Origin of the sequence: Microbacterium aoyamense, from assembly GCF_023155855.1 — a bacterium.
In the GTDB taxonomy this organism is placed as follows: domain Bacteria; phylum Actinomycetota; class Actinomycetes; order Actinomycetales; family Microbacteriaceae; genus Microbacterium; species Microbacterium aoyamense.
Genome location: NZ_JAKNUT010000002.1, coordinates 1 through 226,999 on the forward strand (window position 1 = coordinate 1; position 226,999 = coordinate 226,999).

Here is a 226,999-nt window from a genome sequence, read left to right on the forward strand (position 1 = left end):
ACCGGCCGGGGCAGGGCACGCTGGGCGACGAGGTGGAAGCCGGCGCTGAACGCGTTCGCGATCGCATTCGAAGGCCGTATCAACTAATGACCGCCAGACCAGATCCACCGTTTATCGGACACACCCGTGCGACGAACTCGAGTCCGTCAAGCCGTGCCGCGGTGAAGGACCGGCTTGCGAGGGGAGTGAGAAATGTGCGCGGTGAGGGTGCGGGTTCGCCCTCGACCGCGCGGGTTTCGCCGGACTGTCCACTGCGATTTCGCCGGGTGCCTTGACGTATCGTTTGGGGGTGGATCTTGCTGGTGGCGTCGTTGGGACGACTGAACAGCCATCGGTGACATCACCCGCAGGGGAGATCCAGCCGGTTCCGCGTCACAGGCTGAGCCGCGCCGCGAAGCTTTGGTGGATGGTCCTGGTGGTAGTCGTCGTGCTGGCGGCAGCGGCGTGGGCTGTGGTTCATGTCGTTGCGAACCGAGCCTTCGACGAGGCGGCATCAGCGGTCGCGGCCGCAGCTCTCGACGCCGGCGACGCGACCGTCTCACTTCGCGCCTTGACGGATGACGTGGCCGGGTCGGTCCATGTCGCCGGCGTGATCGTGGAGACGTCATCGACTGCCGAGGATCTGGTGGACGCGAACGCGCGTGCAGAGCTCGCCGATGCCGCCACGGCGTCTGCGGCGCTGGTGGACAAAGCGGCATCGACTCTGCAGGACTCTGTGCGCGCCGAAGAGACCCCCAAGCCGCTGTGGACATGGGATCTGCTGACTGTCGCACCGCGTTTGACGGGCAATGCCTCAGGTCTCGGTGAGTACGCAAAGGCGCTTGCTTCCGCACAGGATGCGGTCGAGGACGCCGATGCGGCATTGCTGGATGCCGCGCGGGACTTATACGCATCGGTCCCACCCCTGGCGGCTGCACTCGAAAAGGCGAACGTGTCCGCGCGCGCATTCGTCCTCCTCGACCTGCGTTACGCCGCAGCCGCCGCAGCCGAGCAGACGGGCCTCGGCACCGGCGCCGCGAACGCGTTCACCACGTACGCCGCGATGGCAGCGAACCTCAAGCACTCCCAGCAGGTCGAACTCGCAGAGAAGGCAGGACCGCTCCTCGCGACGCGACTGGAGATCGAGGCGTTCGCTCGTTCCATTGCCGGCGGAGTGGTGCTCGACTTCGACTGGGCACCGATCGTGGCTGGCGTCGGCGGATCGGACGGCATCGGCGGCACCGCGACCTGGGCTGTCGTACGCGGTGGATTCTCAACGATCACCCTCTCGAACTCCGTCGCGGAGACCTGGCCCTCTGCAGATGCCAGAGCACTCGTCGCCCACGAGGTCGGGCACGCGATCACCTCCAAATGTAGCGAAATGTTCGACTCCGCCAATGCGGACGCCAACGAGGCGTGGGCGACCGCGTGGGCGATCAGCATGGGCCACACTGCAACCGGCAACGGCGTACAGGCTTACGGCTACCCACCCCAGTCCCTGATCGACAAGGCCGCGACCTGCCGGTAAGCGGCATTACACCTACCTTCGCCCCAGTCGGGTTGACGGCGCGCTCACGGACCCGGTAACGGGCAGCTTCTTGACGACAGCGTGGTGCAAAGTGAGATCTCTCGGCGAGAGCGCGTCTCGGTTCTAGGGCATCGCGGCGGTGTGTGAGGATCTTCAGGTTTGACGTAAGGGAGTGCAGGTGGTTGCGTCAGGGACGTTCCGTCCGGAGCCGGGCATGGTTGCGATGAACTTCTTGGCAAGCGCGTGCCTCACCGGTCTCGCGATCGTCCTGATTTGGGTCTCGTTCGCCGAGCGCAATGTATGGCTGCTGCTGCCGACGTTCGCCGCAGCGTTGGTCGGCCTGTGGATGATGTTCCGCGCGCCGCTGATGCGGGTCTCGTTCGACAGCGAGTCCCTTCACATTGTGGGGTTGTTCCGTAGTCGACGCATTCGGCGGTCCGCCGTTCTCTCCGTCGAAAGGTCGGACCTGGACCTGCCCATGGTTCAGTGGGCGGGTCCCGGGTCTCCGGACAAATGGAGTGTGATGACCCCGTTGATGCTCGGGTCTAGCGCGTTCTTGCCTGCATCGATGTATCGTCGTCGGCACAGGTTTCTCGCCTCCCTGCGATTGTGGGCACCCGATGCGACGGACAATGACGTCCGGCCGGGGTGGTGGTCTCGCTTGCTCGACGTATTCGCCGCCGCACTTGCGGCCCTTTTGCAGTCACCAGCACTGCGAATCCTTGCCGCTATCACCGCTCTGATGGTGGCCGCGGCGGTGTACTGGTTCGGGTGGGTGAGTCTCGCCGACGTCATCCACAACGACGTCCGCTACTCGCGCGGGCTTACCGCTGCCGTGTTCGTCGTCGCGGCGGCAGCCGAAACTGGATACTGGCTGGCGCCGCTCAGGAAGCGACACCCGCTCCTTTGGCACATTGCACTCGCCGTGGTCGTCGCACCGCTAGCGGCGCTGACACTCGTCGCAGTCTTCACGTAGCGCCCATGAGCTTGGGCACTGTGATCGCGCAAGCGGATCCCTCTGCGCGAATAGCTCTGTCCCGCTGAGCAACCCTTCAGCACCGTCAGTCGCAGTTATCTCCTCGGCGAGTGAATTGCGGAACTGGTTGCTCGTGAGCGGACACTTCATAGTGTGAGGGTTTCTGACGAGGCAACATGGGCTGAGGTTTGTGCTGGCCGGGGCGACGCGTTTGGGGAGATCTTCGACCGTCACCGTGCCCGCGTGTATCGACACGCTCGTGGGTTGGCGCCGTCGTGGTCGGACGCGGACGATGTCGTTGCGGTGACCTTCTTGGAGGCGTGGCGCAAACGGGACAGTGTCCAATTCGTCGACGGCTCGTTGTTGCCGTGGCTGCTTCGGACCGCGACGTTCACCGCCAGCAACCTCACCCGTGCGGCGAGGCGGTATCGGGCCGCTTTGAGGCGGCTCCCGCCCGGGGAGGCGCAACCCGATCATGCCGAAGTGTTCGATGACGGTGAGGCGATGACCGCTCTGCGCGGGATGTCCCGTGCAGATCAGGAGGTCTTGACCTTGTGCGTCATCGAGCGTGTCGGCACGGAGGATGCTGCCCGCATCCTGAACGTCCGTGTCGGGACAGTGAAATCCCGGCTCTCGCGAGCGACCGCCCGTCTGCGGGCGGCTGTGACTGAACCGTCTCTTCTCGTACGCCCGGAAGGGGTAAGCGATGTCCTCTGAATCGTCGACCAGCGATCGTGACGTAGAGCTGCGGCGCATGCTCGTCGCGACCGCGTCAGCTGCCCCTACCCGTTCGCGCCGGCGCTGGAGCGTCGCAGGCCCGATCGTCGCGTTCGCGCTAGCCGGCGCGCTCACGGGCGCCGTGTCGGCAGCGGCCCTGTCTACCCCCGCGCAGGAACCCGACGTGAATGTTGAGGCGATGACCAGCGCGCTGGTCTACGACGACACCCAGCTGTTCGGTGCACCCGCGTTGCTGAGCGGCCAAGGCAACACGACAGTGCAGCTCGGCGCGAAGCCCGAAGGAGCCACCGAACTTGTCGTCGCATTCCAATGCGAGGATCCCGGCCGGTTCGACTTCCTCCTCGACGGCGTGATCGTGGGCACCAGCATCTGCGATGAGGAGTCGACATCTTCCGCCGGTGGGGGAAGCTTCTTCACTGTCGGTGACGGCGACACTCACACGTTTGCGGTGGTGACCGACGAGCAGTCTCGGTACGTGCTGTGGGCGTCGTGGGCTGCGCGCGCGGTCCCTCCCGCCGCTAGTCAGGCCCAGGCCGAGGCGATGGCGGATGGGCAGGTGACGGACGCGGAGTACCGGGCGGCATTCGCGCGCTACTCCGAGTGCATGACGAAGGCTGGATATCCACTCCTGGGTGTCAATGACGCTGGCACGGTCATCACCTACTCGAACTCAAACGAGGCCGTCACCTCCGGCGTGGAGGGCCGATGCTACGCCCTCGAATTCGGACAGATCGATGCCGCGTGGCAGATCGCGAACGAATACGAAAGCGAAACACAACGTGCCCTACGCGCCTGCTTGGAAGCTGAGGGCATCACCCCTGGGCCCGACGTCGCGACGGTCTGGCAACAACTTCAGGACGCAGGCATCGACCCCGTCGAATGCACCACCGGCACCAAGTCCCCGTTCAACGAATAGGCGATCCACTGCCGCAACAGCAGCTGGTGCTGGGGGCACAGATCACTGGACGTGCCAGCGCCCGCACAGCCACCTGTGATGTGCTGACCTCGTCACTTAACGCAGGCGCTGATTGGAGGTAAGCCGGCCAATGCACCGCTCCTTCCTCAGCGGGTTCGTCCGCTACATCGGCCTTCCTCTCGTCTTCGTTGCGATTGTGATCGCCCTAGGGCCAGGTCCGATCGTTCCGAAAGTCATTGGGCTGTGCAGCGCAGTAGTCGTCGCACTCGTCGTTTACGTCGTGATCTGGCGAGTGGCGCTTCGGCGAGAGGACCGCGCTTCACGCAACAACAACCAGGCGCGGGACATTGCTCGCCGAGGACTGACAGCCGTCCGACGCCGCGACATCCGGCTAAGCGCACCCCGCGACGAGAGTTAATCCCGTTCGTTGGCGGATCTGCTTGTGGCCGCCGCAGATGCCTCGCTTGACGATGCTTTGTGGTTGCGCTGAGACAACAACTCGCGGTGCGCTCAGTGCCAGCCCTCGCATTCGCCGAGCTAGTTCCCGTTCCGGGGCCATTCCCGCTTCTGTCCAACAGAACTATCGCTCCGAGTATTTCTGTTTGTACAATCTAAGTAGAAATAACGAGAGGCTCAGTTGTGGTTGTTGGGAGCGAGCACGGCGACTGGCCGCCGCACGGCAGCGAGGTGGTGCACTGGCGCCAGGAGCGTCGCGGCGGGAACAGGGAGGACCGGATGCTCAGCGAGGTTACGACCTCGCTGCCTCCACTGATCGCCGACCTTGACTACGTCGTCCCCGCAAATCTCACACAGCTCGGCGAGCGTGCGCTCGTTGCGCTCGGGGCGATGGACGGCGAGGCAACCGGGCAGCCAGCGGCGATGGCGCGCTTCATGATCCGCAGCGAGTCAGTAGCCTCCTCGAAGATCGAACGCGTCTCGGCGAGCACCGAAGACTTCGCTCGTGCGCTGGCCGGCCAGAAGTCGAACTCCTCGGCCGTGAGTATGGTCGCGGCCAGCGCTGCGCTTTCGACGATGGTCGCGGCCGCGGGATCACGCGGCACCATTGAGCGTGCGGACATCCTGACCGCCCACGAAGCGCTCATGCGCGACGACCTCCATGAAGGACCCTATGCCGGCCGGCTCCGCGACAGCCAAAACTGGATCGGCGGCAGCGACTACAGCCCGCGGACCGCGCTTTACGTTCCACCCGGTCACGCTCGTGTCAGCGAGCTGCTCGACGACTTGATCGCGTTCGCGAACCGGGATGACCTGCCGACGATGGCGCAGGCGACGATCGCCCACGCGCAGTTCGAGTCGATCCACCCGTTCGGTGACGGCAACGGCCGCACAGGTCGAGCCCTCATCGGCGCGATCCTCCGACGTCGCGGCGTCACACCTCATACGGTCGTGCCCGTGGCGAGCGGCCTGCTCGCCAGGCGAGACGACTACTTCGATGCTCTGGGTAGCTACCGGGTCGGTGATGTGCAGCCGCTGCTCGAGCTGATGCTTCGCTCGGCGGTCGCTGCTGCTGAGGAGGGCAGGGTGTCGGTGCAACGGATCAAGCAGTTCCCGCAGCAGTGGATCGAGCAGGCTGACGTGCGCCGAGCTTCGACGGCTGCTGCGCTCATCCCGGCCTTCTTCGACAACCCGGTCATGAGCATCGCGGACGTTGAGCGGACGGCGGGGCCGGTCTCGCCGAAGCTCTACGCGGCGCTGACCCGCCTCGAGGATGCGGGCATCATCCAGGAGATAACTGGCCGCAAACGGGACCGGGTCTGGGCGGCCAGCGACCTGATGGTCGAGCTCGAGGACCTCGACAGTCGGATCGCTGCGGCGATGAAGCAACGCTGATCGCGCACGTTCAAGCTTTCGGTCGCGTCGGCTCGGCGGCGTGGGCATCGGCGGCGGCCCGGTGGTGACTGACGCGACTAGGCAGCGGTCGGGCGGGGTCGATAGGCGCACACCGCGCAGGTGCCGTCGACGACGAGCTTGTGGCCGTCGATGGCGCAGTCCCACCCCAAGCCGGGGATGGTGTTCTGGCGGGCCTCGTACGCCGTTCTGGCGCGTGCACAGGCACCGCAGGGATCCGAGGTGCCCGCAGGGTGCTTCGCGCAGAACGGGGAGTCTGCGTGACGCGTGACGTTACGCGTGACGTAGGCACTCTCTCTTGTGGTTTCGCTTAAGGAGCCTGAGCCTACGTTTGCCGTCACGTCACGCGTCGCGTTATGCGTGACGTCACGCATAACTCGTGGTTCGTGCGCGGTCGCGCGTTGCGGTTGGGAGTCCGTTTCCCGCTGACGGTCGCGGTAAGCCTGCTGGCGGCGCTTGGCGGCGTCTCGGTAGCGGTGGATCTCCTCGGCCGTGGACTGGTGGAGATCATCCGACCAGCCGGCCAGGAGGTAACCGTCCTCCACCCGGCACCACAGGCCGGCGGCCTCCAGCTCATCAAAGGCGCCCTGGTCATCGCCGTCGGGATGAAGGTACTTCGTGTAGCGAGCCGGCACGGCCCCGTCGGTTCCTTGCCCGTTGCACCACATCAGCGCACCGGCGAGGATGCGGAACGCGCGGTCGCTGAGGTTGTCGATCCGGAGGCTGCCCAGCCACTCGGCGGGCAGCCGTGCGTCGACCATGACCGTCAGTTGGTCCGGATCAGGGCTCGACGCCGAAGATCCTCAGCAGCGCCGCGCGGGGGATCATCCGACGCGGTCCGAGCTGGACGGTGGGGATCGTCCCGCGCTCGACACCGAGCTTAATGGTCCGATATTCGACGCCGACCAGCTCGGCGGCGTCCTTATAGGTGAGGGCGAGTGAGTTCTGCGAGCGGTTCATGTCTTCTCCTTCGTGAGCCGCCTTTGTCAGCGCATGCGCACACGGTAGCACCAACTTGAGCCATATGTGTCATGAATGCGTCATGTCATGCCTTGTTCGTCGAATGGATGCCTGAGATACTGGGCGCATGGTGCACCTCGAGAACGTCGACGTCAGCGACGAGCGCGTCGCCGTCGGCAACGGGGTAAGCGTGCCGGCGTCATGGACGATCGTGCTCCACGGCGAACCGGGGGTGCCCGGCGCCGTCCGTGTGAACGTCGCGTACGACGCACGACTGAATCGCACGGTCGCCGCCGAGGTCAGAGTTCTCCGCGAGGGCGACGGGGATGAGGTGACCAGCCTGACCTTGCGGGAGGTGCGTGTGCAGTACGCGCTCCAGGCCAGTGGTTTGCAGATGTCCACAGTCGCTGAGCCCGGCCATCCGGTCGCCACCGGCGCCGAGTATCTTCGACGGATGCAGGAACGCACCGACCGCGACCTCACGGCCAGCGTCTACGACGCGTCAAGAACGTATCAACTCGCAACCGCCATCAACCTGCCGCCGCTGAAGGCCGTCGCCGACTGCCTCAGCGTCAGTCAGAGCACGGCAACACGATTGATGAACCGGGCACGCTTCGAAGGTCTCGCACCCGGAGTCGATCTCCCGGATCCGTCTGCGACCGGACCCTTCGCGGGCGCAACCGCACCCGGCGGCCCCTCAATCGGCAGGTAGGTGGACCGGTGCTGAGTCGCCCCAACCAGCACGGAACCGTTCCATTCAAGAAGGTGTGAGGCGATGGGTAGCATTCACCCCTACACGACCACGGCGGGCAAGCGGATGTACCGCATCAGTTATCGAGCGCCCGACCAGTCCCAGCGCACCAAGCGCGGATTCCGAACGAAGCGCGACGCGGAACTGGCACTCGCCCAAGTCGCGATCGCAAAGAGCCGCGGCGAGTTCATCGATCCGACCGCCGCCGCGGTGACCGTCGACACGATGGGGGAGGAGTGGCTCGAGCAGCGTCGGGGTGTCCTGAAGCCGTCGTCGTTCCGGCCGCTCGAGTCTGCGTGGCGGAAGCACGTCCAGCCGAAGTGGGGCGCGCGCACGGTGGGCAGCATTCGACACTCCGAGGTGCAATCGTGGGTTTCCGCGATGACGGGTGGATCGACCACGGTGAGGCGTGCGCAGGGAGTTCTCGCTGGCATCCTCGACGGCGCAGTCCACGATCGCCGCCTTTCACGCAACGTAGCTCGCGACATCGCTTTGCCGACCAAGACCCGCAATGCCCGCAGGCACTATCTCGCTCACTCTCAAGTGCAGACCCTCGCCGACCATGCCAGACACCCCGCTCTCGTCCTCTTCCTCGCCTACACCGGCCTCCGCTGGGGCGAGGCCACAGCGCTGCGCATTCGGCACGTTGACACGCTCAGGCGGCGTGTGAGCGTGGAAGAGAACGCAGTGCTCGTGTCCGCTGAAGTTCACGTTGGAACGCCGAAGACGCACCGGTCCAGGTCGGTGCCCTACCCGGAGTTCCTCGCGCTGCCGATAGCGCAGCTGGCGGAGGGCAAGAGCCGAGATGAGCTGCTGTTCGGCGACGGCGTCGACTACCTGAAGCTGCCGGCGTCGCGCAACGGATGGTTCACGGTCGCGGTGCGCGCGGCGCAAGACGAGGATCCGACAATACCGAGGGTCACACCCCACGATCTGCGCCACACGGCCGCCAGCCTCGCCGTGCAGGCCGGCGCCCACGTGAAGGCCGTGCAGCGGATGCTCGGTCACGCATCGGCGGCTATGACGCTCGACGTCTACGCCGACCTGTTTGACGATGACCTCGACGCCGTAGCTACCGCCCTCGATCAGGCGAAGCGCGCTGCAAGTGTTGTCATTCCGTTGTCACGAGAAAGGGACCGCAAGGCCTGAATGGCCCGCGATCCCTTGTCCCGACTGGTGCCCCCGACTGGAATCGAACCAGCGACCTTTGGTACCGGAAACCAACGCTCTATCCACTGAGCTACGGAGGCGGACGCTCTAGGTTATCAGCGGTCGGCGGTTCATCCCGCCGCTCGCATGTGTCGCGTGGCGATGGTCGGCGGATCCTTCACCGACGCCGAGTGACGACGATCAGTTGATGATCTCAGCGCGTTCGTCGCGCATCACGGCGATCCGAGTCCGCCACGCCTGGAGATCCTCTGGCGAGAGTCGGGGCCAGCCCTCGACCTCGCGCACGATCCGGATCGGGTCGGCGCTGCGGTACGAACGGGTCGGGTTGCCGGGGAACTTCTTGTCCGTCACGTTCGGATCGTCCTCGAACGCGCCCGTCGGCTCGACCTCGTAGACCCGCGGTTCACCGTCGCCCGCGGCGAGCTCGGCCGCGAGACCTGCGCCGTTCGCGAGCGCCGTGAAGTAGATGTGGTTCATGACCACCTCGGGGCGGTAGTTCGACCGGAACCCCGCCGTCAGCAGATCGCCGACCCGCAGATCGGCCTTGGTGCCGTGGAAGAAGGGTCCTGCATCCATCCCCCGAGGCTAACCCGGTTCGCGCGCCGTTCACCGTGGCTCGATAAGGTTCCTGGGTGGGGGGATCGACGACCTGGGGGCCTGTGACCGTGCTGTGGGCGAGCACACAGCAGGCGACCCGATCGACGGCGCGCCGTGTCGCGGCACTCGGTGACGCGCAAGTCGACCGGTATCGGGCGCTGGATGGACGGGCGGCCGTGCGTTTCGCGCTGAGTCGCGCACTGCTCGCCGAGGCGATCCGCGCGGTCGCGGGTCCCGATGCCGATCTCGCGATCTCGACGACGTGCGAGCGCTGCGGGGCCGAGCACGGTCGCGTCCGGCACGCCGGCGGGCAGGTCGAGCTCAGCGTCAGCTACGCGGGCGACCTCGTCGTCGTCGCTGCCGCGCCGGCCGTGGCGACCGCGGGCATCGGCGTCGATGTCGAGACGGATGACGCGGACGAGGCGCGACGTGCGGCCGAACTCGCCCCGCTCTTCGCCCCCGAGGCGGCGCCGTCGCTCGAGAAATGGACCCGGATCGAGGCCGTGCTCAAGGCCGACGGCCGCGCCCTGAGGGTCGAGCCCGCGGCCGTGACGTTCTCGGAGCACATCCCCTTGGCGCATGTGCCGGGCGCGGCACTGCCGTTCGAGGTCGCGACTCTGCCCGGCCCGGCGGGGTACGTGCTCAGCGCAGCGGTCGCTCCACCCGCGGAAGCGGCTCCGTCAGAGGAGCAGGCGCGTCCGCGAAGGTCGAACTGGGAAGCGCCGGGAGCCTCCGCTCGTCGAGCCACCCGCGCAGGAGCCCCGCCAGCGGCATCCCGCTGACCTCCTCCGCCAGCGCGACGAAGTCAGCGGTCGTCGCCGTCCGCCCGCCGAAGCGCTGCGTCCACGCCCGCAGGAGGGCGAAGAACGGGCCGTCGCCGATCGTCAGTCGCACCGCGTGCAGTGCGAGTGCGCCGCGCTTGTACACGCGGTCGTCGAACATGTCGTCCGGCCCGGGATCGCCGATGATCAGATCCTTCGTGAGGCCCGAGAGGTTCTGATGGTGCGCGAGCGCCTTGGCGTGGGCGCTGGGGCCTCCGGATGCTTCGGACCAGATCCATTCGGCGTAGCACGCGAAGCCCTCGTTGAGCCAGATGTCGCGCCACTGCGCGAGGCCTACGCTGTTGCCGAACCACTGGTGCGCGAGTTCGTGCGCGACGAGTCGCTCGAGTCCCTTGGCGCCGTCGATGTGGTTGGCGCCGAAGATGCCCATGCCCTGCGCCTCGAGCGGGATCTCGAGGTCGTCGGCGGTCACGACGACCCGGTATTCGGACTGCGCGTACGGGCCGAATGCGTTCTCGAACGTCGCCATCATGGCGGGGAGGTCGGCGAGGTCGGCATGCACGCGCGCCGCGAGCCGACGCGGGTAGTACAAGCGCCCCGCGACCTCGCCGAGAGGCACCGCCTCTTCCGTGTAGCGCCCGATCTGGATCGTCACGAGGTACGGAGGAGTGGGCACGTCGTTGGCGAACTCCCACCGCGTCCGGCCGCGCACGGTCGAGCGCGTCACCGCCCCGGCGCTCACGACGGCGTAGGCCGGATCCGTCGTGATCGTGATGCGGAACGTCGCCTTGTCGGACGGCAGGTCGTTGCAGGGGAACCACGTCGGCGCGCCGGTGGGCTGGGATGCCACGAGCAGGCCGTCCTCGAGTTCCTCCCACCCGATCGTGCCCCAGCGCGTGCGCCGCGGGCGCGGAGCTCCTGCGTAGGCGACGGTGATCTCGAAGGCATCGCCCACCGCGAGGGGTTTGGACAGGCTGATCCGCAGCTTGCGGTCACTCTGCCGGTAGGTGGCAGCCGCGTCATCCCGCACCCGCACGCGGCTCGCCCGCACGCCGACGAGGTCGAGCGAGACGACCTTCGTCGCCGCCGTCGCCGTGCCGAGGATGACCGCGGTCGCGCTCAGCCGATTGGTCGAGAGCTTGTAGTCCAGGTCGAGGTCGTAATGATCGACCGAGATCGCCGCATCGCCGCTCTGCGGCACGTAGTCGTCGGCATTCACGATGCCGCATCCTGATAGGCGCGGACCGTCACCGCCCGCCACGGCCCGATCGGATTGCCGCTCCAGCGGCTGCCCTCAGGTACGAGCTCGCCGCGCATGACGAGCGACGCGGGCCCGACCGTGGCATCCGCGGCGATCGTGGCGGCGGGGAGGATGACGCTGTGCGGGCCGAGAGTCGCGCCCTGCCCGAGGGTCACCGTGTCGATGCTCATCACTCGATCATGGAACAGATGCGTCTGGACCACACATCCGCGGTTCACCGTCGCGCCGTCCTCGAGCGTCACGAGGTCGGGTTCAGGCAGCCAGTAGCTGTCTGTCCAGACGCCGCGCCCGATCTTCGCCCCGAGCGTGCGCAGCCAGAATGCGAGGGCCGGCGTGCCCGCGGCGGCGTTCGCGAACCACGGCGCCGCGACCATCTCGGTGAAGGTGTCGGACACCTCGGTGCGCCACACGAAGCTCGACCACAGCGGGTGCTCACCCGGGCGGATCGGCCCGACGATGATCCACTTCGCCGCCGTCGTGATGGCCGCCGCGATCGCCCCCGCGATGAGCAGGACCGCCCCCGAGAGCAGGATCGCGATCGGCAGACCCGTGACCTCGATGAGCCACGCGAGCATCAGCAGCACCGCGAGGCCGATCGCGAACGTGACGACGACGGGGATGACGCGGCCGAGTTCCCACAGTGCACGTGCGAGGCGCAGCGATGCGCGTGGCCGGTAGGTGCGGTCGAGGTCGGCATCGTTGACGACGCGGCGCAACCGCACGGCGGGCGAGCCGAGCCACGACGACCCGGGCTTCGACTTCGCGGGTGCGACGGACAGCACCGCGACGAGCCCGTCGCGCGGCACGCGGTGTCCCGCCGCGGCCATGCCCGAATTGCCGAGGAAGGCGCGCTTGCCGATGCGCGCCTCGGCGAGCCGCATCCATCCGCCGTTCAGCTCGTAGGTGGCGACCATCGTGTCGTCGGCCAGGAACGCGCCGTCGTCGATCGTGGTCATCGAGGGGATCAGGAGAACGGTGGATGCCTCGACATCGCGCCCGACCCTTGCGCCGAGCAGGCGCAGCCAGACGGGGGTCACGAGACTCGAGTAGATCGGGAACAGCACCGTGCGCGCGGAGTCCAGCAGACGCTCCGTCGTCCACGCCTGCCACGCGACGCGGCCGTGAACGGGGTGGACGCCCTCCCTCATGCCGATCGACAGGAGGCGCACCAGGATCAGCACCGCGAGCGCGAAGGCCGCGCCCGAGACGAGCACGGCGGGCACGAGCCACACGAGAAGCGCGGGGATCGCCTCGCCGAGAGTGGCCGCGCCGCGGACGCCGCCGGCCACGACCAGGACGCCGGCGGCGATCGCGAGGAACGGGAGGAGCCCCAGGACGGCGGATGACGCGGCATACGCCCACAGCCAGCGGCGCCGCGTCGGCGGGCGCTCGGTGGCGAAGGGCTCGGACTTCCCGCCCACGCGTTCGGCGGGCGACCCCGCCCAGCGCTGGCCGGCCCGCACGCGACCGAAGACGGCCGAGCCCGGTGAGATCTCGGCGTCGCGCCCGACCTTCGTGCCCGGCGCGAGCGTGCTGCGCGCGCCGATCGTCGCCCCGGCGCCGATCCGGATGCCGCCGATCCGCACCGTACCGCCGTCGATCCAGTAGCCGGTGAGGTCGACCTCGGGCTCGATCGCGGCGCCGGAGCCGACCTCGAGCATGCCCGTGACGGGCGGGAGCGCGTGCATGTCGACGCCGCGGCCGATCTTCGCGCCGAGCGCCCGCGCGTAGAAGACGACCCACGGCGCACCCGCGAGCCCGACCGGATCGACCTGCTGCGAGACCTGCTCGGCGAGCCAGAGGCGCATGTGCACCGCGCCGCCGCGCGGGTAGTCGCCCGCTCGGACGCCGGCAAGCAGCAGGCGCGCCGCCGCCGCTGCGATGGCCATGCGGCCGAACGGTGTGGCGAACAGCAGCAGGCTCACGATCAGGACGGCGGGTGGGGCGTCGGGCAGGAACTCGAAGCCCGGCACGAGCCGCAGCAGCCAGCTCGCGGTGAGAAGCCACGTGATCCAGCGCAGCCCCGAGAGGATGAAGAGGGGGATGCCGGCGAGGCTCTGCGCCCACTGCGTGCGCCGTGGTGTGGGGTCGGCGGTCGAGAAGGTGCCCTGAGCGGCGGCGTCCGTGGCGTCGGATTCGACGGCATCCGTCATCTGACGAAGCCGCGGCAGATCGTAGACGTCCGCCATCGTGAACTCGGGTGCGCGCGACCGGATGCGCGAGACGAGCTGGGCGGCCGCGAGCGAGCCGCCGCCGAGCGCGAAGAAGTCGGCGTCGTCGTCCGTCGGCTGAACGCCGAGCACGGCGAACCACTGCTCGGCGAGCCACGCGGCCGTGCCGGACAGCGTCGAGTCCGCGGCATCCGGATCCGTCAGCGGCCAGGGGAGGGCCGCCTTGTCGACCTTGCCGGACGTGCGCACGGGCAGGTCGTCCATGACGGCGAGGAGCGGGATGAGCGGCGCAGGGAGGGTCTCGGCGAGCTGCGCGCGCGCCACCTGCCGGTCGAACCCGTCGGCGGGCACGACGTAGCCCACGAGCAGCGAGACACCGGCGTCCGTCTTGCGCACCGCGACGGCGGCGGCCGACACCGCGGGCAGATCCTGCAGTGCGGTCTCGATCTCGCCGAGCTCGATCCGACGCCCGCCGACCTTCACCTGATCGTCGGCGCGCCCTTGGAAGACGAGGCCCTCGGGATCGTTGCGCACGAGGTCACCGGATCGATAGGCGCGATCCCAGCCGAGCGTCGGCATCGGCGCGTACTTCTCGAGGTCTTTCGCGGGGTCGAGGTACCGCGCCAGTCCGACGCCGCCGATGATGAGCTCGCCGACCTCGCCCGCGGCGACTCGTTCACCGGCGGCATCGACGACCGCGAGCGACCACCCGTCGAGCGGCAGGCCGATCCGGATCGGCGGCTCGCCGTCCATCCGCGCGGCACACGCGACGACGGTCGCCTCGGTCGGGCCGTACGTGTTCCAGACCTCGCGACCCTCGCCGACGAGGCGGGCCGAGAGCTCCGGCGGGAGCGACTCGCCGCCGAAGATCAGCAGGCGGATGTTCTCGATCGCATCCTGCGGCCACAGGGCAGCCAGCGTCGGCACCGTCGAGACGACGGTGATGCTGTGTCCGACGAGCCATGGGCCGAGGTCCTCGCCCGAGCGCACGAGCGCACGCGGAGCCGGCACGAGGCACGCGCCGTGGCGCCACGCCAGCCACATCTCCTCGCACGACGCGTCGAACGCGACCGAGAGCCCCGCGAGCACGCGGTCTCCGGGACCGAGCGGGGCATCCTGCAGGAACAGCCGCGCCTCGGCGTCGGCGAACGCGGCAGCCGAGCGGTGCGACACGGCGACACCCTTGGGGACGCCGGTCGAACCCGAGGTGAAGATGACCCACGCGTCGTCGTCCACCGTGGGCGGCGGCACGGTCACGATGGCGCTCGAGCTCGGGTGCGGCGCGGTCCCGTCGAAGAGGGCGAGGTCGTCGGCGATGGATGCCTCGGCCGGCATGTATCGTCCGCCGGCGCCGATGACGCCCCGCACGGACGCTTCGCCGAACACGAGATCGGCGCGCTCCTGCGGGTCGTCCGCGTCGACGGGCACGTAGGCCGCACCCGCCGCGATCGTGCCGAGGATCGCGATGTAGAGCTCGCGGCTGCCCGACGGCATCCGGATTCCGACACGGTCGCCGCGCCGCACGCCGTGCTCATGGAGGCGCGCGGCGGTCTTCCACACGCGCGCCAGCAGCTCGGCGTAGCTCAGCGCACCGTCGTGATCCTCGAGAGCGGATGCTGCGGGATGCCGGGCGGCGGACTCGCGCAGGATGTCGATGAGGGTCCGCGGTGGCGGTGCGGCCGCGCTGCGGTCGAGGTCGTTCTGCACGGGTCGGATGTCAGGAGCCGAGCAGCGCGATCAGCTGCGCCTTGTTCAGGCGCGAGTAGCCGGCGTGCCCCGCGTCGCGTGCGCGGGAGCGCAGCTGGACGACGGTGAGGGCGTCGAGGGCGGTATCGGGTGCCGGCTTCGCAGGTGCCCGCCGTACGGCGGGCTTGGCAGAGGCGGCTTTCGTCGGCGCGGTCGCCGCCGCGGGGATCGCGGCCTTCGCCGGCGTGCGGCGGGCAGCGGGCTTCACTGCCGGCTTGGCGGCGGGCTGCTCGGCGCTTGCGGGAGCCTCCGCCGCCTTATCCGCCTTGGACGCCTTATCCGCATGGCGCTCGCGCTTCGCGGTCTCCCGCGCTGCCTTCTCGGCGACCTTCTTCGCAGCGGCGATCGCTTCGCGCACGGCCTTCTCGTCGGCCTTCGCGACGATCTTCTCGGCCGCCTTCTGCAGACGCTTCGTCGCGGCGACAGCGTCCTTCTCGACCTTGCGAGGCTTGCGGGCGATCTTCTTCGACGAGACGTCCGCCGCATCCTTGGCGTCCTCGAGCAGCGGACGCAGCTTCTTGGCGTCCTTCTTCGGCACCGTCTTCAGGAGCTTCTTGGCGTCCTTCGCCGCGCCGGCCGCGGCATCCACCGCCGATGTCGCGGACTTCTGCGCTTTCGTCTTCTTCGCCATCGTGAAACCTCGTATCTCGTGCGTCGTGCGGGAATGCAGGGCGCGCCGCATAGGGTACTCGCCCCAGAAGAACGGTCGGCAAACTGCGCGACCGCAGACGCGGCCGCGCTCCACGGATAGAGTGCCTCCAGACGCAGCAAGCGACCCCGCTGCAGGAAGAGCGATCATGCCCGACGACAAGTCCGTCGACGAAGAGAAGGCGATCGCCGAGATCGTCGACCGCCTGCAGGAGAGGTTCCCGGATGCCTCGCGCGAGAGCATCCTCGACGCCATCGAGAAGTCCCGGGTGACGTTCGCGGGTGCGAAGGTCCGCGACTTCGTGCCGGTGTTGATCGAGAAGGAGGCGAAGGCGCACCTCAAGGGCAAGCGCTGACGTCCGTCATCAGTGATGTCGTGCTTCCTCTCGGCACCAGTGCCCGGGTACTTGCGTAGTACCGACGAGATGTGTCACAAATCGCCGTAGTCGCAGCCGTCGTTTCGCTGTAATTTGCGTACTCGAGCGGGATCTACGTACGCACGGCGGCGAGGAGGCGGGCATGAGGACGAGACACGAGCTGTATCTCTCGGCCATCGACGTCCTGCAGAGCGGCCGCAGTCTCGACATCGAGGGCGAGCATGGGAGCGGGCGTACGCACCTGCTGCAGCGCATCGTGGAGTACTTCGTCGGCATCGGGTGGAAGACGATCGCGGTCCGCGGACTGTCGTCCTTCGCGCAGGTACCCCTCGTCGCACTCCGCGTCGCGGGTGTGACCGAAGCGCAGGACGGTCGGGTCGCGAGCATCGCCGCCGCCGTCACGGCGATCACGGGCTCGGTCGCCCCGGGGCGCACCGTCATCGTCGTGGATGACTGGGACATGCTCGACCCGTTCTCGTCGGGCGTTCTGCGCACCGTGCAGGATCAGGCTTCGGTGCCGATCCTGTCGTCCCGACTGGTGCATCGAGGCCGCCATGATCCCGTCCTGCCGACGGGAGCATTCACGACCACGTACGCGATGCGACTGCCCGGAATGGGCTATGCCGAGCTCGAGGCCGCCCTCGAAGCGGTCTGCGGATACCGCATCGATCCGGGCACGCTCAGTCGCCTGTTCGCGAAGTCCGGAGGAAACGTCGGCCTCGCAGCCGCGATCGTCGACGCCGCCCGTCGTGCGGGCACCCTTGCGATCGACGGGGGAGTCGCCCACGCGACCGGCTCACTGTGGACACCGGCGCTGCGGCACATGGCCGAAGTGATCCTGCATCCGCTCTCGCGCAAGTCCGTCGACGCGCTCGAGGTCCTCGGACTGCTCGGACCGATCGGGATCGCGACGGCGATCCGAGCCGTCGGAGTCAAGCACCTGAGCGAGCTGGAGGACAGGGCCTTCCTCTCGGTCGTCGACGTCGGCGGCAGCCGCATCGTCTCGATCCGCCCGCCGCTCCTGGTCGAGTACTTCCGTCATGAGTCCCTCGCGGGGCGGCGGTCGGAGCTCCTCGCTGTCCTGGACGGTGTGCTCGCGGAGGGCGCCGGGCTCGAGGAGGACGGGCCCGCGACCGCGCGTGATGCCGCCGTCTTCGTCCGGCTCGTCCACGACCAGACGCGCAGGCGAACCCTGCGGGCGCGGGAGGCCTGGCATTCGGCGCCGACTCTCGCCCATGCGACGGCACTGCTCTCGGCCCTCGAGGTCGACGGCGCGCACGGCGGCGACGAGCTCGACGCGCTCGTCGCCGCTGCCCACGGACTCGACGGATCGGAGCGCGAGACCGCAGAGTGGGAAGCCGCCCGGCTGGCGGCGCGTGCGGTGCGCGGCGACGCCGAAGCCGCCGTCGTGGAGTTGCGTGCTCGAGCCGTCGCACTCCCGCACGAGGGCGGGTTGCTCCTCGGCCGCGCCGCCGAGCTCGAATCGACGTTCCTGATCGTGCCGGAGAGAGACCCGCTCGACAGCGCCGACGTATCCCGATTCTCGACGGATGCCCACGCCGCCGTGCTGCGGGCACGAGCGTTCTGGATGCTGGCCCGAGGACTCGGCGAGCAGGCGGATGCCGTGCTCGCGCGCCGGGCGGCACTCGGCCCGGAGCCCGACCCGGTCGCAGACGCCCTTGTCGTCGTGGCGCATCTCACGGCCGAGCGGTTCGACGTCGCGGCGCGCCTGGCGGGCACTGCCCTGGACGCGGCGCAGCGGAACCTCGACGCGCCCCTCATCCGCATGTACGCCTTCCTCGCGGCACTCTGCGCCTCGATGGACCGCCGCCCGGACGACGCCGACCACATCCTCAGCGAGTCGGCGTTCCTGGGGCTCGCCGCGCCGTACCCCTCGCTCTCGTTCATCGGACTCAAGACGATGGCGGCCGAGATGGCCGCGCGCCGCGGTCAGCGCGGGCTCATGGAGCAGCTGCTGGCCGAGATCGATTCCGCGGGGCTCGTGGACGGTCCGCTCGTCGGGCAGACGAGCGGCATGCCGTACGCGCGGATGGCCTACATCGAAGGTGGGCCGGCGGCTGCGGCAGCGGCGTGTCTTGATGCCGGGGACGCACTGTGGGAGCGGGGTGCGCTGTTCTCCGCGGCCTGCTGCTACCTCGAAGCCCTCGCGTACTCGCCGGAGGAAGCGACGTGGGAGCGCGTCTCGGAGCGCATCGACGCCGTGCCGATGGCGGGCATCGTCCGCCAGCGGCGGATCGCCGAGGCGCTCGTCCGCCGGGACGCCGACGCGATCGTCGCCGTGGTCGACGAGCTCGAAACAGCTCAGCGGCCGCGGGAGGCGCTCCACGTCGCCGCGGTCGCCGTCGCGACCTTCGACGCAGCCGGCATGCCCGACGTGGTCGCGCGGATAGCCGCGCAGCGCGAAAGGCTTCGTCCCGACGGCGACCCGGCCGACGGCATCGCGCCCGTCACCCTCACGCCCCGCGAGCGCGAGATCGCCGAACTCGTCGCCTCGGGTCTTCCCAACGCCGTCATCGCCGAGGCGCTCGTCATCTCGGTCCGAACGGTCGAATCGCACGTCAACCGTCTGCTGCGCAAAGCGGGGTTGAGCAGACGTCAGGACGTCAAGGCGTTCCTGCTCGCGCAGGATTCGCTGCGCTAACGCACCCCGACGTCGTCGACGGGCGCATCGGCGACGATCGTGGATGCCCCGGACAGCGCCGTGAGCGCCTCGTCGAGCCGGGAGGCGAGGTACGCGTGACCCTCGGTCGAGGGATGGTCGTTGCCGAGCTCGCTCGTATCGATCACGGAACCGTAGTTCGCGTCGGTGATCCACTCCTGCTCGATCGGCGAGATGTAGAGCCAGCCCCGCTCGGCCGCGAACGACGCGAGGTCGGCGTCGATTTGCGCGGTCTCCTTCTCGACCGGAAGGATCTGCGGAGCCGGGCCCAGCACCACGATCTGCGCGTCGGGGTAGAGCGCCGCCAGATCGTCCCACGCACTCGTGACGGCGGACTCGTAGCCGCCAGGGTAGAGGCGCCGGTCGTTGATCGAGCCCTCGACGATGACGAGGTCGGGGTCGAGCGAGGGATCGAGCGCCGCGATCCGCTCGCCGTATGCGGGCCCGTCGTAGCCGGGCTTGAGGTAGCCGCTGCCGCGCACGCCGTCGACGATCGCGTTCCACCCGAGCTTCTCGGCGGCGACGTACGCGAAGCCGAGCGTGGGCTCGGTGGCGGCGGAACCGTAGACCCACGAATCGCCGAAGACGAGGACGGTCGGATGCTGCGGCAGCGCGAGTGGGACGGTCGCCGGGGGAGCGGCATCCACTGCGGCGACGACCGGTGGTGTCGTCGCCGTCGAAGGCCTGGTCAGGCCGACGGCGCACACGATCGCGACGGCGGCCGCGACGCCCGCGAGAGCGAGCCACGAACGCCGTGCGCGGGGGCGTCCGTGCGCATGCATTCCACGAGGGTAAACGACGTCGGCGGAATCCGTGCATCCCGGTTTCCGACAGCGTCTGACCGCGTGTCGCGGGGCATCGCTGTGGGCGCTCCACACCCCGTTCGCCGCACGCCATCCGGCATGCGAGGATTCTTCGGTGCAACGTGTCGTGACCGCTGAACTGGACCTCGATCTGGGGGCGTCCGTCGACCTCATCCTGCAGATCACGGCTGCCCAGCAGACGCCCGTCGCGAGCGAGTCGCTCACCTTCACGCAGGGCGATCGCGTCTACACGCCGACCGAGATCATCGACCAGTCCGGCAGCCGTCTGCACCGCCTGACGGCCGAGCCCGGGCTCCTCGAGGTGCGCTACGAGGCGACCATCGAGGGGCAGAACGTGTCGTCGCGCACGAGCGACCTCGAGGCCATCACCTACCTGCGTCCGAGCCGCTACGCGCAGTCCGACGAGGTCTTCCCGCAGGCGCGGCGCCAGTTCAAGGGGCTGCACGGCCACGACCTCATCGCCGCGGTGTCGGACTTCGTCGCCACGAGCACCACCTACACCCCCGGTCTGAGCGCCGGCACCGACAGCGCCGTCACGACGCTCATGACGGGGCAGGGCGTGTGTCGCGATTACGCGCACCTCGTCATCGCCCTGCTGCGCGCGATGGACATGCCGGCCCGCTACGCCGCCTGCTACGCGCCGGGCCTGCGGCCGATGGACTTCCACGCCGTCGCCGAGGCGTACCTCGACGGCGCGTGGTACGTGATCGACGGCACGCGCCTGGCGAACCGGCGCTCCCTGGTGCGGATCGCGACGGGTCGGGATGCCGCGGACTGCGCGTTCCTCAGCTACCACGGCGGGTACGTCGGGCTGCAGCGCATGCACGTCGACGCCTGGGTCGTGCCCGACGACACCGGATTCGCGGAGTCCGCGGCATCCATCGACGACTACGCCCCCACCTCCGACGACTTCACCGAACTCGTCCAGATCTCATAAATATCAGTCATTGCTGATATCAAGCATGAGTGATATAACGGTTTCATGCACGCTCTCGACGTCCTCGGCGATCCGGTCCGCCGCCGCCTCGTCGAGCTCCTCGCGCAGGGAGACAGAGCCGCGGGGGAGCTCACCGATGTCGTGCGGGCCGAGTTCGGCATCAGCCAGCCCGCCGTCTCGAACCACCTGAAGGTCCTGCGCGACGCGGGCTTCGCGCAGAGCGTCGCGGCCGGATCCCGCCGCATCTACGCCCTCCGGGGCGAGCGCATGACCGAAGCGCAGCGGTGGGTCGACGAGCAGGTCGGCCTGTGGACGACGACGCTCGACGCGCTCGACACCGAGCTGCACCGCGGCCGTCGCGCCGCATCCGAGGAGGAATCATGACCGATCCGATCGTCCGCGCCCTCACGGGGGACGCCGCGCAGCAGACGGTGTCGCTGGCTCGCGAGTACCGTGCGGCTCCCGCCGAGGTGTGGCACGCGATCACGACGCCGGAGCGCATCGCGCGCATCCTCGGCGCGCTCACGGGGCCGGTTCCGACCGCACCGGGTGACGTGTTCCACATCGACATCGGTGGCGAACGTGTGCGGCGGGCCGAGCTCATGAAGTGCGCCGCCCCTTACGAGCTCGCCTACACCTGGTGGTCGGGCGACGACGATCCGGGCTCGGTGCGCATCCGCCTCACTCCGACCGGCGACGGCACGCGCGTGACCATCACGCATGATCGCCTGCGCCCGCACTGGACGGGCGGCTACGGCGCGGGGTGGGAGGCCTCTCTGGCGGCGCTCGCCGAGGTCCTCGGCTCGCCCGCCGCGATCGCTCCGGCCGCGGACTGGTCGCTCCTTCAGGAGCGACCGCTCGAGCTGACGCTGCGGATGGAGGCTCCGCGCGATCGCGTCTGGGATGCCTGGACGACGTCATCGGGTCTCGCGACGTGGTGGTGGAGCCACTGGACGGGCGTCGAGATCATCGCCGACGTGCGGGTCGGCGGTGCGTACCGGTTCGCCGCGCCGGCGCAGGGGATGGCGGTCGCGGGGGAGTACCTCGTGGTCGACCCGCTCGAACGCCTCGCCTTCACGTGGGTGTGGAGCGACGACGACGGCGTCTCGGTCGATGAGGCCGTCGAGGTGATGTTCGCGGAGGATGCCGGGGGCACCGCCCTCACGGTCCGTCATACCGGCCCGTGGCCCAGCGACGAACCCGTCGAGTCGTACCGCCAGGGCTGGGAGTTCGTCCTCGGCGCACTCCGCTCCGCGGTCGGCTGAGGTACAGCGCCGCCGAACTAGACTGGTGCGGTTATGGATCCCGCAGCCCTCTCCGCCGCTCTGCTCGCTGTCGTCACCCCGCTCGCCGAGGCGCGACGCGAAGGCGCAGCGTCCGGACTCACGGCATCCGACCTCCCGCTCGAACGTCCGAAGAACCGCGACCACGGCGATTGGGCATCCAACGTCGCGCTGCGACTCGCGAAGAACGTCGGCGCGAACCCGCGCGAGTTCGCCGCCGAGGTCGCCGAAGGCCTCGCGGCCATCGACGGCATCGCGAGCGTCGAGGTCGCCGGTCCCGGGTTCATCAACATCCGACTGGATGCCGCGGCCGCCGGCGCGCTCGCCAAGACGATCGTCGACGCGGGCGCGGACTTCGGCACGAACGAGTCGCGCTCCGACGAGATCATCAACCTCGAGTTCGTCTCGGCGAACCCGACCGGCCCGATCCATCTCGGCGGCACGCGCTGGGCCGCCGTCGGCGACTCGCTCGCCCGCATCCTGTCCTCGCAGGGCGCCAAGGTCACCCGCGAGTACTACTTCAACGACCACGGTGCTCAGATCGACCGCTTCGCGCGCAGTCTCGTCGCGGCGCACGAGGGCCTGCCGACACCCGAGGACGGCTACGGCGGCGGCTACATCGACGACATCGCCCGTCGGGTCGCGCTCGCCTACGAGGGCGACATCGACGCGCTCGACGCCGACGCGAAGCAGGAGGCCTTCCGCGAGCTCGGCGTGAACTTCATGTTCGACGAGATCAAGAAGAGCCTGCACGATTTCGGGGTCGACTTCGACGTCTACTTCCATGAGAACGATCTGCACGAGTCGGGCGCCGTCGAGCGCGCCGTCGCTCGCCTGAGCGAACTCGGCCACATGTTCGAGGCCGATGGTGCGGTGTGGCTGCGCTCGACGACGTTCGGCGACGACCGCGACCGCGTCGTCATCCGCTCCAACGGCACGCCCGCCTACATCTCGGGCGACCTCGCCTACTACCTCGACAAGCGCGAGCGCGGGTTCAACCGCTGCATCATCATGCTCGGTGCCGATCACCACGGCTACGTGCAGCGCCTCATGGCGATGACGGCCGCGTTCGGCGACGAGCCGGGCGTCAACCTCCAGATCCTCATCGGCCAGATGGTCAACCTCGTCAAGGACGGCCAGCCCGTGCGCATGTCCAAGCGCGCCGGCACGGTCGTGACGCTCGAGGACCTCGTCGAGGTCGTGGGGAAGGATGCCGCGCGCTACGCGCTCGTGCGCAGCTCCACCGACTCGAACCTCGACGTCGACCTCGACGTGCTGCAGAAGCGCACGAACGACAACCCCGTCTTCTACGTGCAGTACGCCCACGCGCGCACGCACAACGTCGCGCGCAATGCGGCGGCATCCGGTGTCGACCGCTCGGAGTTCGCACCCGAGCTGCTGACGCACGAGACCGAGTCGGCGCTGCTGGGGGCGCTGCAGGAGTTCCCCCGCGTCGTGGCGTACTCGGCCGAGGTGCGCGAGCCGCACCGCATCGCGCGCTATCTCGAGGAGCTCGCCGGGCTCTACCACCGCTGGTACGACAACTGCCGCGTCATCCCGCTCGGCGACGGTCCGGTCGAATCCGTGCACCGCACCCGCCTGTGGCTCAATGACGCGACCGGTCAGGTGCTGCGCAACGGCCTGACGCTCCTGGGCGTCGACGCACCGGAGCGGATGTAACCCGCGTGAGCGGCACGGTGCCGATCCGCGTCGAGGGCGAGCCCGTCCGGCGTCGTCGCTGGCCGTGGATCGTCGCGGTGCTCGTCGTCATCGGCCTCCTCGTCGGGGCGTGGTTCCTCGCCGAAGCGATCGCGCGATCGCTCGTGACCAACGCGATCCGCGGGATCGTGGCATCCGACCTCGGTCTCTCGGCCGACCAGCAGTTCGACGTCGAAGTCGGGGGCACCGTCATCCCGCAGCTCATCGGCGGCAGTCTCGATGACGTCACGGTCGCGGCCGAAGACGTCGTGCTGCGGGGTTTCGCGGGCGATGTGACGGTACAGGCGCAGGACATCGCCCTGAACGGATCGTCCGTGGGCAGCGCGACGGCGACGGTCGCGCTCGACGCCGATCAGCTGCGCGCCCTGATGGCGAACGTCGACGGCTTCCCCGAGGAGACCCTCGGGATCGCCGAGCCGGATGTCACCGTCTCGACCGAGCTGTCGCTGTTCGGCGTCGCGGTCCCGATCGGCGTGTCGCTCACCCCGAGTGCCGACGAGGGAGACCTCGTCCTGACCCCCGCGTCGCTGCAGGTCGCGGGTGCGGATGTCACGGCCGACGAGCTGCGCCGCCAGTTCGGCGTGCTCTCCAACGCCGTTCTGCGCGACTGGCCGGTCTGCATCGCGTCGAGCCTGCCCGCGGGTCTCACGCTCTCGACGGTGGATGTCAGGGGAGACGAGCTCGTGGCGACGCTCGACATCGCCCCGTCGATGCTCACCGACCCCGCGATGCGCGAACCCGGCACCTGCTGACACATGCCGGGGCGTGGATGCCGTGTGCCCTAGACTTCTGGAACCGCCGCGGGCGTGCATCCACCGCCCGGAATTCTTGCGCCGAAGCTTCCATCTGATTGGTTCCACCGTGTCCGCCGTTCCGTCCTCTCGCACCCCGGCTCCGTCGTGGCTGCGGATTCCGGATGATGCGAACGCCCTCGCGCCCGCGGTCTGGCCGAGCGGGAGCGATCGCGATGCCGACGGCGTGATCCGCATCGGGGGAGTGTCGGCGACGGCGCTCGCCGAGCGGTTCGGCACACCGCTGTACGTCCTCGACGAGGACGACGTGCGCGCTCACGCGCGCCGCACGCTCGCCGCGTTCCGTGCCGCCGCCGCCGCACACGGCGTACAGGCACGCGTGTACTACGCGGGCAAGGCGTTCCTGTCGACCGAGGTCGTGCGCTGGGTGGCCGACGAGGGCCTGGCCGTCGACGTCTGCAGCGGCGGGGAGCTCGCCGTCGCTCTGCGCGCGGGCGCGGACCCGGCGCACCTCGGGTTCCACGGCAACAACAAGAGCGTGACGGAGCTCGAGAACGCGGTCGACGTCGGCATCGGGTCGATCGTCATCGACAGCATCGTCGAGCTCGACCGCCTCGCGGCGATCGCCGAGCGCCGCGGGGTCGAGCAGAGCGTCCTCATCCGCGTGAACAGCGGCGTGCACGCCGAGACGCACGACTTCCTCGCGACGGCGCACGAGGACCAGAAGTTCGGCTTCACCCTGCAGGATGCCCCGGCCGTCGCAGATCGCGTGCGCGCGGCATCCGGTCTCCAGCTCGTCGGCCTGCACTGCCACATCGGCTCGCAGATCTTCGGCACCGCCGGCTTCCAGGAGTCCGCCGCCCGCCTCGTCGAGGTGCACGCGGCGATCGGCGACCTGCCGGTCCTCAACCTCGGGGGAGGATTCGGCATCGCCTACACGTCGGTGGACGACCCGACGCCGATCGATGAGCTCGCGGCCGGGATCATCGACGCCGTCGCCGCCGAGTGCGCGCGCCGCGGCATCCCGGTCCCGAACCTCGCGTTCGAGCCGGGCCGGGCGATCGTCGGCCAGGCCGGGGTCACGCTCTACCGGGTCGGAACGACCAAATCGGTCGAGCTCGGCGAAGGGGCTGTCCGCCTGTACGTGAGCGTCGACGGCGGCATGAGCGACAACGCGCGCCCCGCCCTGTACGGCGCGCAGTTCTCGGCGCGCATCGCGTCGCGGGCGTCGGGTGACGAGCCCGCTCTCGTGCGGGTCGTCGGCAAGCACTGCGAATCGGGCGACATCGTCGTGGACCACGAGTACCTCCCGGCCGACGTGTCGCCCGGGGATCTGCTGGCCGTGCCCGCGACGGGTGCCTACTGCTTTTCGCTCGCGAGCAATTACAACTACGTCCCGCGCCCGCCGGTCGTCGCCGTGCGCGGCGGCGAGGCGCGCATCATCGTGCGCGGTGAGACGATCGACGATCTGCTTTCCCGCGACGCGGGGATCCCCACGAAAGGCACTGTATGACCGACTACCGCCGTCTGCGGGTCGCACTGCTGGGCGCGGGGGCCGTCGGCTCCCAGGTCGCAGCGCTCCTGCTCCGCCACGGTGACGAGCTCGCCGATCGTGCGGGCGCGACGCTCGAGCTCGCCGGCATCGCCGTGCGCGACCTGGACGCGCCCCGCGACGCCGATCTGCCGAAAGAGCTCTTCACGACCGACGCCGAGACGCTCATCCTGGGTTCCGACATCGTCATCGAGCTGATGGGCGGTATCGAGCCGGCGCGCACCTACATCCTGCAGGCGATCAACTCGGGCGCCGATGTCGTGACGGCCAACAAGGCTCTGCTCGCGACGTACGGCTCCGAGATCTTCGATGCGGCGGATCAGGTCGGCGCATCGGTCTACTACGAAGCCGCCGCGGCGGGCGCGATCCCCATCATCCGGCCGCTGCGCGACTCGCTCGCGGGCGACCGCGTCCAGCGCATCATGGGCATCGTCAACGGCACGACGAACTACATCCTCGACCGCATGGACACCGAGGGTGCCGAATTCCTCGACGTCCTGGCCGACGCGCAGGCGCTCGGCTACGCCGAAGCCGACCCGACGGCCGACGTCGAGGGGTTCGATGCGGCGCAGAAGGCCGCGATCCTGGCATCCCTCGCCTTCCACACGACCGTGCCCCTCGAGACCGTGCACCGTGAGGGGATCACCAAGATCGACAAGGGGATGATGGATGCCGCGCGCCACGCCGGCTACGTCATCAAGCTCCTCGCGGTGTGCGAGCGCCTCGCCGACGGCGGTGCCGAGTCCATCTCCGTGCGGGTCTATCCCGCCCTCGTCAACCGCGACCACCCGCTCGCGAGCGTGCACGGCGCGAACAACGCCGTCTTCGTGCAGGCCGAGGCCGCGGGCAATCTCATGTTCTACGGCGCCGGCGCCGGCGGCGTGCAGACCGCTTCCGCCGTGCTGGGCGACGTCGTCTCGGCGGCGCGCCGCCACATCGCCGGCGGCGTCGGTGTGGGCGAGTCCACCCGGGCGAACCTGCCGATCGTCCCGGTCGGCCACGTCGTGACGCGCTACCAGGTGACCCTCGAGGTCGCCGATGAGCCCGGTGTGCTCGCGACGGTCGCCGGCATCCTGAGCGAGGGCAACGTCTCGATCGCGACGGTCGAGCAGACCGTCACGGGTGAGGACGCCACGACGGCCCGCCTCGTGATCGGCACGCACCGGGCGCGCGAACAAGACCTGAGCGACACCGTCGAACGACTCGCCGCGAGCGATGTCGTCGTGCGGGTCGTCTCGATGCTGCGAGTAGAAGGAGACTGACATGGCACACGTCTGGCGCGGAGTCCTGCGCGAGTACGCCGATCGACTGGGTGTGACGGATGCTTCGACCGTCGTGACCCTCGGCGAGGGCGGTACGCCGCTGCTCCCGGCCCCCGCGCTTTCGCGCATCACGGGCGCCGACGTCTGGGTCAAGTTCGAGGGCATGAACCCGACCGGTTCGTTCAAGGACCGCGGCATGACGGTCGCGCTGTCGCGCGCCGTCGAGCACGGCGCGAAGGCCGTCATCTGCGCCTCGACGGGCAACACCTCGGCTTCGGCCGCCGCGTACGCCGCGCACGCGGGGATCACCGCGGCCGTCCTCGTGCCCGAGGGCAAGATCGCGATGGGCAAGCTCTCGCAGGCGGTGGCGCACAACGGGCGGCTCATCCAGATCCGCGGGAACTTCGACGACTGCCTCGAGATCGCGCGCGAGCTCGCCGACCACTATCCGGTGCACCTGGTCAACTCGGTCAACCCCGACCGCATCGAGGGGCAGAAGACGGCGGCATACGAGGTCGTCGAGCAGCTCGGCGATGCCCCCGACTTCCACTTCATCCCGGTCGGCAACGCCGGCAATTACACCGCCTACTCACGCGGCTACCGTGAAGAGGCCGAGCGCGGCGTCTCGACCCGCGTGCCCCGCATGTTCGGCTTCCAGGCCGAGGGCTCCGCGCCACTCGTGCGCGGCGAGGTCGTGAAGAACCCCGAGACGGTCGCATCGGCGATCCGCATCGGCAACCCCGCTTCGTGGGAGCTCGCCCTCGAAGCGCGCGACGCGACCGACGGCTGGTTCGGCGCGATCGACGACGACCGGATCCTCGCGGCGCAGAAGCTCCTCGCGGGCGAAGTGGGCATCTTCGTCGAGCCGGCCTCCGCGATCAGCGTCGCGGGACTGCTCGACCGCTCCGAGGCGGGGATCGTCCCCGCCGGATCCCGTGTCGTCCTCACGGTCACCGGACACGGCCTCAAGGACCCCCAGTGGGCGCTGCGGAACGCCGACGGAACGACGGTGGAGCCCACCGTGGTGGACGCCACGACCTCGGAAGTGGCATCCGTCCTGGAGCTCGCCCCGGTCGAGGCGACCGCGTGACACGATCCGTCCTCGTACGGGTTCCCGCGACGAGCGCGAACCTGGGGCCGGGATTCGACACCCTCGGCCTCGCCCTGAGCGTGTACGACGAGCTCGTCGTGACCGCGCTTTCGGACGGCGAACTCGAGATCGTGGTCTCGGGTGAAGGCGCGGACGACGTACCCCGCGACGCGTCGAACCTCGTCGTGCGCTCGATCGCCTACGCGTTCGAGGCGATGGGACGACGGATGCCGGGCCTCCGCCTCGAGGCGCGCAACGTCATCCCGCATGGGCGGGGCATGGGCTCGTCGGGCGCCGCCGTCGTCTCGGGACTGCTCGCGGCGAAGGGGCTCCTCGAGGGCGACATCGAGATGGGGGACGAGACGCTCCTCCGCCTCGCGACCGAGCTCGAGGGGCACCCCGACAACGTCGCTCCTGCGCTGTTCGGAGGTCTCACGATCGCGTGGGTCGACGAGGACGGCCCGCAGCACAAGAAGCTCCTCGTCCACCGCGGTGTGGCGCCGCTCGTGCTCGTGCCGGGTTTCACGATGTCCACGAGCGTGGCGCGGAGTCTGCAGCCGCTCCATGTGCCGCGCGAGGACGCCGTGTTCAACGTCTCGCGATCGGCGCTGCTGATCGCCGCGCTCACCCAGAGCCCCGAGCTCATGCTCGCCGCGACGGGCGACAAGCTGCATCAGGACTACCGCGCGCAGGCGATGCCCGAGACCGATCGACTCGTGCGGGCTCTCCGCGGAGCAGGGTTCGCCGCGGTGGTCTCAGGGGCGGGGCCGAGCGTCCTGGTGCTCGCCGACGGTCCGGGTCGCCGGCTCGAGGCGGCTGAGCTCGTCGCCTCGACCACCGACACCCCGTGGGAGGCGCTCATGCTCGCCGTGGACGTCAAGGGTGGTACAGTGAGGGAGTATGCGGAGGGTTCCACGTAACCCGTGAATCTGGCCTCCGTCGCATTTCTGCGAAACCACCGCACACCCCCCGTGCCCGGTCTCTGAGCCTGTCGCAGCACGGTCCCGCAAGGGCCCGAGGTTGATTCAGCCGAGATCGGAACGGGCGTTCATGTCGTGCCCATGCGACCGTGCGGTCGTGCATATCCATCCGAAATCTCATTCGCTTTCACAAGGGAGAACTCGTGGAGTCCATCTCCGAGATCCACATCTCAGGCGCCGAGACCGAAGAGCGCACCGACGCGCCCGAGGCTGACGCCAACATCGAAACCACCGACGCCTCGGCGGTCGCCGAGCCGACCGCGGAGGCGGAAGCCCCCGCTGAGGCTGTCGTCGACGCTGAGGCGCCCGCCGAGGCTGAGGCGCCGGCTGAGCCCGCATCCGTCGATGAGGCCGAGCCGGTCGCTGAGGCCGCGGCCGACGTCGACGCTTTTGTCGCTGAGGCCGAGCCTGCCGCCGAGACCGAAGCACCCGCCGAGGCAGAGGCTCTTGCGGCCGAGGTTGCGCCCGCCGAGGCAGAGGCTGAGGCCCCCGCCGCCAAGCCGGCCCGCAAGCGCGCACCGCGTCGCGCGAAGAGCACCGACCCCAAGCCCGAGGTCGCCGCCGATGAGGCGCCGGTCGAGGCATCCACCGACGAGGCACCCGCCGCCGAAGCGCCCGCTGACGAGACGCCCGCTGACCAGGCATCGGTCGAGGCCGCCGACGACGCGACCGCCACTGACGTGTCCGCCGAAGGCGAAGCCGCTGCCGAGGGCGACGCCCCCGCCGAGGGCACGGGCCGCAGCCGCAGCCGGAGCCGGAGCCGCAACCGCAATCGCAACGCGCAGGCCGACAAGCCGGCGCAGGGTCAGCAGAACGGCCAGAACCAGGCGAACGGCCAGAACCAGTCCCAGGCCGCCGCATCCGACTCCGATGACGAGGGCAACCAGGGCAACGCCCGCAACCGCCAGCGCAACAAGCGTCGTCCGGCGAACGGCCAGGGCGACGAGTTCGAGACCGAGATCGGCGAGGACGACGTCCTGATCCCGATCGCGGGCATCCTCGATGTCCTCGACAACTACGCCTTCGTGCGCACGTCGGGCTACCTGCCCGGCACGAGCGACGTCTACGTCTCGCTCGGTCAGGTCAAGAAGTACAACCTCCGCAAGGGCGACGCCGTCGTCGGCTCGATCAAGCAGCCGCGCGAGGGCGAGCAGTCGAGCCGCCAGAAGTACAACGCGCTCGTCAAGGTCGATGCGATCAACGGCCTTTCGGTCGACGACGCCGCGAACCGCGTCGAGTTCGGCAAGCTCACGCCGCTCTACCCGCAGGAGCGCCTGCGCCTCGAGACGGCGCCCGAGAAGCTCACGCAGCGCATCATCGACCTCGTCGCCCCGATCGGCAAGGGCCAGCGCGGACTCATCGTCGCGCCGCCCAAGGCCGGCAAGACGATCGTCCTGCAGCAGATCGCGAACGCGATCGCGACGAACAACCCCGAGGTCCACCTCATGGTCGTTCTCGTCGACGAGCGCCCCGAAGAGGTCACCGACATGCAGCGCACGGTCAAGGGCGAGGTCATCGCCTCGACCTTCGACCGCCCTGCCGAGGACCACACGACGGTCGCCGAGCTCGCGATCGAGCGCGCCAAGCGCCTCGTCGAGCTGGGCCGCGATGTCGTCGTCCTCCTCGACTCGATCACGCGCCTGGGCCGGGCCTACAACATCTCGGCACCGACGTCGGGTCGCGTGCTGACCGGTGGTGTCGATGCATCCGCCCTCTACCCGCCCAAGCGCTTCTTCGGCGCCGCGCGCAACATCGAGAACGGCGGATCGCTCACGATCCTCGCGACCGCGCTCGTCGAGACCGGCTCCAAGATGGACGACGTGATCTTCGAGGAGTTCAAGGGCACGGGCAACAGCGAACTGCGCCTCTCGCGTCAGCTCGCCGACAAGCGCATCTTCCCGGCGGTCGACGTCAACGCGTCGAGCACCCGTCGCGAAGAGATGCTCCTCTCGCCCGACGAGGTCAAGATCACGTGGAAGCTGCGTCGCGCCCTCGCGGGCCTGGACCCGCAGCAGGCCCTCGAGGTCGTGCTCGGCAAGCTCAAGGAGACGCAGTCCAACGTCGAGTTCCTCGTGCAGATGCAGAAGTCGATCCCGACGCCCGCGTCGAGCGGTGGACGCACGCACGCGGACGACAACAGCATCCGCTGATCCGCGATGTTCGAGTCCGTCCAGGGGCTGATCGACGAGCACAAGGCGGTCCAGGAGGAGCTCTCGGACCCGGCGGTGCACGCCGATGCGGCGCGCGCGAAGCGCGTGAACCGTCGCTACGCCGAGCTCTCGCGCATCGTCAAGGCGCACGAGGACTGGCTCGCGGCCGCTGATGACCTGGAGGCCGCGCGCGAGCTCGCCCGCGAGGACGACGCGTTCGCCGAAGAGGTCCCCGCCCTCGAGGACGGACTGGCGCAGGCGCAGGAACGCCTGCGGCGCCTGCTGATCCCGCGCGACCCCGACGACGCACGCGACGTCATCATGGAGATCAAGGGCGGCGAGGGCGGCGCCGAGAGCGCGCTGTTCGCCGCCGACCTCCTGCGGATGTATCTGCAGTACGCCGCATCGAAGGGGTGGAAGACGGAGCTCCTCGAGCGCACCGAGTCCGACCTCGGCGGCTACAAGGACGTCCAGGTGGCGATCAAGGGCTCGTCGTCGGATCCGGCGCAGGGGGTGTGGGCGCACCTCAAGTACGAGGGCGGCGTGCATCGTGTGCAGCGCGTGCCGGTCACCGAGTCGCAGGGCCGTATCCACACCTCGACGACGGGCGTGCTCGTCTTCCCCGAGGTTGACGAGCCCGAAGAGGTCGACATCAACCCGAACGACCTCAAGATCGACGTGTTCCGGTCATCCGGTCCGGGTGGCCAGTCGGTCAACACCACCGACTCGGCCGTGCGCATCACGCACGTCCCGACGGGGATCGTCGTGTCGATGCAGAACGAGAAGTCGCAGCTCCAGAACCGCGAGGCCGGTATGCGCGTCCTCCGCGCGCGCCTGCTCGCGAAGCAGCAGGAGGAGCGGGATGCCGTGGCATCCGATGCCCGCAAGTCGCAGATCCGCGGCATGGACCGGTCCGAGCGCATCCGCACCTACAACTTCCCCGAGAACCGCATCGCGGATCACCGCACGGGGTACAAGGCGTACAACCTCGACCAGGTGATGGACGGCGCACTCGACCCGATCATCGAGTCGGCGATCACCGCCGACGAAGAGGCCCGCCTCGCGGCACTCGGCGCGGAGTCCTAGCTCCCGACTCCGATTTGCCGCCCATCTGTCTAGGCGCCACACTGGACCGGCGTCGAGGGGCGGCGCCGCAGCGTGGGGAGATCGGTATGGCACAGGGGACGTCGCAGTCACACCTTCGGCGGTGGAAAACCCACATCTGGGCGGCTGCCTGGATCTTGGTCGGGGCGATTTCCATCTTCGTCGTCGCGCCGCTCGCATCCAGCCCGTCCACGCTGAGCGGCCTCCAAGGATCACTCGACGAGCAGCAGAGCACGGTCACGGGGCTCGCGGTCGGCGCAACCGGCATCGCAGCAGGACTGAGCTTCGTGCCCGACGACTTTCAGCCCACACCTGTCATGGATAAGTTGGTCGCGGTGAGCGGATGGTTCGTGGTCATCATCGCCGCGATCATCCTGCAGAAGATGCTGATCACGGTGTCGGGCGCGATCGCGTTCGCCTTCATCATCCCAATCGCCTGTGCGCTTGCGGTCGTCTACATCTACTCGCGAAGGATCGCATTCCGCGCCATCGCCCTCAAGATCGCAGCGCTGGGCATCGTCCTCTTCGCCGCCGTGCCGGCATCGATCTGGGTGAGCTCGACCCTCACGACGACGTACACAGAGGCGGCGCTCGCCGCCGACTCGTATGACGAAAGCGTGGCTGATGCGGAGGAATCCCCCGATGAGGATGCGACGGGCGGATTCTTCGAGCAGGTCGGCGGGTGGTTCTCCGACGTTACCGAGAACATCACCGGAGCTGTACAGGATTCAACCGACGCGGCTCTCAAAGCGGTGGACTCGTTCACCCAGCAGTTCGCACTGCTTCTCATCACGACCTGCGTCATGCCGATTCTCGTCATGGTCCTCTTCGCATGGGTCGTGAAACTGCTCTTCGGCGTCGACATAGGTGTCGCTCGCGCAGCCCGTTCCGTCCAGAGCGCAACGGCGGGTGCTCTCGCGCCGAGGGTGACGTCCGGTGGCACCCGGAGCGATGTCGCACCTGCCGACGACTGACGAAGAGGCCCGCCTCGCGGCACTCGGCGCGGAGTCCTGACACCGGCGTACGCTGTCGCGCATGGACATCGACGTCGCCGTCGAGGGGTCGGGCACTCCGGCGCTCGTCTTGCATGGCGCGTACTCGACGCGCGACGAGGTCATGCCGGTGCTCGGTCCGCTCCTCACCGCTCGCGGCATGCGCGGCGTCTACCCCGACCTTCCCGGCATGGGGGAGTCGACGGACTCGAGCGCCCGGTCGAGCGACGAGGTGCTGGACGGATTGGATGCCGTCATCGCGGCGCACATCGGCGATGATCCGTTCGTCGTCATCGGCCATTCCTTCGGGGGTCACCTGGCGCGCGGAGTCGCGGCGCGGCATCCCGACCGGGTCATCGGCCTCGCGCTCGTCTCGCCACTCGTGGACGACTTCGAACCCGCGCCCGAGCGCGTCGTCGAGGACGACGGCCGCGTGGACGACCTCGACGAGGCCGTGCGCGACGACTTCACGGGCTACTTCGTGGTCCGCAATGCCCGCACGCGCGAGGCGTTCGAGAACGCGGTGCGTCCCGCTCTCGGGCGCTACGACGGCGACGTCGTGGAAGCCATCATGACGGCGTCCACCCTCACGCCCGATCCTGGCGACGTGCCCTTCCCGCGCCCGGTCGTCGTGCTGCTCGGCCGGGACGACGCCTTCATCGGCTGGAAGGCGCAACTGCGGCTCATGGACGCCTACCCTCGTGCGACCGTCGTCCTCGCCGACGGCGCGGGTCACGCGCTCCTGCACGAGCGGCCCGCGCTCGTGCGCACCGCACTCGAGGACTGGCTCGACCGCGTCTCCGCGTGACGCTACCGCCGAACCCACACACTTCTCGCGAACCCACACGATTCCGTCGTCGAAAGTATGTGGATTCGGCGAAATCGTGTGGGTTCGATCGCAGCCCGGGCGCGCGCTAGTGTGAGCGCGTGATCACGTTCCTCATCCGTGCGGCGATCTTCGTCGTCTCCGCGGCGCTCGGCCTGATCGTGGCCGACCTCATCCTGCCGGGCTTCTACCTGCACTGGAACGACTGGTGGGGCTTCGTGCTCGCCGTCGTGATCTTCGCCGTCCTGCAGAGCGTGCTCGCACCGTGGCTGTTCAAGATCACCCGCCGTCACGCGAATGCGCTCATCGGGGGCATCGGTCTCGTCTCGACCTTCGTCGCGCTGCTCATCGCCGTGATCGTGCCGGCGGCGGGGATCGGCATCGACGGACCGGTCGCCTGGATCATCGGCACCCTGATCGTGTGGCTCGTGACGGCCCTCGCGACGTGGCTGCTGCCGCCCCTGTTCATCAAGAAGCGCGTCGAGGAGCGCCGCAGCTAGCATCGATGGATGCCTGAGCCTCGCCGCATCCGCGTCGTCGGGAACTCGGGATCGGGCAAGTCGACCCTCGCAGCCGAGATCTCGCGGCGCACGGGCCTCCCGCGACTCGAGCTCGACGAGGTCTTCTGGGATGCCGGATGGCGCTACCGCGACCTCGACGAGGCGCACGCGCTGATCGATGCGTTCGTCGCCGAGCACCCCGAGGGCTGGGTCATCGACGGCAACTGGACGTCACGTCTCGAGGGACGCCTCGATCCGGGAACGGATGCCGGAGCGGATCTCGTCGTGTGGCTCGATCATCCGCGGCCGCTCGTCATGAGCCGTGTGATCCGCCGCACCGCGCGTCGCGGCATCCTGCGCGAGGAACTCTGGCACGGCAACCGCGAGCGTCCGTCGACCTGGCTCTCACGCGACCCTCACGAGAACATCGTGCTGTGGTCGTGGACGAATCACCGCGCGACGCGTGAGCGCATGACGGAGCGGATGGATGCCGGTCAGCCCGTCGTCCGGCTCGCCGGCCGGCGAGCGGTCGGACGGTGGCTCGCAACGCTCAGATGACGTACTCGGGCGCCATGAGGATCGCACGGGTGTCTTCGCCCGCGCGACGCGATCGCGGCTTCGCGGGCACCCCGACCAGGACGCTGTCGGGCGGGGCATCCTTCGTCACGACCGCGTTCGCGCCGACGACGGAGTGTGCTCCGACCGTGATCGGGCCCAGGATCTTCGCACCCGCGCCGACCGCGACGCCGTCCTCGAGGGTGGGGTGCCGCTTGCCCCCCTCGCGCTGACGGCCCCCGAGCGTCACGCCGTGGTAGAGCATGACGTCGTCGCCGACCTCGGCGGTCTCGCCGATCACGACACCCATGCCGTGGTCGATGAAGAACCGACGGCCGATCTTCGCGCCGGGGTGGATCTCGATGCCGGTGAGCCAGCGCGTCACCTGCGAGCCCATGCGCGCGACGAAGCGGAAGCCGCGACGCCACAGCGCGTGCCACACCCGGTGCGCCCAGATCGCGTGGAGTCCGGGGTACAGCACCGCGATCTCGAGGTTGCCGCGCGCTGCGGGGTCACGCAGCTTCGCCGCGGCGACGTCTTCGCGGATGCGACCCCAGAACGACACGTCAGTCCTCTCGGAGGTCTTCGAACAGCGCTGTCGTGAGGTAGCGCTCACCCGTGTCGGGGATGATGACGACGATCTTCTTGCCGGCGTTCTCGGGTCGCTTGGCGACCTCGAGGGCGGCCCAGACGGCGGCGCCGGACGACATGCCGACGAGCAGGCCCTCCTTCGCCGCGAGGTCGCGTGCGAGAGCGAGCGACGGCTCGAACTCGACGTCGATGACCTCGTCGATGACGGAGCGGTCGAGGATCTCGGGCACGAAGTTCGGACCGATGCCCTGGATCTTGTGGGGGCCGGGGTGTCCCTCGGTGAGGATGGGCGAGTCCTTCGGCTCGACGGCGACGATCTGCACGCCGGGCTTGCGCTCCTTGAGCACCTGGCCCACGCCCGTGATGGTGCCGCCCGTGCCGATGCCCGCGACGAAGATGTCGACGTCGCCGTCGGTGTCGCGCAGGATCTCCTCGGCCGTGGTCTTGCGGTGGATCTCGGGGTTCGCGGCGTTCTCGAACTGCCGCGCCCAGACGGCGCCCGGCGTCTCGGCGACGATGCGCTTGGCCTCGTCGACGGCGAGGGCCATGCCCTTCGTGGGGTCGGTGAGGACGAGCTCGGCGCCGAAGGCCTTGAGCAGCACACGGCGCTCCTTCGACATCGAGGCCGGCATCGTGAGGATGACGCGGTAGCCGCGCGCGGCGCCGACCATCGCGAGCGCGATGCCCGTGTTGCCGCTGGTGGACTCGACGAGGGTCCCGCCGGGCTTCAGTTCGCCCGACGCTTCGGCGGCGTTGACGAGTGCGATGCCGAGGCGGTCCTTGACGCTCGACGCGGGGTTGAAGAACTCGAGCTTCGCGTAGACGTCGGCGACGGCGCCGTCCGTCACGCGGTTGAGCTTGACCAGCGGCGTGTTGCCGAACGCGGTCGTGATGTCGGAGTGGATGCCGGGCATGTCGGGCCTTTCGCGGAGGGTCGTGACCGTGAACCAGCCTAGGGGAGCGTGCATTCCCGCAGGACTGTGTGACGGTCGCGGCCGATTAGGCTGGTTCGCGCTCATGGAATCCCCCCTCACGCTTCAGGCCGCACTTCGGCGCGCCGTCGACACGCTCGCGCGGGCGGCTGTCGCCGACCCCGTCGTCGACGCCGAACTGCTCGCCGCGCACGTGCTCGACACGGGACGCGGGGGAGTGCAGGCCGCCGCGATCCGCGGCGACAGCCTCTCGCCGGCACAGGCGGACGAGCTCGACCGCCTCGTCGCCCGCCGTGCCACGCGGGAGCCGTTGCAGCACCTCACGGGCACGGCGCCGTTCCGTCACCTCGAGCTCCGGGTCGGGCCGGGCGTCTTCGTTCCCCGGCCCGAGACCGAGATGGTCGCGCAGCTCGCGATCGATGCGCTCCGCGCCGCAGCGTCCGCCGCGCCGATCGCCGTCGACCTCGGAACGGGCAGCGGTGCCATCGCTCTCTCGATGGCGACCGAGGTGCCCCACGCACACGTTCACGCCGCCGAGAACTCCGTCCACGCGTTCGTGTGGACGAAGGAGAACTTCGCCCTCGTCGCAGCGGACAACGCCCGCCTCGCCTTCATCGACCTCGAGCACGCGTTCCCCGAGCTCGACGGAACCGTGTCGGTCGTGGCATCCAACCCCCCGTATGTTCCGGATGCCGCGATCCCGCGCGACCCCGAGGTGCGGTTCTTCGACCCGCCCGCGGCGCTCTACGGCGGAGCGGACGGTCTCGACGTCGTGCGCCTCCTCAGCCGCACAGGGCTCCGGCTCGCGCACCCCGGCGGCACGATCGTGATCGAGCACGGCGAGTGGCAGGGCGAGGCGATCCGCGCGATCCTCACGGCGGACGGCTGGCGAGCGGCATCCACGCATCCCGATCTCACGATGCGCGACCGCGCGACGACGGCGCTGCGTCCCTGATCCACCCAGGTACGCGGCCGTAGACTGTCGAGGTCATGTCCTCCCTCTTCGACTGCAGCGACGAGTCGCAGCTCCTCCCCGGCATGCGCGCCGCGCGGCGCGCCGTCGCGCGAGGCGAGCTGGTCGTCCTCCCCACCGACACCGTCTACGGCGTCGCCGCCGACGCGTTCGACGCCGCCGCCGTACAGCGGCTGCTGGATGCCAAGGGCCGCGGCCGTCAGTCGCCGCCGCCCGTGCTCGTGTCGGGCGTGAACACCCTGCGCGCGCTCGTCGCCGACGTGCCCGCCGCCGTCGAGCGGCTGGTCGAGGAGTTCTGGCCCGGCGGGCTGACCGTGGTTCTGCCGGCGCAGCCGTCGCTCACGTGGGACCTCGGCGAGACGCACGGCACGGTCGCCGTGCGCATGCCGGCGAACCGCATCGCGCTCGAACTGCTCGAAGAGACGGGGCCGCTCGCGGTGTCGTCGGCGAACCTCACGGGCAAGAACGCGGCGGTCTTCGTCGAGGATGCTCGCGCGATGCTGGGCGATTCCGTCGAGGTCTACCTCGATGGCGGTCCATCGATCCACGGCATCTCGTCGACGATCGTGGATGCTACGAGTCTCGTCGGCGGCGACGAGCCGGTCGTGCGGGTGCTGCGCGAGGGGGCGATCGAGCGGGCACGCCTTCGCGAAGTGCTCGGCGACCTGCTCGAGCCGGACCCCGCCGACAGCCCACCTCCTGGCGCGACCCTGTGAAGCAGTACGTCTTCACGATCATCCTCACGGCGGCACTGACGCTGGCGCTGTCGTGGGGGGTCTGGCGACTCAGTCTCAAGTACAAGCTGTATCCCGGCATCCGCGAGCGCGACGTGCACAAGACGCCGACGCCCCGTCTCGGCGGGGTCGCGATGTTCCTGGGCGTGACGGCGGCCTTCCTGATGTCGGCGCATCATCCCTTCTTCTCCCTCATCTGGGCGCAGCCCGAGCGCATCTGGGCGATCCTCGGTGCGACCTTCCTGATCGTCGTGATCGGCGTCGCGGACGACCTGTGGGACCTCGACTGGATGATCAAGCTGGGTGCGCAGTTCCTCGCCGCCGGCATCATCGCGTGGTTCGGAGGTCTGCAGATCTACGCGATCCCCCTGGGCGGCATGACGGTGGTCTCGACGTGGGTGAGCTTCACCCTCACGATCTTCGCGATCGTCGTCGTCATGAACGCCGTCAATTTCATCGACGGTCTGGACGGCCTCGTCGCCGGCGTCTGCCTCATCGCGAACGTCGTGTTCTTCGCCTACTCGTATCTGCTCGTGCGCGACTTCGGCGCGAGTACGTATTCGAACCTCGCCTCGTTCATCGCCGCCGCGCTCATCGGCGCCTGCCTCGGCTTCCTGCCGCTCAACTGGAGCCCCGCGAAGCTCTTCATGGGCGACTCGGGTGCCCTCATGCTGGGCCTGCTCATGGCCACTTCGGCCATCGCGATCACGGGTGACCTGGATCCGTCGATGTTCGACCCCGACGAGTTCGGCCGCTCGCAGCTGCTCGGTGCCTTCATCCCGATCATCCTGCCCGTCGTCGTCGTCCTGCTGCCGCTTCTCGATTTCGGCCTCGCCGTCCTGCGACGCGTCAGCAAGGGCAAATCGCCCTTCTCACCCGACCGCAAGCACCTGCATCACCGCATGCTCGACATGGGGCACTCGGATCGCGATGCCGTGCTGATCTTCTACGCGTGGACGGCCGTCGTGAGCCTCGCAGTGCTGCTCATGTACATCGGGGCGCAGGCCGACTGGCCAGGGGAGTATCTCCTCGGCGTCGCGTTCGGCGTGGTCGGCGTCGCCGTCTGCCTCGTGCTCACCTTCTCTCCCTCGCGGCTCTCGGCGAAACGCCGGGCCGCGGCATCCACTCCGCCACCGAACGTCCTGGAGGACGCCCGATGACTTCCCCGAAGCAGCTCTCGAGTACCCCGATCCTGCGCACGACCCTCATCTGGTCGGGCGTCGCGACGGCGGTGCTCGCCGTCCTCGGAGCCGTCATCGGCTTCCTCGTCGCCGGTACGGAGGGGCTGTGGAGCGCGCTCGCGGGCGTGCTCCTGGCCGCGGTGTTCCTCGCGATCACGGGGATCAGCATCCTCATCGCGAACCGCTGGTACGGCGATCCGCTCTTCGTCCAGCTCTTCTTCGGCATCGTCATGGGCGGCTGGCTGCTGAAGTTCGTGATCTTCCTCGTCGTGCTCTTCACGCTGCGCGGGCAGCCGTGGCTCAATCCGACGGTGTTCTTCTTCGCGGTGGTCATCAGCATCCTGACGTCCCTCGCCATCGACGTCGTGGTGATGCTCCGGATGCGAACCCCCTACGTAGGGGAGGCGACCCTGCCGACGGTGAATCCCGAAGAGAACCCTGAGGATGCGGACGACTCGGCTCCGCGGACTTAGGACGCCCTCAGGTTTGATAGGCTGACTTCTGCGCCCGCCGCCTCACCCGTGAGTGCTTCTGCGGAGTGACTCTCACCGACCATCGTCGCACCGGTCTCGACCGGTGCCCCGAAGCTGGAGCCAAGCGCTGTTTACTCAAGCTGCGACCCTGATCGCCACTGCAGTCGAATCGGACGATAGCGGCTTCCACGCGCCGTCGATCTGGGAATTCTTCCCCGATGCCGTCATCACCTTCCCTGGTCTGTACATCTTCGGGCAACCGTTCGAGATCACCCGGATCCACCTGATCCAGTTCCTCGCGACGATCGCCGTCGTGCTGATCTTCTGGCTCGGCACGCGCCGCATGAGGGTGGTCCCGGGTCGTTTCCAGAGCCTCGTCGAGATGGGCCTGGACTTCGTCCGCGTCAACATCGCGCACGACCTGCTGGGCAAGAAGGACGGCGATCGCTTCCTGCCGATCCTCACGACGATGTTCTTCATGATCCTGTTCATGAACATCACGGGCATCATCCCGGGCCTGAACATCGCCGGGACGAGCATCATCGCGGTGCCGCTGCTCCTCGCGATCGTCTCGTACGTGACGTTCATCTACGCGGGCATCAAGAAGAGCCCGAAGAACTTCTTCAAGAACTCGCTCTTCCCGTCGGGCGTGCCGTGGCCGATCTACATCATCGTCACGCCGATCGAGCTCATCTCGACCTTCGTCGTGCGTCCCATCACGCTGACCCTCCGACTCCTCATGAACATGATGGTCGGCCACCTGCTGCTCGTGCTGTTCTTCGCCGCGACGCAGTTCTTCTTCTTCACGGCCGGCGGCTGGTGGTCGCTCCTCGGAGTCGGCTCGCTCGCGTTCGGCTTCGTCTTCACTCTGTTCGAACTCCTGGTGGCAGTCCTCCAGGCGTACGTCTTCGCCCTCCTCACCGCGGTCTACATCCAGCTCGCGGTGGCGGAAGAGCACTGATCCCGGGTCGGCACAGCCACCCGTAACCGAAAGGAAAACCAACTCGTGGACGCAACTACGGTTCTCGCCGAGGTCACCGGCAGCATCGCAACCGTCGGCTACGGCCTCGCCGCCATCGGCCCGGCCATCGGCGTGGGCATCGTCGTCGGCAAGACGATCGAGGGTGTCGCCCGCCAGCCCGAGCTCGCAGGTCGCCTGCAGGTGCTCATGTGGATCGGTATCGCCTTCACCGAGGCGCTCGCCTTCATCGGCATCGCCACCGCCTTCATCTTCGGCTTCTGAGAACCTCTACGACGTAAGGAGACAGGATGCTTGACGCTCTTGTCACAATCGCCGCAGAAGAGGGCGAGGCGGCGCCGAGCCCTCTGCTGCCGGCCGCCTACGACATCGTCTGGTCGGCGGTGTGCTTCGTCGTCATCCTCTTCATCTTCTGGAAGGTCGCCCTTCCGCGCATGAAGAAGCTGCTCGACGAGCGCAGCGCTGCGATCGAAGGCAACATCGCGAAGGCCGACGAGGCCCAGCGCAAGGCCGAGGCCGCGCTCGAGGAGTACACGGCGCAGCTCGCCGACGCTCGCAAGGAAGCAGGCGAGATCCGCGACGCCGCCCGTGAGGACGGCAAGAAGATCGTCGCCGAGGCGAAGGACACCGCGACCTCCGAGGCCGCGCGTCTGACCTCCGCCGCGCACGCGCAGATCGAAGCCGAGCGCCAGACCGCGTTCGTCTCGCTGCGCAGCGAAGTGGGCACGCTCGCGCTCGACCTCGCCGGTGGCGTGATCGGCGAGACGCTGTCCGACGACAAGAAGGCCCAGGCCGTCGTCGACCGCTTCCTCGCGGACCTCGAGGCCTCCGAAGGAGCCAAGGCGTAATGGGCAGCGCGACCACTCAGGCGCTCGCGGCGACGACGACGGCGCTCGGCGCCGCGTCAGGTGTCGACCTGGACGTCGCCCGCGAGCTCTTCGCCGCGGCACGCGCCCTCGGCGACTCGTCGCAGCTGAGCGGCGCGCTCGCCGACTCCGCCGCTGCTCCCGCTGCACGTGCCAGCCTGGTCTCGGCCGTCTTCGGCAAGAGCGTCTCGGCGCAGACCGCGGCGCTGTTGACGCGGGTCGCCGAGCAGCGCTGGTCGTCGGCATCCGATCTCGTGGACGGCGTGGAGGAGCTCGCGATCCGCGCGGCTGCTCTCGCTGCGCCTGCGGCGGACGTCGAGGACGAGCTGTTCCGCTTCTCGCGCACGATCGCCGCGAACCCCGAGCTCGAGCTCGCGCTCGGCAGCCGCATAGGCGAGTCCTCCGCCAAGGGGGAGCTCGTCGAGAAGCTGATCGGCGGCAAGGCGAGCACATCGACGACGCTCATCGCGGCGTCGCTCGTGCAGCAGCCGCGCGAGCGCCGTGTGCGTCAGCTGCTGTCGCGTGCGACGAAGCTGGTCGCCGACCAGCGCGGCCGCGTCGTCGCGACCGCCTATGCCGCGGTGCCGCTGAGCGACGCACAGGTCGACCGTCTCGCCGCGGCGCTCTCGCAGCGCTACGGCACGGCGGTCTCGATCAACACGGTCGTCGACCCGACCGTCGTCGGGGGCCTGCGCGTGCAGATCGCCGACGACGTCATCGACGCGAGCGTGTCATCGCGCCTCGCCGACCTCCGCCAGCGCCTCGCTGGCTGACCCACACTTCCCGCCGCCGGCGGAGATTTCGGGGCCTGGCCCCACAAACGACAGGAAACAAAGGGAAGACAATGGCAGAACTGTCTATCAGCCCCGACGCCATCCGTGACGCGCTGAAGGACTTCGTCGCCGCCTACGAGCCCACGGGCGCCGCGGCCACCGAGGTCGGCACCGTCATCGATGCCGCCGACGGCATCGCGCACGTCGAGGGTCTCCCCGGCGTCATGGCCAACGAGCTCGTCCAGTTCGAAGACGGCACGCAGGGTCTCGCCCTGAACCTCGACGAGCACGAGGTCGGCGTCGTCGTCCTCGGTGAGTTCGCCGGCGTCGAGGCGGGTCAGCCCGTCACCCGCACGGGCGAGGTCCTCTCGGTCGCCGTCGGCGACGGCTACCTCGGCCGTGTCGTCGACCCGCTCGGCAACCCGATCGACGGTCTCGGCGAGGTCACTCCTCTCGACGGTCGCCGCGCCCTCGAACTGCAGGCGCCCGGCGTCATGTCCCGCAAGTCGGTGCACGAGCCCATGCAGACCGGCATCAAGGCGATCGACGCCATGATCCCGATCGGCCGCGGCCAGCGCCAGCTCATCATCGGAGACCGCCAGACCGGCAAGACGGCGATCGCGCTCGACACGATCATCAACCAGAAGGCCAACTGGGAGTCCGGCGACGTCAACAAGCAGGTCCGCTGCATCTACGTCGCCATCGGTCAGAAGGGCTCGACGATCGCCGCCGTCAAGGGCGCGCTCGAAGACGCCGGTGCGATGGAGTACACGACGATCGTCGCTGCTCCGGCATCCGACCCCGCCGGCTTCAAGTACCTCGCCCCGTACACCGGCTCGGCCATCGGCCAGCACTGGATGTACGACGGCAAGCACGTCCTGATCATCTTCGACGACCTGACGAAGCAGGCCGAGGCCTACCGCGCCGTTTCGCTGCTCCTGCGCCGCCCGCCGGGCCGCGAGGCGTACCCCGGTGACGTCTTCTACCTGCACTCGCGTCTGCTCGAGCGCTGCGCGAAGCTCTCGGACGACCTCGGCGCCGGCTCGATGACGGGTCTGCCGATCATCGAGACGAAGGCCAACGACGTGTCGGCCTACATCCCGACCAACGTGATCTCGATCACGGACGGCCAGATCTTCCTGCAGTCCGACCTCTTCAACGCCAACCAGCGTCCCGCGGTCGACGTCGGCATCTCGGTGTCGCGCGTCGGCGGTGACGCCCAGGTGAAGTCGATCAAGAAGGTCTCCGGCACGCTGAAGCTCGAGCTCGCGCAGTACCGCTCGCTCGAGGCGTTCGCGATGTTCGCGAGCGACCTGGATGCGGCATCCCGTCGCCAGCTCTCGCGCGGTGCGCGTCTGACCGAGCTGCTCAAGCAGCCGCAGTACTCGCCGTACCCCGTCGAGGAGCAGGTCGTCTCGATCTGGGCCGGTACGAACGGCAAGCTCGACTCGATCGAGGTCGAGGACGTGCTGCCCTTCGAGCGCGAGCTCCTGGACTACCTGCGTCGCAACACGACGATCCTCGACACCCTGCGCGACACGAACGTCCTCGACGACGACACCGCCGCCGAACTGGGCAAGAAGGTCGACGAGTTCATCCTCGAGTTCCAGGCCGGCAAGGGCCAGGCGATCTCGAAGCCGGGCCACGAAGAGGCCAAGGCCGCAGAGGTCGACGACGTGAACCAGGAGAAGATCGTCAAGGGCCGCCGCTAAGGCGGGCCGGGGCAACCACCATGGGCGCACAACTCCGGGTCTACAAGCAGAAGATCAACACTGCTCAGACGACCAAGAAGATCACGAAGGCGATGGAACTCATCGCGGCTTCGCGCATCCAGAAGGCGATGGCGCGTGTGCGCGCGTCGTCGCCCTTCGCGCGAGCCGTGACGCGCGCCGTCTCAGCCGTGTCGACGCACTCGAACGTGGAGCACCCGCTCACGACCGAGCGCGAGGTCATCCGGCGCTCCGCCGTCGTGATCTTCGCGTCGGACCGCGGGCTCGCAGGCGCGTTCAACTCGCAGATCCTCCGCGAAGGCGTCGAGCTCGCCGAACTCCTGCGTCAGCAGGGCAAGGAGCCGGTGTTCTACCTCGTCGGTCGCAAGGCCGTCGGATACTTCCAGTTCCGTCGCATCGAGGCGGCCGCGGAGTGGACGGGTGACACCGACACGCCGCACTTCTCGACGGCGGAGGAGATCGCGGCGGTACTGCTCGATGCGTACGACCGCGGTGGCGAAGACGGCGGCGTCGACGAGATCAACCTCGTCTACAACCGCTTCGTCAGCATGATGACGCAGACGCCCGAGACCGTGCGACTGCTGCCCCTCGAGGTCGTCGAGGCCGAGGAGTCGTCGTCGGCTCAGGTGTACCCGCTCTACGAGTTCGAGCCGGATGCCGCGGTGGTGCTGGACGCCCTGCTGCCGGTGTACATCCAGAGCCGCGTCTTCAATGCGCTCCTGCAGTCGTCCGCAGCCAAGCACGCCGCGACGCAGAAGGCCATGAAGTCCGCGAGCGACAACGCCGACAAGCTCATCACCAACTACACGCGCCTGCGCAACAACGCGCGCCAGGCCGAGATCACGCAGCAGATCGCCGAGATCGTCGGCGGCGCCGACGCTCTCGCGTCTGGCAAGTAAAGACCACACGAAAGAGGATGAAGCCATGAGCCTCACCGCAGAGAAGACCGGTACCGCGGTCGTCGGGCGCGTCGCGCGCGTCACCGGCCCGGTCGTCGACATCGAGTTCCCGCACGACTCGATCCCCGACATCTACAACGCGCTCAAGACCACCATCACGGTCGACGGCGAGTCGACCGAGATCACCCTCGAGGTCGCGCAGCACCTGGGCGACGACCTCGTCCGCGCCATCTCGCTCAAGCCGACCGACGGCATGGTCCGCGGCCAGGAGGTGCGCGACACGGGCGACCAGATCACGGTCCCCGTCGGCGACGTCACCAAGGGCAAGGTCTTCAACGTCACGGGCGACGTCCTCAACGCCGAGCCCGGCGAGACGATCGAGGTCACCGAGCGCTGGGGCATCCACCGCAAGGCGCCGAACTTCGACCAGCTCGAGTCGAAGACGACGATGTTCGAGACCGGCATCAAGGTCATCGACCTGCTCACCCCGTACGTGCAGGGTGGAAAGATCGGCCTGTTCGGCGGCGCCGGCGTCGGCAAGACCGTCCTCATCCAGGAGATGATCCAGCGCGTGGCGCAGGACCACGGTGGCGTGTCGGTGTTCGCCGGCGTGGGTGAGCGTACGCGTGAGGGCAACGACCTCATCGCCGAGATGGAGGAGGCGGGTGTCTTCGACAAGACCGCGCTCGTCTTCGGCCAGATGGACGAGCCGCCGGGAACGCGTCTGCGCGTCGCCCTCTCGGCCCTCACGATGGCCGAGTACTTCCGCGACGTGCAGAAGCAGGACGTGCTGCTGTTCATCGACAACATCTTCCGCTTCACGCAGGCGGGCTCCGAGGTCTCGACGCTCCTCGGCCGCATGCCCTCGGCCGTGGGCTACCAGCCGAACCTCGCCGACGAGATGGGTGTGCTCCAGGAGCGCATCACCTCGACGCGCGGTCACTCGATCACGTCGCTCCAGGCGATCTACGTGCCGGCTGACGACTACACCGACCCCGCCCCGGCGACGACGTTCGCGCACCTCGACGCGACGACCGAGCTCTCGCGCGAGATCGCGTCGAAGGGTCTGTACCCGGCCGTCGACCCCCTGACGTCGACGAGCCGCATCCTCGACCCGCGTTACATCGGTGAGGACCACTACCGCGTGGCGACCGCCGTCAAGCAGATCCTCCAGAAGAACAAGGAACTGCAGGAGATCATCGCGATCCTCGGTGTCGACGAACTGTCCGAAGAGGACAAGATCGTCGTGTCGCGCGCCCGTCGCATCCAGCAGTTCCTCTCGCAGAACACCTACATGGCGAAGAAGTTCACCGGTGTCGAGGGCTCCACGGTTCCCATCAAGGAGACCATCGAGTCGTTCGACGCGATCGTCAAGGGTGACTTCGACCACGTCGCCGAGCAGGCCTTCTTCAACGTCGGTGGCATCTCGGACGTCGAGGAGCAGTGGGCGAAGATCCAGAAGGAGAACGGCTGATGCCGATCAACGTCAGCCTGGTCTCGGCGGACGCCGAGATCTGGTCGGGGGAGGCGTCGCTCGTCGTCGCCAAGACCGTCCTGGGCGAGATCGGCTTCATGTCGGGTCACGAGCCCGTGCTCGCGATCCTCGCCGAGGGACAGGTGCGCATCACCCAGACCTCGGGCGAGAAGATCATCGCGAACGCCGAGGACGGCTTCCTGTCGATGGAGGGTGACGAGCTCTCGATCGTGGCGGGCAACGCCTCACTCGTGAACTGACCCACGCGATCATTCCGTACGCCGTCCGGCTCCGCCGGGCGGCGTACGGCGTCTCCGAGGACCCCCATGCTGATCCTGCTGCCGCCGTCCGAGACCAAGCGCCCGGGCGGCTCGAAGCGCGTGCTCGACGTCGACGCTCTCGCCCTGCCGTCCCTCGCGCCGCAGCGTTCGCAGGTCGTCGACGCCCTGGTGGCGCTCTCGGCCGATCCGAAGGCGGCGACGCGCGTTCTCAAACTCAGCCCCAGGCAGCTCGACGAGATCGCGGTGAATGCGGGCATCCGTGAAGCACCCACGATGCCGGCTGTGGACCGCTACACGGGCGTGCTCTACGACGCGCTGGATGCGGCATCCCTCGACGCGACGTCCCGCCGTTGGCTGGGGCGCCACGTCATGATCCACTCCGCGCCGTTCGGCCCCGTCGGCGCGCTCGACCGCATTCCCGCCTATCGACTGGGTGCGGGCGCGTCTCTGCCGGAGGTGCCGGCGCTGACGCGCGTGTGGGCGGACGCCGTGAAGAACGCGCTGGCGGCGGCATCCATCCCCTTCGTCCTCGACATGCGCTCGGAGGCATATGTGGCGCTCGGGCCCGTGCCTGAGGACGTGGCGTCCGTCTACGTGCGCGTCGTGTCGCATGGCCCCGACGGTGCCGTGCGCGCTCTCAACCACTTCAACAAGCACGCGAAGGGCGCGCTCGTCCGCCGTCTCGCGCAGAACCGCCCACGCGTCGCGTCACGTGCGGGATTCGTGAAATGGGCGGATGCCGCGGGCATGCGCGTTCGCGAAGGCAAGCCCGGCGAGCTGGAGCTGTTCGCCTGACCGGTCAGCGCCGAGTGTTCTCGGCGGTCCGTTCGGTGTTCTCGGCGATCGCGATGAGGGCCACGATGCCCTCGATCACGAACCTGAGCGTGATGATCGCGAGGAACGAGAGGATCGGCACCAGGATGATCGTCGCGATGATGAGCGAGATGCCCGCGCCCGGGTTGATCCACAGCGCGCCGATTCCGCGGAAGATGCCGCTGACGAACCAGACGATGAAGCCGATGCCGATCGCGATGAGACCGACGAGGTAGAAGACGCTCGCAAGCCGACGCGTGATGAACGTGCGGAACGAGATGTCGAAGAGCGCACGGAAGAAGCCGCGGCCGATGTCGTCGATCTCGCCGTGGAGCGACGTCGGGACTCCCGTGTCGTCGGGGTCCGTCGAGGGATCGTAGGCGGGGGCCGCGGCGGCGGCTTCGGCGGCGGGACGCGAGGGAAGCGGCGGAACGGGGGGAGGGGTGTCGCTCATGGGTTTCCTTCCGAGGATCGGACGAGTCCGTACTCGTCAGGCTATCCATGGTCTGCAGGCGTCACCATCCTCGCCGCGCCTGCTGACACGGAGGTGGGTCCGTCGATAGCATGTGGGACGCGGGCCGAGGGCGCGCCGGCGCTGTGCGTCGCAATCGTTCCGAGGGGACGCGCTTCATGACTTACGACGACTACGGCACGGGCGGTCTGCTCGCCTTGTATCTGGTCCTTATCCCGATCCTCTTCATCGTCGGCATCGCGTTCTACATCGTCGGTGCCATCTTCCTGATGAAGCTGTTCGAGAAGGCTGGTGTCCAGGGCAAGTGGCGTGCCTGGGTGCCTGTCTACAACTCGATGATCGTCGCGAAGCTCGGCGACTTGTCGCCGTGGGTGATGTTGGGCGCGATCCTCGTGGCCGGCTTGCTCGGGCAGATTCCGGTCATCGGCTGGCTCCTGGGCCTCGTCGGCCTCGCCGCGTGGGTGCTGTCGGCATGGCGCGTTGGCCTCAAGGCCGGCAAGGACTGGCCGCTGCTGCTCCTCTGGCTGATCCCGGGCGTCGGCACGCTCATCTGGCTGGCGATCGTCGCGTTCGACAAGGCGCCGTGGAACCCCAACATCGCGCCGTCGCCGTGGCGGAACTCCTTCTTGAAGGACACCACGGTGTGGCAGGGCATTCCGGTCCAGCCCGACCAGGCCGTCGCCGCTCCTCCCGCGCCCGGCGCCTACCCGCCGCCCGCGGGCTATCAGCCCCCGACCGGCTACACCGCACCGCCGGCGCCGCCCGCGGGCTACACGCCGCCGCCTGCTCCGCCGGCAGCCGCTCCGCCCGCGGCTGCTCAGCCGCCCGTCGAGCCGCCCGCGCCTCCGACGGCACCGCCGGCAGCCCCGCCGGCAGCGCCCGAGCCGCCCACGACGCCGCCGACCGAACCGCCGGCAGCGCCCGAGCCGCCCAAGGCCTGATCCTGCAACGACGATGCCCCTCCGCCGACCGCGGAGGGGCATCGCCTCGTCTAGCGTGGAAGCATGACTTCCCTCATCCCGCTGCGCCGCGTCGGCGCGTCCGGTCTTCTCGTTTCGGCCACCGGCCTCGGCTGCAACAACTTCGGTCGCGAGGGCACGCGCACCGAGACGCTCGCCGGCACGAAGGACGTCCTCGATGCGGCGATCGACGCGGGCGTGACCTTCCTGGACACGGCAGACATGTACGGGAAGGATGCCGGAGACTCCGAGACCCTCATGGGCGAGGCGCTCAAGGGCCGTCGGGACAGCGTGACGCTGGCGACGAAGTTCGGTCACTCGGGGCGCGAGATCGGGTATCCCGACTCGGGATCGAAGGCATCCCGCTCCTACATCCGCCGGGCAGTCGAGGGCTCGCTCACGCGCCTGCAGACCGACTGGATCGACCTGTACCAACTGCACGTGCCCGACCCGGACACGCCGATCGAAGAGACTCTCGACGCTCTCGCCGATCTCGTCCGGGAGGGCAAGGTGCGCTACATCGGGCATTCGAACCTCAGCGGGTGGCAGATCGCCGAGGCGCACTACGTCGCCGCAGAACGCGCCGGCGTCCCGTTCGTCAGCGCGCAGAACCACTACAGCCTGCTGGCGCGCGCGGCTGAGCGCGATGTGCTGCCGGCCGTCCGCAGGTTCGGTCTCGGATTCCTCCCGTACTTCCCGCTCCACAACGGCCTGCTGACGGGCAAGTTCACGCGCGATCACGCGCCGTCGGACACCCGCATCATGCGCCAGCGCCAGCACGTCTGGCAGGAGGCGCCCTGGGATGCACTCGAGGCGTACCAGGCGTTCTGCGACGACCGGGGCATCACGATGCTCGAGGCGACCTTCGGCTGGCTCCTCGCCCAGCCGGGTCTCGTGAGCGTCATCGCGGGTGCCACGACCGCTGATCAGGTGCAGGCGAACGCCGCTGCGGCGACGGCATGGACGCCGGGATCTGACGACCTCGCCGCCATCGACGCGCTGTTCCCGCTGCCGCAGGATCCCGGCGCGAAGGTGTGACGAGGCGGTCGCCGGTGGGGGCGACCGGAGGCGCGGCCGGTGAACCGACTAGTATGTGAGCACGTGGATCCCGATGCCGTGGATCACGAAGACGCGGTGACGGGGAGGAGCGGCGTAGCCGAAGCATCCACCCATTCGCGGTCCGTCTCGTTGCCCGACGGCGACCTCACGCTCACCTGGGCGGCCGTCACCCACACGGGCCGGCGACGCGATTCGAACCAGGATGCCGTGCTCGCCGCCTATCCGCTCTTCATCGTCGCGGACGGCATGGGCGGCCACATCGGCGGCGAGATCGCGAGCGCCAGCACGGTCGACCGACTGCGCGGCCTCGTCGATGGACACGTCTCGACGAAGGCGATCGAGAAAGCGCTCGCACGCGCCGTGAAGGACATCGCGTCGCATCCCGAGACCACCGACGACGGCACCGGCACGACGGTGACCGGCGTCTTCCTCGATGCGTCGCAGCACGTCCCGCACTGGGTGACGCTGAACATCGGGGACTCGCGCGTCTATCTCGTGCGCGACGGCGTGATCGACCAGATCACGACCGACCATTCCGTCGTGCAGGAGCTGGTCGCGGCAGGGCGACTGAGCCCCGAAGAGGCCGAGAACCACCCGTACGGCAACGTGATCACGCGCGCCGTCGGACCGAGCGACGGCGTGACGCCCGACTACGTGCGACTGGACGTCGTGGACGGGGATCGCTTCGTCATCTGCTCGGACGGGCTCACGAAGGAGCTCACCGACTACGGCATCCAGCACTTCCTCGCCGAGAACGCCGACCCTGCCGACGCCGTGACGGCGATGCTCGAGGCGGCGCTCGAGAACGGCGGTCGGGACAACGTGACGATCATCGTGCTCGATGTCGCCCGCGAGGGCGAGTCCGGCGAGCCGGCAGAGGCCACGGAGGAGACGGCGCCCGCCGAGCGCACAGCGACCGAGCCTCTCGACGCCTCCTCCACAGACGAGGTCTGACGGCGGTTCTCCGCAGTCCCGGGCGTCCGGGGCGCAGCGCGCGTCCGTTCTGTGTGGACTGGATGCGTGCATCAGACCCTCGATCCGACCGAGCCACGCCTGCTCGACGACGAGTCGGAGATTCCACCGCTTCCCGACGCGTGGGAGCCACCGCCGCGACCTCCGCTTCCTCTCGTCGCCTCCATGGTGCCGATCATCGGCGCGGTCGCGCTGTGGCTCGTCACGGGATCCGTGCTCTCCCTCCTGCTCGCGGCGCTGGGTCCTCTCATCGCGGTCGCGAGCATCGTGGACGGGCGCAGGGCCGCGTCACGTGAGCGCACGCGGGCCGCGAAGGTGGCTGCGGCAGCCCGGGTGCGCGCAAGCGCCGTCGTCGACGCCCGGCACGAGGGGGAGCGACGTCGGCGATGGTCCTTGCATCCTGACGCGGCATCGTTCCTCGTCGGCGACGGAGGCGTCTGGCGCAGTGTGCCCGGCCGCGGCGACGCGCTGGTCGTGGGGGCCGGCGACGCCGCGAGCGGTCTGCGGATCGCGGGCGGGGCAGGAGATCCGGATGCTGCGACCCTGCGCGCTCGCGCCGCGCGACTGAGCGGTGCACCGGTCGTGATCCCGCTTCGCGCGGGGGTCGCGATCCGCGGCGGGACGGCAGTCGCGGCTGCCGTGCAGCGCGCTCTCGTGCTGCAGATGTGCCTCTCCCTGCCCCCGGGTGAGCTGCGTCTGGTCGGAGCGCTCCCCGCGGGGTGCGAATGGGCCGAAGCCCTGCCGCACCGCGCGGCGACGACGGGCATCGCCCTCGCGATGGGGCTCGCCCCCTCGGCGGACGTGGTCATCGCACGCGTCGACGCCGACGCGCCGACTCCGCCCGAGTGCGCCGCGATCCTCACGGTGCACAGCCCCGCCCGCGCGGCTCTGGACAGCGGGGGCTCGGTCGTGCCGCTGGCGGTCGAGGGCATCGGCCTCGATCAGGCGATCGAAGCCGCCGCCGCGCTCTCGGCTCTCGCGGAGCGCACGTTCGGAGCCGCTGGTGCTCTCGATGAGCCGGTCGCCTTCGCGGAGTCGATCGCGGGCGCCCCGATCGCACGTCCGGGCTCCCTCGTTGCGGCCATCGGCCGCGGTGGTGGCGTGGCATCCCTCGTCGACCTCGTCGTCGACGGCCCGCACGCCGTGGTCGCGGGCGTGACGGGGTCGGGCAAGAGCGAGCTGCTCATCACGTGGGTCCTGGCTCTCGCGGCGACGCACTCCACGCACGAGGTGAGCTTCCTGCTCGCCGACTTCAAGGGCGGCACGGCCTTCGACGGACTGCGCGGGCTCCCGCACGTGACGGGCGTCATCACCGACCTGGACGGGTCCGGTGCCCGGCGCGCGATCGAGAGTCTGCGCGCCGAAGTGCGGTGGCGCGAGTCCGAACTCGCCCGGTTCGGCGCGCGCGACATCCTGGACCCGCGCGTCGCGATGCCGCGGCTCGTCATCGTCGTCGACGAGTTCGCGGCACTGCTCGGCGACCACCCCGAGCTGCACGCCGTCTTCGGCGATGTCGCCGCGCGCGGGCGCGCGCTGGGCATGCATCTGGTGCTCGGCACGCAGCGCATCGCGGGCGTCGTGCGCGACAGTCTGCTCGCGAACTGTCCGCTGCGCGTGAGCCTGCGGGTCACGGATTCCGCGGACAGCCGAGCCGTGATCGGGACGGACGATGCCGCGCGGCTTCCCGGCACCGTCGAGGGCCGTGGGCTCGCGTACGTGCGGCGCGGGTCGGACGCCGTGCCGCAGCGGGTGCGGATCGCCCTCTCCACAGCCGATGACGTCGTCGCCGTCATGAGCCGCGACGTCGGGCCGGCCCCGCGACGACCGTGGCTGCCAGACCTGCCCGTGCGGATCGCGTTGCATGAGCTCGGGCCGAGTGCCGGGCCGAGCGAACTCCTCCTCGGTCTCGCGGACGAGCCCGATCGGCAGCGTCAGCGGTCCATCGGGGTGCATGTCTCCGATCGTGGGCTCCTCGTCGTCGGCGGGGCGGGCGCGGGCCGGTCGACGGTGCTCCGCACTCTGGGCGGTCAGGCGAGGTCGGTCGTCCGCGTCCCTGCGTCGGGGGAGGGTGCGTGGGATGCCGTGGCCGCGCTGGTCGAGGAGTCCCCGGCGCCCGGAACCGTCGTCCTGATCGACGATCTGGATGCGCTGCCCTCGCGGCTGACTCCCGATCATGCACAGGCGCTCGTCGAACGCCTGGAGCGAATCCTCCGGGGAGCGGGCGACGCCGGCATCCTGATCGTCGCGTCCGCACAGCGGCTTTCGGGGCCCGCCGCACGACTGGGCGAACTGCTGCCCAAGCGACTCGTGCTGGCCACCCCATCCCGCGCGGAACACCTCGCCGCGGGTGGAGACCCTCTGCACTACGCGCCCGACGCGCCGCCGGGTCGCGGTCGATTCGGCGGTCTCGCCGTGCAGACCGCCTGGACCGACACACCAGAGCGCGAAGAGGCGGACCGCGACTCCGTGTGGGTGCCTTCGGCGCCGCTCACCGGGCTCGTGACGCGTCGAGCGTCGAGTGCGCGCGCGGTTCTCGCCGCCTGGGCGGAGCGCGGCATCCGGTCGCTGACTCTCGCGCAGTATGTCGACGACCCGTCCGTGACCGCCGACGGCCCCGTCGTGCTCGCCGGAGACCCCGACGAGTGGCAGGCGAACTGGCGTCTCCTGGCGTCCGTGCGAGCGGACCACGATCTCGTGATCGACACGAGCTGCGCCGCCGAGTACCGCGTGCTGAGCGCATCGCGCGAGCTGCCGCCCTATGCCGAGCACGGCCGTGGTCGCGCGTGGCTGCTCAGCGCAGGCGGTGATGCTGTCCGGATCGTCCTCTCGTGACGACACGTCCGGGCGGTCCGTCGCGCGCGTCGCCCTTGACCCGCTCCGGGGCCTGACCCTACGTTCAGGGCATGGCAACCATCAACCTTGACCGACCCGAAGGCAAGGGACTCGCCGCCGGCACGCTCGGACTGTGGGGGTCGACCGTCATCGGCCTCGCATCGACGGCGCCGGTGTACTCGCTCGTCGCGACACTCGGCTTCGTCGTGCTCGCAGTCGGCGCGCAGGCACCCATCGCCTTCGTCATCGCGTTCGTGCCGATGCTCTTCATCGCCTTCGCCTATCGAGAGCTGAACAACGACGTGCCCGACTGCGGCACGACCTTCACGTGGGGCACGAAGGCGTTCGGTCCGTGGGTCGGCTGGCTCGGCGGATGGGGCGTCGCCGTCGCGGGCATGGTCGTGCTCGCCAACCTCGCGCAGATCGCCGGCATCTACTTCTGGTCGCTGTTCGGCGACGGCTCGCTCGCCGAGAACTACTTCCTCGTGACGGCGACGGGCGTCGTCTTCATCGCCGCGATGACCTATGTGAGCTGGCGCGGCGTCGAGATCGGCGAGAAGATCCAGAACATCCTGCTCGGATTCCAGTACCTCGCGCTGGCCATCTTCGTCGTCGCGGCCCTCTGGCACTTCTTCGCGGGGACCGCACCCGACCCGACGCCGTTCGACTGGGCGTGGTTCAACCCCTTCGGCTTCACGGACTGGTCCGGCTTCACCGAGGCCATCCTGCTCGCACTGTTCATCTACTGGGGGTGGGACACCTGCCTGGCTCTGAACGAGGAGACGAAGGACCCCAAGCGCATCCCGGGGCGTGCGGCGCTGCTGACGACGGTCATCCTCCTCGTCACCTACGTCGGCGTCACGATCGCGGCCATGATGTACGCGGGCCTGGGCGAGACCGGCACGGGTCTGGGCAACGAGGCCAACGCCGACGACTTCTTCCTCGCGATCAAAGACGGCCTGCTCGGCCCCGCAGGGTGGCTGCTCGTCGTCGCCGTCATGATCTCGGCGATCTCGTCCACCCAGACGACGATCCTTCCGACAGCGCGCGGCACGCTCGCGATGGCTGCCTACCGAGCCCTGCCGAAGCGCTTCTCCACGGTCCACCCGAAGTACAAGACGCCCTCGTTCTCGACGCTCGTGATGGGCATCGTCGCGATCGTCTACTACGTCGGCATGTCGCTCATCAGCGACAACATCCTGCAGGATTCGATCCTCTCGCTCGGTCTCGCGATCGCGTTCTACTACGCCATCACCGGGTACGCGTGCGTCTGGTACTTCCGCAAGGAGCCCTTCACGTCGGCGCGGAACTTCTTCTACCGCTTCCTTTTCCCGCTCCTCGGCGCCGGGATGCTCACGTATGCGTTCATCCAGTCGGCGATCGACATGTACGACGTCGACTACGGCTACACGGTTCTCCTCGGCATCGGAGGCACGTTCGTGCTCGGCATCGGCGCGCTCGCCTTCGGTGTGCTGCTCATGTTCCTGTGGTTCGCGTTCCCGGCATCCAAGCCGTTCTTCCGCGGCGAGAGCCTCAACCGCGACACGCCCGTGCTGGTGCCCGAAGACCCCGCCGAGTACTCGCGCTCGGTCGACGGCGGCCTGGCGTAGCGTTTCGCGAACAGCGGGTCGGAGCGAACCCACGCGCTCCGAGCGTTCCGTCAGACCAGGATGCCGTCGAGCGAACCGAGGGCGAGCCCGTGGGCGGTCGCGACGCCCGCGTTGACGACCGCACCGCCGTGCGTGTTGAGGCCTGCCGCGAGTGCCGGGTCGGCGCGCAGCGCCGTCTGCCACCCATGGCGTGCGATCTGGCGGATGTAGGGCAGGGTCGCATTCGTGAGCGCCGAGGTCGACGTGTTCGGCACGGCCCCGGGCATGTTGGCGACGCAGTAGAAGATGCTGCCGTGCACCGGGAAAGTCGGTTCGGCGTGAGTCGTCGGGTGCGTGTCTTCGAAGCATCCACCCTGGTCCACCGCGATGTCGACGAGCACGGAACCGGGCCGCATGCGTGCCACCATGTCGTTCGTCACGAGCTTCGGTGCTTTCGCACCGGGGATCAGCACGGAGCCGATGACGAGATCGGAGCCCGTCACGGCGCGGTCGAGATCGAGGGGGTTGGATGCCGCGGTCTTGACGCGCCCCTGGAAGTGGTCGTCGAGGTAGCGCAGGCGCTGCACGTTCGTGTCGAAGATCGTCACGTCGGCGCCGAGCCCGACGGCGATGACCGCCGCGTTCGCGCCCGCGACGCCGCCGCCGATCACCGTCACCTGAGCGGGACGGGTGCCGGGCACACCCGACATGAGCAGACCGAGCCCGCCTGCCGAGCGCATGAGGGTCGCGGCGCCCACCGTCGGCGCGAGGCGGCCGGCGACCTCGCTCATGGGCGCGAGGAGCGGGAGTCCGCCGCCCGCGAGCTGGACGGTCTCGTAGGCGATCGCCGTCACGCGGTCGGCGACGAGGCGATCCGTGAGCGGACGATCGGCGGCGAGGTGGAGGTAGGTGAACAGCACGAGGTCGTCGCGGAAGTAGCCGTACTCGCTCGCGATCGGCTCCTTGACCTTCAGCAGCAGCTCGGCGCGCGCCCACACGTCGGCCGCGTCGTCGAGCATCGTGGCGCCGGCGGACTCGTACTCGGCATCCGGCATCGACGAGCCGATGCCCGCACCCCGCTGCACGAACACCTCGTGACCGGCGGCGACGAGATCGTGCACGCCCGCGGGCGTGAGCGCGACGCGGTACTCGTTGTTCTTGACCTCGGTGGGGACGCTGATCCTCATCGTGTCATCCTTTCCGCTCCGCCTTTGGAGCGCATCGGCTCCTCGTGGGAGCGCCTCTAGAACGCGGGACGGATCGTCCCGACGGGTTCGCCGCCGCCGAGCACCGACAGCGGAAGTCTCGACATCGCGTCGGCGACGTCGGATGAGGCGAGGGCGCCTGTGCGCTCCAGCAGACGCAGCGCGACGGCGGTCGCCGCGCGTCCCGACCCGTCGAGCATCTTGAGCGCGACGGTCGTTCCGTCAGGCGCGACCATGATCATGACGCCTTCGGCGCCGCCCTTGGCGAAGACCCCGAGGCGCTCGATCACGATCGTGTCGGGCCGTCCCGGGCCGTCGATCGCCCACGGGTTCTCGCGCACGGCCTGCACGAGCAGACCGGCCGTGCGGTGCAGCGCGAACGGCGACGAGGTCGACGACGAGCCGATCCGCTGGATCGCGCGCGCGAGGCCGAAGAGGGTCATCGCGTAGACCGGTGCGCCGCAGCCGTCGATGGCCGTCGCGGCGATCTTCTCACCGGTGAGTCGCTCGATGACCTCGCGGATGTGCATCTGGAGCGGATGTTCCGGATCGAGGTAGGTCGCGGCATCCCACCCGTTCGCGACCGTCGCGGCGAGCATCGCGGCGTGCTTGCCCGAGCAGTTCATGCGCACGCGCTCGGGCGAGCCGAGTTCGCGGACGACCTCGTCCCGCGTCGCCTGATCGCTCGGCCACGCGGGGGGACACCCCAGGTCGTCTTCTGCCAGGCCCGCGCCGTGCAGGATGTCGCGGACGACCGTCGCGTGCCGGTCGGTGCCCGAGTGGCTCGCGGTCGACAGAGCGAGCTGCTCGCCCGCGAGCGTCACGCCGGCGGTCGCGCACGCGAGCGCCTGGAGGGGCTTGAGGCTCGAGCGCGGAAGGACGAGCGACGAGGGGTCGCCCAGCTGAGCGGCGACCGAGCCGTCAGGCGCCAGCACGATCGCGATGCCCGCGTGCCGAGACTCCACGAAGCCGCTGCGTTCGACGACGGCGAGCTCGACGGCACCCGTCGTGGCGAAGGTCTGCGGCACGGAGCCAGCCTACCGCCGGGCCGGGCTCCGACCCTCATGACAGACTGTTGCGCATGTTCGGTGAGCATCGATACTCCGTCCGGACCGAATGGACCGGCGACCGCGGCACCGGGACATCGGGCTATCGCGACTACGACCGCGCGGTCACGATCGAGATCGACGGCAAGCCCGCTCTGCTCGCGTCATCCGACAAGCCCTTCCGCGGCGATCCCTCGCGCTGGAATCCCGAAGACCTCCTGCTCGCCGCCCTCAGCGAGTGCCACCTGCTGTCGTATCTGCACGCGTGCGTGACGGCCGGTGTCGTGGTCGTGGGCTACACCGACCAGGCGTCCGGAGTCATGCGCGAGGACGGCAGAGGGGGCGGTGCGTTCCAGGAGGTCGTCCTGCGGCCGCAGGTCGTCGTCGCCGACGAGTCGATGGTGGATGCCGCGACCGCCGCGCACGCGCAGGCCCACGCATGGTGCTTCATCGCGAACTCGGTGAACTTCCCCGTGCGGCACGAGCCGACGATCGCTGTCGCCTGAAATCAGTGCCGACGGTCCTCGTCGGAAACCGTAGGAGTTCCGCCCGCACCAGCCCACTGCGACGCGATGGGCCGGCAATTCTCCTCCGATCTGCCACACAGACGTCCGTCGCAGGGACTCGGTCCATCGCGGCGTGCTCCTGAACCGTCGCGTGCGATCGTTCCGAGCCCCGCGGGTCCGCTGTGCGGCCATGCGCCGCGGCATGTCCTTCATCTCAGGAACGTTCCGGGCGCCGATCGCCAGATCCTGGAACAGGGCCGATGCCCGGACGTGGCGCTCGAGCGAGCGAGCCGGCGAACGGGGTCAGACGCGCTCGTGGGGGAGCACCTGCTTGATGCGCTCGATGGTGCCCTGCGCGGGGACCTCGTTGTAGGCGCCGGCGAGCTCCTGGCCCGAGAGGGCGTGGATCGCGGCCATGATCTCGTCCGTTGCGAGACGGCGGGCCTTGCCGGATGCTGCGGCGCCGTGGTCCGAGAGGTCGAGCGGCTCGCCGAACTTGACCGTGATGCGGTGCTTGAGCGACGGCATCGACGCGCCGACGGGCATCACGAGGTCCGTGCCGATGAGCCCGACCGGCACGACAGGTGCTCCGGTCTGCAGTGCGAGGAACGCGACACCGGTGCGGCCCTTGTACAGGCGACCGTCGGTGGAGCGTGTGCCTTCGGGATACAGGGCGACGGTACGGCCCTCGTCGAGGAGTCGCTTCTGCTGATCGAGGGCGTCGAGCGCCGCTTGACCCGCGCCGCGGTCGACCGCGATCGCGCCGATCGACGTGAAGAACCATCGCGAGAAGGGCTTTTCGAAGTAGCTCGACTTGGCGAGGAAGTGCACGGGTCGCGGCGCCGCCACAGGGATCGCGATCGAGTCGATGAACGACAGGTGATTGCTCGCGAAGATGACCGGCCCGGTCTTAGGCACGTTCGCCTTGCCCTCGACGTGCGGACGATAGATCAGCCGGGCGAGCGGCGTGATCAGGGAGCGGCCGAGAGCATAGGTGGCGCCCATCTTCCGCGCGGGCTCGGGGGCCGACGCGACCGCTTCGGGATCGGGCGCAGAAGTCACCCGTCGAGGCTACTCCCGATCTCATTCCGATATCGGCATGGCCGATTCCCAGCAGGGACAGAGGATTCATGGGGGAGGATGGGGGTTCATCCCCGATTCCTTCGTGAGGTTCCTCCGTGCGCATTCGTCCGCTCGCCGCTCTGACTCTGGCCGCCGTGGCGGCCGTTCTCCTCGCCGGTTGCACTTCGGCATCGCCTTCGTCCACGCCCACGGCGACCGCGGGCTCGGACCTCTGCGCGTCCGCCGTGGCCGCTGGCGACGTCGTCGAGGGGATCACCGTCTCGGGCGAAGTGGGGGAGTCCGCCACCGCGGAGTTCACCGCCCCGCTCGAGGTGTCGACTCTGGAGCGCACGGTGGCGATCGAAGGTGACGGCGCCCAGATCGCAGACGGCGACTACGTCTCGTACGCACTCGCGGTCTTCGACGCGACGACGGGTGAAGAGCTGCAGTCCGGCGGCTTCGGCGATGCGCCGCTGCCCGCGATGCCGATCGGCGTCGGCACCGGCCCCGATCAGTTCTTCGGCTGCGCGACGGCCGGCTCCCGCATCGTCCTGGCGGTGCCCGCGAGCTCTTCCGGCGGTGCTCAGGTCTATGTCATCGACGTCCTCGATGTCACCGCGGCTGACGCCTGGTGCGCCGTGACCGAGCCCGGCGACGACTTCGCCTCGGTCGAATTCTCGGCCGATGGCGTCCCGACTGTGACCATCCCCGACGCGGATGCACCGGAGGGTGTGCAGCTCGAGGTCCTCACGGAGGGTGACGGCGATGTCGTCGAAGAGGGCGACAATGTGACCGTCGACTACGCCGGCGTGAAGTGGAGCGACGGCTCGGTGTTCGATTCGAGCTGGGACCGCGGTGAGCCCGCGACCTTTGCGACGACGGGCGTCGTCACCGGATTCCAGCGCGCGCTCGAGGGCCAGAAGGTCGGCTCGACGGTGCTCGTGTCGATGGCCCCGGCATGCGGCTATGGCGAAGCGGGTTCGAGCGAGCACGAACTCGCCGGTGAGACCCTCGTCTTCGTCGTGAACATCATCTCGACCGAGCCCGCCGCGGGCTGACCCGCATCCCTCCGTCGCGCCGCCCTGGTCAGTCCAGGGCGGCGCGAGGCGTTTCGGTAGGCTGACCGGGTGCGTCGCATCCTGGTCCTCGGCTCCACCGGTTCGATCGGCACGCAGGCGCTCGACGTCATCCGTGCGAATGCCGACAGGTTCGACGTCGTCGGCCTCGCGGCGGGTTCCGATCGGGCGGGGATGGATGCCCAGGCCCGCGCATTCGGCGTCGAGCACACCGCCCTGGGCGCCGTCGAGGCGGAGCAGCTCGTCCGCGACGTCGAGGCCGACGTCGTGCTGAACGGCATCACGGGATCGGTCGGGCTCGGTCCGACGCTCGCGGCCCTCGAGTGCGGGCGCGCGCTCGCGCTGGCGAACAAGGAATCCCTCATCGTCGGCGGCTCGCTCGTGACCGCGCTCGCCGCGCCCGGGCAGATCGTGCCCGTCGACTCGGAGCATTCTGCGATCGCGCAGGCGCTCCGATCCGGAACGCACGCCGAAGTCGGGCGGCTCGTGCTGACGGCCTCGGGCGGACCGTTCCGCGGCCGGTCTCGCGCGTCGCTCGAGGACGTCACGCCGGCCGAAGCGCTCGCGCACCCGACGTGGGACATGGGCCGGGTCGTCACCACGAACTCCGCGACGCTCGTCAACAAGGGCCTCGAGGTGATCGAGGCGCATCTGCTCTTCGACGTCCCCTTCGACGACATCGACGTCGTCGTGCATCCGCAGTCGATCGTGCACTCCATGGTCGAGTTCGTCGACGGCTCGACGATCCTTCAGGCGTCGCCGCCCGACATGCGGCTGCCGATCTCGCTCGGTCTGGACTGGCCGCACCGGGTCGCGGGGGTCGGGATGCCGCTGGATTGGTCGAGCGCGGCATCCTGGACCTTCCAGCCCCTCGACGAGCAGGCCTTTCCCGCTGTCTCCCTCGCGAAGCAGGTCGGACGCGCGGGCAGCACGTACCCCGCCGTCTACAACGCCGCGAACGAGCAGGCCGTCGACGCGTTCCACGACGGCCTGCTCGGGTTCCCCGGCATCGTCGAGACGATCGAGCGCGTCGTCGACGCGCACGAGCCGCCGACCGCTCTCACGCGCGAGTCGCTCGCCGACGCGGAGCGCTGGGCGAGGGATGCCGCTGACCGCGCGATCGCGGCATCCGGTCAGTAGACGGGGCGCAGGGGATCCGACGCGGGGGTCTCGTCGTCGGGGTAGGGCACGGGCCAGTGCGGCTCGGGCACGGGCCAGCCCGCCGCACGCAGCGCGCGGCGAGAGAGCTCGCGCGCGGAGTACGGGGTGCGCACTCCCCGGATGTCGCGGTAGTCCTGGTGGCCCGGACCGGCCCAGAGGATCGCGTCGCCCTCGCCGACGAGCGCGACGGTCTCGATGATCGCGCGTTCGGGCGGTGAGAACTCGTGGATCTCGGCGTCGGGCCGCGCGCGTCGAGCGCCCTCGATGAGGGTCGCGCGGATCGTGTCGGGGTTCTCGTGGCGGGGGTGGTGATCGGTGACGACGAGGATGTCGCTGCCCTCGACTCCCGTGCGGCCCATGTCGTGGCGCTTGGTGGCATCGCGGTCGCCGTCGGCGCCGAAGAGCATGACGACCTTGCCGGGGGTCACTCGGCGCACGGCCGCAAGCGTCTTCTCGAACGCGTCGGGGGAGTGTCCGAAGTCGACGTACACGGCCGGTCCGCGGTCGCCCGACACCCGCTCGGTGCGGCCGGGGAGGTAGGCGTCGATGCGCGCGCCGTCGAGCGCCCGCGCGATCCGCTCCCACGCGTAGCCCGCCTCGAGGATCATGACGATCGCGAGACCCGCATTCGCGGCCATGTGGCGGCCGATCACCGGGACGACGGTCGTGAGCGAACGGCCGTCGGGGCCGGCGAGGTGGAACTCGGTGCCGTCCTGGCGCTCATCGACGATCGTCACGACCCAGTCGGCGGCGGCCGCGGCATCCGGATCCGTCGCGATCTCGGGCGTGCCGACGGTGACGGCCGGGACTTCGCACCGGGCGAGCACTTCGGCGCCCGAGGGGTGATCGACCGCGATGACGGCGCGGCGCGAACGGTCGGGGCGGAACAGGGGGATCTTGGCCTCGAAGTACTCGCGCATGTCGGCGTAGTCGTCGAGGTGGTCGTGCGTGAGGTTCGTGAAACCCGCGACGTCGAAGACGATCCCGTCCACGCGGCGGCGCGAGAGCGCCTGGGCGCTCACCTCGACCCCGACGGCTTCGACGCCGCGCTCGCGCATGAGGGCGAGCAGGGCGTGCATCTCGTACGCCTCGGGAGTCGTCAGGCGCGACACGATGACCTGGCCGGCGATGTGGCGCTCGGCCGTCGACGAGAGGCCCGTCACGACCCCGAGCTGACCGAGGATCCCCTCGAGCAGGTGCGACACGCTCGTCTTGCCGTTGGTGCCCGTCGTGCCGAAGAGCAGCGGCAGGTCGTCGTCCGCGCCCGTGCGGTAGACCCAGGCCGACAGGTCGCCCAGGAGGGCGCGCGGGTCGTCGACGATGAGCACGGGGAGGCCGGTGGATGCCGCGGCATCCGCGCCCGTGGCATCCGTCACGATGGCGACGGCTCCCTTGTCGGCCGCGACCGCTGCGAACTCGGCCCCGTGCCGATTGACGCCCTGCGCCGCGATGAAGGCGTCGCCGGAGCGCAGGTCGGCCGTCGCGAGCGTCAGGCCCGTCAGCTGCACACCGGCGGTGTCGCCGCGGACCTCGGTCGCGAAGCGGTCGGCGAGGTCGGCGAGGTCGTGCACGGGGGGCGCGTCCGGCCGCAGCACGGGCGGGATGTTCGAGGGGGCTGTGTCACTGCTCATGGCCTGACCATCCTCTCACTCCCGACGCGCGGAACCGGGCGAGGGCCGCGGCCCCCGCCCGGTCGGCGTCAGGCGCGGCGGCGGACCACCGCCACGACGAGCGCCGCGATGCCCGCGACGAGTGCGCCGCCCGCGATCCAGCGTGCGACGGGGTCGACGCCGGCGGGGGACGCCTCGGCCTCGGTGGCAGCGGACTCCTCGCCGTGACCGCCGTGTTCCTCGCCCTCGGCGACGGCATCGCCGACGGTCACGAGCGGCGCGGGCGCGTCGAGCGTCTCGGGATCGACGCCGTCGGCGGCGACCTCGGTCCACTCGGTCGCCCCCGTCACGCACTCCTGCACGACGGGGAAGGCGAGAGTGGAGTTGGCCGCCGACGTGTCGATCAGGACGTCCATCGACACGGTCGCCTTGAGCCCCGACTCGATGGGCGCGTCCGCGGTGTACGTGACGCTCGTCGGCACGCCGTCGGCGCCGAGCTCGCGCGATATGGTCCAGCCGCCCTGCACGACGGGTGTCGCGTTGCCGACGCCCTCGGGGATCGTGACCGTGAGTGCCGTCGTCGGCGAATCGTCGCACCCGTGTGAGAACGAGAACGTGAGCGCCTCGGTCGCACCGGCCGACACCTCCTCGGGATTCACGTGGACGTGGGCGGATGCCGCGAGCGGCACGGCGACGGCGAGCAGTGCGCCCGCCGCGATGCCGGTGATGATGATCTTCTTCTTCATGGGTGGGTCCTTCATGTCGTCTTCTTCGAGCGCGCGGACGCGCGCGTCGAGACCGCCCGCGATGCGGGTCGGTCGGTGAGGATGCGGCTCAGGCCGCGGCGACGACGGACGGAGGACCGCGACGAGAGACGACGGATGCCGCGGCCCGCGCCAGCAGCGCGACCGTCTGGCGGCCTGCGCGCAGGGGCGGGGCCGGGAGCGGCGAGCGGACGATGATCGCCGCGAAGCGGAGGAGGCGATGGATGCCGCGGGAGATGGCGCGCAGCATCCATTCGCCGCGCGCGATCACGAGGATCGTCGCGATCGCCGCGAGGAGGTGCGCGGACACCATGACGGGGTCGAGCGTGACGCCGATGGCGCCGCCGGACGGAAGCACCGCGCCGTGCACGTGGCCGCCGCTCGTCGGGTCGAGCCCCGCAGTGAGGGCGAACGTGACGTGCAGCAGCAGTTGGGCGAGCACGACGGTGAGCGAGAGCCGCACGAGCCCGAGCGACCGGCCCGCGAGCAGCACGGCGACCGGCGCCGCCAGAAGGATCACGACGAGCACGAGCCACGGGCTCGGGGCCGCGCCACCGCCGAGCGTGTGCGAGACGGCGGCGGTCCACGCCGCGACGGCGGCGGCCGCCGTTCCGCGCAGGGCGCGCAGCTGTCTCGAAGTCATCCCTCCCAGGCTAGATGCTCTGGGCGAACTCGTAGCTCCACGCGGGTACCGTGTGCGTGTGGAGATCATCGCGTTCATCATCGGCGTCGCCCTGCTCGTCGTGGGCCTCGCCGTCTCGATCGGTCTGCACGAGATCGGGCACCTGGTGCCGGCCAAGAAGTTCGGCGTCCGGGTCGGCCAGTACATGATCGGCTTCGGTCCGACGCTGTGGTCGCGCAAGATCAAGGGCACGCAGTACGGCATCAAGGCACTGCCGATCGGCGGCTACATCTCGATGGCCGGCATGTACCCGCCCTCACCGGCGAAAGAGGCGGCGGGCGGGCGCGCCGCCGGCGGCTTCTTCGCGACGATGGTGCAGGATGCCCGCGACGCCAACGACGAGACGATGCTGACGGACCACGACGTCCATGTGTTCTACAAGCTCCCGGTGTGGAAGCGCGTCGTCATCATGCTCGGCGGCCCGGTGATGAACTTCCTCTTCGCGATCGTGCTGTTCGCGATCCTGCTGAGCGGCATCGGCGTGCAGACGGCGACCACGACGGTCGCGAGCGTGAGCGAGTGCGTCATCCCGGCCGACGCGGGGCCCACCGCGTGCGAGTCATCCGATCCCACAGCTCCCGCCGCTGAGGCGGGCATCCAGCCCGGCGACGTCATCGTCTCTATCGACGGCACCGCGGTGTCGGACTTCGCCGAGACCTCCGAGATCATCCGGGCGTCGGCAGGGGAGCAGCTCTCGATCGTCGTCGAGCGCGACGGTGAGCAGCAGACGGTGCGCCTCACACCGGCGACCGCGACGCGTGTCGAGACGGATGCCCGGGGGTACCCCGTCGTCGACGACAACGGTGACACGCAGTACGTCGAGGTCGGATTCGCGGGCGTCGGTCCGACGGTCGAGTACGTGCAGCAGCCGATCTGGGCGGGTCCGCAGGCCGCGGTCGAGAACGTCGGCGCCGTCGCGGGGATCATGTGGCAGCTGCCGGTGCGCATCTACGACACGGCGGTCGACCTGTTCACGGGGCAGGAGCGCGACCCGAACGGCCCGCTCAGCATCGTGGGCGCCGGGCGGCTCGCGGGCGAGGTCGCGGCGACGGATGCTCCGATCCTGAACCGGGTTGCGGGTTTCCTCGGGTTGCTGGCATCCCTCAACATCGCCCTCTTCGTCTTCAACCTCATCCCGCTCCTGCCGCTCGACGGCGGCCATATCGTCGTCGCACTGTGGGACGGACTCAAGCGCGCATGGGCGAAGGTCTTCCGCCGTCCGCCGCCGAAGCCCGTCGATGCGACGAAGCTCGTGCCGGTCACGTTCATCGTCGTGATCGCGCTCGTGGTGATGGGCGGGATCCTGATCCTCGCCGACCTGTTCAACCCGGTTTCGCTGTTCTGAGACTTTCTCGAGCCTGATGTCGAAATCGGGGTTGCCCGTTCGCTGTGGGGATGAAACGGTTCCCATGACGAAAGGACCACGACCGTGAAGTACGTCATCATGTTCACCTCGACCCCCGAGCTCGACGCGGCCGTGCCGCCCGAGCGCGCGCAGGAGGTCTACGGCCGCGTGTACGAATGGTTCACCGAGCACGACGCGAAGATCACCGACTCCGGCGCCGAGCTGCAGCCCACCACGACCGCGACGACGGTGCGTCACGGTGCCGAGGGTCCCGTCCTGGTCGACGGACCCTTCACCGAAGCGCGCGAAGCCGTCGGCGGGTTCTCGGTCATCGACGTGGCCGACCTCGACGAGGCGCTCGCCCTCGCGAAGTCCTGGCCGATGCTCGACCTGCCCGGCACCTCGGTCGAAGTGCGACCGATGGTGACGGACTACAGCCAGTTCGAGTGATGGATCCGGATGCCGCGGCCGCGGGTGCAGCCGCGGCATCCGACGTCGTCCTGGCGCGCATCGTCCGCGAGGAGTCCGGGCGCATCGTCGCGGCGCTCACGGCGTCGCTGCGGAACCTGGACCTCGCCGAGGAGTCCGTCGCCGAAGCCGTCGTCGAGGCGCTGCGCGAATGGCGCGTGCGCGGCATCCCGCCCCGTCCCGGCGCGTGGCTCATGCAGGCGGCACGCCACAACGCACTCGACCGACTGCGGCGCGAGCAGCGGTTCCGCGAGCGGATGCCGCTCCTGGTCGAGCCCGACGCGCTCGTCGAGACCGATGCCGAGGTGGACGAGCGGCTTCCGCTGCTCTTCGGCTGCTGTCACCCCGCTCTCTCGCCCGATGCGCAGCTCGCGCTGACGCTCCGGGCCGTCTGCGGTCTCACGACGGAGCAGATCGCCCGCGCGACCCTGACGGCGCCGACGACGGTCGGCCAGCGCATCTCGCGGGCGAAGCGCAAGATCGGCGCCGCAGGCATCCCGATCCGCGTTCCAGAGGGCGCGCAGCGCCGCGAGCGACTCGACATCGTGCTGACCGTCGTGTCGACGATGTACAGCGAGGCGCATCTGCTGGCGGGGGCGGATGCCGCGGCCGACCGCGATCTCGCGGATGACGCCGTCTGGCTCGCGAGCGTCGTCGCCGATGCGCTCCCGAAGGAGGCCGAGGCGCACGGACTCGTCGCGCTCCTGCTGTTCCACCGTGCGCGCGAGGGCGCCCGCGCGGTGGACGGCGATCTCGTCCTGTTGGCGGATCAGGATCGGGCGAAGTGGGATGCCGGGCTTCTCGCCGGCGCGCGCGCCGCCCTCCTGCGCGCGGCGATGCTGCGCAGCCCGGGCAGGTGGCAGCTGCACGCGGCGATCGCGGCATGCCACGCTGATGCGCCGACGGCGGCCGAGACCGACTGGCTCCAGGTGCTGACGCTGTACGACATGCTGCTGGCATACGACCGCTCACCGATCGCGCGGCTCAATCGGTCGGTCGCCCTCTTGAGGGTGGAGGGGCCGGATGCCGCGCTCGCCGAACTGGATGCGATCGCGAGCGAGCTCGCGGGGTTCCACCTGTGGCACGCCGTGCGCGCGGCCGTGCTGCGCGAGGCTGGGCGCCCGGATGAGGCGATGGCGGAGGACGTGCGGGCGCTCGAGCTGACCGCGAACGAGGCCGAGCGCCGGCTCCTCCGTGCGCGACTCTCGGGTTCACCCTCCCAGGAGTAGACGGCGTCACAGCGAGTCGTCCTCGGGGCTCGGCTTCTCGGCGTGTCGGGCTCGGAGGACACTTCCTCTCCACGCCATGCAACTTCCGGTTCACACGTCGATCGCGATGGAAGTTCCGTTTCACATGTCGATGGCGAGTGAACTTCCGGTTCACACGTCGATCGCGAGTGAACTTCCGGTTCACACGTCGATCGCGAGTGAACTTCCGGCTCACACGTCGATCGCGAGTGAACTTCCGGCTCACACGTCGATCGCGAGTGAACTTCATGTTCACACATCGATGCGTGTGTGAGCCGGAGGTTCAATGGCGTGAGGAGATACTCTCCGCGGCGCGCGACACGCCCGTGAGCGCAGTGTCATCAACGGGCGAGGAGCGAACGTTCACCGGCGCCCGAGCGGAGTGCGGATGAGCCGCCTACTCGCCCGTGGGCCAGGGCAGCGGGGCGAGGGCGTGGGTCACGAGGCGCTCGAGCGTGGTCATGCCGTCGCGCGACAGGATCGACTCCAGGTGCCCCTGCACCGAAGCGAAGCCGGGCCCGCGCAGCGCGTAGACGTCGCCGGAGGCGTCGGCGGCGACATCCGCCACTCCGACCTGCGTCGTGCCGGCCGGCACGCGCGCCGTGAAGGTGTTGTAGAAGCCGATGGATGCCGGCTGCCCGAAGACGTCGACCGTCTTCTGCAGCCCCTGGTGGGGCGCGGCGAGCGGTGCGAGGTCGATGCCGAGCGAGTCAGCGAGGATCTGGTGGCTGAGGCACACGGCCAGAAGCGGGCGACCCGACGCGCGGCGTCGCGCGACGACATCGCGCATGCGCCGCATGCGCGGGCTGTCGGGATCCCGGGGATCTCCGGGACCGGGGCCCGACACGACGAGCTCGGCCGCGTCCACCTGGTCGTCGGTCACGTCACTCCACGGCACGATCTCGACCTCGAGTCCGAGGTGGCGCAACTGGTGCGCGAGCATCGTCGTGAAGCGGTCCTCGGCATCGACGACGAGCGCCGATCGCCCCGCGAACGGACCGGCTCCGGCTGCCTGCGGATTGAGCCAGAACGCCGCGAGCCGCGCATTGCGCGATTCGAGCAGCGCCGCGATCTCGGGGTCTGCTCCCAACGGCCGTCGCTCGGTTGTGGGCTCGTCTTCGTCGATGGATGCCTCGGCCACGGTGTCGCGAGGGATCGCGCCGATCGCCCCGAGCACCCCGGCGGCCTTGCCGTGCGTCTCGCTCACTTCGCCGTAGGGGTCGGAGTGGCGAACGAGCGTCGCGCCGACCGGTACGCGCAGCCGCCCGTCCTGCAGGTACGCCGTGCGGATGAGGATCGGCGCATCCAGGTCGTGCGACGGTTCGCCGGGCTCGACGCGCGTGCGCGGCGTGAACAGCGCGGCGACGCCCGAGTAGTAGCCGCGCGGGGTCTTCTCGTGCCGTGTGATGACGGTGCAGGCGTTCTGCATGGGCGAGCCGGTGACGGTCGGGGCGAACATCGTCTCGCGCAGGATGTCGCGGGGGTCGAGCTTGCTGCGTCCGCGCAGGACGTACTCGGTGTGCGTGAGGCGCGACATCTCCTTGAGGTGCGGTCCCGTGATGCGGCCGCCGTCGGAGCACACGGCGCTCATCATCTTGAGCTCTTCGTCGACGACCATGAAGAGCTCCTCGGTCTCCTTCGTCGAGCGCAGGAACTCCGTGAGGCTCTCAGGTGTCGCTCCGCCCGCGGGGTGGCGGAACGTGCCCGAGATCGGGTTCATCGTCACGACGCCGTCCTGCGCGCTGACGTGCGCTTCGGGGCTCGCTCCGACGGCGATGTGACCGGGGGTCACGACGGCGAAGGTCCAGTACGCGCCGCGCTCGTGCTCGAGGAGTGCGCGGAACCACGTGAGCGCGGCGGTCGCGGCATCCATCGACACATCCGCCGTGAAGTCCCGTCGGATGACGAAGTTCGCACCCTCGCCGCGGCCGATCTCGTCGGCGATGACGCGGCGCACGATGTCGGCGTAGACCTCGTCGGCGATGTCGAAGCCCGCGTTCTCGAGCGGCACGGCGTCTGCGGGCAGCTGTGCGATCGCCTCGGCGCGGGGGAGCGCGGTGTGCTCGTCGACGACGAGGCAGCGCAGCGGCGCACCATCGTCGTGCGAAGCGAAGCCACGCTCGCGCACCTGTCGGAACGGCACGAGCGCGAGGACTTCGCGCGGCGCGCCGTCCGCGGCGAGCAGCGGGACGTCGGCGAGCAGGTCGACATCGACGACGTCGCCCGTGAGCACTTCGACGGTCTCGCCGTCGCGTGCGATGAGGGCGAACGGGATGCCGAGCTGCGCGAGTTCGGTGATCCGGCCGTGATTCATCGTGCATCCTTCGTCATGGCGGGTGGCCGCCTCACGAAAAGAAAGACCGCCCGGGGGCGGTCTGTCGTCGCTCGAACGCACCGCCTAGGAGGCGGGCCACCAGGAGATGTTCGAGAGCATGGGCCGAAACTACCACAGCGTCCGGCCCCTGCCCCGCGCGGACGACGCTACGGTGAGACGCACGACAACCCCCGAGGATGCAGATGACGCAGTTACCCATCGTCGCGAGCTCCACCCCATCAGAGCCGGAGCGCCGGCATCCGTCCATCGCCGACAAGGTCCGCGCGCTCGGCGAAGCCCGCATCGGCGCGCTCCTGCTCGTGATCGCGACGCTCGTCGCGATCATCTGGGCGAACGTCTCGTACCCGTCGTACCACGACTTCTGGGAGACCCACCTGACGATCGGCGTGGGCGACATCCAGCTCGACTTCACGCTGCACGCGATCGTCAACGACGCCCTGATGGCGATCTTCTTCTTCACCGTCGGGCTCGAAGTGCGCCGCGAGTTCGCGATCGGCGAGCTCACGAGCTGGTCCCGCGCCGCCGTGCCGGTGTTCGCCGCGATCGCGGGACTCGTCGTGCCCGCCGCGCTCTTCCTGCTGATCGCGAACGGCACCGGCCACGAGCACGCGTGGGGAGTCGTCATCTCGACCGACACCGCGTTCCTCGTCGGGGCGCTCGCCCTCGTCGGGCCGCGGGTCTCGGGGCGCCTGCGCGTGTTCCTGCTCGCGCTCGCCGTCGTCGACGACATCGGCGCGCTCAGCATCATCGCGCTGTTCTATACGGCGAACTTCGATCCGATGCCGCTCATCGTCGCGGCGATCGGCCTCGCGGGCATCTACTTCACGCGGTACATGCGCAAGGGCCGCGGGCTCATGTACGCGACCCTCGCGATCATCGTGTGGCTCGCCTTCCTCGCCTCGGGTGTGCACCCGACGCTCGCGGGCGTCGCGATCGCGCTGCTCGTGCCCGTCTATCGCCCCAACCGCCGTGACGTCGAGCAGGCGCTCGAGCTCGCCCGCACGTTCCGCCAGTCGCCCAACAGCGAGTACGCGCGGCTCGCGGCGAACAGCCTGCGCGAGTCGATCTCGATCAACGAGCGCCTGACGTCGGCGTACGCGCCCTACGTCGCGTACGTCATCCTGCCCTTGTTCGCACTCGCCAACGCCGGCGTGCAGCTCTCGCCCGAGATCCTCGCGGGGGCGGTGACCTCACCGCTCACGTGGGCGATCGTCGTCGGCCTCGTCGTGGGCAAGTTCGTCGGCGTGTTCGGCTCGGCGTTCATCATGAAGGTCTTCAAACTCGGCGAGTTCGGCACGGGCCTCACGCTCGACCGCATCGCCGGGGGTGCGGCGCTGTGCGGCATCGGCTTCACGATCTCGCTCTTCATCATCGATCTCGCGATCGACGACGATACGGCCGCGAACGAGGCGCGCGTCGGCGTGCTCGCGGCATCCGTCATCGCCTTCGCACTCGGTGCCATCCTCTTCCGCGTGTCGGACGCCCGACGCCCCGACGACGACGGCGGGCGCACGCTCGCGCGACCCGTCGACCCGACGCGCGACCACTACTACGGCGACATCGACGCGCCCCTGCAGATCGTCGAGTACGGCGACTACCAGTGCCCGTTCTGCCTCAAGGCGTCGGGGTCGATCGAAGAGGTGCGAAGAGAACTCGGTGACCGCCTGCTGTACGTGTGGCGCCACGCCCCCCTCGAGCGCGTGCACCCGAACGCGCTCGCGGGCGCCGAGGCGGCCGAAGCGGCGGGTCTGCAGGGCAAGTTCTCGGAGTACGCCAAGAGCCTGTTCGCCGACCAGGATCACCAGCTGCCATCCGACATCATCCGCCGCGCGCGCGACCTCGGGCTCGACGTCGACAAGTTCGAGCGGGATCTCAGCAACCCTGCCGTGACGAATCGCGTGCGCGACGATGTGCTGGATGCCGAGGCCATGGACATCACGGGAGTGCCGACGTTCTTCATCAACGGCGTGCGGCACACGGGGCCGTTCGACGCGCAGACCCTCATCCGCGCGCTGGAGGAGACCGCTGCATCGAGCCCCCGTCCAGGCCCCGCGGCGTAGGCTGGGAGCGTGCCAGCTGTGAATCTCGGGATGCCCAAGGTCCCCGACGTCCTCGCTCCCCGCCGCAAGTCCCGCCAGATCAAGGTCGGCAAGGTGCTCGTGGGCGGGAACGCGCCGATCAGCGTCCAGTCGATGTGCACGACCCCGACGACGAACATCAACGCGACGCTCCAGCAGATCGCCGAGCTGACGGCATCCGGCTGCGAGATCGTCCGCGTCGCCGTCCCCTCGCAGGACGATGCCGACGTGCTGCACATCATCGCCAAGAAGTCGCAGATCCCCGTGATCGCCGACATCCACTTCCAGCCGAAGTACGTCTTCCAGGCGATCGACGCCGGCTGCGCCGCTGTGCGCGTCAACCCCGGCAACATCCGCAAGTTCGACGACCAGGTCGGTGCGATCGCCGCAGCCGCGAAGGCTGCCGGCGTGTCGCTGCGCATCGGCGTCAACGCGGGCTCGCTCGACCCGCGCCTGTTGCAGAAATACGGGAAGGCGACCCCCGAGGCGCTCGCCGAGAGCGCGCGGTGGGAGGCATCCCTCTTCGAAGAGCACGACTTCCACGACTTCAAGATCTCGGTCAAGCACAACGACCCGATCGTCATGGTCAAGGCCTACCGCCTGCTCGCCGAGATGGGCGACTGGCCCCTGCACCTCGGCGTGACCGAAGCGGGCCCCGCGTTCCAGGGCACGATCAAGTCGGCGACGGCGTTCGGCATCCTGCTTGCGGAGGGCATCGGCGACACGATCCGCGTCTCGCTCTCGGCGCCGCCGGCCGAAGAGGTCAAGGTCGGCCACCAGATCCTGCAGTCGCTCAATCTGCGCGAGCGCAAGCTCGAGATCGTGTCGTGCCCCTCGTGCGGCCGCGCGCAGGTCGACGTCTACACGCTCGCCGACAGCGTCACCGAGGGCCTGAAAGACGTCACGGTCCCGCTGCGCGTGGCCGTCATGGGGTGTGTCGTGAACGGACCGGGAGAAGCCCGCGAGGCCGACCTCGGCGTCGCGTCGGGCAACGGCAAGGGGCAGATCTTCGTCAAGGGTCAGGTCATCAAGACCGTCCCCGAGGCCGACATCGTGCAGACCCTGATCGAAGAGGCACGGCGCATCGCCGACGAGATGGGTCCGGATGCCCAGATCGGCACCGCCCAGGTCGTCACGAGCTGATCGTCACGACGGCCGCATCGCATCGCGCCCCGCGTTGCGCATGCGCGCCTGATTCCTGTTCGCGCGCCACAGATCTGACGAGCGCGAGCAGGGAAGGGGCACGCGGCACTCGCGCCCCGGTCCTTCGGTCGGAGAATTGCGCCGGAGTCGGATGATTCGGCCAGAATTCTCCGACATGGATGACATTCTCCGACCGGGCGCGGGAGGTGGTGCGGCACATCACTGGTGCCCGCGCGGACGGGCGACCGCGAGAGGCGCGTTCGCCGCTCTAGACTCGGCCGGGTGACCAGCCCGACCTCGATCTCGCGCCCCGTCGTCGCGGGCATCGTGACCGCCCTCGTCGGTGTGACGAGCTCGTTCGCCGTCGTGCTGACGGGACTGCGCGCCGTCGGCGCCACCCCCGCGCAGGCGGCGAGCGGGCTGCTCGCGCTGTGCGTGCTGATGGGCGTCGCGGCGATCGTGCTGGCGGTGAGGTACCGGATGCCGATCACGGTCGCCTGGTCGACGCCGGGCGCCGCACTCCTGGCCGCGACCGGAACGATCGAGGGCGGATGGCCCGCTGCGGTCGGAGCCTTCCTCGTCGTCGCAGCCCTCATCCTGCTGACCGCGGTCTGGCCGCAGCTCGGGCGCCTGATCGCCCGCATCCCTCCGTCGATCGCACAGGCCATGCTCGCCGGCGTCCTGCTGCCGCTGTGTCTCGCGCCGATCGGCGGGCTCGTCGCGAACCCGTGGGGCGTCGCACCGGTCATCGTGACGTGGCTCGTCTTCGCCCGGTTCGCGCCGCGGTGGGCGGTGCCGCTCGCGTTCGTCGCGGCATCCATCGTCGTCACCGTCCATCTCGTGTCGACCGGCGCCTCCGTCGACCCGGCGGTGCTCGTGCCGCGCCTGGAGTTCACCGCCCCGACCTTCACGTTCGGCGCGCTGATCGGCGTCGCGCTGCCGCTGTTCCTCGTGACGATGGCGTCGCAGAACGTCCCGGGCGTCGCGATCATGCGCTCGTACGGCTACGAAGTGCCGTGGCGCCCCGCGATGCTCGTGACGGGCGTCGGCTCGGCCCTGGGAGCGACGGCGGGCGGGCACGTCATCAACCTCGCGGCGATCAGCGCGGCGCTGTCTGCGGCGCCCGAGGCCGAGCCCGATCCCGCGCGCCGGTGGATCGCCGCGGCCTCGTCGGGGGTATCGGGGATCGTGCTCGGCGGCCTGTCGGCGGTGCTCGTCGCGCTCGTCGTGCTGGCTCCCGAGGGCGTGATCCCTGCTGTCGCCGGTCTCGCTCTGCTCGCGGCTTTCGGATCGGCCGTCCAGCAGGCGATCGATGACCCGGGGGAGCGGATGCCTGCGGTCGTCACCTTCCTCGTCGCCGCCTCGGGCGTGGCGATCCTGGGCGTGAGCGCCGCCTTCTGGGCGCTCGTCGCGGGTCTCGTGGTTCGTACGGTGCTGCACCTGGGCCGCCGGCCGCGCTCGTAGACTCGGGCCATGGGCAAGGTCTTCGAATCGATCGATGAGGGTCTCGCGGCCTGGATCGCCGAGCAGCGCATGTTCTTCGTCGCGACCGCTCCGCTGTCCGCCGACGGGCACGTCAACGTCTCGCCACGCGGCGGTGACAGTCTCAGCCTGCTCGACGACCACACCGTCGCCTGGCTCGACCTGACGGGGAGTGGTGCCGAGACGATCGCCCACCTGACCGAGAACGGTCGCATCTGCGTCATGTTCTGCTCGTTCGACGCGCGCCCGCGCATCGTGCGTCTGCACGGTCGCGGCCGCGTCGTGCTACCGGGCGACGAACTCTTCGCGCGGGTCGAGGCGGAGCATCCCGGACACATCGGCGCACGTGCCGTGATCGTCGTCGACGTCGAGCGGATCGCGGACGCGTGCGGCTGGGGCGTGCCGGTCATGGAGTTCGTGGACGAGCGCGACATCATGCGTCCGTGGGCCGAGAAGAAGGGCCCCGACGGCCTCGACGAGTATCGGGCGCAGAAGAACTCGCGCTCGATCGACGGGCTCCCCGCGCTCCGATCCTGAGCTCAGTCGAGCGTGCCGCCGACGGCGCGCACGTCGACCGGCGTCGCGAGGGTCGTGCGGACGGCGATTTCGAGCGCCGTGGCGATGCCGCGGAGGGGGAGGGATGCCGCGTCCGCCGGCGCATGCTCGGCGTCCCACGGCACGTGGATGAAGCCCGCTCGGACGCCCGTCGCGGCGAGTTCGAGCGCGTGGAAGAAGACGTGGTTGCACACGAATGTTCCGGCGGAGTACGAGAGCTCCGCGGGCAAACCGGCGTCCGTGATGGCCTGCACGATGGCCTTGACGGGCAGCGACGAGAATCGCGCGTCGGGCGCGCCCGCGATGCTCGGTTCGTCGATGGGCTGTGCTCCGTCGTTGTCGGGGATGCGGGCGTCGACGAGGTTCACCGCGACCCGCTCGACGCCGATTGCCGCGCGGCCGCCTGCGAGCCCGGCGGCGATTACGACGTCAGGAGCGTGCGTGTCGATCAGGGTACGCAACGTCGCTGCGGCGCCATCGAACGTCACCGGCAGCACGGCGGTGATGAGCACCTCGGGGCCGCTCCAGCGTGACGAGACGAGGCCGACCGCTTCGCCGGAGGGATTCGACCCGTCGCCGGCGAACGCTCCGAAGCCCGTGAGCAGCACCGTCGTCATCCATCCACAGTAGGTGGATCGTCGTCGACGTCGGGTTCATCGAAGGGGAGTGGGAGCCGATCGTCTCGACGGCGCTCAAGGCCGTGGCTGTCGCTGCTGAGGCGCACGGATAGGCTTGACCCTCGTGGTGACCCGTCTCTCAACGTTCTTCCTCCGTACGCTCCGCGAAGACCCGGCCGACGCCGAGGTCACGAGCCACAGGCTGCTCGTGCGCGCCGGCTACATCCGCCGCGCCGCACCGGGCATCTTCACGTGGCTGCCGCTGGGCCTGCGGGTCAAGGCGAAGATCGAAGCGATCATCCGCGACGAGATGACCAACGCGGGCGCCTTCGAGGTGCACTTCCCCGCGCTCCTCCCGCGCGAGCCCTACGAGCAGTCGGGCCGCTGGACCTCGTACGGCGACGGCATCTTCCGCCTGCAGGACCGCCGCGGCGCCGACTACCTGCTCGCGCCCACGCACGAGGAGATGTTCACGCTGCTCGTGAAGGACCTCTACTCGTCGTACAAGGATCTGCCCCTGTCGATCTACCAGATCCAGGACAAGTACCGCGACGAGGCGCGTCCGCGCGCCGGGCTCCTGCGCGGGCGCGAGTTCACGATGAAGGACGCGTATTCGTTCGACTACACGGATGCGGGACTCGACGAGAGCTACCAGGCGCAGCGCGACGCGTACGAGCGCATCTTCCAGCGTTTCGGGCTCGAGTACGTCATCGTCGCGGCTGACAACGGCCTCATGGGCGGTGCGCGGAGCGAGGAGTTCCTGCACCCGATCGCGGTCGGCGAGGACACCTTCGTGCGCTCCGCGGGCGGTTACGCCGCGAACGTCGAGGCGTTCACGACGATCGCGCCCGAAGCGATCCCGTTCGACGGCCTGGCCGAGCCGGTGATCTTCGACTCGCCCGACACGCCCACGATCGAGACCCTCGTCGCGCACTCGAACGCGCACCTCGACGGCGAGTACACCGCGGCCGACACCCTCAAGAACGTCGTCCTCGCCCTCACGCACCTCGACGGCACGCGCGAGCTGGTCATCGTCGGTCTTCCGGGCGACCGCGAGATCGACGACAAGCGCGCCGAGGTCGCCTTCGCGCCCGCAGCCGTCGAAGCGGCGACCCCCGAGGACTTCGAGCGCAACCCGCTCCTGGTCAAGGGCTACATCGGACCGTGGTCCGAGACCGGCGCGATCCTCGGCGAGGAGTCGGCCACGGGCATCCGGTACCTCCTCGACCCGCGCGTCGTCGACGGGACGTCGTGGATCACGGGCGCCAACATCGACGAGAAGCACGTGCACTCGCTCGTCGCGGGCCGTGACTTCACCGCCGACGGCATCGTCGAGGTCGCGAACGTGCGTGCGGGCGACCCCGCGCCGGACGGCTCCGGCCCCGTCGAACTCGCACGCGGCATGGAGATCGGCCACGTGTTCCAGCTCGGCCGTTTCTTCGCCGAGACGCTCGGGCTCAAGGTTCTCGACGAGAACGGCAAGCTCGTCACGGTCACGATGGGCTCGTACGGCATCGGCGTGACCCGCATCCTCGCGATCCTCGCCGAACTCAACAACGACGACAAGGGTCTCGTGTGGCCCGAGTCGATCGCGCCGTTCGACGTGCAGGTCGTAGCGGCGGGGCGGGATGCCGTGGCGTTCGACGTCGCGGCGGCGCTCGCCGATTCGCTCGAGGGCGCAGGGCTCGACGTGCTGTACGACGACCGCGCGAAGGTCTCGCCCGGCGTGAAGTTCGCCGACGCGGAGCTCGTCGGCGTGCCGAAGGTCGTCGTCGTCGGCCGTGGTGCTGCCGAGGGCCAGGTCGAGCTGTGGGACCGTCGCTCGGGCGACCGCGAGCACATCTCGGTCGATGAGGCCGTGGCGAGGCTCACGGCGCGCTGACCGCTCCCCGCGCAGGAGGCATCGGCGAGGTCGGTGACGTTCGAGCGATGCTTCAGGCGTCGACGAGCGCGCGGAGCTCCTCGACCATCTGCTCGGACTGGCGCAGGAGTTCGCGCAGGCGCACGTCGGTCGAGGACGGGGGAACGGATGCCGCGGCCTCCGCGCCCGTCGTGATCGATCCCGACACGGCTCCCGCCGCGACCCCCTTCGCCGTGTGTTCGACGGAGGGCTTCACCGCCGCCTCGGCGGGCGCGTCCGCCGAGGCCTCCGTCGCCGACTTCGACGGCCCGAGGAAGAGGTTCGCGAGGTAGCCCGTGAACGTGCCGAAGATGCCGACGCCGACGACGATGATGAGGGTGCCGATGAGGCGACCGGCGGTGGTGACGGGGTACTGATCCCCGTAGCCGACGGTCGAGATCGTCACGAGCGTGTACCAGAGCGCATCGGAGGCGCTCTGGATGTTCGCGCCCTCGGCGTCCTCTTCGACCCACAGGATCGAGAGACTGCCGAACTGCAGGACGAAGACACCCATGAGCAGCAGCGTCATGAGCGTCGAGTTCGCCCGATCGTGGACCAGCGTGTTCCAGACGGTGCGGGGTCCGACATCCCGCAACAGCCGGTAGACCCGCAGCAGGCGGAAGATGCGCAGGATCTTGAGCTGTGCGAACGGCAGACTCGCGAGCAGATCTGCCCAGCCGAATCCGCGGAAGAAGTACCGGGCCGCCGACTCGGCAGTCGCCATGCGGTAGATGAAGTCGCCGAGGAAGATGAGGCTGAACAGTCCGTTCATGACCTGGAGCACGATCTGCAGCGCGCCGTCGCCCTGCAACGCGTACACGAGCACGAGGTTCGCGATCGACAGCAGCGACAGGATGCCGATGAAGATCTCGTACGCGGTGTTCTTCAGCTCGGAGCGAGCGCGTGCCTTGCGGCTCTCGCGGGACATGGGGCCTCCTCGGAAAGGGTCTCCCCGCGATCCTCGCGGATTCTCCGGGCGGGAGCTTCGTTCGGAGCGGGTGATTTCCGGAGGAGGGGATCGGGATGCGGGCGCACACGCGCCGAGGGCACCCTTCGTTTCGGCTCCGCTCCTGTCGGCGCCGGCCGCAGGGCTCAGCAGCTGACGGAGCCGTGCACCATGGTGTCGTCGGGCGTGTCCTTCGTCACGAGCGCCTTGAGCATTCCGGCCGCCGTGGCGAGCTTTCCGTGGCGAGGCTCCCAGAACTCGCACTCGGTCGGGCTGACGCGCAGGAGCGTGATGCCGGGCGTCTCGAGCCCGTCTTCGAACCAGATGTCGAGGGATGCGGTGTACAGCTCCTCCATCTTCGCCCGGTCGTCGACGGTGCGCGCCCTGCCGGCGACGGACACGAAGCGGTACCCCTTCGCGTCGAGATACGCGAGGTTGACGTCGTGGTCGGCTTCGGCCTCCTCGACCTTCTTGCTGTCGTCGAGGGTGAAGAACCAGATATCGCCGTTCTCGTCCATCTGGCGAGTGCTCATAGGCCTCGAGACGAGGTTCCCCGCCGCATCCTGCGTCGTCAGCATCGTGAAGTCGATGTCTTCGACGAGTTCCTTCACCCGTGCGATCGCCTCGGGCCCGGTCACTTCTGCTGCATCGGTCATGCATCCACCCTCCGGCCGCGTGGCGGGCGCGAGGAAGGGGCTTGACAGTCAGAGCCGGGCGTAGCGTGCGCGGAAGACGCAGAACACGCCGTAGACGATGAGTCCGACGCCGACCGCCGACGCGAGCCAGGGTCCGTAGGGGAGCGCGATCAGCGCCGAAACGGCCGCGTCGAGGCCGCCCGCGGCGTCGGGATCGACCTTGATGGCCGCCACCAGCAGCAGGATCCCCAGGATCAGCAGAGCGATGCCCTTGGCGATGAACCCGACGATGCCGAGGACCTTGACGCCGTCGCCCAGGGCGCCCGACGGAATCGACATCTTCTTCTCGAAGCTGCGCATCCCACCCATCACGACGAAGGCGATGCCGCCGATCGCGACCCCGACGCCGACCGCGCCGAGCAGGAATACGCCGCCGGGGATCCCGAGCACGCCGCGGCTGGCGTCCTGGGCGGCGGTGTCGCCGTCCGGTTGCGCGCCGAGTGCGACGGATGCGGCGACGACCCCGAGTGCGATGAAGACGACCGCCTGGCCGAACTCCGAGACGCGCACGCCCCACTTCGAGGCCTTCTCGACCGTGTCGTCGCTCACGACGGAATCGATCGCGTCGGGCGCGCTCGTCGTCGTCGGTCGTGCGAGCACCCCTTCGAGCACGTGCCACACACCGAGTGCCCACAGCGCGACCGCGAGGATCCACAGCACCGCGAACCCGAGCGGCGCGGCCGCAATGGCCTTGAACGCGCCGGCCTGGTCCGTCTCACCGTCGCCGCCGAACGCGACGACGAGCACGATCACGCCGATCAGGATGTGCACGAGGCCGTTCGCGGCGTAGCCGGCGCGCGCCGCGAATCGCAGGGCGGGGGTGTTCTTCGCCTCGCGCGCGACGCGCCGGGCCTCGGGGTTCATCCCCTCACGATAGGCCGCCAGGCAACGAGAATCGGTCAACCGCGCGAAGTTCGGAGTCGTGGCGGCTTTCGAGTCCGAAGTACGCGTGGTTGACCGATCTTCGTGAGGGGTGCGCGAGGCCCGGGGCACGTTCTCTGACGACGAGGCGGCGCTCATGCCAGGCTGAGACCATGGCGAGCACGAATCCCATTCCGCCCGAAGTGACCGACGAACTGCGCGCGACCATCGACGCCGCCGGAATCGCCGAGAGCAGCGACCTCATCGCGCGGATCCTCGCGACGGGAATCGGTCTGGGGCTCGACGAGACCGACCGGCTCGATCTCAAGATCACCTCCGCCGCGCTCACCGAGATGCGGGCGGCCTTCCGTCTGTTCGCGCCCTATGCGGGCATCCCGAAGGTCACTATCTTCGGATCGGCCCGCACCTTGCCCGACCACGCGCTCTACCGTCAGACGGTCGAGATGGCGGCCGCGCTCGCCGACGCGGGATGGATGGTGGTCACCGGTGCGGGGCCGGGAATAATGAAGGCCGCCGCCGAGGGCGCGGGGCCCGAGCAGTCGCTCGGCGTCTCGATCCGCCTGCCGTTCGAAGAGAGGCCCAATGCGATCGTCGAGGCCAGCGCGCGCAACGTCGCGATGAAGTACTTCTTCACGCGCAAGCTCATGCTCGTGAAGGAGTCCAGCGGTTTCGTCTGCGTGCCGGGCGGCTTCGGCACGCTCGACGAGATGTTCGAGCTTCTGACCCTGCAGCAGACCGGCAAGGCCGAGCCGACGCCGATCGTGCTGCTCGATGAGCCGGGCGGCACCTTCTGGACCGGTCTTCAGCGTTTCGTCGACGACCAGCTGGTCCGGTCGGGGGTGATCTCACCCGACGACTTCGATCGTGTCTTCGTGACGGACTCGGTCGAGGCCGCGACGGATCACATCACCGGTTTCTGGCGCAACTACGACTCGCTGCGCTGGGTGGGCGGCACGCTCGTGCTGCGGCTGAAGAACGAGCCGACGGATGCCGAGATCGAGGCGCTCAACGACCGTTTCGCGGGCCTCCTCGCGAGCGGACGCGTCGAGCGCGCGGAGCCCCTCCGCAGCGAACGCGAAGACGATGATCGCCTCGAGCTGCCGCGCCTCGTCCTGCGGCTGAACCAGTTCCGCGTCGGCGAGCTCTACCGCCTCATCCGAGCCGTCAACGAGCTCGAGTCGGCTCAGCGCGCTTCGAGGTAGGCGAGGATCGCGCGCACGCGCCGGTTGCCGTCCGGGCTCTCGGGCAGACCGAGCTTCGCGAAGATGCTGCCGATGTGGGTCTCGATCGTGCGCTCCGAGAGGAAGAGCCGCTGCCCGATCGCGGCGTTCGACCAACCCTCGGCCATGAGCGAGAGCACATCGACCTCGCGCGGCGTGAGGGCGTCGAGGATGGATGCCGCGCGCGCCGCGCCGAGCAGTCGTGTGACGACCTCGGGGTCGAGCGCCGTTCCCCCCGCGGCGACGCGGTCGAGCGCCACGAGGAACTCGTCGACGTCGAGCACGCGATCCTTCAGCAGATAGCCGATCGCCCCGCCCGCGACGAGATCGACGGTGTGCCGCGTCTCGATATGCTGCGAAAGCAGCAGCACGGGCGTCGGGGGCTCCCACGCACGGATCTCGAGCGCCGCGCCGATGCCCTCGTCATCGGACGGCATGCGGATGTCGAGCACGACGATGTCGGGCCGGTGCGCCCGCACCTGTGCGACGGTCGCGGGGGCCGTGGCGGCGCGGCCCACGATCTCATGGCCCGCCGTCTCGAGGAGTGCGGCCAGACCCTCGCGGAACAGTGCGGAATCCTCGCCGATCACGACCCGCACGGCAGCACCGCCTCGACTCTCGTGCCCCGGCCGGGTGCCGAATCGACGGTGAGCGATCCACCCAGAGCCTCGACGCGGTCGACGAGCCCCGTGAGTCCGCCGGTCGTGCGCAGCCTGGCGCCGCCGCGACCGTCGTCGGCGACGGCGAGATGCAGGGCCGCGGCATCCATCGTCACGTCGATGCGGATGCGGGATGCCTCGGCATGCCGCAGCGCGTTCGCGACCGCCTCGCTCGCGACGAAATACGCGGTCGTGGTGACCGCGTCGGGCAGATCCGCGTCCTGCACGTCGAGCTCGATCGTGTCGGGTGCGAGGCGCGTGAGCCCCGCGAGTGCCGGACCGAGGCCGTCGTCGAGGGCGCTCGGCCGCACGCCGTGTGCGATCTGCCGCAGTTCGGCGACCGCGGTGCCGAGTTCGGCGACCGCCGTGTCGAGCGTCTCCGAGAGGTGGTCGTCCGCCGACGACGTGCGCTGCAGGACCCGCAGCCGCATGCCCAGTGCGACCAGACGCTGCTGCGCGCCGTCGTGCAGATCGCGCTCGAGGCGGCGCCGCTCGTCGTACCCCGCCTTCAGGATCCGCGAACGGGATGCCGCGACCTCGCTCATCGCGAGGGAGAGCTCGGCTCGCATGCGGATCGCGTCGAGGAGCGGCGCGGCGGCCGTCGCGATCGCACCGGCGGGCCGCTTGACCCGACCTGCGGAGGGGACGATGGCGCCGATCTCATCTCCGCGCACGCGCACGGATGCCGTCGTCTCGCGCACGGCGATCGGCCGACCGTCGAGGCCGACGAGCGCGGCGTCCGAGAGCCGCCGGTATCCGATCCGCAGGCCCTCGTCGCGCAGCGCGGTCTGCAGCGCGTTCTCGACCTCTTCGGGCTCCGCGGCACCCGCGTCGACGCGGACGCTGAGGCGCCGCAGACCCGTGACCGCGCGTCCGCGCTCGGGGTACAGCACGTGGTCGGCGCCGCGACGGACGAAAGGATAGGACAGCACGGCGGCCAGCGTGAGCCCGACGGCCGTCGCGATCGCGGCGACCGGCGACCAGTCGACGAGCGCGAGCCCGACGACGGCGCTCGCGACCGACAGCACGCCGAGCGCCGCGACGCTCAGCACCGTCGCCGTCACGGTGGCCACGGCGGCCCGATCGATGTCGACGGCGTCGGGATGCAGGAGGCTCATCGTGACGCCGGCCGGGATCGCGGTGTACATGAGCACGAGCCCGATCGCGACGAGGTCCGGCGTGCCGAAGACGAGGTAGCTCGCCCAGCAGAGCAGGAGCGTGACCGGAAGCGACGCTCCCGTGACATAGATCCAGCGCAGCTGCAGGCGCGCGCGCTCATCGGAACGGCGGTAGCGGACGATCGGGGCGGCGGCGCACGCGACGAGGAGCGCCAGGAAGATCGGCAGCAGTGCCAGAGCGACGGGCGTCGTGGGCGCGAGCAGCGCCGGCACGAGCGCCTGCACTGCGACGACGGCGATGAAGGCCGCGACGACGGAGCACAGCACCCAGCCGACAGTCGCCCACCGGCGCGAGGCGGTGCGCCCGTCGGGCACCACGAGCAGAAGGATCGCGAAGGACAGATAGAGCAGCATCCACGATCCGGCGGACGGCGACGTCATCGTGTCGACCGGAGCCGAGCTGACGATCGCCCCCAGTCCCGCTGCGGCGAGCAGCGCAGAAGCGGGGTGCCCCGGCAACCGGCGCGCGAGCGGGATCGCGAGAGCGAGCGGCACGAGTCCCACGATCACCTGCGCGACGAACGGGACCAACAGCGGCTTCGAACCGGGAGCCACGAGCCAGGCGGTCGTCACGACGAGCGCGGCGACCCAGGCCGCGCCGACGGTCACTGTCGTCCAGCGCATGCCCTCACCATAGAGGCGCGACGGTCGCGGCGGGATCCGTGTCAGCACGCGGCGGACGACCGTGACGACTCCGATCCCTCGGAGCGCCGTCGGCGCGAGCCTCGAAGTGGTCGGCCACGCGGGCCGCCGCACACCGAAAGGCTTCGACATGACCACGACCTCCGCACCGATCACGGGCGCCGCGACCCGCCTCGTGGACCCCACCATCGGCTTCCGTCGGCGAACGACCGCCGTCGCGCTGCCGCTCGCCTTCGCCCTGCAGGCGGTCACGAACACGCTCTACTCGCTCTCCGTCGGCGACGGCGTCGGAGACACGGGATCGGGCGATGAGACGCTCGCCTTCTACGCAGCGCACGGCGGCGCGATGACCGTTGCGACGATCGTCTCGCTGATCGGATCGCTGCTCGTCGTGCCGGGCGTGCTCGCAGCGCTCCGGGTCCTTCGTCCGACCCGCCCTCGACTGTCGCTCGCGGCGGGCATCCTCATGATCGCTGGCTATATCGCGTACTTCGGCATCGTCTTCACGAACTACGACACCATCGCGCTCGCCCGGTTCACCGTCGATGCCGGCGCCGCCCTCGACGAGCGTGCCGCCATTCCCGGCGCCATCGTCGTCTTCCTCCTCTTCGTCGCGGGCAACCTCGTCGGCACGCTGCTGCTCGGGCTCGCCGTCATCCTGTCCAGGAGCCTGCCGTGGTGGGCCGGGGCGCTCATCATCGGCTGGCCCGTCGGACACGTCGTGAACCTGGTCGTCGGCAGCGAGTGGTTCGCCGTCGCCGGGGGAGCGCTCGAGGTGATCGGACTGTGCGTCGTCGCTGTCGCCGCGCTGCGGCTCTCGAACGCGGAGTGGGCCGCGCGCGGGTGACGTCCGGGTGATGCGCAGAGCGATGGATGCCGCGCCCGGCCGGGCCGCGGCATCCATCGTTCTACGATTGATCCGGTGACCCCCTCGAGCCCGACGCGCACCGCACCGCGGTGGAGCGCCCTGCCTCGAATCGTCGCGAGCGCACCGCCGGTCGTCCTGGTGGTCGTGGGGGCCTTGGCGCTCCTGCTGGGCCTGCTGATCGTCATCCGCCCTCTGACGTCGCTCCTCGTGCTGACCGTCTACGTCGGCTTGAGCGCGATCTTCGCAGGCGTGGTCGGGCTCGTCGGGTGGCGTGACCGGTCATGGCCGCGGCGCGCGTTCTCGCTCGTCTGGGTGGTCGCGGGTCTTGCGATCCTGATCGGTTTCGGCGGAACGTTGGAAGCCCTGCCTTCGCTCCTCGCATTCCTCCTCCTGCTCGGCGGCCTCGCGTCCCTGTTCGACGTCGTCGCGTCGGAGCGCGTGAGCGCTCGCGTCCTCGCGCTCGCGTGGGGCGGTGCCCAGCTCGTGTTCGGCATCCTCGCCTTCACGTGGCCCGACGTCACGGTTCTCGTCGTGGCGCTCGTCTTCGGAGTGCGCACGATCGTATTCGGCGCGACGACACTCATCCGCGGAGCGCGGGCGCTCGTGCGTCGCTCGGTGCACGAACCGAAGCCGCCGTCACGTCGCGCCCTCGCGTGGGCGGCGGCGGGACGCTACGCGCTCTCGGCGGTCCTCGTCGCGACGGCGGCCGGGGGATGGGCGCTCAACAGCTGGCTTGCAGACGGCGCACCCAACGTGGACGCCTTCTACGATCCGCCCGCCGTCGTGCCGTACGAGCACGGTGAGCTCATCCGCGTCGACGACTTCACCGGGCAGCACCCCCCGGGCGCCGACGTCCGCCGCATCCTGTACACGACGAGGGATGCCGTCGGCCAGCCCGCCGTCGCGAGCGCGCTCGTCATCGTGCCCGAGCGGCCCCGCGCCGGCGCGCGTCCGGTGATCGCGTGGAATCACGGCACGACGGGCGTCGCGCGCGGGTGCGCGCCGAGCCTGCGCGAGGCCTCGGCGACACGATGGGCGATCCCCGGCCTGAACGACGCGATCGCGAAGGGCTGGGTCGTCGTCGCGTCGGACTACTCGGGGCAGGGCGCACCCGGTGTCTTCCCGTACCTGATCGGACGCGGCGAAGCGCGGTCCTCCCTCGATGCGGTCCTGGCCGCACGGCAGCTCGAGGGCGTCGCGCTGTCGCCGCGCACGGTCGCGTGGGGCCATTCGCAAGGCGGTCACGCGGCGCTGTGGATGACCGAGATCGCGGGGGAGTACGCGCCGGAGCTCACCGTCGTCGGTGCCGCCGTGATCGCTCCCGTCGTCGATCCGCTCGCGCTCGCCGAGGAGATCGATGCCGACGACGCGAACCCGCTCCTGTCGATCCTGACGTCCTGGGTGCTCGTGCCGTACGCCGACACCTACCCCGACGTGAATCTCCGCGACTACGTGGCACCCGGGGCCGAGGCGATCGTCCGAGAGATGACCCAGCGCTGCCCGACCGAGCCGGGTGTCGTCGTATCGGTCGCGACCAGCCTGGGTGTTTCGGCGGACCGCCCGCTCTACCTCGGCGACGTCACGTCGGGTCCGCTGGGGGAGCATCTCGCCGAGAACGCGGCGACCGGACCGTGGAGAGTGCCGCTCCTGGTCGCGTGGGGCGAGGCCGACGAGGTCATCCCGCCGCGCCTTCAGGGCGAGTTCGTCGAGCGGCTCTGCTCCGAAGGCGAACGCGTGCGCTGGAGCGCGTACGGCGGGTACGAGCACCTGCCGATCCTGCAGCCGCCGTCGCGGTTCCTGCCGTTGCTCATGAACTGGACGGATGCCGTGCTGACAGAGAGCGAGAGCTACCCGCTCGACGACTGCACCCGCTGACCGATCACCCCTGATCGTGGAGGTGGTCGCGATGCTTCTCGCTCTGCTTCGACTTCGTGATGAGGTCGATCGGCCCCGTGACCGAGAGTTCGTCCTCCCAGACGGCGATGCCCGTGACATCCGGCATCCGATCGCGTGTGAAGACGGGATCGCGACCTTCGCGCCGCTGCTGCGTGTAGTCCTTGAGCAGCCGGAACGCGATGCCCGACAGCAGGGCGATCGCGATGAGGTTCGTGAGAGCCATGAGACCCATGACCCCGTCGGCGAAGTTCCAGACGAGGTCGGCGCCCGCGACCGAGCCTGCGAGCACGGCGGCGATCACCAGGATGCGGTACCCCGTCAGCAGTCCGCGGTTCGGATTGATGAACTCGATGTTCGACTCGCCGTAGTAGTAGTTGCCGAGGATCGACGAGAACGCCAGCAGGAAGATGATGATGCTCAGGGCCACGCTCGACCACGTGCCGAGTGTGCTCACGAGCGCCCCCTGCGTCAGGCCGATTCCACGCTCCGCACCCGCGAGGTCGGGGACGGAGACCAGGATGATGAAAGCCGTGATCGAGCACACGAGGAACGTGTCGAAGTAGACGCCGAGGGTCTGCACGAGTCCCTGCTTGACGGGATGCGTCACCGCCGCCGTCGCGCCGGCGTTCGGGGCGGAGCCGAGGCCGGCTTCGTTCGAGAACATGCCGCGCTTGACCCCGGTCAGGATGATGTAGCCGAGCGCGGCCCCGACGACCTCGTTGAAGCCCCAAGCCGACGTGAAGATCTCGGCGAAGACCCCAGGCAGCCGGTCGATGTGCAGAGCCACGACCACGAGTCCGAGGAGCAGGTACGCGAGCGCCATGATCGGCACGAGGAACTGGGTGACGGATGCGATGCGTCGCACGCCGCCGAAGACCACGAGGGCGGTGAGCACGCCGACCATGCCGCCGACGACCCACGGCAGCCACGTCGGGGCGTCCTCGCCGATCGTCGCGCTGACGGTGGCGGTGATCGTGTTGGCCTGCAGCGAACTGAAGGCGAAGGGGAAGCAGACGATGAGGATGACGGCGAACCAGATGCCGAGCCAGCGCGCCTTAAGCCCGCGCTGCATGTAGTACGCCGGTCCGCCGCGGAAGCCGTCCTTGTCTCGCACCTTGAACAGCTGCGCGAGCGAGGACTCGATGAAGCTCGAGGCGCCGCCGACGAACGCCATGAGCCACATCCAGAAGACGGCGCCCGGGCCGCCGAGCGCGATCGCGGTTCCGACACCGGCGATGTTCCCGACGCCGACGCGGGATGCCGCCGAGATCGTGAACGCCTGGAATGCCGAGACGGACTGCGGCTCGCCGGATTCCTTCCGCGGCGTCTTGTCGGTGAGCGTGCGGAACATCTCGGGGATGAGCCGGAACTGCACGACCCCCGATCGGACCGTGAAGTAGAGGCCCAGCAGCACCACCACCGGCAGCACGATCCAGGTCCACAGGACATCGCCCCACACGAGCAGCCATTCGTTCACAGCATCCATGTCGTCAGTATGTCGGCTCGGCACTGCGCAGGGCCAGCATCCTCTCAGAGTCGTCGGGCGCGGCATCCGGTAACGTTGTAGGGTTCCGGCGCGCCAGGCGTGGCCGGTGAGAGCTGAATAGGGAGGCCATCGTGGACATCGATCTCGGACTGCTGCGGACCGTCGAACGCGAGAAGGAGATCCCCTTCGACGAACTCGTCGGGATCATCGAGCAGGCGATCCTGACCGCCTACGCCAAGCACACGTCGCCCACGGGCGAGCTGCCCGACGGCGCACGCGCGGAGCTCGATCGCAAGACGGGCCACGTCGCGGTCTTCATCCCGCTGCTCGACGACGAGGGCGCCGTCATCGGCGAAGAGGAGTCGACTCCCGAGGACTTCGGCCGCATCGCCGCGTTCGCCGCGAAGCAGGTCATCAGCCAGCGACTGCGCGACATCGCCGACGACGCGGTGCTGGGCGAGTTCCGCGGCAAGGAGGGCGACATCGTCGCCGGCGTCGTGCAGCAGGGTCCCAACCCGCGGATGGTGCACGTCGATCTCGGCACGGTCGAAGCGATCCTGCCGCCTGAGGAGCAGGTGCCGAGCGAGGACTACGCGCACGGCGCGCGCCTGCGCGTCTACGTCACGTCGGTGTCGAAGGGCACGAAGGGGCCGCAGATCACCGTCTCGCGCACGCACCCCGGGCTGGTCCGCAAGCTGTTCGCCCTCGAGGTCCCCGAGATCGCGAACGGTCTGGTCGAGATCGTCTCGCTCGCCCGCGAAGCGGGTCACCGCACGAAGATCGCCGTGAAGGCCAACGACCCGTCGATCAACGCGAAGGGCGCGTGCATCGGCGAACTCGGCCGCCGCGTGCGCGCCGTGACCGAGGAGCTGAGCGGCGAGAAGATCGACATCGTCGACTACGACCCCGAACTTGCGAAGTTCGTCGCGAACGCGCTGTCGCCCGCGAAGGTGTCGTCGAGCTTCGTGCTGGATGCCTCGTCCAAGGCGGTGCGCGCGCTCGTCCCCGACTACCAGCTCTCGCTCGCGATCGGCAAGGAGGGCCAGAACGCGCGTCTGGCCGCCAAGCTGACCGGCGCGAAGATCGACATCCAGCCCGACAGCGTCCTCGACGACTGATCGCGCGCCCGGACTGCCGGGGCAGAGGTGTAACATGGAACCCGTACGAACGTGTGTCGGTTGCCGCGCGCGTGCTCCCCGGTCCGCCCTTCTCAGGGTGGTTCGCGTCGAGTCCTCTCTCATCCCCGATGTGCGAGCCTCGATGCCCGGACGAGGCGCGTGGGTGCACGAGACATCCGAGTGCGTGGATGCCGCGGTGCGGCGCCGTGCCTTCGTGCGAGCATTGCGCGCGTCAGGCCCGCTTGACACGCAGACCCTTACCGAACACCTCCAGCGAAACGGCTGAACGGCTATGGAATCAAAGTGAACGGCTCGAAATGAGTCCCGTCCGCGACTAACGGTCTGCCCTGCCTGGGTAGACCCCAGACAGGAGAATTGTGGCTAACGCCAAACCCCGCGTGCACGAGATCGCCTCCGAACTCGGCGTCGACAGCAAAGTGGCCCTCGCGAAGCTGAAAGAGCTCGGCGAGTTCGTCAAGAGCCCCTCGTCCACCATCGAGCCCCCCGTGGCTCGCAAGCTCCGTGCTGCCCTCGAGGCCGACGGTGCGTCGAAGCCGGCAGAGGCCCCCGCGGCCGCGAAGCCGGCCACTCCCGCGCGCCCGGCGGCTCGTCCCGGCCCGGCGCGTCCGACCCCCGGCCCGGCCGCTCCCGCGGCGCCGGCTGCCGAGACGCCCGCCGCTCCGGCAGCAGAGGCCCCTTCCGCTCCGGCACCCGCGACCCCCGCTCCGGCGGAGTCCGCCGCACCGACCCCCGGCGCCCCGCGTCCTGGCGGTGCGCCGGCGCCCGGTGCTCCGCGCCCCGGCAACAACCCCTTCGCGTCCTCGCAGGGCATGGGCCAGCGGCCCGCAGGGCCCCGTCCGGGCAACAACCCGTTCGCCTCGGCGCAGGGCATGGGCCAGCGCCCGACCCCGACGCCGGGCAACATTCCGCGTCCGCAGGCCCCGCGTCCCGGTGCTCCGCGCCCCGGCGCTCCGCGCCCTGGCGGTGCGGGTCGTCCCGGCGGCGGCGGTCGTCCCGGTGCTCCGTTCCAGCAGCGTCCCGGCGGCCCCGGTCGTCCCGGCGGCGCGGGCGGCGGCTTCCAGCGTCCGGGTGCACCCGGTGGAGCGCCTGCGGGCGGCTTCGCGGGTCGTCCCGGCGGTGGCGGCGGTCGTGGTCGCGGTCCCGGCGGTGGCACGGCAGGTGCCTTCGGCAAGGGCGGCGGCAAGTCCAAGCAGCGCAAGTCGCGTCGGGCGAAGCGCCAAGAGTTCGAGATGAGGGACGCCCCGACGGTCGGCGGCGTCAACGTCTCGCGCGGAAACGGCGAGATCATCCGCATGCGCCGTGGGGCATCCATCTCGGACTTCGCCGACAAGATCGAGAACATCACCGGCTACACGGTGCAGCCCGGCACGCTCGTGACCATTCTGTTCAACCTGGGTGAGATGGCGACGGCGACCGAGTCGCTCGACGAGGCGACCTTCGAGGTCCTCGGCGCCGAGCTCGGCTACAAGATCCAGATGGTCTCGCCCGAGGACGAGGACAAGGAGCTCCTCGAGGGCTTCGGTCTCGACCTCGAGGCCGAGCTCGAGGCCGAGAACGAGGAAGACCTCGAGATCCGTCCTCCGGTCGTCACCGTCATGGGTCACGTCGACCACGGTAAGACGCGACTGCTCGACGCGATCCGCCAGACCAACGTCATCGAGGGCGAGGCCGGCGGCATCACGCAGCACATCGGTGCGTACCAGGTGTGGACCGAGCACGAGGGCATCGAGCGCGCGATCACCTTCATCGACACCCCGGGTCACGAGGCGTTCACCGCCATGCGCGCCCGTGGTGCGCAGGTGACCGACATCGCGATCCTCGTGGTGGCGGCCGACGACGGCATCATGCCGCAGACGGTCGAGGCGCTCAACCACGCCCAGGCCGCCGGTGTGCCGATCGTCGTCGCTGTGAACAAGGTCGACAAGCCCGAGGCCAACCCCGCCAAGGTGCGCCAGCAGCTCACCGAGTACGGTCTCGTGGCCGAGGAGTACGGCGGCGACGTGCAGTTCGTGGATGTCTCGGCTCGCGCCGGGACCGGCATCCAGGAGCTCCTCGACGCGGTGCTGCTCACGGCCGACGCCGGTCTCGACCTCACGGCGAACCCGAACAAGGCCGCCCGCGGTGTCGCGATCGAAGCCAAGCTCGACAAGGGTCGCGGTTCGGTGGCCACGGTGCTCATCCAGTCCGGAACGCTGCGCGTCGGCGACGCGATCGTCGCGGGCACGGCCTACGGCCGCGTCCGTGCGATGGCCGACGAGAACGGCGACGCCGTGCTCGAGGCCTGGCCCTCGCGCCCGGTCCAGGTGCAGGGTCTGAACTCGGTGCCGCGCGCCGGTGACACCTTCATCGTGACCGAAGAGGACCGCCTCGCCCGCCAGATCGCCGAGAAGCGCGAGGCCGCCGAGCGCAACGCCCAGCTGGCCAAGGCCCGCAAGCGCATCTCGCTCGAGGACTTCACCCGCGCGCTCGAAGAGGGCAAGGTCGAGTCGCTCAACCTCATCATCAAGGGCGACGTGTCGGGTGCCGTCGAGGCGCTCGAGGAATCGCTCCTCAAGATCGAGGTCGACGACTCCGTGCAGCTGCGGATCATCCACCGCGGTGTGGGTGCCGTCACCGAGTCCGACGTGAACCTGGCGACGATCGACAACGCGATCATCATCGGCTTCAACGTGCGGCCCGACGCCAAGGCGCGCGAGCGCGCTTCGCGCGAAGGTGTCGACATCCGGTTCTACTCGGTCATCTACAACGCGATCGACGATGTCGAGCAGTCCCTCACGGGCATGCTCAAGCCGGAGTTCGAAGAGAAGCAGTCGGGTGTCGCCGAGATCCGCGAGGTGTTCCGCTCCTCGAAGTTCGGCAACATCGCGGGTGTCATCGTCCGCTCGGGCACGATCACGCGCAACGCCAAGGCGCGCGTCATCCGCGACGGCGTCGTGATCGCCGATGGCCTGGCCATCGAGTCGCTGCGTCGCTTCAAGGACGACGTCACCGAGGTGCGTACGGACTTCGAGGCCGGTATCGGCCTGGGCAAGTACAACGACATCCAGGTGGGCGACGAGATCGAGACCACCGAGATGGTCGAGAAGCCGCGCTCGTAAGACACAGTGAGAGCGCCCCGCTCCTTTCGGGGCGGGGCGCTCTCGCCTTCGTCGCAGCATCCGTCCGGGAGTAAGGAGAACACCATGGCATCCGAACGTCAGGCGCGCCTCGCCGACCGCATCCGCGTCGTCCTCGCCGAGAGGCTCGAGAAGGGCCTGCGGGATCCACGACTCGGGTTCGTCACGATCACCGACGTCAAGGTGACGGGCGATCTGCAGCACGCGAGCGTCTTCTACACCGTCATGGGCTCCGACGAGGACCGCGAGGCATCGGCCGCCGCGTTGAAGTCGGCGACGGGGATGCTGCGGTCAGAGCTCGGCAAGCATCTCAACACGCGTCTCACCCCGTCGCTCGAGTTCATCCCCGACGCGATCCCCGAGAACGCGGGCCACATCGCCGACCTGCTCCGCGAAGCGCGCGAGCGCGACGAGGCGGTCGCGGGGCTCGCCTCGACGGCGACGTACGCCGGCGACGCAGACCCCTACCTCAAGCCGCGCGAGGTCGACGAAGAGGCCTGAACTCGAACGGGGTCCGCCGACTCGGCGATGACCCCGTCGACGGCGGCTGCGAAGCCGTCGGCCCCGCTCGATGCCGCGATGTCGGCGCCGATCCGCTGCGCAGCCGCGCGGTAGCCCGTTCCGGTCGACACGCGCATGACCGCTGCGCGGATCGCTCCCGGGGTCGGACGCTGCGTCCGCAGGTTCACTCCCGTTCCCGACCACGCGACGCGCGCGGCGACTTCGACCTTGTCCTCCTTGCCCGGGGCGACGACGAGCGGGACGCCGTGGCTCAGCGCGTACTGCACGCCGCCGTAGCCGCCGTTCGTGACGAACACATCCGTGTGGGCGAAGAGCGCGTCGTACGGCAGGAACTCCGCGGCGCGCACGTTGTCGGGGAGCTCGCCCAGCGCTTCGACCGGCAGTCCTCCGGTCGCGACCACGACGAGTGCGCCGGAGTCCGCGAGCCCCGCGATCGTCGGCAGGATCAGCTCGGACGGGTCGTCGTTGGCGATCGTCCCCTGCGTCACGTGGACGACCGTGCGTGCCGCCTCGACGTCACCCCACCAGTCCGGCAGCGGGTGTGCGGCGACCGGGGAGGGGATCGGACCCGTGAAGACAAGGGATGCCGGTGCCTTCGGCCGCGGGTATTCGAACGCCGGCACCGTGAGCTGGCAGACGGCCTCGGCGCGGGGGAGCCACTCGAGCACGGGGCCGCTCATCGGGCCGCCGAGCAGTCGCTGCGCGATCTCGTCCGCGGCGGCGTTGACGGGGCGGAAGATGCGGGTGGTGCCGGCCGCGAGCACGGCATTGCGGATGCCGCCGATCGGTCCGCTCATCGGCGGGAGGCCCATACCGAACGGCGCGAGGCCTGGGCCGGGGTATCCGAGCGGCACCAAGCCGGCGACGACGACGGGAACGCGGTCGGCGAGCGGCTGCTCGACCATGAGGGCCGCGCCGACGAAGAGCGGATCGCAGATGACGACATCGACGTCGCGGATGTCGGCGAGCGCGGTGAGCGCGGTGAACTGGTGCTCTCCAGGGCGGACGAAGATGTGCTCGAAGTCGAACGCGATCGCCTTCACCGCCGACATCCCGTCACGCTCGGGGTAGAGCGCCGAGACGGTGCGGTCGTCGAAGTCGGCGCCGGCGGGCAGAGCGATGTGCTCGGCTCCCGTGGCCTCGACCGCTGCGGCGAACCGGGAACCGGTGAGGAAGGTGACGCGATCGCCTCGCTCGACGAAGTGGCGGGCGATCGGCAGGAGAGGCGACACGTGACCGTGGATGGGCACGGAGGCGATGAGGATTTCGGACATGAGAGCTCCAGTGAAAGAATCGATTGAACGTTGAGAGTATTCACTACAGGAGTACAGTAGTCAATATGGCAGACCAGAAATCCTCACGGCGCTACTCGTCGTCCCTCCGCGCGGAGCAGGCGGCCGCGACCCGGGAGCGAGTCGTCCACGCCGCTGCCGAGCTCTTCGCCGCACGCGGCTACGCCGGCACGAGCATGCCCGAGATCGCGCGCCGCGCGGGGGTGTCGACCGAGACCGTGCAGTCGCACGGACCGAAGTCCGCGCTCCTACGCGCCGCGATCGATGCCTTCGCGTTCGGTGCCGACAAGGACGCGGACGCACGAGAGACGAACCTCGGCGCCCGGCTCCTCACGGCGTCCTCGCCCACGGAGGCCGTCGACTTCGCCGTCGACATCCTGACGCAGGTCAACGCGGCCACCCACGGCCTGTGGCTCGCCTTCTCCGAAGCCGCGCGAACGGACGAAGAGATCGCCGATGCCTTCCGCCAGCTCGGGGCGGGAATCCGTATGCAGAACGTGATCATGCTCGAGGAGTGGACGACACGAGGCTACCTGCGCGAAGACGTCGGGTTCGACGACCTGGTCGACCGGTCCGTGCTGGTCACCTCAGTGGAGATGTACGACCGCGCGATCCGCGTCGAGGGGATGACGCCCGAGAACTACCGCCGTCTGTTGACCGAATTGCTGTCCGCCCTGGTCGTCTCCACCTGATCAGCGGGGCAGACGCAGCTCGCCGCCGGAGGCCTCGGCCAGCCCGTCAGCGATGAGCGAGTCGATCGCCCGGTCGCGCTGCAGGGCGTCCGGCCAGTCCGGGATCACGTCGTCGAGCGGGACCGCGTGGGCAGCGGCACCGCGCAGCACCTTCAGGACGGCGCCGCGCGCCTGGCGATCGCTGCCCTCGTACTTCGCCTGCTTGCGGCGGTCGTCACCCGTGTCGGGGTAGCCCGCTGCGCGCCACGCGCAGCGATCGGCGACGGGGCAGATCTCGCAGTGCGGCGATCGGGCGACGCAGACGGTCGCGCCGAGCTCCATCGCGGCGGCGTTCACGATGGTGGATGCCGCGACCTCCGCCGGGAGGATCGACTCCATCGCCGCGAGGTCGCGCTTCGACGGAGGCCCGGGTTGCGAGCGGCCGTCGAGCGCACGGGCGAGGACGCGGCGTGTGTTCGTGTCGACGACCGGATGCCGCGACCCGTATGCGAACACCGCGACCGCGCGTGCGGTGTAGTCGCCGATGCCGGTGAGCGCGAGGAGCGCGTCGACGTCGTCGGGCACGACCCCGCGGTGACGATCGCGGATCTCGACCGCGGCACGATGCAGCCACAGCGCACGGCGGGGGTAGCCGAGGTTCGCCCACTGCCGGACGGCGTCGGCCGGGGCATCCATCGCCAGAGCCGTCGGCGTCGGCCACCGCTCAAGCCACGCCTCGAGGTGCGGGATGACGCGATTGACCGGCGTCTGCTGCAGCATGAACTCGCTCACGAGCACGCCCCACGCGCCGAAGCCGGGCCGCCGCCACGGCAGATCGCGCGCGTTCTCGCGGTACCACGCGATGAGCGGCGTCGCGAGGTCGGGCATGCGCTTCAGCCTAGGTGCGTCGCGCTCGACCTCATCCCGCGGGCTCAGCCTCGGACGGGGTCGGGGCGCTCATCCGACGTCGGGACGCATGCCGCGCAGGTGCTGTCGCTCGCGCTCGGCTCGTAGGCTGGAGTCATGCGCCTGCCCACGACACCCGCGACGACGCTCTGGCGCGAACTGCGCGACGAGGTGCGCCAGCACTATCGGGGCGGGCGGATCATCCTCGCCGTCGACGGGCGGGACGGCGCGGGCAAGACGGTCTTCGCCGACGGGCTCGCCGAAGTCTTCGCCGAGGACGGCTCGGCCGTGTTCCGGGCATCCATCGACAGCTTCCACCGTCCTCGTGACGAGCGATGGGCGCGGGGCCGCACCAGCCCCGTCGGCTTCTACGAGGATTCGTACGACTACGCGACGTTCCGCCGCGTGCTGATCGACCCCTTCCGCGAGGGCGGGCAGACGGGGGCGACGACGGGCTTCCAGCTCGCGGCGTTCGATGTCGAGCGCGACGCGGCGGTCGAGTCGGCCTGGGTCACTGCGCCCAAGGACGCCGTGCTGATCGTCGACGGCATCTTCCTCAATCGCCCCGCGCTGCGCGGGATCTGGCACTGGTCGGTGTGGCTCGACGTGCCGATCGACATCGCCTACCAGCGCATGGCGCGGCGCGACGGCACCGACCCCGACTTCCTCGCCCCGGCGAACGCCCGCTACCGCGAAGGCCAGGAGCTCTACCTGCGCGACGCGAATCCACGGGCCGCGGCATCCGCGATCGTCGACAACACCGACTTCGCGCACCCGCGCCGCGTCTACCAGGACTCCTGCTGATGGCCGTCACGGGGATCGCGCTCGTCGACAAGCCGGGCGGCATCACGAGCCACGACGTCGTCGCGCGCGCCCGGCGCGCGTTCGGTACGCGCAAGATCGGCCACGCGGGCACGCTCGATCCCATGGCGACAGGGCTGCTCGTGCTCGGCGTCGAAGGCGCCACGCGCCTGCTCACCTTCATCGTCGGGCTCGACAAGACGTACGAAGCCACGATCCGGCTCGGCGTCGCGACGGATTCCGACGACGCCGACGGCGAGATGACGACGACGATGGATGCTTCGGCTCTCGCGGACGAGCAGATCCGCACGGCGATCAAGCCGCTCACCGGCCGCATCTCGCAGGTGCCGAGCACCGTCTCGGCGATCAAGGTGAACGGCAAGCGCGCCTACGACCTCGCGCGTGCGGGGGAGCAGGTCGAGCTCGCGGCGCGCGAGGTCACGGTGTCGCGCTTCGACGTCCTCGCGATCGAGCGCTCCGAATCCGTCATCGATCTCGACGTCGTCGTGGACTGCTCGAGCGGCACCTACATCCGAGCGCTCGCGCGCGACCTCGGCGCAGCGCTCGGCGTCGGCGGGCACCTCACGGCCCTGCGCCGGACGCGCATCGGTCCGTTCGGCGTCGATGGCGCGTCGAGCGTCGACGGGTTGGCCGAGGCCGCCGTCCTCTCGCCCGCCGTCGTCGCGGCGGACGTCCTCGGCAGATTCGACGTCACCGCCGACGAGGCCCGCGACCTGCGGCATGGCAAGCGCCTCGTGGGGGCCGCCGCCCGGCTCGAGGCGGGCCGCGCCGCGATCGACCCCGACGGCGCCCTCGTCGGCATCGTCGAGAGGCGCGGGAGCGACGTCAAGAGCGCCATGAACATGCCCGAGGAGAGGCCCGCATGATCCTGTGGTTCACGATCGCCCAGGTCGCCGTCGCGGTGCTCGCCGGCATCCTGTGCATCGTCCTCGGCCTCGCCGGTCGCCGCCCGAGCGACCTGAGCGTCGGCTCGCTCGCCCTCGTCGAGCTGCTCCTCGTGGCGCAGATCGTCATCGCGATCATCGCCCCGTTCGCGGGCAACCCGCCGTCGGGGAGCGCCCTGGAGTTCTGGGTCTACCTCGTCTCGGCAGCGCTGCTGCCGGTCGCCGCGGTGTTCTGGGCGCTGCTCGAACGCAGTCGCTGGTCGACCGTCATCATGGGCGTCGCGGCGCTCGCGATCGCCGTCATGGTGTGGCGGATGCAGGTCATCTGGACGATCCAGGTCGCCTGAGCGACTCTAAGATTGACGGGTCATGTCAACGCCACAGAAACAGCGCCGCCGCATGTCGGGCATCGGTCGCGTGCTCGTCATCGTCTACGGCATCCTGGCGCTCGGCGCCTTCGGCCGTTCGCTCGTGCAGATCATCGAGCGCTTCGATCACGCCCCGCTCGCCTTCACCCTGTCGGCCCTGTCGGCGACCGTCTACATCATCGCGACGCTCGCGCTCATCTTCGCGGGGTCGCGCGCCTGGTACCGGGTCGCCTGGGTCACGATCTCGTTCGAGCTCCTCGGTGTGCTCGTGATCGGCACGCTGAGCCTCATCCGCCCCGACCTCTTCCCCGAGGCCACGGTGTGGTCGTTCTTCGGCATGGGCTACCTCTTCATCCCGCTCGTGCTCCCGTTCCTGGGCATCTGGTGGCTCGTGAAGCATCCGCCCGTGGGAGCGGATGCGACGGAGGATGCCGCCGTCCAGGTGGCCTCGTGATCGTCTTCCGTTCGCCGGCCGACGTGCCTGCGGGCTTCGGTCCGTCGGTCGTCGCGATCGGCAAGTTCGACGGCGTCCACTCCGGGCACCGCGCCGTCATCGATCGCGCGCGGGTGGACGCTGCGACCGGCGACGCGCGCGTCGTCGCCGTGACGTTCGATCGCAATCCGCTCGCCCTGCTGCGCCCCGAGATCTGCCCCGAGAGCCTCATCGGCGTGCATCAGAAGCTGCAGCTGCTCGCCGAGACCGGTGTCGACGCGACGCTCATGCTGACGTTCGATCGGGCGCTCGCCGACCTCACGCCGCGCGAGTTCGTCGAGCACGTGCTCGTCGACGCGCTCGCCGCGCGCAGCGTGCTCGTCGGCGACGACTTCCGCTTCGGCGCGGGCGGCGCCGGCAACCCCGAGGTCCTCGCCGAGCTCGGGCGGGAGTTCGGGTTCGACGTCGACGTCGTCGGCGACGTGCGCGCGATCGAGGGGGGTCGGCGCGTGTCGTCGACCTGGATCCGCGAGCTGCTCGCGGACGGAGATGTCGCGGGTGCCGCGCGCCTGCTGGGCCGCGCGCCCGCGGTATGGGGTGAAGTCGTCCACGGACTCAAGCGCGGGCGCGAGCTCGGCTTCCCGACCGCGAATCTGTCGACCGACCTCGAGGGCTTCATCCCCGCGGACGGCGTCTATGCGGGCTGGCTCGTCGACGAAGGGTCAGCCGACGGGCTGCGCCCCGGCATCCGCTACGCCGCCGCCATCAGCGTCGGCACGAACCCGACGTTCGACGATGTCCCCGTGCGACAGGTCGAGGCGCACGTGCTGGACGAGACCGATCTCGACCTGTACGGTCATCGCGTCGAGGTGCAGTTCACGAACCGCGTGCGGGGCATGGTGGCGTTCGAAGGCGTCGACGCGCTCGTGCGGCAGATGGCCGACGACGTGGAGAGGGTGCGAGAGGCTCTGACATGACCGACACGACGCCCACGCGCTCGCTCAAGATCTTCCGCCGCGTGATCGTCGCCGTCATCATCGTCTCGTTCGGCCTCGCGGCCCTCCTCGGCATCATCGTCCTGCTCGGCGGGAATCTCGGCTCGGAGCAGTACCGGGCACTCGGCACGACCGCGACGATCGGCGCCTTCAGCGTCGCTGTGCTCTGCTGTGCCGCCCTCGCGGGGCGCCGACTGCAGATCGTCGGGTTCATCGGCGCGGCCGTCGCGGTCGTCACTGCGATCCTGACGGTCTGGCTGATCTGGTACCGGTACGAGAGCTATCCCGACCACTTCTACGATGCGCTGTCGCGATGGACCTGGACGGGTGTGGCGCTCACCGTCGCGCTGTCGTTCGCGTCCCTCCTGCTTCTGCTCGCCGACCGTCGCCAGGCGGCCGTGCGGATCGGCCTCGTCATCACGGTCGCGCTGTTCGCCGTCGTGCTCGGCATGACGATCTACGCGATCTGGTGGTCGTCGACGATCGAGGGCGACGCCTTCGGCCGCACGCTGGGCGTGTTCGCGATCCTCGCGGCGCTCGGCGCGGTCATCGTGCCGGTGCTGTCGCTCCTGCTGCGCGATCCGCATCCGGCGACGGGGTTGTCGTCGGTGTCGGTCGCACTCCTGGAAGCCGAGGCGGTCCGTCGCGGCATCCCGGTCGATGCGCTCGTGGACGACCTGCTGCGCGAGTCCTCCCCGGCGGATCCCGTAGACCCGCGCTGAGCGCGCCTCTACGATCGAGGCGTGGATGCCGCATCCGTCGACCTCATCGCCGCCGCCGCGGCAACGCCATCGGTGAATCTGTGGGGCGCGCTCGGCTGTGCCGTCGCGTACTCGGCGTCACTGCTCGCGACCCTCGACGCCTTCGCCGATCTGATCCTCGCGCGAGGCGACTCGCCTGCCGGTCGACTGACCGCCGGGGTAGGCTTGAAGTTCGCGTCCAAACTGGCCGCGGCCGCGATCGCCGTCTTCGCAGCGGGGATCGTGCTCGCCCTCGACGACAACTGGTTCGCGTTCACGAGCTTGACGATCGCATTCGTGGTCGTCGTCGGGATCGGGGTGATCGTCCTCGTGCGACACGCGCGCACCGTCGCTCCCGCACCAGCCGAGGGCCCGCCCACCCGGCGCTCGAGACAGCAGACCTAGAACCAGGAGAGCCATGAGCCGCACAGATCTCCAGACCCTTCCCGAGCGCGCCGTCGAGCTGCTCGGCGGCGAGCCCGACGACACGACGCTCCGCCGCTATCTGCATGGCCTGCCCGGCGTCGACGCCGTGGGTCTCGAGCAGCGCGCGGCAGGACTCGGCACGCGCTCGATCAAGACGTCATCCAAGGCGTGGGCGCTCGACAAGATCATCGAGCTCATCGACCTGACGACGCTCGAGGGCGCCGACACTCCGGGAAAGGTGCGCTCGCTCGTCGCGAAGGCGCTGAATCCGGATGCCTCCGACCCCACGTGTCCGCGGGTCGCGGCCGTCTGCGTGTACGGCGACATGGTGGCGTACGCCGTGGACGCGCTGGGTGAGGCGCACGGTGATCCCGACGACGGTGGCGTGAGCGTCGCGGCCGTCGCGACGGCGTTCCCGTCGGGCCGCGCGTCGCTCGCGATCAAGCTCGCCGACACGGCCGAGGCCGTCGCCGACGGCGCCGACGAGATCGACATGGTGATCGACCGCGGTGCCTTCCTCGCCGGCCGATACGGTCTCGTCTTCGACCAGATCGCGCAGGTGAAGCAGGCGTGCCGCCGCGAGGACGGCTCGTACGCGTCGCTCAAGGTGATCCTCGAGACGGGCGAGCTCAACACCTACGACAATATCAAGCGCGCGTCGTGGCTCGCGATCCTCGCGGGCGGCGACTTCATCAAGACGTCGACCGGCAAGGTGCAGCCGGCCGCGACGCTGCCGACGACGCTCCTCATGCTCGAGGTCGTGCGGGACTGGCATCGGGCGACGGGCGAGAAGATTGGCGTGAAGCCGGCGGGCGGCATCCGCACGTCGAAGGATGCGATCAAGTACCTCGTGACGGTGGCCGAGACCGTGGGCGAGGAATGGCTCCAGCCGCACCTGTTCCGGTACGGAGCATCCAGCCTCCTCAACGACGTGCTGCTGCAGCGCCAGAAGCTGACGACCGGGCACTACACCGGCGCCGACTACGTGACGATCGACTAGGACCAGACCCATGAGCTTCCTCGAGTACGCCCCCGCACCGGAGTCGCGCGCGATCCTGAACCTTCGCGACGAGTACGGTCTGTTCATCGACGGCGAGTTCCGTCCCGGTTCGGGGGACTCGTTCGCGACGATCTCGCCCGCCGACGAGAAGCACATCGCGACGATCGCCGCGGCGTCCGAAGCCGATGTCGACGTCGCCGTCGCGTCCGCCCGCAAGGCGTTCGACAAGACGTGGTCGCGCATGAGCGGTCGCGACCGCGGCAAGTACCTCTTCCGCATCGCGCGGCTCGTCCAGGAGCGCGCGCGCGAGCTCGCCGTCGCCGAGAGCCTCGACAACGGCAAGCCGATCAAGGAGTCCCGCGACGTCGACGTGCCCCTCGTCGCGGCGTGGTTCTTCTACTACGCCGGCTGGGCAGACAAACTCGACTACGCGGGCCTGGGCGCCGATCCGAAGCCGCTCGGGGTCGCGGCGCAGGTCATCCCGTGGAACTTCCCGCTCCTGATGCTCGCGTGGAAGATCGCGCCGGCGCTCGCGGCGGGCAACACGGTCGTGATCAAGCCTGCCGAGACGACGCCGCTCTCGGCGCTCATCTTCGCCGAGATCCTGCAGCAGGCCGACCTCCCGCCGGGTGTCGTCAACATCGTGACGGGCGCGGGTTCCACCGGAGCGGCGCTCGTGCGGCATCCCGACGTGAACAAGGTCGCCTTCACCGGCTCGACGGGCGTCGGGCGCGAGATCGCGAAGGCGGTCGCCGGCACCGACAAGAAGCTCACGCTCGAGCTCGGGGGCAAGGCCGCGAACATCGTCTTCGAGGACGCGCCGGTGGATCAGGCGATCGAGGGCATCGTCAACGGCATCTTCTTCAACCAGGGGCACGTGTGCTGCGCGGGCAGCCGCCTGCTCGTGCAGGAGTCGATCCACGACGAGGTGGTCGACCGTCTCAAGACGCGCCTGTCGACGCTGCGTCTCGGCGACCCGCTCGACAAGAACACCGACATCGGCGCGATCAACTCGCGCGAGCAGCTGGAGCGCATCCGCGAGCTGAGCGCGATCGGCGAGGCCGAGGGCGCCGAGCGGTGGACGGCCGACTGCGCGATCCCCGAGAACGGCTTCTGGTTCGCGCCGACGATCTTCACGAATGTGCAGGCCTCGCATCGCATCGCGCGCGACGAGATCTTCGGGCCGGTGCTGTCGGTGCTCACCTTCCGCACCCCCGCCGAGGCGATCGAGAAGGCCAACAACACCCCCTACGGCCTCTCGGCGGGCATCTGGAGCGACAAGGGCTCCCGCATCCTCGCCGTCGCCGACCGCCTGCGTGCCGGCGTGATCTGGGCGAACACGTTCAACCGTTTCGACCCGGCCTCGCCGTTCGGCGGCTACAAGGAATCCGGCTACGGCCGCGAAGGCGGCCGCCAGGGACTCCTGGCCTACCTGAAGGGAGCGTCGGCGTGAGCAAGCGACTGGCCGTGCCCAAGACGTACAAGCTCTACATCGGCGGCGCGTTCCCGCGCAGCGAATCGGGCCGCACCTACGAGATCTCATCGCCCAAGGGCGTGTTCCTCGCGAACGCGGCGCTCGCGTCGCGCAAGGATGCTCGGGATGCCGTCACCGCCGCCCGCGGCGCCGTCAAGGGCTGGTCGGGGGCCACCGCCTACAACCGCGGCCAGGTGCTCTACCGCGTCGCCGAGATCCTCGAGGGCCGCAAAGCGCAGTTCGTCGACGAGATCGTCGCGCAGTCGGGTGTCTCGGCATCCGTCGCCGCCGCCGAAGTCGACGAGGCGATCGATCGCTGGGTCTGGTACGCCGGGTGGTGCGACAAGTTCGGCCAGGTCGCCGGCAACGGCAACCCCGTCGCGGGCCCGTACTTCAACATCTCGGTTCCCGAGCCGACCGGGGTCGTCGGCATCGTCGCGCCGCAGGACTCGGCGCTCGTGGGGCTCGTCTCGGTGATCGCTCCGGCCCTCGTGACGGGCAACTCGGTCGTCGTCGTGGCATCCCAGAAGCACCCGCTCTCGGCGATCAGCCTCGCCGAGGTGCTCGCGACGTCGGACGTGCCGGGCGGCGTCGTCAACGTGCTCACGGGTTCGCCCGCCGAGATCGCTCCGTGGATCGCATCCCACCCCGACGTGCACGGTCTCGACCTCGCAGGCGCGGGCGACCTGGATTGGGTCGACCTGCAGGTCAAGGCCGCCGAGACCCTCACGCGCGTGCTGCCCCCGGGGGAGCCCGCGCCGAGCCTCGAGCGCATCACGGCATTCACCGAGCTCAAGACCGTCTGGCACACCAAGTCGCTCGTGTGACCAAGCCGAGCTGCCGGTCGCTCATCTGACACGAGTTCGTTCGGTCTGGCCCTCCGGTCTGGCCCTCCGGTCTGGCCCTCCGGTCGGAGAATGCGCTCTCGGTCGGGTGATTCGCGCTGGAATTCTCCGACCTGCGTGACATTCTCCGACCGTGGGTGTCGGGGGCGGAGCGCTGTACTTCGAAAGCCCGGCCCGTCAGGTCTGGCCCTCCGGTCGGAGAATGCGCGCTCGGTCGGGTGATGAGGGCTGGAATTCTCCGACCTGCGTGACATTCTCCGACCGGGTGACGACTCGATGCCGACGCCGGCACCTGCGCGAGCGCGTGCCTCAGGTGAAGTCGGGGCCGGCGCCCCAGTGGCCCGGCTCGTGCAGCTCGCCGTAGCGCACGTCGACGCCGTCGGGGCCGACGGAGGCGGCGCACGCGAGGAGCGACAGCGTCGGGTAGCCGTACGGGCGGTTGTCGCGGATGATCGCGCGGTCGTCGGTGCTCTCGAGCGCGGCCGAACCCGCCAGGACGTCGACCCACGGCATCCACCATCGGTCGCCTTCGTCGAGGGACGTCGCTCGGAACGCATCGAGCCATGCGGCGATGCGGGGCGTGCCGAGGTCGTCGACGTCGTCGTGCGCGATCATGTGCGTTCCGGGAGCGAGCTCCGCCGTTTTCAGCGCGACGCCGTCCCACGTGCGCAGACGGGCGCCCGACGCATCCACCTCGACCAGGTTGAAGCCGTGCGTGCGCGGGTCGGCGGCGGGCGGGAGCCCCGCGGCCGAGTCGAGGACGAGGCCACCGCGCGAGACCAGCTCGGATTCCCGGCGATCGGTGACGTCGGCGCGATTGAGCAGCACTGCGAGGCGACCGGCATCTTCATCCGCCGCGAGCCACGCGCCGCCGGCCCGGACGTCGCGGACGCCGACGACGCCGTCGTGGGCCTCGGGCCACCAGCGCCCGAGCGGGTTCCACGGCCGTGCGGGATCCTCGTCCCGGATCGCGAGCAGACGGGTGGGATGCGCGGAGTGCTCGGGCACGCGGATGATCACGGTGCACATCCGGCGGGTCTCCTTGTCCGGCAGTCATGCCATGATCGGAACGTGTTCATCGTGGTCGGAGTCACGGGCGGGATCGCCGCCTACAAGACCGTGCACCTCGTGCGCCTCCTCGTGAAAGAGGGCCACGACGTGCACGTGGTGCCGACGGCGGATGCCGTGCGGTTCGTGGGTCTGCCGACGTGGGAGGCGATCAGCCGCAATCCCGTCACGACCTCCGTCCACGACGACGTCGCCCGCGTGCGGCACGTCGCTCTCGGCCAGTCGGCCGACCTCGTGATCGTGGCGCCCGCGACGGCGAACAGCCTGGCGAAGATGGCCACGGGACTCGCGGACGATCTCCTCGGAACGACCCTACTCGCCACCACCGCGCCCGTCGTCGTGGCGCCCGCGATGCACACCGAGATGTGGCGGCATCCCGCGACCGTCGCCAACATCGCGACGCTGCGCGCCCGCGGCGTCGTCGTCGTGGGGCCCGCCGACGGCGAGCTGACCGGCGGCGACAGCGGGCCGGGACGGATGACGGAGCCCGAGGCGATCCTCGAGGCCGCGCTGTCCCTCGCCGCTGCGGCGGACCTCGACGGGTGTCGCGTCGTCGTGAGCGCGGGCGGCACGCGCGAGCCCATCGATCCCGTCCGCTACATCGGCAACCGCTCCAGCGGACGTCAGGGCGTCGCGGTCGCGCTGGCCGCAGCCGACCGCGGGGCACGCGTCGACCTCGTCGCGGCGCACGTCGACGACGGCGTGCTGGCCGCGGCATCCATCCATCCGCGCGTCACGATCACGCGCGTCGGAACGGCGAAGGAGTTGGCGGATGCCGTGGGCTCCGCCGCGGCCGAAGCCGACGTTGTCGTGATGGCGGCCGCCGTCGCGGACTACCGGGTGGCCGAAGTGTCGCCGCGCAAGCTCACGAAGGACCGCTCCCAGACCAAGGGCATGACGCTCGACCTCGTCGAGAACGACGACGTGCTGGCGGGCCTCGTCGCCGCGCGGCGCGACGGTCAGACGATCGTCGGCTTCGCGGCCGAGACACCAGCTGAGGGCGACACACTCCTCGATCGCGGGCGGCGAAAGGCGGCGCGCAAGAGGGCCGACCTGCTCGCCGTCAACGAGGTCGGCTGGTCGGTGGGCTTCGAGTCCGGCGACAACGCCGTGACACTGCTCGACGCAGCGGGCGAGGTCGTCGCGACGCCGAGCGGAACCAAACGCGCGGTGGCGGATGCCCTGTGGGACGAGATTCGCGACCTGCGCGAAAAAACGGTAACGAAAAGGTAACAGCGCGTGTAATGTGGTCGCACCGCGTCGAAGAGGACGCCGGTGATCGACCCGAGGACATGCCCGAATGCCCGACCCGCACGCTTCCGCCGCGCTGCGCGAGCGGATGCCCGCTCTCGTCATCGTGGGCGTGCTCGCGATCGCGAGCGTGCTCATCGCGCTGATCGGCGTGACCCCCGCGCGCGTCGGCGCGACCGAGGTGCTCGGGGACGAGCGCACTCCCGGGGAGGCCGCCTTCATCGCGAGCCATCGCGGGGGAGGGGCCACGGCGCCCGAGAACACGCTCCCCGCGATCGCCGCAGCGCTGGCGGCGGGCTTCGACTACGTCGAGGTGGATGTCGCGCTGACGGCCGATCGCCACCCCGTCCTTCTGCACGACGCGACCCTCGACCGCACGACGGACGGCCACGGCCGGGTCGCCGATCACACGCTCGACGAGGTGCGTGCCCTCGACGCGGGGTCGTGGTTCGATCCGCAGTACGCGGGCACCCGGGTGCCGACCCTGACGGAGTTCCTCGACCTGCTCACGGCGTCGCCGCAGCGGGCGATCGTCGAGTTCAAGGGGGAGTGGGAAGCCGCGGCCGTCCAGGCGGCGATCGCCGAGGTGTCGGCGCGCGACCTGGATCGACGGGTCGCGATCGCGAGCTTCGACACCCGGACGCTCGCGCTGGTCGAGGCGGCTTCCGAAGTCGTGCCCCGGCTGCTCATCCTCAAGCACCTGCCGGACGACGTCGTCGCGGCCGCAGCCGAAGCCGGCGTGCGCGGCGTGCTCGCCGACCGAAAGGCCGTCGCGCGGCTGCCGGAGGTCGTCGACGAGCTGCACGCAGCGGGCGTCCGCGTCATCGTCTACACACTGAACAAGGACGCCCAGTGGGACGAGATGACGGCGCTAGGTGTCGACGGGATCGTCACCGACGACCCCGGCACGCTGTCGCAGTGGCAGCAGATCGTCGCAGACGCGGAGTAGGGTCGGGACGCATCCCGTCCCCCGGAGGTCTCATGCGCGCCCGTCGTTCGCCCGCCCTGGTCGTCGGGGCGCTCGCCGTTCTCGCGTCGACCGTCACCGGATGTGTGCCCGAGCCGGCGTCGACACCCTCGGCGTCGGCAATCGTCAGCCCGGAGCCCACCCCGACATCCGACCCGCCCGTGGCGCTCCCGACCGAGTGCGACGAGATCTACTCGGCCGACATGCTGGCAGAGCTCGAAGCCGACGTCCCACCGCTCGATGACCCCGGGATCACGATGCTCTCGAGCCAGATCGTCACGGCACTCGAGACGCTCGACTCCGGCATCCCGACCCTTCGCTGCACCTGGGGACCGCCGTCCGAACGCGGCATCGCGACGAATGTGTCGCAGATCGACGACGCGCAGGCCGCGTCGCTCCGTGAGGCGCTGCTGCAGGAGGGCTTCTCGGAGGAGGAGTTCGACGGCGGCACGATCTATCGCATCCGTCAGGAGACGGTCGCGCAGGACGACGCGCTCGTCGCAATGGGCGAAGAGCACTTCATCGACGGGACGCACTGGGTGTCGACGCGGTGGATCAACGCCGAGATCGCGGGCTACACGGAAGACATCGTCCGCACGGTGTGGGGCTGAACGGCCGCCGACCCACTAGACTGGGCTCGGGATCCCGCCCCCGACGTCGCAGCTCGCAGAAGCGAGTGCCCGCGGCCGGAGGCGAACGAATCCCGTCCCGCAGCACCGACGGCAGCACTTGGCAGCCTGCGGGAGCACGCAGCCCTCGCCGGTCCCGACCGGCACCGCCGGACATCCGGCACCTACTCTCAGGAGGAGCATGCCGACCACGGCATCCACCACCGGCCGTTCGCAGCAGCGGCGCCGCAAGGCTTCGCCGGCGCGCCGCGACGACGAGGCCCCCATCATCCCGATCCTCGCCCGCAAGGTGCGCGAGGTCGAGGCGAAGTCCCAGCGCGGCAAGCTCGGCCCGACGAACCGCGTCAAGTTCCAGGTGATCGCCTTCCTCGTGCGCGAAGAGCGCGCCCGGGTCAAGGCCGACAGCGAGATCACCGACGCCGCGCGCGCAGAGCTGCTCAAGCGTCTGGACGGCGTCGCGACGATCCTCGCCAAGACGGCCGCCCGTGACACCTCGCTCATCCAGCTACTCGAGGTCGACCAGGCGACGTCGCCCGTCGCGAAGCGCATGCGCCGCGACTGGCTGCTCGAGTCGGGCGCCGAGCTCGCGCCCGACGAGCTCATCATCACCGATGTCGCTCCGGTCGTGACGCAGGTCGTCCCGGCCGCGCTCGCCGAGCGTCAGGTCGTGCCGGCGCAGGTCGATGCCCGTCGCGAAGCCAACCCCTTCCTCGCGCCCGACCTCACGCTGCGAGCCCCGAAAGAGACCCCCCGTCGCCGGCTCGACGGCTGGGAGCTCATGGGTCCGCTCTACAAGGCGTTCGAGACGGGCGCCGGCGGTGGGGCTGCGACGATGCCCCTGCCCCCCGTGCCGGAGTTCGACCGGCTCTCGCCCAAGGGGCTCGAGGTCATGCCGCACCAGTCGCGGTTCCTCGAAGCCGTGCGCGACGGTCACCGCACGTTCCTCCTCGCCGACGAGCCCGGGCTCGGCAAGACCGCGGAGTCCGTGCTCGCGGCATCCGTCGCCGGCGCCTACCCTCTGCTGGTCGTCGTGCCCAACGTCGTGAAGATGAACTGGGCTCGCGAGGTCGAGCGCTGGACGCCGCAGCGACGCGCGACGGTCATCCACGGCGACGGTGAGAACGTGGATGCCTTCGCCGACGTCTTCATCGTGAACTACGAGATCCTCGACCGCCACCTCTCGTGGCTGGGCTCGCTCGGCCTCAAAGGCATGGTCGTCGACGAGGCGCACTTCATCAAGAACCTCACATCGCAGCGCTCCCAGAACGTGCTTGCCCTGGCATCCCGCATCCGCGAGCAGGTGCGCGATCCGCTGCTGCTCGCCCTCACGGGCACGCCCCTCATCAACGACGTCGAGGATTTCGACGCGATCTGGCGGTTCCTCGGCTGGACGAACGGCGAGAAGCCGGGTCCGGTGCTGATGGAGAAGCTCGATGACACGGGTCTGACGCCCGCCGACAAGTCGTTCTACCCCGAGGCACGAGAGGCCGTCATCTCGATGGGCATCGTGCGCCGGCGCAAGAAGGACGTCGCGGCAGACCTGCCCGACAAGCTCATCGCGGATCTGCCCGTCGAGCTGGATGACGAGTTCGGCCGCTCGATCCGTCAGGCGGAGCGCGAGCTGGGCGAGCGGCTCGCGGCGAAGTACCGCCGCATCATCGAGGCTCGCGGCGACCGCGGCCTCGCGCCGGGCGAGATCGATCACGACATCGTGCGTCTCGTCGCGCACAACGAGCTCGAGGAGTCCAAGGCCGCGGGTACGGGCAGCGAGAACGTCTTCACCATGGTCCGCCGGATCGGCCAGGCCAAGGCCGGCCTCGCGGCGGACTACGCCGTGCAGCTCCAGCGCTCCGTCGGCAAGGTCGTGTTCTTCGCGAAGCACATCGACGTCATGGACACGGCGGAAGCCGCGTTCCGCGCCGCGGGGCTTAAGACCGTCTCGCTCCGGGGTGACCAGACGACGACCGCGCGCCAGCAGGCGATCGACGCGTTCAACAACGATCCCGAAGTCGGCATCGCGGTGTGCTCGCTCACGGCGGCGGGTGTCGGCGTGAACATGCAGGCGTCGTCGAACGTCGTGCTCGCCGAGCTGTCGTGGACGGCCGCCGAGCAGACGCAGGCGATCGACCGCGTGCACCGCATCGGTCAGGACGAACCGGTCACGGCCTGGCGCATCATCGCGGCGCACACGATCGACACGAAGATCGCCGAACTCATCGACTCGAAGCAGGGCCTCGCGGCCCGCGCTCTCGACGGCGAGGCCGTCGACCCGCAGTCGAGCGACTCCGTGCAGCTGTCGGCGCTCATGCATCTCCTGCGTCAGGCGCTCGGGGGCGAGTAGCCCGATATCGTTGCGGGATGCCCCTCGACGCGAACACGCTGCTCGAGGGGCCTCGCGGGCGTCGAATGTGTCTCGAGTACGCCCGACCGTTCGCTGACGAGAGATTGTTCTGGGCGATCCAGGCCCGGGAGGATCACGGCACCTCGGCGCTGATCTACATCGGCGACGTGCCGCCCGAACCGTTCGTGCCTCCGGTCGTGACGGTGCAGGATGCCGCATCCGCCCTCGACGTCGAGCTGCCGGTGCCGACGGCCGATACCCTTCGTGCGGCGCTCGCCGGCTCCGTCGACAACGCGCGGTACTGGCAAGAGCCCGATGGCGCCGACCTGCTCGCCGCCGAGCCTGGGATGCGCGAGTCGCTCGAGCGGATCGCGACCGTTCTCGCGGCGTCGCCGGCCGCTCGGTGGTGGGACTCGGGCATCGCCCTCGACGACCAGTGGACCACGCCGTGGGAGGGTGCCGCGGTCGATCACAGCGGCACCGAAGCCGCGCTCGGCGCGTGGCGCGATGAACTCATCGCGGAGGAGGAGCGGGCGGCCGTCGAGCGGCCGATCGATCCGACGGCAAGGTGGTCGGGGACGTGGTGGTCGAGACCGCCGTGGAACCTCGTGCGCTCGACCCGCGGGCTGGGCGACGCCGGGCCCGCGGGGCTGTGGTTCGTCGAGGACTCGCTGGGGTGGGAGGCCGCGTCCGCGACGCCGCTGCATCCCGCGTCCGCCGACGTGCTCGAGATCGATGGACCGGATGCCTGGATCGAGCTGTGTCGACGGCATCCCCTCATCGTCACGGCGTCCCGGAGACACGACTGGTACCGCGTCACGGGGTGGACAGGGGAGTGGGTGCAGCCCGATTGGGCGGCCGTCGCCCGCGAGGTCGACGGCGTGCATCTCACGGTCGGCGCGTACCTCCGCTCGGCCACCCGGCTGCTCGAAGTCGGTGACGGCCGGGCGAGCGTCATCGCCGGTTGGGATCCGGATGCGACGTTCTGGTTCGGGCGCACGCTGCCGGCCGGTCCGACGGAGGACTGGGAGTGGGTCCACGACGACTGGCGGCGGTCGCGGGGCCCGTCATCCGGCGATAGTGTCTGAGTGGCACCGTCGCCGACCCGAATCCCCCGACAGCGAGGACCACAGCATGAAGATCGGCATCCTGACGAGCGGCGGCGACTGCCCCGGCCTCAACGCCGTCATCCGCGGTGTCGTGCTGAAGGGCACGACGACCTACGATCTCGAGTTCGTCGGGATCCGCGACGGCTGGCGCGGGGTCGTCGACGGCGACTTCTTCCCGCTCACGCGTCATGAGGTCAAGGGCCTCTCGAAGGTCGGTGGCACGATCCTCGGCACGTCGCGCACCAACCCGTACGAGGGGCCGCGCGGTGGCGCCGAGAACATCTCCAAGACGATGTACGGACACCACCTCGACGGCATCATCGCGATCGGCGGCGAGGGAACCCTCGCTGCGGCGAACCGGCTCTTCAACGACGGCATCAACGTCCTGGGCGTGCCCAAGACGATCGACAACGACCTGCGCGCGACGGACTACTCGTTCGGCTTCGACACCGCCGTCAACATCGCGACCGACGCGATGGACCGCCTGCGCACGACCGGCGATTCGCACCAGCGGTGCATGGTCGCCGAGGTGATGGGCCGCCACGTCGGCTGGATCGCTCTGCACTCGGGCATCGCCGCGGGAGCGCACGTGATCTGCATCCCCGAGGTGCCGCTCACGCTCGATGACATCTGCGACCAGGTTTCGCGCGCGCACGACCGCGGCCGCGCGCCGCTCGTCGTGGTGTCCGAAGGCTTCACGCTCAAGGGCATGGAGGAGGCCTACAGCGACAAGGGTCTGGACGCCTTCAACCGCCCGCGCCTGGGCGGCATCAGCGAGATCCTCGCGCCCGAGATCGAGCGCATCACCGGTGTCGAGACCCGCGCGACGGTGCTCGGTCACATCCAGCGCGGCGGCTCGCCGTCGGCGTTCGACCGCGTGCTCGCGACGCGCCTCGGTCTGGCCGCCGCCGACGCGATCGTCGAGCAGGCGTGGGGCCAGATGGTCTCGCTCAAGGGCACCGACATCGTGCGGGTGCCCTTCGCCGACGCGCTGGGCGAGCTCAACACCGTGCCCCTCTACCGCTACGAAGAGGCCGCCGCGCTGTTCGGCTGAGTCGTCGACGAAGCCCCCGGCATCCCTCCCTGCGTGCTCGTCACCGGACGGCCGCGAACCCGACAACTCTTGTCGAACTCTAGGACCAGCGGTTCGGGTTCGACGAGATCTCTCGGGTTCGCGTCGCGGGCGTCCTCCACAGGGCGGGTGGCGATGTCGTGATGCACAGATCGTCGTGGGGAGGACTCTCGGAGTCCGCGGAATGAACACGCTGAGGGGATGCTGCTTCCTGCTCCCGCGACGCTCCTGCTCACTCGAGAGCAGCCGGCCTTGGTCAGACGCCACGGAGCCGGAACGAAGCTGCATCGTGTTCGGGCGGGAGTTTTCGTAGACCGAGCGGAGTGGGATTCGCTTGCGCCGTGGGATCGGTACCTCTTGAGGGTCCACGCGGTCATGCGCACGTGGGGTTCGCCGGTCTTCTGCCTCGAATCTGCGGCTGCCCTCACCGGACTGCCGATCTTCGGCGAGCCGCGCCACATCCATCTCCTCAGCGACGACGCCAAGACCTGGTGCGTCGGTGACGTCATCGTGCACGGCGCGCGCGATGGTCGTGCCGTCACCCGCACGGATGGCGTGGACGTGACGAGTGAGACCGAGACCGCGGTCGACCTCGCGCGCGTTCTGCCCGCGGCGTTCGCGCTCGCCGTCGTCGACGCGACGTTGCGTCGACTCGGACCGGAGGAGGTGCTCGACGTCAGCGCGCACGGTCGTGCCCAACAGAATCGACGGGGTCTCCTTCAGCTCGACTGGGTGCAGGAACGAGCCACGGCCGATGCCGAGTCCGTCGGAGAATCAGTGAGCCGCGCCGTGATCGAGTGGCTCGGCTACGAGAGGCCGGAGCTCCAGGTGGAGTTCGCGAACGAAGGCGCGATCGACCGGGTCGACTTCTTCTTTCGAGCGGCTCGAGTGCTCGGCGAGTCCGACGGATACGGCAAGTACGACGCGAAGGATCCTCAGGCGATGAAGCAGCATTTCATGCGCGAGAAGATCCGCGAAGACCGCCTGCGACGGCACGAGGGCCCTATGGCCCGCTGGGACTGGGCCGATACGATGCGTGCCCAGCCGGTCGACGCCAAGCTCAGGGCCGCGGGACTGCATCCGATCCGTCCGCCCGCCACGGGCATGCTCGCGACGCTGGCGTCCAACCCGCGCTCGCTCCCTCCGCGTCCAACCCGAGCGATCTCGTCGAAACGGGCGTCGCAGTAGGCCAGTTCGACGAGATCACTCGGGTTCGGCGAGCCGTGGGGCTTGGTTGGACGAGATCACTCGGTTCGGCGAGCCGTGGGGCTTGGTTGGACGAGATCACTCGGGTTCGTCGAGCCTGCGGGGCAGCGGCCCGGGTGAGCCGGTCAGTCGGCGAGGCCGAGCACCTCGAGCAGCCAGGCGAGCTCGAACGCGCGCTCGCGCCAGGTGTTGTAGCGGCCCGAGACGCCGCCGTGGCCGGCGACCATCTCGCACTTGAGCAGGGCGTCCGCCCCGACCTCGCGCAGGCGCGCGACCCACTTCGCCGGCTCGACGTACAGCACGCGCGTGTCGTTGAGCGACGTGACGGCGAGGATGCGGGGGTACGCGGCATCCCGGACGTTCTCGTACGGCGAGTACGACTTCATGTAAGCGTACACGTCGGGGTTGTGCAGGGGGTCGCCCCATTCGTCCCATTCGATGACGGTGAGCGGCAGCGACGGGTCGAGGATCGTCGTCAGGGCGTCGACGAAGGGCACGTCAGCGAGGATGCCGGCGAAGAGCTCCGGAGCGAGATTCGCGACGGCGCCCATGAGCAGGCCGCCCGCCGATCCGCCCTCGGCGACGAGCTGCGCGGGGGTCGTGTACCCGGCATCCACCAGGTGCCTGGCCACATCGACGAAGTCGGTGAACGTGTTGCGCTTCGCGAGCAGCTTGCCGTCCTCGTACCACTGCCGGCCCATCTCGCCGCCGCCGCGCACGTGCGCGACGGCGAAGATCACGCCGCGGTCGAGCTCCGACAGCCGCGGCACCGAGAAGCCGGGCTCGATCGAGTGCTCGTACGACCCGTACCCGTACAGGTGCACGGGCCGCGGGGCGGAGCCGGCGTCGCCGAAGGACTTCTTCCACACGAGCGAGACCGGCACCTGCGTGCCGTCCTGCGCGGTCGTCCACACGCGCGCCTGCGCGTAGTCGTCGGGCTCGTACCCACCGAGCACGGGCTGGCGCTTGCGCAGCAGCAGGTCGCCCGACGCGACCTCGTAGTCGTACACCGTGCCCGGGGTCACGAACGAGCCGTAGCCGACGCGCAGAATCGGCGGGGCCCACTCGGGGTTACCGCCGAGACCTGCCGCATACAACTCCTCGTCGAAGTCGAGCTCGTCGACCGCATTGGTCGAATAGTCGAAGAGCCCGAGACGGGGGAGCCCGCCGCGACGATAGCCCAGGACGCCCCAATCGCGGAAGGTCGACAGGCCGAGCAGTCGCTCGCCGGGCTTGTGCGCGACGACGACGGTGCGATCGCCTGCGGGGGTGGATGCGGCGACCCGCACGAGCTCGAAGTCCAGGGCGTCCTGGTTGTGCAGGATGTACAGCACGTCCTCGCCGTCCACGACGGCGTGCTCGGACTCGTACTCGACCCCTTCCGTGCGCGGCCACACGACCCGGGGCTCGGAGCGGAGGTCCGTGGCATCCACGAGCCACTCCTCGGACGTGATCGACGATCCGAGGCCGATCACGAGGTACCGGTCGCTGCGTGTGAACCCGGCACCGACCCAGTACCGCTCGTCGGGCTCGTGGAAGAGCTTCCCGTCGCCCTCGACCGGAGTGCCGATCTCGTGCAGCCACACGGTGTCGGGGCGCCACGCGTCATCGACCGTCGTGTACACGATGAAGCGGCCGTCGGGGGAGAACGATGCTCCGGCGAACGTGCCGGGGATCTCATCCGCGAGATTCTCGCCCGTGATGAGATCGCGGACGCGGATCGTGTACCGCTCGTCGCCCGCGACATCCACGCCGTAGAGCATGCGGTCGCCGTCGTTCGACACCTCGAAGCTGCCGAGCGAGAAGAAGTCATGTCCCTCGGCCTCGACGTTGCCGTCGAGCAGCACCTGCTCGCCCGGGACGTCGGTCTCGGGGGAGAGGGACGGAGGCGTCCAGTCGTCGGTGGATGCCAGGGGTGCACGGCACTGGATGCCGTACTGCCGGCCCTCCCGCGTGCGGCTGTAATACCACCACTCCCCGCGCCGGGTCGGGACCGAGAGGTCGGTCTCGAGCGTGCGCGATTTGATCTCGTCGAAGATCCGCGTCTGCAGCGGCTCGAGGTGCGCCGTGCGCTCGCGCGTATAGGCGTTCTCGGCCTCGAGGTGCGCGATGACCTCGGCATCCTCCTTCGCCCGCAGCCATTCGTACCGGTCTTCGAACTCGTCACCGTGGTGCGTGCGGACGGTGGGTCGCACGGCGGCGACGGGGGCTGCGGATGCGGTCTCTTCGAGGGTCACCCCTCAACGGTAGTCGGCCCGAGTTGACCGGGCGTATGGGGGGTGTAAGGATTCCTACTGGCCGGTTGCCGGTTCCTGAACTCACGGTGAACTCTTCGTTCGTCACGTCGATTCCGTCGACACCCCTCCACTTCCCTCTCCTGGAAAGCGAACGGTGGAAACCGCAACCCTTCTCATCGTCGTTCTGGTGGTCGCACTCGCGCTCTTCTTCGACTTCACCAACGGCTTCCACGACACCGCGAACGCGATGGCGACGCCCATCGCGACGGGAGCACTGAAGCCCAAGGTCGCGGTGCTCCTGGCGGCCATCCTGAACCTCGTCGGCGCGTTCCTGTCGACCGAGGTCGCCAAGACCATCTCGGGCGGGATCATCCGCGAAGAGGATCTCTCGCCGACGATCTTCCCCGCGATCATCTTCGCGGGCCTGATCGGCGCGATCACCTGGAACATGCTGACGTGGCTCCTGGGTCTGCCGTCGAGCTCCTCGCACGCGCTGTTCGGCGGTCTCATCGGCGCGACGATCGTCGGCGCCAGCGCGGCGGCGATCGACTTCGGCGTCGTGCTGTCGAAGATCATCCTCCCCGCCCTGATCGCGCCGGTCACCGCCGGCGTGATCGCGTACGTCGCGACGAAGGTCGCGTACGGCATCACGCGCCGTTACGACTCGAAGCCCGACGGGCGCGACGGATTCCGCGTCGGCCAGATCTTCACGTCCTCTCTCGTCGCGCTCGCGCACGGCACGAACGATGCGCAGAAGACCATGGGTGTCATCACGCTGACCCTCATCGTGGTCGGCATCCAAGACCATCCCGAGCCCGAGCTCTGGGTCATCATCGCGTGCGCCGTCACGATCGCCCTCGGCACCTACATGGGCGGCTGGCGCATCATCCGCACGCTCGGCAAGGGGCTCACCGACGTCAAGCCCGCGCAGGGCTTCTCGGCCGAGGCGTCCACCGCATCGACGATCCTGGCGTCGAGCTTCTTCGGCTTCGCACTCTCGACGACTCAGGTCGCCTCGGGGTCGGTCATCGGCTCGGGCCTCGGGCGACGTGGATCGGTCGTCCGCTGGCGCACGGTCGGCCGGATCGCGGTCGGCTGGGTCCTCACGCTGCCCGCCTCGGGCCTCGTCGGCGGTCTCGCGGCGCTGCTGGTCGTGTGGCTCGGCACGTGGGGCATCGTCATCGACGCGGTGCTCGCCGTCGTGATCATCCTCGGCATCTTCCTGCGCTCGCGGCGCAACCAGGTCACGGCCGGCAACGCGATGAGCGAGGTGGCCGACTCCGGTCTCGCGGTGAAGGTCAAGCGCAATCCGCCGCCCACCCGGCGACAGCGCGCGCTCGCGCGCGAGGCCGAGAAGCGCGCGAAGAAGGAGGAGCGCCGATGAGCATCACGATCGAGTGGTTCGCGTTCGTCGAGGTGTTCCTCGCGGCGATCGTCGGGGCATCCCTCGTCGTCGGCTTCTACGCGCTGGGGCTCCGCCTCCTCGTGCGCGCCGGGCGGATCCCCGTCGTCGCGCCGGCGGAGTTCACCGACGCGATCACGATCATCAGCACGAAGGAGGCCGCTCGGGCCGAGAAGGCCGCGGCGAAGGCCGCGCGCAAGAGTCCGCTCACCGACGGGCAGAAGCGGTTCGCGCTCGTCGGCGCGTACGCCTCGTTCGTGCTGTGCGCCGCGGCCGTGCTCGCGGGCCTGCTCATCCTCCTGCTGCACTGACCCACCCCCGTCGTAGGCTGAACGCATGTCTCACGTGCAGTTCGGGCAGTACCCGTCCGCCCGTCGGATGATCCTGCACCTGAGCGACACGCACCTGCTCGCAGGCGACGCGCTGCTGGGCATCGGCATCGACACCGCAGCCAACCTGCGGCGCACGCTCGAGGCCGTGGAGCGGATGCAGGTGCGTCCCGACGCGATCGTCTTCACGGGCGACCTGACCGATCTCGGCGAGCCCGACGCCTACCGAGTGCTGCGCGACGCGGTCGAGCCGGTCGCCGAGCGCCTCGGTGCTCCGATCGTGTGGGTCGCCGGCAACCACGACGAACGCCCGGCGCTGCGCCGCGGACTGCTCGACCTCGAGCCGACGGAGGAGCCCGTGACGGGCGTGTGGGATCTCGGCGGGCTGCGACTCGTCGCCCTCGACTCGACCGTGCCGGGCTGGCATCACGGTGACCTCGATGCGGGTCAGCTCGCGTGGCTCGCCGGCGTGCTCGAGACCCCCGCACCTCTCGGCACGATCCTCGCACTCCACCACCCGCCGCTGCCGTCGCATGTCCCGCTCTTCGACATCCTCGAACTGCGCGAGCAGTCGCGCTTCGCCGACGTCATCCGCGGCACCGACGTGCGAGCGATCCTCGCGGGTCACCTGCACTATTCGACGAGCGGCATGTTCGCCGGCATCCCCGTGAGCGTCGCGGCGGCGACCTGCTACACCATGAACCTCACGCGGCCCGCGGCGTCGGTGAACGGGATGGATGCCGGTCACTCGTTCCACCTCGTGCACGTCTACGACGAGACGATCACGCACGCCGTGGTCCCCGTCATCGACGCCCCGACGGGCGACTACTTCTCGGAGGAGTGGGTGGCCCGCATGGCCGCGATGACGCCCGAGGAGCGCCTCGAAGTCTTCTCGCGCAAGCCCGTCTAGACATCGCCCCGACGTACAAGGTCGTGGGGACACCGTACGTCTCGTACAGCAGCGATGGATGGTGCGGGGGATACGCTCGTTGCATCCCTTCCACAACGTCGTGACCCACGAGGACGCCCGATGACTGCTGCCGAAACGCGTACAGAGACCGATTCCCTGGGATCCCTCGAGATCCCCGCCGACGCCTACTGGGGCATCCACACCGCCCGCGCGCTCGAGAACTTCCCGATCTCGAAGCGGCCGATCTCGGTCTACAAGGACCTCGTCGTCGCTCTCGCGATGGTCAAGCAGGCTTCGGCGCGGGCGAACCGCGAGATCGGCGTGCTGGACCACGAGCGGGCCGACCTGATCGACCGCGCCGCCCAGCGCGTCATCGACGGCGAGTTCCACGATCAGTTCGTCGTCGGCGTCATCCAGGGCGGCGCCGGCACCTCGACCAACATGAACGCGAACGAGGTCATCACCAACATCGCGCTCGAGCTCGCGGGCCGCGAGAAGGGCGACTACGCGTTCCTCTCGCCGATCGATCACACCAACCGCAGCCAGTCGACGAACGACGTGTACCCGACCGCGATCAAGGTCGGGCTCGGTCTCGACCTGCGCTCGCTCCTGGAGGAGCTCGATCTGCTGCGCAAGGCATTCCTGGCCAAGGCGGTCGAGTTCCACGACGTCCTGAAGGTGGGGCGCACCCAGCTGCAGGATGCCGTGCCCATGACCCTCGGGCAGGAGTTCCACGGCTTCGCCACGACGCTGGGCTACGACCATCAGCGCCTCACCGAGAACGCGTACCTCCTCTACGAGGTGAACATGGGCGCGACCGCGATCGGCACGGGGATCACGACGCACCACGCGTACGCGCCCGCCGTGCTCCGGCACCTTCGCGAGATCAGCGGGCTCGATCTCGACCTCGCGTCCGACATGGTCGAGGCGACGAGCGACACGGGTTCGTTCATGTCGTTCTCGTCGTCCCTCAAGCGCAACGCGATCAAACTCTCGAAGATCTGCAACGACCTGCGGCTCCTCTCGTCAGGTCCACAGGCGGGATTCGGTGAGATCAACCTCCCCGCCCGCCAGGCGGGTTCGAGCATCATGCCCGGCAAGGTCAATCCCGTCATCCCCGAGGTCGTAAATCAGGTCGCGTTCGCCGTCGTCGGCGCGGACACGACCGTCACGATGGCGGTCGAGGCGGGGCAGCTGCAGCTCAACGCGTTCGAGCCCGTCATCGCTCACTCGATCTTCCAGTCGATCACGTGGATGCGCCGCGCGATGTGGACGTTGCGCGTCAACTGCGTCGACGGCATCACGGCCAACCGCGAGCGGCTCGGCGCCATGGTCGGCGCGTCGGTCGGGGTCGTGACGGCCCTCACCCCCTTCATCGGCTACGCCGCGTCGGCGGCGCTCGCCAAGACGGCTCTGCTCACGGGGCGCAACGTCGGAGACCTCGTGATCGAGGCGGGACTCATGTCGGCGGAGGACGTCGCCAAACAGCTCTCCCCGGCGCGTCTGTCGGGCCTCGAGGCGATCACGGCGGCGATCCCGATCCAGCAGGCGGCGGAAGACGTCATCCCCGTAGAGCGTGGATGACGGCCCCTGCTAGCGTTTCTGTGAACATCCTGAGAGGGGACCCGACATGACCGATCCCAACACGCCTCCCGCGCCCGACGCCGGCTCGACCCCGCCCGCCTATACGCCGCCGCCCGCCGACGCTGCCCCGACCGCCTACACGCCGCCCGCGGCCGAGGCGCCGCCCGCGTACGCGCCGCCGGCCGCGGCCGCTCCCGCTTACGAGGCGCCTGCGTACGCGGCAGCCCCGCCCGCCGCCTACGGCGCACCCGCCACGGCGACAGTGCCGGGGCGCACGATGGGCATCGTCGCGTTCATCCTGTCCTTCTTCGTGCAGCTCGTCGCCCTGATCCTGGGCATCGTGGCGCTCGTGCAGAGCCGCAAGGCCGGTCATAAGAACGGCTTCGCCCTCGCGGCGATCATCATCAGCGCCGTGCTCCTCGTGGTCGGCACGATCATCCTGATCTTCGTGATCATCGGTCTGACGGCGGCGGCCGGTATCGCGACCGAGGTCTACACCGCCTGTCAGGCGGTCGACTTCTCGGGTGTGGTGACGGTGCAGGGCGTGCAGGTCGACTGCACCAGCATCAACCGCTGAACCTGAACGGATGAGGGCCCTTCGCTTCGGTGAGGGGCTCTCGTGCGTTTCAGTCCAGGATGCGGCAGTGCGTCGTGAGCTCGCCGATGCCATCGATGCCGACCGTGACGGTCGAGCGGTCGCGCAGGAACACCTGCGGGTCCCGGCTGTAGCCCGCGCCGCCCGGGCTGCCGGTCGAGATGAGGGTTCCCGGCAGGAGAGTGGCCGACTTCGACAGATGCGAGATGAGCGTCGCGACGGGACGCACCATCTGGTCGGTCGAGGCATCCTGCAGCGTGTGACCGTCGAGAACCGTCCAGATATGGAGGTCCTGCGGGTCGGGGATCTCGTCGGCCGTCACGACGTAGGGGCCCGTGGGAGTGAAGCCGTCGAACGACTTGCAGCGTGACCACTGCGCTTCGGAGTACTGGATGTCGCGCGCCGTGATGTCGTTGACGACCGTGTAGCCCCAGACGTGCGCGAGCGCATCGGCGGGGGCGACGTCCTTCGCCGGCGTGCCGATGATCACGCCGAGCTCGGCTTCGTAATCGATCGACTCGCTGAGCGTGCGCGGCCACGCCGTCGTCGCATCGTGGCCCGTGAGAGAGTTCGGCCACAGCACGAACACGGTCGGCGTCGAGTCCGTCTTGAGTCCGAGTTCGCTGGAATGGGCCGCGTAGTTGAGTCCGATCGCGAGGATCACGGGAGGCGCGAGCACCGCAGACGCGAAGCGGAGGTCGGCGACGGGATGCCGCGGCATCCCGCTCACGTCCGCTGCACGCACACGGCCCAGCAGTTCGTCGCCCCCCGCGATGAGCTCTTCGAGGTACTTCGGCGCCCCCGGGAACAGGTCTTCCACGACGATCGCATCGCCTTCGTGGATGACGGCGAGGCGGGGTTCTGCGAACCCGGAACGCACGATGTGGGCGAAGCGCATTCCTCCAAACTACCCGGATGATCCCGACCCGTAGGCTGTGCGCATGACGAACGACCCGAGTGCGCGCCCGTCCCTGACGCCACCCGCATTCCCGTCCGCCCTCGCGCAGCCCCGCGTGCACGCCGGCGCGAGCATTCCGGCTCCCGGCGCGTCGATCGCACCGGTGCCCCTTGGTGCCGCGCCGTCCCGACGCGGACGCTCCGCGCCGATCTGGGCGGCCGCACTCGTCGTGCTCGTGCTCATCGGCCTCGTCGGATACTTCCTCAACGCGATCGGTCCGGGCGCGTCGCTCGTGGGCATGATCGTCGCGCTCATCCCGCTCGCGGCCGTGCTGTTCGCGATCAGGATCATCGATCGATGGGAGCCCGAACCCCGGGGTCTCGTGATCTTCGCGATCGCGTGGGGCGCGGTCGCGTCCGTCGGCATCGCCCTCGGCGTCGACTCCGCCCTGTCGGTCGTCCTCGGAGCTCGCGACAGCGCCGCGGACGACGCGTTCCGCGCGGTCGTGCAGGCTCCCATCGTCGAAGAGCTCGCGAAGGGCCTGGGCGTGTACCTGATCTTCGTCACGGCGCGCCGGGCGTTCGACGGTCCCCTCGACGGCGTCGTCTACGGCGCGCTCGTCGGGGCGGGTTTCGCGTTCACCGAGAACATCCAGTACTTCGCGATCAGCTTCATCGAAGGAGGCGTCGCCGACACCGGCGCGACGTTCTTCGTCCGCGGCATCATGTCTCCGTTCGCGCACGTCATGTTCACGAGCGTGACGGGCTTCGCCCTGGGACTCGCGGCTCGCCGCGGCGCGAAGGCCGGGCGCGCGTTCGGTCCGTGGATGCTCGGCCTCGTCGGCGCGATCATCCTGCATGCCCTCTGGAACGGTTCGACCGTCTTCGGCGACTTCTTCGTCCTCTACCTGACACTTCAGGTGCCGCTGTTCGCGGTGTTCATCATCGGGATCATCGCGCTGCGGCGCGAGGAAGCGCGCCTGACGCGCGCCCGCCTCGGCGACTATGCGGCAGCGGGGTGGTTCACCACGCAGGAGGTCGACATGCTGGCGACGTCGGCGGGCCGCCGCACGGGACTGCAGTGGGCCGCGAGCCTGCGCGGCGACCGCACGGCGATCATGAAGGGATTCATCGCGGATGCCACGGCCCTCGCCGCGGCGCGACAGCGGTCGATCTCGGGCCGCGACCCGCAGGCAGCCGAGGACGAGCACGTCCTCCTCTCGCGCACCGCCGCGGCCCGGGCCGCGCTGTTCGCGCCGTGATGCCGCAGAGGTCTTGACACCGCGCGACGGCGGTCGGCATGCTGGGCACAGGTCAACTCAGCGCCCGGTCGTATCGCAGGCATCGCCGCGACACCGGGCGCTGAGTCTTGGCGCCGCCGGTGTGGATGCGGGCGTGTTCGAGACTTCAGGCGGCTACCGCCCGCTCCGGCGTGTCGTCGCCGCCGTCGTCCTGTCTCCACGCCATTGAACTTCCGGCTCACATCACGATCTCGCGGGACCTGCTGCGGGATCGCCGCGGGCACTGAACTCCCGGTTCCCAGGGGTCTTCGGGGTCGCTGTCGCTCACCCCGGCCATTGAACTTCCGGCTCACACGCGAGAAAGGCTCGACCCCTGGTGTGTGAGCCGGAAGTTCATCACCGTGGAGAGAGTTCTCATGCCGCGGCGACACGCCCGGCCCGGCACATCGTGGCACTGCCTGTGCCGATCTGGGCGACGAGTGCTCCTCGAAGGCTCCGGGGCGAGTGCTCCTCGAAGGCTTCGGCAAGCGGCACGCGTTCGGCCAGAATGGGGCGATGGTCGAAGCCGCCGGGGTCCGGGTCGCATGGCGCGACATCGCGCCTGAGATCCGCGACGCGGCGGCCGACCTCCTCGGCTCGCCGATCATCGAGGCGAGGACGCAGCGCGGCGGGTTCTCGCCCGGTTCGGCCGATCGCGTGGTCTGCGCCGACGGTCGTCGCGCGTTCGTCAAGACCGCGACCGCCGCCGCGAACCCCGAGGTGCTCACGATCCACCGACGCGAAGCGGCTGTGAACGGCATCCTTCCTCCCGGCGTTCCTGCTCCGCGGATGATCGGCGCCGTCGACACGGGGGAGTGGATGCTGCTCGCCTTCGACGATGTCGCCGGCGCTCAGCCGGCCCTGCCCTGGACGGACGTCGACGTCCGGGCGACGGTCGCCGCGATCGACAGTGTGCGGAGCGCGCCCCTCGACGAGCGCGCCGGAGCGGTGTTGCCTGCCGCCGACGTCGAGCTCGCCGGGCTGACGTCCGCGTGGGCACGTATCGTCCAGGATCCCGCGGGCATGCGCGCCGAGGATCTCCCGCGCGAGGCCGACGCTTGGGCCGCCGACGACACCCTCGTCGGGCTCCACGGCGACGCGCTCGTGCACTACGACATCCGCGCCGACAACACCCTCATCCGGCCCGGGGGCGATGCCGTGCTCGTGGACTGGCCGTGGGCTCTGCGCGGCGCCGGCTGGATCGATCTCGTCCAGCTCGGTTTCAACATCCGCCTCCACGATCCGGGGTTCGACGTCGAAAGGCTCGTGAGGGAGCACCCTGCGTTCGCCGGTGTGCCGCCGCAGCACGTCACGCGGCTGCTCATCGTGTTCGGTGGCTTCCTGCTCCACAAGTCGCGAGAGCCCGACCCGCCCGGCCTGCCGACGCTGCGGGCCTTCCAGCGCGCGCAAGCCCGCGCGATCCTCGAATGGGTCGCCGAGCGCTCGTCGCGTTGACCCGGCATCCCTGCTCGGGTTGGATGGAACCATGACAGATCGCACAAAGCCCGAGTTCGACGCCCCCGAGGGCCCCGCCCCCACGGAGCTCGTCATCCGCGACATCATCGTGGGCGACGGCGCCGAGGCCAAGCCCGGCGACACCGTGACCGTGCACTACGCAGGCGTCGAGTACGAGTCCGGAGAGGAGTTCGACTCGTCCTGGGGGCGTGGCGAGAGCATCCAGTTCCCGCTCCGCGGCCTCATCCAGGGCTGGCAGGACGGCATTCCGGGCATGAAGGAGGGCGGTCGTCGCGAGCTCGTGATCCCGCCGCACCTCGCCTACGGTCCCGCAGGCGGACACTTCCTCGGCGGCAAGACCCTCGTCTTCATCATTGACCTCATCAAGGTCGGCTGAGCGTTCGTTCTCAGGGAGGGGCGGATGCTGCGGCATCCGCCCCTTCGTCGTTGCTCGAAGAATTTTCCATTCACGGGAATGAAGACGGCGACGAATGCTGTTGGCTCCAGGGAACCTGCCCCATCCATCACGGAGGACACCCCATGACCACGAACACGATCGACATCCCCGGCTACAAGACCGGCACCTGGGTGCTGGACCCCGCGCACAGCGAGGTGGGCTTCACCGTGCGCCACATGATGATCTCGAAGGTGCGCGGCCACTTCAACCTCAAGAACGCGACGCTCGTCGCGCCCGAGAACCCGCTCGAAGCCAAGGTCGAGGCGCATGTCGACGCGACGTCGCTCGACACCAAGGACGAGGGCCGCGACCAGCACCTGCGCTCGGCCGACTTCTTCGACGTCGAGAACCACCCGTCGATCGACTTCGTCTCGACCGGTGTCCGCGTCGAGGACGGCGAGTTCCTCGTCGACGGCGACCTCACGATCCGCGGCACGACCAAGCCGGTCACGTTCGAGTTCGACTTCGGCGGCTTCGGCGCCGACCCGTGGGGCAACTACAAGGCGGGCGCGACCGCCAAGACGGTCATCAACCGCGAGGACTTCGGCCTGACGTGGAACGCCGCTCTCGAGACCGGCGGAGTGCTCGTCGGCAAGGACGTCACGATCACGCTCGACCTGCAGGGCGCGCACCAGGCGTAAGCACGTTTCGACGGAGGGGGGTGGATCCCGCGGCATCCACCCCCCTTCGTCGTCTCACCCCGACACGGCGACCGTCTCGCGGACGCTGGACCCGCTCTCGACGAGGTCGGCGTGCGCGTGCGCGACGGCACGGCGCGACACCTTGCGCTCGCGCGTCGATCCGTCGACCGACGTGAAGTGCTCCGTCGAGTCGCTGTCGCTGAGGTAGACCGGCTGCACGATGGTCCAGTCGAGCTCGGACCCCCGCAGCACGCCCTCCTGGATCTCGCTGTCGATGATCTGCGGGCGGATCATGAGCGCGAACAGCAGACGGTCGCCGAACGTCAGCATGTCGCGCGAGGCGCCCACACCGTAGGACGACTGCACGACGAGGCGCTGGATGCCGGCGCGGCGCGCAGCCGTCACGATCGCCGCGGTGCCACGCGAGCGGATGTCGTCCGCCGTGCCCTTCGCGCCGCGCAGCCGCACGCGCAGCGGGGGCTCGGAGATGCCGAGGGTAACGACGATCGCGTCGTGACCGGGCAGGAGCCGGTCGAGGAGTGCGGCGTCGGTCGCGTCGCCGTCGACCCGCTCGAGGCCCGGCCGGGGTTCGAGGGTCGTCGCGCTGCGCGACAACGCGCTCACCGCGTGCCCGCGTTCGAGGAGGACGTCGGTGACGGCACGGCCGGATCCGCCGGTGGCGCCGATGACGAGGATTCGCATGAGGGTGTCCTTTCGGTGGTGGATGCCTCGACTCTGGCGCGTCCGGGTTGGATGATCTATCGTCAGAAGTGCCGATTGTGTGATCATTCGTCCAGGAGGCGTCATGGATCTGCCATGGGAGCAGCGGGATCCGCTCACCGAAGCGCTCTATCAGGTCCGCATGAGCGGCGCGTTCTACTCGTGGACCGAGTCGTCGGGCGACGGCAGCGTCGCGATGCCCGAAGTGCCGACGACGCTGAGCTTCCACGTCATCGCGCGCGGGACGGCGTATCTCGAGGTCGACGGCGAGGAGCCCGTCGCGGTGCACGCGGGCGAGATGGCGCTCGTGCCGCGCGGAATCGGCCATCGCGTGTCGACGTCTCCGGGCGCCAGGCTGCTCGGCAGTGCCGAGGAGCTCCCGCAGACGATGCTCGGCGATCACTTCTCGGTGCTGCGCATCGGGCCCGATGATGTCGCCCCGCACCTGTCGCTGCTGTGCGGCGTGATCTCGTTCGATTCGCCCGGAGCCCAGCAGGTGCTGGACGTGCTGCCGCGGATCATCCGCGTCGACAGCCGCGATCGCCCCGTCATGGCCGCCCTCGTGCCGCTCCTCTCGAGCGAAGTGCTCGATCCGCGACCGGGAGGCGAGGCGGTCGCGACGCGGCTCGCGGACGTTCTCGTCATCGAGACGGTGCGGGCGTGGCTGGCTGCCGACCCCGACCTGCAGACCGGCTGGCTCGCCGCTCTGCGCGACCCCGAGATCGGCTCCGTGCTGGCCGCGATCCATCGCGAGCCGGGGCGACCGTGGACGCTCGGCGAGCTCGCCGCGACGGCGGCGATGTCGCGCTCGGCGTTCGCCGCGCGGTTCACCGCGGTCGCGGGTCTTCCCGCCATGAAGTACGTCGCGCAGTGGCGCATGCGCGCAGCGCGGCACAGGCTCGCGGCGGGCGACACCGTGGCATCCGTCGCCCTCGCCTTCGGCTACGGATCGGAGGCCGCGTTCAGCCGCGCGTACGCGCGGACGACGGGCGAGACGCCGGGACGGGTGCGTCGGCGGGCGGCGTGATGCTCTCGCGACGCGAGAACGCCCGCAGCCGGTCCTGCGCGAGCAGGATGCCCGCGAAGACGACGAGCGCACCGACCGGCTCGTTCCACGTGATCTCTTCACCGAGGACGAGGATTCCCAGCGCCACACCGACGACCGGCGTGATGTATGTGACGGTGGATGCCCGGGTCGGCCCCCACGCGCGCAACGCGTTCTGGTTCCAGATGTAGGCGACGCCGGTGCCGAGGCAGCCGAGCAGCACGACGCTGCCGATGATCCACGGATCGAGCGTGACCGGGGTCAGCGCGAGCACGGGGGTGAGCACGACCATGATCGCGGCGGCGATGCCGATGTTGAGGAACGAGAACACGAGCGCGCTCATGCCGGTGTCCGAGACGAACTTGCGCATGTAGGCGAGGCTGAACCCGTAGCAGGCCGTCGCGCCGAGGATCGCGAGCTGCGCGACGAGGCTCTGGTTGAGATCGAGTCCCTGCCACGGCGCGATGATGACCATGACGCCGAGAATGCCGACGAGGATGCCCGCGATCTGCACGGGCTTGAGCTTCTCGACACGGAAGACGGCCCACGCCATGACGGCCGTCATGATGGGCGTCGTGGCGTTGTAGATGCTGGCGAGACCGCTCGTGACGTGCTGCTGCGCCCACGAGAACAGCAGGAACGGCACGACGCAGAACGAGATCGCGAGCACCGTCATGTGCAGCCAGATCTTGAGGCGGCGGGGGAGCGGATCGCGCCGCAGGGCGACGAAGAGGCCGAGCGTCAGGCCGCCGAGCACCAGCCGCGACCACGCGACCTGCGCGGGCGAGATCCCCGTGAGCGCGACCTTCATGAACAGGAAGCTCGAACCCCACACGATCCCGCACAGCACGAACTGCACCGCGACGGACGTCGGGGATGGAGTGCGCAGGGCCGGGGTGGTCACCCGCCGACTCTAGACCCGGGATCCGGCCCTGGGAGACGCTGACGGATGCGACGTCCGAAATCCGCCGACGTATGGCTGTCAGGGCACGGGGTTCGCGGCGTCGTAGTCCTGGAATCTCGGGCTCAGCCGCACGAGGGTCGCGACGAGCCCCATGATGACGAGCCCGCCCAACAGGGGTGGGAACCACAGCGCTGTCGCGGTCGCCAGCACGCCCGCGTAGAGAGCCCCGACGCGCGGACCGCCCGCGACGACGACGATGAAGATGCCCTGCAGGCGCCCGCGGATCGAGTCGGGCACCGCGGCCAGCACCATCGTGTTGCGGAAGATCGCGCTGACGTTGTCGGCCGCGCCGGCCGCGGCGAGCGTCAGAACCGCAGCGATGATGAGGACGACGTTGGGGGATGCGGCATCCACGGTCTCCGGCGCGAACCAGCCGAGCGCGGCGGCGCCCAGCACCAGTCCGAAGGCGAGGATCGCGCCCCCGTACGCGATGATCGCCCGCTCGATGCCGAGACCCTGGCGCCGCACGCGCCCCACCGGTCCCGAGAACAGGCTCGAGAGGAAGGCGCCGGCGGCGATGGATGCCGTCAGCACGCCGGTCGTGATGGGTCCGCCGCCCAGCAGCAGGGCGCCGATCGCGGGGAAGAGTGCGATCGGGTGCCCGAACGTCATCGCGATGATGTCGAGGATGAACTGGAGGCGGATGTTGCCCGCGCGCTTGAGGAACCGCCATCCGTCCTTGAGCGACTCGAGCCCGGGCCGCACGATCTCGCCCTCGGGTTTGATGCTCGGCAGAGTCCAGAGGCCGAGGAACAGGCTCAGCATGAGGACGACGTCGATCGTGTACGTCCATGCGTAGCCCGACACCGCGACGAGCACGCCGGCGAGCGCGGGGCCGCCCATCACCATGATCCCCATCGTGATCCCGCCGAGGGCGGAGGCCGCGGGGAGCAGATCGCGGGGAATGAGTCGCGGCACGATCGACTGGCGTGCCGCCATCACGATCGAGTTCGCCGCGGAGTTCACGATCGACAGCGCGTAGAGCCACCAGACGGTCTCCAGCTGCCCCCAGGCGAGGATCGCAAGCAGCAGTGTCGAGGCGAAGGTCACGGTCGCGGCGATGAGCGCGACACGGCGACGGTCGAAGGCGTCCGCGAGCATCCCGCCGTAGAGGCCCGCCAGGATCATCGGCACGAGCCCCGCGAAGGCGACCATCGAGACGGCGAACGTCGAGCCCGTCAGGTCGAACATGTGCAGCATGATCGCGACGATCGTGAGCTGCCCGCCGAGTCCGGCGAGAGTGGATCCGATCCACATCCGTGTGAAGGCGGGGCTGACCTGGAAGGGCCTCAGGTCGATGAAATGGTCGCGGCGCAGACGCGCCATCACGACGAGAACTCGTGGTGGGGCATCCATCGATGCTATCGACCCGCGCGATTAGCCCGGCCCGCAGGCGACTGGTAGACTCTTCAGGTTGCCGTTCGATCGGCCGCGGATGAAGAGAGCCCGCACATCAGGTGACGGGCGCCGCGCAATGAAGAGGAAGGGGATCCCATCTATGGCACTCGAAGCAGACGTCAAGAAGGCGATCATCGAAGAGTACGCGACGCACCCCGGTGACACCGGATCCCCCGAGGTGCAGGTCGCGATGCTGACGCAGCGCATCAAGGACCTCACCGAGCACCTCAAGGAGCACAAGCACGACCACCACTCGCGTCGTGGTCTGTTCCTCATGGTCGGTCAGCGCCGTCGCCTCCTGGGCTACCTCCAGGAGATCGACATCAACCGCTACCGTTCGCTCATCGAGCGTCTGGGCCTCCGTCGATAAGGCAGAGCGACTGAGCGTATATCGCGCAGAACATTCTTGGAAGGCCCGTCCCACGGTGTGGGGCGGGCCTTCACCTTTGCCGGCTCGCACCCGCCGTGTTCGCCGCGTGTACATCGCGGAGGGGCGCGGTGACAGTCGGGCCCCGGGCGCGGAGAGGGGCGGGGGTCAGGATGCCGCGGCGCGCGCCGCGACGAGGTCGGGGTGGTGGATCGCCGCGACGTCGGGGTGCGCGCGCAGGCGCGACTTCAGCGCGTTCTCGCCGTAGAGCGCGTGAATGCGGTTCGTCGGATCCTGCGTGACGCCGTGTGCCTCGGCCGCGAGCTCCGCCGGCAGCTCGATGATCGGCAGCCGCGCGTCGAGCGCCGGGTTGAAGAAGAACGGCACCGAGATGCGGTAGTCCGGCGCCGTCGGTGAGATGACGCGGTGGTTCGTCGCCGTCAGGTAGCCCTGCGTCGCGTACTCCATGAGCTCGCCGATGTTGACCACGAACGCACCCGGGACGGACGGTGCATCCACCCACTCTCCGTCACGCTGCACCTGCAGGCCGCCCTTGCCGGGCTCGACCCACAGCAGGGTCAGCACACCCGAGTCCTTGTGGGCGCCGACGCCCTGCTGCGGTGTCGGATCGCTCTTGCCGGGGTACTTCACGATCTTGATGAGCGTCTCGGGCTCGCCGAAGTCCCGGTCGAAGAACGACTCCTCGGCGCCGAGGGATGCCGCCCACGCGCGCAGGAGTTTGCGGGCGACGCCGGAGAGGTGATCGTGCCACTCGGCCACGACCTCCTGAAGCTCGGGCTGAGCGGCCGGCCACAGGTTCGGGCCCGTGAGGCGGAAGAAGTCCGGGGCGTCCGGATCGGTGACCGCTTCGCGCTCGGGACCGATGTCGATCTGCTCGCGCCAGTCGACCTTGCCCTGCGTGCGCTCGCCGCCGACGCGGGTGTAGCCGCGGAAGTGGGGGCTCGTGACGTTCTCGATCGCGAGCTTGTCGGCCTCGGGGAGGGCGAAGAAGTCGAGCGCCGCCTGGTGCAGACGCGCCTCGAGCTCGGGGGTGACACCCGTGCCCGTGAGGTAGAAGAACCCGACGTCGTGGGTGGCGGCACGCAGGTCGTCACGGAAGCGGGCTGCCTCGTCCGGCCCCTGGTCGAGGCGGGAGAGGTCGAGGATCGGCAGGTTCAGCTCGGTCATCCGTCGAGCGTAAGCCGCCTGCCGAGGCTCGGCGCTTTTGTTACGGGGGATGCCTTGTGGCGGGCGATTTGGGACCTCGATCGTCATGAGAGTAAGGTCAGGCTTGCCTTATCTAAGGCCATTCTTACTTTCGAGAGATCCCGTGCTCGCGACATTCCTCATCGGCCTGCGTGAAGGCCTCGAAGCGGCGCTCGTCGTCGGCATCCTCGTCGCGTACCTCACGCGTCTGGATCGCCGCGACGTCCTTCCGCGTCTGTGGGTCGGCGTGGGTCTCGCGATCGCGCTCGCCCTCGCGATCGGCGCGATCTTCACCTTCGGTGCCTACGCGCTCACGTTCGAGGCGCAGGAGCTCATCGGCGGGCTGCTGTCGCTCCTGGCCGTCGCCATGGTCACCTGGATGATCTTCTGGATGCAGCGCTCAGCGCGCACCATGAAGCGCTCGCTCGAGGGTGGGATCGATCGAGCGCTCGCGACAGGTGGTCTGTGGGGGATCGTCGTCATCGGGTTCGTGTCGGTCGCACGCGAGGGCGTCGAGACGACGCTGCTGCTGTGGGCGATGGTGCAGGACTTCGGGGACGCCCCGACGGCGCTCCTGGGCGCCGTGCTCGGGATCCTCGCCGCCGTCGTGCTCGGATGGCTGCTCGCGCGCGGCATGGTCCGGCTCGATCTGCGCGTCTTCTTCACCTGGACGGGCGCGTTCCTCGTCGTGGTCGCGGCCGGCGTTCTCGCGTACGCGATCCACGATCTGCAGGAGGCCGGCGCACTGCCGGGCCCCTTCGGACCGATGGCTCCGATCGATCCCGCAACGGGAGCCGTCGCCGTCGGCTGGGCGGGGTTCCCGTTCGGCTGGGCGTTCGACCTCTCGGCCGTCATCCCGCCCGGCAGCGCGCTCGCCGCACTGCTGCAGGCGACCATCGGCTTCATGCCGGTGATGTCGTGGCTGCAGGTCATCTCGTGGGCGGTGTATGTCGCCGTGGTCGGAATCTTCTGGGCCCGCGGCATCCGTCGTCCTTCTCCCACAGCTTCCTCCCCGGCATCCGTTCCGTCACAGCAAGGAGCCTCATGAACACCCACCGCCTTGTCGGCGCCGCAGCCCTCGCGGGCGTCGGCGCACTCGTCCTCGCGGGATGCGTCGCGCGAGCCGACGTCGCCGCATCCGACGCACTGACGGTCACCTCGACCGCCGACGGCTGCGAGGTGTCCGCGGCCACTGCGACCAGCGGCACGCTCGCGTTCGACGTCACGAACGAGGGCGACGAGGTGACGGAGTTCTACCTCCTCGCCGACGACGGGCTGCGCATCGTCGGCGAGGTCGAGAACATCGCGCCCGGGGCGTCGCGCACGCTCACCGTCGTCGCACAGCCGGGCGAGTACTTCACGCTCTGCAAGCCGGGCATGCTCGGCGAGGGAGTGGGCCGCACCGGATTCTCGGTGTCGGGCGACGCCGTCGCGATCGACGGGGAGGATGCCGAGCTCAAGCAGCAGGCGGTCGACCTGTACGCGGCGTTCGTCAAGGATCAGGTCGAGAACCTCGTGCCGCAGGTCGACGCACTCGTGACCGCGTACGAGTCGGGCGACGACGGGACGGCGAAGACGCTCTTCCCGCAGGTCCGCGCGTACTACGAGCGCATCGAGCCCATCGCCGAGGCGCTCGGCGACCTCGACCCCAAGATCGACTACCGCGAGGTCGACGCCGTCGCAGAGGGGCTCGACTGGACGGGCTTCCACCGCATCGAGAAGGACCTGTGGGTCCCCGCGCAGGACGCGCTCAACGCCGACGGCGAGACGCCCGCGTGGCAGGACTGGGCACCGTCGACGCCCGAGGAGCGCGCCGCCTTCGGCGACCAGCTCGTGTCCGACATCGCCGAGCTCGACGCGTACGTGCACTCCGACGACTTCCAGGCGGCACTCGACAGCCAGGGAGTCGCGGGGCTCTCGAACGGCGCCATCGCGCTGCTCGACGAGGTCGCGACGGGCAAGATCACGGGCGAGGAGGACTGGTGGTCGGGCACGGACCTCTGGGACTTCGCCGCCAACGTCGAAGGCTCCAAGATGGCGTTCTCGCTCGTGAGCGACTTCGCCGCCGCCCAGGGCGACGACGGCGCCGCGCTCGTCGACGAGATCGACGGGGGATACACCGCCCTCGAGGAGTCGCTCGCGACCCACGGCTCGCTGGCTTCGGGCTTCATCTTCTACCCTGAGCTGACCGATGCCGACAAGCGCGAGCTGACCGATCTGCTCAACGCGCTCGCCGAGCCGCTCTCGCAGCTCACGGTGACCGTCCTGGAGTGATGTGACCGAGGCCCCATCAGCAGCCGACGCCCCGGCCCCCGACGAGGGGGCCGGGGTTTCCGGCGTGTCGCGGCGCGGACTGTTCGGGCTCGCGATCGGCGCAGGCGCCGCCGGGATCGCGATCGGGGCGGGGGCGGGTGCGACCGCCGGTGTCGCGGTCGGACGAGCGCGGGCGGAGGATGCCGCGGCATCCGTCTACGACTTCTTCGGCGCTCATCAGGCGGGCATCACGACACCCGTGCAGGATCACCTGCACTTCGCGTCGTTCGACATGATGGCCCGCACCGGCCGCGACGACCTCGTCGCTCTGCTGCAGGACTGGACGTATGCCGCGTCGCGCATGACCCAGGGGCTCGAGGTGAGCGCGACCGGCGCCGTCGGCGGTTCGCCCGAGGCGCCGCCCGACGACACCGGCGAAGCGCAGGGTCTGGCCGCGAGCGGTCTCACGATCACCTTCGGATTCGGCCCCACGCTGTTCGAGCTCGACGGGGTCGATCGCTACGGCATCGCCGCGCAGCGGCCGGTGGGTCTGGTCAAGCTGCCCTCGTTCCTCGGCGATGATCTCCAGCCCGACGAGTCCGGCGGCGATTTGTTCGTCCAGGCATGCGCCGACGATCCGCAGGTCGCCGTGCATGCCGTGCGCAACCTCAGTCGCATCGCGTTCGGCCGAGCGCGGCTGCGCTGGTCGCAGCTCGGATTCGGACGCACCTCGCGCACGACCGCCTCCCAGGCCACGCCGCGCAACCTCTTCGGGTTCAAGGACGGCACGGCGAACATCCTCGCGAGCGATTCGGCAGCGCTCGACGAGCACGTGTGGGTCGCATCCTCCGACGACCCCGTGTGGATGGCCGGCGGCTCGTACCTCGTCGCCCGCAAGATCGCGATGCTCATCGAGACGTGGGACCGCGTCAGGCTCTCGGAGCAGGACGCGATCATCGGCCGCGACAAGGGCGAGGGTGCTCCGCTGTCGGGCGGCGATGAGTTCACGGATCCCGACTTCACGGCGACGGATGCTTCGGGCGCCGCCGCGATCCCCGCGACGAGCCATGTGCGGCTCGCGCATCCGGAGTTCAACGACGGCTTGCGGATCCTCCGTCGCGGATACAACTACGTCGACGGCAACAACGACCTCGGACGACTCGACGCGGGGCTGTTCTTTCTGTCGTACCAGCGCTCGCCCGAGCAGTTCGTGCGTCTGCAGCGCGCACTGTCGACCGACGTGATGAACGAGTACATCCGCCACGTCGGCTCGGGCGTGTGGGCCGTGCCGCCCGGCGTGCAGCCCGGCTCGTTCGTCGGGGCCGGGCTGTTCGCCTGAGCTGCAAGACTGGCTTTCCGTTCTCGTGGCGAGCAGCCGGCGTCGGCGTGTCGCGCTTCGCGGACAGTGTCTCTTATCGCTACGGAACTTCCGGTTCACACGGTGTCTGGCAGGCGGTGAACTTCCGGTTCACGCGATCGTGCGACGGGCAGTGAACTTCCGGTTCACACGGTCGTGCGACGGGGCGGTGAACTTCCGGTTCACACGGGCCTCCGGCCGGGCGGCGAGCTTCCGGTACACCCGCGATCGACGTGTGAGCGGGAAGTTCATCAGCGTAGAGAACGAACGTCGTCCGGAGCGACACGCCGGTGCAGCAGCGAACGGCGGTGAATCACCTCCGGAGCGACACGCCGCTGTAGCGGCGAACGGCGGTGAATCACCTACGGGGCGGCGCGAGCACGGCGGCGGCGGCGCGATCCTCCACGCCGAGCTTCGAGATCGCGGACGCCGCGTCCTCGATTCAGCCGTTCTGGCGGGGGTCCGCCGGCAGGACGCGCGGTGCTTCGCGGGGTCGGCGCGACCCCGTCGGGTCGCTGCGGCGGCCTTCGCGTCCTGCGAGCATGGGATCGCTGAACAGCCAACCCGGTCGCGGCTCGATGAGCGGGCGGAAGACCGTGCGCACGGGTTTCGTCGCCAGCCCGAGCGCGATGAGCACGGAGAGGACGATCACGATCGGCAGCCACAGCCACGTGGGGTCCAGATTGCGCAGCACGCCCGACTCGCGGAACGGGTAGAGCACGAACGAGTGCAGCAGGTAGACGTACATCGTGTACTGGCCGAAGTGCGTCCAGAAGTGCGTACGCCGCGGAACGAGAGCGAAGAACGCCGCCGAGAGCACGATCGCGACCGCCATGAGCGCGAGGCGCACGCCGCCGGCCCACCACTGGGTTCCGCCGATCGACGAGTAGTTCGCGTCGTAGAAGAGCCATTCGCGCAGGTTCATGGCGCGGAACTCGTCGATGAAGACCCACGCGACGAACCCCGCCACCGTGAACAGCCCGCCGCCCACGACGAAGACCCACCACGGTCGGTCCCGCAGCAGCCTCAGGCGATCGACGATGTCGTGCTCGCGCAGCCACCAGCCGAGCGTGAAGAACGGCAGCAGCCCGAGGGTGCGCGAGAGCGAGAAGGTCGAATCGACGTTGGGCAGGTAGCCCGCGCCGATCGAGATCGCGAGCGTCCACAGCAGCGGCCAGCGCAGCAGGGCGAGGTAGGGCAGCACGAGCCGGAAGATGCCGAGCGCGAGCAGGAACCACAGCGTCCACGACGGCTCGGTGAGGTTGGGGTTCGCCTGCCCCTCGACGAGCCACTTCGTGAGGGTCCAGATGCCCTCGAAGATGACGTACGGCACGAGGATGTCGGTGATCACGCGCGCCATCTGCCGCTTCGACGGCGCGTCGGACTTGGAGAAGTAACCCGAGATGATCGCGAACGCCGGCATGTGGAATGCGTAGACGACCAGGTAGAGGCCGAGCGCGATGTCGGAGTCGTACGTCAGGCGCTGGGTCGCGTGACCCAGGACCACGAGCACGATGCACGCGAAGCGCGCGTTGTCCCAGAACGGCACACGGCGCTTGGCGCGTGACACCCGCGTCGTTCCCGTGGTCGGAGGCTGGGTCGGTTCAGTCATGAGGCGTTGCCCACCCTATCCTGGGGGTCACCCCCGGATCGAAGGAGATCGCATGCCCGACGCCCCCGTGCGCAACGTGTCGACCGGAGCCGTCCGCGGCGTGACGGCCGACGGGATCGATCGATTCCTCGGCATCCCCTACGCGGCCCCGCCGTTCCAGGAGCGCCGCTTCGAGCCGCCGCAGCCCGCCGCAGCGTGGGAGGGCGAGCGGGATGCCTCGGCCTTCGGCCCCACGGCGCCGCAGGCGCCCTACGGCGGCGGCCTCGAGGACTATCTCCCGACGGTCGAGATCCCGGGCGACGACATCCTGACCGCCAACGTGTGGACGCCGGGCGGCACGGGCCTGCCGGTGCTCGTCTTCGTGCACGGCGGCGCGCTCACGCGCGGATCGGCGGCCCTCGCAGCCTACGACGGTAGGACCTTCGCGCGGCACGGGGTCGTCTACGTCTCTGTCCAGTACCGGCTCGGGCAGGAGGGGTTCGCCGTGCTCCCCGAGGTGCCGCAGAACCTCGGCGTGCTCGACGTCGAGGCGGCCCTGCGCTGGGTGCGGGCGGAGATCGCCGCGTTCGGGGGCGATCCCGCGAACGTCACGGTGATGGGGCACTCCGCGGGGGCGAACGTGCTCGCCGCGGCCCTCGCACTGCCGCACGCGAAAGAGCTCTTCGATCAGGCGATCCTGCAGAGTGGACCACTTGTCGCGCAGCCGCCGAAGAAGGCGGCGCGCATGACGCTCGAGGTCGCGAACAGGCTCGGCGTCCCGGCATCCCGCGACGGCTTCTCGCACGAGACGCCCGCGAAGCTCGTCGAGACGCAGACGGCCATCGCCGCAGGCGGCTCGCCCTTGGGCGGCGGGCCGACCGTGGCGCTCGCGGTCGGTGGCGACGCGGTACCCACGAGCCCGCTCGACGCGCTGCTCGCGGGCGCGAGCCGCGGCATCCCCGTCCTCATCGGCTCGACGAGCGAGGAGTACCGTCTCTGGTTCGTGCCGAGCGGCGCGCTCGACAAGATCCGCCGCGCGACCCTCACGATCGCGCGACTCGCGGCCGGCGTGCCCGCGCGGGTGGTGAAGGCCCACCGTCGCCGTCGCCCTGATGCGACGCCGGGAGAGGTGCTCGGCGAGATCGTCGGCGACATGCTGCTGCGGGGTCCGCTCACGCGCTTCGCCGACAGCCGTATCGCCGCCGACGCCGGCACCTGGGTGTACGAGTTCCGGTGGCGCAGCCCCGTGGGCGGCCTCGGCGCGGCGCACGGCATGGAGCTCGGCTTCGTGTTCGACGCGATCGAGACGCCCGACGCGATCGCGCTCGCGGGAGCGGATGCTCCGCAGAGGCTCGCCGACGCGATGCACTCCGCGTGGGTGTCGTTCGTGAAGAGCGGGGATCCCGGATGGCAGGCGTGGTCGGCGCGCAGGCCCGTCCAGGCGTTCGACGCCGACGGCGGTCACATCGACTACGCGCCGCGCGCAGACGAGCTCGAGGGGCTCCCTACGCGATAGTCTCGACGGCGCCATGACCACGATCGACCCTGCTCTCGCCCTCGACCAGGACATTCCCGACATCGACTGGCACGTGTTTCCCGAAGGCACGGTGCGGGATGCCTTCGCCGCGCCGAGCGGGCTGCTCGCGCGCGTCGTGCTCGGGCCGGAGGGCGCTGAGCGCGTCGTCCTCATCCCCGGCGTCGCCGGGTCGAAGGAGGACTTCGTCCGCATCTTCCCGCTGCTCGCCGACGCGGGCTACCGCGTCGAGTCGTACGACATCGCGGGCCACTGGGAATCGGTGGATGCGGGTCCCGCCCACCTCGATCCGCCGAGCGAGCACTACGACCGTCAGCTCTTCGTCGACGACCTCATCGCGATCCTCGAGGACGGTGACGGCCCGGCGCATGTGCTCGGGTACAGCTTCGCGGGGCTCGTCGCCGAGCTCGGTCTCGTACAGCGGCCCGACCTCTTCCGCAGTCTCACTCTGATGGCGGCACCGCCGGCGGTGGGTCAGGTGTTCAAGGGCGTCAAGCACATCGGCCCCATCTCGGACATGCCCCCGCACCGCGCGGCCGGGCTCATCCTGTGGGGGATCCGCTACAACCTCAACCGAACGCCCCCGCGGCGGATCGCGTTCGTGCGTGAGCGCCTCGCGGTGACGAAGCGGACGGCGATCGACGACGTCGTCGGGATCATGATGACGATGCCCGACATCGTCGCGGAGGTCGCGGCATCCCCGGTCCCGAAGCTCATCGCCGTCGGCGAGAGCGACCTGTGGCCCATCCCGCAGCACGCGGAGTACGCCGACCGGATCGGTGCGACGCTCGCCGTCTACGAGACCGGCCACGCGCCGTGCGAGACGGCGCCGCACCAGCTCGTGCGCGACATGCTGCGGATGTTCGATTCCGTTCGTTGAGCGACACGCGACGGGAATAGATTCGTGCGGCAGGCGTTCTACGAGATACATTCATTTGCATAGAATCGCCGACGGAGACCCCGCCGACGCAGAAGCGGAGAGATCGTGAACGACACCACCACGTGGCCGGGAATGCAGTTCGGCATCTTCACGGTGAGCGACATCACCGAAGACCCGACCGACGGTCGCACGCCCAGCGAGGCCGAGAAGATCCGCAACACGGTGACACTCGCGAAGCACGCCGAAGAGGTCGGGCTCGACGTCTTCGCCCTCGGCGAGCACCACAACCCGCCGTTCTGGTCGTCGTCGCCCACGACGACGCTCGCGTACATCGCCGCCCAGACCGAACGCCTCATCATGTCGACGGCGACGACGCTCATCACGACGAACGACCCGGTGAAGATCGCCGAGGACTTCGCGATGCTGCAGCACGTCTCGGGCGGCCGCGCCGATCTCATGCTCGGCCGCGGCAACACCGGGCCGGTGTATCCGTGGTTCGGTCAGGACATCCGTCAGGGCCTGCCGCTCGCGATCGAGAACTACAACCTCCTGCACCGCCTCTGGCGCGAGGACGTGGTGGACTGGGAGGGGAAGTTCCGCTCGCCGCTGCAGGGGTTCACGTCGACGCCCCGCCCGCTCGACGGCGTCGCGCCGTTCGTGTGGCACGGGTCGATCCGCACGCCCGAGATCGCCGAGCAGGCCGCGTATTACGGCGACGGGTTCTTCGCGAACAACATCTTCTGGCCCAAGGAGCACTACCAGCGCCTCGTGACGCTGTACCGCCAGCGCTTCGCGCACTACGGCCACGGCACGCCCGAGCAGGCGATCGTGGGCCTGGGCGGTCAGGTGTTCATGGCGGCGAAGTCGCAGGACGCCGTCGCGCAGTTCCGCCCGTACTTCGACAACGCGCCCGTCTACGGCCACGGCCCGAGCCTCGAGGACTTCAGCGAGATGACTCCGCTCACCGTCGGCTCGCCGCAGCAGGTGATCGACCGGTACGCCTCGATGCGCGAGACGTTCGGCGACTACCAGCGCCAGCTCTTCCTCATCGACCACGCGGGTCTGCCGCTCAAGACGGTGCTCGAGCAGCTCGACATCCTCGGCGGCGAGGTCGTGCCGGTGCTCCGCAAGGAGCTGGCGAAGGACCGTCCGGCGGATGTTCCGGATGCCCCGACCCACGCCAACCTCGTCGAGAGGGCCGGCGGTGCCCGCGAGGCTCGGCCCAACGCGAACCGCGGCGACAACCTGACGGGCGGCTCGCCGTACCAGGACACTCCGGCACCCGCCGGCGCGTCGTTCGGGATCGGTCGGTGACCCGATGACCGCGCAGAACGCACGCCGCATCGCGGTCGTCTCGGCAGGGCTCTCCAACCCCTCGTCGACGCGGCTCCTGGCCGACCGGCTGGTCGCCGCCACCATCGCGCAGCTCGCCGAGCAGGGCATCGAGGCCGAGGCCGACGTGTTCGAGCTGCGGGACTACGCGCACGACATCACGAACAACCTCCTGACGGGTTTCGCGCCGCCGGCACTCGAATCGATGGTCAACACCGTCGTGTCGGCTGACGCCGTTATCGCGGTGACCCCGATCTTCTCGACGAGCTACTCGGGTCTGTTCAAGTCGTTCATCGACGTGCTCGACCCGGACGCGCTCACGGGCAAGCCCGTCCTCATCGGCGCGAACGCCGGCACGGCGCGGCACTCGCTCGCGATCGACTACGCCATCCGGCCGCTGTTCGCCTACCTGCACGCCGAGCCGGTCTCGACGGGTGTATTCGCGGCGTCCAGCGACTGGGGCGCCTCGGGCGACCAGGTCGCGCCGCTCGGCGAGCGGATCGAACGCGGCGCGCGCGAACTCGCCGAAGCGATCGCACGGAAGCAGCCCGCGGCATCCGCCGATCCCTTCGACCCCGCCAACTACCTCGGCGAGGGCCGCTCGTTCGGTCATCTGCTCGGCGGCCTCGCGGGGGAGTAGGAGAAGCCGCTCCCAGGAGGCCCTGATACCGTCGGGAGACGGAGTCGGTTCGGCCCCCGAAACGGGAAGAGGCCTCGTGGCTCCCCAGCATCCCCTCATTCTCGGCGTCGTCGGCTCCTCCCTGAAGCCGGACGAACGACGTGTGCCGATCCATCCCGGACACCTCGAGCGCATCCCAGCCGAGTTGCGCTCGAGGATCTTGCTCGAGAAGGGCTATGGCGAGCGATTCGGCATCCCCGACGACGAGCTCAGGCCGCTCGTCGGCGGCCTGATCGATCGTTCGGAGCTCTTCGCGACGGCCGATGTGCTGCTCCTGCCGAAGCCCCAGCATGCCGATCTGCGGGAGATGCGCGACGGACAGGTGCTCTGGGGCTGGCCGCACCTCGTCCAGGACGAGACCATGACGCAGATCGCCCTCGACAAGCACCTCACGGTCATCGCCTTCGAGGCGATGAACCACTGGGGGAGCGACGGCACGTTCGGGTTGCACGTGTTCCACATGAACAACGAGATCGCGGGCTACTGCTCTGTGCTCCACGCGCTGCAGCTCTGCGGCTCGACGGGCGACTACGGCCGCCGACTGACGGCCGTCGTCATCGGGTTCGGAGCGACCGCGCGTGGCGCCGTGACCGCGCTGCGGGCGCACGGCGTCCACGATGTCCGCGTGCTCACCAACCGTGCGACGGCGTCGGTCGCCGCGCCGATCCACGCGGCGCAGATCATCCAGTTCGATCACGACGGACCGTACCTGAGCGAAGTCATCACCGACGAAGGGCGTGTGCCGCTGGCACCGTTCCTGGCCGAGAGCGACATCGTCGTGAACTGCACCCTTCAGGACCCCAATCGTCCGCTGCTGTATCTCAAGACCGACGACCTCGACGCCTTCCGGCCGGGCAGCCTCATCGTCGACGTGTCGTGCGACGAGGGCATGGGGTTCGAGTGGGCGAAGCCGACGAGCTTCGCCGACCCGATGCTCACGGTCGGCGGGAGCATCAACTACTACGCCGTGGACCACAGCCCGTCGTACCTGTGGAACTCCGCGAGCTGGGAGATCAGCGAGGCGCTGCTCGGCTTCCTGCCGACGGTCATGGCCGGTCCCGATGCCTGGCGCGGCGACGATACGCTCTCGCGCGCGATCGAAGTCGACCGGGGAGACGTGCACAACGCGGCGATCCTCGAGTTCCAGAACCGCGACTCCGAGCGACCGTACGCGGTCACCGCCCCCTAGTCCCCATCAGAGGGCGATGTCGGACGGGGTCGCGAGTTCACGCCACTCGTGGGGTCGGGCCGCGCTCGCGACGAGCACGTCGGCGACGACGAGCGGTCCGAGGTCGATGCGGGTGAGCTCGGCGATGTCGGCGATTGGCACCTGGAACGTGCGGAACGCCCCGAGAGCGGCGACCGTCGCCGCGTCGTCGATGAGCTCGCTCTGATCGAGTACGAAGCCGGCGGCCGCCAGAGCGTCGTCCTGGACCCACGCGGCGATCTTCCAGAAGCGGAGCGGAATCCGGATGCCGCGATACGGCGGATCATCGTCGTCGAGCATCGGGGCGGTGAACACCGAGACCCGTCGGTCCGTCGCATCCGCGTACTGCAGCACGTGGTCTTCGAGACCGAGCCAGAGGTCCTTCGACTGGTTGAAGTCCGCGGCCTGCGGCGCGGCATTGGGATACGCGAAGGTCGCTTCGGTCGCCGCGCGCGCCTCGGCGTCGGTGCCCCAGCCCGGATCGCGGCGGCGGACGAGGTGCCCGCGATCGAGGTCGTTGCGGGCGTACACCGCCGGACCCGCCTGCTCGTCGACAGGGACCCGCGGATCGAGGTGCCAGTCGCCCGTGCGAGGGACCTCCTTCAGCGACGCGCCGTCGATGTTGACTCCCGTCACGGCCGCGAGCCGCCGCTGCGGGTCGAGCGCGACCGAGAACCTCGGGTAGTCGAGCACGCGGGTCTCGGTGGCCGCCGCGGGGAGCGGCACCGTCACCTCGAGGAATCGATCGTCGTAGCCCATGCATCCATCCTGTCGCCTGTCACCGACGTGCAGACGGTGATCCTTCCTCGGGGCCGTGCAGATCGGCGGGAGGTGTCGGCGACACGCCGGGTGGTGGATGCTGCGGGGCGGCGTGTCGCGGGGTTGTCCCGCCGATCTGCACGTTCGGGTTCTTTCTGGTCGGATCAGCGCCAGCGGTACTCCGTCTCGGGGCGCCCGACCTTGCCGTAGCGCGGCACGCGCTCTGCCCGGCCGCTGTCGACGAGGTGCTCGAGATAGCGTCGCGCGGCGACCCGCGACATGGTCAGCCGCTCCGCCGTCTCCGTCGCGGACGCAGGGCCGTGCCGGCGCACGTCGGCGCTCACGAGCTCGAGCGTCTCGGACGAGAGCCCCTTCGGCAGCGGTGCGGTGCCCGCGGGTCGCAGTGCCGACAGCAGCGCATCGATCTCGGCCTGCGTCGCTTCGCCGGCTGCCGCGCGCATGCGCGTGCGGTACTCCCGGTACTGCTCGAGGCGGTCGCGGAACGCCGCAAACGCGAACGGCTTCACGAGGTACTGGGTCGCGCCCAGCGCGACGACCTGGCGCACGATGTCGGCGTCGCGCACCCCCGTGATCGCGATGACGTCGACGTCCGCGGCGCGCGCCCGAAGGTGGCGGAGCACGTCGAGACCCGTGCCGTCGGGCATCGTCATGTCGAGCAGGACGAGATCGATCGGCGCGGCGTCCGCTTCGGGCTCGAGGATCCGGGCGAGCGCCGCCCGCGCACCGGCGCACTCGGCGACGACCCGGAAGTCGTCGAGTCGCTCGACATAGGACCGATGCAGCTCGAGCGCGAGGGCCTCGTCATCGACGATCGCGACGTTGATCACTCGGGCCTCCCCGAGGGCAGCACCGCGCGGAACGTCGTCGGCGATCCCTCGTCGAGATCGAGAGTGCCTCCGATGTCCTCGATGACCGCGCGCGCGAGGGCGAGTCCGACGCCGCGCCCCGCGACATCCGCCTGCTTCGTCGAGAACCCGCGCTCGAAGATGCGCTCCCGGAGATCCGGCGGCACGCCGTCGCCCGAGTCCGACACGACGAGCACGAGCGCTTGGTGGGCCGCGGGCGTCATCGACAGCCGCACCCACCGCGGCTCCGGTCCTGTCGCAGCCGCGTCGAGGGCGTTGTCGATGAGGTTGCCGACGACCGCGACGGCATCGATCGGTGGCAGAAGCGAACGCGGGGCATCGGGATGGATATCCGCCGACCACGCGATCCCGCGCTCGCGGGCTTGTGCGGCTTTGCCGAGCAGCAGTGCGCCGACGGTGGGATCGCCCTGCGTGCGTGCCGCGACCTGGTCGACGAGCACCTGGCTCTGGCTCGCCGACTCGGTCAGGAGCTCGACGGCTTCATCGCTTCGGCCGAGTTCGATCAGGGCGACGGCGGTGTGCATGCGGTTGCCGTGCTCGTGCGTCTGCGCGCGCAGCGCGTCGCCGAGCGTGCGCATCGACTCGGCCGACGCGAGCGTGTCGCGCACCGCGCCCGCCGGCAGGTCGCCCGTGACGCGACGCGTCGCGCGGCGCGCGAGGACGGCCCCGATGTATCCCGCCACCACCAGGGCCGCAGCGACGGCGACGGCGACCAGGATGCGGGGGAGCGCGGATGCCGTGATGCTCCCGATGGTCACCCCCGCAGAGACCCATCCGACGAGTTCGCCGTCGTCCTCGATCGGCACGATGGTGCGGATCGACGGACCGAGCGTGCCCGCGAACTCCTCCGTCAGCGCCGTCGCGCTCGCCGGCATCGTGCCGATGTAGTGCTTGCCGATCTCGTCGACGTCGCGATGGGTGATCCGGATGCCCGAGGTGTCCATGATGGTCACGAAGTCGATCCGGGCATCCGCCATGACGTCCTCCGCGAGCGGCTGCAGCAGCGCGGTCGGTTCGTCGGCGGCCACGCCCGCGACGACGTCCGGGGAGTGCGCGAGCGTCTGCGCGACGGCCTGCGTGACGCGCTCGGCCTCGGCGCGCGCCGCGCGCTGGCTCTCCAGCAGCAGCAGGCCGGCCGTGAGGAGGGCGAGGACCACGACGGCGGCGATGAGGGCGAGGAAGACGCGGGATGCCGCGCTCCGACCCTGTGCTCGAGCCACGTCGCCCGCCTCTCCGGACGCGCCATCGGCATCCGGCATCCATCCGATCACACATGGCGGTGCGCGGCGAGAGACCAATACGACCACAACTCCTCCCGTGCCCTCGGAGAGCTGAGAGTGGAGCCACCGCCGAAGGAGGCGGCCCGAACAACGACCGTTCACCCAGGAGGCGACCATGGCTCTCACGACATCCTCGTTCAAGCTCCCCGGCTACAACTGGCGCCGCGGCAAGACCTCGTGGGACAGACACACGTGGCTCTACGTCTCGGTCATCATCGCCGTCGTGCTGGGTGCTGCGGTCGGCCTCATCTGGCCGTCGTTCGCCGAGAGCCTGGAGCCCATCGGAAAGGCGTTCGTCAACCTCATCAAGATGATGATCGCGCCGATCATCTTCTGCACGATCGTCGTGGGGGTCGGATCGATCGCGAAGGCGGCGACGGTCGGCAAGATCGGCGGGCTCGCGCTCTTGTACTTCATGATCATGACGACGTTCGCGCTGTTCATCGGTCTCGTCGTCGGCAACATCATCCACCCGGGTGAAGGGCTCGACATGACGAGCGCGACCTACGACACGTCGAACGTCGAGGCCAAGACGACGACCGAGTTCATCATGGGGATCATCCCCACGACGTTCTTCTCGGCCTTCACGGGCGAGAGCGTGCTGCAGGTGCTCTTCATCGCTCTGCTCGTCGGATTCGCGCTGCAGCAGCTCGGCAAGAAGGGCGAGCCGATCATGTTCGCCGTCAAGCAGCTGCAGATCCTCGTCTTCCGCATCCTCGGCATGATCCTGTGGCTCGCGCCGCTGGGCGCGTTCGGCGCGATCGCGGCGGTCGTCGGGAAGACCGGATTCGCGGCGATCGTGAGCCTCGGCATCCTCATGATCGCGTTCTACATCACGTGTGCACTGTTCATCTTCGGGATCCTCGGCACGATGCTCTACGCCGTCGCGCGGATCAACATCTTCAGCCTCATGAAGTACCTCGCCCGGGAGTACCTGCTGATCGTCGGCACGTCGTCGTCGGAGTCGGCGCTGCCGCGCCTCATCGCCAAGATGGAGCACCTCGGCGTCTCGAAGCCCGTCGTGGGCATCACGGTTCCCACCGGGTATTCGTTCAACCTCGACGGCACCGCGATCTACCTCACGATGGCGTCGCTGTTCATCGCGGCGGGCATGGGCACGCCGATGTCGATCCCCGAGCAGATCGGCCTGCTGGTGTTCATGGTCATCGCCTCGAAGGGAGCGGCCGGCGTGACGGGAGCGGGCCTGGCGACCCTCGCCGGTGGTCTGCAGGCCTTCCGCCCCGACCTCGTGAACGGCGTCGGCGTCATCGTCGGCATCGACCGCTTCATGTCCGAGGGGCGCGCCGTCACGAACTTCACCGGCAACGCCGTCGCGACGGTGCTCATCGGCACCTGGACGAAGGAGTTCGACAAGGAGCAGGCGCGGGCGGTGCTCGCCGGGCTGCGGCCGTTCGACGAGTCGACGCTCTCGGGCGACGACCACGACGGCATGTCGACGGCGACGGATGCCGTGGGCACGTTCGGTCTCGAAGAGGCTGCCGTGACCGAGGCCGCCGCGAAGGAGGAGCGCCTGCGCGACCGCGAACGCGCGGTCGCCGGCATCCACTGACTCGATCCTTCCCGAGGCCCGCTCCTGTCTTCTCGGAGCGGGCCTCACCCGTGCAGATCGGCGGGAGCTCGACGTGACACGCCGTGACCGGGATGCTGCCACCCGGCGCGTCGTCGACGGCCCCCGCCGATCTGCACGATCGCCGGGCACTCAGTCCGCGCGGCGGAGCCGCCGGGCGAGGATCGCGTCGATCGCCAGGCCCAGACCGATCGCCAGGACGACCGACACGACCACCGCGGCGACCGGGCCGCCGGGCAGGATCGCCGCGACGACGGCGCCGATGAGCGCCTGGTACGCGGCCCACGCGAGGGCGGCGACGCCGGCGATGCCGAGATACCGAGGAGCCGGGATGCGGGTCGCCCCTGCGGTCAGGTTGACGGCGAGCCGCGCGAACGGGATGAATCGCGCCGTGAAGAGCACGAGCGCCGCGCGCCGCTGCAGGCGTGCCTGCGCCCATGAGAATGCGGATCGGATGCGGGGGCGTCGCATCCATCGCCATCTCTCGAGTCCGATCGTGCGGCCGACGAGGTAGCAGAGCGCGTCGCCGCACACCGCCGCGATGGCCGCAACGAGGATGACCGCCCACAGCAGCGGTTCGCCCTGCGCGACGGCGAGAGCGCCGAAGGCCGTCACCGCGGCCTCGCCCGGCACGACGACGAGCAACGCATCGGCGAACACCAGTGCGAACAGCAACGCGAGCGCCCACGGGCTCTGCGCGATCCACGCCAGCAGCTCGTCGACCACGGGCTCCTTTGTAGTTCTCGCCGGTGAACGGCAGACCAACGGCGATCGCTCTCGATGACACGCGTCGGAGCATCCGGTGAACACCGCGCGGTGGGGCGTCGCCCGTCGCCGCGGCGCCTCCACCCTGGACGCATGAGAGTCGCGATTCTCGCCGAGTCCTTCCTTCCGCACATGAACGGAGTGACGGGTTCCGTCCTCCAGGTCCTGGCGCATCTGCGTCGCGAGGGCCACGAAGCGCTCGTCATCGCTCCGGGGTCGCAGGAGCCCGCGACGCTGGACGGCGTGCGCACCGAGCTCCTGCGCTCGGTGGCGCTGCCCTCCTACCCGCAGGTGCGCATCGCCGTCGCGCGCGCCGCCCGGCTCACGTCGGTGCTCGCCGACTTCCGCCCCGATGTCATGCACCTGGCATCGCCCTTCGTGCTGGGCTGGCAGGGTCTCGCGGCGGCGGACGCGCTCGGCGTGCCGACCGTCGCGGTGTACCAGACGGATGTCGTCGCCTACGCCGAGAAGTACGGCGTGCCTGCGCTCGCGGCGCTCGGAACACGCCACCTCGTGCGGCTGCATCGTCGCTCCACCCTCACGCTCGCGCCCTCGTCGCCCGCCGCCCTGCGGCTCGAAGCGCTCGGCATCGACCGCGTTCGCCGGTGGGGACGCGGGGTGGATGCCGAGCGATTCGCTCCGCAGCGACGAGACGAATCGTGGCGCCGGGACGTCGCGCCCGGCGAGGTGCTGATCGGCTACGTCGGGCGCCTGGCCCCTGAGAAGCAGGTCGAGGATCTCGTCGCGCTGAGCGACATCCCGGGCACACGGCTCGTGATCGTCGGCGACGGCCCGTCTCGAGCGCGGCTCGAAGAGCTCCTGCCTCGTGCGCTGTTCCTGGGCTTCCGCGGCGGTGAGGAGCTGGCCACGATCGTCGCGAGCCTCGACGTCTTCGTCCATCCCGGCGAGCATGAGACCTTCGGACAGACGCTCCAGGAGGCGTTCGCGAGCGGCGTGCCCGTCGTCGCGACGGGCCGAGGCGGCCCCGTGGATCTCGTCCGCAGCAGCGTCGACGGGTGGCTCTATCGTCCCGGCGACCTCGCGGATCTCCGTGCGCGGGTCACGGATCTCGTGGGCGACGAGGGCAAGCGCCGCGCGTTCGGCCTCGCCGCTCGCGAGGGCGTGCTGCCGCGGTCGTGGTCGGCGCTGGGCGCCGAGCTCGTCGACCACTACGACGATGCGAGGATGCTGCGTCCCCTCGACGACGCACTCCTCGCGCGCGGCGCGACGCGCCCTTCCCCACTCGCGAGCGCGCCCGCGAAGACCGCGCGGTGGAGCCGCTACGTCGCCCTCGGCGATTCGCTCACCGAAGGCCTGTGCGACACGTCGCGCATGTCGCCGGGGGAGTACCGCGGGTGGGCGGATCGCCTCGCGCACCTGCTGGCCCATGCCGGCTCAGGCGGCGGCGACCTGCGCTTCGCCAATCTCGCGGTTCGCAGCCGCCGCGTGCGCGACCTCACCGGCGGGCAGGTCGCCCGGGCGCTCGCGCTCAAGCCCGACCTCGTGTCGATCCTGATGGGGGCCAACGATCTGGTGAGCGCGGGCGCTGACCCCGTGCGTCTCGCAGCCGAGCTCGAGGCATCCGTCCGCCTCCTCCGCGCGTCGGGGATCGACGTCCTGCTCGTCACGCCGTTCCTGCCGCGGCGGATCACCGCCCTCGTCTTCGCCCGGCGATTCGCGACCTACGCGTCCGAGCTGCGACGCATCGCCGCGGCGCACAGCGCCATGCTGCTCGATCTCGAGGCGCATCCCTCGATCGGCGAACTCGAGATGTGGGCGGACGACAAGGTCCACCTCCGCTCACGCGGCCATCGCTTCCTCGCGTACCGCGCGGCGGAGGCACTCGGGGTGCCGGACGCCGAAGCGCTCGGCCTGCTCGACGACGCCCTGCACGCGGACGACGATCGACCGGCTCCGGGAACCTGGATGACGCGCGACGCGCTCCCGTGGGTGTGGCGCCGCGTGCGCGGTCGCACGGCGGGCGACGGCCTCGTCGCCAAGCACGACGACTACGTCCGCATCCGCCGCGGTCGCTCGATCTCGGATCGCGTGTCCGGCTGACTCAGCTGTCGCCGAGCGGCTCGAGGTCGTCGGCTTCGACGTCGCCGTCGAGGGGCTCTTCCTGCGGGCCGGAGCCGTCGAGGTCGGGAAGCTCGTCGGCTTCCTCGGTGATCTCGTTGAAGGTGGGGTCGAAGACCATGGCGGATGCCTCCTAGCCGCTCTTGCGACGGAACTCGCGCTTGGTGACCGCGCCGTGCGTGCCGTGGACGGCCGAGTCGCCGTCGAGGTGCGCCTCGCCCTCGCGGTGGTGCGCGTTCTTCTTGTCGAGCGCCTCCTTGAACTTGCGCTTCATCTCCTCGGAGGCGGCGGTCTTGTCGTCGGTGCTCATGAGGCCAGCCTACGCACGCGCTCCGCACGGGGCCAGCAATAGGGCGTTCCGGCCGCCGCTGGTAGGCTTGTGCGGGTTGCCTTCGGGCGATCCGCTCAATTCAACATGAGCTCACGGAGCAGGCCGGCAGGATGCTGGTCTCCTGTGGTGGTCTTCCAGCCGTCGATCTCGCCATCGACGTCTGGAAGCCTTCCACTGGTGACCAGCGCAAGCGCATCATCCTGGCGTGCTGAAATCTGCCTGTTCCTGCTCCTTCGTATGATCTCGCACGCCACACGGGCGGGCGAGTCGAAACAAAGAAGGAGAGACCTCTTGGAAGGTCCTGAAATCACCGCCGCTGAAGCCGTTCTCGACAACGGCCGCTTCGGCACCCGTACCATCCGGTTCGAAACCGGTCGTCTCGCACAGCAGTCGCAGGGCGCGGTCGCCGCGTACATCGACGAAGAGACGATGATCTTGTCGGCCACGAGCGCCGGCAAGCACCCGCGCGAAGGCTTCGACTTCTTCCCGCTGACCGTCGACGTCGAAGAGCGCTCGTACGCCGCGGGCAAGATCCCCGGCTCGTTCTTCCGCCGTGAGGGTCGCCCCTCGACCGAGGCGATCCTCGTCTGCCGTCTCATCGACCGCCCGCTGCGCCCGTCGTTCGTCGACGGCCTCCGCAACGAGGTGCAGATCGTCGTGACCGTGCTCTCGATCGCTCCGGGCGAGTACTACGACGCGCTCGCGATCAACGCGGCATCCCTCTCGACGCAGATCTCGGGTCTGCCGTTCTCGGGTCCGATCGCCGGCGTCCGCCTCGCGCTCATCCCGGGCCACGGCGAGCACGCCGACCAGTGGGTCGCGTTCCCCAACGCCGCGCAGGTCGACGAGGCCGTCTTCGACCTCATGGTCGCCGGCCGCGTGCTGGCCGACGGCGAAGTCGCGATCATGATGGTCGAGGCCGAGGCCACCGAGAACAGCTGGAACCTCATCAAGGCCGGCGCCACCAAGCCGAGCGAAGAGGTCGTCGCGCAGGGCCTCGAGGCCTCGAAGCCCTTCATCAAGGAGCTGGTCGCCGCGCAGAACGTCGTGGCGAACACCGCCGCGAAGGAGATCCAGCCCTACCCGGTCTTCCCCGCGTACAGCCAGGAGGTCTACGACTTCGTCGCCGGCCGCTCCTACGACCGCCTCGTGCCGGTGTACCAGATCGCCGACAAGCAGGAGCGTCAGAGCGCGGATGACGCGATCAAGGACGACGTCAAGGCACAGCTCCTCGCCGCCGTCGAGGCGGGGGAGCTCCCCGCTGTCGCGACGCTCGAGTTCTCGGCCGCCTACAAGTCGGTGACCAAGACGATCGTGCGCGGCCGCATCCTCACCGAGGGCGTGCGCATCGACGGTCGCGGTCTCGCCGACATCCGTCCGCTCGACGCCGAGGTGCAGGTCATCCCGCGCGTCCACGGCTCGGCGATCTTCCAGCGCGGCGAGACCCAGATCCTGGGTGTCACGACGCTCAACATGCTCAAGATGGAGCAGCAGATCGACTCGCTGTCGCCCACGACGAGCAAGCGCTACATGCACCACTACAACTTCCCGCCCTACTCGACCGGTGAGACCGGCCGGGTCGGTTCGCCGAAGCGTCGCGAGATCGGGCACGGCTTCCTCGCCGAGCGCGCCCTCGTGCCGGTGCTGCCCAGCCGCGAGGAGTTCCCCTACGCGATCCGTCAGGTGTCCGAGGCCCTCGGCTCGAACGGCTCGACGTCGATGGGCTCGGTCTGCGCCTCGACCCTGTCGCTCCTCAACGCCGGTGTGCCGTTGCGCGCACCGGTCGCGGGCATCGCGATGGGTCTCGTCTCGGACGAGGTCGACGGCCAGACGCGCTACGCCGCGCTGACCGACATCCTCGGCGCCGAGGACGCCCTCGGCGACATGGACTTCAAGGTCGCCGGCACGAGCGAGTTCGTCACCGCGATCCAGCTCGACACGAAGCTCGACGGCATCCCGTCGTCGGTCCTCGCCGCCGCGCTGACGCAGGCGCACGAGGCTCGCATCACGATCCTCAACGTCCTGAACGAGGCGATCGACGGACCGGACGAGATGGCACCGACGGCGCCCCGCGTCATCAGCGTCCAGATCCCGGTCGACAAGATCGGCGAGCTCATCGGGCCCAAGGGCAAGACGATCAACGCGATCCAGGATGAGACCGGCGCGCAGATCTCGATCGAAGAGGACGGCACGGTCTACATCGGTGCGACCGACGGCCCCTCGGCCGAGGCCGCCCGCGCGCAGGTCAACGCGATCGCGAACCCGACGAACCCCGAGGTCGGCGAGCAGTTCCTCGGAACCGTCGTCAAGATCGCGACGTTCGGCGCGTTCGTGTCGCTCCTGCCGGGCAAGGACGGCCTGCTGCACGTCAGCGAGGTCCGCAAGCTCGCCGGCGGCAAGCGCGTCGAGAACGTCGAAGACGTGCTCGGCGTCGGCCAGAAGATCCTCGTCAAGATCACGAAGATCGACGACCGCGGCAAGCTGTCGCTCGAGCCCGTGCTCGAAGAGGCTGCTGACCAGGAGGGCTCTGCTGCTGCCAGCGAGGGTCCCGGGGACGCGCCCGCCGAGGGCTGATCCTCCGTGCTCGACCGGATGCCCGTTCCTCTTCCGAGGAGCGGGCATCCGTCGTCTGTCCGCCGTTCGGGGGACAGGGGAGGGAATGATAGCGCGTCCGTGACGAAAGCGTTATGGAATGTTTACCGCTTGTACGACTCATTGCACGGAAGTGTCCGCGGCCTGCCCTACTCTCTAACTACCGCGCCGGGGGGCACGGGCGAAAAGTGGTCACGAGGATTCCGCTGACGGATCATCGTGAGGGGGTGGGACATGAGTGTTTTCGGCGTCGGCTCTGCCGTCTCGGCGAAGAGCGCTCCTGAGCGCGTCCCCGCGGTCCACCCTTCCGCACCGATCCCCGTGCAGGGGCCCGGCGTCGGTGCCGGTGTGCGCGTCCCGCTGGGCGAGGGCGGCCCGGCCGTCTTCCCCCTCATCCTCGGCGGCGCCGAGTTCGGCTGGAACGTCGATCTCGAATCGAGCCACGAGATCCTCGACTCGTACGTCGAACTCGGCGGCAACGCGGTGCACACCGCCGATCGTTACTCGGGCGGCCGCAGCGAGCACATCATCGGCCAGTGGATCCACTCCCGCGGACTCCGCGACGACATCGTGCTCGGCGTCCGCGTCGGCGGGCACGCCGACAACCCCGGGCTCGACTCGGTCAACCTCGTGCGGGCGGTCGAGGCATCCCTCACCCGGCTTCGCACCGACCGCATCGACGTCCTGTACCTCGACGCGACGGCGGATCAGACCACCGCCCTCGAAGACACCCTCGCGACCGCTGAGTGGCTCGTCGAAACGGGCAAGGCTCGGGCGATCGGCGCCGTCGGATACACCGCGGCGCAGCTCGTCGAGGCTCGCATCTTCTCGTCGGCCGGATACCCCCGCATCACGGTCCTCGACGTCCCGTTCAACGTCGTGCGTCGGCACGAGTTCGACCCCGACCTGAGGCTCGTCGTCGGTGCCCAGGGCATCGCCGTGACGCCGTCGCACGCACTCGAGCACGGCTTCCTCGCGGGGCGCCACCGCTCGCGTGCCCGTTCCAGCCTGTCGGTGCGGGGCGCGCAGATCGCGGCGAACCTCAACCGCCGCGGCAGTCGCACGCTGCGAGCACTCGATGCGGTCGGTGCCGAGCTCGGGGTTCCGGATGCCGCGGTCGCCGTGGCCTGGCTGCTCGCTCAGAAGCTCGTGACGGCGCCGATCGTCAACGCGTACGCACCGGAGCACGTCGAGGAGCTCGTGCAGGGAGTCGGCGTGCGGCTCAACCGCGGCCAGCTCGCCGACATCGCCCGCGCGTCGGAGTGAGTCGCGGGTCCGGTCGCGACATCGGGATCGTGACGTAGGGTGGAAGAGCGCCCCGATCGGGTGCATGGCCCCCGACGAAGCGAGCTGCGTGACGCATTACATCTATCTCGTGCGCCATGGTGAGCATCAGGACGCCGAGTACGGACTCTCCGACGGCCCCCTCTCGCCGCGCGGCAGGCGTCAGGCATCCCTCCTCGCCGACCGTCTGTCAGGAGTCGCGTTCGACGCAGTCTGGCACTCGCCGCTCATGCGTGCGTCGCAGACGGCCAAGGCCGTCGCCGAGCGCATGCCGTCGGCGTCCCCTGAGCCGTCCGCGCTGCTCTTCGACTGCGTGCCGACCGGCATGACCGACGAGACGCCCGCTGCCTTCGAGCCGTTCTTCGGATCGGTGACCGAGGCGGAGGTCGAGGCGGGGCGCGCGCAGATGGCCGACGCCGTCTCGGAGTTCCTCGTGCGCAAGAGCGGCGAGGTGCATGAGCTCATCATCACGCACAACTTCGTCATCGGCTGGTTCGTGCGAGAGGTGCTGCAGGCGCCGGACTGGCGATGGATGACGCTCAACCAGGCGCACTGCGGGCTGACGGTGCTCGCGCAGAAGCAGGGGCGCCCGTGGACGCTCGTCTCGCACAACGACCTCGCGCACCTGCCCGTCGAGCTGCGTACGGGTCTGCCGGACGACTATCCGGTCTGATCCGGCGTCTCCACCGGGATCGGCTCTTTCGGGAGCTTGCGCACCTTCGACCGCCGCCGGCGGCGCTGCGGGATCATCGAGCGCATCTCCTCGAGCTTGCCGAAGCAGAGCAGGCGGTCCTCGCCCTCGAGAGCGACGTTCTTGCGCGGGTTCGGGATGACCGTCGCCCCGCGGTGCAGCGTGAGCACCGTGATGTCGCGCTCCCACAATCCCGACTCGCCCAGTGTCTTGCCGACGAGGTCGGCGTCGCCGTGCACGAGGAGTTCGGCCACGCCGTAGCCGGTCGAGACGGTGAGCCGTTGGCGCACGTCGATCTCGGGGAACCCGACCTGGTTGGCGATGTAGTCGATGATCGCACCGGCGACATCGAGGTTCGTCGCCGTCTCGATGCCCTGCAACCCGGGGGAGGAGTTGACCTCCATGACCAGCGGACCGTCCGAGCCCATGAGCATGTCCACGCCCGCGACCTTGAGGCCCATGATCTGGGCGGACCGCACGGCGGCCTCTTCGTATTCGGGCGTGAGTTCGACTGCCTCGACCGACCCGCCGCGGTGCACATTGCTGCGGAACTCGTCGCCCTGCGCGCTGCGACGCATTGCCGCGACGACGCGGTCGCCGACGACGAGCGCGCGGATGTCGCGGCCGCGGCTCTCGGCGATGAAGCGCTGGATGAGCACGTTCTGCCGTGTCGAGTGCAGCGTCTCGATGATCGCCTCGGCGACCTTGATCTCGGGCGCGAGGATGACGCCGATGCCCTGCGTGCCCTCGAGCAGCTTGATGACGACGGGTGCGCCGCCGACGCGCTCGATCGCGGGGCGGACGTCCGCGCGGTTGCGCACGAACGCCGTCGCCGGCATGTCGATGTTGTGGCGGGAGAGGATCTGCGTCGCCCGGAGCTTGTCGCGTGCGTTCGAGATGCCGTTCGCCGTGTTGGGCGTGTAGACGTCCATCTGCTCGAACTGGCGCACGACGGCTGTGCCGAAGTACGTGATGGAGTTGCCGATGCGGGGGAGCACGGCGTCGTAGTCCGACAGCGGACGACCCCGGTACTGCAGGTCGGGCTCGTCGCCCGAGAGGTCGATCGCGAAGCGGAGGGTGTCGAGGATGCGGACGTCGTGACCGCGCTGCAGCGCTGCAGCCTTGAGACGCTGGGTGGAGTACGCGCGCGGCGCGCGCGACAGGAGGGCGAGCTTCATGCCGGATTCCTGGGAGGATCGAGGGGTGACGGACCGCATCCATTCAAACACTCTCGTGGGCTGGCGCGAGTGGGTGAGCCTGCCCGACGCGGAAATCGAGTGGATGAAGGCCAAGCTCGACACGGGGGCGCGCTCATCCGCGCTGCACGCGGTCAACATCGAGGAGTTCGAGCGGAATGGCGAGACCTGGGTGCGCTGCGACATCCGCCCGTGGCAGCATTCGATCCACGACGGCACGACGCTCGAGCTGCCCGTGCACGACGTGCGCCGCATCCGCAGCTCGTCGGGTCATTCGCAGCGGCGCTACGTCGTGCTGATGCGCATCGGCCTGCCGGGTCGTGAGGTCACCACCGAGGTGACGCTGACCAACCGCGACAAGATGGGCTTCCGCATCCTCATCGGCCGCCAGGCGCTCCGCCACGGTTTCGTCGTGGACTCGAAGCGCTCGTTCCTGGGCGGGCGCGCGCCGAAGGCGATCCGCCGTCGCAACCGCGGAATCCTGGACTAGCCGATCGGCTTGCCGTACCAGCGCGTCGCGTTGGGGTTGTCGTTGTAGCGCTCGATCGCGACGAATCCGGTCGCCGCGTACAGACCCGCCGCCGCCTCGAGCGAGTGGTGCGTGTCGAGCACGAGCTCGCGAGCTCCGAGGTCGATCGCGCGACGTTCGAGCTCGGCGAGCAGCAGTCGTCCCCACCCGCGTCCGCGGGTCTCGGGACGCAGATAAAGATGCTTGACCTCGTAGCGACCGGCGTCGAGCAGACGGATGCCGCCGCATCCCACGAACGCTCCTTCGTCGTCCTGCACGACGAGGAAGACGCCCGCGGGGGGCGTGAAGGCGGCGGCATCCGGGTACTTCCGCGTGTACACGACGTTCTGGTGCGCGAAGCCGATCTCGCGGGAGTCGAAGTACTCCGCGAGCAGCGCGTGGGCGGTGGGATCGTCGACGGGCATCTCGATCAGGGCGGCCATCCTCCCAGCGTAGGGCCGTGGAGCCCGCACCTAGGATGGACGCATGACGACGCGCGTGGCCATCGTGGGCGGGACCGGCAAACTCGGCGGGATCATCCGCGAGGTCGTCGAAGCCGAGGACGGTTTCGAGGTCTTCGCCATCCTGTCGTCGGGGTCGGATCCGTCGGAGCTCGACGGCGCGGACCTCGTGGTGGATGCCTCGACCACCGCCGTCTCGATCGACGTCGTGCGCGCTGCCGTCGAGCGCGGGCAGAACGTCCTGGTCGGAACCTCGGGCTGGTCCGCCGAGCGCATCGCGCTCGTGCGCCCGCTCGTCGAAGCCGCGGGGACGGGCGCCGTCTTCATCCCGAACTTCTCGCTCGGCTCGGTGCTCGGCTCGGCGCTCGCCGCCGCGGCGGCGCCCTTCTTCCCGTCGATCGAGATCGTCGAAGCGCATCGCGAGACCAAGGCCGACTCGCCCAGCGGCACCGCGATCCGCACGGCGGAGCTCATCGCGGCCGCGCGCGCGGACGTCGGCCCGGTCGAGTCGCCGCGCGTCGATCAGCGCGCCCGCGGTCAGCAGGTCGCGAGCGTGCCCATCCACTCCCTCCGCCGCCCGGGCGTCATCGCGCGGCAGGAGACGATCCTCGCGGGAGCGGGGGAGTCGCTCACGATCGTGCACGACACGATCGAGCCCGCCGCGGCGTACGGCCCCGGCATCCGTCTCGCCCTCGTCGCCGCACGCGACGCGGTCGGCGTGATCGTCGGTCTCGACTCCTTCCTCGACATCGGCCTGCGCACACCCGGTACGCGCGCCGGGGCGCCCGTCGCCGAGGGCGACGTCTCGGGGCAGGTCGCGCGCGTCACGCCCTCGTGAGCGCTCGCATCGGCGTCGCCGTCATGGCAGCGCTCCTGGCGCTGTACATCGTGCTCGTCGGGCAGCGCGCCGTGCTGCTGCTCGTGAGCGGCGACCCGGTCGGCGTCGGCATGGGGGTCGCGCTCATCGTGCTGCCGCTCATCGCCACGTGGGCGCTCGGACGCGAGCTCTGGTTCGGCGTCCGCGCCGAGCAGCTCGGCAAGCGTCTCGAGACGGAAGGGGGACTCCCCGACGAGGATGTCGCGGTCAAGCCCAGCGGTCGGGTCGTGCGTTCCGACGCGGACGCCCTCTTCCCGGCCTACCGGGCCGCCGTCGAGGCGTCGCCCGAGGACTGGCGCGCCTGGTATCGGCTCGGGCTCGCCTATGACGCGTCGGGCGACCGGCGTCGCGCGCGCGAGGCCGTGCGCACCGCGATCCGATTCGAGAGCGCGTCTCGCCGGAGCTAGTCCGCCGCAGGCACGGCCGCCGCGACGGCATCGTCCACCGTCTCGTGACGGAAGGAGAATCCGGATGCCTCCAGCACGGCCGGCACGACGTCCATATCGGCCGTCAGGATCGCTTCCGTCGCGTCGGAGCCGAGGACGAGCTTCATGCCCCACACGGGCGCCCGCAGGACGAACGGCTTGTTCATGCGTCGTGCGAGGGCGAAGCCCAGATCGTTCGCGGTCGCCCGCGTCGGACCGGTGAGGTTCACAGGGCCGGTCACGCCGTGATCGATCACGTGCCGGATCGCGCGCACTTCGTCCTCGAGTGAGATCCAGGGCCAGACCTGCGTGCCGCGGCCGATCGGTCCGCTCACCCCGAGCCTCGTGAGCAGCAGCAGCGGCTTGAGGACGCCGTCCTCATGCACGATCGGTGCGGTGCGGAGGGTCGCGACACGCTCGCCCGCCGCGCGGGCTGCGGCCTCCCACTCGCCGCACAGGTCGGCGAGGAACGAGTCGCCCTGCGGGGCGTCCTCGGTGAGTCTCACCCCCGGAGCCGTGCCGTACCAGCCGACCGCCGAGGCCGAGACGAAGTGCGGCGCATCGGCGCCGTGCTCGCGGATCGCTCGCGCGAGCGCCTGCGTGGGCGTGATCCGCGACCACAGGAGCGTGTTCTTGTACTTCGGAGTCCAGGGGAACTTCCCGATGCTCGCGCCGTTGAGTCCGACGACTGCGTCCACGCCGTCGAGCACGGCGGGATCGAGCGGCGCGGCATCCGTCAGCCATTCGATCTCGTCGGGTGCCGCGGGCGCGTGGCGCACGAGCCTGCGCACCTCGTGGCCGTCGGCGCGGAGGCTTTCGACGAGCGCCGTGCCGATGAGGCCCGAGGCCCCCGCGACGACGAATCGACGGGGATCAGGCAAGCGTCGCCTCGAGGGTGATCTCGATGCCCGCGAGCGCCTGCGAAACGGGGCACCCGGTCTTGGCGGCGGCCGCGATGCGCTCGAAGTCCTCGGCCGAGAGGCCCGGGACGACGGCGTTGACGTTGAGGTGGCTGCCGGTGATCCCCGTGCCGGGCTTGAAGGTGACGGATGCCGTCGTGTCGATCGACTCCGGAGGGGTGCCGTTCTCGGCGAGCGCGTGCGAGAGCGCCATGCTGAAGCACGACGAGTGTGCGGCTGCGATGAGCTCTTCCGGGGTCGTGACCGATGTCGAGCCCTCGCTGCGCGCCTTCCAGTTCACCTCGTACGGACCCATGCCCGAGGAGACGAAAGACACCTCGCCCGATCCGTCGGTGAGTGCGCCCTTCCAGGCGGTCTTGGCTTCGCTCGTGACGGTCATCGGTTCCTCCTCTGGCGTGCGCCGCGCGGGCCGGGCGCCTCGCGGTCAGCCTAACCGGGGTGCCCGCCGTGCGCGACGCCTTGACAGCCTCGGCTCAGGCGGCGGTGGGCCGCGCGCGGCCGACGAGACCGACGCGCTGGAGGAGGAGGTAGAGCATGCACCCGAGGCAGATGCCGAACGCCGCGTTGAGGAATGCCGCGAAGAAGGCCGCGGCGGCGGCGATCGAGAGCGCCCACGGCACGCCGAACAGCTGCAGGACGAGCCCGATCGTCACGACGAAGAGTCCGACGCCCTGCGCGAAACGCGGAGGACGGGGGTCCTCGAGTTCGGTCGACGCGGACAGGCGGGGCTGTACAGCGGTGCGGAAGAGCGCGCTCCAGGGCTGCGTCCGCGGGGAGAGCAGCGACCACAGGAACAGCAGCGCGATCGCGAGCATGAGCAGGAACGCGGGAGTGGATGCCCGCTCCGCGAGCGATGCGGAGTGGATGTCCCATCCGCCGGCGCCGTACGTCGTGCCCAGGCCCGTCAGACCGAGGAAGAGGGCGACGAGGAGCAGGAACGACGTGATCGCGGCGGCGAAGCGCGGGCCGCGGGGATCGATCCCGCGGGGTGCAGCGGGTGTCTCAGGCATGCGCGGCCACTCCCGTCAGTCGCGTGAGTTCGAGTTCGATGACGTCGCGGTTCGGTGCTCCACCGAATCGCGTCTGCACGACGCCGTCGCTGTCGAGCACGAGGGTCGTGGGGGTCTGCAGGACGTGGAAGTGCTTCGCGATGTCGGGGCGATGCGTCAGATCGACGTCGAGGTGCGCGACGCCGTCACGGGCGTCGGCGATCGAAGCGAGGGTGCGGTGCACACCGGGACATTTGGCGCACGACTCGGTGCTGAACTGGAGCAGCGTCGCGACATCGCCGAGGGAGACCGCCCCCAGCCGCTGCGGCTCGACGACCTCATGCGGAATGTGACGCTGGGGTCGCGACTGGCTCCACCGCAGGTACGCGCCGACGGCGATCGTCACCGTGAGGAGGATCGCGATCGCGATCAGGGCGCCGAAAAGGTTCACAACAGACGAGGATAACTAATTTCTCCTGAATGGATCCCGGGACGCCGCAATGTGACGGTCGTCGCGTCACACGGCCTCGATGCCGCGGGCGCGGGTATCGTGGCGAGCGTGACTTCCGGCATCCCGACTCCGTACGAAGATCTGCTGCGCGATGTGCTCGAGAACGGCGTCCACAAGGACGATCGCACGGGCACCGGCACGACGAGCTCGTTCGGTCGCCAGATCCGCTTCGATCTCGCGCAGGGCTTCCCCCTCATCACGACGAAGCGCGTGCACTTCAAGTCGATCGCGTACGAGCTGCTGTGGTTCCTGCGCGGCGAGTCGAACGTCGCGTGGCTGCAGGAGAACGGCGTCACGATCTGGGACGAGTGGGCGGATGCCGCGGGCGAACTCGGTCCCGTCTACGGCGTGCAGTGGCGCTCGTGGCCGGCACCCGGCGGCGAGAGCATCGACCAGATCTCGCAGGTGATCGAGCAGATCCGCTCGAACCCCGATTCCCGGCGCCTCATCGTCTCGGCGTGGAATCCGGCCGACATCCCCGACATGGCGCTCGCGCCGTGCCACGCGCTGTTCCAGTTCTACGTCGCCGACGGCAAGCTCTCGTGCCAGCTGTACCAGCGCAGCGCCGACCTCTTCCTCGGCGTGCCGTTCAACATCGCCTCCTATGCGCTGCTGACGCTCATGATCGCGCAGCAGACGGGGCTCGAGCCCGGCGACTTCGTGTGGACCGGCGGCGACTGCCACATCTACGACAACCACCTCGAGCAGGTACGCGAGCAGCTCACCCGTGAGCCGTACCCGTACCCGTCGCTGCGCTTCGCGCGCACACCCGACTCGATCTTCGACTACCGGTACGACGATTTCATCATCGAGGACTATCAGCACCACCCCGCGATCCGCGGCGCGGTCGCGGTATGACGATCGGGCTCGTCTGGGCCGAGTCGCGCGGCGGGGTGATCGGGGCCGACGGCGGGATGCCGTGGCACGTGCCCGAGGACCTCGCGCACTTCAAGGAGGTCACGATGGGGGCGCCCGTCGTGATGGGGCGTCGCACGTGGGAGTCGTTCCCCGACCGCTTCCGGCCCCTTCCCGGTCGACGCAACATCGTGGTCACGCGCAACGCCGAGTGGTCCGCCGACGGCGCCGAGCACGCGGCCTCACTCGCGGATGCGCTCGCGCTCGCCGGAGACGGACGCGTGTGGGTCATCGGCGGCGGGGCGCTCTTCCGCGAGGCGATCTCCCGAGCCGATCTGCTCGAGGTGACCGAGCTCGACCTCGACGTCCCGGGCGACACCTTCGCGCCGCCGCGCGACGGCTGGTCGGTGGTCGACGAGGGGGAGTGGATGACCTCCCGTACCGGCATCCGCTACCGCTTCCTCCGCCTCGAGCCCGCCGCGCTCTGAATCGACGCGCCGACTCGGAAACGGCCGGCTTCCACGCCCCGCCGCGTCCACTCGTCGCCGACTCCTTGCGCTGTCGCCGAGCTCGCTCGCGTCAGCGACCTTCGGGCTGCAGGACTCGCGAACATCGACGGTCGTGGTTGAAGGGTGCGCGGCAGTCCTGGAGTGAAGGACGGTGTCGGGAGGCTCCTGGCGCGCTATCCGTCCCCCCATGCCCCGTGGACATTCGATTGGCAGGTCAAGATGGCCGCGATCGGCGGAATCGCCACGACGAAGCAACTTCATGCGTGGAGGGTCGACGACATCCTCATCCGGCTCCACGTCGTCGACGTGGCCGCGGCGCGGCGCCAGGCGCTAGCGTGTCGAGCATGCCCACCGCTCTGATCACGGGCGCGAGCTCCGGCCTCGGCGCCGAGTACGCGCGACAGCTCGCGGCGCGCGGCGCCCATCTCGTCCTCGTGGCGCGCGACCGGGACACGCTCGAGACCATCGCGGCGGGCCTGCGCTCGCAGTACCGCGTCCAGGTCGAGGTGCTCGCGGCGGACCTGCTCAAGCACCGTCAACGCGACAAGGTCGTCGCGCGGCTCGCCGATGCATCCCGTCCCGTCGAGATCCTGGTCAACAACGCAGGGCACGGCCTCGCGCTCGCGTTCGAGAAGAACGACATCGAGGACGAGATCCGCCACCTCGATCTGCACGTCGAGGTTCCGCTTCGCCTCATGCACGCCGTGCTCCCGGTCATGCTCGAACGCGGCAAGGGACGCATCATCAACGTCGCCTCGGTCGCGGCGTTCATCCCGCGGTCGACGTACGGCGCCGTCAAGGGGGCGATCGTCAGCTTCAGCAGGTGGGCCAACGGGCGCTACGGGCCGAAGGGCGTCACGGTGACGGCCGTCTGCCCGGGGTTCACGCACACGAACTTCCACGAGCGCGCGGGCCTCCCGCCCGGGCAGGAGGGCGTCGCCGACTGGATGTGGCTCGACGCGCCCGACGTCGTCAAGGAGTCGCTGCGTGATGCCGCGCGCGGTCGAGCGGTGTCGATCCCGTCGCTGCGCTTCAAGGTCCTCGTCGGAGCTTCGCGCTTCGCTCCCGCGAATCTCGCCGCGCGGGCCGGGCAGGCGGGACGCAAGTAGTCGCATCCCGATAGCCTGAAGACATGACGCATTCGGGCAACCCCTTCGGACAGGTTCTCGTCGCGCTCGTCACTCCTATGACGGCCGACGGCGAAGTGGATTGGCCCGCGGTCGAGAAGCACATCGACGACGTCATCACGGCGGGTGCCGACGGCATCGTCGTCACCGGCACGACGGGCGAGACGTCGACGCTCACCGACGCCGAGAAGATCCGCCTCGTCGAGACGGGGAAGGATGTCGCGGCCGGCCGCGCCAAGATCATCACGGGCGGCGGCTCGAATGAGACGGCCCACGCGATCGAGCTCTACAAAGCGAGCGAGCGCGCGGGCGCCGACGGCATCATGATCGTCACGCCGTACTACAACAAGCCGACGCAGGCGGGCATCCTGACCCACTTCCGGCTCGTCGCCGACGCGACCGACCTGCCGGTCATCCTCTACGACATCCCCGGTCGCACGGGCGTGCCGATCAAGTACGAGACGATCCTGCGGCTCGCGAAGCACCCGAACATCCTCGCGATCAAAGACGCGAAGGGCGACTTCAGCGAAGTGAGCCGCGTGCTCAACCAGACCGACCTCATGTACTTCTCGGGTGACGACGCGAACGTGCTGCCGCACCTCGCGATCGGCGCGACGGGGCTCATCGGTGTGACGGCCAACATCGCCCCCGCGCCGTACCGCGCGATCGTCGACGCCGTGAACGCCGGTGATCTGAAGACGGCGACGGCCGCGCATCAGCAGCTCGAGCCGCTCGTGCGCGCCGTGATGACCCACGTCCCTGGCACCGTCAGCGCGAAGTACATCCTGCACGGCCTCGGCCGCATCGGCAGCCCGCGTGTGCGGCTGCCGCTCGTCGGCCCGGAAGAGTGGGAGGCCGCCAAGATCGAGGACGAGCTCGCACTCGTGACCGGGGTCGACGGCGCCGACTTCTCCAACTTCCGTCCGGACCGCAACGCCGCCGCCGGCGGCGCTCTGCCGAAGGTGTCGGGCACGACGCGATAACACGGTCGCACGAGCGACCAGAAGACGGATGCCGCGACATCCACAAGGAGGCACTCCATGCCCACCACGGTCATCGACCCGCCCGCCCTCGCGCCCGGTACGCTGCGGATCACGCCGCTCGGCGGCCTCGGCGAGGTCGGTCGCAACATGACGGTCTTCGAGTACGAAGGCAAGCTGCTCATCGTCGACTGCGGCGTGCTCTTCCCCGAGGAGCACCAGCCCGGCGTCGACCTGATCCTGCCGGACTTCGAGCCGATCAAGGACCGCCTCGACGACGTCGTCGGACTCGTGCTGACGCACGGTCACGAAGACCACATCGGCGCCGTGCCGTACCTGCTGAAGCTCAAGAACGACATCCCGCTCATCGGCTCGGGGCTGACGCTCGCACTCGTCGAGGCCAAGCTCAAAGAGCACCGCATCCGCCCCTACACGCTGACGGTGCGTGAGGGCCAGACCGAGCAGCTCGGACCCTTCGACCTCGAGTTCATCGCGGTCAACCACTCGATCCCCGACGCGCTCGCCGTCGCGATCCGCACGCCCGCGGGCACAGCCCTCGCGACGGGCGACTTCAAGATGGACCAGCTTCCGCTCGACGGGCGGCTCACCGACCTCCGCGCCTTCGCCCGTCTCGGCCAGGAGGGCGTCGACCTCTTCCTCGTCGACTCGACCAACGCCGACGTGCCCGGCTTCACGCCGCTCGAGCGCGAGATCGGCCCCGTCCTCGACCAGGTCATCGGCCGCGCTCCGCGCCGCGTCATCGTCGCCAGCTTCTCGAGCCACGTCCACCGCGTGCAGCAGGTGCTGGATGCCGCGGCCGCCCACGGCCGTCGAGTCGCCCTCCTCGGCCGCAGCATGGTGCGCAACATGACGATCGCCGCGGACCTCGGCTACCTCACGGTGCCCGAGGGCGTCCTGATCGACTACAAGAAGGCGCGCGACCTGCCCGACGACAAGATCGTCTACATGTCGACAGGGTCGCAGGGTGAGCCGATGGCCGTCCTCAGCCGCATGGCCAACAACGACCACGAGATCGAGCCTGGCCCCGGTGACACCGTGATCCTCGCGTCGAGTCAGATCCCCGGCAACGAGAACGCGATCTACCGAGTGATCGACGGCCTCACGAAGCTCGGCGCGAACGTCGTGCACAAGGGCAACGCGAAAGTGCACGTCTCGGGTCACGCGGCGGCGGGGGAGCTGCTCTACTGCTACAACATCCTCAAGCCCCGCAACGTGCTCCCCATCCACGGCGAGTACCGGCACCTCATGGCCAATGCGCGCCTGGCGCAGGACACCGGCATCGCGGCGGAGCGCACGATCCTCGCCGAGAACGGGACGGTCATCGACCTTAAGGACGGCGACACCACTGTCGTCGGCCAGTACGACCTCGGCTTCGTCTACGTCGACGGATCGACCGTCGGCGAGATCACCGAGGCGGACCTCAAGGACCGCCGCATCCTCGGCGAGGAGGGCTTCATCTCGGTGATCGTCGTCGTGGATGCCACGACCGGCAAGATCATCAGCGGCCCCGACATCCACGCTCGCGGCTTCGCCGAGGACGACTCGGTGTTCGACGACGTCAAGCCCAAGATCGCGTCCGCGCTCGCCGAGGCCGCGAGCTCGGGAGTCCGCGACACCCACGCGCTCTCGCAGATCGTCCGCCGCACGATCGGCCGCTGGGTCAACACGTCGCTGCGCCGGCGGCCGATGATCGTGCCGCTCGTCATCGAGGCGTAACACTCGATCGGTACTCTCCACTCATGCCGTCCTCCTTCTCCGTGCGCTCGGCCACGCAGGCCGACGGCGCGTTCCTGGGCGACATGGTCGTCGAGGCTGCGAACTGGCGACAGGGTGGCGCACGGCCGAAGCATCAGGTCATGACGAGCCCCGAGCACAGCCGCTACGTCGCGGGGTGGATGCGGCCGGGCGACGCGGGCTTCGTCGCCGTCGACGCGCACGGTGAATCGATCGGCGCTGCGTGGCGGCGGATGCTCCCGCGCACCGATCCGGGATTCGGCTACGTGGGCACGGGCGTGCCGGAACTGATCATCGGCGTCAAACCCATCTGGCGCGCGCACGGCGTCGGTCGCACCCTCCTGCAGCGGCTGTGCGACGACGCCCGCGCCCAGGGCTTCGCCCGGATCAGCCTCAGCGTCGAGCGCGGCAACTTCGCCGCGACGCTCTACCGATCCGAAGGATTCGCCGTCACCCAGCCCGGCATCGGCCGCGACACGATGGTCAAGCGCCTGCGCTGAGCGTACCCGCGGGCCCGCGTCGCTCCCCGGAAATGTCGCTCACCGGTCGTACCGTGGGGGAATGGCCAGGAGTTCCAGTCCGACCAAGAGTGGTCGCGCGCCCGCAGGGGGGTCCTCGTCGCGCGCGCGCAAGCCCGCGCCGACGCCCAAGCGCTACGTCGGCGAGGCCGAGAAGCCGCCCGTCATCGTCCGGGCGTGGCTGGGCCTGGCGCACGCCACGGGTGGCCTGTTCCGCGCCTTCGGCCCCGAGACCCTCGAGAAGGACCAGCGTCGTGACGGCTTCCCGTTCCTGCTGGTGCTGCTCGCGATCGCCGGCGCCGTCAACGAGTGGTTCTTCATCGGCAACGAGGTGGCCGCGAACATCAGCGCGTACACCGTCGGCGCGCTCATCGGGCGCGAGGCCTTCGTCATGCCCGTCCTGCTGCTCGTGCTCGCGGGGTGGATGTTCCGGCATCCGTCGTCCGTCCACGACAACGGGCGCATCGGCATCGGATTCGGCCTCCTGGTCTGGACGATCGCGGGCTTCTGCCACGTCGCGGGCGGCCGACCGCAGCCGAGCGGGGGCCTTCCGGGCCTGAGCGAAGCGGGCGGCCTGTTCGGCTGGATGCTCGGCGAGCCGATCGCGATGCTCCTGACGGACGTCGGCGCGTACATCGTGCTCTCGGTGCTGGCCGTGCTCAGCATCCTCATCATCACCAAGACGCCGCCGAACCGCATCGGCCGCCGCCTCGGCGAGCTCTACGGGTGGATGTTCGGCGCGGAGCCGCGCGACGAGAGCGAGAAGGATGCCGCAGGCCCCTCGTTCGACGACGCCGACGGCGAAGACGATTCGATGCCGTGGTGGCGGCGCAACAAGACGGGTCGCGAGAAGGACCCGGACGACGGCATCGGCTCGCAGGATCTCACCGAGCTGCTGACGCCCGGCGCGTCGCAGGGCGGGTTCGAGAAGGCGACGATCGCGCCCGTTCCGCAGACGCCGCTGGTGACGCCCGACGCGCTGACCGAAGTGCTCGATCCCTCCGTGCTCGCCGGCGCGGGCAAGGGTGCAAAGCGCGGCGGCACGTCGCTGCAGGACGACTTCGAAGAGGATCCGTTCGACGACGGCGTCCTCCCCGGACTCGACGGCATCGGGACAGACACACCGCACGGTGGCCCGCCGGCGCTCCCGTACCGCCTGCCGGCCGTGAACGCGCTCGCCGAGGGGACGCCGCACAAGGAGCGGTCCGAGGCGAACGACGTGATCGTGCGGGCGATCACGGGAGTCTTCGACCAGTTCGGCGTGGATGCCCGGGTCACCGGATTCTCGCGCGGTCCGACCGTCACGCAGTACGAGGTCGAGGTCGGCCACGGCGTCAAGGTCGAGCGCATCACGGCGCTCACGAACAACATCGCGTACGCCGTGGCATCCAACGAGGTCCGCATCCTCGCCCCGATCCCCGGCAAGAGCGCGATCGGCGTCGAGATTCCCAACACCGACCGCGAGATCGTGACGCTCGGCGACGTCCTGCGCTCCGAGGCGTGCGTGCGCTCGACCCACCCCATGACGATCGGCGTCGGCAAGGACGTCGGCGGCGGCTACGTCGTGGCGAACCTCGCGAAGATGCCCCACCTGCTCGTGGCAGGGTCCACCGGCTCGGGCAAGTCGAGCTTCGTGAACTCGATGATCACGAGCCTGCTCATGAAGGCGAAGCCGTCGGACGTGCGTATGGTGCTGATCGACCCGAAGCGCGTCGAGCTGACGTCGTACGCGGGTGTGCCGCACCTCATCACGCCGATCATCACGAACCCCAAGAAGGCCGCCGAGGCGCTGCAGTGGGTCGTGAAAGAGATGGACATGCGCTACGACGACCTCGCGTCGTTCGGGTTCCGGCACATCGACGACTTCAACAAGGCCGTCAACGAGGGAACGATCACCTTGCCCCCGGGCAGTGAGCGCGTGCTCAAGCCCTACCCGTACCTCCTCGTCGTCGTCGACGAGCTCGCCGACCTCATGATGGTCGCACCGCGCGACGTCGAGGACTCGATCGTGCGCATCACGCAGCTCGCGCGTGCCAGCGGCATCCACCTCGTCCTCGCCACGCAGCGACCCTCGGTCGACGTCGTGACGGGCCTGATCAAGGCGAACGTGCCCTCGCGGCTCGCGTTCGCGGTGACGAGCGTCACGGATTCGCGCGTCATCCTCGACCAGCCCGGCGCCGACCGGCTCATCGGTCAGGGCGACGGTCTCTTCCTGCCGATGGGCGCGTCCAAGGCGATCCGCGTGCAGGGCGCCTGGGTCAGCGAAGCCGAGATCGAGAAGGTCGTCAAGCACGTCACGGCGCAGGCTCGGCCCGAGTACCGCGAGGTCACCGTCGCCGCTGAGAAGAAGGAGGTCGACGCCGACATCGGGGACGACCTCGAGCTCCTGCTCGCGGCGACCGAGCTCATCGTCTCGACCCAGTTCGGCTCGACCTCGATGCTGCAGCGCAAGCTCCGCGTGGGGTTCGCGAAGGCCGGGCGTCTCATGGACCTCCTCGAGTCGCGCGAGATCGTCGGCCCGTCGGAGGGCTCGAAGGCGCGGGACGTGCTCGTGACGAACGAGCAGCTGCCGGCAGTGCTCGCGCGCCTGCGGGGCGAGGACGTGCCCGCAGCGTCCGACCCGGTCGATGCGCAGTTCGAGGGGTACGAGGTCGTCGAGTCGGAGGAGGGGTCCGAGGACGCCTGGGGCCTCACCGGGCGCGACTGACGGCCCGATAGGCTCGGCCCGTGGCGATTCCCCGGCAGCTCCCCAACGCGATCACGATCGTACGCATCTTCTGCGCGCCGGTCTTCCTCTGGCTTCTGCTGGCCGACGAGGGCGCCGACGGGCAGCTGCGCTGGTGGGCCGCGGCGCTGTTCATCGTCGCGATCGCGACCGACGGCATCGACGGCTACCTCGCACGCAAGCACGACATCGTCACCGATCTCGGCAAGCTCCTGGATCCCATCGCCGACAAGGTGCTCACGGGCTTCGCGTTCATCGGGCTCTCGATCCTCTGGGAGCTCCCGTGGTGGATCACGATCGTCGTGCTCATCCGCGAGATCGGCATCACGGTCTACCGCTTCATGGTCGTGAGCGACCACGTACTCGCCGCGGCCTGGATGGGCAAGCTCAAGACCGTCGCGCAGGCTGTCGCCCTGTCCCTCGCGCTGCTGCCGCTGTGGACGCTCGTCGGCGACTGGATCTTCTGGGTCAATGGCGTCACGATGACGATCGCCGTCATCCTGACGATCGCGAGCGGCATCGACTACGTCGTCACCGAACTGCGCGCTGCGCGGAAGAAGCGCGCATGACGGATGCCGCGGCCGTCCTCGCGCGGCTCGCCGAGCACGGATGGACGATCGCCGTGGCCGAATCGCTCACGGGCGGACTCGTCGTCTCTTCGCTGATCGAGGTGCCCGGCGCCTCGAAGACCGTGCGCGGGGGAGTCGTCGCCTATGCGACCGAGGTGAAGCGCGACGTGCTGGGAGTGGATGCCGCGCTCCTCGATGCCGTCGGCGCGGTCGATCCCGATGTCGCCCTGCAGATGGCCGAGGGAGTGCGCCGGGTCCTGGGTGCCGACGTCGGCATCGCCACGACGGGCGTCGCCGGTCCCGAGCCCCAGGACGGCAAGCCCGTCGGCACGGTGTGCATCGCCGTCGCGACGCCGGATGCCACGACGACGGGCACCGGCATGTTCGCCGGTGACCGCGATGCGATCCGACGGGCCTCGACCGAGGCCGCGCTGGCCGCCGTTCTCGCCGCCCTGCCGCATCCCGACGCCCGTGTTTCGGGTGTGTGACATTCGGCGATTCCCACCCATTCCTCAGCGGGTGGGATTAGATTGACAACGACCGGTGTTGTACCGTTGTCCACCCGGACAATCGGGCGGAAGCAAGGGGAGGGGGCCCACAATGATCCTGGTTCGTCAAGAGATCGGCGAAGTGCTTCGCGACTACCGCCAGCAGAAGGGCCGTACCCTTCGCCAGGTCGCGAGCCGCGCCAGTGTCGCACTCGGCTACCTCAGCGAGGTGGAGCGCGGCCAGAAGGAAGCGTCGAGCGAGATCCTCGCCTCCGTCGCCGAAGCGCTCGATGTGCCGATCTCCACGATCATGCGCGAAGTCGGCGACCGCATCTCGATCCTCGAGGGTGTGCAGGTCTTCCCCGACGTCGTTCCCGACGATCTCGTGGCCGAGGTCGGCTCCGAGCTCTCGTTCCGCTGACCGGCGCTGCATGCGTCGCAGTGAGTTCGAACGCGCCGTCGGCGATGAGTTCGGCGCCCGCGGTTCATCGCTTCTCGTCGATCTGAGTCTGCCCACTCTCGGTGGCCGCACGGCGCGCGAGGCGATGGATGCCGGCATCCCGCCGAAAGAGGTCTGGCTCGCGCTCTGCGCAGAGACGGACGTGCCCCTCGACCGCCGCTACGGCGTGGGACGACTCGAGCCCAAGCGCCGCTGATCGCCCGCCGTCGCGCGGCGTGTCGCAGTCGAACGTGTGTTCTATCCTGGCGTAGGCTCCTGCACAGCAGGTGTCGAGAGCGTGTTTTCCACGTGAGCGGGAGGAGTGACGACCGATGTCCGAACCCCTCCCTAGCGTGGACCACGTCGAACGACAACCTCATGCCTTGCCGCAGCATCCGTCCCACCGGGTCGGGGCGCGGCAGCCTACAGGCGACGGAACACGAGCACTAGGAGTACGCCATGCCCTCAGCAGTTGACCGCGAGAAGGCCCTCGACACGGCCCTCGCCCAGATCGACCGGCAGTTCGGAAAGGGCTCGGTCATGCGCCTGGGCTCCGATGAGCGCGCACCGGTCGAGGTCGTTCCCACCGGGTCGATCGCCCTCGACGTCGCGCTCGGCATCGGCGGACTCCCGCGCGGCCGCATCGTCGAGATCTACGGTCCGGAATCGTCGGGTAAGACGACGCTGACCCTCCACGCGATCGCCAACGCGCAGCGCGCCGGCGGCATCGCCGCCTTCATCGATGCAGAGCACGCGCTCGACCCCGACTACGCGCAGAAGCTCGGCGTCGACATCGACGCGCTGCTGGTCTCGCAGCCCGACACGGGGGAGCAGGCGCTCGAGATCGCCGACATGCTGGTCCGTTCCGGTGCGATCGACCTCATCGTCATCGACTCCGTCGCAGCTCTCGTGCCCAAGGCCGAGATCGAGGGCGAGATGGGCGATTCGCACGTCGGCCTGCAGGCGCGCCTCATGTCGCAGGCGCTCCGCAAGCTGACGGGTGGTCTCAACCAGACCAACACCACCATGATCTTCATCAACCAGCTGCGCGAGAAGATCGGCGTCTTCTTCGGCTCGCCCGAGACGACGGCCGGTGGAAAGGCGCTCAAGTTCTACGCGTCGGTCCGGCTCGACATCCGCCGCATCGAGACGCTCAAGGACGGCACCGACGCGGTCGGCAACCGCACGCGCGTCAAGGTCGTCAAGAACAAGATGGCCCCGCCGTTCAAGCAGGCCGAGTTCGACATCCTCTACGGTGTCGGCATCTCGCGAGAGGGCAGCCTCATCGATTACGGCGTCGACCAGGGCATCGTCAAGAAGTCGGGCGCCTGGTACACCTACGACGGCGAGCAGCTCGGTCAGGGCAAAGAGAACGCCCGCAACTTCCTCATCAAGAACGCCGATGTCGCGGCCGAGATCGAGTCCAAGATCTTGGCGAAGCTCGGCATCGGACAGCCGAAGACCGTCGAGGCTCCCGTCGGCGACGAGCTGGCGCAGCGCCGCCCCGCATGACCGTGGATCGTGGGGGCGAGCACGACGAGCTCGCCCCCGTCATCCCGATCTTCGGCGGTCCGCCGCCCGAACGGCCGATCAGCGCCGTGACGAACGACGGCGCGCGAGACTCCCGCTCGGCGGCGGCTCGTCCCTGGCACGCGAGCTGGATCGAGGAGGACGGCGGTGACGGCGTCGCACCGACGCCGAGCGAACCCGCCGACGCCGACGGGAAGACCGAGCTCGAGATCGCGGAGCGGGCACTCCTGCGACGATTGCGGGGCCGGTCGCTCTCGGTGGCCGAGGCGCGCGATGTCGTGCGCGAGCACGAGATCGAACCCGATGCGATCGAGTCATTGCTCGAGCGCTTCCAGCGGCTGGGCTACCTCGACGACGTCGTTCTGGCGGAGCAGCTCGTCCACACGGGCTCCGACCGCAAGGGGCAGGGGCGCAGAGTCATCGCGCAGACCATGACCAAGCGCGGCATCCCGCGCGACGTCGTCGACGCGGTGCTCGCCGAGCTTCCCGACGATGACGACGAGCGCGCTCTCGACTTCGCCCGCAGCAAGGCCAAGAGCATGGCGAGTCTCGACCGCGACACGGCGTTGCGGCGGCTGTCGGGCCAACTCGCCAGGCGTGGGTACGGGGGGTCCGTCGCCCTGACAGCGGCGCGGACGGCGCTCGACGAGGTCTCCGCACCGCAGAGCGGTGTGCGATTCCGCTGAGTCCGCATTCGGTCGTGCGCCTCTTGGCCCCGTGATGACAGACTGAGGTTCCCCGGCCGAAAGGACACCCGTGGCGATCGAGGTGCACGATCTCGTCAAGCGGTACAAGACCCTCACGGCCGTGGACGGCATCTCATTCGATGTGGCGGACGGCGCGGCGTTCGCCTTCCTCGGGAGCAACGGGGCGGGCAAGTCGACCACGATCTCGTGCCTCACGACGCTGCTGCCGTTCAACGGCGGAACCGTCCGCGTAGCCGGGTACGACGCCCGCACCGACGGCGAGAACGTCCGCCGACGGATCGGCGTGGTCTTCCAGGACTCGCTCATGGACGACGGGCTCACGGTGCGCGAGAATCTGCGCTTCCGCGCGCGTCTCATGCACCTCGAACGCGATGCGGCTGCGCGACGGATCGAGGAGCTGTCGGACCTCATCGAGCTCGGTGATTTCGCCGATCGCCGTTACGGGAGGCTCTCGGGCGGCCAGCGACGTCGCGCCGATATCGCCCGTGCTCTCCTTCACGACCCCGACGTGCTGTTCCTGGACGAACCGACGGCGGGCCTCGACCCGGCGAGCCGCATCGCGGTGTGGAACACCGTGCAGACGCTCCGCGTCCAGCGCGGGCTCACGGTCTTCCTCACGACGCACTATATGGAAGAGACCGAAGAGGCCGACGGCGTCTGCATCATCGACGCGGGGCGCATCGTCGCGCAGGGCACGCCCACCGAGCTGCGGGCGCGGCACAGTCGCAGCATCCTCACCGTCACATCCGCCGATCCGACCGCTCTCGACGCTCTCGCCCGTGCGCGCGGACTGCAGCCGGCTTCCGCGGGTGAGATCGTGACGATCGCCGTCCCCGACTCCGCGTCCGCGCAGTCGCTGCTGGCAGAACACGGTTCCTCGGTGCGCGACTTCGAGTTCCGTCACGGGCGGATGGATGATGTCTTCCTCGCCGTCACGGGCCGCGGCGCGGACGAGGCGGAGGCCGCGTGAGCGTCGTCCTCGGCATCGTCGGTCGGAACCTCCGTCTGTTCTTCCGCGACCGACTCAACGTCTTCTTCTCGCTCCTGAGCGGCGTGATCCTGTTCCTCCTGTACACGCTGTTCCTCGCGAGACTGCAGATCGACGGCTTGAGCGAGTCGTTCCCCCAGGCGTCCGAGGCGCAGGTGCTCGCGTTCATCGACAGCTGGATGTTCTCGGGAATCGTGCTGCTCACGACCGTGACGGCGGGCATGGGGGCGATGTCGCAGCTCGTCGAGGACGGGCAGTCCGGGCGGTTCAAGGATTTCCTCGTCTCGCCGATCCTTCGCGGGCAACTCGTGCTCGGCTATCTGATCTCCGCCGTCGTGGTGGCCGTCATCATGTCGAGCGTCGTGCTCGTGCTCTCCGTGCTGTACCTCGGCATCTTCGACCACGCCTGGCTACCGTTCGACCGCATCCTCAAGATCCTGCTCTTCACGGTGCTGTGCTGCTTCGCGTTCACGGCGCTCAGCGCATTCGTCGTCTCCTTCGTCAAGACGCCCGGTGCCTTCTCGGCGTTCGCGACCGTGGTCGGAACGATCCTCGGCTTCGTCGCCGGCGCCTACATCCCGATCGGCTCCCTCCCCGTCGCGGTGGGCAACGTCATCAACGCCCTGCCGTTCGCGCAGGGTGCGATGCTCCTGCGGCGCGAGTTCACGGCTGACACCCTCGGAACACTCACCGACGTCCCGCAGGCGACGGAAGCCGTGCGGGGGTTCTACGGGATCGATGCCTACGTCGGCGATGCGCTCGTCACGCCCTGGGTCGCCATCGGCGTCCTGCTGCTGTTCGCGATCGGGTTCACCTCGCTCGCCGCCGGGCGCATCCGCTCGCGGATCCGCTGAGCAGCCGGCATCCATCCTCAGCCGACCTGCGCACCACGGCTCGTAGAATGGCACGCATCATGACCACGCCTGTCTCGACTCCGACGCTCATCGCGCCCTCCGATGCCGCGATCGCCCCCGACGGCCACGCCCGGACCTACGAGGTGCGCACGTTCGGCTGCCAGATGAACGTGCACGACTCCGAGAGACTCTCGGGCTCCCTCGAGAGCGCAGGCTACGTGCGCGCCGAGGCGGGCACCGAGGCGGATGTCGTCGTCATCAACACGTGCGCCGTGCGCGACAACGCCGCCGGAAAGCTCTACGGCACCCTCGGGCACCTCAAGTCCCGCAAGGACCAGCACGCAGGCATGCAGATCGCCGTCGGCGGGTGCCTCGCCCAGATGGACAAGGACACCGTGCAGCAGAAGGCGCCGTGGGTGGACGTCGTCTTCGGCACCCACAACATGGGCTCGCTGCCGAGCCTGCTCGAGCGCGCGCGTCACAACGGCGAGGCCGAGCTCGAGATCCTCGAATCGCTCGAGATCTTCCCCTCGACGCTGCCGACCAAGCGCGACTCGGTGCACAGCGGCTGGGTCTCGATCTCGGTCGGCTGCAACAACACCTGCACGTTCTGCATCGTGCCGAGCCTGCGCGGCAAGGAGAAGGATCGCCGCCCCGGCGACATCCTGAACGAGATCCGCCTGCTGGTCGACGACGGCGCGATGGAGGTCACGCTCCTCGGTCAGAACGTCAACTCGTACGGCGTCGAGTTCGGCGATCGTCAGGCGTTCGGCAAGCTCCTGCGCGCCGCGGGCGAGATTCCCGGTCTGGAGCGCATCCGCTTCACGAGCCCGCATCCCGCCGCGTTCACCGACGACGTCATCGACGCGATGGCTGAGACGCCCGCCGTCATGCCGCAGCTGCACATGCCGTTGCAGTCCGGCAGCGACCGCATCCTCAAGGCGATGCGGCGCTCGTACCGCAGCGAGAAGTTCCTCGGCATTCTGGATCGCGTCCGAGAGAAGATGCCGGATGCCGCGATCTCGACCGACATCATCGTCGGCTTCCCCGGCGAGACCGACGAGGACTTCGACGACACGATGCGTGTCGTCGAGCAGGCGCGATTCGCGAGCGCCTTCACCTTCCAGTACTCGATCCGCGAGGGCACGCCCGCCGCGACGATGGCGGACCAGGTGCCGAAGGCGGTCGTGCAGGAGCGCTACGAGCGGCTCATCGCGCTGCAGGAGCGCATCTCGCTCGAAGAGAACCAGAAGCAGGTCGGACGCGAGGTGCAGGTGCTCGTCTCGACGGGCGAGGGCAAGAAGGATGCCGCGACCCACCGGCTCACGGGCCGTGCGGAGGACAACCGACTCGTGCACTTCGAGGTGACCGAGGGCTCCGACCTCCCGCGACCGGGAGACGTGGTCTCGGTGGTCGTGACGCACGCTGCGCCCTTCCACCTGCTCGCCGACGCTCCCGACGGGGCGCCGCTGCGCATCCGACGTACGCGGTCCGGCGACGCGTGGGACCGCACGCAGGCCGAGTCGTGCGGCGTCCCCGCCCCGGCGGGAGAGGCCGGCGCGCCCCGTGCGGTCTCGCTCGGACTCCCGACGCTGCGCATCGGAGTGTGAACCCCAGACTCTGGGCCGTCGTCGGGGCGACCGGCACGGGCAAGACCGCGCTGTCGCTCGACCTCGCTGACGCGTTGGCCGCACGTGGCCGGTCCGCCGAGATCGTCAACGCCGACGCGATGCAGCTCTACCGGGGCATGGACATCGGCACGGCCAAGCTCCCCGAGAGCGAGCGCCGCGGCATCCCGCATCATCTCTTCGACGTGCTCGACGTCACCGATGAGGCAGCGGTGGCGTGGTATCAGGATGCCGCGCGCGCCGCGATCCGGGGGATCCACGCGCGCGGGGCCGATGCGGTCCTCGTGGGCGGTTCAGGGCTGTACGTCTCGAGCGTCGTCTTCGACTTCCGCTTCCCCCCGCGTGACGCCGACCTGCGCGCGCGACTCGAGGCCGAGCTCGACGAAGCGGGTCCCGGTGCCCTCTACGCGCGTCTGCGCGACGCCGATCCGGCGACCGCTCAGCGCGTCGATCCGCGCAACGGCCGGCGGATCGTCCGGGCGCTCGAGATCCTGGCGCTGGGGGAGCAGACCCACGGCGCCGCCCTCCCCGAGGAGCCCGTCCTGTGGCACGACCCGACGACGCTCATCGGGGTCGAGGTGCCGCGTGCCGCACTCGTCGAGCGACTGGATGCGAGGGTCGAGCGCATGTGGTCGGGCGGCATCGTGGCCGAGGTCGACGCTCTGCGCGGGGTCGGGCTCGAGGACGGGGTCACAGCGCGCAGGGCGATCGGCTACGCGCAGGCGCTCGCCCAGCTCTCGGGTACGGCGTCCGAGGCGGAAGCGATCGCCGAGACGCAGGCGCTCACGCGCCGGTATGCGCGCCGCCAGGTCTCGTGGTTCCGACGGTACGCCGACCTCACCTGGGTGGAGCCGGATGCTTCCGCCTCTTCGCTCGTGGCGCAAGCCCTGGACTGAGCGTCCGACACGCCTGCAAGACTGGGACGATGACCGTCGAGATCCGCACGTTCACCTTGACCGACACCGACGCCGTCGTCGCCTTGTGGCAGGAGACCGGACTGACCAGGCCGTGGAACAATCCGCATCAGGACATCAGCCGCAAGCTCCGTGTACAGCCCGAGCTCTTCCTCGTCGCCGCAGACGGCGACGAGATCGTGGGCTCGGTCATGGCCGGCTACGACGGCCATCGCGGGTGGCTCTACTACCTCGGGTCGTCGCCGTCCCGGCGCGGCGAAGGAATCGCGCGGCGGCTCGTCGAGCGCGCCGAAGAACTGCTGATCGAGCTCGGGTGCCCGAAGGTGCAGCTCATGGTGCGGCCCGAGAACAACGTGGCCAAAGGCTTCTACGACGCCATCGGCTACGAGACTTTCGAGACCTGGGCCACGGGCAAACGCCTCATCGCCGACTGAGCCCGCGGCCCGAATAGACTCGGGGGATGCCGCAGACCGTCTCGTTCACGAAGGGGCACGGCACCGGCAACGATTTCGTGCTGATCCCCGACCCCGGCGGGGCGCTCGATCTCTCGGACGACCAGGTCGCCGTGCTGTGCGACCGGCGCTTCGGCATCGGAGCGGACGGCATCCTGCGGGTCGTGCGCTCGTCGGCACTGCCCGAGGGGGCGGCGACCCCCGAGGCGGAGTGGTTCATGGACTACCGCAATGCGGACGGCTCGGCCGCCGAGATGTGCGGCAACGGCATCCGCGTCTTCGCCCGCTATCTGGTCGACGTGGGCTGGGCCGATGTCGACGCGGCGCCGCTCGCGATCGGCACGCGGGCCGGAGTCAAGACCCTCACCCGCAGCGACCGCGGCCTGGAAGTCGACCTCGGCCCCTGGACGGTCGAACCCGAGGTCCTCGTTCGCGCCAAAGGCGTCGGTGCGCCCCGCCCCGGCCTGGGCATCGACGTCGGCAACCCCCACGTCGTCGTCGCACTGCCCGACCACGCCGAGCTCGAGGGGCTCGACCTGTCCGTCGTTCCGCAGCTGCATCCCGAGCCCGTGCACGGTGCGAACATCGAGTTCGTCGTGCCGAGCGATCCGCTCGTGCACGAAGGCGTCGGCACGATCCGCATGCGGGTGTTCGAACGCGGGGTCGGCGAGACCCTGAGCTGCGGCACGGGGGTCGCGGCGGCGGCGCTCGCCGTGCGTCACTGGGCAGGCCCGGCGGCGCCCGATCACTGGACCGTCGAGGTTCCGGGCGGGGTGCTGGGCGTGCGCATGGTGGACGGCCGCGTCCTGCTGTCGGGACCTGCGACCCTGGTCTACTCGGGTGAGGTCACGCTCGCCTGAACGGGTGAGGATCAGGGCAGATCGATCGGTTCGCTCGGCGGCGAGCCGTGCCGGCGCACCTTGAGCACCCGGAAGCCTCGGCCCGTCGCGGCACGGTGCACGGTGTAGCCGTGGGCGAACGTCGCGGCGAGCCAGCGCTGCAGCGAGTCCGAACCGAGATTGCGCTGCACGACGAGCCACGCGTCGGACCGTTCGTCCAGTCGCGGGATCCAACGCTCGAGCAGCCCGTGCAGTTCGTTCTTGCCGACTCGGATCGGCGGGTTGGATCGGATCGTGCGGAACGTCACGTCATCGGGAACATCGTCGGGCAGCACGGCGTTGACATTGTCGAGCCCGAGATCGGCGGCGTTTCGACGCACGAGATCGAGGGCCCGCTCATTGACATCAACGGCCCACACGGTGGCGTGCGGGGACTCCAGCGCGAGCGACAGCGAGATCGGCCCCCATCCGCACCCGAGGTCGAGCAGATTGCCGCCGGGCGGCGACGGCGGCGTGTTCGCCAGCAGCACCGCGGTACCGTCGTCGACGTGATCGGGACTGAAGATCCCGCCCGCTGTCGTCACCTCGAGATCGCGACCCGCGAGGGTCACGCGGATGCGCCGGAGATTCTCGGGACTGGCGGGGGACGCGCTGAAGTAGTGGTCACTCCCCATGGAGGATGAGCGTAGCGGAGGACCTCCCGATCGCGGGAGGCTAGAATCCACGGATGCCGCATCGACGGCATCCCGGAAGGAACACATGACGGATACGACGACACCCCAGAGCATCGACGAGACGCCGGTCGACCCGGTGGATCGCGTGCTGGCGCGGGCAGAAGCCCGCTCGGGGGTGCGCGTGTTCGGCAACGCCCAGGCGCTGCAGGATGACGCGACGATCTCGCGCGCGGACTCGGACGGCGAGCAGTGGGACCGCGAAGAGCGCGCCGCGCTGCGCCGCGTGCCGGGCCTGTCCACCGAGCTCGAGGACGTCACCGAGGTCGAGTACCGCCAACTGCGGCTCGAGAACGTCGTGCTGGTGGGCGTGCACCCGCAGGGCGAGCAGGTGGACGCCGAGAACTCGCTCCGCGAGCTCGCGGCGCTGTCCGAGACGGCGGGCGCGATCGTGCTGGACGCCGTGCTGCAGCGGCGCCCGCATCCCGATCCCGCGACGTACGTCGGCCGTGGCAAGGCGCAGGAGCTTCGCGACATCGTCGCCGCCGTGGGCGCCGACACCGTGATCGCCGACACCGAACTCGCGCCCAGCCAGCGGCGCGCGCTCGAGGACGTCGTGAAGGTCAAGGTCATCGATCGCACGACCGTGATCCTCGACATCTTCAGCCAGCACGCGAAGTCGCGCGAGGGCAAGGCGCAGGTCGAGCTCGCGCAGCTCGAGTACCTTCTGCCGCGCCTGCGCGGCTGGGGTGACTCGATGAGCCGTCAGGCCGGTGGGCAGGTCGGCGCGGGCGGCGCGGGCATGGGCTCGCGCGGTCCGGGTGAGACGAAGATCGAGCTCGATCGCCGCCGCATCCGCACGAAGATGGCGCTGCTGCGTCGACAGATCCGCGACTTCGGCCCCGCACGCGAGGCCAAGCGTGCCGAGCGCAAGCGCAACACGATCCCCGCCGTCGCGATCGCGGGGTACACGAACGCGGGGAAGTCGTCGCTGCTCAACCGCCTCACGCGCGCGGGTGTGCTCGTCGAGAACGCGCTGTTCGCGACACTCGACACATCGGTGCGCCGTTCGCAGACGGCCGACGGTCGCACCTACACGCTGACCGACACGGTCGGTTTCGTGCGCAATCTGCCGCACCAGCTCGTCGAGGCGTTCCGCTCGACGCTCGAAGAGGTCGGCGACGCCGACGTCCTCCTGCATGTCGTGGATGCCTCGCATCCCGATCCCGCCGCGCAGCTCGCGACGGTGCGCGACGTCATCGGCGATGTCGGTGCGCGCGACACGCGCGAGATCGTGGTCTTCAACAAGGCCGACCTGGTCGACGAGGACGCGCGGCTCGTGCTGCGCGGCCTGGAGCCCGGCGCGATGTTCGTGTCGTCCCGCACGGGCGAGGGCATCGACGAGCTCCGCGCCGCGATCGAAGACGCGCTCCCGCTTCCGGCGATCGAAGTGCGCGCCCTGGTTCCGTACGACCGGGGCGACCTCATCTCGGCCGCCCATGAGACGGGGCACATCGTCGCGCAGTCGCACGAGGCCGAGGGCACCGCGCTGCACGCGCACGTGCCCGAGCGTCTCGCGAACGAGCTCGCGCCCTTCGCGGTCTAAGACGCTGTCGCTTCGTCCCGCTGCGCTCCCTAGGCGACCCGGGGTCGGTGGCTGAGCGACGAGGCGAAGCGACGGGTCAGCTGAGCTCGATCGGCGGGATCCCAGGCATGTCGAAGCCGAACACGGCACCCAGGAAGGCGAGCTCCGATTCGTACGCGTGCACGAGCGTCTCGGTGCGGCGGAAGCCGTGGCCCTCGCCCTCGTAGACGATGTAGGCGTGCGGCACGCCCCGCTCGACGAGCGCGTCGCGCACGGCTTCGGATTGCGCAGGCGGCACGACCTGGTCGTCCGCGCCCTGCAGCAGCAGGATCGGCACGCGGAATCCATCGCGGTGCGTGAGTGGTGACCGCTCGATGTAGACCGCTTCGGCCTCGGGCAGCGGACCGATGAGTCCGTCCAGGTAGCGCGCCTCGAAGTCGTGCGTGTCGGCCGCGAGTGCTCGGGCGTCGCCGACCCCGTAGCGAGAGATCCCCGCGGCGAACGCATCGGTGCGTGCGAGTGCCGCGAGCACCGTCCATCCGCCCGCCGACCCGCCCGCGATCGCGATGCGCGCCGGGTCTGCGACCCCGGATGCCGCCAGGCCGCGTGCCGCGGCCGCGACATCCTCGACGTCGACGATGCCCCATCCGCCCTGCAGTCGCTCGCGGTAGGCGCGCCCGTAGCCGCTGGAGCCGCCGTAGTTCACGTCGAGTACTCCGATGCCCCGGCTCGTGAAGGACGCGATGCGGGGGGATGCCGCAGGCCCCACGTGCGTCGTCGGGCCGCCGTGCACGAAGACGACGTATGGGGGAAGCTCGTCGTCGGGTGCGGTCGCGTCGGGGTTGGTCGGCGGATAGTCGAACGCGTGCACGGGCCCACGGGCGCCGTCGAACGAGACCGCGCGCGGACGCGGCATCCATTCCTCACCCCACGGCGACTCGCCGCCGCGCACCGTCTCGACCGCACCGGAGTCGACGTCGACGCTCCACAGCCCCGGACCGGCGGAACCGCTCGCACCGCTCACGAGCACCCGCGTGCCGCGGACGTCCTCGATGTTCGTGTTCCACACCGGGGCTGCCGCGATCGGGGCCGCGTCGCCGCCCGTGATGAGCACGAGCGCGTCCGCGCCGTCGGTGCGCACGGCCACGATGCGGGCGTCTTCGAGGACGGCGTACCACCGCGCTCCGAGCACCCACAGCGGCGCGCCCGTATCGGCGTCGGCGGGCGCGACGGCGCGTTCGGGGAGTTCAGCCGACAGGTGCAGGCGCTCGATGTTCCAGCGCCCGGTCGGGTCGTCCAGGTGCAGCAGATCCTCGTCGTCCAACCAGATCGGCTGGAGCGGTGACGTCTCGCCGCCCGCGACGGTCGTCCATTCCACGACGACGTCGTCCTCGACGCGGCCCACCCGCAGTTCCGTGCGATCCCACGGCATCGAGGGGTGATCCCATGCGATCCAGGCGAGACGCGTGCCGTCGGGCGAGAGCGCGGGCTGCGCGAGGAAGTCGCTCCCGGCGACGAGTTGCACGAGGGATGCCGCATCCGCCGCGCCTGATCCGTCGAGCGGGATCGTGACCAGGTCGCGCGCCGGCACGATCGAGCCGCCGTGCCTCTCGCGCACCGCGATGAGCCGACCGGCCTGCCACACGAGTCCGCCGAAGCGCACGTCGCCGGCGGCGGCCGTGAGCGCTCGCGGCGGCCGGCCCGGCGAGAGCAGCCATACGCGCTGATCGGTCTTCTCGATGAAGACGAGGTCGTCGTCATCGACGGTCGTCCATGCGCCGCCGCCGTACTCGTGCACGCGCGATCGCGCGCTCCACGGAGCAGGGAGCACGTCGTGCGCGACGCCGTCCGCACCGCGACGACGGACGGCGGACCGACCACCCTCTTCGGGCACGCTCTCGCCCCACCAGATGTCGTCGCCGACGAAGCGCGCACCCTCGATGCGCGGACTCGCGGCCGAGACCGCCGCTGCCGAGATGGGGGATGGCCAGGCTCCGTACGGGATCGTCACACCCCCACCGTACGCCGCACGAAACACGAGGTCACACTGGGCGTGCGTCCCGGCTCCGACACGTTCAGGACACGAGGGCGGGCTGCCTGCCGGCGAGCTCCTCGCGCATGATCCTCGTCCCTGCGCTCAGCGCGCTCAGCTTCTCGAACGCGACGTTCCGGGGGAACGGCGCCATGCCGCAGTTGGTGCTGGGGATGAGCTTGTCGGCATCGACGAACTCCAGGGCCTTCCGGAGCGTGTCGGCGACCTCTTCCGGGCTTTCGATCGTCTCGTCGGCCACGTCGATGGCCCCGAGCATGATCTTCTTGCCGCGCAGGATCTCGATGAGGTCCATCGGCACGTGGGAGTGCTGGCATTCGAGCGAGACGATGTCGATGGCGGACTGCTGCAGGAGCGGGAAGGATGCCTCGTACTGCCGCCACTGCGACCCGAGGGTCGCCTTCCAGTCGGTGTTCGCCTTGATTCCGTACCCGTAGCAGATGTGTACGGCGGTCTCGGCGCGCAATCCCTCCGCGGCTCTCTCCAGCGCGGCCACTCCCCAGTCCTGGACCTCGTCGAAGAAGACGTTGAACGACGGCTCGTCGAACTGGATGATGTCGACCCCGGCTGCCTCGAGCTCCTTCGCCTCCTGATTGAGGATCGTCGCGAACTCCCACGCCAGCTTCTCGCGGCTCTTGTAGTGGTCGTCGTAGAGAGTGTCGACCATCGTCATCGGGCCGGGCAGGGCCCACTTGATCGGGCGATCGGTCGATGCGCGGAGGAACGTCGCGTCGTCGACGAACACGGGCCGCTCGCGGCTCACCGCCCCGACGACGGTCGGCACGCTCGCGTCGTAGCGGTCGCGGATGCGCACGGTCTCACGCTTCTCGAAATCGACTCCGCTGAGATGCTCGATGAAGGTCGTCACGAAGTGCTGACGGGTCTGCTCGCCGTCGCTGACGATATCGATGCCGCGTCGAGTCTGCTCCTGCACGGCGACGCGCAGTGCGTCGTACTTGCCCTCGATCAGGGCATCGCCCTCCAGCTCCCATGGCGACCAGAGCGTCTCGGGCTGCGCGAGCCACGACGGCTTCGGCAGACTGCCGACGATCGAAGTCGGCAAGAGCGTGTGCAGGTCCGAAGATCGTCCGCTGGTCATGCGACCGGGACAAGGTAGTCGGCGGCCCACTGAGCAAGAGCTTCACCGTGGGGCTTGATGAACTGCTCCTCGGTGTACTGCCCCTGCGTGATCGCGAGCCGGCTGCGTTCCACGCGGTCGTAGGCGATCTCGGTTCGGGAGTAGTCCTGCACCTCCAGGCTCGGCCGGAAGACGGGTGCGGCGGCCGAGTTCGCGTTATAGATCTCCGGGCGGTAGATCTTCTGGAACGTCTCCATCGTGCTGATCGTGCCGATCAGCTGCAGATCGGCGTAATCGTTGAGCAGGTCACCGCGGTGGTAGAAGGCGAGCGGCGCAACGCTGCCGCGCGGCATGAAGTAGCGCACCTTCATCCCCATCTTCGAGAAGTACTCATCGGTGAGGGAGTACTCCTCCTGCTGGTATTCGACGCCGAGCACCGGGTGCTGGTTCGCAGTGCGGTGGTACGTCTTGCTCGTCGACACGCTGATGCAGATCACGGGGGGCAGAGTGAAGCGCTCCCGGTACGCGGGCGAGTCGAGGAAGTGCCGGAACAGCTTGCCGTGGAGGTCGCCGAAGTCGCCGGGCACGGTGGGCTTCGGCGAATCGGCGTTGACCGCGGGAAGAAGCACGCTGAAGTCGTAGTCGCGGACGTACGAGGAGAAGTTGTTCCCCACGATCCCGTGGCGGCGGATGCTCGTCCAGGTGTCCACGATCTGCACGTCGAGAACCTCGAGAAGCGGGAACTCCCGGTCGGCACCCTCTGCGGTGAACCGCAGCTGCACCGAGACGATGTCGAGTTCGACGGTGTAGCGGTTCCCGTCCGGGTTGTCCCAGTGCGCGAGGTCGTTGAAGCGCCGGTCGATCATCGTCAGGGTGTTGCGGAGATTCTGCTGGCGGTGTTCGCCTCGCGCCAGATTGGCGAAATTCGTCGTGACCCGGGAGCTCTTCGACGGCGCGTAGTCGTCGTCGAAGCGCGTGGTGGTGATGCTGAACGTGAAGTCGTCCGCCATGAGTGGCCAATCCGATGAGTGGTGAGGGCTGCGCGGCCCTCGGGAGTCGATGACTCCATCCTCGAACCCCCGAAGAGATATCGGGTAACTTATCGCTTCTATACCTCCGTATAGGATTTGCCTATGTCTCGGGGAGTCAGCGGCGTGACGCTGCAACAGCTGCACTACTTCGTCGAAGTGGCCGCGGAGGGGTCGATCTCCGCCGCCGCAGACCTGCTGTACGTCGCACAGCCGACGGTGTCCGCAGCGATGAAGGATCTCGAGGCCCGGGTCGGCCGCGCGCTCCTCGCCCGCTCCGCCCGCGGGATCAGCCTCACCGCCGACGGTGCGGAGTTCCTCGGATACGCGAGACAGGTGCTCGAGCAGGTGGCGCTGCTCGAGCAGCGCTACCTCGGCCGGCCGCCGGCGCGACGCCTGCTCGGGGTGTCGGCGCAGCACTACTCATTCGTGGTGGATGCGTTCGTCAGGATGGTCAGAGCCGGCGGAGCGGCCGAGTACGAGTTCTCGCTGCGTGAGACGCGCACCTGGGACATCATCGAGGATGTTCGGACTCTCCGCAGCGAACTGGGCATCCTCTACCGGAACGACTTCAACCGGAAGGTCATCGACAAGCTGCTCCGGGAATCCGGGCTCGCGTTCCCCCCCCTGTTCGTCGCCGAGCCGCACATCTTCATCTCCCGGAAGAACCCCCTCGCGGCTCACGATCGTGCGACGCTTGCCGATCTTGCGGACCTTCCGCGGCTCAGCTTCGACCAGGGGGCGAACAACTCGTTCTACTTCGCCGAAGAGATCCTCTCGACCCTGTCGGCCACGCAGGAGATCCGAGTCTCCGACCGCGCTACGATCTTCAACCTGATGATCGGGCTCGACGGTTACACGATCTCGACCGGCATCATCAGCGATCAGCTCGACCCTGAGATCGTGGCCATCCCGCTCGACGTCGACGAACGCATCGAGATCGGTTGGATCGGGCACGCCTCGATTCCGCTCACCGAGCAGGCGCAGCGGTACCTCACGGAGGTGCGGACGGTCGTCGCCGGCTTCGGTGTCGCAGTCCTCGGCTAGCAGTCCTACAGCTCGGATGCCTCGGTCATCTGCTCGGCAGGGGCGGCCGCGGCCTCCCCTGCGGGGTCGGCTGCGTCCGCCTGCTCCGCAGGACGCTTCTGCAGCAGCTCGAGCACCCACGCGACGAGGATCGCGACGACGATCACGAGCACGACGTCGCCGAACGAGAGCGGCCTCAGCGACAGCATCCACACGACCGCCAGGATCGCGATGATCGAGCGCACGAGCACGCGGTAGCGCGCGAGCCACGTGCCGAACCCGCCGGTGTCGAGGCCGCGTGCCGCGAGCTTCGTGCGCGCGGTCGCGTTGAGGCCGCGGACGGTGCGTCGCACCGAGTCCGCGGCACGCGAGCGCCCCATGATCCAGCCGAGCAGTGCGACGAAGACGCCGAGCACGGCGATGACGACACCCGTGCGACGCATCGAATCGACGAGCTGCCCGTAGATGACGTCGAGGGCGGACGGCGAGATGTCGAGTGACCCCGCGACGGCGCCCATCGCAGCCCCTCCGATGGCGAGCGTGACCGCGAGGGTGCCTCCGCCGACGGCCAGGCCGATTCCCGTGCCGAGGACGGCCGTGGACCGACGCCTCGCGATAAGGATGCCGAGCCCGAAGAGCGCGAGGGTGATGACGGGCAACCACCAGCCGACGACGTTCGCCAGCGCGTAGCCCGTGCGGATCATGGCGAGGTTGTTGCCCTCACCGATGATGATGACGCGGTCGACACCGGGTATGAGCTGAGCGATTCCGACGCCCCGCTCCGTGAGGTTCTCCTTCACCCGCTCGACGATCGCGCCGAGCTGGATGCCCACCCCGTCGTCGGTGCGCACGACCAGGCCCCCGCCGTCGCTCGTCGCGGCGGTCGTGAGCGCGCGGTGCGCCGCACGTGTCGTCCCCGCCCAGACGTCCGAGAAGGCGTCGGATTCCACGACCCGCGTCACGGTCTGCGACACGAGGCCGCGCAGGCCGTCCGCCGCAGGCGCCTGCAGGAGCCCGAGCGCCTGGGCGGCACGCGGGGGGAGTCCGAGGTCGGCGATGCCGTCGAAGACGTTCGCCGTGAGCTCGTCGAAATCGACCTGCGCATTGATGGCCTCGACGGTCTCGTCGATGATCATGCCCTGCACGGCGGGATCGTCGACGAGCGGGGCCATCGTCGCGACGAACGCCTCTTCGTCGACGAGCTGCAGACGTGCCCAGCCGGTGACGATCGAGACCGGGACGAGGATCGTCGCGATCACGATGACCACAGCCGACAGCAGCCCGCGCCACCATCCGCGGCGATCGGTCGTCCGCGGCGGCGTCTCACCGGTCAAGCGGGCGTTCTCGGCCTCCAGCAGGCGGACACGTTCGGCGAGGGCTGCGACATCGGGCTCGGCGCCCGCCGCATCGATCTGCGTCATGTCGACATTCTGTCGTGATCGTCACCCCACCGCACGACGTGGACCGGAAATCACCCCGGGTGACCCCGGCGTCAGATGGCGCGCAGCACCGCCACGACCTTGCCCAGCACGACGGCGTCGTCACCCAGGATCGGCTCGAAGGAGCTGTTGCGCGGCAGGAGCCACGTGTGGCCGTCGCGCTGGCGGAACGTCTTGACGGTCGCCTCGTCGTCGAGCATCGCCGCGACGATGTCGCCGTTGACGGCGGTCTGCTGCGAACGGACGACGACCCAGTCGCCGTCGCAGATGGCCGCGTCGATCATCGACTCGCCCGACACCTTGAGCATGAACAGGTCGCCTTTGCCGACGAGCTGACGGGGGAGGGGGAAGATCTCCTCGATCTGCTGCTCGGCGGTGATCGGCACTCCTGCCGCGATGCGGCCGACGAGCGGCACGAGCGCCGCGTCGCCGAGCGCGGGCGCGGTGTCGGCCGGATTCTCGGTCGACATGCCCGGCAGGTCGATCAGCACCTCCATCGCGCGCGTCTTGCCGGCGTCACGGCGGAGGTAGCCGCTGAGCTCGAGCTGATTGAGCTGGTGGGTCACGCTCGAGAGCGACTTGAGTCCGACGGCGTCGCCGATCTCGCGCATGCTCGGCGGATAGCCGTGCCGCGCGATGGAGCGCTGGATGACCTCGAGGATCGCCAGCTGCTTGTCGCTCAGGCTCTTGCGGCGTCGCGTCTGGGGCTTGTCGCGCCCGGTCGTGTCGGTCATGACTGCTCCTGGTCGGATGTCGGGGTCTTCGAATGTCGGAGGTCGGTGATGGGGTGACCTTATCGAAACCGTATCCGGTTCAGAGCGTCCCTCGGCGGAGATCCGCCGCGTGTCGCGTTCGAAAGCCGGCGACGATGTCGACCACTTGACAGGCTACAACATCGAAGATAGCTTCGGAAGAGAGCTTCGCATCCAGGCCCTCCCGGCCGAGGGCCGGATGCGAATCTCTCCCCAGCGAGGAGAACCCACATGACCGCGATCACCGCCCCGATGGCACACCGCACGCGCTTGCGCCTCACGGCGCGAGGTCGTCGACTCCTCACCGCCGTCGCGGCGCTCCCGGCTGCGATCGCCCTCGCGTTCGCGGTGGTGAGCGGCGGGGCCGCGCTCGCGACGATCGACGATGGCGCGCCCGCGCAGTCGTTCGCAACCGTGACGGTCTCGGCGGGCGACACGCTCTGGTCGATCGCCGAAGACATCGCCCCGACCGCCGACCCGCGCGACGTCGTCGATGCCATCGTGCGGCTCAACGCCCTCGACGGTGCGCAGATCTCGGCGGGTCAGTCGCTCGCGATTCCCGCGGAGTACGCGCCCTGATCCCGGGACCCGTGTTACGCGCCCACCGGATGGAGCTCTGAGCCCCCTCTACCATGGAGCGAGTGACGGCCAGCCTCGAAGACCTTCCCCTCCGCGACGATCTGCGCGGGCTCGCGCCCTACGGTGCCCCGCAGGCACCGCTGCCCGTGGCGCTGAACGTGAACGAGAACACGCATCCTGTGCCGCAGGAGGTCGCGGATGACATCCTCGACGCGATCGCGATCGCGCTGCGCGAGGTTAATCGCTACCCCGACCGCGAGTTCACCGCGCTGCGCGAGGGATTCGCCGACTACCTCGGCCACGGGCTGACGGCCGATCAGATCTGGGCGGCGAACGGCTCGAACGAGGTGCTCCAGCACCTCCTCCAGGCTTTCGCCGGGCCCGGGCGGACCGCGTTCGGCTTCGCTCCGACGTATTCGATGTACCCGCTCCTCACCCGCGCCACCGGGGCCACGTGGGTCGCGGGCGTGCGCGGCGCCGACTTCACGATCGACGCGCAGGACGCGGCATCCCAGATCTCCGCTGCGTCCCCCGACGTGGTGTTCCTGTGCGCGCCGAACAATCCGACCGGCACGCCACTGACGCTCGACGTCATCGAGGCCGCCTACGACGCGACCGACGGAATCGTGATCGTCGACGAGGCCTACCAGGAGTTCGCGCCGCACGGCACGCCCTCCGCTGTGACGCTCCTGCCGGGGCGTGAGCGGCTCGTCGTCTCGCGCACGATGAGCAAGGCCTTCGCCTTCGCCGGGGCGCGAGTGGGCTATCTCGCGGCCGATCCCGCCGTCATCGACGCACTGCGGCTCGTCCGTCTCCCGTACCACCTGAGCGCGCTCACCCAGGCGGCCGCGTCCGCCGCGCTGCGCCACGCGTCGACGATGATGCGGATGGTCGACGACATCCGCGAGCAGCGCGACCGCATCTCGGCCACCGTCGAGGCACTCGGCTACCGACCGTACGAGTCGTGGACGAACTTCGTGCTCTTCGGCGGGGTCGAGGATCCGGCGTCCACCTGGAAGGCGCTCTACGACCGCGGTGTGCTCATCCGCGACGTCGGCATCCCGTACCACCTGCGCGTCACGGCGGGGACCGCGGACGAGACGACCGCGTTCCTCGACGCACTCGCCTCGGTAGGATCAGCGTCATGACGCGCGCCGCAGAGCACCGCACCGCCTCCCTCCGTCGCGCGACGAGTGAGTCCACCGTCGAACTGGAGCTCGACCTCGACGGAACGGGCCGCAGTCACATCGACACGACCGTCCCGTTCTTCGATCACCTCCTGACGGCCTTCGCGAAGCACTCCCTCACCGACCTCACCGTGCGCGCGTCGGGCGACACCGACATCGACGCCCACCACACGGTCGAGGACGTCGCGATCGTGCTGGGGCAGGCGATCCGCGAGGCGCTCGGCGACAAGGTCGGCATCGGCCGCTACGGCGACGCGCTCGTGCCGCTCGACGAGGCCCTCGCCCAGGCGGTGGTCGACATCAGCGGTCGCCCCTATCTCGTACACTCCGGCGAGCCCGCCGGATACGAGCACCACCTCATCGGCGGCCACTTCACGGGTTCGCTCGTGCGCCACACCTTCGAGGCCATCGCCTTCAACGGCGGGCTGACGGTGCACGTCACCGTGCTCGCCGGCCGCGACCCGCACCACATCGCCGAGGCGGAGTACAAGGCCTTCGCGCGGGCGTTCCGCCAGGCCAAGGCGATCGATCCGCTCGTCGAGGGCGTGCCCAGCACGAAGGGTGCTCTGTGAGTTCCAGGCCCCTCGTCGCGGTGCTGGACTACGGATCCGGCAACGTCCACTCCGCGGTGAAGGCCCTCGATGCGGCCGGAGCCGATGCGCGCCTGACGTCCGATCGTGGGCTCGTCATGGACGCCGACGGTCTCGTCGTGCCCGGTGTCGGGGCGTTCCGCGCCGTCATGGACGCGCTCGCGGCGAGCCGCGGCACCGAGCTGATCGGTCGCCGCCTCGCGGGCGGGCGTCCGGTGCTCGGCATCTGCGTCGGCATGCAGGTGCTGTTCGATCGCGGCGTCGAACGCGGCGTCGACACCGAGGGCATGGGGGAGTGGCCGGGCGTCGTGACGGAGTTGGATGCCCCGGTCCTGCCGCACATGGGCTGGAACACGGTGCAGCCGGGCGAAGGCACGCGCCTGTTCGCCGGGATCGAGGACGAGCGCTTCTACTTCGTGCACTCGTACGGCGTGCAGCACTGGCTCCTCGACGTCCAGCCGCCGTTCCCCGAACCGACGCTCACCTGGTGCGATTACGGCACGCCGTTCCTCGCTGCGGTCGAGAACGGGCCGCTGTCGGCGACGCAGTTCCACCCCGAGAAGTCGGGGGATGCCGGCATCCGACTCCTCTCCAATTGGATCGACGGGCTGAGCGGGACTACCCTCGGAGATCGTGCCGTCCGCGGATGAATCCGCTCCGCGTGACCCTCTCGCACGAGGAGCCATGAACGATTTCGCGTCAACGCCCGAACTGATCCTGCTGCCCGCCGTGGACGTCGCCGACGGCAAAGCCGTGCGACTCACTCAGGGGGAGGCCGGCAGCGAGACCAACTACGGCGACCCCGTCGACGCGGCCCTCGACTGGGCGCGCCAGGGTGCGCAGTGGATCCACCTCGTCGATCTCGACGCCGCCTTCGGCCGCGGGAGCAACAGCGGTGTGCTGCGCAAGGTCATCAAGCAGGTCCGGGGCGTCCAGGTCGAGGTGTCGGGCGGCATCCGGGACGACCAGTCCCTCGAGGCCGCGCTCGAGAGCGGCGCGGCACGTGTCAACCTCGGCACAGCGGCCCTCGAGAACCCCGAGTGGGCCGCCGACGTCATCGGCCGCTACGGCGAACTCGTCGCTGTCGGCCTCGACGTCCGGGGGACGACCCTCGCGGCCCGCGGCTGGACGCGTGAGGGCGGCGATCTGTGGACCGTCCTCGAGCGGCTCGAGGCGGCCGGCTGCAGCCGCTACGTCGTGACCGATGTCACGAAGGACGGCACGCTCCAGGGACCGAACCTCGATCTGCTGCGCGAGATGACGACGCGCACCCCCAAACCCGTCATCGCTTCCGGCGGCATCTCGAGCCTCGACGACATCGCAGCCCTGCGCGATCTCGTACCGCTCGGCGTCGAGGGCGCGATCGTGGGCAAGGCGCTGTACGCGGGGGCGTTCACGCTCGCCGAGGCGCTCGATGTCGCAGGGCACTGATCCGGCGCACGACCACCGCGCCGATTCGGCCGGGGTGCCGTGGGAGGGCCGCTCGTTCCACGAGAACCCGAACGCGGGCGATGACGGGTCCGCCGACCCCGCGCTTCTGGCCGCGCTGACCGCCTTCCGCGGGGGCGAGGGCGACCAGGTCGCCGTCGTCGACGCGTATCGCGCCGCGCGCCTGTTGATCCCGCTCGTCGCCGAGAAGGGCGACCACGGAATCGGCGCGCACGGACTCGACGTCGACAAGACGCAGGAGCTCTCGATCGTGACCGTCGCGGCCCCCGACGGGCGTCGCGTGCTCCCCGTGTTCACGTCGGTGGATGCGATGAAGGCGTGGGATGCCGCGGCCCGCCCTGTGCCGGCCGATGGAGTGCGCACGGCGGTCGCGGCAGCCGACGACGATACCGATCTGATCGTGATCGACCCGGGCTCGGAGACCGAGTTCGTCCTGCGCCGGCCCGCAGTCTGGGCGATCGCCCAGGGGCGGACCTGGGAGCCCAGCCACACCGCCCCCGACGTGTTCCGCGGGCTCCAGGAGAGCATCGGCGGCGAACTCGCCGTGCTCGATCTCGCCGTCGCGGCGGGCGACCCCGACGCACGACTGCGTGGACCGGAGCTCGTCGTGCGCCTGCACCTCATCGACGGGCTGGATCAGGCCGAGCTCGACGCCGTCCTGCAGCGACTCGCGCGTCGCTGGGCCGCCGACGATCGCATCGCGGTCCTCGTGGACTCGCTGTCGGTCAAGCTCGTCCGCGGCTAGTTGACCGGGCCGGTCCACTTCTCGCCGGGTCCCTTGCCGATGGGATCCGGGATGACGGATGCCTCGCGGAACGCGAGCTGCAGCGACCGCAGCCCGTCGCGCAGCGAGCGGGCGTGCATGTCGCTGATCTCGGGGGCACCGGCGGTGATGAGTCCGGCGAGGGCGTTGATGAGCTTGCGGGCCTCGTCGAGGTCGGTCTGCGTCGCGGGATCGTCAGCGAGACCCACCTTGACGGCGGCGGCGCTCATGAGGTGCACGGCCGTGGTCGTGATGACCTCGACGGCGGGAACGTCGGCGATGTCCCGGGTGGCTTCGGACGCCGCGCGCTCCTGTTCCTCCCAGCGAGCCTGCCGCGCGGCATCCATGTCATCGTCCTGAATTCTGTCCACGCCGCTCTCTCTGCTAGACTCGTGCGGGCTCCGGTGCGTTCTGCATCGGACTGAAAGAGGATCACATCCCACCCGCGCTTGCCGCTCAAGGCTACCGGGTCACGCACTCCGCTCCGAACGCTCTGCGTCCGGAGCAGTCAGGGTGCAGAAAGCCGGCGTCACGACGCCGTGCGGGTGGAATACTCCTCTTTCGCTCGAGACACCCCGTGTCGCGAGGGCCATCACCCGTACGAAAGAGGAGTTCCGCATCAGCGATCCCCGCACCAATGACCGCATCCGCGTTCCCGAGGTCCGCCTCGTCGGACCCGCGGGTGAGCAGGTCGGCGTCGTCCGCATCGAGGTCGCGCTGCGCCTGGCTCAGGAAGCCGATCTCGACCTGGTCGAGGTTGCTCCCAACTCGAAGCCGCCCGTCGTCAAGATCATGGACTACGGGAAGTTCAAGTACGAAGCCGCGCAGAAGGCCAAGGAAGCTCGCCGCAACCAGGCGAACACGGTCCTCAAAGAGGTCCGCTTCCGCCTGAAGATCGACAACCACGACTACGAAACGAAGCGCAAGCGCGCCGAGGGCTTCCTCAAGACGGGCGACAAGGTCAAGGCCATGATCCTGTTCCGCGGTCGCGAGCAGTCGCGGCCCGAGCAGGGTGTGCGCCTGCTCCGCAAGTTCGCCGAGGACGTCGCGGAGTTCGGCACGGTCGAGTCGAACCCGACGATCGACGGTCGCAACATGGTCATGGTCATCGCACCGCACAAGAACAAGTCCGAGGTCAAGACGGAGCAGAACGCTGCTCGCGCCGCCAACAAGGAGGCGGCACGATCTGCGCGGACGGGTGCTCCGGCATCCGAGCCCGTCACCACAGACGCGGCCGAATAGGCCCCACAGACCCCCGCCGAGGCGGGAACCGACTCCCGCTGCGGCGGGAACCACAACGAAGGAAGAGACATGCCGAAGCAGAAGACCCACTCGGGTGCCAAGAAGCGCTTCAAGGTCACCGGCACCGGAAAGATCAAGAAGCAGCAGGCGAACCTCCGCCACAACTTCGAGGGCAAGCCCACCAAGCGCACGCGTCGCCTGTCGGCTGACAAGATCCTCGCCCCCGGTGACGCCAAGGTCGCCAAGAAGCTTCTCGGCATCTGATCGCCGACGCAGGAATAGGAACGAAACGAAATGGCTAGAGTCAAGCGGGCCGTCAACGCCCACAAGAAGCGTCGCGTCATCCTCGAGCGCGCCTCCGGTTACCGGGGTCAGCGTTCGCGTCTGTACCGCAAGGCGAAGGAGCAGGTCACCCACTCGCTCGTCTACGCGTACCGCGACCGTCGCAAGCGCAAGGGCGACTTCCGCCGCCTGTGGATCCAGCGCATCAACGCCGCCGCGCGTGCCAACGGCATGACGTACAACCGCTTCATCCAGGGTCTCGGCCTCGCCGGCGTGCAGGTCGACCGCCGCATGCTCGCCGAGCTCGCGGTGAACGAGCCCAAGACGTTCGCGTCGCTCGTCGCAACGGCCAAGGCAGGGCTTCCCGAGAACGTCAACGCCCCCAAGGCGTAAGCGCTCCCACTCGTACGATGGGCGTCCTCTTCCGAGGGCGCCCATCGGCGTTTCCGGAACCAGGTTGCGGGATGCCGCGGCCCTAGACTTGTCGCGTGCTCGAGAACCCGCGCTCGCCCCGTGTTCGCGCCGTGGCGAAGCTCACCAAACGCAGCGCTCGGCACGAGACGGGGCTCTTCCTCCTCGAGGGTCCGCAGGCCGCGCGAGAGGCGCTCGCGTACCGCCCCGCGACGGTCGTCGAGCTCTTCGCGACGCCAACGGCGCTCGAGAAGCACTCCGACATCCGCGAGCAGGCGAAGCGGGCCGGCGTCGAGGTCGTCTTCACGACCGAGCCCGTGCTCGACGCGATGGCAGACACCGTCACCCCGCAGGGGATCGTCGCCGTCGCGCGGCAGACGCCGACCTCCGTGCGCGAGGTGTTCGCGGCATCCCCTCGTCTCGTCGTCATCTGCGAAGAGGTGCGGGATCCCGGCAATCTCGGCACGATCATCCGCGCGGCGGACGCGGCGGGGGCGGATGCCGTCGTCCTCACCGGGCGGACGGTCGATCCCTACAACCCCAAGGTCGTCCGCGCGACGACCGGATCGCTCTTCCACTTGCCGGTGGCCGTGGGCGTGGATCTGGGGACCGCCGTCGAGCATGCACACCTGGCCGGCGTCCGCGTCATCGCGGCCGACGTCGGCGGGGCCGACTTCCTGGCATCCCGAGACCTGCTCGCCGAGCCCACGGCATGGCTTTTCGGCAACGAGGCGCGCGGGCTCGAGGACGACGCGATCGCGCTCGCCGACCTGTCGCTGCGGCTCCCGATCTACGGCGCCGCCGAGTCGCTCAACCTCGCGACGGCAGCCAGCGTCTGTCTGTACGAGACGGCGTTCGCTCAGCGCGCGGCATCCTGACATCCAGCGTTCCGCTCCTGTTACAAGACGGTAAAGGCTGAGGTCAAGCCCTGGCGGTCCCCGCGGCCCGGTGACAGTGTCGAAGACATGACGACCTCCGATGGTGCGCCGAAGACGTCGAACATCTCCGTCAGGCGCGGTGACCCACTGGTCGAGATCCACGATGTGCAGAAGCACTACGGCGACTTCCAGGCGCTGAAGGACATCGACCTCACGGTCAATCGCGGTGAGGTCGTCGTGGTCATCGGACCATCGGGCTCTGGCAAGTCGACGCTCTGCCGCACGATCAATCGCCTCGAGACGATCACGAGCGGCACGATCATGATCGACGGCAAAGAGCTGCCGAAGGAGGGCAAGGCTCTCGCCGGTCTGCGTGCCGATGTCGGCATGGTGTTCCAGTCGTTCAACCTCTTCGCGCACCTGACGATCCTCGACAATGTCACGCTCGGCCCGATCAAGGTCAAGGGCATGAAGAAGAAGGATGCCGAGGCCCTCGCGCGTCAGCTCCTCGATCGGGTCGGAGTCGGCGTGCAGGCCGACAAACTCCCCGCTCAGTTGTCCGGCGGCCAGCAGCAGCGCGTCGCCATCGCACGGGCTCTCGCGATGCAGCCCAAGGTCATGCTCTTCGACGAGCCGACGAGCGCACTCGATCCCGAGATGATCAACGAGGTGCTGGACGTCATGGTCGGCCTCGCACAGGACGGCATGACGATGATCGTCGTGACTCATGAGATGGGCTTCGCCCGCAAGGCCGCCGATCGCGTCGTCTTCATGGCTGACGGTCAGATCGTCGAGGAGGAGACGCCTGAGGAGTTCTTCACGAAGCCGAAGAGCGATCGCGCCAAGGATTTCCTCTCGAAGCTCCTGACCCACTGACACCCCGCACCGAGAGGAAGGATCCGCCCCGCCACATCTTCCGACCGCGACTCCGCACGACCCGAACGTCGGACACACGGAACCACACAGCACACATGCGCAACCAAGGAGTACACATGCGAAAGTCTCGAATTCTCGTCGGCATCGGTCTGGCAGCCGTCGCCGCCCTCGGCCTCACGGCGTGCAACAGCGGCACGCCGGGCGCCGCCCCCTCGGAAGACGCCGGAGGTGAAGAGTCCGGCGCCCTGTGGGAGGTCGCGACCGACGTCGATCTGACCGACAGCCCGACCTACGACCGCATGGTCGAGCGCGACGGCGTCATCGTCGGCGTGAAGAACGATCAGCCGGGACTCGGCTATGAAGACACCGTGACCGGTGAGCGCACAGGCTTCGACATCGAGATCGCACGGTGGATCGCCGCGTCGCTCGGCTTCTCCGAGGATCAGATCGAGTACGTCACGATCCCCTCGGCCAACCGCGAGCAGGAGATCGTCAACGGCAACATCGACTACTACGTCGGCACGTACTCGATCACGGACTCCCGCAAGGAGCAGATCGACTTCGCCGGTCCGTACCTCATCACCGGTCAGGGGCTCCTCGTAGCCGCCGACAACGAGGACATCAACGGCCCCGACGATCTGGAAGGCAAGATCGTCTGCTCCGTGACGGGGTCGACGCCGCTGCAGCGCATCCGCGACGAGTACAACCCGGGCAACACGGTCGAGAACGGCACGTACTCCGAGTGCATCGAGCAGGTCAAGGCCGGACAGGTGGATGCCGTCACGACCGACCAGGCGATCCTCGCCGGGTATGTCGCGCTCGAGCCCGACGCCCTGAAGATCGTGGGCGACCCCTTCAGCGAGGAGCGCTACGGCGTCGGCCTCGAGAAGGGCGACACCGCTCTGAAGGACTGGATCAACGCGCTGTTCAACGACGGCGGAGACGTGTGGACGGCACTGTTCGACGCCAACCTCGCGCCCGCCGGCATCGAGGGCGAACAGCCGACAGCCGACGAGTGACCCGAGTTCGGGGCGGCGATCGTGATCGCCGCCCCGAACCGCGATCGAACGGAAGGAGCGCGCGGTGGGCGTCATCACCGGCAACCTGGATCTGTGGGGCGAACTGCTCGTCGGCACACTGATCCTGTTCTTCGCGGGAGGGATCCTCGCGCTCGTCCTCGGCACGATCGTGGGCGCCATGCGAGTCTCACCGGTCCCGATCGCGCGGGCGGTCGGCGCGTTCTACGTCGGCACGATCCGCAACACCCCGCTGACGCTGGTGTTCTTCGCCTTCTCGTTCGCGCTGCCCCCGCTGCTCGGACTCCGGCTCACCGATGCCACGACCCTCACGCTCGCGATCTGTGCGCTCGGCATCTATACCGCCACCTATGTCGCCGAGACCATCCGATCCGGTATCAACACCGTTTCGGTGGGTCAGGCCGAGGCGGCGCGCGCACTCGGACTGACGTTCGGTCAGGTCATGGGGCTCGTCGTGATGCCGCAGGCTTTCCGCTCCGTCGTGCCTCCCATGATGAGCGTGTTGATCGCGCTCCTCAAGAACACCACGGTCGCGGCCGGCTTCTCGGTCGCCAACCTGGGAATGGCGCGCAACTATCTGAGCGAGCGCGGTGAGAACCAGTTCCTCGTCATCCTCTGGCTGATGGTCATCTTCGTCGTCCTCGTGCTGCTGCTGTCCTGGCTGCAGCGAACTCTCGAGAACCGCTGGAGGATCGCACGATGAGCAGCAGTGTTCTCTACGACGTCCCCGGCCCTCGCGCGGTCGCGCGCAATCGGATCATCGGCGTCGTCGTCGTCATCGTCGTTGCGGCGATCGTCGGATTCTTCGTCTGGCGGCTTGCCGTGACGGGGCAGTTCACGGCCGAGAAGTGGAACATCTTCACCTATTCATCGGTGTGGATGCAGATCGGCGCCGCCACGTTGCGCACGCTCGCCGCGTTCGCGGTGGCGGCCGTCGGTGCGCTCATCCTCGGCTTCGTGCTCGCGATCGGACGCCTTTCCGACCACGCGTGGCTGCGTATTCCCGTGGGCGCCGTCGTGGAGTTCCTCCGCGCCGTGCCCGTGCTCGTCTTCATGTTCCTGCTGTATTACGGGCTTCCCGTGCTCGGAGTCCGGCTGCCGTCGTACTGGGCCGTCGTGATCGCGCTCATCCTCTACAACGGCTCAGTGCTGGCCGAGGTCATCCGAGCCGGTGTCGAGTCGCTTCCGCGCGGCCAGCGCGAAGCGGGCTACGCGATCGGCCTTCGCAAGGCGGGCGTGATGCGGCTCGTGCTGCTGCCGCAGGCCATCCGCGCGATGATGCCGGTCATCATCGCCCAACTCGTCGTCACCCTGAAGGACACGGCGCTCGGATTCATCATCACGTACCCCGAGCTCCTGTTCCTGGCGCGCTCGATCGGATCGCAGGCGACCTACGACTCGCCGATCGTCCAGGCGACGATGATCGTCGCGGCGATCTACATCGGGCTGTGCCTGATCCTCTCGGCCGTCGCGACCACGGTTGAGAAGCGACTCCGCCGTGGTGGCCGCGGCGGAAAAATCGCGGCGGCGAACCAGCCGACCCAGGAGGTCACGGACACCGAGCTGATCGTCGCGCAGGGCGCGGTGAAGAGCCGGGCCGGCAATCTCGAGGGCGGCCAGAATCAGGCGGGGCAGTCGATCTGACGTTCCCTCGGCGACGGGCGGGGCATCCACCCGTCGGTAGACTCGTCTCTCGTGTCTGACGTTCCCGAAATCACCCCAGATGCGGTGGATGCCGCGGTCCAGGCGGCGCTGGACGCCATCGCCGCCTCCGCCGACACCGCCGAGCTGAAGGCCGCACGTGCGGAGCACACGGCCGAAGGCTCTCCACTCGCGCGACTCAACGCGGGGATGCGCTCGGTCGCCCCCGAGCACAAGGCCGAGTTCGGCAAGCTCGTCGGTCAGGCTCGCGGGCGCGTGAACCAGGCGCTCGCCGCTCGAGAGGCAGAGCTCGCGGAGGCCGAGACGGCTGCGAAGCTCGAAGCCGAGCGCGTCGACATCACGGCGATCGGCGCTCGCGCACGGGTCGGCGCGCGGCATCCCATCTCGCTCCTCCAGGAGCAGGTCGCGGACATCTTCGTCGGCATGGGATGGGAGATCGCCGAAGGCCCGGAGCTCGAGCACGAGTGGTTCAACTTCGACGCGCTGAACTTCGACGTCGACCACCCGGCGCGGCAGATGCAGGACACCTTCTTCGTCGATCCGATCGACCGCCACCTCGTCATGCGCACGCACACGAGCCCCGTTCAGGTGCGCTCGATGCTCGAGCGCGACATCCCGATCTACGTCCTGTGCCCCGGCCGGGTGTACCGCACGGACGAGTTCGATGCGACGCACCTGCCCGTCTTCACGCAGTTCGAAGGTCTCGTGATCGACAAGGGCATCACGATGGCGCACCTCAAGGGCACGCTCGACCACGCCGCCAAGGTGCTCTTCGGGCCCGAGGCCAAGACGCGCTTCCGCGCCAACTTCTTCCCCTTCACCGAGCCGTCCGCCGAGCTCGACCTGTGGCACCCCACCTTCAAGGGCGGCGCGCGCTGGATCGAGTGGGGCGGCTGCGGCATGGTCAACCCCAACGTCCTGCGGGCGGCCGGCATCGATCCCGAGGTCTACTCGGGCTTCGCATTCGGCATGGGCATCGAGCGCACGCTCATGTTCCGCAGCGACGTGCAGGACATGCGCGACATGGCCGAAGGCGATGTCCGTTTCAGCGAGCAGTTCGGAATGGTGGTCTGATGCGCGTCCCGCTCTCCTGGTTGCGTGAGTACGTCGAGGTGCCGGTGGATGCCGCGCCCGAAGACGTCCTCGAGGCGCTCGTGCGCGTCGGGTTCGAAGAAGAGGACGTCCACCGCTTCGAGCTCGAGGGCCCCATCGTCGTCGGCGAAGTCGTCGAATTCACGCCCGAGCCGCAGTCCAACGGCAAGACGATCCGCTGGTGCCAGGTCGACGTCGGTCCGGAGCACGGGGGAGTGCGCGGCATCGTGTGCGGTGCCGACAACTTCTTCGCGGGCGACAAGGTCGTCGTGACGCTTCCCGGTGCCGTGCTGCCCGGTCCGTTCCCGATCGCGGCGCGCAAGACGTACGGGCACGTCTCCGACGGCATGATCGCCTCGGCGAAGGAGCTCGGGCTCGGAGACGAGCACTCCGGCATCCTCCGTCTCGTCGAACTCGGTGTCGACGCGCCCGTCGGCACCGACGCGATCGCGCTCCTCGGCCTCGACGACGTCGCGATCGACATCAACGTGACACCGGACCGCGGCTACGCGCTGTCGGTGCGAGGTGTCGCGCGCGAGTACTCGCACGCGACCGGCGCGGCCTTCCGCGACCCGGCGGAGCGGGCGTGGGACGACGTCGCACCCGCGTCGGGATTCCCGATCGCGGTCGTCGACGACGCCCCCATCCGCGGACGCGTCGGCGCGAGCGAGTTCGTGGCGCGCGTCGTGCGCGACGTCGACCCCACCAAGCCCACCCCGCCGTGGATGGTCGCGCGCCTCACGCTCGCCGGCATCCGGTCGCTCGGCATCCTCATCGACATCACGAACTACGTCATGCTCGAGCTCGGCCAGCCGATCCACGGCTACGACCTCGACAGGCTGTCGGGCGGCATCACGGTGCGCCGCGCGTCGGCGGGCGAGCAGCTCGAGACGCTCGACGGCAAGGTCCGCACGCTCGACGCCGAGGATCTCCTGATCACCGACGAGTCCGGCCCCATCGGCCTCGCGGGCGTCATGGGCGGCGGCACGACCGAGATGACGGATGCCACGCGCAACGTCCTGATCGAGGCGGCCACCTTCGACACGGTGTCGATAGCTCGCACGGCCCGACGGCACAAGCTGCCGTCGGAGGCGTCGCGGCGCTTCGAGCGCGGCGTCGACCCGCTCGTGCCGTTCGTGGCGGCCCGCCGCGTCGCAGACCTGATGGTCGAGTACGCGGGCGGAACCCACGACACCGATCTCGGTGGTGCGCTGTTCGCCGAGGTCTTCATCGCCGGCATCGACCTGCCCGCCGGGTTCGTCGAGGGCCTCATCGGCGTGGATTACACGACGGACGAGATCGTCGCGGCGCTCGAGATGATCGGCGCCGAGGTCTCAGCGAACGACGCGGGCTGGAACGTCATCCCGCCGTCGTGGCGACCCGACCTCACCGACAAGTGGACGCTGGCCGAAGAGGTCGCGCGCATCGAGGGCTATGACCGCATCCCGTCGGTGCTGCCGCTGCCGCCGTCGGGTCGCGGCCTGACGCTCGCGCAGCAGGGCCGTCGCCGCGTCGCGAACGCGCTCGCCGCGGCGGGGTACGTCGAAACCCCCTCGTTCGGCTTCACCACGGAAGAGCACAACGATCTGCACGCGTCGGCCTCCGGCGGACACGTGCCCTCGATCAAGCTCGCGAACCCGCTCGACGGACAGGCGCCGTTCCTGCGTCGGTCGCTGCTTCCCGGACTGATCGCCGTCGCGCACCGCAACCAGTCGCGCGGCTTCACGGATCTCGCGCTCTTCGAGACGGGCGTCGTGTTCCTCCCCGAGCCCGGCGTGACGTACGGGACGGACTTCGTACCGCCGCTGGCGGTGCGACCGGATGCCGCGACCCTTGCGGCGCTCGACGCATCCATCCCGCCGCAGCAGCGGCACGTCGCCGTCCTGCTTGCCGGGTCGACCGTCGCGAAGCAGCCGGGCCAGGCGGCCGTGGCCGCCGGTCTCGCCGACGCGCTGGACGCCGTGCGGACGATCGCTTCCGCAGCCGGTGTCGCGATCGACGTCGCGCAGGGCGAGCGGGCCGCGCTGCATCCCGGACGCACCGGAGTGCTGTCGGTGGGCGCGGTCGAGGTGGGCTATGTCGGCGAGCTCCTGCCCGCCGTCGCCGAGGCATCCGACCTGCACGGTCGTGTCGTCGTCGCCGAGCTCGACCTCGACCTCGTGCTCTCGCTCGCGGGCGAGCGTGTCGTCGCGGCGTCGCTGTCGGGCTACCCGGCCGCGACGCAGGACGTCTCGCTCGTGCTCGGCGCCGACGTGCCGGCCGCCGATGTGCGCGCCGCGCTCGAAGAGGGCGCGGGCGACCTGCTCGAGTCGCTGCGACTCGTCGACGACTACCGCGGGCAGGGGCTGCCCGACGGCGCGAAGAGCCTGACGTTCGCCTTGCGCTTCCGCGCGCCGGATCGCACGCTCACGGCCGCCGAGGCGACCGAGGCCAAGCTCGCGGGCGTCGCGATCGCCGCCGAGCGGTTCGGCGCGACGCTGAGGGAGTAGCGCTCAGCGCGGCCTTCGTTTCGTCTCGTCGCTGCGTTCCTTGCTCAGCGGGCAGGAGTCGGTCGTCGAGCGAGCGCAGCAAGACGAAACGATGCTCCCGTCAGCGCGAGCCCCAGTTCCACAGGGGTCTGTCGAGCATGCCCTGACCGTCGACGACCGTGCCGGCGCCACTGGCGAGCAGGCGATGCGTGGTCGCCCCGGCGGCTTCCAGCACCGCGGCGATCGTCTCGGCGTGCGTCACGACGAGCACTTGAGAGCGTGTGGATGCCTCGGCCACGAGCGCTGCGAGCGGCTCGAGCAGGTCGGGGTGCAAGCTCGCCTCGGGCTCATTGAGCACGATGAGGGGAGCCGGTCGCGCCGGCAGCAGCGCGGCGCACAGCAGCAGATAGCGCAGTGTGCCGTCGGACAGCTCGGCGGTCTCGAGCTCGCGCAGCAGGCCGCGCTGCTTCATGACGAGCCGGAATCGACCGTCGGCCGCCTCGACGCGCACGCGTGCGCCGGGGAACGCGTCGGCGACGGCCCGGGCGAGCACATCGCCGTGCCCGGCATCCTGGATCGTCGCCCACACGGCCGCGAGATTCTCGGCGCCGTGGGCGAGCGTGTGCGAGCGCGTGCCGATCTGCGGCTGTCGCGCGGGCGCATCCGCATCGACGCGGAAGTGGTCGTAGAACCGCCAGCCGCCGAGCGTGCGTCGCAGCGCCAGCAACTCGGGCGCCGTGTCGCCGTCGGCGAGATCGGTCACGATCGTCTCGTACGACGCGAGCTGCTGGTCGAGCGTCGTCCACGCCCCGTCGCGCACGCGCGCCACGCCGCGCAGGCGGTCGATGAGCAGCGTCGCGGGCTTCGCGACGGGGCCCGCGAACACCTGCTCGCGCTTGATCTCGGGATCGCGTGCGAACAGGCTCCGCTGGTCGACCTGCGGGATGCCGAGATCGACCAAGTACCCGAGCTCGTCCGACGCGAAGCCGAGCTTCACGGCGACCGGGTTCTTGCGCACGGTGCCCTGCTCGCCGCCGTTCTCGGGGCCCGCCCACAGCAGCGAGGACAGGCCGCCCTCGCGAGCGATCGCCCCGACGATGGTGCCACTCGCGTTCGCCGCGAGCAGCCGCAGTGCGCGGTAGAGGTTCGACTTCCCGGTGCCGTTCGCGCCGGTGACGACCGTCAGCGGGCCGAGCGGCAGCACGACGTCGCGCAGCGAGCGATACCCGGCGATCGCGACGGTGGTCAGCATCCGCCCATCCTTTCAGTCACTGCCGACACGTTCCGCTCCGCTGCCGTGCACAACGTCGGAGGTACGCGGCCCTACGGCCGGCGAGGGCCGCCGTTGCCGGGGAACGCGTCTGGATTGCCGACGTTGTGCACGCCCTGCCCTGAGCGGAAGGGGATGACATCGCCCGATCCGCCTGGTGGGATGGGTCGCATGACAGACGTGCTCATCCTCGGCGGAACAGGCTGGCTCAGCGGCCAGGTGGCGAGGCGGTGGGTGGATGCGGGGGCGGCCGTCACCTGTCTCGCGCGCGGTGGGCGACCGGCGCCCGCCGCAGCCGCGCTGGTGGTCGCCGACCGGGGCGAGCCCGATGCTTACAGTGCCATCGCGGATCGGGAGTGGGACGAGATCGTCGACATCTCATCGCGCGCCGAGCACGTCGCGGCGGCCGTCGCCGCGCTCGCCGACCGCGCGGCGCACTGGACCTACGTGTCGACCGTCTCGGTGTACGCGCGAGACGACGTCGAGGGAGAGGACGAGAGCGCACCGCTCGCCGAGCCTGCGCAGCCTGGCGACGAGTACGACTACTCCCGGGAGAAGGCGGCGGCCGAGGCATCCGTCCTCGCCGCACTCGACGATCGCGCGGCGATCGTACGCCCCGGACTCGTCGTCGGACCCGGCGACCCGACGGACCGGTTCGGGTACTGGGTCTCGCGCTTCGCGCTCGCCGGATCCGAGCCGGTGCTCGTGCCCGCGAGCACCGCGGGAGTCTCGGTCATCGACGTCGACGACCTGGCCGATCTCGTCTTCGCGGTAGGCCGCGAGCGCTGGTCGGGTGTCGCGAACGCCGTGGGCCACGGCTTCCCGCTCGATGAGGTGCTCACGCTCGCACGTGACGTCGCGGGGCACACCGGCGAGGTCGTCAGCGCACCCGGCGAGTGGCTCGAAGAGCACGACGTGTCGTACTGGATGGGTCCGCGATCGTTGCCCCTGTGGCTGCCCGACGAGGCGATCGGGCACTGGACCCGGTCGAACGCGGTCTACCGCGCCCGCGGCGGTCGGCTGCGCCCCCTGCGCGAGACGCTCGAGCGCACCCTCGACGACGAACGCGCCCGCGGCCTGGGCCGCGAGCGCGCATCGGGGCTGAGTCGCGCCGACGAGCGGGAGATCCTCGCCGAACTCCGCTGACACGCACGTGCACAACGTCGGCAGATCGTCGGCCTGAGCCGATCGGCCATCGATCACGCGCTCTTCCGAGCCTGATTGCCGACGTTGTGCACGCCTCAGCGGTAGCGGCGTCCCTCGTCGCTCTTGTAGAGCCAGACCGCGAGGACCCCGAGCACGACGGTCCAGGCGAGGATCCCGAGGATCGCCCACAGCGGGACCTCGATACCGAGAGCGGCGGCGACGACGATCTCGCGCGCTTCGCGCACCCAGAGGAACTTCGAGGCCAGGTCCAGCCATGACGGGAACATGATCGGGGGGAGGAACAGCCCGCCGCCGAACGCGAGCAGGAACATCACGACCTGCGTGATCGCGATCGCCGCCTTGGGGCCCGCGGTCGTGCCGATGATGATCCCCAGCAGCGCGGACGGCACCGCCGTCAGGATGACGAGACCGACGGCGGCGAAGAGGCTCGGCACGGCGACGGATGCCGCGGTGAACAGCCCGCCCACGATCAGCAGCGGGATCATCGCCACGACCGAGAGGATGAGCGTCGCGGCCATGAGGCCGGCGATGCGGGCGACGGGCGAGCCGGGGAGGGTGCGCAGGTACGGCCACCACGGCTTGGACCGCTGGTCGGCGATGTCGAGGCCGATGCTGAACAGGCTCGCCGACATGAAGGCGAAGACGACCATGGATGCGATGGCCGCGGTCGCGAACTCGGGGTTCTCGGTCACCATCCGCTGGGGGAGCACGAACAGGCAGAACGCGAGAGTCGGGAACACGATCGTTCCGATGATCGCGATCGGCACGCGCATCGTCTCGAGCAGGCTGTACTTGGTGTGGACGGCGGCGAGCGTCAGGGTCGACATCACGCGGCTCCCTTCGTGATCGTGAGGAAGGCTTCTTCGAGGGTCGCGCCGCGGACGGCGAGGTCGCGGAACGGGAGCCCGCTCGCGACGAGGGCGCGTACGAGGCGGTCGGAGTCCGATACGACGGCGGTGACGACGCCGTCCTCCTCCTCCGCGGTCGCGTCGGAGTCCAGCGAGAGGATGTCGCCCGCCGACACCCCGCGGAGCGTCACCCGTCGGCGGGACACCCCGGCGACGACGGCAGAGAGCGTGTCGTCGGCACGCACGACGCCGTGGTCGATGACCACGACGCGCTCGGCGAGCTGTTCGATCTCTTCGAGGTGGTGGCTCGTGACGACGATCGCCGTCCCGGCGCGGTGGCGCGCGCGGACGGCATCCCACAGCATCCGCCGTCCGTCGACGTCGAGTCCTGTCGTGGGTTCGTCCAGCAGCACGAGAGCGGGGTTTCCCGCGAACGCCAGGGCCACGGCGACGCGCCGCTGCTGACCGCCCGAGAGCGATCCGCACTGCTTGCCGACGAACGGCGCGAGACCGAACTCCTCGATGAGCGCATCCCGTGACGTCGGGGCGGGGAAATGCGCGCCGACGAAGTCGATGACCTCGCCGACTTTGAGCGCTTCGGGCAGGGCTGTCGCCTGCGGTGTCGAGCCGAGGCGCGTGCGCGACGATGCGTCCCGCGGATCGCCTCCGAACAGCTCGACGCGGCCGGAGGACGGCATCCGGAGCCCTTCGACGAGCGTCAGGAGCGTCGTCTTGCCGGCGCCGTTCGGGCCCAGGAGGCCCACGCACTCGCCGGGGTGGATGTCGAGCGAGACATCGTCCAGCGCGACGTTGTCGCCGTAGCGCTTCGTGAGACTTTCCGTACGGATCAAGGCGTTCACAGGATGTCCTCGGGGTCAGGCGCTCAGGGCGCAGATCGTGCCGATGGTGAGGAAGATCGGGCCGGCGAGGATGCCGCACCAGAAGCTCGGTGCGCACTTCTCGCGGGGGAGGAGTGCGGCCGCGATCGCCGCGGCGGTGATGAGGATGGCGGTGACGAACATGATCGGCTGGCCGAAGACGAAGGCGAGCGGGAAGAAGTGCAGTCCCACGATGAGCAGGGCCAGCGGCGCGATGAACTCCTTCCGCCCCTTCTTCGCGAGGACGACGGCGCCGAGGACGAGAGCGATGACCTCGATCCAGAACACGACGATGTAGACGATCCACGGCAGCGAGCCCACGACCATGGCGGTCGGCTCGTCCCACGAGCGCAGCAGTCGCGGAACGGTGAGTCCGGCGAGAGCAGCGCCTCCGAGGCTCAAGACGGCGAGGACGATCCGCCACGCGGTCGACGGCGGACGCTCCTGCGCCCAGCCCGTCCACACGAAGGTCACGACGCCGAAGAGGGCGGCGGTGAAGATGAGGTCACGGGTGAAGTCGAGGTCGATCACGAGGAAGTCCCTCCCAGGAGTTCGAGCAGTTGGCGCCGGTAGGCGCGGAACGCCGCACGCCCGGTGAGGGTGATGCCGACGTAGGTGACGGGCTTGCGGCCGGCGAAGGTCTTCGTGAGTTCGACGTAGCCGGCGTCGGCGAGCTTCGCGAGGTGGGTCGTGAGGTTGCCCGCCGTCATGTCGAGGAGCTTCTGGAGAGCGGGGAAGGTCATCTCATCGCCCTCCTCGAGCGCTTCGTCGAGCGTCGTCATGATGCGCAGACGTGCGGGGACGTGGATGACGGCATCCAGGTCGGTCATGATCCGATCCGCATCCGACGGGGACCCCACGCCATGAGGGCCGCGACGACGAGCATCGCCGCGGGTCCGACCGTCGCGTAGACGAGGTAGTGGGTCGGGTAGCCGAAGAAGGTCGCGACGCACGCGACCACGATCAGGATGCCGCCGAGGACGTACATCGGGACGGCGCGGAACACGGCGCCGCCCGAGAGGTACAGGACGCCCACGAGGAAGACGTAGACGCCGGGGTACACGAGTTGCAGGAGATCGCCCTCCAGCCCGTTGCGCTGGAGACCGGCGATGAGCAGCCACGCCATGAACATGGTGATCGTCCACGAGAGGCCGTACAGCATGCCCTGCAGCTGAGAGGGCCCGCGGATGCCGTCCCCCGCTGCGCTGATGCCGACGATCGTCGACCAGATGATCGCCCCGATGATCAGCGCCGCGAAGACGGTCCATCCCACGACCGTCGGGACGACGTCGAAGGCGCCCGCTCCGGTGGTGATGTAGAGGATGCCGAAGCCGATCGCCCAGGCGACGGCCCAGACGACGAACAGGCTGATGTACCGGTTCGACAGCTTTCGCGCCGCTGAATGGCGTGCGTCATCCATCAGTGCGAGCATCTCGCGCGGGTCCTCTGGCGGGTTCTCATCGTCGCTCATGCAAACAACTTTGCGATGCAAACTACTTTGTGTCAAGAGTTGGATTTGCCGGATGCCGCGGCCGCCCGATATCGTCGCGGCATGCCTTCGGCCCTCGCAGGACTCGCCACGCTCGTGATGAGCGTCGCTCCCGCGCGCCGACGCCTCCGCCTTCGCGGCCGCCGACTCTAGGCGACCCCGCACGGCTCCGTCATGGGGTTGCAGTGGGTGTCGCCGTTCCCGGCCCGCATCCAACACTCTCTAAGGTGGAATCCATGACATATTCGGTCGCCGTCTCCGGCGCATCCGGCTATGCGGGCGGTGAGATCCTCCGGATCCTCGCCGCACATCCCGACGTCGAGATCCGCACCGTCACCGCGCACTCGAACGCGGGACAGCCGCTCATCCAGCACCAGCCGCACCTGCGCTCACTCGCGCACCTCACCCTGCAGGACACGACGCCCGAGATCCTCTCCGGGCACGACATCGTGTTCCTCGCTCTGCCGCACGGCCAGTCGGGGCAGTACACCGACGCACTCGAGGGTGCGCCGCTCGTGATCGACGCGGGCGCCGATCACCGTCTCACCGATCCCGCCGAGTGGGACGCCTTCTACGGCGGCGACTTCCACGACCCATGGGTCTATGGCGTGCCTGAACTGCTCGTCGACGGCGTGAAGCAGCGCGAGCGACTGGTCGGGGCATCCCGCATCGCCGCACCCGGCTGCAACGCGTCCACCGTCTCGCTCTCACTCGCCCCCGGCGTCGCCGCGGGGGTCATCGATCCGTCCGACATCGTCAGCGTTCTCGCCGTCGGGCCGTCGGGTGCCGGTAAGAGCCTCAAGACGAATCTGCTCGCCTCCGAGATCCTCGGCACCGCGAACCCGTATGCCGTGGGCGGTACGCACCGGCACATCCCCGAGATCCGCCAGGCGCTCATGGCCGCAGGTGCGGGCGAGGTGAAGGTCTCCTTCACTCCCGTGCTCGTCCCGATGGCGCGGGGGATCCTGGCGACGTCGACGGCACCCCTTGCGGCGGGCGTGTCCGACGCCCAGGTCCGCGCCGCGTGGGAGGACGCGTACGGTGACGAGACCTTCGTGCAGCTCCTGCCGGCCGGAGAGTTCCCGCGCACGGCCGACGTCGTCGGCGCCAACACGGCGCTCATGGGCCTCGCGATCGACCGCGCGGCGAACCGCGTCGTCGTCGTGACGGCCGTCGACAACCTCGTCAAGGGCACGGCCGGCGCCGCCGTGCAGTCCATGAACATCGCGCTCGGCCTCGCAGAGGGCACGGGCCTCACCGTGAACGGAGTCGCCCCGTGAGCGTCACCGCAGCCCTGGGCTTCGAGGCGGCCGGCGTCGCCGTGGGCCTCAAGTCGTCCGGAAACAAAGACGTCGCGGTCGTGGTCAACCGCGGCCCGCTCAAAGTCGGTGCCGCCGTCTTCACCTCGAACCGCGCGAAGGCCAACCCCATCATCTGGTCGCAGCAGGCGATCCAGGACGGTGTGGTCGAAGCCGTCGTGCTGAACTCGGGTGGGGCGAACTGCTTCACCGGCTCGTTCGGCTTCCAGACGACCCACCAGACCGCCGAGAAGGCGGCGGAGCTGTTGGGTGTGAGCGCGGGCGATGTCATCGTCTGCTCGACCGGGCTCATCGGCACGGGCGACGAGGTCTTCCGCGCGAAGGTGCTCGACGGCGTTGCGCAGGGCATCGCACGACTCTCCTCCGATGGCGGGGTCGCGGCATCCGAAGCCATCATGACGACCGACTCGAAGGCCAAGCGCTCCACCGTGACGCGCGGCGGCTGGACGATCGGCGGGATGGCGAAGGGCGCCGGGATGCTGGCGCCCGGGCTCGCGACGATGCTCGTCGTGATCACGACCGACGCGGTGCTCGACGCCGCCGGTGCCGACGCGGCGCTGCGCAGCGCGACCCGCGTGAGTTTCGACCGACTCGACTCGGACGGCTGCATGTCGACGAACGACCAGGTCACGCTGCTCGCCAGCGGCGCTTCGGGGATCACGCCTGCCGCCGACGCGTTCGCCGAAGCGCTCGCCGAGGTGTGCCTCGACCTCGCGTCGCAGCTGCAGGGCGACGCCGAAGGGGCGAGCCACGACATCACGATCGCCGTGACGAACGCGGCATCCGAAGACGACGCCGTCGAGGTGGGCAGGTCCGTCGCCCGCAACAACCTCTTCAAGGCCGCGATCTTCGGCAACGACCCGAACTGGGGCCGGGTGCTCGCCGCGATCGGCACGACCGACGCAGCCTTCGACCCCTACGACGTCGACGTGTGGATGAACGGCGTCCGCGTCTGCACAGCCGGTGGTCCCGACCGCCCGCGCGAGGACGTCGACCTGACACCGCGTGCGACGCACCTCGTGATCGATCTCAAGGTCGGCGACGCCGCCGCGACGATCCTCACCAACGACCTCACGCACGACTACGTCCACGAGAACAGCGCCTACTCGTCATGAACGATCTTCAGGACACCGACCCCGCCGAGGCCAGCGTCAAGGCCGCGACCCTCATCGAATCGCTGCCGTGGCTGCGGCGGTTCCGCGACCAGATCGTCGTCATCAAGTACGGCGGAAACGCGATGGTCTCGGAGGAGCTGCAGGATGCCTTCGCCGCCGACATCGCGTACCTCCGCTACGTGGGCGTCAAGCCCGTCGTCGTGCACGGCGGCGGCCCGCAGATCTCGTCGATGCTCGATCGCCTCGCGATTCCGAGCGAGTTCAAGGGCGGCTACCGCGTCACGAGCACCGAGGCGATCTCGGTCGTCCGCATGGTGCTGACGGGGCAGATCAATCCGCAGCTCGTGAGCAAGATCAACGCGCACGGTCCGGTCGCGACCGGCTTGAGCGGTGAAGACGCCGGCCTGTTCGGCGGCCGCCGCCGCGGCGTCGTGATCGAGGGCGTCGAGCACGACCTCGGCCGTGTCGGCGACGTCGTCGAGGTCGATCCGCAGCCCGTGCTCGATCAGCTCGCGGCGGGACGCATCCCCGTCGTTTCGTCGATCGCGCCCGACCTCGACCACCCGGGGCATTCGCTGAACGTGAATGCGGATGCCGCGGCATCCGCCCTCGCCGTCTCTCTGGGCGCCGCGAAGCTCGTCGTCCTCACGGACGTCGCGGGCCTGTATGCCGACTGGCCGAACCGCGAGTCGCTCGTCTCGCATCTGACCTCGACCGAGCTGCGCACGATGCTGCCTTCGCTGGAATCGGGCATGATCCCGAAGATGCAGGCGTGCCTCGAAGCCGTCGAGGGCGGGGTCGAGACGGCGGCCATCATCGACGGACGCGTACCGCACTCGGTGCTCGTCGAGATCTTCACGAGCAAGGGAATCGGGACTGAGGTGGTGCTCGGATGAGCTGGCAGGATGACGCGGGACGCGATCTCGTGAAGAGCTTCGGCGATCGCATGGCGATGTTCGTGCGCGGCGAGGGTGCCTACCTGTGGGATGCCGACGGCAACCGCTACCTCGACTTCCTCGCGGGGATCGCCGTGAACTCGCTCGGACACGCGCATCCCGCGTTCGTCGAAGCGATCTCGGCGCAGGCGGCGACTCTCGCGCACGTGTCGAACTACTTCGCGACGCCGCCGCAGCTCGCTCTCGCGGCGCAGCTCAAGCGCATCGCGGGCACGGGCGACGCGGGCCGGGTGTACTTCGGCAACTCGGGCGCCGAGGCGAACGAGGCGGCGTTCAAGCTCGCGCGGCTGCACGGCGGCTCCGACCGCCCGCGCGTCCTCGCACTGACCGACGCCTTCCACGGCCGCACGATGGGCACGCTCGCCCTCACCGGCAAGCCGTACATGCAGGAGCCCTTCCTGCCCATGGTGCCGGGCGTCGAGTTCATCGACTCCACGATCGAGGCGCTCGAGGCCGCGCTCGACGATCGTGTCGCGGCCCTCTTCGTCGAACCCATCAAGGGCGAGGCCGGAGTGATCGAGCTGCCGACCGGGTATCTCGTGGCCGCGCGCGAGCTGACGGCCCGCCACGGGGCGCTGCTCATCATCGACGAGATCCAGACCGGCGCGGGACGCACGGGGGAGTGGTTCGCCTTCCAGCATGCCGGCATCACCCCCGACGCGATCACGGTGGCCAAAGGCATCGGCGGCGGGTTCCCCATCGGGGCGCTCATCACGTTCGACACCGCGGCCGAGCTCTTCTACCCGGGCACGCACGGCTCGACCTTCGGCGGCAACGCGCTCGGCACGGCCGTCGCGGGCGCGGTCCTCGCCCAGATCGAGAGCGAAGGCCTCGTCCGCAACGCGGCCGAGCGCGGGGCGCAGCTGCGCGAGATCATCGCGCGGATCGATTCGCCGCTGGTGAGCGGATGTCGCGGGCAGGGCCTGCTCGTCGGCGTCGGCCTGCGGCAGCCCGTCGCCAAGGCGCTCGTCGCGGCCGCGCAGGAGCGGGGCCTCATCATCAACGCGCCCAACGACACGACCATCCGGCTCGTGCCGGCCCTCAACATCGGCGACGTCGAGCTCGACGAGTTCGAAGCGCTCTTCGCGGCATCCCTCGACGCCGTTCTCCTCACGGAAGGACACCCCGCGTGACCCGCCACCTGCTGCGTGACGACGACCTGACGGCGGCCGAGCAGGCCGAGATCCTCGACCTCGCGGTCGAGCTCAAGAAGGACCGCTGGGCCGACAAGTCCCTCGCCGGCCCGCAGACCGTCGCCGTCATCTTCGACAAGTCGTCGACGCGCACGCGCGTGTCGTTCGCCGTCGGGATCGCCGACCTCGGCGGCTCGCCGCTCATCATCTCGACGGCCAACAGCCAGCTCGGGGGCAAAGAGACCCCCGCCGACACGGCCCGCGTGCTCGAGCGCCAGGTCGCCGCGATCGTCTGGCGCACGTACGCGCAGGCGGGCCTCGAGGAGATGGCGCGCGACACCCGCGTACCGGTCGTCAACGCACTGAGCGACGACTTCCACCCGTGCCAGCTGCTCGCCGACCTGCTCACGATCAAGGAGCACAAGGGCGACCTGTCGGGCCTCACCCTCGCGTTCTTCGGCGACGGCAAGTCGAACATGGCGCACTCCTACGTGCTCGCGGGCGTCACCGCGGGCATGCACGTACGCGTCGCGTCGCCCGAGGACTACGCGCCCCGCGACGACGTGATCGCCGACGCCGACCGCCGAGCGGCCGAGACCGGCGGCTCCGTCACGCTCTACACCGACCCCAACGAGGCGGCGGCCGGTGCCGACGTCATCGTCACCGACACGTGGGTGTCGATGGGCAAGGAGGAGGAGAAGCTCTCGCGACTGCGCGATCTCGGTGGCTACAAGGTCACGAGCGAGCTCATGACGCTCGCCGACTCCGACGCGATCTTCATCCACTGCCTGCCCGCCGACCGCGGCTACGAAGTCGATGCCGAGGTCATCGACGGGCCGCAGAGCGTCGTGTGGGACGAAGCCGAGAACCGCCTGCACGCGCAGAAGGCGCTCCTGGTGTGGCTGCTGCGCCAGCAGTGACCTGGCTGCGCTCCCGCTGGGAGCGCCTCAACGGCCCTCAGCGCATCGGCGGCGTCGACCTCGCGCGCGGGCTCGCGGTGCTCGGGATGATCGCCGCGCACCTGCTGTGGATCACCGAACCTTTCGACTGGACGGATGCCGCGACCTGGATCGCCGTCGTCGACGGACGCTCCTCGATCCTGTTCGCGACCCTCGCGGGAGTGTCGATCGGCCTCGTCACGGGCGGACGCGCACCACTGACCGGCCGCGGGCTCACCACCGCACGCCTGCGGCTGGTGGTACGGGCGATCCTCCTGTGGATCATCGGCATCGTGCTGATCCTCACGGGGGTGCCGGTCTTCGTCATCCTCCCCGCCTACGCGATCCTGTTCCTGCTCGCGCTGCCCCTGCTCGCCCTCCCCGCACGCGTGGTGCTGCCGCTCGCGGGCGGTCTTGCGCTGGTCATGCCGTTCGTTCAGGTCTGGCTCGACGAGCTCCCCTTCTGGCGGACCGTCGCGGGACACGACGTCGGACTGCTGATCGGCTGGCACTATCCGTTCCCGGTGTGGATCGCCTTCGTGGTGGCGGGCCTCGGCGTCGCGCGCGCCGGCGTGACACGCCTGAAGGTTCAGGGATGGATGCTGGCAGCAGGCGCCGTCCTCGCGTTCGCCGGGTACTCGCTCGGCGTCTTCGAGGACGAGGCGTCGGTGTGGAGCGCCGACCCGCACTCCTCGGGCCTGTTCGAGGTCATCGGCTCGGGAGGGTTCGCGCTCGCGGTGATCGCGGCATCCCTCCTCGTCTGTCGCACGGTGCTCACATGGCTCGTGCTGCCTCTTCGCGCCGTCGGCGCGATGCCGCTCACGGCTTACGTCGCACAGATCGTCGCGTGGGCCATCGTCGCGGCGTCGGTGCTCGGCGACACGGGCGACCTGGCCGGCTTCCGCGACCTCGAGCCCTTCTGGCCGCTCACCCTGACGGTGCTCGTCGCGTGCACCGCGTGGGCGCTCGTGATCGGCCGCGGGCCGCTCGAATGGTTCACGGACACCTCATCTCGTGCTTTGACGCGCTCCCGCTGACGCCGGGTCGGCGCATTTGGTGGGTTTCGCGCGTCCGGTCGGACGGTTTGCGCCGACTCGGCTGGGCGTGCCGATGCGAGGTTGGCGCATGTGGTGGGTTTCGCGCGTCCGGTCGGACGGTTTGCGCCGACTCGGCTGGGCGTGCCGATGCGAGGTTGGCGCATGTGGTGGGTTTCGCGCGTCCGGTCGGCGGTTTGCGCCGACTCGGCTGGGCGTGCCGATGCAAGGTTGGCGCATTTCGTGGGTTTCGCGTGTCGGGTGGGGCGGTTTGCGCCGACTCGGCTGGGCGTGCCGATGCAAGGTCGGCGCGTTTGGTGGGTTTCGCGTGTCGGGTGGGGCGGTTTGCGCCGACGAAGGATCACGTGGGGAGGGGTGTCTGCGTCCGCGCGCTCACTCACGGGGTCCAGCCGTTGCGGATGAGCGCGTCGCGGATACGCGCTACTGCCGGAGCGACGGAGGGATAGGCGTGGGCGGCGGTGAGCCGAAGCACCGTCCAACCCGCGCGCACGCAGGCGGCGTGCTTCTCGATGTCACGGTTCCACTGCGCGGGGTCGAGTCGGTGATGATCCCCTTCGCACTCGACGAGCAGACGGTAGGAGGGAAAGGCGATCTCGGTGTAGCCGATGGGGTCGCCGTTCTCGTCGAAGAGGTCGATGTCGAGTTCGGGCTCGGGCAGCCCGCCGTCGATGATCCCGAGGCGCACGCGGGTCTCGAACGGGGAGGCCGCACCGACTCGGATGAGCGCGAGCGCAGACCGCAGCTTCCCGGCGCCCCGACGTCGCCCTGTCGCAACGGAAGCCTCCAGCTGTCGCATCGTCGCCAGCCCGACCTGGCCGCGGATCATCCCGCGCATACGCGGAACGTGGACGATGGCATCCCCCACCTCGATGAGCTCGGCCACGGTGAGTTCGTCCGCGAGTTGCGCCCACACCGAGGCAGGGCTCGCGAGACGCAAGCCGTCGTGCTCTCGCACCGAAACCGCCCTCGTCGCGAGTTGTCGCCCGCGCACGTTCGCGGCCCTCGACGCGCGATGCGGCTTCAGCACAGCGGCGTCGACGTCGCGCGGCCGGTGCTCGGCGCCGTCGGACGAAGGATCTCCGCGGAGCACTGCGAGGGGCAACGGCAGTCCCCACGCGACAGCCGCCGATACGTGCGTGAAGAACGTGTGGCGGGGCGCCACCTTCGCGAACGCGCGCATGCGGCGCAGCAGTTCCCGCCGCAGCCGTCGGCTCTCTCTGGCCCGGGGGTTCTCATCCGGGAGATCCGTCTCGACGGGATCCGGCCTCGACCGCACGCCGTGGAACGGTGCCTCGAGGTCTCGACCGCGCAGCCGTCCCTCCGAGACGCCCTCGCGTCGTGCGTCCGCGACAGAGAAGTGTGCGCCGAGGGACGTCGGAAAGGGGCGATGGCGTGACATCCGCCCATCGTCGTCGGTGCGCGATGCCGCCCGCACCGCGGGAGGGCGATTCGCAGGACGATGCGCCGCGAGTCCGTCTGGGGAGGAACGGATGCGGCCACCCGCCTGGATTGGCACGAATCGTCGTGCGGGTGGCGGCGGGCACCGATCCGCGCCGACTCGAGACGCCGGCCCGAGGCGCGGTTGGCGCACTTCACGGTGCGGAACGCGCGAAGCCGCGGAATGCGCCCACCGGGCGGAGGTCCGAAGCTCGGATCCCGCGCGAGGGTGCCGAATTCGCCGAACCGTGCAACGCCCGCTCAGCAGCCGTGTCGCGGGCGGTCACCCGGCAACGGCGCGTCGGTAGGCTGGTCGAGTGAGCGACGAGAAGGCCGACGGTACCAACGAGGGCGCGCTGTGGGGCGCCCGCTTCGCATCCGGACCCTCGCCGGAGCTCGCGGCGCTGAGCCGATCGACGCACTTCGACTGGGCTCTCGCCCTGTACGACATCGCGGGATCGCACGCGCACGCGAAGGCTTTGAGCGCAGCCGGGTATCTGACGGCTGACGAAGAGCGCGCGATGCATGCGGGACTGGATGCCCTGGCGCGCGCGATCGTCGACGGCACGCTCGTGGCATCCGACGCCGACGAAGACGTCCACGGCGCGCTCGAGCAGGCGCTCATCGCCGAGGTGGGCGCCGAGCTCGGCGGCAAGCTGCGCGCCGGCCGCAGCCGCAACGACCAGATCGCGACCCTCGTGCGGATGTACCTGCTCGATCACTCGCGCACGATCGCGCGCGAGATCCTTCGGGTCATCGACGCGCTCGTCGCGCAGGCCGAGGCGCACGCCGACGCGATCATGCCGGGGCGCACGCACCTGCAGCACGCACAGCCGGTCCTGCTCGCCCACCACCTGCAGGCGCACGCGTGGCCGCTCGTGCGCGACCTCGAGCGCCTCCGCGACTGGTCGGCACGGGCCGTCGTCTCGCCGTACGGCGGGGGAGCGCTCGCGGGATCGACGCTCGGACTCGATCCGCAGCTCGTCGCGACCGAGCTCGGACTCGACCGGCCGGCTGAGAACTCGATCGACGGCACGGCCGCGCGCGACGTCGTCGCCGAGTTCGCGTTCGTGACCGCGATGATCGGGATCGACCTCTCGCGCCTCGCCGAGGAGATCATCCTCTGGAACACGCGCGAGTTCGGCTTCGTCACGCTTGACGACGGCTTCTCGACGGGCTCGAGCATCATGCCGCAGAAGAAGAACCCCGACATCGCCGAGCTCGCGCGCGGCAAGGCGGGACGTCTGATCGGCAACCTGTCCGGGCTCCTCGCGACGCTCAAGGGGCTCCCGCTCGCGTACAACCGCGACCTGCAGGAAGACAAAGAGCCCGTGTTCGACTCCGTCGCGACGCTCGAGGTCGTGCTCCCGGCTTTCGCGGGCATGGTCGCGACGATGCGATTCGACGCGGAGCGGATGCGATCGCTCGCGCCCGAGGGCTTCTCGCTCGCGACCGACGTCGCAGAGTGGCTCGTGAAGCGCGGCGTCCCCTTCCGGGATGCCCACGAGATCTCCGGCGCGCTCGTGCGCGCGTGCGAGATGCGGGGCATCGGGCTGGAGGACGCCCCCGACGAGTTGCTGGCTGAGGTATCGCCGCTGCTGACACCTGAGGTGCGTGAGGTGCTGTCGGTCGACGGCTCGGTCGCGAGCCGGACAGGGGTGGGTGGTACCGCGCCCGTGCGGGTCACCGAGCAGCGCGCGCACCTGGTGGCACGGGCGCAGGCGGTCGCTTTACAGCTCCTTGAGAAGCAGTGATTCACTTATATCTCGAGAAATATCAGCGAATCGTTGATTTTAACTGAATATCAGTGAGAGACTGATCTCATGGTCGCCACAGTGATCGCCGACATCGTCGGGTCTCGCGAGCTCGCCGACCGCGCCGTCGCGCAGCGCGCGCTCGAAGAGTCGCTCGCCCTCGTGGCCGAGGTCGCGCCCGCAGCCGACGCCGCGCTCCTGCCCACGGTGGGCGATGAACTGCAGGGGGTGTACCCCGATCTCGTCTCGGCCTCGGCGGCCACGATGCTGCTCCAGCTGATGCTCCCCGCGGAGATCGAACTGCGGTTCGGCATCGGCCTCGGCGCGATCGAAGACATCCCGTCGGTGCGGGGTGTGCTGTCCGAAGGCGAAGCGTGGTGGGCGGCGCGTCAGGCGATCGAAGAGGTCGAAGCACTCGCGCGTCGCGCGGCGCCGACGGCACGCACCCGGGTGGCGGCCCCGGCATCCGCTCCCGCCGAGGTCCGGCAGCTCGTACGGATCGCCAACGACGGCTTCCTCGCCCGCGATCGGGCCGTCGCTCAGCTGAGTCCGCGCGCGCGTCGCATCGTCTACCGACGCTGGCTGGGCGAGACGCAGACCGAGATCGCGGCCGCCGAGGGCGTCGGGCAGTCCGCCGTCTCGCAGGCGATCGCCACGGCAGACGCCGGGCCGCTCATCGAGGGACTCCGCATTCTCACGCGGCAGAACGACTGATCGTCACCAGATCGCGAGCCACACCATTCCCACGACGGCGCTCGACCACAGCAGACTCGCGAGCGTGCCAACGATGAACCGCTCGCGCGCGGCGGGCGTCGCGAGCTCCGTGAAGCGGCCGATGCCCTTGAGCGCCACGACGACGGCGATGACGGCGGGGAACCCCGCGAGAATGCCCAGAGCGACCGCCGCGCGCTCCAGATAGCCGATCGCCGTCCCGCCGCGGAGGATCTCCTCTTCGCGAGCCGGCGAGTCCTCGGTCATGAGCTCGACGAGGATGCCGCCGCGCGTACCCTCCTTCGTGCGGCCGCCGTCGGCCGCCGACAGCGCCCAGCGGGAGAAGGGATTGCCGCCGAGCACGGCCAGCGCCACCCCGAGGATCGCGAGCAGTGCGCCGAACAGCAGCGGGACGTTGTACGGCAGCACCGAGACGACGACGAAGCAGAGCACGACGAGCCCCCCGGCGACGGCGAGCAGCACGACGCTCGGCCGGCGCAGCGAGACCGTCACGAGCGCGAGCGATGCACACAGCGCGGCGAAGAGGAAGATCACGACGATCGTCGTGACGAGGATGTCGGCGGCGGAGTCCACGTTCGTCAGTCTGGCACGGGGCGACGACGGGGCTTGCCCGCACGCGGTACTCACGCCAGGCTCGAGTCATGGCCAAGATGGAGCACTTCGAGATCCCCGTCGACGACATCGCCCGCGCACAGGCGTTCTACGCATCCGTGCTCGGCTATTCGTACGAGCCGTGGGGCGATGACCAGGGAATGCTGATGCAGCCCGAGGGCGAGGGCGTCAACGGCGACCTGCATATCCGGAGCGTCACGCCGCATCCGACCGTCGTCTTCACGGTCGACCGCATCGAAGACGTGCTCGCGCTCGCCGTCGCCAACGGCGGCGAGCTCATCGGAGCGATCGAACCGATGGGCGAGAGCGCGCGCTACGCCTATCTCAAGGATTCCGAGGGCAACATCATCGGCGTCTACGACGAGATCTCCGCCGCCTGACGCAACGGAGCCCGCGCCGCCCGCTGATAGCCTGAAACGCGTGTCTGAAACCGTCGTGAGCGCGACCGCGCCCGCCAACGATCCCACGTTCGAGAACGTCTGGGACGAGATCGTCTGGCGTGGCCTCGTGCATGTGTCCACCGACCAGGGGGCGCTGCGCGCCCTTCTCGCGGGCGACCCGATCACGTACTACTGCGGCTTCGACCCGACGGCGCCGAGCCTTCACCTGGGCAACCTCGTGCAGCTCATCACGATGCGCCGCCTGCAGCTGGCGGGCCACAAGCCGCTCGGCCTCGTCGGCGGGTCGACGGGACTCATCGGCGACCCGCGGCCGACCGCCGAGCGCACGCTCAACGACCGCGACACGATCGCGGAGTGGGTCGGCTACCTGCGAGCGCAGGTCGAGCGCTTCCTCTCGTTCGACGGCGACAATGCCGCGCGCATCGTCAACAACCTCGACTGGACGGCGCCCCTCAGCGCGATCGACTTCCTCCGTGAGATCGGCAAGCACTACCGCGTCGGCACGATGATCAAGAAGGATGCCGTCAGCGCCCGCCTCAACTCCGACGCGGGCATCAGCTACACCGAGTTCAGCTACCAGATCCTGCAGGGGCTCGACTTCCGCGAGCTGTACCTGCAGTACGGCTGCGTCCTGCAGACCGGCGGCAGTGATCAGTGGGGAAACCTCACCAGCGGTGTCGACCTCATCCATCGCACCGAAGGTGTGAGCGTGCACGCCATCGGCACCCCGCTCATCACCAACAGCGACGGCACGAAGTTCGGCAAGAGCGAGGGCAACGCGATCTGGCTCGATGCGGCGATGTGCAGCCCGTACGCGTTCTACCAGTTCTGGCTCAACAGCGACGACGCCGACGTCGTGCAGCGTCTCAAGGTCTTCACGTTCCTGGACCGCGCCGAGATCGAGGAGTACGCGCGGCTCGTCGCCTCCGAGCCGTTCCGCCGCGAGTCGCAGAAGCGTCTCGCGCGCGAAGTGACGACGTACGTGCACGGGGTGGATGCCGCATCCGCCGTCATCGCGGCCTCCGATGCGCTCTTCGGACAGGGCGATCTCACGGCACTCGATGCCGCGACGCTCCGCCAGGCGCTCGACGAGCTCCCCAACGCATCCGTCGCTGCGGGGACGTCGGTCGTGCAGGCGCTCGTCGACACGGGCCTCGTCTCGAGCCTCGGTGAAGCGCGGCGCGCGATCGCGCAGGGTGGCGTCTCGCTCGACGGTGCCAAGGTCGACGACGAAGCCGCCGTCGTGACGGGCACGCTCCCCGGCGGGGTGTCGGTGCTGCGGCGCGGCAAGAAGACGCTCGCGGGCCTGTTCGTCGTAGCCTGACGCGGCATGCCGTTCACCCCGAGCCACGCGGTCGTCGCGCTCCCGTTCCTGCGCACGCCGCTCGTCCCGGCGGCGATCGCCATCGGCGCGATGACTCCCGATCTGCCGCTGTTCGTGCGCGGCACGCCGCTCCAGTACGGGCGCACGCACGACCTCGTCTGGCTGCCGGCGACAGTGCTCGTGGCGCTCGGGCTACTGCTCGTGTGGCGTTGCATCCTGCGTCCCGCGACGCGCGAGCTGGCCCCGGTGTGGCTCGCGCGTCGGCTTCCGGGGGAGTGGGATGCCGGGGCCCGCGCCGCGTGGGGCGAGACCTTCCCGCGACGGGTGTCGGCGATCCTGCTCCTGATCGCCTCGCTCGCGATCGGCGTGGTCTCGCACATCGTGTGGGATCTGTTCACGCACGAAGCGCGGTGGGGTGTCGAGCTCTTCCCCCTGCTCGATGAGAACTGGGGTCCTCTCACGGGCTACAAGTGGCTGCAGCACGGCTCGAGCGTCATCGGGCTGGTCATCATCGGCATCTGGATGCTCGTCTGGCTGTCCCGGCGCACGCCGGTCGGGCGCCTCTCGCGTGTCATCCCCGATGCGGTGCGCTGGATCTGGTGGCTCTCGCTCCCGGCGATCCTCGTCGGTGCGTGGTTCGTCTTCCTGCCGCTGTACGGCGGGTTCGACGAGCACTTCGGCCCGGCGCACTTGGCCTATCGCGTGCTTCCGCCGGCGTGCGCGCTGTGGGGTGTGCTCTCGGTCGTGCTCTGCGTCGTCGTGCAGCTGCGGCGCCGGAATGCGGACCGGGAAGACCCGACACCGGCGACTCGGGAATCCTGACCGCTTTCTCGGGATGAGCGCCGGGTCGGGCGCGCATGCGTGAAAACCGCGGAATCACGCGGATCCCGCTCGCGACACGCCCGGGATGCGGGCAGGATTTGCCCGATCCCCAGAACCCACGTAACTTATTACTTGTTCGCCCCACAGGGAAGCGGAGAGGCCGAGAGCCTTACCCCCCTCAAGCGGAGAACCACCCCCCATCCGAAGCGCTTCTCATTGAGAGTGCATGACCTTCTGGTCTAGGATGGAGGTTCCCACTCCTCGAAGCTGTCGTTGAGTGCTGTTCACAGACGCTTGATCGTCACGAACCGCCGATTTGACAAGCTGACGGAGAGGGATAAGATAGAGAAGTTGCCCAGCGGGCCGGCTGAAGCCGAAACGCAGGGCACCTGATCTAGCTTCGTGAGACGCCGTCACCGACAGCTTCTGCAGCCTTCGAGCCGCTGAAAACGTCGATTTGACAAGCGGAAGACGAAGAATAAGATAGAGAAGTTGCCCTGCGGGCAAGGCCGAGAGGCTGAGCAGCAGGAGCATCCGATCCTTGAGAACTCAACAGCGTGCACTTGTCAAATGCCAAAAAACCTCGCGGCCGACATTAGTCGGTCGATGAGATTCTTTTGAGATTAAACGAGATGTCAGCAATGACATCCGATCGTCAGATCAAACTCGCTGCTTCGAATCCATTCCGATTCGATCGCAGCAAAATTTCTTTACGGAGAGTTTGATCCTGGCTCAGGATGAACGCTGGCGGCGTGCTTAACACATGCAAGTCGAACGGTGAAAGAGAGCTTGCTCTCTGGATCAGTGGCGAACGGGTGAGTAACACGTGAGCAATCTGCCCCTGACTCTGGGATAAGCGCTGGAAACGGCGTCTAATACCGGATACGAGCTGCGAAGGCATCTTCAGCAGCTGGAAAGAACTTCGGTCAGGGATGAGCTCGCGGCCTATCAGCTAGTTGGTGAGGTAACGGCTCACCAAGGCGTCGACGGGTAGCCGGCCTGAGAGGGTGACCGGCCACACTGGGACTGAGACACGGCCCAGACTCCTACGGGAGGCAGCAGTGGGGAATATTGCACAATGGGCGCAAGCCTGATGCAGCAACGCCGCGTGAGGGACGACGGCCTTCGGGTTGTAAACCTCTTTTAGCAGGGAAGAAGCGAAAGTGACGGTACCTGCAGAAAAAGCACCGGCTAACTACGTGCCAGCAGCCGCGGTAATACGTAGGGTGCAAGCGTTATCCGGAATTATTGGGCGTAAAGAGCTCGTAGGCGGTTTGTCACGTCTGCTGTGAAAACGCGAGGCTCAACCTCGCGCCTGCAGTGGGTACGGGCAGACTAGAGTGCGGTAGGGGAGATTGGAATTCCTGGTGTAGCGGTGGAATGCGCAGATATCAGGAGGAACACCGATGGCGAAGGCAGATCTCTGGGCCGTAACTGACGCTGAGGAGCGAAAGGGTGGGGAGCAAACAGGCTTAGATACCCTGGTAGTCCACCCCGTAAACGTTGGGAACTAGTTGTGGGGTCCATTCCACGGATTCCGTGACGCAGCTAACGCATTAAGTTCCCCGCCTGGGGAGTACGGCCGCAAGGCTAAAACTCAAAGGAATTGACGGGGACCCGCACAAGCGGCGGAGCATGCGGATTAATTCGATGCAACGCGAAGAACCTTACCAAGGCTTGACATATACGAGAACGGGCCAGAAATGGTCAACTCTTTGGACACTCGTAAACAGGTGGTGCATGGTTGTCGTCAGCTCGTGTCGTGAGATGTTGGGTTAAGTCCCGCAACGAGCGCAACCCTCGTTCTATGTTGCCAGCACGTAATGGTGGGAACTCATGGGATACTGCCGGGGTCAACTCGGAGGAAGGTGGGGATGACGTCAAATCATCATGCCCCTTATGTCTTGGGCTTCACGCATGCTACAATGGCCGGTACAAAGGGCTGCAATACCGTAAGGTGGAGCGAATCCCAAAAAGCCGGTCCCAGTTCGGATTGAGGTCTGCAACTCGACCTCATGAAGTCGGAGTCGCTAGTAATCGCAGATCAGCAACGCTGCGGTGAATACGTTCCCGGGTCTTGTACACACCGCCCGTCAAGTCATGAAAGTCGGTAACACCTGAAGCCGGTGGCCCAACCCTTGTGGAGGGAGCCGTCGAAGGTGGGATCGGTAATTAGGACTAAGTCGTAACAAGGTAGCCGTACCGGAAGGTGCGGCTGGATCACCTCCTTTCTAAGGAGCATCTGGCACCTCTCGAGGTGTCCAGGCGCCAGATTGAAGACACACGTTCTTCACTGGTAGCTCATGGGTGGAACATTAGACAAGGTGCCGAACGGGGAATCCCGAACTCAGTACGCTGCTTGCAGCTGGAAAGGTTCTGGTGACGTCGCCGGCACATGCACGCTGTTGGGTCCTGAGGGACCGGATGCGCTCCGATCTTCGGATCGGGAGCAGACGAACCTCAGGGCCTTTCTTGGCTGCCTACACGGCAAGCGGGGAAGGTACCGCCCGTACTTTGAGAACTACACAGTGGACGCGAGCATCTTTGAAACGACTTCGGTCGTTTCTTATAGATGATCTTAAAGATCATTAGTCAATTTCAATTCGGACTTCGGTCCGATGTCGATTCTGATAAAACTCATGTGATTTCAAGTCTTTAAGAGCAAACGGTGGATGCCTTGGCATCTGGAGCCGAAGAAGGACGTAGCAATCTGCGATAAGCCTCGGGGAGTGGATAAGCACACTTTGATCCGAGGATCTCCGAATGGGGAAACCCCGCTGGGCGGCGTGCCGACCCAGTGACTCCCGCCTGAATATATAGGGCGGGTAGAGGGAACGTGGGGAAGTGAAACATCTCAGTACCCACAGGAAGAGAAAGCAACCGCGATTCCGTTAGTAGTGGCGAGCGAAACCGGAACAGGCTAAACCGAGTACGTGTGATATCCGGCAGGAGTTGCGTATTCGGGGTTGTGGGACTTTTCAGGCTGCTCTGCCGAGCAGCCGGCGTTACAAGAAGGTATAGACGAACAGCCTTGAAAGGCTGGTCAAAGAGGGTGCCAACCCCGTAGTCGAAATGCCTCCCTTGGCGCGAAGAGTATCCCAAGTAGCACGGGGCCCGAGAAATCCCGTGTGAATCTGTCAGGACCACCTGATAAGCCTAAATACTCCCAGATGACCGATAGCGGACAAGTACCGTGAGGGAAAGGTGAAAAGTACCCCGGGAGGGGAGTGAAATAGTACCTGAAACCGTTTGCTTACAAACCGTTGGAGCCTCCTTAGTAGGGGTGACAGCGTGCCTTTTGAAGAATGAGCCTGCGAGTTAGCGATATGTGGCGAGGTTAACCCGAGTGGGGTAGCCGTAGCGAAAGCGAGTCTGAATAGGGCGATTCAGTCGCATGTCCTAGACCCGAAGCGAAGTGATCTATCCATGGCCAGGTTGAAGCGACGGTAAGACGTCGTGGAGGACCGAACCCACTTAGGTTGAAAACTGAGGGGATGAGCTGTGGATAGGGGTGAAAGGCCAATCAAACTTCGTGATAGCTGGTTCTCTCCGAAATGCATTTAGGTGCAGCGTTGCGTGTTTCTTGCCGGAGGTAGAGCTACTGGATGGCCGATGGGCCCTACAAGGTTACTGACGTCAGCCAAACTCCGAATGCCGGTAAGTGAGAGCGCAGCAGTGAGACTGTGGGGGATAAGCTTCATAGTCGAGAGGGAAACAACCCAGACCACCAACTAAGGTCCCTAAGCGCGTGCTAAGTGGGAAAGGATGTGGAGTTGCCTTGACAACCAGGAGGTTGGCTTAGAAGCAGCCACCCTTGAAAGAGTGCGTAATAGCTCACTGGTCAAGTGATTCCGCGCCGACAATGTAACGGGGCTCAAGCACGCCACCGAAGTTGTGGCATTGATATTATTGGTAGGCCTTCGTGGTCCAGCCGTATTGATGGGTAGGAGAGCGTCGTGTGGCCAGCGAAGCGGCGGGGTGACCCAGCCGTGGAGGCTACACGAGTGAGAATGCAGGCATGAGTAGCGAATGACGTGTGAGAAACACGTCCTCCGAAAGACCAAGGGTTCCAGGGTCAAGCTAATCTTCCCTGGGTAAGTCGGGACCTAAGGCGAGGCCGACAGGCGTAGTCGATGGACAACGGGTTGATATTCCCGTACCGGCGAAGAACCGCCCAAACCAATCCAGTAATGCTAAGTGTCTGAATCCTGATGACCGATCCCTTCGGGGAGGAGCTTCAGGCCTAGCACACGACCCTATGCTGAGGCGGTTAGCGTATTAACAGGTGTGACGCAGGAAGGTAGCCCAAGCCAGGCGATGGTTGTCCTGGTGCAAGTGCGTAGGCCGAGTGATAGGCAAATCCGTCACTCATACAGGCTGAGACACGATGCGGATAAAAAGTGGGTGATCCTATGCTGCCAAGAAAAGCATCGACGCGAGGTTCAAGCCGCCCGTACCCCAAACCGACTCAGGTGGTCAGGTAGAGAATACCAAGGAGATCGAGAGAATCGTGGTTAAGGAACTCGGCAAAATGCCCCCGTAACTTCGGGAGAAGGGGGGCCTTCGACGTATTAGGACTTGCTCCGAAAGCGTTTGGAGGCCGCAGAGACTAGTGGGTAGCGACTGTTTACTAAAAACACAGGTCCGTGCCAAGTCGCAAGACGATGTATACGGACTGACGCCTGCCCGGTGCTGGAAGGTTAAGAGGACCGGTTAGCCGCAAGGCGAAGCTGAGAATTTAAGCCCCAGTAAACGGCGGTGGTAACTATAACCATCCTAAGGTAGCGAAATTCCTTGTCGGGTAAGTTCCGACCTGCACGAATGGCGTAACGACTTCCCAACTGTCTCAACCGCGAACTCGGCGAAATTGCACTACGAGTAAAGATGCTCGTTACGCGCAGCAGGACGGAAAGACCCCGTGACCTTTACTATAGTTTGGTATTGGTGTTCGGTGTGGCTTGTGTAGGATAGGTGGGA

Annotated in this window: 214 protein-coding genes, 1 tRNA gene, 2 rRNA genes and 1 pseudogene (1 of these 218 cut by a window edge); 156 read left to right on the forward strand and 62 right to left on the reverse strand. The window is 69.2% G+C overall.

Annotated elements, in window-relative coordinates:
• The first annotated feature begins 406 nt into the window (after nucleotides 1-406).
• The 5 genes from MA876_RS06765 (at nucleotide 407) to MA876_RS06785 (ending at nucleotide 5,988) form a co-directional block, all read left to right on the forward strand.
• Nucleotides 407-1,507 carry a hypothetical protein gene (locus MA876_RS06765; RefSeq protein ID WP_248147206.1) on the forward strand — a complete coding sequence of 367 codons (1,101 nt, stop codon included), beginning with the start codon at nucleotides 407-409 and terminating at the stop codon, nucleotides 1,505-1,507.
• Nucleotides 1,508-1,721: 214 nt separating this feature from the next.
• The gene (locus MA876_RS06770; RefSeq protein WP_248147208.1) at nucleotides 1,722-2,483 is read left to right on the forward strand and encodes a hypothetical protein; all 762 of its coding nucleotides are present in this window, start codon (nucleotides 1,722-1,724) and stop codon (nucleotides 2,481-2,483) included.
• Between the two features lie 153 nt (nucleotides 2,484-2,636).
• A complete protein-coding gene (locus tag MA876_RS06775) occupies nucleotides 2,637-3,200 on the forward strand; it encodes an RNA polymerase sigma factor (RefSeq protein ID WP_248147210.1) in 564 nt (187 codons plus the stop codon).
• A complete protein-coding gene (locus MA876_RS06780) occupies nucleotides 3,190-4,137 on the forward strand; it encodes a hypothetical protein (protein ID WP_248147212.1) in 948 nt (315 codons plus the stop codon). The genes MA876_RS06775 and MA876_RS06780 overlap by 11 nt, the downstream gene beginning before the upstream one ends.
• Before the next feature lie 735 nt (nucleotides 4,138-4,872).
• Nucleotides 4,873-5,988 carry a Fic family protein gene (locus tag MA876_RS06785; RefSeq protein ID WP_248147214.1) on the forward strand — a complete coding sequence of 372 codons (1,116 nt, stop codon included), beginning with the start codon at nucleotides 4,873-4,875 and terminating at the stop codon, nucleotides 5,986-5,988.
• Between the two features lie 77 nt (nucleotides 5,989-6,065).
• Here MA876_RS06785 and MA876_RS06790 read toward each other — a convergent pair whose 3' ends face one another.
• Together MA876_RS06790 and MA876_RS06795 are read right to left on the reverse strand one after the other, a co-directional pair.
• A complete protein-coding gene (locus MA876_RS06790) occupies nucleotides 6,066-6,767 on the reverse strand; it encodes a hypothetical protein (protein WP_248147216.1) in 702 nt (233 codons plus the stop codon).
• A 19-nt stretch (nucleotides 6,768-6,786) separates the two neighbouring features.
• Nucleotides 6,787-6,966, reverse strand: coding sequence for an excisionase family DNA-binding protein (locus MA876_RS06795; RefSeq protein WP_248147218.1), 180 nt, complete (start codon nucleotides 6,964-6,966; stop codon nucleotides 6,787-6,789).
• A gap of 127 nt (nucleotides 6,967-7,093) precedes the next feature.
• Between MA876_RS06795 and MA876_RS06800 the strand changes: the two genes are divergently transcribed.
• On the forward strand, nucleotides 7,094-7,678 hold the full coding sequence (locus MA876_RS06800) for a hypothetical protein (RefSeq protein WP_248147220.1): 585 nt from the start codon (nucleotides 7,094-7,096) through the stop codon (nucleotides 7,676-7,678).
• 249 nt (nucleotides 7,679-7,927) lie between these two features.
• A complete protein-coding gene (locus MA876_RS06805) occupies nucleotides 7,928-8,866 on the forward strand; it encodes a tyrosine-type recombinase/integrase (RefSeq protein ID WP_344049650.1) in 939 nt (312 codons plus the stop codon).
• Nucleotides 8,867-8,891: 25 nt separating this feature from the next.
• On the opposite strand, the gene MA876_RS06810 is transcribed toward MA876_RS06805, so the two are convergent.
• The 5 genes from MA876_RS06810 to MA876_RS06830 form a co-directional block, all read right to left on the reverse strand.
• Nucleotides 8,892-8,967 (reverse strand) — tRNA-Arg (locus MA876_RS06810).
• 100 nt (nucleotides 8,968-9,067) lie between these two features.
• The gene (arr, locus tag MA876_RS06815) at nucleotides 9,068-9,463 is read right to left on the reverse strand and encodes an NAD(+)--rifampin ADP-ribosyltransferase (protein WP_248147224.1); all 396 of its coding nucleotides are present in this window, start codon (nucleotides 9,461-9,463) and stop codon (nucleotides 9,068-9,070) included.
• Between the two features lie 663 nt (nucleotides 9,464-10,126).
• Entirely contained in the window at nucleotides 10,127-11,485 is a 1,359-nt protein-coding gene (locus MA876_RS06820) for a M1 family metallopeptidase (protein WP_308221646.1), read from the reverse strand.
• Entirely contained in the window at nucleotides 11,482-15,405 is a 3,924-nt protein-coding gene (locus tag MA876_RS06825) for a Pls/PosA family non-ribosomal peptide synthetase (protein ID WP_248147226.1), read from the reverse strand. Before MA876_RS06825 ends, MA876_RS06820 begins: the two co-directional genes overlap by 4 nt.
• 10 nt (nucleotides 15,406-15,415) lie before the next feature.
• Nucleotides 15,416-16,075, reverse strand: a complete 660-nt coding sequence (locus tag MA876_RS06830) for a hypothetical protein (protein WP_248147228.1) — start codon at nucleotides 16,073-16,075, stop codon at nucleotides 15,416-15,418.
• Nucleotides 16,076-16,241: 166 nt separating this feature from the next.
• Here MA876_RS06830 and MA876_RS06835 point away from each other — a divergent pair, with 166 nt between their 5' ends.
• Both MA876_RS06835 and MA876_RS06840 read left to right on the forward strand, forming a co-directional pair.
• On the forward strand, nucleotides 16,242-16,448 hold the full coding sequence (locus tag MA876_RS06835) for a three-helix bundle dimerization domain-containing protein (protein ID WP_248147230.1): 207 nt from the start codon (nucleotides 16,242-16,244) through the stop codon (nucleotides 16,446-16,448).
• Nucleotides 16,449-16,611: 163 nt separating this feature from the next.
• Nucleotides 16,612-19,131, forward strand: a complete 2,520-nt coding sequence (locus tag MA876_RS06840) for a helix-turn-helix transcriptional regulator (protein ID WP_248147232.1) — start codon at nucleotides 16,612-16,614, stop codon at nucleotides 19,129-19,131.
• Here MA876_RS06840 and MA876_RS06845 read toward each other — a convergent pair.
• Nucleotides 19,128-19,931, reverse strand: a complete 804-nt coding sequence (locus MA876_RS06845) for an SGNH/GDSL hydrolase family protein (protein ID WP_248147233.1) — start codon at nucleotides 19,929-19,931, stop codon at nucleotides 19,128-19,130. The two genes, MA876_RS06840 and MA876_RS06845, sit on opposite strands and share 4 nt — an antisense overlap.
• A 136-nt stretch (nucleotides 19,932-20,067) precedes the next feature.
• On the opposite strand from MA876_RS06845, the gene MA876_RS06850 reads away from it, so the two are divergent.
• The 15 genes from MA876_RS06850 (at nucleotide 20,068) to MA876_RS06920 (ending at nucleotide 35,678) form a co-directional block, all read left to right on the forward strand.
• Nucleotides 20,068-20,910, forward strand: a complete 843-nt coding sequence (locus MA876_RS06850; protein WP_248147234.1) for a transglutaminase-like domain-containing protein — start codon at nucleotides 20,068-20,070, stop codon at nucleotides 20,908-20,910.
• 45 nt (nucleotides 20,911-20,955) lie between these two features.
• Nucleotides 20,956-21,294 carry an ArsR/SmtB family transcription factor gene (locus tag MA876_RS06855; protein ID WP_248147235.1) on the forward strand — a complete coding sequence of 113 codons (339 nt, stop codon included), beginning with the start codon at nucleotides 20,956-20,958 and terminating at the stop codon, nucleotides 21,292-21,294.
• Nucleotides 21,291-22,175, forward strand: a complete 885-nt coding sequence (locus MA876_RS06860) for an SRPBCC family protein (protein WP_248147236.1) — start codon at nucleotides 21,291-21,293, stop codon at nucleotides 22,173-22,175. Before MA876_RS06855 ends, MA876_RS06860 begins: the two co-directional genes overlap by 4 nt.
• A 33-nt stretch (nucleotides 22,176-22,208) precedes the next feature.
• The gene (gene argS / locus MA876_RS06865) at nucleotides 22,209-23,873 is read left to right on the forward strand and encodes an arginine--tRNA ligase (protein ID WP_248147237.1); all 1,665 of its coding nucleotides are present in this window, start codon (nucleotides 22,209-22,211) and stop codon (nucleotides 23,871-23,873) included.
• 5 nt (nucleotides 23,874-23,878) lie between these two features.
• Nucleotides 23,879-24,664 (forward strand): LmeA family phospholipid-binding protein, encoded by a 786-nt coding sequence (locus tag MA876_RS06870; protein ID WP_248147238.1) that lies wholly within the window; start codon nucleotides 23,879-23,881, stop codon nucleotides 24,662-24,664.
• A 109-nt stretch (nucleotides 24,665-24,773) separates the two neighbouring features.
• Entirely contained in the window at nucleotides 24,774-26,177 is a 1,404-nt protein-coding gene (gene lysA, locus MA876_RS06875) for a diaminopimelate decarboxylase (protein ID WP_248147240.1), read from the forward strand.
• The gene (locus MA876_RS06880) at nucleotides 26,174-27,478 is read left to right on the forward strand and encodes a homoserine dehydrogenase (protein WP_248147242.1); all 1,305 of its coding nucleotides are present in this window, start codon (nucleotides 26,174-26,176) and stop codon (nucleotides 27,476-27,478) included. Before lysA ends, MA876_RS06880 begins: the two co-directional genes overlap by 4 nt.
• A 1-nt stretch (nucleotide 27,479) precedes the next feature.
• Nucleotides 27,480-28,568 (forward strand): threonine synthase, encoded by a 1,089-nt coding sequence (thrC, locus tag MA876_RS06885; RefSeq protein ID WP_248147244.1) that lies wholly within the window; start codon nucleotides 27,480-27,482, stop codon nucleotides 28,566-28,568.
• Nucleotides 28,565-29,488 carry a homoserine kinase gene (thrB, locus tag MA876_RS06890; RefSeq protein WP_248147246.1) on the forward strand — a complete coding sequence of 308 codons (924 nt, stop codon included), beginning with the start codon at nucleotides 28,565-28,567 and terminating at the stop codon, nucleotides 29,486-29,488. Before thrC ends, thrB begins: the two co-directional genes overlap by 4 nt.
• 203 nt (nucleotides 29,489-29,691) lie before the next feature.
• Nucleotides 29,692-31,698: a transcription termination factor Rho gene (rho, locus tag MA876_RS06895; protein WP_248147248.1), complete on the forward strand. Its 2,007-nt coding sequence runs from the start codon at nucleotides 29,692-29,694 to the stop codon at nucleotides 31,696-31,698.
• Between the two features lie 6 nt (nucleotides 31,699-31,704).
• Entirely contained in the window at nucleotides 31,705-32,784 is a 1,080-nt protein-coding gene (gene prfA / locus MA876_RS06900) for a peptide chain release factor 1 (protein WP_248147249.1), read from the forward strand.
• Between the two features lie 155 nt (nucleotides 32,785-32,939).
• Entirely contained in the window at nucleotides 32,940-33,776 is an 837-nt protein-coding gene (locus tag MA876_RS06905; protein ID WP_248147250.1) for a hypothetical protein, read from the forward strand.
• 61 nt (nucleotides 33,777-33,837) lie between these two features.
• Nucleotides 33,838-34,602 carry an alpha/beta fold hydrolase gene (locus MA876_RS06910; protein ID WP_248147251.1) on the forward strand — a complete coding sequence of 255 codons (765 nt, stop codon included), beginning with the start codon at nucleotides 33,838-33,840 and terminating at the stop codon, nucleotides 34,600-34,602.
• 119 nt (nucleotides 34,603-34,721) lie between these two features.
• The gene (locus MA876_RS06915; protein ID WP_248147252.1) at nucleotides 34,722-35,120 is read left to right on the forward strand and encodes a phage holin family protein; all 399 of its coding nucleotides are present in this window, start codon (nucleotides 34,722-34,724) and stop codon (nucleotides 35,118-35,120) included.
• Nucleotides 35,121-35,129: 9 nt separating this feature from the next.
• Nucleotides 35,130-35,678, forward strand: coding sequence for a P-loop NTPase family protein (locus MA876_RS06920; protein ID WP_248147253.1), 549 nt, complete (start codon nucleotides 35,130-35,132; stop codon nucleotides 35,676-35,678).
• Here the strand turns inward: MA876_RS06920 and epsC are convergent.
• Both epsC and cysK read right to left on the reverse strand, forming a co-directional pair.
• Nucleotides 35,671-36,240, reverse strand: a complete 570-nt coding sequence (epsC, locus tag MA876_RS06925; protein ID WP_248147254.1) for a serine O-acetyltransferase EpsC — start codon at nucleotides 36,238-36,240, stop codon at nucleotides 35,671-35,673. The genes MA876_RS06920 and epsC overlap by 8 nt on opposite strands.
• A gap of 1 nt (nucleotide 36,241) precedes the next feature.
• Nucleotides 36,242-37,180: a cysteine synthase A gene (cysK, locus tag MA876_RS06930; protein ID WP_248147986.1), complete on the reverse strand. Its 939-nt coding sequence runs from the start codon at nucleotides 37,178-37,180 to the stop codon at nucleotides 36,242-36,244.
• 103 nt (nucleotides 37,181-37,283) lie between these two features.
• Here cysK and prmC point away from each other — a divergent pair, with 103 nt between their 5' ends.
• The 13 genes from prmC (at nucleotide 37,284) to MA876_RS06995 (ending at nucleotide 48,356) form a co-directional block, all read left to right on the forward strand.
• On the forward strand, nucleotides 37,284-38,153 hold the full coding sequence (prmC, locus tag MA876_RS06935) for a peptide chain release factor N(5)-glutamine methyltransferase (RefSeq protein WP_248147255.1): 870 nt from the start codon (nucleotides 37,284-37,286) through the stop codon (nucleotides 38,151-38,153).
• Between the two features lie 35 nt (nucleotides 38,154-38,188).
• Nucleotides 38,189-38,887, forward strand: a complete 699-nt coding sequence (locus MA876_RS06940) for an L-threonylcarbamoyladenylate synthase (protein WP_248147257.1) — start codon at nucleotides 38,189-38,191, stop codon at nucleotides 38,885-38,887.
• Nucleotides 38,884-40,065 (forward strand): MraY family glycosyltransferase, encoded by a 1,182-nt coding sequence (locus MA876_RS06945; RefSeq protein ID WP_248147260.1) that lies wholly within the window; start codon nucleotides 38,884-38,886, stop codon nucleotides 40,063-40,065. Before MA876_RS06940 ends, MA876_RS06945 begins: the two co-directional genes overlap by 4 nt.
• Nucleotides 40,062-40,559 carry a Cg1360 family ATP-synthase-associated protein gene (locus MA876_RS06950; protein WP_248147262.1) on the forward strand — a complete coding sequence of 166 codons (498 nt, stop codon included), beginning with the start codon at nucleotides 40,062-40,064 and terminating at the stop codon, nucleotides 40,557-40,559. Before MA876_RS06945 ends, MA876_RS06950 begins: the two co-directional genes overlap by 4 nt.
• A 103-nt stretch (nucleotides 40,560-40,662) precedes the next feature.
• Entirely contained in the window at nucleotides 40,663-41,520 is an 858-nt protein-coding gene (atpB, locus tag MA876_RS06955) for a F0F1 ATP synthase subunit A (protein ID WP_372491493.1), read from the forward strand.
• A 45-nt stretch (nucleotides 41,521-41,565) separates the two neighbouring features.
• A complete protein-coding gene (gene atpE / locus MA876_RS06960; RefSeq protein ID WP_196384624.1) occupies nucleotides 41,566-41,802 on the forward strand; it encodes an ATP synthase F0 subunit C in 237 nt (78 codons plus the stop codon).
• A gap of 26 nt (nucleotides 41,803-41,828) precedes the next feature.
• On the forward strand, nucleotides 41,829-42,386 hold the full coding sequence (locus tag MA876_RS06965) for a F0F1 ATP synthase subunit B (protein WP_248147264.1): 558 nt from the start codon (nucleotides 41,829-41,831) through the stop codon (nucleotides 42,384-42,386).
• Nucleotides 42,386-43,177 carry a F0F1 ATP synthase subunit delta gene (locus MA876_RS06970; protein WP_248147266.1) on the forward strand — a complete coding sequence of 264 codons (792 nt, stop codon included), beginning with the start codon at nucleotides 42,386-42,388 and terminating at the stop codon, nucleotides 43,175-43,177. The genes MA876_RS06965 and MA876_RS06970 overlap by 1 nt, the downstream gene beginning before the upstream one ends.
• A gap of 71 nt (nucleotides 43,178-43,248) precedes the next feature.
• Complete coding sequence (gene atpA / locus MA876_RS06975) at nucleotides 43,249-44,889, forward strand: F0F1 ATP synthase subunit alpha (protein ID WP_248147268.1); 1,641 nt, start codon at nucleotides 43,249-43,251, stop codon at nucleotides 44,887-44,889.
• A gap of 20 nt (nucleotides 44,890-44,909) precedes the next feature.
• On the forward strand, nucleotides 44,910-45,806 hold the full coding sequence (locus MA876_RS06980) for a F0F1 ATP synthase subunit gamma (protein WP_248147269.1): 897 nt from the start codon (nucleotides 44,910-44,912) through the stop codon (nucleotides 45,804-45,806).
• Between the two features lie 25 nt (nucleotides 45,807-45,831).
• A complete protein-coding gene (gene atpD, locus MA876_RS06985) occupies nucleotides 45,832-47,280 on the forward strand; it encodes a F0F1 ATP synthase subunit beta (protein ID WP_248147271.1) in 1,449 nt (482 codons plus the stop codon).
• On the forward strand, nucleotides 47,280-47,540 hold the full coding sequence (locus tag MA876_RS06990; RefSeq protein ID WP_248147273.1) for a F0F1 ATP synthase subunit epsilon: 261 nt from the start codon (nucleotides 47,280-47,282) through the stop codon (nucleotides 47,538-47,540). The genes atpD and MA876_RS06990 overlap by 1 nt, the downstream gene beginning before the upstream one ends.
• Before the next feature lie 66 nt (nucleotides 47,541-47,606).
• Complete coding sequence (locus tag MA876_RS06995; RefSeq protein WP_248147275.1) at nucleotides 47,607-48,356, forward strand: YaaA family protein; 750 nt, start codon at nucleotides 47,607-47,609, stop codon at nucleotides 48,354-48,356.
• A gap of 4 nt (nucleotides 48,357-48,360) precedes the next feature.
• Here MA876_RS06995 and MA876_RS07000 read toward each other — a convergent pair whose 3' ends face one another.
• Nucleotides 48,361-48,828 (reverse strand): DUF4282 domain-containing protein, encoded by a 468-nt coding sequence (locus tag MA876_RS07000; protein ID WP_248147276.1) that lies wholly within the window; start codon nucleotides 48,826-48,828, stop codon nucleotides 48,361-48,363.
• Nucleotides 48,829-49,004: 176 nt separating this feature from the next.
• Between MA876_RS07000 and MA876_RS07005 the strand changes: the two genes are divergently transcribed.
• From MA876_RS07005 to MA876_RS07025, 5 genes are all read left to right on the forward strand, one after another.
• Nucleotides 49,005-49,787 (forward strand): large exoprotein, encoded by a 783-nt coding sequence (locus MA876_RS07005; RefSeq protein WP_248147277.1) that lies wholly within the window; start codon nucleotides 49,005-49,007, stop codon nucleotides 49,785-49,787.
• Nucleotides 49,788-49,850: 63 nt separating this feature from the next.
• Nucleotides 49,851-50,843 (forward strand): aldo/keto reductase, encoded by a 993-nt coding sequence (locus tag MA876_RS07010; RefSeq protein ID WP_248147278.1) that lies wholly within the window; start codon nucleotides 49,851-49,853, stop codon nucleotides 50,841-50,843.
• 63 nt (nucleotides 50,844-50,906) lie between these two features.
• Entirely contained in the window at nucleotides 50,907-51,818 is a 912-nt protein-coding gene (locus tag MA876_RS07015; RefSeq protein WP_248147279.1) for a PP2C family protein-serine/threonine phosphatase, read from the forward strand.
• 66 nt (nucleotides 51,819-51,884) lie between these two features.
• The gene (locus MA876_RS07020) at nucleotides 51,885-54,668 is read left to right on the forward strand and encodes an ATP-binding protein (protein ID WP_248147280.1); all 2,784 of its coding nucleotides are present in this window, start codon (nucleotides 51,885-51,887) and stop codon (nucleotides 54,666-54,668) included.
• Between the two features lie 71 nt (nucleotides 54,669-54,739).
• Entirely contained in the window at nucleotides 54,740-56,278 is a 1,539-nt protein-coding gene (locus MA876_RS07025) for an APC family permease (protein WP_248147281.1), read from the forward strand.
• A gap of 50 nt (nucleotides 56,279-56,328) precedes the next feature.
• On the opposite strand, the gene ald is transcribed toward MA876_RS07025, so the two are convergent.
• A complete protein-coding gene (ald, locus tag MA876_RS07030; protein WP_248147282.1) occupies nucleotides 56,329-57,444 on the reverse strand; it encodes an alanine dehydrogenase in 1,116 nt (371 codons plus the stop codon).
• Nucleotides 57,445-57,500: 56 nt separating this feature from the next.
• A complete protein-coding gene (locus tag MA876_RS07035; RefSeq protein ID WP_248147284.1) occupies nucleotides 57,501-58,490 on the reverse strand; it encodes an asparaginase in 990 nt (329 codons plus the stop codon).
• 53 nt (nucleotides 58,491-58,543) lie between these two features.
• On the opposite strand from MA876_RS07035, the gene MA876_RS07040 reads away from it, so the two are divergent.
• Nucleotides 58,544-59,014, forward strand: coding sequence for an OsmC family protein (locus MA876_RS07040; RefSeq protein ID WP_248147286.1), 471 nt, complete (start codon nucleotides 58,544-58,546; stop codon nucleotides 59,012-59,014).
• A gap of 303 nt (nucleotides 59,015-59,317) precedes the next feature.
• Here MA876_RS07040 and MA876_RS07045 read toward each other — a convergent pair whose 3' ends face one another.
• The gene (locus MA876_RS07045; protein ID WP_248147990.1) at nucleotides 59,318-60,019 is read right to left on the reverse strand and encodes a lysophospholipid acyltransferase family protein; all 702 of its coding nucleotides are present in this window, start codon (nucleotides 60,017-60,019) and stop codon (nucleotides 59,318-59,320) included.
• 173 nt (nucleotides 60,020-60,192) lie between these two features.
• Between MA876_RS07045 and MA876_RS19290 the strand changes: the two genes are divergently transcribed.
• Together MA876_RS19290 and MA876_RS07055 are read left to right on the forward strand one after the other, a co-directional pair.
• Nucleotides 60,193-61,134, forward strand: a complete 942-nt coding sequence (locus tag MA876_RS19290; protein WP_248147288.1) for an FKBP-type peptidyl-prolyl cis-trans isomerase — start codon at nucleotides 60,193-60,195, stop codon at nucleotides 61,132-61,134.
• A 69-nt stretch (nucleotides 61,135-61,203) separates the two neighbouring features.
• Nucleotides 61,204-62,292 (forward strand): 1-deoxy-D-xylulose-5-phosphate reductoisomerase, encoded by a 1,089-nt coding sequence (locus tag MA876_RS07055; RefSeq protein ID WP_248147290.1) that lies wholly within the window; start codon nucleotides 61,204-61,206, stop codon nucleotides 62,290-62,292.
• Here MA876_RS07055 and MA876_RS07060 read toward each other — a convergent pair.
• The 3 genes from MA876_RS07060 to MA876_RS07070 form a co-directional block, all read right to left on the reverse strand.
• Nucleotides 62,286-63,944: a Mur ligase family protein gene (locus tag MA876_RS07060; protein WP_248147291.1), complete on the reverse strand. Its 1,659-nt coding sequence runs from the start codon at nucleotides 63,942-63,944 to the stop codon at nucleotides 62,286-62,288. The genes MA876_RS07055 and MA876_RS07060 overlap by 7 nt on opposite strands.
• Before the next feature lie 68 nt (nucleotides 63,945-64,012).
• Entirely contained in the window at nucleotides 64,013-64,669 is a 657-nt protein-coding gene (locus MA876_RS07065; protein WP_248147292.1) for a YcnI family protein, read from the reverse strand.
• 88 nt (nucleotides 64,670-64,757) lie between these two features.
• Entirely contained in the window at nucleotides 64,758-65,330 is a 573-nt protein-coding gene (locus MA876_RS07070; protein WP_248147294.1) for a hypothetical protein, read from the reverse strand.
• Nucleotides 65,331-65,388: 58 nt separating this feature from the next.
• On the opposite strand from MA876_RS07070, the gene MA876_RS07075 reads away from it, so the two are divergent.
• From MA876_RS07075 to MA876_RS07085, 3 genes are all read left to right on the forward strand, one after another.
• The gene (locus tag MA876_RS07075) at nucleotides 65,389-66,714 is read left to right on the forward strand and encodes a M50 family metallopeptidase (RefSeq protein WP_248147296.1); all 1,326 of its coding nucleotides are present in this window, start codon (nucleotides 65,389-65,391) and stop codon (nucleotides 66,712-66,714) included.
• A gap of 84 nt (nucleotides 66,715-66,798) precedes the next feature.
• Entirely contained in the window at nucleotides 66,799-67,164 is a 366-nt protein-coding gene (locus MA876_RS07080; RefSeq protein ID WP_248147298.1) for a YciI family protein, read from the forward strand.
• On the forward strand, nucleotides 67,164-68,411 hold the full coding sequence (locus MA876_RS07085) for an RNA polymerase sigma factor (RefSeq protein WP_248147992.1): 1,248 nt from the start codon (nucleotides 67,164-67,166) through the stop codon (nucleotides 68,409-68,411). The genes MA876_RS07080 and MA876_RS07085 overlap by 1 nt, the downstream gene beginning before the upstream one ends.
• Before the next feature lie 415 nt (nucleotides 68,412-68,826).
• Here the strand turns inward: MA876_RS07085 and MA876_RS07090 are convergent, their stop codons facing one another.
• Nucleotides 68,827-70,743 carry an anthranilate synthase family protein gene (locus tag MA876_RS07090; protein ID WP_248147300.1) on the reverse strand — a complete coding sequence of 639 codons (1,917 nt, stop codon included), beginning with the start codon at nucleotides 70,741-70,743 and terminating at the stop codon, nucleotides 68,827-68,829.
• Nucleotides 70,744-70,946: 203 nt separating this feature from the next.
• Here MA876_RS07090 and nhaA point away from each other — a divergent pair, with 203 nt between their 5' ends.
• From nhaA to MA876_RS07110, 4 genes are all read left to right on the forward strand, one after another.
• Nucleotides 70,947-72,824: a Na+/H+ antiporter NhaA gene (nhaA, locus tag MA876_RS07095; RefSeq protein WP_248147301.1), complete on the forward strand. Its 1,878-nt coding sequence runs from the start codon at nucleotides 70,947-70,949 to the stop codon at nucleotides 72,822-72,824.
• Between the two features lie 9 nt (nucleotides 72,825-72,833).
• Nucleotides 72,834-73,985 carry a flavodoxin-dependent (E)-4-hydroxy-3-methylbut-2-enyl-diphosphate synthase gene (gene ispG / locus MA876_RS07100; RefSeq protein WP_248147302.1) on the forward strand — a complete coding sequence of 384 codons (1,152 nt, stop codon included), beginning with the start codon at nucleotides 72,834-72,836 and terminating at the stop codon, nucleotides 73,983-73,985.
• Between the two features lie 282 nt (nucleotides 73,986-74,267).
• Entirely contained in the window at nucleotides 74,268-75,449 is a 1,182-nt protein-coding gene (locus MA876_RS07105) for a benzoate/H(+) symporter BenE family transporter (protein ID WP_248147303.1), read from the forward strand.
• Between the two features lie 9 nt (nucleotides 75,450-75,458).
• A complete protein-coding gene (locus MA876_RS07110; protein ID WP_248147304.1) occupies nucleotides 75,459-76,004 on the forward strand; it encodes a pyridoxamine 5'-phosphate oxidase family protein in 546 nt (181 codons plus the stop codon).
• Between the two features lie 2 nt (nucleotides 76,005-76,006).
• On the opposite strand, the gene pcp is transcribed toward MA876_RS07110, so the two are convergent.
• A complete protein-coding gene (pcp, locus tag MA876_RS07115; protein WP_248147305.1) occupies nucleotides 76,007-76,639 on the reverse strand; it encodes a pyroglutamyl-peptidase I in 633 nt (210 codons plus the stop codon).
• Between the two features lie 124 nt (nucleotides 76,640-76,763).
• On the opposite strand from pcp, the gene MA876_RS07120 reads away from it, so the two are divergent.
• Nucleotides 76,764-78,521 (forward strand): proline--tRNA ligase, encoded by a 1,758-nt coding sequence (locus MA876_RS07120; RefSeq protein ID WP_248147306.1) that lies wholly within the window; start codon nucleotides 76,764-76,766, stop codon nucleotides 78,519-78,521.
• A 52-nt stretch (nucleotides 78,522-78,573) separates the two neighbouring features.
• On the opposite strand, the gene MA876_RS07125 is transcribed toward MA876_RS07120, so the two are convergent.
• The 3 genes from MA876_RS07125 to MA876_RS07135 form a co-directional block, all read right to left on the reverse strand.
• The gene (locus MA876_RS07125; RefSeq protein ID WP_248147309.1) at nucleotides 78,574-79,467 is read right to left on the reverse strand and encodes a potassium channel family protein; all 894 of its coding nucleotides are present in this window, start codon (nucleotides 79,465-79,467) and stop codon (nucleotides 78,574-78,576) included.
• A 164-nt stretch (nucleotides 79,468-79,631) separates the two neighbouring features.
• Complete coding sequence (locus MA876_RS07130) at nucleotides 79,632-80,141, reverse strand: pyridoxamine 5'-phosphate oxidase family protein (RefSeq protein ID WP_248147310.1); 510 nt, start codon at nucleotides 80,139-80,141, stop codon at nucleotides 79,632-79,634.
• Between the two features lie 48 nt (nucleotides 80,142-80,189).
• Entirely contained in the window at nucleotides 80,190-81,044 is an 855-nt protein-coding gene (locus tag MA876_RS07135; RefSeq protein WP_248147312.1) for a DUF1206 domain-containing protein, read from the reverse strand.
• 170 nt (nucleotides 81,045-81,214) lie between these two features.
• Between MA876_RS07135 and MA876_RS07140 the strand changes: the two genes are divergently transcribed.
• The gene (locus MA876_RS07140; RefSeq protein WP_248147313.1) at nucleotides 81,215-82,264 is read left to right on the forward strand and encodes an LOG family protein; all 1,050 of its coding nucleotides are present in this window, start codon (nucleotides 81,215-81,217) and stop codon (nucleotides 82,262-82,264) included.
• Here the strand turns inward: MA876_RS07140 and MA876_RS07145 are convergent.
• Together MA876_RS07145 and MA876_RS07150 are read right to left on the reverse strand one after the other, a co-directional pair.
• Nucleotides 82,246-82,881 carry a response regulator transcription factor gene (locus MA876_RS07145; RefSeq protein ID WP_248147314.1) on the reverse strand — a complete coding sequence of 212 codons (636 nt, stop codon included), beginning with the start codon at nucleotides 82,879-82,881 and terminating at the stop codon, nucleotides 82,246-82,248. The genes MA876_RS07140 and MA876_RS07145 overlap by 19 nt on opposite strands.
• A complete protein-coding gene (locus MA876_RS07150) occupies nucleotides 82,869-84,893 on the reverse strand; it encodes a sensor histidine kinase (protein ID WP_248147316.1) in 2,025 nt (674 codons plus the stop codon). Before MA876_RS07150 ends, MA876_RS07145 begins: the two co-directional genes overlap by 13 nt.
• Between MA876_RS07150 and MA876_RS07155 the strand changes: the two genes are divergently transcribed.
• Nucleotides 84,892-85,608, forward strand: coding sequence for a hypothetical protein (locus MA876_RS07155; RefSeq protein WP_248147317.1), 717 nt, complete (start codon nucleotides 84,892-84,894; stop codon nucleotides 85,606-85,608). The two genes, MA876_RS07150 and MA876_RS07155, sit on opposite strands and share 2 nt — an antisense overlap.
• Nucleotides 85,609-85,683: 75 nt before the next feature.
• On the forward strand, nucleotides 85,684-87,504 hold the full coding sequence (locus MA876_RS07160) for a lipase family protein (protein ID WP_248147318.1): 1,821 nt from the start codon (nucleotides 85,684-85,686) through the stop codon (nucleotides 87,502-87,504).
• A 4-nt stretch (nucleotides 87,505-87,508) separates the two neighbouring features.
• On the opposite strand, the gene MA876_RS07165 is transcribed toward MA876_RS07160, so the two are convergent.
• Nucleotides 87,509-89,011 carry an alanine/glycine:cation symporter family protein gene (locus MA876_RS07165; RefSeq protein ID WP_248147319.1) on the reverse strand — a complete coding sequence of 501 codons (1,503 nt, stop codon included), beginning with the start codon at nucleotides 89,009-89,011 and terminating at the stop codon, nucleotides 87,509-87,511.
• Nucleotides 89,012-89,142: 131 nt separating this feature from the next.
• Here MA876_RS07165 and nusA point away from each other — a divergent pair, with 131 nt between their 5' ends.
• The 4 genes from nusA (at nucleotide 89,143) to rbfA (ending at nucleotide 93,767) form a co-directional block, all read left to right on the forward strand.
• On the forward strand, nucleotides 89,143-90,129 hold the full coding sequence (gene nusA / locus MA876_RS07170) for a transcription termination factor NusA (protein WP_248147320.1): 987 nt from the start codon (nucleotides 89,143-89,145) through the stop codon (nucleotides 90,127-90,129).
• Nucleotides 90,130-90,163: 34 nt separating this feature from the next.
• Nucleotides 90,164-90,415 (forward strand): YlxR family protein, encoded by a 252-nt coding sequence (locus tag MA876_RS07175; RefSeq protein ID WP_248147322.1) that lies wholly within the window; start codon nucleotides 90,164-90,166, stop codon nucleotides 90,413-90,415.
• Between the two features lie 112 nt (nucleotides 90,416-90,527).
• A complete protein-coding gene (gene infB, locus MA876_RS07180) occupies nucleotides 90,528-93,248 on the forward strand; it encodes a translation initiation factor IF-2 (protein ID WP_248147994.1) in 2,721 nt (906 codons plus the stop codon).
• A gap of 84 nt (nucleotides 93,249-93,332) precedes the next feature.
• Nucleotides 93,333-93,767, forward strand: a complete 435-nt coding sequence (gene rbfA / locus MA876_RS07185; RefSeq protein ID WP_248147324.1) for a 30S ribosome-binding factor RbfA — start codon at nucleotides 93,333-93,335, stop codon at nucleotides 93,765-93,767.
• Here the strand turns inward: rbfA and MA876_RS07190 are convergent.
• The gene (locus MA876_RS07190) at nucleotides 93,731-95,062 is read right to left on the reverse strand and encodes a glycosyltransferase (RefSeq protein ID WP_248147326.1); all 1,332 of its coding nucleotides are present in this window, start codon (nucleotides 95,060-95,062) and stop codon (nucleotides 93,731-93,733) included. The genes rbfA and MA876_RS07190 overlap by 37 nt on opposite strands.
• A gap of 65 nt (nucleotides 95,063-95,127) precedes the next feature.
• On the opposite strand from MA876_RS07190, the gene MA876_RS07195 reads away from it, so the two are divergent.
• Nucleotides 95,128-95,772: a TetR/AcrR family transcriptional regulator gene (locus MA876_RS07195; protein ID WP_248147329.1), complete on the forward strand. Its 645-nt coding sequence runs from the start codon at nucleotides 95,128-95,130 to the stop codon at nucleotides 95,770-95,772.
• Here the strand turns inward: MA876_RS07195 and MA876_RS07200 are convergent, their stop codons facing one another.
• A complete protein-coding gene (locus MA876_RS07200) occupies nucleotides 95,773-96,639 on the reverse strand; it encodes an iron-sulfur binding domain-containing protein (protein WP_248147331.1) in 867 nt (288 codons plus the stop codon).
• Nucleotides 96,640-96,774: 135 nt separating this feature from the next.
• Between MA876_RS07200 and MA876_RS07205 the strand changes: the two genes are divergently transcribed.
• Genes MA876_RS07205 through MA876_RS07250 form a run of 10 tightly spaced genes read left to right on the forward strand, consistent with a single transcriptional unit; the run spans nucleotide 96,775 to nucleotide 104,626 of the window.
• A complete protein-coding gene (locus MA876_RS07205) occupies nucleotides 96,775-97,461 on the forward strand; it encodes a nucleoside/nucleotide kinase family protein (protein ID WP_248147333.1) in 687 nt (228 codons plus the stop codon).
• Nucleotides 97,461-98,345, forward strand: a complete 885-nt coding sequence (gene truB, locus MA876_RS07210; RefSeq protein WP_248147334.1) for a tRNA pseudouridine(55) synthase TruB — start codon at nucleotides 97,461-97,463, stop codon at nucleotides 98,343-98,345. The genes MA876_RS07205 and truB overlap by 1 nt, the downstream gene beginning before the upstream one ends.
• Nucleotides 98,342-98,710, forward strand: coding sequence for a hypothetical protein (locus MA876_RS07215; RefSeq protein ID WP_248147336.1), 369 nt, complete (start codon nucleotides 98,342-98,344; stop codon nucleotides 98,708-98,710). Before truB ends, MA876_RS07215 begins: the two co-directional genes overlap by 4 nt.
• 22 nt (nucleotides 98,711-98,732) lie before the next feature.
• Nucleotides 98,733-99,185 carry a hypothetical protein gene (locus MA876_RS07220; protein ID WP_248147338.1) on the forward strand — a complete coding sequence of 151 codons (453 nt, stop codon included), beginning with the start codon at nucleotides 98,733-98,735 and terminating at the stop codon, nucleotides 99,183-99,185.
• Entirely contained in the window at nucleotides 99,182-100,141 is a 960-nt protein-coding gene (locus tag MA876_RS07225) for a bifunctional riboflavin kinase/FAD synthetase (RefSeq protein ID WP_248147340.1), read from the forward strand. The genes MA876_RS07220 and MA876_RS07225 overlap by 4 nt, the downstream gene beginning before the upstream one ends.
• A complete protein-coding gene (locus tag MA876_RS07230) occupies nucleotides 100,138-100,881 on the forward strand; it encodes a hypothetical protein (RefSeq protein WP_248147342.1) in 744 nt (247 codons plus the stop codon). The genes MA876_RS07225 and MA876_RS07230 overlap by 4 nt, the downstream gene beginning before the upstream one ends.
• Nucleotides 100,882-100,902: 21 nt before the next feature.
• Nucleotides 100,903-101,304 carry a hypothetical protein gene (locus MA876_RS07235; RefSeq protein ID WP_248147344.1) on the forward strand — a complete coding sequence of 134 codons (402 nt, stop codon included), beginning with the start codon at nucleotides 100,903-100,905 and terminating at the stop codon, nucleotides 101,302-101,304.
• A 13-nt stretch (nucleotides 101,305-101,317) separates the two neighbouring features.
• Nucleotides 101,318-102,325: a deoxyribose-phosphate aldolase gene (gene deoC, locus MA876_RS07240; RefSeq protein WP_248147345.1), complete on the forward strand. Its 1,008-nt coding sequence runs from the start codon at nucleotides 101,318-101,320 to the stop codon at nucleotides 102,323-102,325.
• 10 nt (nucleotides 102,326-102,335) lie between these two features.
• A complete protein-coding gene (locus tag MA876_RS07245; RefSeq protein ID WP_248147346.1) occupies nucleotides 102,336-103,778 on the forward strand; it encodes an aldehyde dehydrogenase family protein in 1,443 nt (480 codons plus the stop codon).
• Nucleotides 103,775-104,626, forward strand: a complete 852-nt coding sequence (locus MA876_RS07250) for an aldehyde dehydrogenase family protein (RefSeq protein ID WP_248147347.1) — start codon at nucleotides 103,775-103,777, stop codon at nucleotides 104,624-104,626. Before MA876_RS07245 ends, MA876_RS07250 begins: the two co-directional genes overlap by 4 nt.
• Before the next feature lie 327 nt (nucleotides 104,627-104,953).
• Here MA876_RS07250 and MA876_RS07255 read toward each other — a convergent pair whose 3' ends face one another.
• Nucleotides 104,954-105,673 carry an NRDE family protein gene (locus tag MA876_RS07255; RefSeq protein ID WP_248147348.1) on the reverse strand — a complete coding sequence of 240 codons (720 nt, stop codon included), beginning with the start codon at nucleotides 105,671-105,673 and terminating at the stop codon, nucleotides 104,954-104,956.
• A gap of 33 nt (nucleotides 105,674-105,706) precedes the next feature.
• On the opposite strand from MA876_RS07255, the pseudogene coaBC reads away from it, so the two are divergent.
• The 7 genes and pseudogenes from coaBC to MA876_RS07290 all read left to right on the forward strand — a co-directional run.
• Nucleotides 105,707-106,945, forward strand: a pseudogene (gene coaBC, locus MA876_RS07260) (bifunctional phosphopantothenoylcysteine decarboxylase/phosphopantothenate--cysteine ligase CoaBC); the annotation flags it as partial.
• A 67-nt stretch (nucleotides 106,946-107,012) separates the two neighbouring features.
• The gene (locus MA876_RS07265) at nucleotides 107,013-107,912 is read left to right on the forward strand and encodes a glycerophosphodiester phosphodiesterase (protein ID WP_248147350.1); all 900 of its coding nucleotides are present in this window, start codon (nucleotides 107,013-107,015) and stop codon (nucleotides 107,910-107,912) included.
• A 32-nt stretch (nucleotides 107,913-107,944) separates the two neighbouring features.
• Entirely contained in the window at nucleotides 107,945-108,541 is a 597-nt protein-coding gene (locus MA876_RS07270; protein WP_248147352.1) for a hypothetical protein, read from the forward strand.
• Between the two features lie 199 nt (nucleotides 108,542-108,740).
• The gene (locus MA876_RS07275; protein ID WP_248147353.1) at nucleotides 108,741-110,900 is read left to right on the forward strand and encodes a DEAD/DEAH box helicase; all 2,160 of its coding nucleotides are present in this window, start codon (nucleotides 108,741-108,743) and stop codon (nucleotides 110,898-110,900) included.
• A gap of 17 nt (nucleotides 110,901-110,917) precedes the next feature.
• Nucleotides 110,918-111,988, forward strand: coding sequence for a hypothetical protein (locus MA876_RS07280; RefSeq protein ID WP_248147355.1), 1,071 nt, complete (start codon nucleotides 110,918-110,920; stop codon nucleotides 111,986-111,988).
• Nucleotides 111,989-112,034: 46 nt separating this feature from the next.
• On the forward strand, nucleotides 112,035-113,063 hold the full coding sequence (locus MA876_RS07285) for a 6-phosphofructokinase (RefSeq protein ID WP_248147356.1): 1,029 nt from the start codon (nucleotides 112,035-112,037) through the stop codon (nucleotides 113,061-113,063).
• 393 nt (nucleotides 113,064-113,456) lie between these two features.
• Nucleotides 113,457-114,269: a hypothetical protein gene (locus MA876_RS07290; RefSeq protein ID WP_248147357.1), complete on the forward strand. Its 813-nt coding sequence runs from the start codon at nucleotides 113,457-113,459 to the stop codon at nucleotides 114,267-114,269.
• Between the two features lie 143 nt (nucleotides 114,270-114,412).
• Here the strand turns inward: MA876_RS07290 and MA876_RS07295 are convergent, their stop codons facing one another.
• Nucleotides 114,413-116,524, reverse strand: a complete 2,112-nt coding sequence (locus MA876_RS07295) for a S9 family peptidase (protein ID WP_248147358.1) — start codon at nucleotides 116,522-116,524, stop codon at nucleotides 114,413-114,415.
• Nucleotides 116,525-116,678: 154 nt separating this feature from the next.
• On the opposite strand from MA876_RS07295, the gene MA876_RS07300 reads away from it, so the two are divergent.
• The 5 genes from MA876_RS07300 (at nucleotide 116,679) to MA876_RS07320 (ending at nucleotide 121,326) form a co-directional block, all read left to right on the forward strand.
• Nucleotides 116,679-117,908: an inorganic phosphate transporter gene (locus tag MA876_RS07300; RefSeq protein ID WP_248147359.1), complete on the forward strand. Its 1,230-nt coding sequence runs from the start codon at nucleotides 116,679-116,681 to the stop codon at nucleotides 117,906-117,908.
• Nucleotides 117,905-118,237, forward strand: a complete 333-nt coding sequence (locus MA876_RS07305; RefSeq protein ID WP_248147360.1) for a peptidase — start codon at nucleotides 117,905-117,907, stop codon at nucleotides 118,235-118,237. The genes MA876_RS07300 and MA876_RS07305 overlap by 4 nt, the downstream gene beginning before the upstream one ends.
• Nucleotides 118,238-118,262: 25 nt before the next feature.
• Nucleotides 118,263-119,165, forward strand: coding sequence for a phosphodiesterase (locus MA876_RS07310; RefSeq protein ID WP_248147361.1), 903 nt, complete (start codon nucleotides 118,263-118,265; stop codon nucleotides 119,163-119,165).
• A 120-nt stretch (nucleotides 119,166-119,285) separates the two neighbouring features.
• Entirely contained in the window at nucleotides 119,286-120,749 is a 1,464-nt protein-coding gene (locus MA876_RS07315) for an aspartate ammonia-lyase (RefSeq protein WP_248147362.1), read from the forward strand.
• Nucleotides 120,750-120,795: 46 nt separating this feature from the next.
• The gene (locus MA876_RS07320) at nucleotides 120,796-121,326 is read left to right on the forward strand and encodes a DUF4190 domain-containing protein (RefSeq protein ID WP_248147363.1); all 531 of its coding nucleotides are present in this window, start codon (nucleotides 120,796-120,798) and stop codon (nucleotides 121,324-121,326) included.
• A gap of 49 nt (nucleotides 121,327-121,375) precedes the next feature.
• Here the strand turns inward: MA876_RS07320 and MA876_RS07325 are convergent, their stop codons facing one another.
• The gene (locus MA876_RS07325; RefSeq protein WP_248147366.1) at nucleotides 121,376-122,242 is read right to left on the reverse strand and encodes a fumarylacetoacetate hydrolase family protein; all 867 of its coding nucleotides are present in this window, start codon (nucleotides 122,240-122,242) and stop codon (nucleotides 121,376-121,378) included.
• Between the two features lie 43 nt (nucleotides 122,243-122,285).
• Between MA876_RS07325 and MA876_RS07330 the strand changes: the two genes are divergently transcribed.
• From MA876_RS07330 to MA876_RS07345, 4 genes are all read left to right on the forward strand, one after another.
• Complete coding sequence (locus tag MA876_RS07330; RefSeq protein ID WP_248147368.1) at nucleotides 122,286-123,503, forward strand: PrsW family intramembrane metalloprotease; 1,218 nt, start codon at nucleotides 122,286-122,288, stop codon at nucleotides 123,501-123,503.
• Between the two features lie 534 nt (nucleotides 123,504-124,037).
• Nucleotides 124,038-124,976, forward strand: coding sequence for a phosphotransferase family protein (locus MA876_RS07335; protein WP_248147370.1), 939 nt, complete (start codon nucleotides 124,038-124,040; stop codon nucleotides 124,974-124,976).
• Nucleotides 124,977-125,007: 31 nt separating this feature from the next.
• Nucleotides 125,008-125,373, forward strand: coding sequence for an FKBP-type peptidyl-prolyl cis-trans isomerase (locus tag MA876_RS07340; protein WP_248147371.1), 366 nt, complete (start codon nucleotides 125,008-125,010; stop codon nucleotides 125,371-125,373).
• A gap of 143 nt (nucleotides 125,374-125,516) precedes the next feature.
• Nucleotides 125,517-126,074 carry a YceI family protein gene (locus tag MA876_RS07345; RefSeq protein WP_248147372.1) on the forward strand — a complete coding sequence of 186 codons (558 nt, stop codon included), beginning with the start codon at nucleotides 125,517-125,519 and terminating at the stop codon, nucleotides 126,072-126,074.
• A gap of 54 nt (nucleotides 126,075-126,128) precedes the next feature.
• Here the strand turns inward: MA876_RS07345 and MA876_RS07350 are convergent, their stop codons facing one another.
• Complete coding sequence (locus MA876_RS07350) at nucleotides 126,129-126,776, reverse strand: NAD(P)-dependent oxidoreductase (RefSeq protein ID WP_248147373.1); 648 nt, start codon at nucleotides 126,774-126,776, stop codon at nucleotides 126,129-126,131.
• 103 nt (nucleotides 126,777-126,879) lie between these two features.
• Here MA876_RS07350 and MA876_RS07355 point away from each other — a divergent pair, with 103 nt between their 5' ends.
• Complete coding sequence (locus MA876_RS07355; protein ID WP_248147374.1) at nucleotides 126,880-127,821, forward strand: AraC family transcriptional regulator; 942 nt, start codon at nucleotides 126,880-126,882, stop codon at nucleotides 127,819-127,821.
• On the opposite strand, the gene MA876_RS07360 is transcribed toward MA876_RS07355, so the two are convergent.
• Nucleotides 127,757-128,743 carry a DMT family transporter gene (locus MA876_RS07360; RefSeq protein WP_372491494.1) on the reverse strand — a complete coding sequence of 329 codons (987 nt, stop codon included), beginning with the start codon at nucleotides 128,741-128,743 and terminating at the stop codon, nucleotides 127,757-127,759. The two genes, MA876_RS07355 and MA876_RS07360, sit on opposite strands and share 65 nt — an antisense overlap.
• A 78-nt stretch (nucleotides 128,744-128,821) precedes the next feature.
• A complete protein-coding gene (locus MA876_RS07365; protein ID WP_248147375.1) occupies nucleotides 128,822-130,159 on the reverse strand; it encodes an MFS transporter in 1,338 nt (445 codons plus the stop codon).
• A 142-nt stretch (nucleotides 130,160-130,301) separates the two neighbouring features.
• Between MA876_RS07365 and rpsO the strand changes: the two genes are divergently transcribed.
• Nucleotides 130,302-130,571, forward strand: coding sequence for a 30S ribosomal protein S15 (rpsO, locus tag MA876_RS07370; protein ID WP_248147377.1), 270 nt, complete (start codon nucleotides 130,302-130,304; stop codon nucleotides 130,569-130,571).
• Between the two features lie 165 nt (nucleotides 130,572-130,736).
• Here the strand turns inward: rpsO and MA876_RS07375 are convergent, their stop codons facing one another.
• A complete protein-coding gene (locus MA876_RS07375) occupies nucleotides 130,737-131,756 on the reverse strand; it encodes an isopenicillin N synthase family dioxygenase (protein WP_248147379.1) in 1,020 nt (339 codons plus the stop codon).
• A gap of 142 nt (nucleotides 131,757-131,898) precedes the next feature.
• Here MA876_RS07375 and efeU point away from each other — a divergent pair, with 142 nt between their 5' ends.
• From efeU to efeB, 3 genes are all read left to right on the forward strand, one after another.
• A complete protein-coding gene (gene efeU, locus MA876_RS07380) occupies nucleotides 131,899-132,822 on the forward strand; it encodes an iron uptake transporter permease EfeU (protein ID WP_248147381.1) in 924 nt (307 codons plus the stop codon).
• Nucleotides 132,819-134,048, forward strand: a complete 1,230-nt coding sequence (efeO, locus tag MA876_RS07385) for an iron uptake system protein EfeO (protein ID WP_248147384.1) — start codon at nucleotides 132,819-132,821, stop codon at nucleotides 134,046-134,048. Before efeU ends, efeO begins: the two co-directional genes overlap by 4 nt.
• 64 nt (nucleotides 134,049-134,112) lie before the next feature.
• Nucleotides 134,113-135,366 (forward strand): iron uptake transporter deferrochelatase/peroxidase subunit, encoded by a 1,254-nt coding sequence (gene efeB / locus MA876_RS07390; protein WP_248147386.1) that lies wholly within the window; start codon nucleotides 134,113-134,115, stop codon nucleotides 135,364-135,366.
• Between the two features lie 460 nt (nucleotides 135,367-135,826).
• Here efeB and MA876_RS07395 read toward each other — a convergent pair whose 3' ends face one another.
• A complete protein-coding gene (locus MA876_RS07395; protein WP_248147388.1) occupies nucleotides 135,827-136,996 on the reverse strand; it encodes an acyltransferase family protein in 1,170 nt (389 codons plus the stop codon).
• Nucleotides 136,997-137,048: 52 nt separating this feature from the next.
• Between MA876_RS07395 and MA876_RS07400 the strand changes: the two genes are divergently transcribed.
• The 5 genes from MA876_RS07400 to MA876_RS07420 all read left to right on the forward strand — a co-directional run bounded on the left by MA876_RS07400 (nucleotide 137,049) and on the right by MA876_RS07420 (nucleotide 142,589).
• Nucleotides 137,049-138,491: a carboxylesterase/lipase family protein gene (locus MA876_RS07400; RefSeq protein ID WP_248147390.1), complete on the forward strand. Its 1,443-nt coding sequence runs from the start codon at nucleotides 137,049-137,051 to the stop codon at nucleotides 138,489-138,491.
• Between the two features lie 13 nt (nucleotides 138,492-138,504).
• The gene (locus MA876_RS07405; protein WP_248147392.1) at nucleotides 138,505-139,389 is read left to right on the forward strand and encodes an alpha/beta fold hydrolase; all 885 of its coding nucleotides are present in this window, start codon (nucleotides 138,505-138,507) and stop codon (nucleotides 139,387-139,389) included.
• A gap of 132 nt (nucleotides 139,390-139,521) precedes the next feature.
• A complete protein-coding gene (locus MA876_RS07410) occupies nucleotides 139,522-140,703 on the forward strand; it encodes an LLM class flavin-dependent oxidoreductase (RefSeq protein ID WP_248147998.1) in 1,182 nt (393 codons plus the stop codon).
• 4 nt (nucleotides 140,704-140,707) lie between these two features.
• Nucleotides 140,708-141,361, forward strand: coding sequence for an FMN reductase (locus MA876_RS07415; RefSeq protein WP_248147394.1), 654 nt, complete (start codon nucleotides 140,708-140,710; stop codon nucleotides 141,359-141,361).
• 76 nt (nucleotides 141,362-141,437) lie between these two features.
• Nucleotides 141,438-142,589: a N(5)-(carboxyethyl)ornithine synthase gene (locus MA876_RS07420; protein ID WP_248147395.1), complete on the forward strand. Its 1,152-nt coding sequence runs from the start codon at nucleotides 141,438-141,440 to the stop codon at nucleotides 142,587-142,589.
• Between the two features lie 6 nt (nucleotides 142,590-142,595).
• On the opposite strand, the gene MA876_RS07425 is transcribed toward MA876_RS07420, so the two are convergent.
• The 3 genes from MA876_RS07425 to MA876_RS07435 form a co-directional block, all read right to left on the reverse strand.
• Nucleotides 142,596-143,366, reverse strand: coding sequence for a DNA/RNA non-specific endonuclease (locus MA876_RS07425; protein WP_248147397.1), 771 nt, complete (start codon nucleotides 143,364-143,366; stop codon nucleotides 142,596-142,598).
• Between the two features lie 164 nt (nucleotides 143,367-143,530).
• Nucleotides 143,531-144,214 (reverse strand): response regulator, encoded by a 684-nt coding sequence (locus MA876_RS07430; protein WP_248147399.1) that lies wholly within the window; start codon nucleotides 144,212-144,214, stop codon nucleotides 143,531-143,533.
• Nucleotides 144,211-145,473: a sensor histidine kinase gene (locus tag MA876_RS07435; RefSeq protein ID WP_248147401.1), complete on the reverse strand. Its 1,263-nt coding sequence runs from the start codon at nucleotides 145,471-145,473 to the stop codon at nucleotides 144,211-144,213. The genes MA876_RS07430 and MA876_RS07435 overlap by 4 nt, the downstream gene beginning before the upstream one ends.
• Before the next feature lie 175 nt (nucleotides 145,474-145,648).
• Between MA876_RS07435 and MA876_RS07440 the strand changes: the two genes are divergently transcribed.
• Complete coding sequence (locus MA876_RS07440) at nucleotides 145,649-147,103, forward strand: cation:dicarboxylate symporter family transporter (RefSeq protein ID WP_248147403.1); 1,455 nt, start codon at nucleotides 145,649-145,651, stop codon at nucleotides 147,101-147,103.
• A 150-nt stretch (nucleotides 147,104-147,253) separates the two neighbouring features.
• Here MA876_RS07440 and MA876_RS07445 read toward each other — a convergent pair whose 3' ends face one another.
• Nucleotides 147,254-147,847: a DedA family protein gene (locus MA876_RS07445; RefSeq protein ID WP_248147405.1), complete on the reverse strand. Its 594-nt coding sequence runs from the start codon at nucleotides 147,845-147,847 to the stop codon at nucleotides 147,254-147,256.
• Between the two features lie 132 nt (nucleotides 147,848-147,979).
• Between MA876_RS07445 and MA876_RS07450 the strand changes: the two genes are divergently transcribed.
• Nucleotides 147,980-149,947, forward strand: coding sequence for a glycosyltransferase (locus MA876_RS07450; RefSeq protein ID WP_248147407.1), 1,968 nt, complete (start codon nucleotides 147,980-147,982; stop codon nucleotides 149,945-149,947).
• Between the two features lies 1 nt (nucleotide 149,948).
• Here MA876_RS07450 and MA876_RS07455 read toward each other — a convergent pair whose 3' ends face one another.
• Both MA876_RS07455 and MA876_RS07460 read right to left on the reverse strand, forming a co-directional pair.
• The gene (locus MA876_RS07455) at nucleotides 149,949-150,086 is read right to left on the reverse strand and encodes a hypothetical protein (protein WP_248147409.1); all 138 of its coding nucleotides are present in this window, start codon (nucleotides 150,084-150,086) and stop codon (nucleotides 149,949-149,951) included.
• 12 nt (nucleotides 150,087-150,098) lie between these two features.
• Nucleotides 150,099-150,275, reverse strand: a complete 177-nt coding sequence (locus MA876_RS07460) for a DUF5302 domain-containing protein (RefSeq protein ID WP_248147411.1) — start codon at nucleotides 150,273-150,275, stop codon at nucleotides 150,099-150,101.
• 312 nt (nucleotides 150,276-150,587) lie between these two features.
• Here MA876_RS07460 and MA876_RS07465 point away from each other — a divergent pair, with 312 nt between their 5' ends.
• The 3 genes from MA876_RS07465 to MA876_RS07475 all read left to right on the forward strand — a co-directional run bounded on the left by MA876_RS07465 (nucleotide 150,588) and on the right by MA876_RS07475 (nucleotide 154,845).
• Nucleotides 150,588-152,870, forward strand: a complete 2,283-nt coding sequence (locus MA876_RS07465; RefSeq protein WP_248147412.1) for a polyribonucleotide nucleotidyltransferase — start codon at nucleotides 150,588-150,590, stop codon at nucleotides 152,868-152,870.
• Nucleotides 152,871-153,122: 252 nt separating this feature from the next.
• Entirely contained in the window at nucleotides 153,123-154,154 is a 1,032-nt protein-coding gene (locus MA876_RS07470; RefSeq protein WP_248147414.1) for an aldo/keto reductase, read from the forward strand.
• Nucleotides 154,155-154,242: 88 nt separating this feature from the next.
• Nucleotides 154,243-154,845, forward strand: a complete 603-nt coding sequence (locus tag MA876_RS07475) for a histidine phosphatase family protein (RefSeq protein WP_248147416.1) — start codon at nucleotides 154,243-154,245, stop codon at nucleotides 154,843-154,845.
• Here the strand turns inward: MA876_RS07475 and MA876_RS07480 are convergent.
• On the reverse strand, nucleotides 154,833-156,041 hold the full coding sequence (locus tag MA876_RS07480) for a RimK family alpha-L-glutamate ligase (RefSeq protein ID WP_248147418.1): 1,209 nt from the start codon (nucleotides 156,039-156,041) through the stop codon (nucleotides 154,833-154,835). The genes MA876_RS07475 and MA876_RS07480 overlap by 13 nt on opposite strands.
• 25 nt (nucleotides 156,042-156,066) lie before the next feature.
• Between MA876_RS07480 and MA876_RS07485 the strand changes: the two genes are divergently transcribed.
• Nucleotides 156,067-156,549, forward strand: a complete 483-nt coding sequence (locus MA876_RS07485; RefSeq protein WP_248147420.1) for an ATP-dependent zinc protease family protein — start codon at nucleotides 156,067-156,069, stop codon at nucleotides 156,547-156,549.
• Here MA876_RS07485 and MA876_RS07490 read toward each other — a convergent pair.
• The gene (locus MA876_RS07490; RefSeq protein ID WP_248147421.1) at nucleotides 156,546-157,010 is read right to left on the reverse strand and encodes a GNAT family N-acetyltransferase; all 465 of its coding nucleotides are present in this window, start codon (nucleotides 157,008-157,010) and stop codon (nucleotides 156,546-156,548) included. The genes MA876_RS07485 and MA876_RS07490 overlap by 4 nt on opposite strands.
• A 43-nt stretch (nucleotides 157,011-157,053) precedes the next feature.
• Here MA876_RS07490 and MA876_RS07495 point away from each other — a divergent pair, with 43 nt between their 5' ends.
• Together MA876_RS07495 and MA876_RS07500 are read left to right on the forward strand one after the other, a co-directional pair.
• Nucleotides 157,054-157,866: a 4-hydroxy-tetrahydrodipicolinate reductase gene (locus tag MA876_RS07495; RefSeq protein ID WP_248147422.1), complete on the forward strand. Its 813-nt coding sequence runs from the start codon at nucleotides 157,054-157,056 to the stop codon at nucleotides 157,864-157,866.
• Nucleotides 157,863-158,312 (forward strand): tetratricopeptide repeat protein, encoded by a 450-nt coding sequence (locus MA876_RS07500; protein ID WP_248147424.1) that lies wholly within the window; start codon nucleotides 157,863-157,865, stop codon nucleotides 158,310-158,312. Before MA876_RS07495 ends, MA876_RS07500 begins: the two co-directional genes overlap by 4 nt.
• Here the strand turns inward: MA876_RS07500 and MA876_RS07505 are convergent.
• From MA876_RS07505 to MA876_RS07520, 4 genes are all read right to left on the reverse strand, one after another.
• Nucleotides 158,309-159,211 carry a TIGR01777 family oxidoreductase gene (locus MA876_RS07505; protein ID WP_248147426.1) on the reverse strand — a complete coding sequence of 301 codons (903 nt, stop codon included), beginning with the start codon at nucleotides 159,209-159,211 and terminating at the stop codon, nucleotides 158,309-158,311. The genes MA876_RS07500 and MA876_RS07505 overlap by 4 nt on opposite strands.
• Entirely contained in the window at nucleotides 159,204-159,629 is a 426-nt protein-coding gene (locus MA876_RS07510) for an OsmC family peroxiredoxin (protein ID WP_248147427.1), read from the reverse strand. Before MA876_RS07510 ends, MA876_RS07505 begins: the two co-directional genes overlap by 8 nt.
• Nucleotides 159,630-159,723: 94 nt before the next feature.
• Nucleotides 159,724-160,260: a DUF4395 domain-containing protein gene (locus MA876_RS07515; protein ID WP_248147430.1), complete on the reverse strand. Its 537-nt coding sequence runs from the start codon at nucleotides 160,258-160,260 to the stop codon at nucleotides 159,724-159,726.
• Nucleotides 160,253-160,690, reverse strand: a complete 438-nt coding sequence (locus MA876_RS07520; RefSeq protein WP_248147432.1) for a TlpA family protein disulfide reductase — start codon at nucleotides 160,688-160,690, stop codon at nucleotides 160,253-160,255. The genes MA876_RS07515 and MA876_RS07520 overlap by 8 nt, the downstream gene beginning before the upstream one ends.
• 108 nt (nucleotides 160,691-160,798) lie before the next feature.
• On the opposite strand from MA876_RS07520, the gene MA876_RS07525 reads away from it, so the two are divergent.
• The 19 genes from MA876_RS07525 (at nucleotide 160,799) to dapF (ending at nucleotide 178,648) form a co-directional block, all read left to right on the forward strand.
• Nucleotides 160,799-161,608 carry a thymidylate synthase gene (locus tag MA876_RS07525; protein WP_248147434.1) on the forward strand — a complete coding sequence of 270 codons (810 nt, stop codon included), beginning with the start codon at nucleotides 160,799-160,801 and terminating at the stop codon, nucleotides 161,606-161,608.
• Entirely contained in the window at nucleotides 161,605-162,093 is a 489-nt protein-coding gene (locus MA876_RS07530; RefSeq protein ID WP_248147436.1) for a dihydrofolate reductase, read from the forward strand. The genes MA876_RS07525 and MA876_RS07530 overlap by 4 nt, the downstream gene beginning before the upstream one ends.
• A 365-nt stretch (nucleotides 162,094-162,458) precedes the next feature.
• Complete coding sequence (locus MA876_RS07535; protein ID WP_248147438.1) at nucleotides 162,459-163,223, forward strand: SDR family NAD(P)-dependent oxidoreductase; 765 nt, start codon at nucleotides 162,459-162,461, stop codon at nucleotides 163,221-163,223.
• A gap of 23 nt (nucleotides 163,224-163,246) precedes the next feature.
• Nucleotides 163,247-164,224, forward strand: a complete 978-nt coding sequence (gene dapA / locus MA876_RS07540; protein ID WP_248147439.1) for a 4-hydroxy-tetrahydrodipicolinate synthase — start codon at nucleotides 163,247-163,249, stop codon at nucleotides 164,222-164,224.
• A 57-nt stretch (nucleotides 164,225-164,281) separates the two neighbouring features.
• Nucleotides 164,282-165,958, forward strand: coding sequence for a ribonuclease J (locus MA876_RS07545; RefSeq protein WP_248147441.1), 1,677 nt, complete (start codon nucleotides 164,282-164,284; stop codon nucleotides 165,956-165,958).
• Between the two features lie 23 nt (nucleotides 165,959-165,981).
• Nucleotides 165,982-166,476: a GNAT family N-acetyltransferase gene (locus MA876_RS07550; RefSeq protein WP_248147443.1), complete on the forward strand. Its 495-nt coding sequence runs from the start codon at nucleotides 165,982-165,984 to the stop codon at nucleotides 166,474-166,476.
• Between the two features lie 61 nt (nucleotides 166,477-166,537).
• On the forward strand, nucleotides 166,538-169,201 hold the full coding sequence (locus MA876_RS07555) for an FtsK/SpoIIIE family DNA translocase (RefSeq protein WP_248147445.1): 2,664 nt from the start codon (nucleotides 166,538-166,540) through the stop codon (nucleotides 169,199-169,201).
• 20 nt (nucleotides 169,202-169,221) lie between these two features.
• Nucleotides 169,222-169,788 carry a CDP-diacylglycerol--glycerol-3-phosphate 3-phosphatidyltransferase gene (gene pgsA, locus MA876_RS07560; RefSeq protein ID WP_248147447.1) on the forward strand — a complete coding sequence of 189 codons (567 nt, stop codon included), beginning with the start codon at nucleotides 169,222-169,224 and terminating at the stop codon, nucleotides 169,786-169,788.
• Nucleotides 169,785-170,276: a CinA family protein gene (locus MA876_RS07565; protein ID WP_248147449.1), complete on the forward strand. Its 492-nt coding sequence runs from the start codon at nucleotides 169,785-169,787 to the stop codon at nucleotides 170,274-170,276. Before pgsA ends, MA876_RS07565 begins: the two co-directional genes overlap by 4 nt.
• A 112-nt stretch (nucleotides 170,277-170,388) precedes the next feature.
• On the forward strand, nucleotides 170,389-170,697 hold the full coding sequence (locus tag MA876_RS07570) for a helix-turn-helix domain-containing protein (protein ID WP_248147451.1): 309 nt from the start codon (nucleotides 170,389-170,391) through the stop codon (nucleotides 170,695-170,697).
• Between the two features lie 10 nt (nucleotides 170,698-170,707).
• Entirely contained in the window at nucleotides 170,708-170,932 is a 225-nt protein-coding gene (locus tag MA876_RS07575) for a DUF3046 domain-containing protein (RefSeq protein WP_248147452.1), read from the forward strand.
• 242 nt (nucleotides 170,933-171,174) lie between these two features.
• On the forward strand, nucleotides 171,175-172,227 hold the full coding sequence (recA, locus tag MA876_RS07580; RefSeq protein ID WP_248147454.1) for a recombinase RecA: 1,053 nt from the start codon (nucleotides 171,175-171,177) through the stop codon (nucleotides 172,225-172,227).
• The gene (locus MA876_RS07585) at nucleotides 172,224-172,931 is read left to right on the forward strand and encodes a regulatory protein RecX (protein ID WP_248147456.1); all 708 of its coding nucleotides are present in this window, start codon (nucleotides 172,224-172,226) and stop codon (nucleotides 172,929-172,931) included. Before recA ends, MA876_RS07585 begins: the two co-directional genes overlap by 4 nt.
• 70 nt (nucleotides 172,932-173,001) lie before the next feature.
• Nucleotides 173,002-173,922: an ABC transporter ATP-binding protein gene (locus tag MA876_RS19295; RefSeq protein ID WP_248147458.1), complete on the forward strand. Its 921-nt coding sequence runs from the start codon at nucleotides 173,002-173,004 to the stop codon at nucleotides 173,920-173,922.
• Entirely contained in the window at nucleotides 173,919-174,794 is an 876-nt protein-coding gene (locus MA876_RS07595; RefSeq protein WP_248147460.1) for an ABC transporter permease, read from the forward strand. The genes MA876_RS19295 and MA876_RS07595 overlap by 4 nt, the downstream gene beginning before the upstream one ends.
• Before the next feature lie 59 nt (nucleotides 174,795-174,853).
• Entirely contained in the window at nucleotides 174,854-176,404 is a 1,551-nt protein-coding gene (gene miaB, locus MA876_RS07600) for a tRNA (N6-isopentenyl adenosine(37)-C2)-methylthiotransferase MiaB (RefSeq protein ID WP_248147462.1), read from the forward strand.
• Complete coding sequence (miaA, locus tag MA876_RS07605) at nucleotides 176,401-177,318, forward strand: tRNA (adenosine(37)-N6)-dimethylallyltransferase MiaA (RefSeq protein WP_248147482.1); 918 nt, start codon at nucleotides 176,401-176,403, stop codon at nucleotides 177,316-177,318. The genes miaB and miaA overlap by 4 nt, the downstream gene beginning before the upstream one ends.
• 29 nt (nucleotides 177,319-177,347) lie before the next feature.
• Nucleotides 177,348-177,770 (forward strand): GNAT family acetyltransferase, encoded by a 423-nt coding sequence (locus tag MA876_RS07610; protein ID WP_248147484.1) that lies wholly within the window; start codon nucleotides 177,348-177,350, stop codon nucleotides 177,768-177,770.
• 26 nt (nucleotides 177,771-177,796) lie between these two features.
• Nucleotides 177,797-178,648: a diaminopimelate epimerase gene (gene dapF / locus MA876_RS07615; protein WP_248147485.1), complete on the forward strand. Its 852-nt coding sequence runs from the start codon at nucleotides 177,797-177,799 to the stop codon at nucleotides 178,646-178,648.
• Nucleotides 178,649-178,659: 11 nt separating this feature from the next.
• On the opposite strand, the gene MA876_RS07620 is transcribed toward dapF, so the two are convergent.
• Nucleotides 178,660-179,301, reverse strand: a complete 642-nt coding sequence (locus MA876_RS07620; protein WP_248147487.1) for a class I SAM-dependent methyltransferase — start codon at nucleotides 179,299-179,301, stop codon at nucleotides 178,660-178,662.
• An 85-nt stretch (nucleotides 179,302-179,386) separates the two neighbouring features.
• Here MA876_RS07620 and hflX point away from each other — a divergent pair, with 85 nt between their 5' ends.
• Nucleotides 179,387-180,904 carry a GTPase HflX gene (hflX, locus tag MA876_RS07625; RefSeq protein WP_248147489.1) on the forward strand — a complete coding sequence of 506 codons (1,518 nt, stop codon included), beginning with the start codon at nucleotides 179,387-179,389 and terminating at the stop codon, nucleotides 180,902-180,904.
• A 76-nt stretch (nucleotides 180,905-180,980) separates the two neighbouring features.
• On the opposite strand, the gene MA876_RS07630 is transcribed toward hflX, so the two are convergent.
• The 3 genes from MA876_RS07630 to MA876_RS07640 form a co-directional block, all read right to left on the reverse strand.
• The gene (locus MA876_RS07630) at nucleotides 180,981-182,894 is read right to left on the reverse strand and encodes a S9 family peptidase (protein ID WP_248147491.1); all 1,914 of its coding nucleotides are present in this window, start codon (nucleotides 182,892-182,894) and stop codon (nucleotides 180,981-180,983) included.
• A gap of 64 nt (nucleotides 182,895-182,958) precedes the next feature.
• On the reverse strand, nucleotides 182,959-184,008 hold the full coding sequence (locus tag MA876_RS07635) for a methionine synthase (RefSeq protein ID WP_248148000.1): 1,050 nt from the start codon (nucleotides 184,006-184,008) through the stop codon (nucleotides 182,959-182,961).
• Between the two features lie 20 nt (nucleotides 184,009-184,028).
• Nucleotides 184,029-185,021 carry a DUF1852 domain-containing protein gene (locus tag MA876_RS07640; RefSeq protein ID WP_248147493.1) on the reverse strand — a complete coding sequence of 331 codons (993 nt, stop codon included), beginning with the start codon at nucleotides 185,019-185,021 and terminating at the stop codon, nucleotides 184,029-184,031.
• 123 nt (nucleotides 185,022-185,144) lie between these two features.
• Here MA876_RS07640 and MA876_RS07645 point away from each other — a divergent pair, with 123 nt between their 5' ends.
• Nucleotides 185,145-186,086: a LysR family transcriptional regulator gene (locus tag MA876_RS07645; RefSeq protein ID WP_248147495.1), complete on the forward strand. Its 942-nt coding sequence runs from the start codon at nucleotides 185,145-185,147 to the stop codon at nucleotides 186,084-186,086.
• A 5-nt stretch (nucleotides 186,087-186,091) separates the two neighbouring features.
• On the opposite strand, the gene MA876_RS07650 is transcribed toward MA876_RS07645, so the two are convergent.
• Together MA876_RS07650 and lexA are read right to left on the reverse strand one after the other, a co-directional pair.
• On the reverse strand, nucleotides 186,092-187,486 hold the full coding sequence (locus MA876_RS07650) for a hypothetical protein (protein WP_248147497.1): 1,395 nt from the start codon (nucleotides 187,484-187,486) through the stop codon (nucleotides 186,092-186,094).
• Between the two features lie 71 nt (nucleotides 187,487-187,557).
• Nucleotides 187,558-188,238: a transcriptional repressor LexA gene (gene lexA, locus MA876_RS07655; protein ID WP_248147499.1), complete on the reverse strand. Its 681-nt coding sequence runs from the start codon at nucleotides 188,236-188,238 to the stop codon at nucleotides 187,558-187,560.
• Nucleotides 188,239-188,487: 249 nt separating this feature from the next.
• On the opposite strand from lexA, the gene MA876_RS07660 reads away from it, so the two are divergent.
• From MA876_RS07660 to MA876_RS07685, 6 genes are read left to right on the forward strand one after another with little or no spacing between them, the layout of a single operon-like run.
• On the forward strand, nucleotides 188,488-188,835 hold the full coding sequence (locus tag MA876_RS07660) for a LysM peptidoglycan-binding domain-containing protein (protein WP_248147501.1): 348 nt from the start codon (nucleotides 188,488-188,490) through the stop codon (nucleotides 188,833-188,835).
• 53 nt (nucleotides 188,836-188,888) lie between these two features.
• Complete coding sequence (locus MA876_RS07665; RefSeq protein ID WP_248147502.1) at nucleotides 188,889-189,983, forward strand: histidinol-phosphate transaminase; 1,095 nt, start codon at nucleotides 188,889-188,891, stop codon at nucleotides 189,981-189,983.
• Complete coding sequence (hisB, locus tag MA876_RS07670) at nucleotides 189,980-190,594, forward strand: imidazoleglycerol-phosphate dehydratase HisB (protein WP_248147504.1); 615 nt, start codon at nucleotides 189,980-189,982, stop codon at nucleotides 190,592-190,594. Before MA876_RS07665 ends, hisB begins: the two co-directional genes overlap by 4 nt.
• Nucleotides 190,591-191,262 carry an imidazole glycerol phosphate synthase subunit HisH gene (gene hisH / locus MA876_RS07675; RefSeq protein ID WP_248147506.1) on the forward strand — a complete coding sequence of 224 codons (672 nt, stop codon included), beginning with the start codon at nucleotides 190,591-190,593 and terminating at the stop codon, nucleotides 191,260-191,262. Before hisB ends, hisH begins: the two co-directional genes overlap by 4 nt.
• A gap of 34 nt (nucleotides 191,263-191,296) precedes the next feature.
• Nucleotides 191,297-192,043, forward strand: a complete 747-nt coding sequence (gene priA / locus MA876_RS07680) for a bifunctional 1-(5-phosphoribosyl)-5-((5-phosphoribosylamino)methylideneamino)imidazole-4-carboxamide isomerase/phosphoribosylanthranilate isomerase PriA (protein WP_248147508.1) — start codon at nucleotides 191,297-191,299, stop codon at nucleotides 192,041-192,043.
• The gene (locus MA876_RS07685; RefSeq protein ID WP_248147510.1) at nucleotides 192,027-192,806 is read left to right on the forward strand and encodes an SseB family protein; all 780 of its coding nucleotides are present in this window, start codon (nucleotides 192,027-192,029) and stop codon (nucleotides 192,804-192,806) included. Before priA ends, MA876_RS07685 begins: the two co-directional genes overlap by 17 nt.
• Here MA876_RS07685 and MA876_RS07690 read toward each other — a convergent pair.
• Nucleotides 192,803-193,171, reverse strand: a complete 369-nt coding sequence (locus MA876_RS07690; RefSeq protein WP_248148002.1) for a DUF1844 domain-containing protein — start codon at nucleotides 193,169-193,171, stop codon at nucleotides 192,803-192,805. The genes MA876_RS07685 and MA876_RS07690 overlap by 4 nt on opposite strands.
• 244 nt (nucleotides 193,172-193,415) lie before the next feature.
• On the opposite strand from MA876_RS07690, the gene infC reads away from it, so the two are divergent.
• From infC to pheT, 10 genes are all read left to right on the forward strand, one after another.
• Nucleotides 193,416-194,066, forward strand: coding sequence for a translation initiation factor IF-3 (gene infC, locus MA876_RS07695; protein WP_372491506.1), 651 nt, complete (start codon nucleotides 193,416-193,418; stop codon nucleotides 194,064-194,066).
• Between the two features lie 69 nt (nucleotides 194,067-194,135).
• Nucleotides 194,136-194,330, forward strand: a complete 195-nt coding sequence (rpmI, locus tag MA876_RS07700) for a 50S ribosomal protein L35 (RefSeq protein WP_125132393.1) — start codon at nucleotides 194,136-194,138, stop codon at nucleotides 194,328-194,330.
• 30 nt (nucleotides 194,331-194,360) lie between these two features.
• A complete protein-coding gene (rplT, locus tag MA876_RS07705; protein WP_248147512.1) occupies nucleotides 194,361-194,741 on the forward strand; it encodes a 50S ribosomal protein L20 in 381 nt (126 codons plus the stop codon).
• Between the two features lie 95 nt (nucleotides 194,742-194,836).
• Nucleotides 194,837-195,637 (forward strand): TrmH family RNA methyltransferase, encoded by an 801-nt coding sequence (locus MA876_RS07710; protein ID WP_248147513.1) that lies wholly within the window; start codon nucleotides 194,837-194,839, stop codon nucleotides 195,635-195,637.
• Between the two features lie 87 nt (nucleotides 195,638-195,724).
• Nucleotides 195,725-196,513, forward strand: a complete 789-nt coding sequence (locus MA876_RS07715) for an amino acid ABC transporter ATP-binding protein (protein WP_372491496.1) — start codon at nucleotides 195,725-195,727, stop codon at nucleotides 196,511-196,513.
• Nucleotides 196,514-196,629: 116 nt separating this feature from the next.
• A complete protein-coding gene (locus tag MA876_RS07720; protein ID WP_248147515.1) occupies nucleotides 196,630-197,532 on the forward strand; it encodes a glutamate ABC transporter substrate-binding protein in 903 nt (300 codons plus the stop codon).
• A gap of 64 nt (nucleotides 197,533-197,596) precedes the next feature.
• Nucleotides 197,597-198,253: an amino acid ABC transporter permease gene (locus tag MA876_RS07725; protein ID WP_248147517.1), complete on the forward strand. Its 657-nt coding sequence runs from the start codon at nucleotides 197,597-197,599 to the stop codon at nucleotides 198,251-198,253.
• Nucleotides 198,250-199,194 carry an amino acid ABC transporter permease gene (locus MA876_RS07730; RefSeq protein ID WP_248147519.1) on the forward strand — a complete coding sequence of 315 codons (945 nt, stop codon included), beginning with the start codon at nucleotides 198,250-198,252 and terminating at the stop codon, nucleotides 199,192-199,194. Before MA876_RS07725 ends, MA876_RS07730 begins: the two co-directional genes overlap by 4 nt.
• A gap of 51 nt (nucleotides 199,195-199,245) precedes the next feature.
• Entirely contained in the window at nucleotides 199,246-200,286 is a 1,041-nt protein-coding gene (pheS, locus tag MA876_RS07735; RefSeq protein WP_248147521.1) for a phenylalanine--tRNA ligase subunit alpha, read from the forward strand.
• The gene (gene pheT / locus MA876_RS07740) at nucleotides 200,286-202,793 is read left to right on the forward strand and encodes a phenylalanine--tRNA ligase subunit beta (RefSeq protein ID WP_248147523.1); all 2,508 of its coding nucleotides are present in this window, start codon (nucleotides 200,286-200,288) and stop codon (nucleotides 202,791-202,793) included. Before pheS ends, pheT begins: the two co-directional genes overlap by 1 nt.
• 100 nt (nucleotides 202,794-202,893) lie before the next feature.
• Here pheT and MA876_RS07745 read toward each other — a convergent pair whose 3' ends face one another.
• Nucleotides 202,894-204,024, reverse strand: coding sequence for an AAA family ATPase (locus MA876_RS07745; protein WP_248147525.1), 1,131 nt, complete (start codon nucleotides 204,022-204,024; stop codon nucleotides 202,894-202,896).
• A 189-nt stretch (nucleotides 204,025-204,213) separates the two neighbouring features.
• Between MA876_RS07745 and MA876_RS07750 the strand changes: the two genes are divergently transcribed.
• Nucleotides 204,214-205,188 carry an NAD-dependent epimerase/dehydratase family protein gene (locus MA876_RS07750; protein WP_248147527.1) on the forward strand — a complete coding sequence of 325 codons (975 nt, stop codon included), beginning with the start codon at nucleotides 204,214-204,216 and terminating at the stop codon, nucleotides 205,186-205,188.
• Between the two features lie 95 nt (nucleotides 205,189-205,283).
• On the opposite strand, the gene MA876_RS07755 is transcribed toward MA876_RS07750, so the two are convergent.
• Genes MA876_RS07755 through MA876_RS07775 form a run of 5 tightly spaced genes read right to left on the reverse strand, consistent with a single transcriptional unit; the run spans nucleotide 205,284 to nucleotide 208,406 of the window.
• Nucleotides 205,284-206,036 carry an ABC transporter permease gene (locus MA876_RS07755; protein WP_248147529.1) on the reverse strand — a complete coding sequence of 251 codons (753 nt, stop codon included), beginning with the start codon at nucleotides 206,034-206,036 and terminating at the stop codon, nucleotides 205,284-205,286.
• Entirely contained in the window at nucleotides 206,036-206,917 is an 882-nt protein-coding gene (locus MA876_RS07760; protein WP_248147531.1) for an ABC transporter ATP-binding protein, read from the reverse strand. Before MA876_RS07760 ends, MA876_RS07755 begins: the two co-directional genes overlap by 1 nt.
• Nucleotides 206,918-206,932: 15 nt before the next feature.
• The gene (locus tag MA876_RS07765; RefSeq protein ID WP_248147532.1) at nucleotides 206,933-207,466 is read right to left on the reverse strand and encodes a hypothetical protein; all 534 of its coding nucleotides are present in this window, start codon (nucleotides 207,464-207,466) and stop codon (nucleotides 206,933-206,935) included.
• On the reverse strand, nucleotides 207,463-207,765 hold the full coding sequence (locus tag MA876_RS07770) for a transcriptional regulator (RefSeq protein WP_248147534.1): 303 nt from the start codon (nucleotides 207,763-207,765) through the stop codon (nucleotides 207,463-207,465). Before MA876_RS07770 ends, MA876_RS07765 begins: the two co-directional genes overlap by 4 nt.
• Entirely contained in the window at nucleotides 207,762-208,406 is a 645-nt protein-coding gene (locus MA876_RS07775; RefSeq protein ID WP_248147535.1) for a hypothetical protein, read from the reverse strand. The genes MA876_RS07770 and MA876_RS07775 overlap by 4 nt, the downstream gene beginning before the upstream one ends.
• A gap of 254 nt (nucleotides 208,407-208,660) precedes the next feature.
• Here MA876_RS07775 and argC point away from each other — a divergent pair, with 254 nt between their 5' ends.
• From argC to MA876_RS07805, 6 genes are read left to right on the forward strand one after another with little or no spacing between them, the layout of a single operon-like run.
• Nucleotides 208,661-209,704 carry an N-acetyl-gamma-glutamyl-phosphate reductase gene (gene argC / locus MA876_RS07780; protein ID WP_248147536.1) on the forward strand — a complete coding sequence of 348 codons (1,044 nt, stop codon included), beginning with the start codon at nucleotides 208,661-208,663 and terminating at the stop codon, nucleotides 209,702-209,704.
• Entirely contained in the window at nucleotides 209,701-210,858 is a 1,158-nt protein-coding gene (gene argJ, locus MA876_RS07785) for a bifunctional glutamate N-acetyltransferase/amino-acid acetyltransferase ArgJ (RefSeq protein ID WP_248147537.1), read from the forward strand. Before argC ends, argJ begins: the two co-directional genes overlap by 4 nt.
• Entirely contained in the window at nucleotides 210,855-211,754 is a 900-nt protein-coding gene (gene argB / locus MA876_RS07790; RefSeq protein ID WP_248147538.1) for an acetylglutamate kinase, read from the forward strand. Before argJ ends, argB begins: the two co-directional genes overlap by 4 nt.
• A complete protein-coding gene (locus MA876_RS07795; RefSeq protein WP_248147539.1) occupies nucleotides 211,751-212,947 on the forward strand; it encodes an acetylornithine transaminase in 1,197 nt (398 codons plus the stop codon). The genes argB and MA876_RS07795 overlap by 4 nt, the downstream gene beginning before the upstream one ends.
• Nucleotides 212,944-213,867 (forward strand): ornithine carbamoyltransferase, encoded by a 924-nt coding sequence (gene argF, locus MA876_RS07800; RefSeq protein ID WP_248147540.1) that lies wholly within the window; start codon nucleotides 212,944-212,946, stop codon nucleotides 213,865-213,867. Before MA876_RS07795 ends, argF begins: the two co-directional genes overlap by 4 nt.
• Nucleotides 213,846-214,922, forward strand: coding sequence for a heparan-alpha-glucosaminide N-acetyltransferase domain-containing protein (locus tag MA876_RS07805; RefSeq protein WP_248147541.1), 1,077 nt, complete (start codon nucleotides 213,846-213,848; stop codon nucleotides 214,920-214,922). The genes argF and MA876_RS07805 overlap by 22 nt, the downstream gene beginning before the upstream one ends.
• Nucleotides 214,923-215,316: 394 nt before the next feature.
• Here the strand turns inward: MA876_RS07805 and MA876_RS07810 are convergent, their stop codons facing one another.
• On the reverse strand, nucleotides 215,317-216,339 hold the full coding sequence (locus MA876_RS07810) for a putative endonuclease domain-containing protein (protein ID WP_248147543.1): 1,023 nt from the start codon (nucleotides 216,337-216,339) through the stop codon (nucleotides 215,317-215,319).
• A gap of 355 nt (nucleotides 216,340-216,694) precedes the next feature.
• On the opposite strand from MA876_RS07810, the gene argH reads away from it, so the two are divergent.
• Complete coding sequence (gene argH, locus MA876_RS07815) at nucleotides 216,695-218,131, forward strand: argininosuccinate lyase (RefSeq protein WP_248147545.1); 1,437 nt, start codon at nucleotides 216,695-216,697, stop codon at nucleotides 218,129-218,131.
• A gap of 69 nt (nucleotides 218,132-218,200) precedes the next feature.
• A complete protein-coding gene (locus MA876_RS07820) occupies nucleotides 218,201-218,845 on the forward strand; it encodes a SatD family protein (RefSeq protein WP_248147546.1) in 645 nt (214 codons plus the stop codon).
• A 3-nt stretch (nucleotides 218,846-218,848) separates the two neighbouring features.
• Here the strand turns inward: MA876_RS07820 and MA876_RS07825 are convergent, their stop codons facing one another.
• Nucleotides 218,849-219,436, reverse strand: a complete 588-nt coding sequence (locus tag MA876_RS07825; RefSeq protein WP_248147548.1) for a hypothetical protein — start codon at nucleotides 219,434-219,436, stop codon at nucleotides 218,849-218,851.
• 68 nt (nucleotides 219,437-219,504) lie between these two features.
• On the opposite strand from MA876_RS07825, the gene MA876_RS07830 reads away from it, so the two are divergent.
• From MA876_RS07830 to MA876_RS07850, 5 genes are all read left to right on the forward strand, one after another.
• Nucleotides 219,505-219,855, forward strand: coding sequence for a VOC family protein (locus MA876_RS07830; RefSeq protein ID WP_248147550.1), 351 nt, complete (start codon nucleotides 219,505-219,507; stop codon nucleotides 219,853-219,855).
• A 40-nt stretch (nucleotides 219,856-219,895) separates the two neighbouring features.
• Entirely contained in the window at nucleotides 219,896-221,200 is a 1,305-nt protein-coding gene (tyrS, locus tag MA876_RS07835; RefSeq protein ID WP_248147552.1) for a tyrosine--tRNA ligase, read from the forward strand.
• Nucleotides 221,201-221,206: 6 nt separating this feature from the next.
• Nucleotides 221,207-222,022: a DUF4184 family protein gene (locus MA876_RS07840; protein WP_248147554.1), complete on the forward strand. Its 816-nt coding sequence runs from the start codon at nucleotides 221,207-221,209 to the stop codon at nucleotides 222,020-222,022.
• Between the two features lie 709 nt (nucleotides 222,023-222,731).
• A 16S ribosomal RNA gene (locus tag MA876_RS07845) occupies nucleotides 222,732-224,253 on the forward strand.
• 414 nt (nucleotides 224,254-224,667) lie between these two features.
• A 23S ribosomal RNA gene (locus tag MA876_RS07850) occupies nucleotides 224,668-226,999 on the forward strand (it continues 772 nt past the right edge of the window).
• Together the 16S and 23S rRNA genes form the textbook arrangement of a ribosomal RNA operon.

What these genes read in the sequence shown, in the direction of transcription:
- MA876_RS06765 (WP_248147206.1), top strand. Translation starts at nt 407, where the DNA reads ATGGTCCTGGTGGTAGTCGTCGTGCTGGCGGCAGCGGCGTGGGCTGTG.
- MA876_RS06770 (WP_248147208.1), top strand. Translation starts at nt 1,722, where the DNA reads ATGGTTGCGATGAACTTCTTGGCAAGCGCGTGCCTCACCGGTCTCGCG.
- MA876_RS06780 (WP_248147212.1), top strand. Translation starts at nt 3,190, where the DNA reads ATGTCCTCTGAATCGTCGACCAGCGATCGTGACGTAGAGCTGCGGCGC.
- MA876_RS06785 (WP_248147214.1), top strand. Translation starts at nt 4,873, where the DNA reads ATGCTCAGCGAGGTTACGACCTCGCTGCCTCCACTGATCGCCGACCTT.
- MA876_RS06790 (WP_248147216.1), bottom strand. Translation starts at nt 6,767, where the DNA reads ATGGTCGACGCACGGCTGCCCGCCGAGTGGCTGGGCAGCCTCCGGATC.
- MA876_RS06795 (WP_248147218.1), bottom strand. Translation starts at nt 6,966, where the DNA reads ATGAACCGCTCGCAGAACTCACTCGCCCTCACCTATAAGGACGCCGCC.
- MA876_RS06800 (WP_248147220.1), top strand. Translation starts at nt 7,094, where the DNA reads ATGGTGCACCTCGAGAACGTCGACGTCAGCGACGAGCGCGTCGCCGTC.
- arr (WP_248147224.1), bottom strand. Translation starts at nt 9,463, where the DNA reads ATGGATGCAGGACCCTTCTTCCACGGCACCAAGGCCGATCTGCGGGTC.
- MA876_RS06830 (WP_248147228.1), bottom strand. Translation starts at nt 16,075, where the DNA reads ATGGCGAAGAAGACGAAAGCGCAGAAGTCCGCGACATCGGCGGTGGAT.
- MA876_RS06835 (WP_248147230.1), top strand. Translation starts at nt 16,242, where the DNA reads ATGCCCGACGACAAGTCCGTCGACGAAGAGAAGGCGATCGCCGAGATC.
- MA876_RS06840 (WP_248147232.1), top strand. Translation starts at nt 16,612, where the DNA reads ATGAGGACGAGACACGAGCTGTATCTCTCGGCCATCGACGTCCTGCAG.
- MA876_RS06845 (WP_248147233.1), bottom strand. Translation starts at nt 19,931, where the DNA reads ATGCATGCGCACGGACGCCCCCGCGCACGGCGTTCGTGGCTCGCTCTC.
- MA876_RS06855 (WP_248147235.1), top strand. Translation starts at nt 20,956, where the DNA reads ATGCACGCTCTCGACGTCCTCGGCGATCCGGTCCGCCGCCGCCTCGTC.
- MA876_RS06860 (WP_248147236.1), top strand. Translation starts at nt 21,291, where the DNA reads ATGACCGATCCGATCGTCCGCGCCCTCACGGGGGACGCCGCGCAGCAG.
- argS (WP_248147237.1), top strand. Translation starts at nt 22,209, where the DNA reads ATGGATCCCGCAGCCCTCTCCGCCGCTCTGCTCGCTGTCGTCACCCCG.
- MA876_RS06880 (WP_248147242.1), top strand. Translation starts at nt 26,174, where the DNA reads ATGACCGACTACCGCCGTCTGCGGGTCGCACTGCTGGGCGCGGGGGCC.
- thrC (WP_248147244.1), top strand. Translation starts at nt 27,480, where the DNA reads ATGGCACACGTCTGGCGCGGAGTCCTGCGCGAGTACGCCGATCGACTG.
- prfA (WP_248147249.1), top strand. Translation starts at nt 31,705, where the DNA reads ATGTTCGAGTCCGTCCAGGGGCTGATCGACGAGCACAAGGCGGTCCAG.
- MA876_RS06910 (WP_248147251.1), top strand. Translation starts at nt 33,838, where the DNA reads ATGGACATCGACGTCGCCGTCGAGGGGTCGGGCACTCCGGCGCTCGTC.
- MA876_RS06920 (WP_248147253.1), top strand. Translation starts at nt 35,130, where the DNA reads ATGCCTGAGCCTCGCCGCATCCGCGTCGTCGGGAACTCGGGATCGGGC.
- cysK (WP_248147986.1), bottom strand. Translation starts at nt 37,180, where the DNA reads ATGCCCGGCATCCACTCCGACATCACGACCGCGTTCGGCAACACGCCG.
- prmC (WP_248147255.1), top strand. Translation starts at nt 37,284, where the DNA reads ATGGAATCCCCCCTCACGCTTCAGGCCGCACTTCGGCGCGCCGTCGAC.
- MA876_RS06940 (WP_248147257.1), top strand. Translation starts at nt 38,189, where the DNA reads ATGTCCTCCCTCTTCGACTGCAGCGACGAGTCGCAGCTCCTCCCCGGC.
- MA876_RS06950 (WP_248147262.1), top strand. Translation starts at nt 40,062, where the DNA reads ATGACTTCCCCGAAGCAGCTCTCGAGTACCCCGATCCTGCGCACGACC.
- MA876_RS06965 (WP_248147264.1), top strand. Translation starts at nt 41,829, where the DNA reads ATGCTTGACGCTCTTGTCACAATCGCCGCAGAAGAGGGCGAGGCGGCG.
- MA876_RS06970 (WP_248147266.1), top strand. Translation starts at nt 42,386, where the DNA reads ATGGGCAGCGCGACCACTCAGGCGCTCGCGGCGACGACGACGGCGCTC.
- atpA (WP_248147268.1), top strand. Translation starts at nt 43,249, where the DNA reads ATGGCAGAACTGTCTATCAGCCCCGACGCCATCCGTGACGCGCTGAAG.
- MA876_RS06980 (WP_248147269.1), top strand. Translation starts at nt 44,910, where the DNA reads ATGGGCGCACAACTCCGGGTCTACAAGCAGAAGATCAACACTGCTCAG.
- atpD (WP_248147271.1), top strand. Translation starts at nt 45,832, where the DNA reads ATGAGCCTCACCGCAGAGAAGACCGGTACCGCGGTCGTCGGGCGCGTC.
- MA876_RS06990 (WP_248147273.1), top strand. Translation starts at nt 47,280, where the DNA reads ATGCCGATCAACGTCAGCCTGGTCTCGGCGGACGCCGAGATCTGGTCG.
- MA876_RS06995 (WP_248147275.1), top strand. Translation starts at nt 47,607, where the DNA reads ATGCTGATCCTGCTGCCGCCGTCCGAGACCAAGCGCCCGGGCGGCTCG.
- MA876_RS07000 (WP_248147276.1), bottom strand. Translation starts at nt 48,828, where the DNA reads ATGAGCGACACCCCTCCCCCCGTTCCGCCGCTTCCCTCGCGTCCCGCC.
- MA876_RS07005 (WP_248147277.1), top strand. Translation starts at nt 49,005, where the DNA reads ATGACTTACGACGACTACGGCACGGGCGGTCTGCTCGCCTTGTATCTG.
- MA876_RS07010 (WP_248147278.1), top strand. Translation starts at nt 49,851, where the DNA reads ATGACTTCCCTCATCCCGCTGCGCCGCGTCGGCGCGTCCGGTCTTCTC.
- MA876_RS07025 (WP_248147281.1), top strand. Translation starts at nt 54,740, where the DNA reads ATGGCAACCATCAACCTTGACCGACCCGAAGGCAAGGGACTCGCCGCC.
- ald (WP_248147282.1), bottom strand. Translation starts at nt 57,444, where the DNA reads ATGAGGATCAGCGTCCCCACCGAGGTCAAGAACAACGAGTACCGCGTC.
- MA876_RS07040 (WP_248147286.1), top strand. Translation starts at nt 58,544, where the DNA reads ATGTTCGGTGAGCATCGATACTCCGTCCGGACCGAATGGACCGGCGAC.
- MA876_RS07045 (WP_248147990.1), bottom strand. Translation starts at nt 60,019, where the DNA reads ATGGGCGCCACCTATGCTCTCGGCCGCTCCCTGATCACGCCGCTCGCC.
- MA876_RS07060 (WP_248147291.1), bottom strand. Translation starts at nt 63,944, where the DNA reads ATGAGCAGTGACACAGCCCCCTCGAACATCCCGCCCGTGCTGCGGCCG.
- MA876_RS07065 (WP_248147292.1), bottom strand. Translation starts at nt 64,669, where the DNA reads ATGAAGAAGAAGATCATCATCACCGGCATCGCGGCGGGCGCACTGCTC.
- MA876_RS07070 (WP_248147294.1), bottom strand. Translation starts at nt 65,330, where the DNA reads ATGACTTCGAGACAGCTGCGCGCCCTGCGCGGAACGGCGGCCGCCGCC.
- MA876_RS07085 (WP_248147992.1), top strand. Translation starts at nt 67,164, where the DNA reads ATGGATCCGGATGCCGCGGCCGCGGGTGCAGCCGCGGCATCCGACGTC.
- MA876_RS07090 (WP_248147300.1), bottom strand. Translation starts at nt 70,743, where the DNA reads ATGAATCACGGCCGGATCACCGAACTCGCGCAGCTCGGCATCCCGTTC.
- nhaA (WP_248147301.1), top strand. Translation starts at nt 70,947, where the DNA reads ATGACGCAGTTACCCATCGTCGCGAGCTCCACCCCATCAGAGCCGGAG.
- MA876_RS07110 (WP_248147304.1), top strand. Translation starts at nt 75,459, where the DNA reads ATGGGCAAGGTCTTCGAATCGATCGATGAGGGTCTCGCGGCCTGGATC.
- pcp (WP_248147305.1), bottom strand. Translation starts at nt 76,639, where the DNA reads ATGACGACGGTGCTGCTCACGGGCTTCGGAGCGTTCGCCGGCGACGGG.
- MA876_RS07125 (WP_248147309.1), bottom strand. Translation starts at nt 79,467, where the DNA reads ATGTCCCGCGAGAGCCGCAAGGCACGCGCTCGCTCCGAGCTGAAGAAC.
- MA876_RS07130 (WP_248147310.1), bottom strand. Translation starts at nt 80,141, where the DNA reads ATGACCGATGCAGCAGAAGTGACCGGGCCCGAGGCGATCGCACGGGTG.
- MA876_RS07135 (WP_248147312.1), bottom strand. Translation starts at nt 81,044, where the DNA reads ATGAACCCCGAGGCCCGGCGCGTCGCGCGCGAGGCGAAGAACACCCCC.
- MA876_RS07140 (WP_248147313.1), top strand. Translation starts at nt 81,215, where the DNA reads ATGGCGAGCACGAATCCCATTCCGCCCGAAGTGACCGACGAACTGCGC.
- MA876_RS07155 (WP_248147317.1), top strand. Translation starts at nt 84,892, where the DNA reads ATGACCACGACCTCCGCACCGATCACGGGCGCCGCGACCCGCCTCGTG.
- MA876_RS07150 (WP_248147316.1), bottom strand. Translation starts at nt 84,893, where the DNA reads ATGTCGAAGCCTTTCGGTGTGCGGCGGCCCGCGTGGCCGACCACTTCG.
- MA876_RS07165 (WP_248147319.1), bottom strand. Translation starts at nt 89,011, where the DNA reads ATGGATGCTGTGAACGAATGGCTGCTCGTGTGGGGCGATGTCCTGTGG.
- MA876_RS07175 (WP_248147322.1), top strand. Translation starts at nt 90,164, where the DNA reads ATGGAACCCGTACGAACGTGTGTCGGTTGCCGCGCGCGTGCTCCCCGG.
- rbfA (WP_248147324.1), top strand. Translation starts at nt 93,333, where the DNA reads ATGGCATCCGAACGTCAGGCGCGCCTCGCCGACCGCATCCGCGTCGTC.
- MA876_RS07190 (WP_248147326.1), bottom strand. Translation starts at nt 95,062, where the DNA reads ATGTCCGAAATCCTCATCGCCTCCGTGCCCATCCACGGTCACGTGTCG.
- MA876_RS07195 (WP_248147329.1), top strand. Translation starts at nt 95,128, where the DNA reads ATGGCAGACCAGAAATCCTCACGGCGCTACTCGTCGTCCCTCCGCGCG.
- MA876_RS07200 (WP_248147331.1), bottom strand. Translation starts at nt 96,639, where the DNA reads ATGCCCGACCTCGCGACGCCGCTCATCGCGTGGTACCGCGAGAACGCG.
- MA876_RS07205 (WP_248147333.1), top strand. Translation starts at nt 96,775, where the DNA reads ATGCGCCTGCCCACGACACCCGCGACGACGCTCTGGCGCGAACTGCGC.
- truB (WP_248147334.1), top strand. Translation starts at nt 97,461, where the DNA reads ATGGCCGTCACGGGGATCGCGCTCGTCGACAAGCCGGGCGGCATCACG.
- MA876_RS07215 (WP_248147336.1), top strand. Translation starts at nt 98,342, where the DNA reads ATGATCCTGTGGTTCACGATCGCCCAGGTCGCCGTCGCGGTGCTCGCC.
- MA876_RS07220 (WP_248147338.1), top strand. Translation starts at nt 98,733, where the DNA reads ATGTCAACGCCACAGAAACAGCGCCGCCGCATGTCGGGCATCGGTCGC.
- MA876_RS07230 (WP_248147342.1), top strand. Translation starts at nt 100,138, where the DNA reads ATGACCGACACGACGCCCACGCGCTCGCTCAAGATCTTCCGCCGCGTG.
- deoC (WP_248147345.1), top strand. Translation starts at nt 101,318, where the DNA reads ATGAGCCGCACAGATCTCCAGACCCTTCCCGAGCGCGCCGTCGAGCTG.
- MA876_RS07245 (WP_248147346.1), top strand. Translation starts at nt 102,336, where the DNA reads ATGAGCTTCCTCGAGTACGCCCCCGCACCGGAGTCGCGCGCGATCCTG.
- MA876_RS07255 (WP_248147348.1), bottom strand. Translation starts at nt 105,673, where the DNA reads ATGTGCACCGTGATCATCCGCGTGCCCGAGCACTCCGCGCATCCCACC.
- MA876_RS07265 (WP_248147350.1), top strand. Translation starts at nt 107,013, where the DNA reads ATGCCCGACCCGCACGCTTCCGCCGCGCTGCGCGAGCGGATGCCCGCT.
- MA876_RS07270 (WP_248147352.1), top strand. Translation starts at nt 107,945, where the DNA reads ATGCGCGCCCGTCGTTCGCCCGCCCTGGTCGTCGGGGCGCTCGCCGTT.
- MA876_RS07275 (WP_248147353.1), top strand. Translation starts at nt 108,741, where the DNA reads ATGCCGACCACGGCATCCACCACCGGCCGTTCGCAGCAGCGGCGCCGC.
- MA876_RS07280 (WP_248147355.1), top strand. Translation starts at nt 110,918, where the DNA reads ATGCCCCTCGACGCGAACACGCTGCTCGAGGGGCCTCGCGGGCGTCGA.
- MA876_RS07285 (WP_248147356.1), top strand. Translation starts at nt 112,035, where the DNA reads ATGAAGATCGGCATCCTGACGAGCGGCGGCGACTGCCCCGGCCTCAAC.
- MA876_RS07290 (WP_248147357.1), top strand. Translation starts at nt 113,457, where the DNA reads ATGCGCACGTGGGGTTCGCCGGTCTTCTGCCTCGAATCTGCGGCTGCC.
- MA876_RS07305 (WP_248147360.1), top strand. Translation starts at nt 117,905, where the DNA reads ATGAGCATCACGATCGAGTGGTTCGCGTTCGTCGAGGTGTTCCTCGCG.
- MA876_RS07310 (WP_248147361.1), top strand. Translation starts at nt 118,263, where the DNA reads ATGTCTCACGTGCAGTTCGGGCAGTACCCGTCCGCCCGTCGGATGATC.
- MA876_RS07315 (WP_248147362.1), top strand. Translation starts at nt 119,286, where the DNA reads ATGACTGCTGCCGAAACGCGTACAGAGACCGATTCCCTGGGATCCCTC.
- MA876_RS07320 (WP_248147363.1), top strand. Translation starts at nt 120,796, where the DNA reads ATGACCGATCCCAACACGCCTCCCGCGCCCGACGCCGGCTCGACCCCG.
- MA876_RS07325 (WP_248147366.1), bottom strand. Translation starts at nt 122,242, where the DNA reads ATGCGCTTCGCCCACATCGTGCGTTCCGGGTTCGCAGAACCCCGCCTC.
- MA876_RS07330 (WP_248147368.1), top strand. Translation starts at nt 122,286, where the DNA reads ATGACGAACGACCCGAGTGCGCGCCCGTCCCTGACGCCACCCGCATTC.
- MA876_RS07335 (WP_248147370.1), top strand. Translation starts at nt 124,038, where the DNA reads ATGGTCGAAGCCGCCGGGGTCCGGGTCGCATGGCGCGACATCGCGCCT.
- MA876_RS07340 (WP_248147371.1), top strand. Translation starts at nt 125,008, where the DNA reads ATGACAGATCGCACAAAGCCCGAGTTCGACGCCCCCGAGGGCCCCGCC.
- MA876_RS07345 (WP_248147372.1), top strand. Translation starts at nt 125,517, where the DNA reads ATGACCACGAACACGATCGACATCCCCGGCTACAAGACCGGCACCTGG.
- MA876_RS07350 (WP_248147373.1), bottom strand. Translation starts at nt 126,776, where the DNA reads ATGCGAATCCTCGTCATCGGCGCCACCGGCGGATCCGGCCGTGCCGTC.
- MA876_RS07355 (WP_248147374.1), top strand. Translation starts at nt 126,880, where the DNA reads ATGGATCTGCCATGGGAGCAGCGGGATCCGCTCACCGAAGCGCTCTAT.
- MA876_RS07365 (WP_248147375.1), bottom strand. Translation starts at nt 130,159, where the DNA reads ATGGATGCCCCACCACGAGTTCTCGTCGTGATGGCGCGTCTGCGCCGC.
- rpsO (WP_248147377.1), top strand. Translation starts at nt 130,302, where the DNA reads ATGGCACTCGAAGCAGACGTCAAGAAGGCGATCATCGAAGAGTACGCG.
- MA876_RS07375 (WP_248147379.1), bottom strand. Translation starts at nt 131,756, where the DNA reads ATGACCGAGCTGAACCTGCCGATCCTCGACCTCTCCCGCCTCGACCAG.
- efeO (WP_248147384.1), top strand. Translation starts at nt 132,819, where the DNA reads ATGAACACCCACCGCCTTGTCGGCGCCGCAGCCCTCGCGGGCGTCGGC.
- MA876_RS07395 (WP_248147388.1), bottom strand. Translation starts at nt 136,996, where the DNA reads ATGACTGAACCGACCCAGCCTCCGACCACGGGAACGACGCGGGTGTCA.
- MA876_RS07400 (WP_248147390.1), top strand. Translation starts at nt 137,049, where the DNA reads ATGCCCGACGCCCCCGTGCGCAACGTGTCGACCGGAGCCGTCCGCGGC.
- MA876_RS07405 (WP_248147392.1), top strand. Translation starts at nt 138,505, where the DNA reads ATGACCACGATCGACCCTGCTCTCGCCCTCGACCAGGACATTCCCGAC.
- MA876_RS07410 (WP_248147998.1), top strand. Translation starts at nt 139,522, where the DNA reads ATGCAGTTCGGCATCTTCACGGTGAGCGACATCACCGAAGACCCGACC.
- MA876_RS07415 (WP_248147394.1), top strand. Translation starts at nt 140,708, where the DNA reads ATGACCGCGCAGAACGCACGCCGCATCGCGGTCGTCTCGGCAGGGCTC.
- MA876_RS07425 (WP_248147397.1), bottom strand. Translation starts at nt 143,366, where the DNA reads ATGGGCTACGACGATCGATTCCTCGAGGTGACGGTGCCGCTCCCCGCG.
- MA876_RS07440 (WP_248147403.1), top strand. Translation starts at nt 145,649, where the DNA reads ATGGCTCTCACGACATCCTCGTTCAAGCTCCCCGGCTACAACTGGCGC.
- MA876_RS07450 (WP_248147407.1), top strand. Translation starts at nt 147,980, where the DNA reads ATGAGAGTCGCGATTCTCGCCGAGTCCTTCCTTCCGCACATGAACGGA.
- MA876_RS07455 (WP_248147409.1), bottom strand. Translation starts at nt 150,086, where the DNA reads ATGGTCTTCGACCCCACCTTCAACGAGATCACCGAGGAAGCCGACGAG.
- MA876_RS07460 (WP_248147411.1), bottom strand. Translation starts at nt 150,275, where the DNA reads ATGAGCACCGACGACAAGACCGCCGCCTCCGAGGAGATGAAGCGCAAG.
- MA876_RS07470 (WP_248147414.1), top strand. Translation starts at nt 153,123, where the DNA reads ATGAGTGTTTTCGGCGTCGGCTCTGCCGTCTCGGCGAAGAGCGCTCCT.
- MA876_RS07480 (WP_248147418.1), bottom strand. Translation starts at nt 156,041, where the DNA reads ATGAAGCTCGCCCTCCTGTCGCGCGCGCCGCGCGCGTACTCCACCCAG.
- MA876_RS07490 (WP_248147421.1), bottom strand. Translation starts at nt 157,010, where the DNA reads ATGGCCGCCCTGATCGAGATGCCCGTCGACGATCCCACCGCCCACGCG.
- MA876_RS07495 (WP_248147422.1), top strand. Translation starts at nt 157,054, where the DNA reads ATGACGACGCGCGTGGCCATCGTGGGCGGGACCGGCAAACTCGGCGGG.
- MA876_RS07510 (WP_248147427.1), bottom strand. Translation starts at nt 159,629, where the DNA reads ATGACCGTCACGAGCGAAGCCAAGACCGCCTGGAAGGGCGCACTCACC.
- MA876_RS07515 (WP_248147430.1), bottom strand. Translation starts at nt 160,260, where the DNA reads ATGCCTGAGACACCCGCTGCACCCCGCGGGATCGATCCCCGCGGCCCG.
- MA876_RS07530 (WP_248147436.1), top strand. Translation starts at nt 161,605, where the DNA reads ATGACGATCGGGCTCGTCTGGGCCGAGTCGCGCGGCGGGGTGATCGGG.
- MA876_RS07535 (WP_248147438.1), top strand. Translation starts at nt 162,459, where the DNA reads ATGCCCACCGCTCTGATCACGGGCGCGAGCTCCGGCCTCGGCGCCGAG.
- dapA (WP_248147439.1), top strand. Translation starts at nt 163,247, where the DNA reads ATGACGCATTCGGGCAACCCCTTCGGACAGGTTCTCGTCGCGCTCGTC.
- MA876_RS07545 (WP_248147441.1), top strand. Translation starts at nt 164,282, where the DNA reads ATGCCCACCACGGTCATCGACCCGCCCGCCCTCGCGCCCGGTACGCTG.
- MA876_RS07550 (WP_248147443.1), top strand. Translation starts at nt 165,982, where the DNA reads ATGCCGTCCTCCTTCTCCGTGCGCTCGGCCACGCAGGCCGACGGCGCG.
- MA876_RS07555 (WP_248147445.1), top strand. Translation starts at nt 166,538, where the DNA reads ATGGCCAGGAGTTCCAGTCCGACCAAGAGTGGTCGCGCGCCCGCAGGG.
- MA876_RS07565 (WP_248147449.1), top strand. Translation starts at nt 169,785, where the DNA reads ATGACGGATGCCGCGGCCGTCCTCGCGCGGCTCGCCGAGCACGGATGG.
- MA876_RS07570 (WP_248147451.1), top strand. Translation starts at nt 170,389, where the DNA reads ATGATCCTGGTTCGTCAAGAGATCGGCGAAGTGCTTCGCGACTACCGC.
- MA876_RS07575 (WP_248147452.1), top strand. Translation starts at nt 170,708, where the DNA reads ATGCGTCGCAGTGAGTTCGAACGCGCCGTCGGCGATGAGTTCGGCGCC.
- recA (WP_248147454.1), top strand. Translation starts at nt 171,175, where the DNA reads ATGCCCTCAGCAGTTGACCGCGAGAAGGCCCTCGACACGGCCCTCGCC.
- MA876_RS07585 (WP_248147456.1), top strand. Translation starts at nt 172,224, where the DNA reads ATGACCGTGGATCGTGGGGGCGAGCACGACGAGCTCGCCCCCGTCATC.
- miaB (WP_248147462.1), top strand. Translation starts at nt 174,854, where the DNA reads ATGACCACGCCTGTCTCGACTCCGACGCTCATCGCGCCCTCCGATGCC.
- MA876_RS07610 (WP_248147484.1), top strand. Translation starts at nt 177,348, where the DNA reads ATGACCGTCGAGATCCGCACGTTCACCTTGACCGACACCGACGCCGTC.
- dapF (WP_248147485.1), top strand. Translation starts at nt 177,797, where the DNA reads ATGCCGCAGACCGTCTCGTTCACGAAGGGGCACGGCACCGGCAACGAT.
- MA876_RS07620 (WP_248147487.1), bottom strand. Translation starts at nt 179,301, where the DNA reads ATGGGGAGTGACCACTACTTCAGCGCGTCCCCCGCCAGTCCCGAGAAT.
- hflX (WP_248147489.1), top strand. Translation starts at nt 179,387, where the DNA reads ATGACGGATACGACGACACCCCAGAGCATCGACGAGACGCCGGTCGAC.
- MA876_RS07640 (WP_248147493.1), bottom strand. Translation starts at nt 185,021, where the DNA reads ATGGCGGACGACTTCACGTTCAGCATCACCACCACGCGCTTCGACGAC.
- MA876_RS07645 (WP_248147495.1), top strand. Translation starts at nt 185,145, where the DNA reads ATGTCTCGGGGAGTCAGCGGCGTGACGCTGCAACAGCTGCACTACTTC.
- MA876_RS07650 (WP_248147497.1), bottom strand. Translation starts at nt 187,486, where the DNA reads ATGACGCAGATCGATGCGGCGGGCGCCGAGCCCGATGTCGCAGCCCTC.
- lexA (WP_248147499.1), bottom strand. Translation starts at nt 188,238, where the DNA reads ATGACCGACACGACCGGGCGCGACAAGCCCCAGACGCGACGCCGCAAG.
- MA876_RS07660 (WP_248147501.1), top strand. Translation starts at nt 188,488, where the DNA reads ATGACCGCGATCACCGCCCCGATGGCACACCGCACGCGCTTGCGCCTC.
- MA876_RS07665 (WP_248147502.1), top strand. Translation starts at nt 188,889, where the DNA reads ATGGAGCGAGTGACGGCCAGCCTCGAAGACCTTCCCCTCCGCGACGAT.
- hisB (WP_248147504.1), top strand. Translation starts at nt 189,980, where the DNA reads ATGACGCGCGCCGCAGAGCACCGCACCGCCTCCCTCCGTCGCGCGACG.
- priA (WP_248147508.1), top strand. Translation starts at nt 191,297, where the DNA reads ATGAACGATTTCGCGTCAACGCCCGAACTGATCCTGCTGCCCGCCGTG.
- MA876_RS07685 (WP_248147510.1), top strand. Translation starts at nt 192,027, where the DNA reads ATGTCGCAGGGCACTGATCCGGCGCACGACCACCGCGCCGATTCGGCC.
- MA876_RS07690 (WP_248148002.1), bottom strand. Translation starts at nt 193,171, where the DNA reads ATGGATGCCGCGCGGCAGGCTCGCTGGGAGGAACAGGAGCGCGCGGCG.
- rpmI (WP_125132393.1), top strand. Translation starts at nt 194,136, where the DNA reads ATGCCGAAGCAGAAGACCCACTCGGGTGCCAAGAAGCGCTTCAAGGTC.
- rplT (WP_248147512.1), top strand. Translation starts at nt 194,361, where the DNA reads ATGGCTAGAGTCAAGCGGGCCGTCAACGCCCACAAGAAGCGTCGCGTC.
- MA876_RS07715 (WP_372491496.1), top strand. Translation starts at nt 195,725, where the DNA reads ATGACGACCTCCGATGGTGCGCCGAAGACGTCGAACATCTCCGTCAGG.
- MA876_RS07720 (WP_248147515.1), top strand. Translation starts at nt 196,630, where the DNA reads ATGCGAAAGTCTCGAATTCTCGTCGGCATCGGTCTGGCAGCCGTCGCC.
- MA876_RS07730 (WP_248147519.1), top strand. Translation starts at nt 198,250, where the DNA reads ATGAGCAGCAGTGTTCTCTACGACGTCCCCGGCCCTCGCGCGGTCGCG.
- pheT (WP_248147523.1), top strand. Translation starts at nt 200,286, where the DNA reads ATGCGCGTCCCGCTCTCCTGGTTGCGTGAGTACGTCGAGGTGCCGGTG.
- MA876_RS07745 (WP_248147525.1), bottom strand. Translation starts at nt 204,024, where the DNA reads ATGCTGACCACCGTCGCGATCGCCGGGTATCGCTCGCTGCGCGACGTC.
- MA876_RS07750 (WP_248147527.1), top strand. Translation starts at nt 204,214, where the DNA reads ATGACAGACGTGCTCATCCTCGGCGGAACAGGCTGGCTCAGCGGCCAG.
- MA876_RS07755 (WP_248147529.1), bottom strand. Translation starts at nt 206,036, where the DNA reads ATGTCGACCCTGACGCTCGCCGCCGTCCACACCAAGTACAGCCTGCTC.
- MA876_RS07770 (WP_248147534.1), bottom strand. Translation starts at nt 207,765, where the DNA reads ATGACCGACCTGGATGCCGTCATCCACGTCCCCGCACGTCTGCGCATC.
- MA876_RS07775 (WP_248147535.1), bottom strand. Translation starts at nt 208,406, where the DNA reads ATGAGCGACGATGAGAACCCGCCAGAGGACCCGCGCGAGATGCTCGCA.
- argC (WP_248147536.1), top strand. Translation starts at nt 208,661, where the DNA reads ATGACATATTCGGTCGCCGTCTCCGGCGCATCCGGCTATGCGGGCGGT.
- argB (WP_248147538.1), top strand. Translation starts at nt 210,855, where the DNA reads ATGAACGATCTTCAGGACACCGACCCCGCCGAGGCCAGCGTCAAGGCC.
- MA876_RS07795 (WP_248147539.1), top strand. Translation starts at nt 211,751, where the DNA reads ATGAGCTGGCAGGATGACGCGGGACGCGATCTCGTGAAGAGCTTCGGC.
- MA876_RS07810 (WP_248147543.1), bottom strand. Translation starts at nt 216,339, where the DNA reads ATGTCACGCCATCGCCCCTTTCCGACGTCCCTCGGCGCACACTTCTCT.
- MA876_RS07820 (WP_248147546.1), top strand. Translation starts at nt 218,201, where the DNA reads ATGGTCGCCACAGTGATCGCCGACATCGTCGGGTCTCGCGAGCTCGCC.
- MA876_RS07830 (WP_248147550.1), top strand. Translation starts at nt 219,505, where the DNA reads ATGGCCAAGATGGAGCACTTCGAGATCCCCGTCGACGACATCGCCCGC.
- MA876_RS07840 (WP_248147554.1), top strand. Translation starts at nt 221,207, where the DNA reads ATGCCGTTCACCCCGAGCCACGCGGTCGTCGCGCTCCCGTTCCTGCGC.